Annotated in this window: 201 protein-coding genes, 3 tRNA genes and 1 riboswitch (1 of these 205 only partly in view); of the genes, 99 read left to right on the top strand and 105 right to left on the bottom strand. The window is 71.4% G+C overall.

Annotated elements, in window-relative coordinates:
• From B1759_RS03985 to rpsT, 4 genes are all read right to left on the bottom strand, one after another.
• On the bottom strand, positions 1–382 hold the start of the coding sequence (locus B1759_RS03985; protein ID WP_095513738.1) for an OmpA family protein. The gene continues 956 nt to the left of window position 1, outside the view; 382 of the gene's 1,338 nt are visible here — the first part of the coding sequence; its start codon is at positions 380–382; its stop codon lies off the left edge, out of view.
• Positions 383–639: 257 nt separating this feature from the next.
• On the bottom strand, positions 640–2,202 hold the full coding sequence (locus tag B1759_RS03980) for a PKD domain-containing protein (RefSeq protein ID WP_158225116.1): 1,563 nt from the start codon (positions 2,200–2,202) through the stop codon (positions 640–642).
• Positions 2,203–2,490: 288 nt separating this feature from the next.
• Positions 2,491–4,146, bottom strand: coding sequence for a PKD domain-containing protein (locus B1759_RS03975; protein ID WP_095513736.1), 1,656 nt, complete (start codon positions 4,144–4,146; stop codon positions 2,491–2,493).
• A 528-nt stretch (positions 4,147–4,674) separates the two neighbouring features.
• On the bottom strand, positions 4,675–4,929 hold the full coding sequence (rpsT, locus tag B1759_RS03970) for a 30S ribosomal protein S20 (protein WP_095513735.1): 255 nt from the start codon (positions 4,927–4,929) through the stop codon (positions 4,675–4,677).
• Positions 4,930–5,044: 115 nt separating this feature from the next.
• On the opposite strand from rpsT, the gene B1759_RS03965 reads away from it, so the two are divergent.
• Genes B1759_RS03965 through B1759_RS03955 form a run of 3 tightly spaced genes read left to right on the top strand, consistent with a single transcriptional unit; the run spans position 5,045 to position 6,845 of the window.
• The gene (locus B1759_RS03965) at positions 5,045–5,989 is read left to right on the top strand and encodes a M23 family metallopeptidase (protein ID WP_095513734.1); all 945 of its coding nucleotides are present in this window, start codon (positions 5,045–5,047) and stop codon (positions 5,987–5,989) included.
• 38 nt (positions 5,990–6,027) lie between these two features.
• A complete protein-coding gene (locus B1759_RS03960; protein WP_158225115.1) occupies positions 6,028–6,471 on the top strand; it encodes a polymer-forming cytoskeletal protein in 444 nt (147 codons plus the stop codon).
• Positions 6,472–6,473: 2 nt separating this feature from the next.
• Positions 6,474–6,845 (top strand): AtpZ/AtpI family protein, encoded by a 372-nt coding sequence (locus tag B1759_RS03955; RefSeq protein ID WP_095513732.1) that lies wholly within the window; start codon positions 6,474–6,476, stop codon positions 6,843–6,845.
• Between the two features lie 49 nt (positions 6,846–6,894).
• Here the strand turns inward: B1759_RS03955 and B1759_RS03950 are convergent, their stop codons facing one another.
• The gene (locus B1759_RS03950) at positions 6,895–8,613 is read right to left on the bottom strand and encodes an acyl-CoA carboxylase subunit beta (protein ID WP_095513731.1); all 1,719 of its coding nucleotides are present in this window, start codon (positions 8,611–8,613) and stop codon (positions 6,895–6,897) included.
• A gap of 323 nt (positions 8,614–8,936) precedes the next feature.
• On the opposite strand from B1759_RS03950, the gene B1759_RS03945 reads away from it, so the two are divergent.
• From B1759_RS03945 to B1759_RS03935, 3 genes are all read left to right on the top strand, one after another.
• On the top strand, positions 8,937–10,439 hold the full coding sequence (locus B1759_RS03945) for a hypothetical protein (protein ID WP_095513730.1): 1,503 nt from the start codon (positions 8,937–8,939) through the stop codon (positions 10,437–10,439).
• 88 nt (positions 10,440–10,527) lie between these two features.
• A complete protein-coding gene (locus B1759_RS03940) occupies positions 10,528–11,703 on the top strand; it encodes a hypothetical protein (protein ID WP_095513729.1) in 1,176 nt (391 codons plus the stop codon).
• A gap of 1 nt (position 11,704) precedes the next feature.
• Positions 11,705–12,280, top strand: coding sequence for a hypothetical protein (locus tag B1759_RS03935; protein ID WP_143537254.1), 576 nt, complete (start codon positions 11,705–11,707; stop codon positions 12,278–12,280).
• 90 nt (positions 12,281–12,370) lie between these two features.
• Here B1759_RS03935 and B1759_RS03930 read toward each other — a convergent pair whose 3' ends face one another.
• The 4 genes from B1759_RS03930 to B1759_RS03915 all read right to left on the bottom strand — a co-directional run bounded on the left by B1759_RS03930 (position 12,371) and on the right by B1759_RS03915 (position 15,277).
• Positions 12,371–12,559, bottom strand: coding sequence for a general stress protein CsbD (locus B1759_RS03930; protein WP_095513727.1), 189 nt, complete (start codon positions 12,557–12,559; stop codon positions 12,371–12,373).
• A 188-nt stretch (positions 12,560–12,747) separates the two neighbouring features.
• Positions 12,748–13,596, bottom strand: coding sequence for an MBL fold metallo-hydrolase (locus tag B1759_RS03925; RefSeq protein WP_095513726.1), 849 nt, complete (start codon positions 13,594–13,596; stop codon positions 12,748–12,750).
• Between the two features lie 36 nt (positions 13,597–13,632).
• Complete coding sequence (locus B1759_RS03920; RefSeq protein WP_095513725.1) at positions 13,633–14,754, bottom strand: AI-2E family transporter; 1,122 nt, start codon at positions 14,752–14,754, stop codon at positions 13,633–13,635.
• Positions 14,747–15,277, bottom strand: a complete 531-nt coding sequence (locus tag B1759_RS03915) for a cyclic nucleotide-binding domain-containing protein (protein WP_095513724.1) — start codon at positions 15,275–15,277, stop codon at positions 14,747–14,749. Before B1759_RS03915 ends, B1759_RS03920 begins: the two co-directional genes overlap by 8 nt.
• Before the next feature lie 110 nt (positions 15,278–15,387).
• On the opposite strand from B1759_RS03915, the gene B1759_RS03910 reads away from it, so the two are divergent.
• On the top strand, positions 15,388–16,134 hold the full coding sequence (locus B1759_RS03910; RefSeq protein ID WP_095513723.1) for a hypothetical protein: 747 nt from the start codon (positions 15,388–15,390) through the stop codon (positions 16,132–16,134).
• Between the two features lie 63 nt (positions 16,135–16,197).
• Here the strand turns inward: B1759_RS03910 and B1759_RS03905 are convergent, their stop codons facing one another.
• Positions 16,198–19,725 (bottom strand): two-component regulator propeller domain-containing protein, encoded by a 3,528-nt coding sequence (locus tag B1759_RS03905; RefSeq protein WP_095513722.1) that lies wholly within the window; start codon positions 19,723–19,725, stop codon positions 16,198–16,200.
• A gap of 4 nt (positions 19,726–19,729) precedes the next feature.
• On the bottom strand, positions 19,730–21,139 hold the full coding sequence (locus tag B1759_RS03900; RefSeq protein ID WP_095513721.1) for an adenylate/guanylate cyclase domain-containing protein: 1,410 nt from the start codon (positions 21,137–21,139) through the stop codon (positions 19,730–19,732).
• A gap of 186 nt (positions 21,140–21,325) precedes the next feature.
• On the opposite strand from B1759_RS03900, the gene B1759_RS03895 reads away from it, so the two are divergent.
• Entirely contained in the window at positions 21,326–22,315 is a 990-nt protein-coding gene (locus B1759_RS03895; protein ID WP_095513720.1) for a lytic transglycosylase domain-containing protein, read from the top strand.
• 57 nt (positions 22,316–22,372) lie between these two features.
• Here B1759_RS03895 and B1759_RS03890 read toward each other — a convergent pair whose 3' ends face one another.
• Positions 22,373–23,524, bottom strand: a complete 1,152-nt coding sequence (locus B1759_RS03890) for an LD-carboxypeptidase (protein WP_198948746.1) — start codon at positions 23,522–23,524, stop codon at positions 22,373–22,375.
• Positions 23,525–23,675: 151 nt separating this feature from the next.
• On the opposite strand from B1759_RS03890, the gene B1759_RS19600 reads away from it, so the two are divergent.
• Entirely contained in the window at positions 23,676–24,125 is a 450-nt protein-coding gene (locus B1759_RS19600; RefSeq protein WP_158225114.1) for a hypothetical protein, read from the top strand.
• Positions 24,122–24,544 (top strand): type I restriction enzyme HsdR N-terminal domain-containing protein, encoded by a 423-nt coding sequence (locus B1759_RS19595; RefSeq protein WP_158225113.1) that lies wholly within the window; start codon positions 24,122–24,124, stop codon positions 24,542–24,544. Before B1759_RS19600 ends, B1759_RS19595 begins: the two co-directional genes overlap by 4 nt.
• Before the next feature lie 13 nt (positions 24,545–24,557).
• Here B1759_RS19595 and B1759_RS03880 read toward each other — a convergent pair whose 3' ends face one another.
• Together B1759_RS03880 and B1759_RS03875 are read right to left on the bottom strand one after the other, a co-directional pair.
• Positions 24,558–25,217: a uracil-DNA glycosylase gene (locus tag B1759_RS03880; protein ID WP_095513719.1), complete on the bottom strand. Its 660-nt coding sequence runs from the start codon at positions 25,215–25,217 to the stop codon at positions 24,558–24,560.
• 86 nt (positions 25,218–25,303) lie between these two features.
• Positions 25,304–26,566, bottom strand: a complete 1,263-nt coding sequence (locus B1759_RS03875) for a DUF481 domain-containing protein (RefSeq protein WP_095513718.1) — start codon at positions 26,564–26,566, stop codon at positions 25,304–25,306.
• Positions 26,567–26,715: 149 nt separating this feature from the next.
• Between B1759_RS03875 and B1759_RS03870 the strand changes: the two genes are divergently transcribed.
• Positions 26,716–28,602 (top strand): DUF294 nucleotidyltransferase-like domain-containing protein, encoded by a 1,887-nt coding sequence (locus B1759_RS03870; RefSeq protein ID WP_095513717.1) that lies wholly within the window; start codon positions 26,716–26,718, stop codon positions 28,600–28,602.
• A gap of 53 nt (positions 28,603–28,655) precedes the next feature.
• Here B1759_RS03870 and B1759_RS03865 read toward each other — a convergent pair whose 3' ends face one another.
• A complete protein-coding gene (locus tag B1759_RS03865; protein ID WP_095513716.1) occupies positions 28,656–29,936 on the bottom strand; it encodes a hypothetical protein in 1,281 nt (426 codons plus the stop codon).
• A 67-nt stretch (positions 29,937–30,003) separates the two neighbouring features.
• Positions 30,004–30,783: a TrmH family RNA methyltransferase gene (locus B1759_RS03860; RefSeq protein WP_095513715.1), complete on the bottom strand. Its 780-nt coding sequence runs from the start codon at positions 30,781–30,783 to the stop codon at positions 30,004–30,006.
• 70 nt (positions 30,784–30,853) lie between these two features.
• Here B1759_RS03860 and B1759_RS03855 point away from each other — a divergent pair, with 70 nt between their 5' ends.
• From B1759_RS03855 to B1759_RS03845, 3 genes are all read left to right on the top strand, one after another.
• On the top strand, positions 30,854–31,702 hold the full coding sequence (locus B1759_RS03855) for a hypothetical protein (protein WP_095513714.1): 849 nt from the start codon (positions 30,854–30,856) through the stop codon (positions 31,700–31,702).
• A gap of 119 nt (positions 31,703–31,821) precedes the next feature.
• Complete coding sequence (locus B1759_RS03850; protein WP_095513713.1) at positions 31,822–32,553, top strand: SDR family oxidoreductase; 732 nt, start codon at positions 31,822–31,824, stop codon at positions 32,551–32,553.
• A 114-nt stretch (positions 32,554–32,667) separates the two neighbouring features.
• A complete protein-coding gene (locus B1759_RS03845) occupies positions 32,668–33,726 on the top strand; it encodes an oxidoreductase (protein WP_095513712.1) in 1,059 nt (352 codons plus the stop codon).
• A 27-nt stretch (positions 33,727–33,753) separates the two neighbouring features.
• Here B1759_RS03845 and B1759_RS03840 read toward each other — a convergent pair whose 3' ends face one another.
• The 3 genes from B1759_RS03840 to B1759_RS03830 form a co-directional block, all read right to left on the bottom strand.
• Positions 33,754–34,263 (bottom strand): hypothetical protein, encoded by a 510-nt coding sequence (locus B1759_RS03840; protein ID WP_095513711.1) that lies wholly within the window; start codon positions 34,261–34,263, stop codon positions 33,754–33,756.
• A gap of 186 nt (positions 34,264–34,449) precedes the next feature.
• Positions 34,450–34,800 (bottom strand): zinc ribbon domain-containing protein YjdM, encoded by a 351-nt coding sequence (locus B1759_RS03835; RefSeq protein WP_095513710.1) that lies wholly within the window; start codon positions 34,798–34,800, stop codon positions 34,450–34,452.
• An 83-nt stretch (positions 34,801–34,883) separates the two neighbouring features.
• A complete protein-coding gene (locus B1759_RS03830) occupies positions 34,884–36,944 on the bottom strand; it encodes an ABC-F family ATP-binding cassette domain-containing protein (RefSeq protein WP_095513709.1) in 2,061 nt (686 codons plus the stop codon).
• A gap of 239 nt (positions 36,945–37,183) precedes the next feature.
• On the opposite strand from B1759_RS03830, the gene B1759_RS03825 reads away from it, so the two are divergent.
• A complete protein-coding gene (locus B1759_RS03825) occupies positions 37,184–37,570 on the top strand; it encodes a hypothetical protein (RefSeq protein ID WP_095513708.1) in 387 nt (128 codons plus the stop codon).
• Between the two features lie 42 nt (positions 37,571–37,612).
• Here B1759_RS03825 and B1759_RS03820 read toward each other — a convergent pair whose 3' ends face one another.
• The 8 genes from B1759_RS03820 to B1759_RS03785 all read right to left on the bottom strand — a co-directional run bounded on the left by B1759_RS03820 (position 37,613) and on the right by B1759_RS03785 (position 46,003).
• Positions 37,613–39,040 carry an undecaprenyl-phosphate glucose phosphotransferase gene (locus B1759_RS03820; protein ID WP_095513707.1) on the bottom strand — a complete coding sequence of 476 codons (1,428 nt, stop codon included), beginning with the start codon at positions 39,038–39,040 and terminating at the stop codon, positions 37,613–37,615.
• Between the two features lie 135 nt (positions 39,041–39,175).
• Entirely contained in the window at positions 39,176–39,841 is a 666-nt protein-coding gene (locus tag B1759_RS03815; protein WP_095513706.1) for an NAD-dependent epimerase/dehydratase family protein, read from the bottom strand.
• 111 nt (positions 39,842–39,952) lie between these two features.
• The gene (locus B1759_RS03810; RefSeq protein ID WP_095513705.1) at positions 39,953–40,510 is read right to left on the bottom strand and encodes a fasciclin domain-containing protein; all 558 of its coding nucleotides are present in this window, start codon (positions 40,508–40,510) and stop codon (positions 39,953–39,955) included.
• 164 nt (positions 40,511–40,674) lie between these two features.
• Positions 40,675–43,050: a DNA polymerase domain-containing protein gene (locus B1759_RS03805; RefSeq protein ID WP_095513704.1), complete on the bottom strand. Its 2,376-nt coding sequence runs from the start codon at positions 43,048–43,050 to the stop codon at positions 40,675–40,677.
• Positions 43,051–43,122: 72 nt separating this feature from the next.
• The gene (locus B1759_RS03800; RefSeq protein WP_095513703.1) at positions 43,123–43,509 is read right to left on the bottom strand and encodes an energy transducer TonB; all 387 of its coding nucleotides are present in this window, start codon (positions 43,507–43,509) and stop codon (positions 43,123–43,125) included.
• Positions 43,510–43,590: 81 nt separating this feature from the next.
• Positions 43,591–44,565 (bottom strand): DUF5715 family protein, encoded by a 975-nt coding sequence (locus B1759_RS03795; RefSeq protein WP_095513702.1) that lies wholly within the window; start codon positions 44,563–44,565, stop codon positions 43,591–43,593.
• Complete coding sequence (locus tag B1759_RS03790; RefSeq protein WP_095513701.1) at positions 44,562–45,392, bottom strand: DUF5715 family protein; 831 nt, start codon at positions 45,390–45,392, stop codon at positions 44,562–44,564. The genes B1759_RS03795 and B1759_RS03790 overlap by 4 nt, the downstream gene beginning before the upstream one ends.
• On the bottom strand, positions 45,389–46,003 hold the full coding sequence (locus B1759_RS03785; RefSeq protein WP_095513700.1) for a superoxide dismutase family protein: 615 nt from the start codon (positions 46,001–46,003) through the stop codon (positions 45,389–45,391). Before B1759_RS03785 ends, B1759_RS03790 begins: the two co-directional genes overlap by 4 nt.
• Positions 46,004–46,076: 73 nt before the next feature.
• On the opposite strand from B1759_RS03785, the gene B1759_RS03780 reads away from it, so the two are divergent.
• A complete protein-coding gene (locus B1759_RS03780; protein WP_198948745.1) occupies positions 46,077–46,697 on the top strand; it encodes an ABC transporter ATP-binding protein in 621 nt (206 codons plus the stop codon).
• Between the two features lie 84 nt (positions 46,698–46,781).
• On the opposite strand, the gene B1759_RS03775 is transcribed toward B1759_RS03780, so the two are convergent.
• On the bottom strand, positions 46,782–47,495 hold the full coding sequence (locus B1759_RS03775; protein WP_095513699.1) for a ComF family protein: 714 nt from the start codon (positions 47,493–47,495) through the stop codon (positions 46,782–46,784).
• A gap of 60 nt (positions 47,496–47,555) precedes the next feature.
• On the opposite strand from B1759_RS03775, the gene B1759_RS03770 reads away from it, so the two are divergent.
• Complete coding sequence (locus tag B1759_RS03770; RefSeq protein ID WP_095513698.1) at positions 47,556–47,786, top strand: hypothetical protein; 231 nt, start codon at positions 47,556–47,558, stop codon at positions 47,784–47,786.
• A 53-nt stretch (positions 47,787–47,839) separates the two neighbouring features.
• Positions 47,840–49,000, top strand: a complete 1,161-nt coding sequence (locus B1759_RS03765; RefSeq protein WP_095513697.1) for a DUF3524 domain-containing protein — start codon at positions 47,840–47,842, stop codon at positions 48,998–49,000.
• A 46-nt stretch (positions 49,001–49,046) separates the two neighbouring features.
• On the opposite strand, the gene B1759_RS03760 is transcribed toward B1759_RS03765, so the two are convergent.
• On the bottom strand, positions 49,047–49,847 hold the full coding sequence (locus B1759_RS03760) for a TIGR00266 family protein (RefSeq protein WP_095513696.1): 801 nt from the start codon (positions 49,845–49,847) through the stop codon (positions 49,047–49,049).
• A 1,100-nt stretch (positions 49,848–50,947) separates the two neighbouring features.
• Here B1759_RS03760 and B1759_RS03750 point away from each other — a divergent pair.
• From B1759_RS03750 to B1759_RS03735, 4 genes are all read left to right on the top strand, one after another.
• Entirely contained in the window at positions 50,948–51,676 is a 729-nt protein-coding gene (locus B1759_RS03750) for a YggS family pyridoxal phosphate-dependent enzyme (protein WP_095513694.1), read from the top strand.
• 43 nt (positions 51,677–51,719) lie between these two features.
• Positions 51,720–51,998, top strand: coding sequence for a hypothetical protein (locus B1759_RS03745; protein WP_095513693.1), 279 nt, complete (start codon positions 51,720–51,722; stop codon positions 51,996–51,998).
• Positions 51,995–52,954, top strand: a complete 960-nt coding sequence (locus tag B1759_RS03740) for a DivIVA domain-containing protein (RefSeq protein ID WP_095513692.1) — start codon at positions 51,995–51,997, stop codon at positions 52,952–52,954. Before B1759_RS03745 ends, B1759_RS03740 begins: the two co-directional genes overlap by 4 nt.
• Before the next feature lie 67 nt (positions 52,955–53,021).
• Positions 53,022–53,858 (top strand): purine-nucleoside phosphorylase, encoded by an 837-nt coding sequence (locus B1759_RS03735; protein WP_095513691.1) that lies wholly within the window; start codon positions 53,022–53,024, stop codon positions 53,856–53,858.
• A 4-nt stretch (positions 53,859–53,862) separates the two neighbouring features.
• Here B1759_RS03735 and B1759_RS03730 read toward each other — a convergent pair whose 3' ends face one another.
• The 8 genes from B1759_RS03730 to B1759_RS03695 all read right to left on the bottom strand — a co-directional run bounded on the left by B1759_RS03730 (position 53,863) and on the right by B1759_RS03695 (position 63,412).
• Positions 53,863–55,470 (bottom strand): GH3 auxin-responsive promoter family protein, encoded by a 1,608-nt coding sequence (locus B1759_RS03730; RefSeq protein WP_095513690.1) that lies wholly within the window; start codon positions 55,468–55,470, stop codon positions 53,863–53,865.
• Positions 55,467–56,465 (bottom strand): fatty acid desaturase, encoded by a 999-nt coding sequence (locus B1759_RS03725; RefSeq protein ID WP_095513689.1) that lies wholly within the window; start codon positions 56,463–56,465, stop codon positions 55,467–55,469. Before B1759_RS03725 ends, B1759_RS03730 begins: the two co-directional genes overlap by 4 nt.
• Before the next feature lie 26 nt (positions 56,466–56,491).
• Entirely contained in the window at positions 56,492–57,232 is a 741-nt protein-coding gene (locus tag B1759_RS19590) for a hypothetical protein (RefSeq protein WP_158225112.1), read from the bottom strand.
• Positions 57,210–58,232 carry a hypothetical protein gene (locus B1759_RS03715; RefSeq protein ID WP_095513687.1) on the bottom strand — a complete coding sequence of 341 codons (1,023 nt, stop codon included), beginning with the start codon at positions 58,230–58,232 and terminating at the stop codon, positions 57,210–57,212. The genes B1759_RS19590 and B1759_RS03715 overlap by 23 nt, the downstream gene beginning before the upstream one ends.
• A gap of 62 nt (positions 58,233–58,294) precedes the next feature.
• On the bottom strand, positions 58,295–59,713 hold the full coding sequence (locus tag B1759_RS03710) for a radical SAM protein (RefSeq protein ID WP_198948744.1): 1,419 nt from the start codon (positions 59,711–59,713) through the stop codon (positions 58,295–58,297).
• 44 nt (positions 59,714–59,757) lie between these two features.
• Complete coding sequence (locus B1759_RS03705; protein ID WP_095513686.1) at positions 59,758–61,119, bottom strand: radical SAM protein; 1,362 nt, start codon at positions 61,117–61,119, stop codon at positions 59,758–59,760.
• Complete coding sequence (locus B1759_RS03700) at positions 61,116–62,048, bottom strand: Rieske (2Fe-2S) protein (RefSeq protein WP_095513685.1); 933 nt, start codon at positions 62,046–62,048, stop codon at positions 61,116–61,118. The genes B1759_RS03705 and B1759_RS03700 overlap by 4 nt, the downstream gene beginning before the upstream one ends.
• Positions 62,048–63,412 carry a radical SAM protein gene (locus B1759_RS03695; protein WP_095513684.1) on the bottom strand — a complete coding sequence of 455 codons (1,365 nt, stop codon included), beginning with the start codon at positions 63,410–63,412 and terminating at the stop codon, positions 62,048–62,050. The genes B1759_RS03700 and B1759_RS03695 overlap by 1 nt, the downstream gene beginning before the upstream one ends.
• A gap of 236 nt (positions 63,413–63,648) precedes the next feature.
• Between B1759_RS03695 and B1759_RS03690 the strand changes: the two genes are divergently transcribed.
• The 5 genes from B1759_RS03690 to B1759_RS03670 all read left to right on the top strand — a co-directional run bounded on the left by B1759_RS03690 (position 63,649) and on the right by B1759_RS03670 (position 71,434).
• Entirely contained in the window at positions 63,649–65,571 is a 1,923-nt protein-coding gene (locus B1759_RS03690) for a PAS domain-containing sensor histidine kinase (protein WP_095513683.1), read from the top strand.
• 19 nt (positions 65,572–65,590) lie between these two features.
• The gene (locus tag B1759_RS03685) at positions 65,591–66,031 is read left to right on the top strand and encodes a response regulator (protein WP_095513682.1); all 441 of its coding nucleotides are present in this window, start codon (positions 65,591–65,593) and stop codon (positions 66,029–66,031) included.
• A gap of 4 nt (positions 66,032–66,035) precedes the next feature.
• The gene (locus tag B1759_RS03680) at positions 66,036–67,340 is read left to right on the top strand and encodes an ATP-binding protein (RefSeq protein WP_095513681.1); all 1,305 of its coding nucleotides are present in this window, start codon (positions 66,036–66,038) and stop codon (positions 67,338–67,340) included.
• Positions 67,341–67,457: 117 nt separating this feature from the next.
• Entirely contained in the window at positions 67,458–70,697 is a 3,240-nt protein-coding gene (gene ileS / locus B1759_RS03675) for an isoleucine--tRNA ligase (protein WP_095513680.1), read from the top strand.
• A gap of 125 nt (positions 70,698–70,822) precedes the next feature.
• Positions 70,823–71,434, top strand: a complete 612-nt coding sequence (locus B1759_RS03670) for a signal peptidase II (protein ID WP_095513679.1) — start codon at positions 70,823–70,825, stop codon at positions 71,432–71,434.
• 76 nt (positions 71,435–71,510) lie between these two features.
• Here B1759_RS03670 and B1759_RS03665 read toward each other — a convergent pair whose 3' ends face one another.
• Both B1759_RS03665 and B1759_RS03660 read right to left on the bottom strand, forming a co-directional pair.
• Positions 71,511–72,431 carry a DMT family transporter gene (locus tag B1759_RS03665; protein ID WP_158225111.1) on the bottom strand — a complete coding sequence of 307 codons (921 nt, stop codon included), beginning with the start codon at positions 72,429–72,431 and terminating at the stop codon, positions 71,511–71,513.
• Positions 72,432–72,531: 100 nt separating this feature from the next.
• The gene (locus B1759_RS03660; protein ID WP_095513677.1) at positions 72,532–73,074 is read right to left on the bottom strand and encodes an FxsA family protein; all 543 of its coding nucleotides are present in this window, start codon (positions 73,072–73,074) and stop codon (positions 72,532–72,534) included.
• A 47-nt stretch (positions 73,075–73,121) separates the two neighbouring features.
• On the opposite strand from B1759_RS03660, the gene B1759_RS03655 reads away from it, so the two are divergent.
• Together B1759_RS03655 and B1759_RS03650 are read left to right on the top strand one after the other, a co-directional pair.
• On the top strand, positions 73,122–73,748 hold the full coding sequence (locus tag B1759_RS03655; protein ID WP_198948743.1) for a hypothetical protein: 627 nt from the start codon (positions 73,122–73,124) through the stop codon (positions 73,746–73,748).
• A gap of 5 nt (positions 73,749–73,753) precedes the next feature.
• Positions 73,754–74,113: a DoxX family protein gene (locus tag B1759_RS03650; protein WP_198948742.1), complete on the top strand. Its 360-nt coding sequence runs from the start codon at positions 73,754–73,756 to the stop codon at positions 74,111–74,113.
• Here B1759_RS03650 and B1759_RS03645 read toward each other — a convergent pair.
• The 3 genes from B1759_RS03645 to B1759_RS03635 all read right to left on the bottom strand — a co-directional run bounded on the left by B1759_RS03645 (position 74,091) and on the right by B1759_RS03635 (position 76,647).
• The gene (locus B1759_RS03645; protein WP_095513675.1) at positions 74,091–74,705 is read right to left on the bottom strand and encodes a hypothetical protein; all 615 of its coding nucleotides are present in this window, start codon (positions 74,703–74,705) and stop codon (positions 74,091–74,093) included. The genes B1759_RS03650 and B1759_RS03645 overlap by 23 nt on opposite strands.
• A 127-nt stretch (positions 74,706–74,832) precedes the next feature.
• Entirely contained in the window at positions 74,833–75,447 is a 615-nt protein-coding gene (locus B1759_RS03640; protein WP_095513674.1) for a response regulator transcription factor, read from the bottom strand.
• A gap of 12 nt (positions 75,448–75,459) precedes the next feature.
• Complete coding sequence (locus B1759_RS03635) at positions 75,460–76,647, bottom strand: sensor histidine kinase (protein WP_095513673.1); 1,188 nt, start codon at positions 76,645–76,647, stop codon at positions 75,460–75,462.
• 172 nt (positions 76,648–76,819) lie between these two features.
• Here B1759_RS03635 and B1759_RS03630 point away from each other — a divergent pair, with 172 nt between their 5' ends.
• A complete protein-coding gene (locus B1759_RS03630; protein WP_095513672.1) occupies positions 76,820–77,521 on the top strand; it encodes a response regulator transcription factor in 702 nt (233 codons plus the stop codon).
• On the opposite strand, the gene B1759_RS03625 is transcribed toward B1759_RS03630, so the two are convergent.
• The 4 genes from B1759_RS03625 to B1759_RS03610 form a co-directional block, all read right to left on the bottom strand.
• Positions 77,455–77,709 (bottom strand): hypothetical protein, encoded by a 255-nt coding sequence (locus B1759_RS03625; protein ID WP_095513671.1) that lies wholly within the window; start codon positions 77,707–77,709, stop codon positions 77,455–77,457. The two genes, B1759_RS03630 and B1759_RS03625, sit on opposite strands and share 67 nt — an antisense overlap.
• A 305-nt stretch (positions 77,710–78,014) precedes the next feature.
• Positions 78,015–79,187 (bottom strand): NAD(P)/FAD-dependent oxidoreductase, encoded by a 1,173-nt coding sequence (locus tag B1759_RS03620; protein ID WP_095513670.1) that lies wholly within the window; start codon positions 79,185–79,187, stop codon positions 78,015–78,017.
• On the bottom strand, positions 79,184–80,320 hold the full coding sequence (locus tag B1759_RS03615; protein WP_095513669.1) for a GNAT family N-acetyltransferase: 1,137 nt from the start codon (positions 80,318–80,320) through the stop codon (positions 79,184–79,186). The genes B1759_RS03620 and B1759_RS03615 overlap by 4 nt, the downstream gene beginning before the upstream one ends.
• A 69-nt stretch (positions 80,321–80,389) precedes the next feature.
• Complete coding sequence (locus B1759_RS03610) at positions 80,390–81,718, bottom strand: pyridoxal phosphate-dependent aminotransferase family protein (protein ID WP_095513668.1); 1,329 nt, start codon at positions 81,716–81,718, stop codon at positions 80,390–80,392.
• A 214-nt stretch (positions 81,719–81,932) separates the two neighbouring features.
• Here B1759_RS03610 and B1759_RS03605 point away from each other — a divergent pair, with 214 nt between their 5' ends.
• The 6 genes from B1759_RS03605 (at position 81,933) to B1759_RS03580 (ending at position 86,894) form a co-directional block, all read left to right on the top strand.
• Positions 81,933–82,697, top strand: a complete 765-nt coding sequence (locus tag B1759_RS03605; protein WP_095513667.1) for a WecB/TagA/CpsF family glycosyltransferase — start codon at positions 81,933–81,935, stop codon at positions 82,695–82,697.
• Positions 82,698–82,889: 192 nt separating this feature from the next.
• Positions 82,890–83,183: a hypothetical protein gene (locus B1759_RS03600; RefSeq protein ID WP_095513666.1), complete on the top strand. Its 294-nt coding sequence runs from the start codon at positions 82,890–82,892 to the stop codon at positions 83,181–83,183.
• A gap of 162 nt (positions 83,184–83,345) precedes the next feature.
• Complete coding sequence (locus tag B1759_RS03595) at positions 83,346–84,425, top strand: NAD(P)-dependent oxidoreductase (protein ID WP_095513665.1); 1,080 nt, start codon at positions 83,346–83,348, stop codon at positions 84,423–84,425.
• 37 nt (positions 84,426–84,462) lie between these two features.
• Complete coding sequence (locus B1759_RS03590; RefSeq protein WP_095513664.1) at positions 84,463–85,743, top strand: class I SAM-dependent methyltransferase; 1,281 nt, start codon at positions 84,463–84,465, stop codon at positions 85,741–85,743.
• A gap of 63 nt (positions 85,744–85,806) precedes the next feature.
• Entirely contained in the window at positions 85,807–86,337 is a 531-nt protein-coding gene (gene rfbC, locus B1759_RS03585) for a dTDP-4-dehydrorhamnose 3,5-epimerase (protein WP_095513663.1), read from the top strand.
• A 101-nt stretch (positions 86,338–86,438) separates the two neighbouring features.
• Positions 86,439–86,894, top strand: coding sequence for a PEGA domain-containing protein (locus B1759_RS03580; RefSeq protein WP_095513662.1), 456 nt, complete (start codon positions 86,439–86,441; stop codon positions 86,892–86,894).
• Between the two features lie 91 nt (positions 86,895–86,985).
• On the opposite strand, the gene B1759_RS03575 is transcribed toward B1759_RS03580, so the two are convergent.
• The 3 genes from B1759_RS03575 to B1759_RS03565 form a co-directional block, all read right to left on the bottom strand.
• On the bottom strand, positions 86,986–87,450 hold the full coding sequence (locus B1759_RS03575) for a hypothetical protein (RefSeq protein WP_095513661.1): 465 nt from the start codon (positions 87,448–87,450) through the stop codon (positions 86,986–86,988).
• An 89-nt stretch (positions 87,451–87,539) separates the two neighbouring features.
• A complete protein-coding gene (locus tag B1759_RS03570) occupies positions 87,540–87,938 on the bottom strand; it encodes a glutaredoxin family protein (RefSeq protein ID WP_095513660.1) in 399 nt (132 codons plus the stop codon).
• Positions 87,939–87,986: 48 nt separating this feature from the next.
• Entirely contained in the window at positions 87,987–88,898 is a 912-nt protein-coding gene (locus B1759_RS03565; protein WP_095513659.1) for a peptidoglycan recognition family protein, read from the bottom strand.
• 85 nt (positions 88,899–88,983) lie between these two features.
• Between B1759_RS03565 and B1759_RS03560 the strand changes: the two genes are divergently transcribed.
• From B1759_RS03560 to B1759_RS03545, 4 genes are all read left to right on the top strand, one after another.
• Positions 88,984–90,303, top strand: a complete 1,320-nt coding sequence (locus tag B1759_RS03560; RefSeq protein WP_095513658.1) for a pitrilysin family protein — start codon at positions 88,984–88,986, stop codon at positions 90,301–90,303.
• Between the two features lie 95 nt (positions 90,304–90,398).
• A complete protein-coding gene (locus B1759_RS03555; RefSeq protein ID WP_095513657.1) occupies positions 90,399–91,670 on the top strand; it encodes a pitrilysin family protein in 1,272 nt (423 codons plus the stop codon).
• Positions 91,671–91,761: 91 nt separating this feature from the next.
• Positions 91,762–91,835, top strand: a tRNA-His gene (locus tag B1759_RS03550).
• Positions 91,836–91,856: 21 nt separating this feature from the next.
• Positions 91,857–91,929 (top strand) — tRNA-Glu (locus B1759_RS03545).
• A gap of 21 nt (positions 91,930–91,950) precedes the next feature.
• On the opposite strand, the gene B1759_RS03540 is transcribed toward B1759_RS03545, so the two are convergent.
• Positions 91,951–92,373, bottom strand: a complete 423-nt coding sequence (locus tag B1759_RS03540) for a BLUF domain-containing protein (protein WP_095513656.1) — start codon at positions 92,371–92,373, stop codon at positions 91,951–91,953.
• Positions 92,374–92,421: 48 nt separating this feature from the next.
• Positions 92,422–93,645 carry a DUF4105 domain-containing protein gene (locus tag B1759_RS03535; protein WP_095513655.1) on the bottom strand — a complete coding sequence of 408 codons (1,224 nt, stop codon included), beginning with the start codon at positions 93,643–93,645 and terminating at the stop codon, positions 92,422–92,424.
• Between the two features lie 189 nt (positions 93,646–93,834).
• Here B1759_RS03535 and nth point away from each other — a divergent pair, with 189 nt between their 5' ends.
• From nth to B1759_RS03495, 8 genes are all read left to right on the top strand, one after another.
• On the top strand, positions 93,835–94,674 hold the full coding sequence (gene nth, locus B1759_RS03530; protein WP_198948741.1) for an endonuclease III: 840 nt from the start codon (positions 93,835–93,837) through the stop codon (positions 94,672–94,674).
• Positions 94,675–94,804: 130 nt separating this feature from the next.
• Positions 94,805–95,344 carry a large conductance mechanosensitive channel protein MscL gene (gene mscL, locus B1759_RS03525; protein ID WP_095513653.1) on the top strand — a complete coding sequence of 180 codons (540 nt, stop codon included), beginning with the start codon at positions 94,805–94,807 and terminating at the stop codon, positions 95,342–95,344.
• An 82-nt stretch (positions 95,345–95,426) separates the two neighbouring features.
• Positions 95,427–96,956, top strand: a complete 1,530-nt coding sequence (gene gpmI / locus B1759_RS03520) for a 2,3-bisphosphoglycerate-independent phosphoglycerate mutase (protein ID WP_095513652.1) — start codon at positions 95,427–95,429, stop codon at positions 96,954–96,956.
• Between the two features lie 42 nt (positions 96,957–96,998).
• On the top strand, positions 96,999–97,514 hold the full coding sequence (locus B1759_RS03515) for a DUF2231 domain-containing protein (protein ID WP_095513651.1): 516 nt from the start codon (positions 96,999–97,001) through the stop codon (positions 97,512–97,514).
• A 126-nt stretch (positions 97,515–97,640) separates the two neighbouring features.
• The gene (hrcA, locus tag B1759_RS03510; protein ID WP_095513650.1) at positions 97,641–98,705 is read left to right on the top strand and encodes a heat-inducible transcriptional repressor HrcA; all 1,065 of its coding nucleotides are present in this window, start codon (positions 97,641–97,643) and stop codon (positions 98,703–98,705) included.
• A gap of 83 nt (positions 98,706–98,788) precedes the next feature.
• Positions 98,789–99,361, top strand: coding sequence for a nucleotide exchange factor GrpE (locus tag B1759_RS03505; protein ID WP_095513649.1), 573 nt, complete (start codon positions 98,789–98,791; stop codon positions 99,359–99,361).
• Positions 99,362–99,418: 57 nt separating this feature from the next.
• Positions 99,419–100,591, top strand: coding sequence for a molecular chaperone DnaJ (dnaJ, locus tag B1759_RS03500; RefSeq protein WP_095513648.1), 1,173 nt, complete (start codon positions 99,419–99,421; stop codon positions 100,589–100,591).
• A 182-nt stretch (positions 100,592–100,773) separates the two neighbouring features.
• Positions 100,774–101,310: a flavin reductase family protein gene (locus B1759_RS03495; protein WP_158225107.1), complete on the top strand. Its 537-nt coding sequence runs from the start codon at positions 100,774–100,776 to the stop codon at positions 101,308–101,310.
• A 1-nt stretch (position 101,311) separates the two neighbouring features.
• Here B1759_RS03495 and B1759_RS03490 read toward each other — a convergent pair whose 3' ends face one another.
• On the bottom strand, positions 101,312–102,115 hold the full coding sequence (locus tag B1759_RS03490) for a TIGR02757 family protein (protein WP_095513647.1): 804 nt from the start codon (positions 102,113–102,115) through the stop codon (positions 101,312–101,314).
• A 61-nt stretch (positions 102,116–102,176) separates the two neighbouring features.
• The gene (locus B1759_RS19585; RefSeq protein WP_158225106.1) at positions 102,177–102,617 is read right to left on the bottom strand and encodes a DUF4342 domain-containing protein; all 441 of its coding nucleotides are present in this window, start codon (positions 102,615–102,617) and stop codon (positions 102,177–102,179) included.
• A gap of 334 nt (positions 102,618–102,951) precedes the next feature.
• On the opposite strand from B1759_RS19585, the gene B1759_RS03480 reads away from it, so the two are divergent.
• The 16 genes from B1759_RS03480 to feoB all read left to right on the top strand — a co-directional run bounded on the left by B1759_RS03480 (position 102,952) and on the right by feoB (position 122,703).
• The gene (locus B1759_RS03480) at positions 102,952–103,377 is read left to right on the top strand and encodes a hypothetical protein (RefSeq protein ID WP_095513645.1); all 426 of its coding nucleotides are present in this window, start codon (positions 102,952–102,954) and stop codon (positions 103,375–103,377) included.
• A gap of 672 nt (positions 103,378–104,049) precedes the next feature.
• A complete protein-coding gene (locus B1759_RS03475) occupies positions 104,050–104,472 on the top strand; it encodes a hypothetical protein (RefSeq protein WP_095513644.1) in 423 nt (140 codons plus the stop codon).
• An 82-nt stretch (positions 104,473–104,554) separates the two neighbouring features.
• Complete coding sequence (locus B1759_RS03470; protein WP_095513643.1) at positions 104,555–106,075, top strand: O-antigen ligase; 1,521 nt, start codon at positions 104,555–104,557, stop codon at positions 106,073–106,075.
• A gap of 198 nt (positions 106,076–106,273) precedes the next feature.
• Complete coding sequence (locus B1759_RS03465) at positions 106,274–106,684, top strand: hypothetical protein (RefSeq protein WP_095513642.1); 411 nt, start codon at positions 106,274–106,276, stop codon at positions 106,682–106,684.
• A 135-nt stretch (positions 106,685–106,819) separates the two neighbouring features.
• Positions 106,820–108,172 (top strand): type II secretion system F family protein, encoded by a 1,353-nt coding sequence (locus tag B1759_RS03460; RefSeq protein ID WP_095513641.1) that lies wholly within the window; start codon positions 106,820–106,822, stop codon positions 108,170–108,172.
• A gap of 63 nt (positions 108,173–108,235) precedes the next feature.
• A complete protein-coding gene (locus tag B1759_RS03455; protein ID WP_198948740.1) occupies positions 108,236–110,173 on the top strand; it encodes a GspE/PulE family protein in 1,938 nt (645 codons plus the stop codon).
• A 234-nt stretch (positions 110,174–110,407) separates the two neighbouring features.
• Complete coding sequence (locus tag B1759_RS03450; RefSeq protein WP_095513639.1) at positions 110,408–111,091, top strand: hypothetical protein; 684 nt, start codon at positions 110,408–110,410, stop codon at positions 111,089–111,091.
• Positions 111,092–111,151: 60 nt separating this feature from the next.
• A complete protein-coding gene (locus tag B1759_RS03445; RefSeq protein WP_095513638.1) occupies positions 111,152–111,850 on the top strand; it encodes a hypothetical protein in 699 nt (232 codons plus the stop codon).
• A gap of 50 nt (positions 111,851–111,900) precedes the next feature.
• Positions 111,901–113,325, top strand: a complete 1,425-nt coding sequence (locus tag B1759_RS19915; RefSeq protein WP_198948739.1) for a hypothetical protein — start codon at positions 111,901–111,903, stop codon at positions 113,323–113,325.
• A gap of 266 nt (positions 113,326–113,591) precedes the next feature.
• Positions 113,592–114,965 carry a type IV pilus twitching motility protein PilT gene (locus tag B1759_RS03435; protein WP_198948738.1) on the top strand — a complete coding sequence of 458 codons (1,374 nt, stop codon included), beginning with the start codon at positions 113,592–113,594 and terminating at the stop codon, positions 114,963–114,965.
• 34 nt (positions 114,966–114,999) lie between these two features.
• Positions 115,000–117,219 (top strand): PilN domain-containing protein, encoded by a 2,220-nt coding sequence (locus tag B1759_RS03430; RefSeq protein WP_095513636.1) that lies wholly within the window; start codon positions 115,000–115,002, stop codon positions 117,217–117,219.
• A 56-nt stretch (positions 117,220–117,275) separates the two neighbouring features.
• Positions 117,276–118,340: a hypothetical protein gene (locus tag B1759_RS03425; protein WP_095513635.1), complete on the top strand. Its 1,065-nt coding sequence runs from the start codon at positions 117,276–117,278 to the stop codon at positions 118,338–118,340.
• A gap of 41 nt (positions 118,341–118,381) precedes the next feature.
• Positions 118,382–119,761: a type II and III secretion system protein gene (locus tag B1759_RS03420; protein WP_095513634.1), complete on the top strand. Its 1,380-nt coding sequence runs from the start codon at positions 118,382–118,384 to the stop codon at positions 119,759–119,761.
• Between the two features lie 146 nt (positions 119,762–119,907).
• Positions 119,908–120,153 (top strand): FeoA family protein, encoded by a 246-nt coding sequence (locus B1759_RS03415; RefSeq protein ID WP_198948737.1) that lies wholly within the window; start codon positions 119,908–119,910, stop codon positions 120,151–120,153.
• Positions 120,154–120,223: 70 nt separating this feature from the next.
• The gene (locus B1759_RS03410; RefSeq protein WP_095513633.1) at positions 120,224–120,442 is read left to right on the top strand and encodes a FeoA family protein; all 219 of its coding nucleotides are present in this window, start codon (positions 120,224–120,226) and stop codon (positions 120,440–120,442) included.
• Positions 120,442–122,703: a ferrous iron transport protein B gene (gene feoB / locus B1759_RS03405; RefSeq protein WP_095513632.1), complete on the top strand. Its 2,262-nt coding sequence runs from the start codon at positions 120,442–120,444 to the stop codon at positions 122,701–122,703. Before B1759_RS03410 ends, feoB begins: the two co-directional genes overlap by 1 nt.
• A gap of 48 nt (positions 122,704–122,751) precedes the next feature.
• Here feoB and B1759_RS03400 read toward each other — a convergent pair whose 3' ends face one another.
• Positions 122,752–123,543 carry a LytTR family DNA-binding domain-containing protein gene (locus tag B1759_RS03400; protein ID WP_095513631.1) on the bottom strand — a complete coding sequence of 264 codons (792 nt, stop codon included), beginning with the start codon at positions 123,541–123,543 and terminating at the stop codon, positions 122,752–122,754.
• Positions 123,536–124,726: a sensor histidine kinase gene (locus B1759_RS03395; RefSeq protein WP_095513630.1), complete on the bottom strand. Its 1,191-nt coding sequence runs from the start codon at positions 124,724–124,726 to the stop codon at positions 123,536–123,538. The genes B1759_RS03400 and B1759_RS03395 overlap by 8 nt, the downstream gene beginning before the upstream one ends.
• A 149-nt stretch (positions 124,727–124,875) precedes the next feature.
• Here B1759_RS03395 and B1759_RS03390 point away from each other — a divergent pair, with 149 nt between their 5' ends.
• The 9 genes from B1759_RS03390 (at position 124,876) to B1759_RS03350 (ending at position 136,933) form a co-directional block, all read left to right on the top strand.
• The gene (locus B1759_RS03390; protein ID WP_095513629.1) at positions 124,876–127,323 is read left to right on the top strand and encodes a TonB-dependent receptor domain-containing protein; all 2,448 of its coding nucleotides are present in this window, start codon (positions 124,876–124,878) and stop codon (positions 127,321–127,323) included.
• A gap of 284 nt (positions 127,324–127,607) precedes the next feature.
• Positions 127,608–128,744, top strand: a complete 1,137-nt coding sequence (locus B1759_RS03385; RefSeq protein WP_158225105.1) for a sensor histidine kinase — start codon at positions 127,608–127,610, stop codon at positions 128,742–128,744.
• A gap of 74 nt (positions 128,745–128,818) precedes the next feature.
• A complete protein-coding gene (locus tag B1759_RS03380; RefSeq protein ID WP_095513627.1) occupies positions 128,819–129,493 on the top strand; it encodes a hypothetical protein in 675 nt (224 codons plus the stop codon).
• Positions 129,494–129,559: 66 nt separating this feature from the next.
• Complete coding sequence (locus tag B1759_RS03375) at positions 129,560–130,171, top strand: response regulator transcription factor (protein ID WP_095513626.1); 612 nt, start codon at positions 129,560–129,562, stop codon at positions 130,169–130,171.
• Between the two features lie 77 nt (positions 130,172–130,248).
• Positions 130,249–131,259 (top strand): glycerophosphodiester phosphodiesterase family protein, encoded by a 1,011-nt coding sequence (locus B1759_RS03370; RefSeq protein ID WP_095513625.1) that lies wholly within the window; start codon positions 130,249–130,251, stop codon positions 131,257–131,259.
• A gap of 90 nt (positions 131,260–131,349) precedes the next feature.
• The gene (locus B1759_RS03365; RefSeq protein WP_095513624.1) at positions 131,350–133,560 is read left to right on the top strand and encodes a DUF6851 domain-containing protein; all 2,211 of its coding nucleotides are present in this window, start codon (positions 131,350–131,352) and stop codon (positions 133,558–133,560) included.
• Complete coding sequence (locus B1759_RS03360; RefSeq protein ID WP_095513623.1) at positions 133,557–135,380, top strand: FG-GAP-like repeat-containing protein; 1,824 nt, start codon at positions 133,557–133,559, stop codon at positions 135,378–135,380. The genes B1759_RS03365 and B1759_RS03360 overlap by 4 nt, the downstream gene beginning before the upstream one ends.
• A 42-nt stretch (positions 135,381–135,422) precedes the next feature.
• Positions 135,423–136,109, top strand: coding sequence for a lysophospholipid acyltransferase family protein (locus B1759_RS03355; protein ID WP_095513622.1), 687 nt, complete (start codon positions 135,423–135,425; stop codon positions 136,107–136,109).
• Positions 136,110–136,111: 2 nt separating this feature from the next.
• On the top strand, positions 136,112–136,933 hold the full coding sequence (locus B1759_RS03350) for a carbon-nitrogen hydrolase family protein (protein WP_095513621.1): 822 nt from the start codon (positions 136,112–136,114) through the stop codon (positions 136,931–136,933).
• Between the two features lie 27 nt (positions 136,934–136,960).
• Here the strand turns inward: B1759_RS03350 and B1759_RS03345 are convergent, their stop codons facing one another.
• A complete protein-coding gene (locus B1759_RS03345; RefSeq protein WP_095513620.1) occupies positions 136,961–137,458 on the bottom strand; it encodes a DUF427 domain-containing protein in 498 nt (165 codons plus the stop codon).
• 4 nt (positions 137,459–137,462) lie between these two features.
• Complete coding sequence (locus tag B1759_RS03340; protein WP_095513619.1) at positions 137,463–138,053, bottom strand: NADPH-dependent FMN reductase; 591 nt, start codon at positions 138,051–138,053, stop codon at positions 137,463–137,465.
• A 138-nt stretch (positions 138,054–138,191) separates the two neighbouring features.
• Here B1759_RS03340 and B1759_RS03335 point away from each other — a divergent pair, with 138 nt between their 5' ends.
• Positions 138,192–139,877 carry a serine/threonine-protein kinase gene (locus B1759_RS03335; protein WP_095513618.1) on the top strand — a complete coding sequence of 562 codons (1,686 nt, stop codon included), beginning with the start codon at positions 138,192–138,194 and terminating at the stop codon, positions 139,875–139,877.
• A 44-nt stretch (positions 139,878–139,921) separates the two neighbouring features.
• Here B1759_RS03335 and B1759_RS03330 read toward each other — a convergent pair whose 3' ends face one another.
• The gene (locus B1759_RS03330; RefSeq protein WP_095513617.1) at positions 139,922–141,937 is read right to left on the bottom strand and encodes a S8 family serine peptidase; all 2,016 of its coding nucleotides are present in this window, start codon (positions 141,935–141,937) and stop codon (positions 139,922–139,924) included.
• Between the two features lie 215 nt (positions 141,938–142,152).
• On the opposite strand from B1759_RS03330, the gene B1759_RS03325 reads away from it, so the two are divergent.
• From B1759_RS03325 to B1759_RS03310, 4 genes are all read left to right on the top strand, one after another.
• Complete coding sequence (locus tag B1759_RS03325; RefSeq protein ID WP_095513616.1) at positions 142,153–143,937, top strand: SUMF1/EgtB/PvdO family nonheme iron enzyme; 1,785 nt, start codon at positions 142,153–142,155, stop codon at positions 143,935–143,937.
• Positions 143,937–145,472 (top strand): caspase family protein, encoded by a 1,536-nt coding sequence (locus B1759_RS03320; RefSeq protein ID WP_095513615.1) that lies wholly within the window; start codon positions 143,937–143,939, stop codon positions 145,470–145,472. The genes B1759_RS03325 and B1759_RS03320 overlap by 1 nt, the downstream gene beginning before the upstream one ends.
• 88 nt (positions 145,473–145,560) lie before the next feature.
• The gene (locus tag B1759_RS03315) at positions 145,561–146,313 is read left to right on the top strand and encodes a sulfotransferase family protein (RefSeq protein ID WP_095513614.1); all 753 of its coding nucleotides are present in this window, start codon (positions 145,561–145,563) and stop codon (positions 146,311–146,313) included.
• Positions 146,297–147,199, top strand: coding sequence for an aminotransferase class IV (locus B1759_RS03310; protein WP_095513613.1), 903 nt, complete (start codon positions 146,297–146,299; stop codon positions 147,197–147,199). Before B1759_RS03315 ends, B1759_RS03310 begins: the two co-directional genes overlap by 17 nt.
• Before the next feature lie 6 nt (positions 147,200–147,205).
• Here B1759_RS03310 and B1759_RS03305 read toward each other — a convergent pair whose 3' ends face one another.
• From B1759_RS03305 to B1759_RS03295, 3 genes are read right to left on the bottom strand one after another with little or no spacing between them, the layout of a single operon-like run.
• Positions 147,206–148,405 carry a hypothetical protein gene (locus tag B1759_RS03305; protein ID WP_095513612.1) on the bottom strand — a complete coding sequence of 400 codons (1,200 nt, stop codon included), beginning with the start codon at positions 148,403–148,405 and terminating at the stop codon, positions 147,206–147,208.
• A 30-nt stretch (positions 148,406–148,435) separates the two neighbouring features.
• The gene (locus B1759_RS03300) at positions 148,436–149,011 is read right to left on the bottom strand and encodes a hypothetical protein (protein ID WP_095513611.1); all 576 of its coding nucleotides are present in this window, start codon (positions 149,009–149,011) and stop codon (positions 148,436–148,438) included.
• Positions 149,012–149,034: 23 nt separating this feature from the next.
• On the bottom strand, positions 149,035–149,475 hold the full coding sequence (locus B1759_RS03295; RefSeq protein WP_095513610.1) for a hypothetical protein: 441 nt from the start codon (positions 149,473–149,475) through the stop codon (positions 149,035–149,037).
• A 673-nt stretch (positions 149,476–150,148) separates the two neighbouring features.
• Here B1759_RS03295 and B1759_RS03290 point away from each other — a divergent pair.
• Both B1759_RS03290 and B1759_RS03285 read left to right on the top strand, forming a co-directional pair.
• The gene (locus B1759_RS03290) at positions 150,149–151,897 is read left to right on the top strand and encodes a DUF885 family protein (protein WP_095513609.1); all 1,749 of its coding nucleotides are present in this window, start codon (positions 150,149–150,151) and stop codon (positions 151,895–151,897) included.
• A gap of 87 nt (positions 151,898–151,984) precedes the next feature.
• Positions 151,985–152,353 (top strand): iron chaperone, encoded by a 369-nt coding sequence (locus B1759_RS03285; RefSeq protein ID WP_095513608.1) that lies wholly within the window; start codon positions 151,985–151,987, stop codon positions 152,351–152,353.
• A 27-nt stretch (positions 152,354–152,380) separates the two neighbouring features.
• On the opposite strand, the gene B1759_RS03280 is transcribed toward B1759_RS03285, so the two are convergent.
• The 4 genes from B1759_RS03280 to B1759_RS03265 form a co-directional block, all read right to left on the bottom strand.
• Complete coding sequence (locus tag B1759_RS03280; protein ID WP_198948736.1) at positions 152,381–152,854, bottom strand: SRPBCC family protein; 474 nt, start codon at positions 152,852–152,854, stop codon at positions 152,381–152,383.
• Positions 152,855–152,921: 67 nt separating this feature from the next.
• A complete protein-coding gene (locus tag B1759_RS03275) occupies positions 152,922–154,364 on the bottom strand; it encodes a TolC family protein (protein WP_143537253.1) in 1,443 nt (480 codons plus the stop codon).
• Between the two features lie 71 nt (positions 154,365–154,435).
• Positions 154,436–157,627, bottom strand: a complete 3,192-nt coding sequence (locus B1759_RS03270) for an efflux RND transporter permease subunit (protein ID WP_095513606.1) — start codon at positions 157,625–157,627, stop codon at positions 154,436–154,438.
• Entirely contained in the window at positions 157,628–158,767 is a 1,140-nt protein-coding gene (locus B1759_RS03265) for an efflux RND transporter periplasmic adaptor subunit (protein WP_095513605.1), read from the bottom strand.
• 580 nt (positions 158,768–159,347) lie between these two features.
• On the opposite strand from B1759_RS03265, the gene B1759_RS03260 reads away from it, so the two are divergent.
• The gene (locus tag B1759_RS03260) at positions 159,348–160,742 is read left to right on the top strand and encodes an aminopeptidase P family protein (protein ID WP_095513604.1); all 1,395 of its coding nucleotides are present in this window, start codon (positions 159,348–159,350) and stop codon (positions 160,740–160,742) included.
• A 14-nt stretch (positions 160,743–160,756) separates the two neighbouring features.
• Entirely contained in the window at positions 160,757–161,869 is a 1,113-nt protein-coding gene (locus tag B1759_RS03255) for an ATP-grasp domain-containing protein (protein WP_143537252.1), read from the top strand.
• A 31-nt stretch (positions 161,870–161,900) separates the two neighbouring features.
• Here B1759_RS03255 and B1759_RS03250 read toward each other — a convergent pair whose 3' ends face one another.
• The 11 genes from B1759_RS03250 to B1759_RS03200 form a co-directional block, all read right to left on the bottom strand.
• Positions 161,901–162,881, bottom strand: a complete 981-nt coding sequence (locus B1759_RS03250; protein ID WP_095513602.1) for a zinc-dependent alcohol dehydrogenase family protein — start codon at positions 162,879–162,881, stop codon at positions 161,901–161,903.
• A 4-nt stretch (positions 162,882–162,885) separates the two neighbouring features.
• On the bottom strand, positions 162,886–163,275 hold the full coding sequence (locus tag B1759_RS03245; RefSeq protein WP_095513601.1) for a DUF302 domain-containing protein: 390 nt from the start codon (positions 163,273–163,275) through the stop codon (positions 162,886–162,888).
• Between the two features lie 22 nt (positions 163,276–163,297).
• Positions 163,298–163,702, bottom strand: a complete 405-nt coding sequence (locus B1759_RS03240) for a DUF6010 family protein (protein ID WP_143537251.1) — start codon at positions 163,700–163,702, stop codon at positions 163,298–163,300.
• A 65-nt stretch (positions 163,703–163,767) separates the two neighbouring features.
• Complete coding sequence (locus B1759_RS03235; RefSeq protein WP_095513599.1) at positions 163,768–164,964, bottom strand: sialidase family protein; 1,197 nt, start codon at positions 164,962–164,964, stop codon at positions 163,768–163,770.
• A 31-nt stretch (positions 164,965–164,995) separates the two neighbouring features.
• On the bottom strand, positions 164,996–165,526 hold the full coding sequence (locus B1759_RS03230; RefSeq protein WP_095513598.1) for a DUF411 domain-containing protein: 531 nt from the start codon (positions 165,524–165,526) through the stop codon (positions 164,996–164,998).
• A gap of 5 nt (positions 165,527–165,531) precedes the next feature.
• Positions 165,532–165,795, bottom strand: coding sequence for a hypothetical protein (locus B1759_RS03225; protein ID WP_095513597.1), 264 nt, complete (start codon positions 165,793–165,795; stop codon positions 165,532–165,534).
• A 111-nt stretch (positions 165,796–165,906) separates the two neighbouring features.
• Positions 165,907–166,359 (bottom strand): DUF305 domain-containing protein, encoded by a 453-nt coding sequence (locus tag B1759_RS03220; RefSeq protein ID WP_095513596.1) that lies wholly within the window; start codon positions 166,357–166,359, stop codon positions 165,907–165,909.
• A gap of 97 nt (positions 166,360–166,456) precedes the next feature.
• Positions 166,457–167,893 carry a multicopper oxidase family protein gene (locus tag B1759_RS03215; RefSeq protein WP_198948735.1) on the bottom strand — a complete coding sequence of 479 codons (1,437 nt, stop codon included), beginning with the start codon at positions 167,891–167,893 and terminating at the stop codon, positions 166,457–166,459.
• A 2-nt stretch (positions 167,894–167,895) separates the two neighbouring features.
• A complete protein-coding gene (locus B1759_RS03210) occupies positions 167,896–169,356 on the bottom strand; it encodes a TolC family protein (RefSeq protein WP_095513595.1) in 1,461 nt (486 codons plus the stop codon).
• Positions 169,353–170,111, bottom strand: coding sequence for a DUF3347 domain-containing protein (locus tag B1759_RS03205; RefSeq protein ID WP_095513594.1), 759 nt, complete (start codon positions 170,109–170,111; stop codon positions 169,353–169,355). The genes B1759_RS03210 and B1759_RS03205 overlap by 4 nt, the downstream gene beginning before the upstream one ends.
• 131 nt (positions 170,112–170,242) lie before the next feature.
• The gene (locus B1759_RS03200; RefSeq protein ID WP_143537250.1) at positions 170,243–170,686 is read right to left on the bottom strand and encodes a hypothetical protein; all 444 of its coding nucleotides are present in this window, start codon (positions 170,684–170,686) and stop codon (positions 170,243–170,245) included.
• 45 nt (positions 170,687–170,731) lie between these two features.
• Between B1759_RS03200 and B1759_RS03195 the strand changes: the two genes are divergently transcribed.
• The 5 genes from B1759_RS03195 (at position 170,732) to B1759_RS03175 (ending at position 174,234) form a co-directional block, all read left to right on the top strand.
• On the top strand, positions 170,732–171,766 hold the full coding sequence (locus tag B1759_RS03195; RefSeq protein ID WP_095513592.1) for an isoaspartyl peptidase/L-asparaginase family protein: 1,035 nt from the start codon (positions 170,732–170,734) through the stop codon (positions 171,764–171,766).
• Positions 171,767–171,925: 159 nt separating this feature from the next.
• On the top strand, positions 171,926–172,561 hold the full coding sequence (locus B1759_RS03190) for a DNA-3-methyladenine glycosylase (protein WP_095513591.1): 636 nt from the start codon (positions 171,926–171,928) through the stop codon (positions 172,559–172,561).
• A gap of 87 nt (positions 172,562–172,648) precedes the next feature.
• On the top strand, positions 172,649–173,089 hold the full coding sequence (locus B1759_RS03185; protein ID WP_095513590.1) for a hypothetical protein: 441 nt from the start codon (positions 172,649–172,651) through the stop codon (positions 173,087–173,089).
• 157 nt (positions 173,090–173,246) lie between these two features.
• Positions 173,247–173,636: a helix-turn-helix domain-containing protein gene (locus B1759_RS03180; RefSeq protein WP_095513589.1), complete on the top strand. Its 390-nt coding sequence runs from the start codon at positions 173,247–173,249 to the stop codon at positions 173,634–173,636.
• Between the two features lie 85 nt (positions 173,637–173,721).
• Positions 173,722–174,234 carry a hypothetical protein gene (locus tag B1759_RS03175; RefSeq protein WP_095513588.1) on the top strand — a complete coding sequence of 171 codons (513 nt, stop codon included), beginning with the start codon at positions 173,722–173,724 and terminating at the stop codon, positions 174,232–174,234.
• A 65-nt stretch (positions 174,235–174,299) separates the two neighbouring features.
• Here B1759_RS03175 and B1759_RS03170 read toward each other — a convergent pair whose 3' ends face one another.
• The gene (locus tag B1759_RS03170; protein WP_095513587.1) at positions 174,300–175,073 is read right to left on the bottom strand and encodes a hypothetical protein; all 774 of its coding nucleotides are present in this window, start codon (positions 175,071–175,073) and stop codon (positions 174,300–174,302) included.
• 214 nt (positions 175,074–175,287) lie between these two features.
• On the opposite strand from B1759_RS03170, the gene B1759_RS03165 reads away from it, so the two are divergent.
• On the top strand, positions 175,288–175,686 hold the full coding sequence (locus B1759_RS03165; RefSeq protein WP_095513586.1) for a hypothetical protein: 399 nt from the start codon (positions 175,288–175,290) through the stop codon (positions 175,684–175,686).
• A gap of 3 nt (positions 175,687–175,689) precedes the next feature.
• On the opposite strand, the gene B1759_RS03160 is transcribed toward B1759_RS03165, so the two are convergent.
• Positions 175,690–176,172: a nuclear transport factor 2 family protein gene (locus B1759_RS03160; protein ID WP_095513585.1), complete on the bottom strand. Its 483-nt coding sequence runs from the start codon at positions 176,170–176,172 to the stop codon at positions 175,690–175,692.
• A 179-nt stretch (positions 176,173–176,351) separates the two neighbouring features.
• Between B1759_RS03160 and B1759_RS03155 the strand changes: the two genes are divergently transcribed.
• On the top strand, positions 176,352–176,933 hold the full coding sequence (locus B1759_RS03155; RefSeq protein WP_158225104.1) for a 2OG-Fe(II) oxygenase: 582 nt from the start codon (positions 176,352–176,354) through the stop codon (positions 176,931–176,933).
• Positions 176,934–177,087: 154 nt separating this feature from the next.
• On the opposite strand, the gene B1759_RS03150 is transcribed toward B1759_RS03155, so the two are convergent.
• Positions 177,088–177,471 carry a DoxX family protein gene (locus tag B1759_RS03150; RefSeq protein WP_095513583.1) on the bottom strand — a complete coding sequence of 128 codons (384 nt, stop codon included), beginning with the start codon at positions 177,469–177,471 and terminating at the stop codon, positions 177,088–177,090.
• A 114-nt stretch (positions 177,472–177,585) separates the two neighbouring features.
• On the opposite strand from B1759_RS03150, the gene B1759_RS03145 reads away from it, so the two are divergent.
• Complete coding sequence (locus B1759_RS03145) at positions 177,586–178,212, top strand: TetR/AcrR family transcriptional regulator (RefSeq protein ID WP_095513582.1); 627 nt, start codon at positions 177,586–177,588, stop codon at positions 178,210–178,212.
• 25 nt (positions 178,213–178,237) lie between these two features.
• Here B1759_RS03145 and B1759_RS03140 read toward each other — a convergent pair whose 3' ends face one another.
• The 5 genes from B1759_RS03140 to B1759_RS03120 all read right to left on the bottom strand — a co-directional run bounded on the left by B1759_RS03140 (position 178,238) and on the right by B1759_RS03120 (position 185,048).
• Positions 178,238–179,965, bottom strand: coding sequence for a serine hydrolase (locus tag B1759_RS03140; RefSeq protein ID WP_095513581.1), 1,728 nt, complete (start codon positions 179,963–179,965; stop codon positions 178,238–178,240).
• Between the two features lie 132 nt (positions 179,966–180,097).
• On the bottom strand, positions 180,098–180,610 hold the full coding sequence (locus tag B1759_RS03135; RefSeq protein ID WP_095513580.1) for a hypothetical protein: 513 nt from the start codon (positions 180,608–180,610) through the stop codon (positions 180,098–180,100).
• Positions 180,611–180,862: 252 nt separating this feature from the next.
• Positions 180,863–182,035 (bottom strand): PQQ-dependent sugar dehydrogenase, encoded by a 1,173-nt coding sequence (locus B1759_RS03130; RefSeq protein WP_095513579.1) that lies wholly within the window; start codon positions 182,033–182,035, stop codon positions 180,863–180,865.
• 115 nt (positions 182,036–182,150) lie between these two features.
• Complete coding sequence (gene thiC / locus B1759_RS03125) at positions 182,151–184,070, bottom strand: phosphomethylpyrimidine synthase ThiC (RefSeq protein WP_095513578.1); 1,920 nt, start codon at positions 184,068–184,070, stop codon at positions 182,151–182,153.
• 84 nt (positions 184,071–184,154) lie between these two features.
• The gene (locus B1759_RS03120) at positions 184,155–185,048 is read right to left on the bottom strand and encodes an ABC transporter substrate-binding protein (RefSeq protein ID WP_095513577.1); all 894 of its coding nucleotides are present in this window, start codon (positions 185,046–185,048) and stop codon (positions 184,155–184,157) included.
• A gap of 70 nt (positions 185,049–185,118) precedes the next feature.
• A riboswitch (TPP riboswitch) is annotated at positions 185,119–185,224 on the bottom strand.
• Between the two features lie 289 nt (positions 185,225–185,513).
• On the opposite strand from B1759_RS03120, the gene B1759_RS03115 reads away from it, so the two are divergent.
• A complete protein-coding gene (locus B1759_RS03115) occupies positions 185,514–185,696 on the top strand; it encodes a hypothetical protein (RefSeq protein WP_095513576.1) in 183 nt (60 codons plus the stop codon).
• Positions 185,697–185,817: 121 nt separating this feature from the next.
• On the opposite strand, the gene B1759_RS03110 is transcribed toward B1759_RS03115, so the two are convergent.
• The 6 genes from B1759_RS03110 to B1759_RS03085 form a co-directional block, all read right to left on the bottom strand.
• Positions 185,818–188,376, bottom strand: a complete 2,559-nt coding sequence (locus B1759_RS03110; protein ID WP_095513575.1) for an ATP-dependent Clp protease ATP-binding subunit — start codon at positions 188,374–188,376, stop codon at positions 185,818–185,820.
• A 64-nt stretch (positions 188,377–188,440) separates the two neighbouring features.
• Positions 188,441–188,845, bottom strand: coding sequence for an iron-sulfur cluster assembly accessory protein (locus B1759_RS03105; RefSeq protein ID WP_095513574.1), 405 nt, complete (start codon positions 188,843–188,845; stop codon positions 188,441–188,443).
• A 202-nt stretch (positions 188,846–189,047) separates the two neighbouring features.
• A complete protein-coding gene (locus tag B1759_RS20420) occupies positions 189,048–193,172 on the bottom strand; it encodes a lamin tail domain-containing protein (protein WP_158225103.1) in 4,125 nt (1,374 codons plus the stop codon).
• A gap of 181 nt (positions 193,173–193,353) precedes the next feature.
• Positions 193,354–193,878 (bottom strand): hypothetical protein, encoded by a 525-nt coding sequence (locus B1759_RS03095; RefSeq protein WP_095513572.1) that lies wholly within the window; start codon positions 193,876–193,878, stop codon positions 193,354–193,356.
• An 88-nt stretch (positions 193,879–193,966) separates the two neighbouring features.
• A complete protein-coding gene (locus B1759_RS03090) occupies positions 193,967–195,187 on the bottom strand; it encodes a M20 family metallopeptidase (RefSeq protein WP_158225102.1) in 1,221 nt (406 codons plus the stop codon).
• Positions 195,188–195,283: 96 nt separating this feature from the next.
• Positions 195,284–196,429, bottom strand: coding sequence for a glutamate--cysteine ligase (locus B1759_RS03085; RefSeq protein ID WP_095513570.1), 1,146 nt, complete (start codon positions 196,427–196,429; stop codon positions 195,284–195,286).
• 255 nt (positions 196,430–196,684) lie between these two features.
• Between B1759_RS03085 and B1759_RS03080 the strand changes: the two genes are divergently transcribed.
• Positions 196,685–197,533 carry a DNA/RNA non-specific endonuclease gene (locus tag B1759_RS03080; RefSeq protein ID WP_095513569.1) on the top strand — a complete coding sequence of 283 codons (849 nt, stop codon included), beginning with the start codon at positions 196,685–196,687 and terminating at the stop codon, positions 197,531–197,533.
• Positions 197,534–197,603: 70 nt separating this feature from the next.
• Here B1759_RS03080 and B1759_RS03075 read toward each other — a convergent pair whose 3' ends face one another.
• From B1759_RS03075 to B1759_RS03050, 6 genes are all read right to left on the bottom strand, one after another.
• A complete protein-coding gene (locus B1759_RS03075) occupies positions 197,604–198,248 on the bottom strand; it encodes an SMI1/KNR4 family protein (protein WP_158225101.1) in 645 nt (214 codons plus the stop codon).
• A gap of 53 nt (positions 198,249–198,301) precedes the next feature.
• Complete coding sequence (locus B1759_RS03070; RefSeq protein ID WP_095513567.1) at positions 198,302–199,747, bottom strand: deoxyribodipyrimidine photo-lyase; 1,446 nt, start codon at positions 199,745–199,747, stop codon at positions 198,302–198,304.
• Positions 199,748–199,813: 66 nt separating this feature from the next.
• Positions 199,814–200,395 (bottom strand): GNAT family N-acetyltransferase, encoded by a 582-nt coding sequence (locus tag B1759_RS03065; RefSeq protein WP_095513566.1) that lies wholly within the window; start codon positions 200,393–200,395, stop codon positions 199,814–199,816.
• A gap of 85 nt (positions 200,396–200,480) precedes the next feature.
• On the bottom strand, positions 200,481–201,128 hold the full coding sequence (locus tag B1759_RS03060) for a hemolysin III family protein (RefSeq protein ID WP_095513565.1): 648 nt from the start codon (positions 201,126–201,128) through the stop codon (positions 200,481–200,483).
• Between the two features lie 65 nt (positions 201,129–201,193).
• Positions 201,194–201,790 (bottom strand): cob(I)yrinic acid a,c-diamide adenosyltransferase, encoded by a 597-nt coding sequence (locus tag B1759_RS03055; protein WP_095513564.1) that lies wholly within the window; start codon positions 201,788–201,790, stop codon positions 201,194–201,196.
• Entirely contained in the window at positions 201,787–202,632 is an 846-nt protein-coding gene (locus B1759_RS03050; RefSeq protein ID WP_198948734.1) for an ABC transporter ATP-binding protein, read from the bottom strand. The genes B1759_RS03055 and B1759_RS03050 overlap by 4 nt, the downstream gene beginning before the upstream one ends.
• Before the next feature lie 45 nt (positions 202,633–202,677).
• On the opposite strand from B1759_RS03050, the gene B1759_RS03045 reads away from it, so the two are divergent.
• Positions 202,678–203,184 carry a hypothetical protein gene (locus tag B1759_RS03045; RefSeq protein ID WP_095513563.1) on the top strand — a complete coding sequence of 169 codons (507 nt, stop codon included), beginning with the start codon at positions 202,678–202,680 and terminating at the stop codon, positions 203,182–203,184.
• A gap of 91 nt (positions 203,185–203,275) precedes the next feature.
• On the opposite strand, the gene B1759_RS03040 is transcribed toward B1759_RS03045, so the two are convergent.
• Entirely contained in the window at positions 203,276–206,758 is a 3,483-nt protein-coding gene (locus B1759_RS03040; RefSeq protein WP_095513562.1) for a DUF4175 family protein, read from the bottom strand.
• Between the two features lie 99 nt (positions 206,759–206,857).
• The gene (locus B1759_RS03035) at positions 206,858–208,609 is read right to left on the bottom strand and encodes an ABC transporter ATP-binding protein (protein ID WP_198948733.1); all 1,752 of its coding nucleotides are present in this window, start codon (positions 208,607–208,609) and stop codon (positions 206,858–206,860) included.
• 221 nt (positions 208,610–208,830) lie between these two features.
• Between B1759_RS03035 and B1759_RS03030 the strand changes: the two genes are divergently transcribed.
• Positions 208,831–210,915, top strand: coding sequence for a hypothetical protein (locus B1759_RS03030; RefSeq protein ID WP_143537249.1), 2,085 nt, complete (start codon positions 208,831–208,833; stop codon positions 210,913–210,915).
• A gap of 31 nt (positions 210,916–210,946) precedes the next feature.
• Here B1759_RS03030 and B1759_RS03025 read toward each other — a convergent pair whose 3' ends face one another.
• Complete coding sequence (locus B1759_RS03025; protein ID WP_158225100.1) at positions 210,947–213,193, bottom strand: helix-hairpin-helix domain-containing protein; 2,247 nt, start codon at positions 213,191–213,193, stop codon at positions 210,947–210,949.
• Positions 213,194–213,230: 37 nt separating this feature from the next.
• On the bottom strand, positions 213,231–214,061 hold the full coding sequence (locus tag B1759_RS03020) for a hypothetical protein (protein WP_095513558.1): 831 nt from the start codon (positions 214,059–214,061) through the stop codon (positions 213,231–213,233).
• Positions 214,062–214,153: 92 nt separating this feature from the next.
• On the opposite strand from B1759_RS03020, the gene B1759_RS03015 reads away from it, so the two are divergent.
• Positions 214,154–215,065, top strand: a complete 912-nt coding sequence (locus B1759_RS03015; RefSeq protein ID WP_158225099.1) for a DUF4835 family protein — start codon at positions 214,154–214,156, stop codon at positions 215,063–215,065.
• A 78-nt stretch (positions 215,066–215,143) separates the two neighbouring features.
• A complete protein-coding gene (locus B1759_RS03010) occupies positions 215,144–215,911 on the top strand; it encodes a J domain-containing protein (RefSeq protein ID WP_095513556.1) in 768 nt (255 codons plus the stop codon).
• A gap of 54 nt (positions 215,912–215,965) precedes the next feature.
• On the opposite strand, the gene B1759_RS20415 is transcribed toward B1759_RS03010, so the two are convergent.
• From B1759_RS20415 to B1759_RS02995, 3 genes are all read right to left on the bottom strand, one after another.
• Positions 215,966–218,011 carry a peptidylprolyl isomerase gene (locus tag B1759_RS20415; RefSeq protein ID WP_095513555.1) on the bottom strand — a complete coding sequence of 682 codons (2,046 nt, stop codon included), beginning with the start codon at positions 218,009–218,011 and terminating at the stop codon, positions 215,966–215,968.
• 36 nt (positions 218,012–218,047) lie between these two features.
• Positions 218,048–218,130, bottom strand: a tRNA-Leu gene (locus B1759_RS03000).
• Positions 218,131–218,455: 325 nt separating this feature from the next.
• Complete coding sequence (locus tag B1759_RS02995) at positions 218,456–219,139, bottom strand: hypothetical protein (RefSeq protein ID WP_095513554.1); 684 nt, start codon at positions 219,137–219,139, stop codon at positions 218,456–218,458.
• A gap of 1,275 nt (positions 219,140–220,414) precedes the next feature.
• On the opposite strand from B1759_RS02995, the gene B1759_RS02990 reads away from it, so the two are divergent.
• Complete coding sequence (locus tag B1759_RS02990) at positions 220,415–220,882, top strand: hypothetical protein (RefSeq protein WP_143537248.1); 468 nt, start codon at positions 220,415–220,417, stop codon at positions 220,880–220,882.
• A 602-nt stretch (positions 220,883–221,484) separates the two neighbouring features.
• A complete protein-coding gene (locus tag B1759_RS02985; RefSeq protein ID WP_095513552.1) occupies positions 221,485–222,081 on the top strand; it encodes a hypothetical protein in 597 nt (198 codons plus the stop codon).
• Positions 222,082–222,090: 9 nt separating this feature from the next.
• Here B1759_RS02985 and B1759_RS02980 read toward each other — a convergent pair whose 3' ends face one another.
• Together B1759_RS02980 and B1759_RS02975 are read right to left on the bottom strand one after the other, a co-directional pair.
• On the bottom strand, positions 222,091–223,002 hold the full coding sequence (locus tag B1759_RS02980; protein ID WP_198948732.1) for an alkaline phosphatase family protein: 912 nt from the start codon (positions 223,000–223,002) through the stop codon (positions 222,091–222,093).
• Positions 223,003–223,080: 78 nt separating this feature from the next.
• Complete coding sequence (locus B1759_RS02975) at positions 223,081–223,956, bottom strand: DNA-processing protein DprA (protein ID WP_158225097.1); 876 nt, start codon at positions 223,954–223,956, stop codon at positions 223,081–223,083.
• A gap of 143 nt (positions 223,957–224,099) precedes the next feature.
• On the opposite strand from B1759_RS02975, the gene B1759_RS02970 reads away from it, so the two are divergent.
• Positions 224,100–228,053: an ATP-binding protein gene (locus tag B1759_RS02970; RefSeq protein WP_095513549.1), complete on the top strand. Its 3,954-nt coding sequence runs from the start codon at positions 224,100–224,102 to the stop codon at positions 228,051–228,053.
• The last annotated feature ends 38 nt before the right edge of the window (positions 228,054–228,091 follow it).

The following is a 228,091-nucleotide window of genomic DNA, read 5'->3' as shown; positions in this document are numbered from 1 at the left end:
TCTGGCTCGTCAGGAACGGGTTGTAGCGCGCGTCGGGCGTTCCCGCGGGGTTGGTCACATCCGCGCGAGAGTCTTCCGCGCCGATGTTGAGCAACCCGCCCTGGAGGCGGCCGTAGAGCTGACCCGCAAGCGGGAACGTCACTTCGGCCGTAACGCCCAGGTTGGTCGAGATCACGTCGCTCTGGAACGCGGACGAGCCGACCAGCAGGTCGGGGCCGTCATAGACGTAGGCGCCCAGGCCGAGGCCGATGCGGACGCCCGGCGATTCGTCGTAGGCGTCGTCGTTGTAGTACGGGTCGTCGAGGCCGTTGTAGACGGGCTGGGCCAGGGCCGCAGTCGCGGTCAGGATGGCCAGCGCCAGAAGGGAGAGGTAACGAGTCATTGGTCCGGAGGAAGAAGGGGTAGCCGTTGCCGGCGGTGCCCGAGGCAGGCGTTCGTCGTCGGGCGACACCAAAAACCTGGCACCGTTGGGGTGCGCCAGCTTCAGGCGAAAAGACGGGCAGGAGGGGATTCCATCTCGATCCGGTAAACAACTCGGAAACCGGAATCTGTGCCACGAAAAAGGGGGCGGCCCGCACCATTGCGGACCGCCCCCCGGGGCGTTAGGACCGGGACGAATCCCGGTCGCTCACGCAGACCCTAGAACCCGGCGCAGGACGACGGGATCGAGTCGGCGCGGCGGGCGCGGCTGTCGCCCGGGCCCGGATCCTCCTTCGAGTTCGCCGCCGGATCGACGCCGCGGCCGATGGCGCGGAGACGGTCCCGGCTGATGCCCTGCGAGACGTAGTACTGCAGCACCGCGTCGGCGCGAGCCTGCGAGATGCGCAGCGCGTCACCCGGCTCGGCACCGTCCGAGTAGGCGTTGATGGTCACGCAGATGTCCGGGCAGCGGCGCAGGATCTCGATGTTCTCCTCGAGACGGCTCGTGGCCTCGGCGGCGAGCGTCGTGGCACCGTACCCGAAGAAGACCGGGTTGAGCTCCGTGATGCTGGCGCAGTACGAGTCGCCCACCGTGACGGGGATCGTGCACGTGTCCGTGCCCGACTCGTTGGTCGCCGTGATGGTGACCGTGTACGAGCCCGTGTTGGCGTACGCGTGGCGGGCCGGCAGCGAGGACGCCGTCGTGCCGTCACCGAAGTCGATCGTGAGCGACGTGGCGCCGGTGGCGGTCGCGTTGATCGTCACCTGGTCGCCGGCGTTGATCGACGACGGGGTGGCGCGGCAACCGGCGAGCGACGGCGGCGGGACCGGCGGCGCGACGACGGTCACGAGGCAGGACTCGGAGTCCGTGCCCCCGTCGTTCATCACCATCGAGGTCACCGTGTAGGTGCCCGGGGCCGAGAACGAGTGCGAGGTGGTCATGCCGGAGCCAGCGGCACCGTCGCCCCACTGCCACGTCGAGGTGACGGGCATCGTGGCGTCGTCGTTGGTCATCACCATGAACGAGCCGGTCTCACCCGTCTCGAGCTCGGCCGGGCACTCCAGGCCCTGGATCTCCACAGCCGTCACCGGCGCGCGGAACGCGAAGCGGAAGCCACCGCCGACGTTGGCGAGGATGTCAAAGTCATGGTCGTCACCCTGCGCGCCGGGCTGGCCCGGGAATGCGCCGGGGTCGGTGCCGTCGAGCGCGACGTCCGGGAAGACGAACGTGGACTGCGCGCCGAGGAAGAGACCGAAGCGCGGGGTCAGCGCCACGTCCACACCGGCGCCGACGACCGGGCCGAAGCCGAGGACATCATCCGTGCCGGGCAGGTTGCGCTCGTTCTCCGTGCCCTGTCCGGAGACGAGAGCGCCGCCGAGCTCGACGAACGGAGACACCTTCAGCGCCGGGAACGGCAGGTAGCGGAGAAGCGCCTGGAACTGATAGGCCTCACCACCCTGAATGTTGGTGGATCGGTTGTTGAGCGCCGGGAGGTCCTGGTAGACCAGGCCCACACCAAGCGAGAGGTTGTCGTTGAAGAGGTAGCCGACCTCACCACCGACACCGAAGCCGGGGTCGTCGAACCCTTCGCTGATGCTCGTCGTGTTGGGGTCCCCATCCAGGTCGCCGTAGTACCCGGCGACGCTCCCACGCAGGAGCACATAGATGGACTCGCTCGGGCGGATGATCTGTGCCTGTGCCGCGGTGCCAATGAGCATCGCAACGGCCCAGATCAGGAGCGTTTGGAGGTGAGGAAGGCGGAGTGAGGAGAGTCGGGACATAAGAGGGGTGGTGGGGGGACCCACACGAGGCCGGGGCGGCAGCAGTGGGGAGGGAAGGAAACTGACCCGCAGGAGGGGTGCGGGAAACGCAGTGCAGGTCAGGGAGGAGCGGGCAGAGCCCGGGAGCACGCCGGGGGAGGTCGGCATGTAGAGGCGCCTACGCTCGTCATCCCGTCGGGTTCGATCTGTTCGTCAGCGTCACGCTCTCTGCACGAAAAAGGGGCGGCCCGCATCGTTGCGGACCGCCCCTGAGGTGGCGAGGTGGGGCCGGGGCCCCTCACGCGCGACCTAGAACCCGGCGCAGGACGACGGGATCGAGTCGGCGCGGCGGGCGCGGCTGTCGCCCGGGCCCGGATCCTCCTTCGAGTTGGCGTCCGGATCGACACCGCGGCCGACGGCGCGGAGGCGTTCGGCGTCGATGCCCTGACCGACGTAGTACTGCATCACCGCGTCGGCGCGGGCCTGCGAGATGCGCATCGCGTCACCCGGCTCGGAGCCGTCCGAGTAGGCGTTGATGGTCACGCAGATGTCCGGGCAGCGGCGCAGGATCTCGATGTTCTCCTCGAGACGGCTGGTCGCGTCGGCCGTGAGCGTCGTGGCGCCGTACCCGAAGAAGACCGGGTTCAGCTCCGTGATGTCGGCGCAGTACGAGTCGCCCACCGTGACGGGGATCGTGCAGGTGTCCGAGCCGTACTCGTTGGTCGCCGTGATGGTGACCGTGTACGAGCCCGTGTTGGCGTACGCGTGGCGGGCCGGCAGCGAGGACGCCGTCGTGCCATCACCGAAGTCGACCGTGATCTCGTCTGCCTCGGTTGCCGTGGCGTCGATCGTGACCTGCTGGCCAGCGTCAACGCGCGACGGGGTGGCGCGGCAGCCAGCGAGCGACGGCGGCGTCGGGCGCGGAACGACGGTCACGATGCAGGACTCGGAGTCCGTGCCCCCGTCGTTCATCACCATCGCGGTCACCGTGTAGGTGCCCGGCGCGGTGAAGGCGTGCGAGGCGGAGCTGCCGGAGCCGCTGGCGCCGTCACCGAACTGCCAGCTGGAGGTGACCGGCGGGGTCGCGTCCTGGTTGGTGATCGCCATGAACGAACCGTTCTGGCCGACCTGCAGCTCAGCCGGGCACTCCAGGCCGAGCACGCGAACCGCCTTGACCGGCGGGCGCAGGGCAAAACGGAGGCCGCCGCCCAGGTTGGCGAGGATGTCGAAGTCCGCGTCGTCACCGTTGAACCGGGGGCTGTTGAACGCGCCGGCATCCGCACCGTCAAGCGCGACGTCCGGGAAGACGACCGTCGACTGCGCGGCGAGGAAGAGGCCGAGCTGCGGCGTCAGAGCCACATCGAGGCCGAGGCCTGCGACCGGACCGTACCCGATCACGGCATCCGTGCCGGAGCCGTTGCGCTCGTTGTCCGTGCCGACGCCGAAGACGAGGGCACCGCCGAGTTCGACGAACGGCGAGATGCGCGACGCATCGAACGGGAGGTAGCGGAACAGGCCCGTGACCATGTTCACGGCGCTGCCGTTGTTCTTCGTGACGGGGATCGGCCCGTTGGGACCCGGAATGAACAGGATGTCATTCGCGCCCGGTCCGCGACCCGTGGGACCCTGGCCTCGCGTGTCGAGGTTCGGGATGTCCATGTACGTGAAGCCGACACCGAACGAGAGGTTCGGGTTGAACAGGTAGCCGATCTCGCCGCCGACGTTGTAGCCGGGGTTGTCGAAGCCGTCGCTGAGCTTGGCGTTGGCGCTGCCGGGGTCGCCGTCCGAGTTGCCGTCGAGGTCACCGTAGTAGCCGGTGACGCCGCCGCGGAGGAGGATGTAAATGGACTCGCTGGGGCGAATGACCTGAGCCTGGGACGCCGAAGCGATCAGGAAGGCCGCGCCCAACAGGAGGAGAGTTGAGAGACGTGATGTCATCGTTTTCTCCGTAGTAGACTGGGTCATGGAGACAGGGGGTGGGTGAAGTCCGCGGGGAACGGAACAGGGAGTGAGCGAAGCGGGAACGCGCCAAGAGCTCCGTCGGAACTCCGCCGCTCATCCCAGAAAGAACAGTACGCACGCTGCCCCGAAGGACAAGCTGCGTGAAGAGGGCATTCGGTCGCCAGGGACTCGCCAAAGAGGAGAATGCCCTGGACCACAAGTACCGATTTGAACCGGACTGTGGGAATGGCGGACGGCGGAGAATCGGCGGATAAACCGTCGGCGACCCGCTGTTGTTCCAAAACAGGACCGGTCCTGTATCAGGCTGGGGCGAATCCGCAGCCCGCTGGGCACGAAAGCCGGAGCCCGGGGCCAGGCCTTTCGATGTCGGTCTGGTCTGTCACGACGAAATGCGGCGCCGTCCTACGCGTCGGCGTGGCTGCGTGCGGTGGCAGCCACGGCCTCGCCTCGTGGCGCACCGGACACTCCCGCCTACCTGAAGAGTGCCGACTGGCCGGCCCGGCCGCACGTGCGGAGCGGGCGCATTCTTTCCTAGACCAGCGAACTGACGTGGCGCTCGAGCTGGCTCTTCGTGTGGGCGGCCTTGTTCGGATGAAGCACGCGGCTCCCGGCGAGGCGGTCGAGCTTCGCCTTGATGGCGTTGAGCTTCTCCTGGGCCAGGGTCGGGTCGGTCTCGGCCTGGAGATCCTTGATCATCGTGCGCACGCGGACCTTGTGGTACCGGTTGCGGAGGCGGCGCTTGGCGTCCTGGCGGACACGCTTGGCGGCGGACTTATGCTGCGGCATGAAACAGTGGCCAGCTGTGCTGGCGGTCAGCCGTCACAGGACGGCGTCAGAGGGGTTCGGAGCCGGGTAAGTTAGGAGGCTGCACGCTGTGACGTATGCAGATGACACGAACACCATGGCCTGTTTCGGCCTGCCGACCGCGCCTCCGCACGTGACCGACTTCCTCCGCGACCTCTTCTCCCATCCCGGCTCGTCACGCACGGTGATCGTGCTCGAACCGGATACGATGAGCACCCCCCGCCAGTACGACGTGCGGCCGGGCTACGCCCTGTACGCGGCCATCATCGGAGTCGTGGTGCTGGGCGCGGTGCTGGTCGCGGTGGTGGTGCTGACACCCCTCCGCGGGCTCATCATGGGGCCGGGGACGGGGGAGTTGCGTGGGGTCGCCGAGACCAACGCGCAGCGCGCCGCGGCCCTCGAGGACTCGCTGGCGCTTCAGTACCAGCAGATCGCCCAGCTCCGGGCCATCATCACCGGCGAGATGGACGATCTCGGAGAGGACGTGCTCGACCCGGCCGCCTTCGCCTTGCCCGACCTCGATGCCGAGGCGGAGCCACAGGCCGCACCTGCCGCTCCGGCCGAGGGGGGAGACCACGCGCAGCCCGCGCTTCCGCTCTCGACGCTCGGGCCTGCCGGGGAGGGCGAAGGCCGGGACGCCCGTGCCGCCCGGGGCTACCTCGATGGGCTCCGCCTGCCCTCGCTCCCGCCGGTCGACGGCGTCCCGTCGCGCGGGTTCGACGCGGGCCGCGGGCACTTCGGCATTGACCTGGCCGCGACGGAGGGCACGCCCGTTCGCGCGTTCGCGGACGGGTACGTGGTCTTCGCCGACTGGACCCAGGGCGGCGGGCACACGATTGCCGTCCAGCACCCTGGCGGCTACCTTTCGGTCTACAAGCACAACAGTCGGCTCCAGATGCGGGTCGGGGAGCGGGTCCGCGTGCGGGAGACGCTCGCTCTGAGTGGCAACACGGGGGAAATCACCTCCGGGCCGCACCTTCACTTCGAGTTGTGGCGCGACGGACTCGCGCAGGATCCCGCCGCTTTCCTCGTCGCGCCCTGATCGCAATGGCCCTCTTTCGTTCCGACTCTTCCACCGCCATGGCCAAGCCTGCCGCCGCCTTTTCGGGCAACCCCGCCGAACAACACAACATCATCGGTGCGTCCACGACGGTCGAGGGGACGCTCCGCTCCAGCGGCAACGTCAACATCTCGGGCACCGTCGACGGCAACGTCGAGGTGGAGGGCCGGACGATGGTGATGCCGGGTGGGGTCGTCGAGGGCGAGGTGGTCTCGACCAGCGCGGAGATCGCGGGCACCGTGCGCGGCAAGGTGGTCGTCACGGAGCGGCTGGTGCTCAAGGCGTCTGCGGTGATCGACGGCGACATCCGAACGGGGAAGCTGGTCGTCGAAGACGGGGCCACCTTCAACGGCCAGTGCCAGATGGGACCGGCCGCCGAGCGGGCATCAGGCAAGAGCGGAAAGGGCGGCGCCAGCACCGTCGTTGGGTCCGTCGGGCCGAACGCGCGCGTGGACGCGGCCTGACCATGGCCAAGCGAGACGACCCCTGGGCGGACGCCCCCGACCGATTCGACAGGGCAGACCGGGAGTGGGCGTCCAAGTGGTCTGACCGTGCCCCAGACGACGACGCGGAGCCGGTCGCGCCGCCGCCGGTAGGCTATCAGAACAAAAAAGTGACCGTGGGCGGCGTCCACGACGCGTACACCGACGGCATGCGCCAGGCCGGGACGCACCTCGGCATGGGGCTCCAGATCGGCGTCTCGATGGTCTTCTTCGTCGGCCTCGGCCTCCTCGCCGATCGCTGGCTGGACTCGTCGCCGTGGGGCGTGATCGTAGGGGCTGCGCTCGGGATGGTGGGCATCATGTACCTCGTCCTCCGCATGGCGCGTGAGGGATGAGGCTTGCGGGGGCGGGGCACGCTCCCGTGCTCTCCTGGCCTGACTCGGCCTACGTCTGGAGCACGCCCACCTTGAAGTCGGCCATGTCGGGGTTGTGGTCTGCCATCTCCAGGCCCGTCGCCAGCCACTGCCGGGTCTGACGCGGGTCGATGAGCGCATCCACCCACAGGCGAGCGGCGGCATAGACGGGCGATGTCTGCTCCGTGTAGCGAGCCTCGATCTGGTCGAGGCGCGCCTGGCGGTCCTCCTCGGAGAGCTCGATGCCCTGCTTCTTGAGCGTCCGTTCTTCGATGGAGAGCAGCGTCTTGGCAGCCTGGCTGCCGCCCATGACCGCGATCTGCGCGGACGGCCAGGCGAGCATCAGCCGCGGATCGTAGGCGCGGCCGTTGAGCGCGTAGTTGGCGGCGCCGAACGAGTTGCCGACCACGACCGTGAACGTCGGGACGACCGAGTTGGCGACGGCGTTGACCAGCTTGGCGCCGTCCTTGATGATGCCGCCCTGCTCGGCCCGGGTGCCGACCATGAAGCCGGTCGCGTCCTGGAAAAAGATCAGCGGGATGCGCTTCTGATTGCACTGCATCACGAAGCGCGCCGCCTTGTCGGCCGCGTCGCCGTAGATCACCCCGCCGATCTGCATCTCGCTCGCTTTGCCCTTCGGCGCCTTCGCGCGGACGACCTGCCGCTGGCTCGCCACGATGCCCACCGACCACCCGTCGAGGCGGGCGTAGCCGCACACGAGCGTCTGCCCGTAGCCGGCCTTGACCTCGGTCCAACTGTCGGCGTCCACGATGCGGGCGAGGAGCTCGCGCGTGTCGTACGGCTGCTGGCGGCTCTCAGGGAAGACGCCCAGGATGCCGTCGGCCTCGAAGGCGGGCGCCTCGGGTGTCGCGCGGGTGAACCCGAAGCGAGGCAGGGGCCCCAGCCCGCCGACGAGGTCGCGGATGGTCGCGAGGCACGTCGCGTCGTCGGGCATCTTGTATTCGCAGACGCCCGAGATGTCGGTCTGGGTGGTCGCCCCGCCCAGCGTCTCCACGTCCACCTCCTCGCCGATGGCGGCCTGCACGAGGAACGGGCCTGCCAGGAAGACCGAGCCCGTGCCGTCAACGATCAGGCTCTCGTCGGACATGATGGGCAGATACGCCCCGCCCGCGACGCAACTCCCCATGATGGCCGCGATCTGCGGCACGCCCAGCGCGGAGAGCTTCGCGTTGTTGCGGAAGATGCGCCCAAAGTGGTCACGATCTGGGAAGATCTCGTCCTGCATGGGCAAGAAGACACCCGCCGAGTCGACGAGGTAGACGATCGGGATCCGGTTCTCCAGGGCGATCTCCTGCGCGCGGAGGTTCTTCTTGGCCGTGATTGGAAACCACGCGCCCGCTTTCACGGTGGCGTCGTTGGCGACGATCATGCACAGACGCCCCTGGATGCGCCCGAGGCCCATCACGGTGCCGCCGGAGGGGCAGCCGCCCACGTCCTCGTACATCCCGCGGCCGACGAACAGACCGACCTCGTGGAAGTCGGAGCCGTCGTCCACCAGCGCGTCGATGCGCTCGCGCGCCGTCAGCTTGCCCCTTTTGTGCATCCGGGCGATGGCCTTGTCGCCGCCGCCGCGGCGCACCTCGGCGGCCTGCTGCTCCAGCGCGTCCAGGGTCCGCTGATGGAAGGCGACGCGGGCCTCGTAGGCCTCCCGGAGCGGACCATCGTCGGGAACGGCGGTGCCGAGCGGAAAGGGACGGGCGGTCTCGGGGGCGTCGGCAGGCTCGGGCATCGGAGTCGAAGGGCGTGGCGGAAGCTACGGGCGTTCGGAAGCGCTTCGGTCGAAGAGACTGCGACGAGTAGCCCCGCCTCGGCGCCGAGGCGGGCGGTGTCGAGGTGGGGCGAGTCTGACCGCGACATGCCGCTCGTTTCCCGTTCGTCGTTGTCGTAACAGGTAGATGGCCGTCACGCTGTACGTGTCGCATCTTGAGCGTGTGTTGACTTTAATTTCTTAATTCTGTATCGTGAAGATCCGGCCAGGCTTTGTTCATGGACTGCCATGCAGTCTCTTCGCACAACGCCATGCGTTCTCTACTTCTCTGCGTCGTTTCATCCATGACGCTTTTCGCCTGTGACAGTGGACAGGTGATCTCCTCAGGCCTCCCGGAGGAAACGGTCAGCCCCATTGACGGGCAGGCCATCGTGACCCTGCCGGCAGCGGAGTTCGCCGACGGGTCCTACATGGACCTCGTCCGCGACGACCTCGCCGTGCGTGGCCCCGCCCTCATCGCGGCCACCTCCGCTTCCCGTAGGGGTGACGATGCCCCGGTCCTTCTCAAGGATCTCTTCGCCAACGCCCCGCCGTCTGCGCGAGTGACGGGGACTGCGACCGAGGAGGCCGAGCATCCATCGACCCACATCGCAGTCCAGCACGCGAGCGGTGAGGTCGAGCATCGTCTGCTGGCACTCGACCTCGCCAGCCCGACCGGCGAGCCGGTCGCACACGCACGAGGCGGCAGCGCCGAGGTGTTCGTCGTCGGCGACCCCGACCTCGACGAGGCGTCCGAGGTGGCCGGCGACGCCTACACCAAGATAGCCGTCTCACTCGCCGACCCGACGGACGAACGCACGGTCACGTTCTCCGAGGGCACCTTCTCCGTCGAAGGCAGTCCCGACGCCATCCTCGCGGTGGTTTCGACGATCCCGGTCGTCGATGGCCGGACGCCGGTCGCGGGGCTCGAAACCTGCGAGGACGCCTTCAACTGTGGCCCTGGCGGGGGCGGTGGAGGAGACCTCCCGGATGAGCCTGGACCGACCGGGCCGCCCACCTTCCCGTCTCATGTGCTGTCGAGCGACTACCTCGCCATTCGGACGCTTCGCACAGACGAGCATAGCGACCATGGTCCCAAGCTGGAGGTACAGATGCACGTCCAGCCGACTGACAACTACGGAGCGGCGCAGTTCGCGAAGAAAAACAACTACCGGTTCGACACGGCGTACTTCTCGCACGTGATGACCACCATCTTCGGGACGCACACAGCAGACTCGTACGTGGTCTATGGACCTCCGGGCGGTCCAGCAGCGGGAACGGCAAACACGCACAACGCCGTCCCGGTCGCGAGCCTCGCGTTCACGCGGTGGTTCAAGACGCCCGACGTGAACCACCAAGAGACGGACTACCACTTCACCGGGATGCAGGCATGGGACTGGCAGTGGGAGAACTCACCGTACCCCTCGATTGAGCCGCTCGGGTACCTCGCTGTACAGGGTGGGCAAGATGGGTTTCCGCTCCACCCGCTGACCGCCTCACCATGGCGTGGCATCGTGGTCGAGGATGACACCGATGTCCGCCACTTCACCAAGCGCGCCGACGGCGACTGGGAGGGGACGGTCCAGACCTACGATTTCGCCTCTGGAGCGTACGCCAACCTCTACACCGAGATCGACGCGGACCCGTTCTCGACTCACAACGACGACGTGTTCACGAAATCGGGCTACCGCCGGGCGACACTCGACAACGTACAGAGGCGACTGAGCCCACAAGGGCAAGTGCAGACCGATGCCAACGGCTTCCGATACACCTTCATGATCAAGCGAATGCAGGTCGGTCCGTACTAGCCACGAGCCCCCCGCCTACGCGGGGCCTGCGGCGGGCGGACGATTCACCCTGGCCGGTTGCGCCCGTCCGCCGCATCCTTCTTTAGCCATGGACAAGCTACTCCTCATCTTTACCACGGCCGTCCTGGTCGGGCTCGCCGGATGCGACCTCGGCGGTGGAGAACCTGCCATGGTCTCGCCGGACACCCCGTTCATCGTGGGCGTCCTCGAAGTCTCCCCGGACACCGCGATCCACCACCCGCAGGTATTCGTGGGGACGCTCAACGACCCCCAGGACGACCACTACGACCTGTTCGCCGACGCCGAGGCGAATCTCGGCCGTGAACTGTTTTTGCCCGACTTCTGGGCGCAGGTGATGGTCAAGTCGGCATTCCTGCACCTTCGCCCGCTCGGTGAGCCAGATGCGGAGGTCACGATCACGGGACCGCTCGGTGAACCGACCGAGACGACGGTAGCGCTCGCGCACGAGACACACGGCGCCTACGGCGACCTCGAGCACGCACTTCCGCTCGTGCCTGCCGCGCGGTACCGGCTCGACGTGACGTGGCCGAATGGGCGACGCTACACCGCCGAGACGCACACGCCAACTCCCGCCTCGATCACGGTGCCAGATACGATCCGCTCGCCGACTACCTACACGTATCACGGACCGGGAGACTGGACGGAGATCGGGGAGGTCCAGGAGTTCGAATGCGATCCCGATCCCGACCCTGCCTCGCCGGTCTCGATCTGGAGTGGGAACAGAGACCGGCGCCTCGATGCCGAGACGTTCGTGTTGGAGTCATGGCAACAACTGCCGTTCTCTGATCGGGGAGATCACCTCCGAGGGAGCATCTTCCACATTAAAACGCCGTCGGCGTACGAGGACGGCATGGACTGCTATGACCGGTGGACGGCTGCCAGCCGCACGTCGAGGTGGGACGTGACTCCGGCGTACCACCGCCTCGCACAACTCTCAGATGACCTTGCGATCTGGTACCAGCCTCCATTTTTCGAGTTCACGACGTCGAGCAAGCCAGACGACATCCTCTTCGACGACCCGTGGTACACCGCCGTCATCGACGCGCGCGCGAAAGCGGACAACTCCCGCGACCAGACCTACCTGCCCCGTATCAGCAACATCCGCCCGGCCGATGGCGGGCCTGCCGACGCGGTCGGCGTGTTCGGCGGGATGACCTCCCGCTACCTGACGCGCACGCTCGTGCCCGTCCGCTCCTTCGACCCCGACACGCTCGACTGGAACTACCACCCCGACCTCCGCTGACATGAGACGTTTCCTCGCAGTCCTTTTCGCCATGCTCACACCCGCGCTCGCCGCCCAGCCCGTCGTCTCGTCGCATGAGACCGTACACGGTCTCAGGTCGCACCCTGCGGTGGTCTCGTATCCGAACGCCGAGGCTTCCACCGAGGCGGAGCCCCGAAACACTGTACTGGTCGAAGGAGGAGGGCTGAGCGTCGCAGGCTCGGTCCGCTACGAGCGCAGGGTGCTCGGCCCTCTCGTCGGCACGGTCGGGTACGCGCAGGCACGTCTGGACGGAGTGACGTACCGAATCCTGCCGGTCGGTGCGATGGTGGTCCAGCCGCTCGGCGGGCGCTGGCGGGCTGATGTCGGCGCGTCGGTCGTGCTCTCGTACAACCGCGACCCCGGAGACGCGGACATCGAGTCTCAGTCCTGGACTCGAGCCATCCCAACCGCATCGACGGGGGTGCGCTACGAACGCGAGCGGCTGCATCTCCGGCTCGGCGCCGGTCTCGTGTTCGGTCGCCGGTGGGTCTCGCGAGAGGACAACGGTTGGTTTGCGTTCCCGTGGCCCGCCGCCAGCGCGGGCGTCCGCTTCTGACCCCGTCCGCCTCGGCGCCGAGGATTGGATAAACGAAAAGCGGCGCACCCCCATCTGGGAGCGCGCCGCTCGGAGTCGGTCGGTCGGGGCCTAGAGGAAGGCCGACATCTTGCGCATGATGTTCTGCCGATCCTCGCCCGTCTGGGAGTGGATCAGGTTGACCATCTGGCCGAGGTTGCCGCGGGCCTTCTTCATCTCGGCCTCGTCGATGTCGGCCCAGGTGGAGAGGATCTGCGCCTTCATGCGCTCCCAGTTGTCGTTCATGCGCTGCTTGCCCATCGGTCTGTTGGCTGTGTCCGGCCCGGACGGTTGAGTTCTACACGTGCCCCAAGATACGAGAGGCAGGCGCACCGCTACAAACGAAGGCTGCGCCGAGACTGGTATCGCGGACCGAGCCGTATCTCACTCGCAACGTTCAGGGCGCTCCGCCTCAGTGCCGAGGTCGGCAGACCTGCTCGCGTGCCGCCCTACAACTCGACGACGAGCCCCTCGGTCGCCAGGTCCGTCGCCTCGAATCGCTCGCGGGCGAGCGTGCAGATCCGCCCGAGCGTGTCGTCGCCGTGGGACGGGTCGTGGTGGAAGAGCAGCAGGCGGCCGACGCCTGCCGAGGTCGCGAGTCCCGTCGCGTGCTCCCAGGTCGTGTGCCCCCAGCCCTGCCGAAGAGCGTACTCGTCGGGCGTGTACTGAGCGTCGGAGATGAGGAGGTCCGCCCCCCGGCTGACCTCCCGGAGGCCCTCGTCGTGCGCCGCCGAGCCGTGCTCATAGTCGGTCGCGTAGACCAGCACGGCGCCGTCGACCTCGATGCGGAAGCCGTGCGCGCCCTGCGGGTGGTTCACCGGGAAGGGCTGGACCGTCATCGGCCCGACCTGGAACGGCTCGCCGTCGCGAACGCGGACGGTCTCGGTGGACGCCGCGAGATCGCCGAAGGGGACCGGGAAGTAGGGCGAGGTCATCTGGCCCCGCAACAGGGCGTGGATCCGGTCGTCATCGGTCGCCGCGTAGAAGCGGACGGTCTGGCCCGGCGTGTAGAGCGGCGCGAAGAACGGGAGGCCCTGCAGGTGGTCCCAGTGGAAGTGAGACAACGCGAGGTGCACCTCGCCCGGCTGCCCGGCGGCCTCCGCCGCGAGTGCGTACCCGAGTGCCCGAATGCCCGTCCCCGCGTCCAGCACCAGCGTCGTTCCGTCCGCTGCGCGCACCTCCACGCAGGCCGTGTTGCCGCCGACGCCCAGGAAGCCATCCTCCGGCGTCGGAATCGAACCCCGGACGCCCCAGAAGCGGACGGTCAGGCGGGCAGTGGAGGGGGACGGCGTGGGCATCAATGAGGAGAAGGTCGCACCAGGGGGCAAACCGGGCTAGAGATGGTATCGGCGAAGCCCGACCACGGTCTCAAGGAACACCACCTTCAGGACCGCTGCCGCCGGCACGCCCAGCGCCATCCCCATCACCCCCCCCACGCGCCCGCCGATCAGAATGGCCAGCAGGACCATCACGGGGTGCATCGACACGTTCTTTCCGGTGATCCAGGGCTGGAACACCACGTTCTCGATGGTCTGGAGCACGACGAACAGAATCAGAACCGGTCCTACAAGGTCCATCCCGCCGGTCGTCACGATGGTGACGCCCACCGACAGGGAGGCCGACACGACGAAGCCGACGTACGGGACGAAGTTGGCGAGCCCGGTGAGCAGCCCCAACACGAGATAGTACTCGACGCCCAGGAGGCCGAGCCCGAGCGCCGTCGAGGAGCCGACCAGCAGCGCGATTAAGGCCTGCCCGCGGAGGTAGCCGCCCAGGTGGGCGTCCGCCTTGAACAGGACCGTCATGGCGAACTCGAAGTAGCGGTTCGGAACGGCGGTCAGCAGGCGACGGCGGATCATGGGGCCGTCCTTGAGCAGCGCGAACAGGACGAACGGCACGATGAAGGCGTTGCCCATCGTCTCCAGGGCGTCCGGGACGTAGCCGATGAGACTGCCGGGCTCGGTTCCGACGGTAGCGCGCAGCGAGTCGACGAGCCCCAGCATGGACGGGTCGGCGAGCCCGAAGCGGGCGGCGAGGGACGCCTCCATGTCGCGGACGAGGTCGAGCAGTTCACCGCTCTGCCACCGGGACTGGAGCGACGCGATCTGGTCGAGCGCGGCCGGAAGGGCCAGCGCCATCAGGAGGCCCACCAGTGCCAGCAGGACGAGCAGCACCAGCGCCGCCCCCTGCGTCCGCCCGACGCCCCGGCGCTCGAGCGCGTTCACGATCGGGGCGAGGAGGTACGCGGCGACGCTCCCGAGCACCACGAGTCCCGCGATGTCGCTCGCGACCATCACCACGCCGACGAGCGCGGCCAGGGTGAGCAGCCACACCCAGCGGCTGAGCCAACTCGCGGGGATCGGGGGGGCGGCGGGCTCGTCCGACACCTCGGGCGGGTGCCGACGCGGTGTGCGGGCGGCCTCGGAGGGGGCGGCCTCGGCGAGGAGCTCAGCCATCCCGGTCGGCCACACCCATCTGCTCCCGGAGATCCTCGCACTCGCGCATCAGCGCCTCGACCTCGTCGGAGACCTCGACCAGCCGAAGCCCGACGAGCCGCGCCAGCGACAGCAGCACCTTGACCCCCAGGCGGGGGTTGCGATCGAGGAGGCTCAGCAGGTCGGGCTGGAACAGGCTCAGCAGCGTGCAGTCGGTCTTGGCCCGTGCGGTGGCCGTCCGGATGACCTCGTTCAGGAGCGCGATCTCTCCGAAGAAGTCCCCGTCGGTCAGCTCCACCAACTCTCGGCCGCTCGGCTCGCTCTGGATCGAGACCACGCCGCGAACGATGATGTACATCCCCAGGCCGGGCTCGCCCTGCACGAAGATGGACTCGCCTGCGACGTAGTCGCGGCGGTGGAGGAGCCGCTGGACGGCATCCAACTCCCGAGGGCTCAGGTCCTCGAAGAGCGGGACAGCGCCGAGCAGGTCGTCCTCGGAGGCGCCGGTGGAGCCACCGAGGAGGCTCTTCCAGAGGCTTTGCATGAGAGAGGTGGTCGAGAGGGGCGTGTCTCCGTACGTCGCCGGGAGCCGCCCTGATCCTTGCCCTCTCGTGGAAGACCGGTGGTAGCCTACGGGCGTCCACCACCACCGTCATGTCTCGTCTCTCCGGTTTGCTCCTCGCCGCGCTGGTCCTCGCCGCCTGCGACACCGACACTCCTGACCCCGTCGCCTTCCAGGGGGTCGATATCGCCGCCGAGGGGGAGGCCACCCTCGCCCTCCAGGGGGGCGCCCTGGTCGTGTCCGGTCTCGACGGCAGCCGCGCGGGCGGATTCCAGATCGACGGCCAGCCGGACCGCGTGGATGTAGAGATCGACCCGCTCTCGATCCCCGTCGGGGGGCGCTTCGGCGTCGAGGTCCGTGACGGCGATGCGGTGCTGGCGTCGCTCTACAATGAGGCCACCGCCGCGGGCCGCTTCGACGTGCGGTTCGATTTCCCGGACGCGATCGGCGCGACGGCCGCCATCGTCCGGTACCGGCTCAACGGGGAGGTCCGCTTCGAGGGACAGGTGGATCTCATCCCGGGGCGCACCAGCGGACAGCGGCAGCCCACCAGCGGAGGCTCCGGCGAGGGCGACACGGGCTCGACGCACGTGATCCGCGAGCGCGGCCGCTACGTCGTCGTGTCGGACTCGGGCGAGGACGCGCCGCGACGGGCGGGCGGCTGCGCCGGTTTCCTGATGACGCCCCCGCCGCCGTTCGCCGAGACCGGGCAGGCCGCTATCTGCGCCGACTGGATCGAGATCGAACCCGTTCTGACGACGACGGTGCGTCAGGGGACGGTGTCGGTGCTGGCGCGTGGCGTCGGGTCGTTCACCGTCCGCTCGCTGGAGACCCGGTAGCACCCCCGCCTCGGTGCCGAGGCGGAGGGTGTCGCCGGGAGGCGGGCGTCCCGCGCCGCGCCCTTACGCGTCGGCCTTCGTCGGGAGCCCGATCCGGAAGGTGGTGCCCTCGCCCTCGGTGCTCTCGACCGCCATGTGGCCGCCGTGGACGCCCGTGACGATGTCGTGGGCCAGCGACAGGCCGAGGCCGGTCCCCTCGCCGGTGGGCTTGGTGGTGAAGAACGGCTCGAAGATCTGCGCCTTGACCGCCTCGGGGATGCCCGTCCCGTTGTCCTGCACCTCGATCGTCACCTCATCGCCCGTACGCCGCGTGCGGACGGTGACGGTGGGCGCATAGCCGTCGGCGCCCGCGTGGGACCGCTCCTGGACGGCGTGGAAGGCGTTCGTGAGCAGGTTGATCAGGACGCGGCCGAACTCCTGCGGCACCACCTCGACCTCGCCGGTGTCCTCGGCGAAGTCGCGGACGATCTCGACCTGGAAGTCCGAGTCGTTGGCGCGGGCGCCGTGGAAAGCGAGGTTCGCGTACTCGTCGATGAACCGCGGCAGGTCCACGCGTCCGCGTTCGGAGGCGCCGCCGCGGCTGTGGAGCAGCATCGAGCGGACGATCCGGTCGGCCCGCTGGCCGTGCTCGCGGATCCGGCGGCAGTTGTCCTGGAGGTCGTCGAGCAGGTCGCCCACCTCGCCCAGCACCTCGCCGACGGGCCGCTCGGGCGTCTCGGCCATCTCGTCGCGGAGCTCCTGCGCCAGCTCCACCGAGAGGTCGGCGAAGTTGTTGACGAAGTTGAGCGGGTTCTTGATCTCGTGGGCGATGCCCGCGGTGAGCTGCCCGAGCGAGGCCAGCTTCTCGGACTGGACGAGCTGGGCCTGGGTCGCCTTCAGGTCGCGGAGCGACGTTTCGAGGCGCGTGTTGGCCGCGGCCAGCTTGGTGTTAGCGGCTTCCACCTCGCGGGCCTGTTCGAGCTCGGCCGCCTTGCGGTCGTTCTCCGCCTTGAGAGCCAGCGCCTCGGCGGTGGCTTTGCGCTGCTCCGCCTCGGCAGTCTCGGCACGGAGCTCTGCCTCGCGGCGGTCGGCCCGCTCACGCTCCTGGCGGACCAGCCGCGCCCGTTGCCAGCGGTCGGCGCGGACGAGCCCGAACACGGCCAGCGCGGCGAACCCGAGCAGGGCCCACCACGTCCGCCACCACGGCGGGTGGACGACGACCTTCACGGTCGCCATGCCCTCCCCGAAGCCGACCCCATCGGCGTTGGCCGCCTCCACCTCGAAGGTGTAGTTCCCCGGTGGCAGTGCGCTGAACGTGGCTTCGCGCGTCGTGCCCACCTCGCGCCACTCGTCCGAAAGCCCGATCAGCCGGTAGCGGTAGGTGTTCTGGGACGGGGCGGAGAAGTGGAGGCCCGCGTACTGGAGCGTGAGGTAGCCCTGGTCCGGTCCCAGCGAGACCTCCTCCGCCAGCGGCGCGGCGATCGTCAGCACGCCCTCCGGGGAGGGGGCCACCGGCTGGCCGTCCACCTCGACGCCCGTCAGCACCACCTGGGGCGGGTTGGCGTTGCGCGCTTCGAGGGTTTGCGGGTAGAACGCGAGCAGGCCGCGCGTGCTGCCGAAGAGGAGCTGGCCGTCGGGCGCGCGGGTGGCGGCACTGTTGAGCGAACGCTCGGCGTCCTGGCCACTGAGGCGCCGGAAGAACGTCTCCGTGAGCGGCTCGAAGCGCGTCAGGCCGTCGCCCGTGCTGAGCCAGAGGAAGCCGTCGGCGTCCTCGACGATGGCGTGGACGGCGTTGTCCGGCAGGTCGGAGGTGTCGACCGTGTAGCGGGTGAGTCTCCCGGAGGCCTCCCGCGTGTCGAGCGCGTAGAGCCCGTCGGCCGTGCCGATCCAGAGGGTGCCGTTGGCCTGCGCGTGGAGCGAGAGCACGTCGCGGGTCGCGAGCGCGTCCGGGTCGGAGGGGTCCACCGGAAGGCAGGTGACGAGGCCTCGCTCGGCTGCGTCGTCGACGCGGCAGACGCCGCTCTCCGCGGCCACCCAGAGGCGTCCGTCGGCGTCCTCAGCGAGGGCCCGGACCTGATTGCTGGGCAGGCCGTCCGCCCGGTCGATCGCGAGCAGGTCGCCGGAGGCGCGGTCGAGGCGCAGGAGCCCGTCGGCGAGGGTGCCCACCCAGAACTGGCCGTCGCCAGTCTCCAGCAAGGAGGTGATCGCGTAGTCGCCGTCGCCGGGACTGCTCGTCGCCTGCCGGAGCTCGCCGTCGGCGCCGATGCGGTAGAGCCCGGCGCCCTCCGTGCCGACCCACACGACGCCGTCGCGGTCCTCGGTGAGGGCGCGGACCGGGTGCTGGTCCAGATCGCCGCCGATGCGAGTGTGAGAGAACGTGCGGCCGTCGGGGCTGCGGTCGAGCGTCCGGTCGGTTCCGACCAGGAGCGTGCCGTCGCGCGTGACGAGCACCGAGCGCACGTCGTTGCTGGCGAGCGACACGGGGTCGTCGGTGTGGCGGAGGCGGACGGCGGTGCCCCGGGCGCGGTCGAACCGGTCGAGGCCGCCATACGTGGCCACCCAGAGGATGCCCTGGCGGTCCTCGAGGATCGCCGAGACCTCGTCGTCGGAGAGCGAGCCGGGGTCCTCTGGCACGGCCTCGTAGATGCGCACGCCGTCCTCGCCCGGCGTCAGGCGCCGGAGGCCGCCGCCGAGGGTGCCCACCCACACGGTCCCCGTCGCGTCCTCGTGGACCGAGGTCACGTTCTGCGCGATGATGTCGGTGCCGATGTCGAGGCGGGCGAAGGCGGCCGTACGCGGGTCGAACGCGACCAGGCCGTCGCCGAGGGTGCCGAGGAGCAGCCCCGCACTCTCGCTCGGCGCGATGGCCGTCACAGCGAAGGCTCCCAGGACGCCCAGCGAGTCCGGGCGGACGGTCTGGAAGCGGCCGTCGGCGCGGCGGGCGAGCCCGTCGCCGGTGCCCACCCAGAGGACGCCCTCCGAGGCGAGGTAGAGCGCCTCGACGGTATCGTCGGGGAGGCTGGAGCGGTCGGCCGGGTCGTGCCGGTCGACCGACTGGACGGCGCCCTCGGCCGTGACGAAGGCGAGACCGGCCGTGGTGCCCACCCAGGCGTTGCCCGCGACATCGGTCGTGAGCGCCAGAATGTCGTCCGAGGGGAGCCCCGTGATGCGGCGGAAGACGTCCGCACGCGGGTCGAAGCGCGTCAGCCCGGTGTCGGTGCCCACCCAGAGGGCGCCGCCGGGCGCCGGGGCGAGCACCTGCACCACGTTGCCCGCCAGCGAGGTCGAGTCGGCCGTGCGCTGGTACGTCACCCGGTCCATGCCATCGTAGCGGACGAGGCCCTCGTCGGTGGCGATCCAGACGAAGCCGAGCGCGTCCTGGGTCACGTCCAGCACGACGCTGCTCGGGAGGCCCTGCTCGACCCCGACGTGGCGGAACGTGATCGCGTCGTCGTCGGCGAGTGCGGGCTCGCCCTGCTGCGCGCCAGCCACGAGCGAGGGGCCGAGCACGACGAGCGCGCCGAGGGCTGTCGCCAGCAGGGCCACGAGCCCGATGCGGGACGGGCGAGCGCGGCGAGACGCGCCGGGGCCCTCCAGAGGAGAGGTCGTCATCGGGTCAGAGGAGGCGGGCGAAGGCCGCCGCAGCAGCCGGCGGCACGGACGAGAAGCGCAGGCGGGCCTCGGCTCCGTCGTCGGAGGGCGTCACGTGGTGGACCTTTGCATAGATCGATGCCGGGCCGTCGTCCAGGTCCACCGTCACGCGGACGTCGGCGCGGGTGTCGAGGGGCGTGCCCACCCGGATCTGCGCGCCCGTCGCGGAGAGGGCCACGATCTCCCCGGCGTGGGCGTCGTTGGTGATCTCCTTGCCGTCGAGCACCGCCAGCCCGAACGGGATGGGAGCGTCGAGCGGGACCAGGGCCGACTCGTCGTGCGGCACCGCGCCGCCCTCCACCCCGGCCACCTCGGCGACGCTGTGGATGGCGATGGGCTCGGCGAAGCCTTTCAGCGAGACGCGCCGCGTGCCCTCCAGGCGGACCGGCCCGTCCTCGCCGCCCGCCGCGCGGTACGTCGTCTCCGAGATCAGGACCTCGTCCGGGACGGCCATCGTCTGGATCCGCGCGGTCAGGTTCACCGCCGTGCCCACGACGCCGTACTTGGCGCGCGACTCGGAGCCGATGGTGCCCACCACCACCTCGCCGGAGTTGACGGCGGCCGTCATCTTCAGCGGCGGCAGCCCGCGGGACTCGAGTTCCTCGTTGACGCTCGCCATCCGGTTCTGCATGGCCACCGCGCAGGCGGTCGCCTGGAGGGCGTGGTCCGCCATCTCCAGCGGCGCGCCGAAGATGACCAGCACGGCGTCGCCGATGAACTCGTCGATGGCCCCCTCGTGCGCGTCGACCACCTCGGTCATGGCGCCGAGGTAGACGTTGAGCAGCTCCACGACGCGCTCCGGTTCGAGGCGCTCGGAGAGCTGGCTGAAGCCCGAGATGTCGCTCATCAGCACCGACACCTCGCGGCGCTCGCTGGAGCCGGTCGCGGCGGGGTCCGAGAGAACCGCGTGGGCGATTTTGTCGGACAGGTAGCGCGTGATGGTGCGGCGGACGCGGTCGGCCTCGCGGTCACGCTCGACGGCCTCGCGAGCCTGGGCGAGCGTGATCTGGAGGTCGTCCATGTCGATCGGCTTCGTGAGGAAGTCGAACGCGCCCTTATTCATGGCCGTCCGGATGTTCTCCATGTCGCCGTAGGCCGTCACCACGACGGCGCGCGTGCGGCGGCCGAGGTCGCCCAACTCGCCGAGCAGCGTCAGGCCATCCATCCGCGGCATGTTGATGTCGGTCACGATCACCTCGATGTCGTGGTCCTCGCGAAGGTGTTCGAGGGCCTCGACGCCGTCGGCGGCGAACACCAGCGCGACGGTCCCGGCGCGCACCTGCGACCTGAACTTCTGCCGGATGAGCGGCACGAGATCCGGCTCGTCGTCGACGAACAGGATCTTGATGGCCTCTGGGGGGGACGCCTCGGGCATGTGAGGGGCGGGGAGCGGGGCGGCGGGGGAAGGGCCGAAACTAGGGGACACCGGCGTCTACGCCCCACGTCCCGTCGGGTGTCCGGTAGTTTGAACAACGCTCGGCACGTGCCTTGCAGCGTGCCCCGGGCACGGAGTGACCCCTCAGCGGGGTTCTCTTCTTCGGATCCCACCACACGTCCCCCCATGCCGACGCTCCGCGCCGCGCTCGCCGTCCTGTTCGCCGTCGCCCTGGTCGGGCCGCTCGCGCCCGCCGCCCACGCGGCTCCCGCCGACTCGACCGACACCGCCGACGACCCGCTCGCCTGGGCCCGATCTGTCATCCGCGCGCGGCAGGCCGTCGTGGCGGCCGAGACCGAACCGGACCCCGACCGCCAGGAGGCGCAGGCGGTCGCCGCGCTCCAGGCCGTCCGTGCCCTCGGGTCGGAGGAGTCCCCATCGGTGCGGGAGCTGGCGCTGCGTGCGCAGGCCGTGTACGAGTCGCATCTCGGCCCCATCGCACCGTCGGCCCTGTCTCCTACCGAGTGGGCCGACCTCCGCGGCGACGCGCTCGCCTCGCTCGGCGCCACCTTCGCGCCCGACCTCGTGGACCCGGCCGTGCTCGCCGCTCAGCGCGCCGAGGCGGAGCGGAAGGACGGCCCGGCGTGGTTGTTCTACCCGGCCGACGCCGTGGACGCCGTCGACCGCCAGCGGGGCGCCGCGCGGGGGCTCTCGCGTACGGGCCGCCGTCACCGCACGCTGCTGCGGTCCATCGATCGCACCTTTCGCCGCCGCGGCATTCCGACCGACCTCAAGTACGTCGCCGTGATCGAGAGCGCGCTCGACGCGCGGGCCGAGAGTTGGGCGGGCGCGCAGGGCTTGTGGCAGTTCATGCCCGAGACGGCCGCCGAGTACGGCCTCGACTCGCTGACGGTCTTCGAGACGGGCCCGTCCACCGACGCCGCGGCGCGCTACCTGCGCTGGCTCGGCCGCCGCTTCGACGGCGACTGGCACCTCGCGCTGGCAGCCTACAACTGCGGGGTCGGCCGGGTGGAGCGGATCGTCCGCGAGACGCGCGCCGAGCTGGGCCGCACGCCCACGTTCTGGGACATCCAGGACCGGTTGCCGCGCGAGACGCAGCATTACGTGCCCCGGTTCATCGCGGTCGCTGAGGCGATGGGCGCGCGCGACGGCTGATCTATCCCGCCTCGGCACCGAGGGGAGCGGCTGTTAACGAGCACCCCCGGCCGACGCCTACGCGACAGCGGGCCCGAGGTACTCCAGCGTCCCCGCGTCGGCGTCGAGGCGGGCGCGGAGGCCGATCGGGAGCGTGTAGACCGGCGACACGTGGCCGACCGGCGCGCCCAGCACCGACGGGCAGGCATAGCCTTCCAGGTGACGGCGGATCGTCTCCTCGGCCGTCCAGGACGAACCACCGGACGTGCAACTGGAACACTGCCCGAACGCGATGCCCGCCGGGTCGCGGAGGAACCCCGCCAGCTGCAACTGGGCCAGCATCCGGTCGACCCGGTAGGCGTCCTCGCCGACCTCCTCGAAAAAGACGAGGTGGCCGTCGGCGTCGGGCAGGAAGCCGGTCCCGGCAAGCGCCGAGATGACCGTCAGGTTGCCGCCCACGACCGGTCCTTCGGCGACGCCGGGGCGGACGGTCCGCGTGCGGTCACGGTTGGAGCGCGTCTCGGGGCCGATTACGGGGGCGATGCCGTGGATCAGGGTCTGTACGAAGCTCTGCGCCGTCTGAGAGCTCCACGTCGACACGCCGACCGGGCCGTGGAACGTCACCATGCCAGTGCGGGCGTAGATGGCCAGCAGGAGCGCCGTAATGTCGGAGTAGCCGACGAGCGGCTTGGGGTGGGCGGCGATCTCGTCGAAGTCGAGGAACGGCAGGATGCGAGCGCAGCCCCAGCCCCCCCGCATGGCCACGATGGCGTCCACGTCAGGGTCGCGGAAGGCGTCCATCACGTCGCGGGCGCGGGCGGCGTCGGAGCCCGCGAGGAAGCCGAACCGGTCGAGCACGTGGCGACCGACGGTGGTCCGCAGGCCGAGGCCTTCGAGCGCCTCGGTGGCCTCGTCGACCTGGCCGCGGTTGCGGAGGACGCCCGCGGGGGCGATCAGGGCGACGGTTCCGCCCGCCCGGAGGCGCGGCGGCAGCACGACGGGCCGCTCGACGACGATCGGCTCGATGGGGCTCGGCTCGGGCACGGCCATCACCTCGGCCGCCTCGACCGGCAGCGGGGCGACCGGCGGCGGGGCAGACGGCGGGACGGGCGGCGTCGTGCGGGAGCCGCCGGGCCAGAGCGACGTGCCGCACCCAGCCACGGGCAACGCGAGCGCGCCGAGGCCGAGCGCGCGCAGCACGTCGCGGCGGGAGGGCGGGGGAGAGGCCATCGGAGGGGGGACGAGGCGGACCCGGAACGTACGGACGGCCGTCGGGTCGTCTGACCGCTTTCCTACGCCTCGGTGCCGAGGGGGCGCAGGCCGGGGACGGGTCCTGCCGCGCCGGCTCACCCCTACCTTTCGGCGTCTCCCCCCGACTCCCGTGGCCCGAATCATCCACGCCGGCGACACGCCCGCCAAGCGCCGCCGCGCGCACACCCGCGCCTCCGCCGAGGCCATCCGCCAGCTCGCGCAGCGCCCCAGCCTCGCGAGCGGCGCCTTCGACGCCGAGGCGAAGGACCTCGTCGCCTACCTCGTGCTCCATCTTCGCGGCATCGGCGACACCATCGAGTCTGCCGCGCAGGCCTGGGACGACCGCAACTACTGGCGGAAGTCCGAGAAGCTGCGCGCCGACTACCGCTGGGCGCCCCAGACCGCCGACCAGCTGGAGGAGCTCATCGTCGCCGACGACTGGCCGGCCGTCGTGCCGGTCCTCGTGTCGCTCATCCCGCGCTTCGCCGACGTGACCATCGCCAAGCTGACACGCGACGCGGACCACTGGGTGGGCGCGCACCGAGCGCTGCTCCGGCGAGCCGCGAAGGCCACCGCGTGAGCGAGCCCTTCCGCACGCGTACCGACGGCGGGCGGACGCTCGTCCACGACCCCGTTCGCCGCAAGTGGGTCGCACTGACGCCCGAGGAGGGCGTCCGCCAGCGACTCCTCGCCGACCTGCTCCGCCTCGGCTACCCGGTGGGCCTGCTGGCCGTCGAGCGCGGTGTCGTGTTCGGCGGCAGGACGTGGCGGGCCGATGTGGTGGCCTACGGCCGAGACCAGCGCCCGCTGCTCCTCGCCGAGTGCAAGGCGCCCGGCGTGCCCATCGACCAGACCACGTTCGACCAACTCGCACGCTACAACGCCGTCCTCGACGCGCCCGTCCTGGTGGTCGACAACGGGGCTGCGCGCTACTGCTGCGTCCGCACGGCGTCGGGCTGGGACTTCGTGGACGCCGTGCCGCGGTTCGGGGCCGGATGAGTGGGCCGACCGCTTACCCGAGGCGGTCCCAGATCTCGGCGATGCCGGTCCGAAAAAGCGTCGCGCCGCCCTGCGACGGGTGGCGCACGTAGGTGGGCTCGGCGCCGATGGCCTGGAGCGCGCCCTCAGCCTTGCGCCCGACTGCGACGACCGCCCGGGGCTGGAGGACGTCGACGGTCTCCCGCAGCAGCCCGTGCCACCGCCGCACCTCGCGGACGCCCGGCGTGCGGATCGTCAGCGGTTGGTCGGCCTTGTGGGGGTGGAGCGGGACCGCGTTCCACGTCCAGAAGCGGCCCCAGTGCGGCAGCATGGCGTCCCAGTAGATGCCGCCGCTCATCTCGCGCATCGGCGTGCCCGTCTCCGCGAACTGCCGCGAGGTCGGCGTGCCGGTGACCGGGAACTCCGGGTCGAGGAGTTGGCGCTCGTTGGTGAACGGGATTCCCGAAAAGTGACAGCCCCAGGGGCCCGGCGCCTCGGCGAGTACCAGCACATCCGGCGTGCCCGCCTCGGCGACGGCGTCTAGGGCCGCCGCGAGGTTGGCCTGTCGGAGGGCGGGCGCGTCCGGCCCGTCGTGCGCGTCGGTGTCGCGGTATGGGTTGAACATTCGGTCGCCCGCCTCAGCATCGAACAGGTCGCGGCGGTACAGGTCGAGGAGGCGGTCGCGCCAGGGCATGGGTCGGGTCGCTCGGGGAGCGGGCAAACGGGACGCGGCGGGCCGGGGTCCCGCAGACGCACCGAGGCGGGCGCCCTCGCCGCGGCTCAGTCCAGCCGCGGGTTCACGACCTGGTTGAAGATGCTCCCGAACGAATACGACAGCCCGACCGAGGCGTAGTACGAGTAGCCCGTCGCCAGCTCGAACTGGCGGGTCAGGATCTCGCCGTCGGTCGCGTCCGACGCCCGCAGGCCGATCTGGTCGCGCACGAAGCTGTACCGGCCGTCCAGGCGCACGCTCAGTCCGCGGACCACGCGCAGGTCCACCCCGCCGCCGAGCGTGAGCCGGTACTTGTCGAAGCGATCCGCCGCGAGGTACTGGAACGCCGACGCGTTGACGTCCACCGAGCCCCAGGGCTGGGCGAACTCGGCGGCCACGGCCAGCTGGTGCTGGCCCAGCACCTCCTGCGTCTTCAGGAAGAGGGTCGTGTCCTGGTACGCCACCACCCGCACGCCGGGCGAGTAGCTGAATCGGAGCTGACGCTGCGTGGACTCCGCGAACGAGTAGAGGTTGTACTCGAGCGCGGGCCCCACTGAGGCGCTGGCGTCGATGTTGGAGAAGGTGTTCCGGTACAGGCTCGCCCGGGCGCCCGCTGACCAGTGGGCGTCGAGGCTCTTGACCGCGTCGAACCCGATCCCGTAGCTCCCGTTGTCACTCACGATGGTGCTGTCGGTGCCGTCCTCGCGGGGAAGCTCGAAGGAGGTGCGGTTGTAGTTGGCGTACGGCGTGATGGACACCTTGAACGCCTCCGTCACGCGCGACGCCGAGAACGACCCGTACATGCTGCTGGACGCGATCTGCGACTGGCCGTCGAAGAAGCCCTGAGCGCTCGTTTGGAAGACCCAGCTGTTCCACGGATCCGACGCCGGCGCGGCTTCTTCCGTCTCGGCGGACGGTGCGTCGTAGGCTACCGAGAGGCGGTCGGCGAGGCCGGTGCGCCCGGCGAAGCCGACCAGGCCGAGGCCGAGGCGGGACAGGAGCGCCCGCCGTTGGGCATCCTGAGAGGCCCCGGCTGGGGTGGACGTGACGAGCGTGTCGCGCCGCCCTCGCAGCGAGCCCCGGCGGCCCTCGAAGAGGAGCGTGACGCGCTCGCCGCCCCCGCCCGTGTCCTCGCTCACGAGACGCACGGTGACCGCGGCGTCGGAGGGGTCCCGGACGAAGCGGGCGAAGTCGAGCTCGGTCTGGAAAAAATCTTCGTCGCAACCTGCGATGTAGCCCTGGCAGTCGACGTGCGTGACGAGGTGGTCGGCGGGTTGGGCGAAGGCCGATGTGCCGAGGAGTGCGAGTGTGAGAAGCAGAAGTCGAGTCACGGATTCGAGGGGGAACCTCCAAGGCTACGGTGTCTGAACTCGTGCGTCGCTGCGTTCGCTCTGAAGGCGCGTGCCGCGCCTCGCGGGATGGCGCGGGGATCCGGCCCGGAGGCCCCGCGTCCTAGCCGCCCCTCTCCCGCGTTTCCCGCATGTCCCTCTCGTTCGCAACGCAGATCTCCGAGCTCCTCGCCCAGACGGAGCCTTTCGACAGCCTCTCTGAAGAGGACCGCCTCGTCCTCCGCCAGAAGATCACGCTAGAGATCTACGCGCCCGGGGAGGTCATCCTCAACCAGGGCGACGACATCCACCGGGCGTTGTACGTGGTGGTCGAGGGGCTCGTCCGCCTCTCGGAGGCGGGCTCGGGACGGACGGTCGACATGGTGGGCGCGGGCTCGCAGTTCGGCTCGTACGGGCTGCTGCAGGGCGGGGCGCTGCCGTACGAGGCCCAGGCCGTCGAGGAGTCCTCGTGCGCGCTGATCGCCGCGGAGAGCTTCCAGCGCCTCCTCGACTCGAACGAGGTGTTCCGGGCGTACTTCGAGGCCGAGACCAAGCGCTACGTCCGCACGCTCAACGAGGACATCGACGCGAGCGGGGCCTTCCTGCTCTTCGACACGACCCTCGGCAGCGTCCTCCGCGCCGAGGCGCCCACCGTGGCGGCGGACGCGACGGCCCGCGAGGCCGCCCAGACGATGTCTACCTCGGACGCCGACGCGGTGGTCATCGTGCAGGACGGCGTCCCGGTCGGCCTCGTCACCGAGGGGGACCTGGTCGAGCGCATCCTCGCCGCCGGTGCCAGCCCCGACGGGCCGGTGATGGCCCTCGTCGAGCGCCCCCCGGTCGCGCTCCGTACCGACGAGCGCCTCTACGACGCCATGCGGACCATGATGCGGGAGCGGATCCGCCGCATCGTCGTCGTGGACGCCGAGGGCGGAGCGCTGCGCGGGCTGCTCACGGCCGAGGACATGAGCCACTTCCGCGGCCTCGACCCGGTGGCCACCACCGAGCGCCTGGAGCGCGCCCGCTCGGTCCCTGAACTGGCCCGCCTCCGCGCCGACTCCAACCGCCGTCTCTACCGCCTCTACCACCAGGGCGTCCACTCGGAGGACCTGCTCGACCTCGTGACCGAGATCGACGACCAACTCAAGCGGCGGGTTCTGGCGACCGTCGAGCGGACGCTCCGGGAGGACCTGGGCGACGACGCCTACGACGGACCGTGGGCCTGGCTCACGTTCGGCGCCGCCGGCCGCCGCGAGTCGGTGCTGCGCGCCTGGCAAGACAACGGCCTCGTCTACGCCGACCCCGACCCGGCCGACGCCGAGCGCGCGGCGGCGTACTACGAGCAGTTCGCCACGCGCGTCGTGGACGCGCTCCGGGAGTGCGGCTACAGCGATCCCGAGAACGGCATCGACGCGAGCCACGAGGCGTTCCGCCAGCCGCTCTCGGCATGGCAGGCCGCCTTCGACACCTGGGCCTCCGGGGCGGACGCCGAGGCGTCGGCGCGGGCGGCGCTCTGCTTCGACCTCCGCGCCCTGGCGGGCGACGTGGAACTCGGTGAGGCCCTCCGGCAGACCATCGCGGCGCACCTCCCGAACGACCGCCTGACGCGCATCTTCGCCCGCGAGGGGACCCGCATCGACATCCCGCTCTCGACGTTCGGCCGGATCGAGGTCGAGGAAGTGGACGGGGTCACGGGCGTCAACCTCCGCACGCGCGCCATCCAGCCGGTCGTCCGCCTCGCGCGGGCGCTGGCGGTCGACATCGGCGCGCTGGACTCGTCCAACACGTTCGACCGGCTCCGCGCCGTCGGCGCGAGTGACCACCCGCTGGCGGCCCAGGCCAAGGGCCTCGTGCCGTCGTTCACCACGCTCGTGGACGTGCACCTGCGGGAGCAGATGCAGGCCGCCGAGCGCGGTGAGCAGCCGACCGACCTCGTGGACCCGGACGCGATGCACCGCAGCCAGCAGAACCTCCTCAAGGAGACGCTCAAGGACGTTCAGTCGGCCCGGGCGGCTATCGCGAAGCACTACAAGCTGTAGCCCCGGCGGCGCCCGCCTCGGTGCCGAGGCGGGCGGACGCATGGCCAAGCCGCCTACGGGATCCGGTCGCTGAGGCAGCGCTGGACGCGGCTCGCGACGACGCTCGCGAGGCGGTCGCGGAGCTCCGCCAGGGCCTCGTCACGGGCGCGGTCGTCGGCGTCGTCGGCGAAGGCGGCGCGCTGCGACCGGGACAGGTCCAGTCGGCGCCAGTCGCCCGCCGTGCTGGCTCGTGTGTAGCGCGCCGTCCCGCGGGCCTCGACCGACACGTCGCAGACGGTCCGTCCGGCGTCGTCGCCCGTGACCACGTCGGCGCGGGCGGTCAGCTCCAGGTCGAGATCGCGGGTGGTGATGGTGGCGCGCTCCTGCGAGTCGCGCACGCGGACGGTCTCCGTCTCGCTGTCGCGCGCGGTCTCCCGCTCGGACAGGTCGGTCACGACGACCACGACGCCCAGGTCGGCGCGGAGGTCGTCGGTAGCCTCGCCGAGGCGGCGGGGGCTGTCGCTGAGGTCGGGCCCGCGCCGCCGCCGCCGGTCCCATGACCGGACGTTGGCCTGGGGCACGAGCACGAGGAACGGGTCGGCGCCGTCGAGGTGCTCGTCCACCAGCACATCGGTCACGTCGCGGAGGAAGAGCGACGGGATGTCCTCGTCGCCCTCGGTGGGGAAGACGGCCACCACGACTCGCCCGGCGGCGAAGATGTCGGCGCGGAGTGCGTCCAGGTTGGCGAGCGCGACGCCGGAGGCGCCCAGTCCGGCGGCGGCCTCGGCGTGGCTCAGGGCGGACCGGTAGCGGCCCGCGGCGAGGTCGTCCTCGCTCCAGGCCGTCTCGATGTCGATGGCCAGCCCGTCGAAGTCGGCGACCTGCTGCGGCGACGGTCCGAACGTCCGGGCGCGTGCGAGATGGCCGAGCGCGTCGGAAAAGCGGCCCGTCTGGTAGTCGGCCTCGGCGCGGTCGTAGAGGGCCTCCACGGCACGGGCGTAGAGCGCGTCGCGCGTGGACTCGAACGACGCCGGCCGCTCCAGATCGACGCCCACAGAGGCGGCGCGTCGGACAAGCGCGTCGGCGCTGCGGTACTGGAGGGCGGCGTCCTCGGGGCCGAGCGCGGTCGCCCTCTCGATGGACTGCCGGACGGCCTGCCGCCCGGCCACCTGGAGCCGTCCGGCGACGTTCGGCAGTGAGCGGTCGCGTTCGAGGGCGACGATGTAGGCGTTGGCGGCCCCGGCGTAGTCGCCGGCGGTCTCGAGGTCCATGCCATCGACGTACGCGTCGCGTGCGGACGCGCAGCCCCAGGCGACGGCGGCGATCAGGGCGAGGAGGGAGGCGCGAAGGAGCATCGGTCCGGGGGGAAGGAGGGACGGGTGACCGTTCATCCGTCAAGCCGCAGCATGCCGGCTCGGGGTCTCACCCGGCGCGGCGGGAATGTTCGGCCAGGAGCGCCGCGGCCAGCGGAACGGCGCGGGCGGTGTAGTGCGCCAGCAGGAGGCGCTGGCGGTCGGCGTCGAGGTCGGCGTGCTGGCCGGTCCGGCGGAGGCGGTCCTCGCGGGCGTGGTAGAGCGACAGCGCGGCGGCGACCGACACGTTGTAGCTCTGCACGAAGCCGTCGAGCGGGAGCAGCAGCGCCGCGTCGGCGGCCTCCAGCATGGCGTCGCTGGCGCCCGCGTGCTCGTTGCCGACGACCAGCGCGGTCGGCTGCGAGAAGTCCCACTCGGCGATGGGCAGCGCGTCGTCGCGAAGGGCGGTGACGGCCACCTTGCCCCCACACGCGTGGACGTGGCGGACGTAGTCGGCCGGGTCGGTCCAGGCGCGAAGCTCGACCCACTTGTGGGCGCCCTGGCTGGCCCGGCGCGTGGCGCGGCGATCCGAGAGGGTCGGCTCCTCGTCGCCGTCGAGGACCTGGGCCACCATCTCGGCCGCCTCGGCCTCCAGCCCGACCACGTGGGCAGCGCCGAAGCCGAGCCCCTCGGCGCTCCGCAGGACCGCGTTCACGTTGCCGGGGTCCACCAGCCCCTCCAGCACGGGCACCACGCCGAAGGCACGCCGCGCGACGACGGCCGAGAGCCGCTGGCGCCGCTCGTCGGTCAGGTAGGGATCGAGGAGGGAGAGGACCGTCTCGGGGGGGTAGACGGCGTCGCCGACACGCACGGTGTCGGGAAGGTCGAAGAACGGAGGAACAGGCAGCATGGCAGGTGGGGGACCAGGGAAGCTAGCCCGGAGGCGGCCGTAGCTTCCGGGCCGCGCTTCACCCCCCGCTATGCCTCGCCTCGCTCTTCTCGCGTTCCTCCCTGCCTTCCTCTTCGTCGCCGCCTGTGGCGACGGCGGCGGCGAGGCAGCCCTGCCCACCGGCGACCTCACCTCCGGCAGCGACGTGGCCGACGCGATGCTGCTCCGCTACCAGAATAACCTCGGCGGGGTGGAGACCTTCACGGTCACCGGCGCAGGCGCGACGGCCACGTATCGGACCTCCGGCGACACCACTGGCCTCGACCGCTTCGCCACGCCCGAACTGGCTGCCGCCGAGGACGGGGTGACGCCGCGCACCGCCGCCCAGCTACTGTTCGACCAGGTCCCGAACGTGCCGCGCCTGGCGCGGGGCCTTCGCGCGGCAGCCTTCCGCGGCCCGATCTCGCGCGACGGACGCCGCGCCTACGTCTTCACGACCTCCGACCCTGGCTCCCTGTTCGGCGAGCCCGGCCTCGCCACCAACCAGGACTCCACGACGTCCATCGAGTTCAGCGTCTACGTCGACGCCGACGCCTTCGACGTGATCGAGATTTCGCAGGTCGTCACGGCGGATTCGCTCGCGCGGCCCATCACCAGCCGCACCATCTACAGCGACTTCCAGGAGACCAACGGCGTGACGCTGGCGCACACCGTCTCGCGCATCGAGACGGGCGTCAACCAGCTCATGGACGACACCGACCGGATGCTCATGGGCGGGCAGGTCGGCATCCAGATCGAGCGCTTGAAGATGGAGCCGCCCTCGCCGGCGCGCGACGCGCAGATCGCAGAGCTCGAAGCGCAGCAGCGGCTCGTCGCGGAGGGCATCTCGGAGATGACGCTGGAGGTCGAGTCGGTGAGTGTGGGAGGGGGAACGGAGTAAGGCCGCCCGACGGGAGGGAGGCGACCCGGTCCGGCAGGCGAAGGCGGAGCCAGGAGAACGGGACGGGCGGATCCCGCTCGCCGGGGTCGCGTCCCACCGGCCCTTCCCCTGACCCCTCCATGGACCTCCACAACGCCGTCGTCGTCGTCACCGGCGCGAGCCGAGGCATCGGCCTCGCCACTGCCCGTCGCTTCCTCGATGCCGGGGCTCGGGTGGCTGGCCTCGCCCGCTCCGCCGACGCCCTCGACCAGCTCGCCGATGCCTTCGGCGACGCCTTTACGCCCGTCGTCTGCGACGTGACCGACGCCGACGCCACGCGCGCGGCCATCGACCAGATCGCCGCCGACCTCGGCCAGATCGACGTGCTCGTCAACAACGCCGGGCTGGGCCGCTTCGACCCGGTCGACGAGCAGACCGAGGCCGACTGGGGCCTCCAGGTGGACACCAACCTGTCGGGCGTCTTCCACTGCACGCGCGCCGCCGTGCCCCACATGAAGGCGCAGGGCGAGGCCCGCGGCGCCGACGCCACGGCGGGCTTCATCGTCAACGTGGCGAGCATCGCCGGGCTCGTCGGCAACCCCAACCTGAGCGGCTACAACGCGACCAAGTTCGGTCTGCGGGGCTTCTCGGATGCCATCATGAAGGAGCTTCGGCCGTTCGGCATCAAGGTGAGCTGCCTCTACCCTGGCTCCGTCGACACGGACTTCGGCGCGGGGGCGGGCACGAAGCCCAACCCCAATGCGATGTCGGCCGAGTCGATCGCCGAGACCGTCCACCACGTCGTCGCGGCGCCGCACGGGACGCTGATCTCGGAGGTCGTCCTGCGGCCGATGGTCGGGCGGAAGGGCTGAGTGCCTGTCCGCCTCGGTGCCGAGGCGGGGGCGCCGGGGGAGGGCACGGCACGCCGTGCCCCAACGGATGCGATCTGGTGGCATCTTGCCCATACCCTGCACCCCCGACCCTTGATGCGTCTCACCCTTCTCGTCTCTGCCCTGGCCGTCGCCCTCTCCGCCTGTGGCGGAGCAGCCGGGACCAGTTCGTCCGTCCTTCCGCCGCGTCTAACGGAGCAGGCGTCCGGCTCCGACCAACTCCTGATCGCGGCGCACGCCGTCGACGACGCCGTCGTGTGGGCGTCCGGCGCGGGCGGCACGGTGGTCCGGACGACCGACGGCGGGGCGACGTGGACCGCCGTCCCGGTGACCGTGGCGGGGGCCGACACGCTCCAGTTCCGCGAGGTGGTCGCGCTCGACGCGCGGACGGCGTGGGCGCTCTCCATCGGCACCGGCGCCTCCTCCACCATCGCCAAGACGACCGACGGCGGGGCCTCCTGGCGGACGGTGTTCGTCAACGACGAGCCGGACGGCTTCTACGACTGCCTCTCGATGTGGGACGCCCGCCGCGGCGTGCTCTACGGCGACTCGGTCGACGGCGAACTGCGCGTGCGGCGGACGACCGACGGCGGGGCGACATGGCCGCGCGTTCCGTCGGCGTCCCTCCCTGCGGCGGGCGAGGGCGAGGGCGGCTTCGCGGCGTCCGGCACCTGCGTCGCCACGCGCAGCGACAGCCTCGCCTGGATCGCGACCGGCAACGCCGACCCCGCGCGCGTCCTCCGCACCTCGGACGGCGGGGCCACGTGGGAGGCCGCCGACCTGCCGCTCGTGGCGGGCGAGGCGGCCGGGGCCGCCTCGGTGGCGTTCCGGGGCGACCGCCATGGCGTCGCGGTCGGCGGCGACATCGCCGACGCGGACGCATACACCGACGCCGTCGCCATCACGGCCGACGGTGGTCGGACGTGGCGCAAGGGCGGGCAACTGCCGTTCCCCGGCGCGGCCTACGGCGCCGCCTACGTGCCCGGCACCGACGCGCTGGTGGTCGTCGGGCCGGGCGGCGTCGGCGTGTCCGAGGACGACGGGCTCACGTGGCGTCTGGTCGCCAGCGAGACGTTCTGGGGCGTCGCCGCGGCCGGGCAGGACGCGATCTGGCTGACCGGCCCCGCGGGTCGCATCGTTCGACTGCGGCTCTGAGTCGGCCCACCGAGCCGTCCAGGCAGGCTACAACTCGACGCGGAGCGCGAGGCCCGGAGCGACGCCTGCCCCGCTCGAGACGACGGTCGGCGCCGCGGCGAGCCGCCGGTCCTGCACGCGCCGGACCGCGTTGTCGGCGTCGACCATGCCGTAGATCCAGGCGCCGAGCCCGACCGTCGCCGCGGTGAGAAATAGCGCCGTGTTGCTGTCGAGGTCGTCGCAGCCCGCGCCCGAGCTGCACTGGAACGAGCTGACGCCGGTCGCGAGCGCCGTCCCGACGGGCAGCGCCACGCCGAGGCCCAGCAGCGCCACGCCCGGCCCGGTGTCGCCCGCCTGGAGATGCCCCAGGCCAGGCACGAACACGTTCAGGATCAGCGCCCGCGTCTCGGCATCGCTGTCGCGCATCGGCGCCCGGCTCTCGGCCGGAGCGGGCGGTGCGACTGTCGGCGTAGCTGCGGAGTCGGCCGGGGCCGCGTCGGTCTGGGCGAAGGCGGTCGGGGTGAGGACGAAGGCGAGGACGAGAACGGCGGCGCGCATGACGACGAATTGAGGGGGAGGAAGTCGGGAGGATACCTCCTGCCAGATCGCAGATCGCCGCCCCCGGCCGGGAGATCGTAGCCGTGACCGACATCGACGGCGGACCTGACCGCACTGTTTACCGGCCGATAGCCGCGCCTCGGGGATTCGGTGGACTGCCTCGCGCCTCGGCCGAGGCGGACAGACTCAGGCCTTGCGGACGAACTCCGACTTGAGTCCCATCGACCCGATGCCGGGGATTCGGCAGTCGATGTCGTGGTCTCCGTCTACGAGGCGGATGTTCTTGACGCGGGTGCCGACTTTCACCACCGACGACGAGCCGCGCACCTTGAGGTCCTTGATGACCGTGACGGAGTCCCCATCGGCGAGGGGCGCCCCGTTGGCGTCGGTCACGACGCGCTGGCCTGCGGCTTCGGCCACCTCCGCCTCGGTCAGGTCCGCCGACCACTCATGCGCGCACTCTGGGCAGACGAGCATGTTCGAGTACTCGTAGATGAATGCGGAGGCGCAGACGGGGCAGGCAGGGAGGTCGGGCACGAGAGAGTCGGGAAGGACGAGAGAGGACGGTCAGGCGTGGCGCTCGCGATGCGGGGGGCGGCACCGCTTCCCCTGGCTGACGCTCACGCCAGCGCCTCGACTTCGGCCGCCAGCTTCTCCCAGCGCTGCATGAGGTCCTTCAGGTCGGTCTGGGCCGCGTTGAGCGCCTCCATCGTCTGCTGGAACTCCTTGGGCTTCGCGTAAAGGTCCGGATCCGCCATCTTGGCTTCGAGCGTGACCTTCTCGGCCTCCTTCTCCTCGATCGACTGCTCCAGCAACTCCAGGGCGCGGGCGGCGAGGTCGAGGCCGAGCTCCTTCGCGGGCGGTACCGTTCCGTCTTTCATCATGCGGTAGAGCGCGTTGCGGGCCTCGGCCTCGCGGCGCTTCTCCTCCTTGGACTTCTTGCCGCCGCCGCCGCTCGACTTGGCCGCGGGCTTCGACGGCAGGGGGGAGGGTGTCGGCGTCTGCTTGCCGGTGGCCTGGCCGTCCCCCGAGGCGGCGAGCTTCGACGCCGTGCCGTGCTCGCGCTGCCACTGGGCCTCCGTGTAGGTGCCGCGGTAGGTCTGGACCGACCCGCCCTCGACGTACCACACCGACTCGGCGACGGCGTCGATGAAGGCGCGGTCGTGCGACACGAGCACGAACGTGCCCGAGTACTGCCGCAGCGCCTCGGCGAGGACGTTCTTCGAGACGATGTCGAGGTGGTTGGTCGGCTCGTCGAGGACCAGGACGTTGGCGGGCGACAGGAGCGTCCGCGCCAGCGCGAGGCGGGAGCGCTCGCCGCCGGAGAGCACCGAGACGGACTTCTCGACCGCGTCGCCGGTGAAGAGGAACGCGCCGAGGAGGCTACGGAGCTGCGTGTCGGAGTGGCCGCGCGACTTCTCCTGGAGCGACTGGAAGACGGTGTGGCTCGGCTCCAGCGACTCGGCCTGGTGCTGGGCGAAGTGCGCCATCTCGGCGCGGCGGTCCTGCTGGATGTCGCCCTCGATGGACTCGGTGCCGAGCAGGATGCGCGCGAGCGTCGACTTGCCGGCGCCGTTCTTGCCGACGAGCGCCACCTTGTCGCCCTTCTCCAGCGTCAGCGGGCCGGCGCGGTCGAACACCTTCGTCTCGCCGCCCTCCGGCGCCGGGTAGCTCTTCGAGAACGTCCCGATCTCGACCACCTGGCGGCCCGACGGTGGCGGGTCGGGGAAGCGGAACCGCATCGTGTTGGCCTCCGGCGGCGGCGGCGGGATGCGCTCCATCTTTTCGAGCGCCTTGATGCGGCTCTGCGCCTGCTTCGCCTTGGTGGCCTTGGCGCGGAAGCGCGCGATGAAGCGCTCGGCCTCGGCGATCTCCTTCTGCTGGTTGTCGTAGCGCGCCTGCCAGTGGAGCCGCCGCTCCTGCCGCGCCTCCAGGTAGTGCGCGTAGTTGCCCGGATAGTTGTCGATCTGGCCGCGGATGAGGTCGGCCGTCGAGGTCGTCATGCGGTCGAGGAAGTACTGGTCGTGGGAGACCAGCACGACGGCGCCGGGGTAGGTGGTGAGGTACTGCTCCAGCCAGTCGATCGACTCGATGTCGAGGTGGTTGGTCGGCTCGTCGAGCAGCAGCACGTCGGGGGCGCCGAGGAGGAGGCGGGCCAGGGCCACGCGCATCCGCCAGCCGCCGGAGAACGTGCTCAGCGGGCGCCGCATCTCGTCGTCCGAGAAGCCGAGGCCGGACAGGATCGACGCGGCCCGCGACTCGGCCGTGTGCGACTCGCGCGTCAGCAGCCGGTCGTGGACCTTCGAGAACTGCTCGACGAGCTTGAAGTAGTCGTCGGTGGTGTGGTCGGGGTGAGCCTCCATCTCCTTCGTCAGCCGCTCCGCCTCGGCCTCCAGGCGGAGGACATCGTCGAAGGCGTGCAGGGCCTCCTCCAGCGGAGAGATCGACAGGTCCTCCTCCTGGGTGTCCTGCCGCAGGAAGCCGACCGACGCGCCGCCCTCATAGATCACGTCGCCCTGGTCCACCGACTGCTCGCCCGCGATCACGCGCAGCAGCGTCGACTTGCCCGCGCCGTTGGGGCCGACGAGCCCGACGCGCTCGCCCGCGCGGACGGTCCAGCCGAGCCCGTCGAACAGGACGCGCCCGCCGAAGGCGAGGTGGAGATCGCGGAGGATGAGCATGGGCCGGGGGGGATCGGCCCGAAAGCTAGCCCGCTGCTACCGCCAGACGGGCGAAGAACGGGGGGAAGCGGCCAGGTGCATCGCTCGGGGATGGGGCCCGTCGCAGGCGCGGAGGCTCATCCGCGCGAGGGCCGCTCTCCTCAGCATGCCGGACGGACGCCACCTCCCGCGTGTCGGGGATACCGATGCGGCCGGGGGAGTCGGTAGACTCAGCATCCTGTTCCTCTCCTCCTCCCACCATGTCTCTCGCCGCTTCCACTCCGGTCCGGGTCGTCTTTTTCCTGCTGGCCGTCGCTGTGCTGCCCGCGTGCGCGTCCTCCGGGCCAGCCGCGCCGGATCTCGACCCGCGTCTCCTCGGCGTCTGGGCCGACCTCGACGGGGCGACCCACACGATCTCGCTCGCCGATGAGGGCTACGCGGTCGGCGTCGTCGACTCCGACGGCGAGGTGTTCGACGTGGTGTCGGTGATCTACGCGGACAGCACCCTCACGTGGACCTACGACGTGCCGAGCACCGGCTACACGGTCACCTACGTGACGACGAGCATCCGCCAGGACGAGATCACCGCGCGCTGGGAGAACCAGACGGGGGCCTCCGGCGACGAGGTGCTCACGCGCCAGGAGTAGGCGCCATGCCGTCTGCCCGCTTCGGCGCCGAGGCGGGTGGGGTCAGTGCGCGTTCTCGTGGACGAACCCCTTCCAGACCGTCAGCAGGACGATCTTGAAGTCGAGCCAGAGCGACCAGTTCTGGATGTAGAACAGGTCGTACTCGATGCGCTTGGTCAGGCTCGTGTCGCCGCGCCAGCCGTTGACCTGCGCCCAGCCCGTGATGCCCGCCTTCGTCTTGTGGCGCAGCATGTAGCCGGGGATCTGCTGGCGGAAGCCCTCGATCAACGTCGGCCGCTCCGGGCGCGGCCCGACGACCGACATGTCGCCGCGGAGGACGTTCCAGAACTGCGGCAGTTCGTCCAGCGAGGTCCGCCGCAGGAAGGCGCCGACGGGCGTGGCGCGGCTCTCGCCCTTCGTGGACCAGACCGCGCCCGTGCCCGCCTCGGCGTCGACGGGCATGGAGCGGAACTTGAGGATGTCGAACGTCTGGCCGTTGAGGCTCATCCGCTCCTGTCGGTACAGCACCGGCCCCGGCGACGACCCCTTGACGGCGAGCGCGATGGCGGCCAGCAGCGGTGAGAGCAGGATCAGGACGGCGATGGAGAACGCCACGTCGGCCGCGCGCTTGATGACCTGCCGGAAGTCGAACGGCGCCTCGTCGAGGAGGTGGATCACCGGGAGGCCATCCACGTCGGAGACGCGGCTGTTCATCAGCAGGTCGAGGCCGAACAGGTCGGGCACGAGGCAGAGGTGCGCCGTGTGGCGCGCGCAGGCCTCTGCCACGATCTGGATCTTGTTGGCCGCGGCCAGCGGCAGGGCCGCGTATACGAGGTCCACGCTGCCGCGCGCCTCCAGGACCTCCTCGATGGCGTCCACCGGGCCGAGCACGGTCGGCCGCTCGACGGACTCCGGGTAGAGCGGGTCCGGCGGCTCGGCCTCGACGGCCCCCTCGCGGTCGTCTAGGAAGCCGATCACTTCGAAGCCCATCCACGGGTAGTGGCGGAACGCCCGCGCCAGCCGCTGCCCGGCCTTGCCCGCACCCACGATCAGCACCCGGCGGACGTTTCGCCCGCTCTCGCGGCCCCGCCGCAACACCGTGTAGATGGCCAGCCGCAACCCGACCAGGAAGACGGACGCGAACCCGGCGAACAGGAGCACGTGCAGCCGCGAAAACGAGAACTCGCGGTAGAAGAACAGCGCCCCCAGCGACACCACGAGGCCCAGCACCACCGCCCGGGCAACGGCGTAGACGACCAGCGTCAGGCGCTGCGCGCGGCGCGTCCGGTAGAGGCCCGACACCAGCAGCACGCCGCCCCACACGGCCAGCACGAACGGCAGGAAGCCGAGATACGTCTCGATCGGGATCCAGCCGGGCGGCGAGAGCACCTCGAACCGCACGATCCACGCCAGCACCCAGGCCAGCGCGATCAACGTCAGGTCGGCGCCGAAGAGGAGGCGCTGGAGAAACAGGCTGCGTTCGCGAAGCATCGGACCCGTGAGAACCGGGGCAGGAGAGCGAGAGAGCGTCTCAAACGATCAGATGCGACGGGGTGTGTGCGGCCGAATGATACGGCCGCGACCCTCTGTCGAGACAGGGCACGCTCCGGTGCCCCACCTCGCGTGTCAGCGGGTTGCCCACGTGCGGATCGCGTCCGGCTCGTAGGTGTGAACCCCCGTCGGCCGCGCCGCGGCGAGGGCGACCATCGCTGCCGCGACGTCCTCGGCCTCGGTGGGGCGGAGGGCGGAGAGGGGGCCTTGCAACAGAGGGGAGAGCGGTTTCAGCACGGCCAGGCCGATCCGCTCGCCGAGGCGGGACTCCCGGCGGTCGCCCGCCAGCAGAGACGGCCGGACGATCTGGACGGCTTCGAACCCGACCTCGGAGATCGCGCGCTCGGCCTCGCCCTTGGTCCGGTTGTAGAAGAGACGGGAGTCCGGGTCGGCGCCGAGGGCGCTCACGAGCAGCATCTGGCTCGCGCCCGCCGAGTGCGCCAGCTGGGCCGCCTCGAACGGGATCTCCAGGTCGACCCGCCGGAACGCCTCCTTGGAGCCGGCCTGCTTCATCGTCGTGCCGAGCGCGCAGAAGAGGTCATCGCAAGCGAAGTGAGCGGCGTAGGTCGCCAACTCGTCGAAGTGGACGATGTGGTGCTCGTGCGTGTCGAACGCAGTCGGCATCGGTCGGCGACCGAGCGTGACGACGCGGCGCCAGCGAGCGTCGGAGACGAGGCGCCGGAGCACGTGACGCCCGACGAGGCCCGAGGCGCCGAGCAGGAGGGCGGTGCGGTCAGCCATGAGAGAGCGGGAAGACGGAAACGAAAAAGCGGGGGCGACCCGGAGGCCGCCCCCGCTCCGAAACGTCGGGACGGTCAGGAGGTGCCGCTCGACCGATTCGGCCGAGCGGGTCTACGGGAGCAGGACCGCGTCAATGACGTGGGCAACGCCGTTGGAGGCGTACACGTTGGCCTGCGTGACCGTCGCCATGCCGTTGGCGTTGCCGACCATCACCTGGCCGTTGGCCTTGGTCACCATCAGCGTCTCGCCGTTGACGGTCGTGAGGGTCTGGCCGTCGCGGAGGTCAGCGGCCGAGAGGCGACCGGGGACGACGTGGAACGTCAGCACGCCCTGGAGCTGCGCCTGGTTGGCGGGCATCATGAGCGAGTTGAGGGTGGCCTCGGGGACGGCCGAGAAGGCGGCGTTCGTGGGCGCGAAGACCGTGAACGGGCCGGGGCCGCTCAGCGTCTCGACGAGCTCGGCGGCCTGGACGGCGGAGACGAGCGTGGTCAGGGTGGAGGCACCGGAGGCGTTCTCGACGAGCGTCTGCGTGGGCAGCATCATCGAGCCACCGACCATCACGCCCGCGGAGGCGCCGGACGTACCAGCGTTGCCGTTCATCGAGGCGGAGGACATGCAGCCAGTCGCGATGAAGGCGAGGGCGAGCGCGGAAAGGAGAAGACGGGACATCGGGGGGGAGGGGAATGAGATAAGGAGCGCGTCACACTCCCCCTCCCCCGGTAGGGGTTCGCCTGTACCTCGCCCGTGCGGCCCGGACCGACGCCTGCGTCGTCGTTCCGCCTACAGCGCCCCGCCGACTTCACCGGCCCCTCACGGCTGACGCGGGGACGGCCTCAAAACGGCACGTCGTCTTCCACCTCGGAGGGGTCGCGCTCGCGCACCACGAGGCGGACCGCCTCGGCGTCGAAGCCGAACAGGTCCTCTTCGGAGAACACGAGCCGGAACTGGGCGGGCGTCTCGAAGAACGGCTCGAAGCGGGTCGCGAGCTGGTCGAGGCGGTCGAGGTAGAACGCGGTGCTCTCGTCCGGCGCGTCGGGGTCCCACGCGCTCGCCGGGGCCGCAGTCTCGAACACCCGCCCCGGACCGCTCGCGGTCCGGTTCCCCTCGGCGATGTAGTACGCGACGCGGTCCCCGATGCCCGGAGCGCGGCCCGTCCGCGCGGTGTTCGCCCGGGCGACCTCGTAGGCCGCCGCTCGCGTCCGCTCGCCCGCCTCGACGGCGCGGTCGTAGGCCGCCAGCGACGTTTTCAGCGTCTCGACGCGCTGGAAGCTCTCGACGCCCGCCCAGTCGTGGGCCTCGATCTGGCGTCGGTGAGCGAGGTAGAGGTCGTGGAGGCCCTGCACGTCCTCCTCCAGCAGCCGGCGGATGCCCTCGCGCACGAACGCGCGGCCGAACCGCTCCGACGACCGCGACACGAGGCTCGACCCCTTGAACTTCAGGTGGCCGTCGTAGCCCAGCAGGGCGTAGTTCTTCTTCTTGTAGGACAGCATCCGGCGGAAGCGCCCGTCGAATCCGATGCGAATGCCGTCGGGCATCTGCTCGCTGAGGGCCCGCACGAACGCGCGCTCGGCCTCCTCGCCCTCGACCCCCTCCGGTGGCACGAACAGCACGCCGTCGGTGTCGACCTCGACCACCTGCGCCCCCGCCTCGCGCGCCAGCCGCATGATCTGGCGCAGCAACTCCTGTCCCGTCGCCGCGACCCGGTCCGCCTCGGCGAAGTCGTTGAACAGGGCGAAGCCGAAGCCCATGTTTCCGTAGAAGCTGTTGATGACGATCTTGTAGGCACTCTGCCGGGCGTCGAGTTCGTCCCGCTCGCCCGGCTCCGCGTCGCGCATGGCGTGCTTCGTCTCGAAGCGAAGGTCTGTCAGCCGCCGGAGGAGCGTCGGGAAGAGGCCCAGCACGTCGCCCTTCGGCTGGACGCCGTAGTTCAGCATGACCGACGGGTAGAGGCTCTCCACGTCCGCGTAGACGACAGGCCCGACGACGCCGGTGACGAACACGTCCGTGTAGCCGCCGACCATCTGGCTCCCTACCTCGGGGCGGGGGAGGGCGTGGCGGGCGTGGAGGTAGCCGCGCACGAAGAGGCTCTCGATCTTGGCCGCCGGCCCGGTTCGCGCCGCTTGGCCGTAGGGCATCGGCACCATCTGGGTCAGGTAGAAGGTGCTGCCGGAGAGGTGCCGGGCCAGCCGCTCGGTCTCGGTGGCGTCGTCGAGGGCGTAAGCCATCAGACGCTCCGGGTCGGTGTCCCAGACGTGCGCGATCTCGTCGCCCGGCACGTACGTCCGTCCCTCGGGCGCGAAGCCGAAGTACCTGGCGGCGCCCTTGAGCGTGTAGTTGGGCAGGTCCCTGCGGACCACGTCGAAGGCCATCACCTGATGGAGCGTGTCGATGACGTGCCGCCCGGCGATCTCGACCGCGTCGAACTCCAGCGCCCGCTCGGCGAACCGCATCGTGGACGGAAAGCTGCGTGGCGTGCTGCCGTCGCGGCCGAGCGTGAGCGGAATGCCGTGGCGTCGGCACCGCTCGGTGAGGTAGGGCCAGTCGAAGCCCAGGATGTTGTGCCCTTCGATCACGTCCGGGTCGCGTTCGCGCACCAGATCCAGCGTCTCGCGGATCACGTCGGCCTCGTCCATGCCCGGGGCGCCCACGAGGCGGGACCAGCCGGTCGAGTCGGAGAGGGCGACCAGGATGATCCGGTGCTCGGGCTCGGCCGCCTGGGGGAAGCCGGACGGCGAGTAGACCTCCAGATCGAGTTGGAGGCGGACGATCTCGTCGAAGGCCATGCCCTTGAAGAGCGTCCGCCCGGTCTGCATCAGGTACTGCTGCTCAGGGCCGCCGGGCAGGTAGACCTCGTCGGGCCGCGTCTTGACGGTCTCAGCCGCGCGCTGGACGCTGCGGAGGGCGTCGAAGTAGCTCCCGCGATCGGGGAAGGCGACGAGGTGTCGGTAGAAGCCAGGCCCGGCGAGCTCCTGGAACTGGAACCGGTCACGCGAGACGCCGCGCAGGAGATCGATGTCGGACAGGAAAAAAAACGGGTGGACGGGCACGTCCTCCGTCGTCACCTCGGTCGGCGAGCGGCGGCGGTAGAGCCGCATCCGGCTCGGGCCGACGGGGTGGAGCGCGACAATGCGCTCGGCCGGGTCGTGGCCGTAGAGCAGCGCGGTGTCCTCGCCGTCGGCGAGCGGGTCGGGGGTCTCGGGAGCAGACATCTCGGCCAGTCTACCCGCCAGCCGCGCCAACGCTCCGTCACCCCACCTACCTCGGGCGAGCCCCGAGCCGAGTCAGAGCCGAAACGTCACCGGAACGGCGAAGCGGACCACGACGGGGCGACCCCGCTGCTCGCCCGGCGTGAACGTCATCTGGCGGACGGCGTGCAGGGCAGCGGCCGAGAGCCGCTCGTCGGGCGAGCGCAGGACGCTGGCCTCCGTGATGGAGCCGTCGGGCTCGACGAGAAACTGGACGATGACCTGCCCCTCGACGCCTTCGGCCCGCGCGTCCTCGGGGTAGGCGACGGCTGCCTGGAGTGCGGCCAGCCCGCCGACGAGATCGGGTTGGACTTCGTGGTAGCACCAGAAATCGTCTTCGACATCCGCTTGAGGCGGCGGATCAGAAGGCGTCTGGGCAGCGACGATGGGGACGAAGAGCAGGGCCAGTAGAACGGGACGCATCGGTACAGCAGTAGGACCCTCCCCAGACACGCTCGCCCCGCCGACGTTGCCGGCCTCGGCGCCGAGGCGGACCGGGGCGGGCTACTGCGCGACGGCGGCCGTCCGTCGGGCGACTGTGACGTGGTACACCGGCTGCCGCTCCTCGCGGACGACCGCGATCACGCCCGCGTCCTCCAGGTCGATCAGCGCGCGGCCGAGGGCCGCCGTCAGGCGCGACGGGTAGGTCTCGGCGAGGCGGTCGAGCGCGCGTCTCTGCCGCTGATCGAGGCGCTCGCGGAGCATCGGCTCGATGGGGCCGGGCACGCGCGGGTCGAGGCGCGGCGGCGGCGGGAGCGCGTCCGGCGCGGGCGAGTAGCGCGTCGGGTTGTAGGTCAGGTCGTAGGTCGTGCCGTACTCGTGGCTGGAGCGCCCCGCGGCGGCGTTGACGTTGGTCCCCCGGAGCGCGGCCTGGTCGGCGCCCGTCCGCCAGAGCGACGACACGGCGAAGCGGAACGGCGGGAGTCCACGTTGAGCGAGGTAGCTCCGGAAGCGGACCGCGATGGAGTCCAGCGCCGCCGCCGCGCTGGGCGTCAGCAGGGGCAGCGACGAGGTGGTCGGGAGGACGGTGTAGAGCGAGTCCGTGGCGACGCGCACGAAGTCGTAGCGGACCGCGAGGCTCTCCGCCTCGGCGCGCGTGTCGGGCGGGCCGACGCCGAGCGACTCCGCCAGGGCGACGTGGCGCGCGTTGCGCGAGCGCTTCAAGAGTGCGATCTCGTCGTCTGTCAGCAGCGGGATGGCCTCGAACGCCGCCTCCGCCTCGGCGAGCCAGCGGTCCTGAGCGTCCATGGTGGCGCGAACGCCCGCGTTGGTCCGCATGCCCACCACCGCGAGCCCGATCACGATGGCCAGTGCGAGGAAGGCCGCCCACCGGGCTCGGCCTCGCCTCGGCCGGGCGGCCGGGGGCTCCGGGGGCTCCGGGGTCGGCACGATCAGCGGAGCCGATGCGATCGAGGGCGCATCCTCGAAGACGGCGTCGGCGGGCGTGAGGCCCTCGTGGGATGGGTCGCCAGGGCTCACTCGCCGTCGAGGGTGAGGTGGAAGACAGGCTGCTCGTCCTCCAGCAGGACCAGCAGCAGGCCCTCGTCCTGCATCTCACCGAGGACGCGCGCGAGGGCACCGAAGAGGCGGTCGTCGTAGGTCCCCGCGAGGTCGTCCGCCCACCGGGAGGCGAGGCGCTGCGCCTTGGGGATGGCCGGGTCGGTGAAAGGCACCTGGAGCGTATCGGATGCCGTGGGCCAGAGCGCGTAGCGGGTGTAGACGAGGTCTACGGAGGCGCCGTACTCGTGGCTGGAGCGGCCCGAGGTGGCGTTGCGGTTGGTGCGCGCGAGGTCGCGCTGCAGGTCGGCCGTGCGCAGGGCCGAGGAGACCGTGACGCGGAACGGCGGCAACCCGGCGTCGGCGAGGGCCGTCTGGAAGCGGCGGCCGACCTCGTCGAGGCGCTCCCGGAGGACCGGCCGTACGAACGGCTTCGAATGTTCGAGGATGCGGACGACGTAGAACTCGTTGTCGACCAGCGGCACGAGGCGGCCCGTCCGCAGGTGAGTCGCCAGTTCGGCCTCGGTGTCGAGCGGAGGCACGCCGAGCGAGTCGGCGCGGTCGAGGTGCTCGGTGTAGGACGGCGTGGCGGGACGGCGGAGCCGGTTCTCCTCGCCGGAGGTCGGCTCGCGGAGCTGCTCGAACCGACTGCGCAGCCGGGTCACGTACGACGCCAGCGAGTCGACGGCGGGCGTCATGCCGGCCGAGGGCGGCGGCGGGGGAGGAGGCGGCTGCAACTGCCGGTGCAGCGACCACCCGAGGCCCAGGCCCAGCACGAGGGCGGCGAGTGTAAAGGCGGCCTGCTTCATCGGACCCTCTCGATCACGCCACATCCGATCACCTCGCCCGCCGCGCCGTCGGGGCTGGCCGCGTCGTCGCGGAGGGCCCGGATCACGAGCGCACGGCCCACGGGTGAGGTCGTGCCGTCGAGCGACAGGACCGCGTCGATGCGGTCGTAGCGGCCCGCACCATCGCCTTCGCCGCGGATGCTGCCGAGGTCGCCCGCGTGGCGCAGGCCGGGCAGGGAGTAGGGGCCGCCGTGCGAGGTGTCGGCCGCCGCGCGGAGGTGCTCGGCGGGGTCGGCCTGGCAGTCGCGCCCGCTCAAGATCTGGAGCGCGTGGAACGCCTCCGGGGTGAGGCCCTGCACCTCGGCCAGCACACGGACGCCACCCGACACGCGCGACAGCGTCACCACGCCTGTCGCCGTGCCCTCGGCGGCAGCCTGCACCCGCGCTCGTGCCACCGAGACGCCCTGCACGTCGACCGTGTCCAGGGGGACCGCCGACTCGGCGAGAGCGTCCGCGCGGAGGGTGTCCGCCTCGGCCGCGTCGCCCTCGGTCGGCGCCGGCGCGGTGCCCTCGCAGGCCGCCAGCGCGAGGGCGAGGGGAGCGATCAGGAGCAGGGGACGGGCGGAGCGCATGGGCCGGTGCAACGGGCGGGCGGGAGGTGTGTTCTGCCCGGGGCTAGCTTCACAGGTGTCTCAGTCAACATCCGTGCCCGCTCGCCTCATCGCCGATCATCTCTCGATGCGGTACGGCCGCCGCCGTCTGTTCGACGGGCTTTCGGTGACGGTCGAGCCGGGCGCACCGCTGGCGGTGGTCGGTGCGAACGGCTCCGGCAAGTCCACGCTGCTGCTGCTGTTCGCGGGCCTGCTGGCCCCCACGGGCGGCGAGACTCGGCTGGAGGTCGACGGCGCGACGGTGCCCCCCCGCGACGTGCCGATGCGGATCGGCTACGTGGCGCCCGCGCTCGACCTCTACGACATGCTGACGGCGCGTGAGACGCTGGCCTTCCTCGCGCGCGCCCGGTCCTTGCCCGGCGCTGCCGCACGCGTGGAGTCCACGCTGGACCGCGTCGGCCTCGGGGAGCGGATGGACGACCCGGTGTCGGCGTTCTCGACCGGCATGCGCCAGCGGCTCCGGATCGCGACGGCGCTCGTCCACGACCCCGCGGTGCTGCTGCTCGATGAGCCCGGCGCCACGCTCGACGCCGCCGGACGCGACCTCACGGCTTCCCTCGTCGCCGACGAGGCGCGGGTCGTGGTGCTGGCGACCAACGACCCGGCCGAGGCGAGCCTCTGTCCGAGGCGGGTGGCACTCGCTCCGCTCGCGTAAACAGGGGACACGGTTGCGGGAGGCCGGAGAGGCGAAGGAACGTCGGCAGCACGAGCGACACGCCGTCCTCCCGCCCGCTCGCTGTTACGCCCCCGCCAGCGCGAGGGCGCCCACGTCGACCCGCGCCCCGGCGTCGAGGAGTGGGAGGGCCGCGGCGGCGAGGGTCGCGCCGGTCGTCAGCACGTCGTCCACGAGGAGGACGCGGCGTCCGGCCACGTCGGCGCCGGGAGCGAGGGCGAAGGCTCCGGCGACGTTGCGGATGCGTTCGGCCGCCGAGAGCCGCGCCTGCGCCAGCGTCGGCCTGGTGCGGACGAGCAGGTCGGCGACGGGGGCGGCCAGGACCTCGGCCGCCCCCTCGGCCAGCGCGGCCGACTGGTTGTAGCCGCGCTCCAGCATGCGGAGGCGCGAGAGCGGGATGGCGCTGACGAGGTCGGGGGACGCCCCGGCCTCACGGACGGCCTCGCCGAGGATCCGCCCGATCCCAGCGCCCAGGGTCGGGCGTCCGCCATACTTCAGCGCGTGCTGCACGCGGCGGACCGTCCCGCCGGGGTCGAAGGCCCACAGCACCACGGCGTGGTCGATGCGGGTGTGGGCGAGCATCGCGGCGGCGGCCTGGGCGTCGGCGCGCGGGAGGCCGCGGAGGCAGGACGGGCAGAGGGCCTCGTGGGGCGTCGGCAGACGGGCCTCGCAGCCGAGGCAGAGCGTGGGGTAGGCCAGCCCGGCGAGGCCGCTCAGCAGGCCCCCTGCCCAGCCGCCGAGGCGGGCGATCGTGGAGCGAACAGCGGACGAACCGGACACGCGGGCGGGGGAAGCCACAAGCAATATCTTGGTCCTTCCCTTCTCCTCCAACTCCGCCCGATGCCCGAACGCCGTGGGATGATCATCAAGAACGTGTCCGAGCGCCCGCTCGACCTCCGCCTCGACACGCGGACGCTCCACCTCGAAGCGGGCGAGGAGCGCCCGGTGTCGCCCGTGGAGGTCAAGGACACGCGCCTCCGGCAGGCCCTCCAGGTGCGCTCCATCGCCATCGTCCGCCCGACCACGCCGGAGGAATCGGAGGCGCTGGCGGAGGAATTGAGCAACGAGTAACGGGCGAGGAGAGAGGGGCGTCCCCGTCCTCCACGGCTCAGTTCCCTCGCTTTATGAACGTCCTCGCCCTGGAGCCCTGGTTCGGCGGGTCGCACCGCGTCTTTCTGGACGGGCTGGCGGCGCACAGCATGCACGACGTCCGCGTGGTGTCGATGGCCGCGCGGTACTGGAAGTGGAGAATGCAGGGCGGCGCGGTGACGCTCGCCGAGAAGGCCCGTGAGGCGTGCGCCGACGGCTGGCGGCCCGACCTCGTGCTGGCGTCCGACATGGTCAACCTGCCCGCCATGCTGGCGCTCAGCCGCGACTGGCTGGCCGACGTGCCGGTGGTGCTCTACCTCCACGAGAACCAGCTCACGTACCCGCTGCGCCCCGCGCCGTCCGGCGAGGCGGCTCTGGAGCGGGACTACACCTACGCGACGGTCAACTACCTCTCCGCGCTGACCGCCGACCGGGTGGTGTTCAACAGCCAGTTCCACCTCGACGAGTTCTTCGGCGCGCTGCCCGACCTGCTGCGGCGCTTCCCCGACTACACGCATGTCGGCGAGCTGCCCGGCCTCCGCGCCAAGAGCCAGGTGCTCGGCCTCGGGCTCGACCTCGCCGGGCTCGACGCCGCCCGCCCGGCCGCCGAGGCGCGCAAGGCCCGGGAGCCGGGGCCGCCGGTCATCCTCTGGAACCACCGCTGGGAGTACGACAAGGACCCCGAGGCTTTCTTCCGGGTCATGAACCGGCTGGACGACGCGGGCGAGCGCTTCCGCCTCATCCTCGCGGGCAAGACGTTCGCCGAGCAGCCGCCCGCCTTCGAGGCGGGCTTCCGGCGCTACGCCGAGCGCGTCCTCCACTACGGCTACGCCGAGTCGTTCGCCGACTACGCGGCGCTCCTGTGGCGCTCCGACCTCGTGGTCTCGACCTCCATCCACGAGTTTTTCGGCATCTCGATGCTGGAGGCCATCCACTGCGGCTGCCACCCGCTGCTGCCCGACCGGCTGACGTACCCGGAGCTGATTCCGGAGCGGCTCCACCATCCGTTGCTTCACGCACCGGTGCTCTACGACTCCGAGGACCAGCTCTTCGAGACGCTCCGGGCCATCCTCCGCGGTGACGCACACCCACTCCCGGTCGACGTCCTCCGCGAGGTCCCCGCCGACCTCGCCTGGCCCATCAAGGCGTCCAGGTTCGACGCGCTCTTCGAGGAGGTGGAGGAGGCGGGTCGGTAGCGAGCGGCCAGGGGCAAAGCAGGACGGACGCGCCCGCCATTCGCCATCAGTTGTCTTCGCCCAGCAGCCCACCGAGGAGGCCGCCCGCGGCCAGCCCACCGATGGCGCCGAGCGCGCCGGAGCCCCCGCGGTTGGTCTCGCCCTGCCGCGCGTAGCCCCGGCTGGCCGCCACGATGCGATCCGCGAGGCGCGAGAAGGGGAGGCTCTGGAGAAACACCTTGCCCGGTCCTTCGACCTTCGCCAGGAACAGCCCCTCACCACCGAAGAGCGCGTTCTTGAAGCCTCCCTGGAACTGGATGTCGTAGTCGACCGACTCCGAGAAGGCCACGAGGCAGCCGGTGTCGACGCGCAGCACCTCGCCCGCGGCGAGGTCGCGCTCGATGATGGTGCCGCCCGCGTGGCAGAACGCCAGCCCGTCGCCGGTCAGCTTCTGGAGGATGAAGCCCTCGCCGCCGAACAGACCCGCGCCCATCTTCTTGGTGAAGGCGACTTCGATCTCGATGCCGTCGGCGGCGCACAGGAACGTGTCCTTCTGGCACAGGAAGCGTCCACCGTGGGCGCCGAGGTCGAGCGGGATCACCTTGCCGGGGTAGGGCGCGCTGAAGGCCGCCCGCGCCTTGCCTCGGCCCTCGTTCATGAACGACGTGATGAAGAAGCTCTCGCCCGCGATCCGTCGTTTGAGGCCGCGCATGAAGCCGCCGCCGGTCCCCGTGTCCATGCGGATGCCCGCATCCATGTAGAGCATGGCGCCGGCCTCCGCACGGACGGCCTCGCCGGGGTCGAGCTCTACTTCGACGATCTGGAGGTCGTCACCGATGAGGCGGTAGTCGATGTCGTGAACGGGCATGGGGGTCGGAGGTGGAGAGACTCTCCATGCTACGGGAAACAGGCATCCGAGCGGTCAGCACCTGCTCAGGCGGCGTGCAGGGAGCGTCGCCCGGCCAGCTTCATCCAGTCAGCGAGGGGCGAGCGACTGGAGGAGGTCTTGCGCCGTGTCCTCGCGGGCGCGGGAGCCGCGTGAGGGATCGCCGCCGGACTCGGCATGGGAGTCAGACCCAGCACACGGTCCGGGTGCGGATGCCACTCGATCAGAGCCGGGGGGGAGGGGGGCACAGCCGGAGCCTGGGAACGAGGACGCGTCCTGGCGACCCAGGCGACTTCGGGGGGGGCTACGAGGGTCGGGGCAAGACCCGCGTCGACCAGCGCCGCTTCGACTCCTTCCAGGGTGGGCAAGGGAGGCAGGCCGTCGTCGTCTCCGGCGAGTACGCACCCGCCGCTCCCCTGGGCCGTCGCGCCCGCGAGCACTACCTCCGGGGCTTCCGCCGTCGCCATGCCGTCGCCCGCCTCTGAGGCGACCGCCGTGACGAGGTGGAGGCAGGCGAGGTAGCGGTTCCAGGCGTCGGGGGCGCCGTGGAGCCAGTCGGCTCGGGCGCAACCGAGGCGGGACAGCAGAGTCGGGTTCATTTCATCCGTGGTGGGGATGCCGACCCGGATCCAAGAATGTTGCCAACGCGGCTCTCGTGCTGGCTCCTTCCGCCCTTCGGCCGTTCCTGGCCGGCCTCGGCGCGCGCGGCCGACGCGTCTCTCTGTCCGGGATATGGTGATGAGGTCGGGATCTGTTTCTGTACGCAATACGAGTCGAGGTGCACAGTCGCGTCTTCGCGGGATAGGGGATTCCCCGGCTTGTGGGCGGACCGTTATGTTCAGGGGCCGCGATCCGGAGAGTCATCAGGGCACGCTCGCCTGTTCGGACTTCGTGTCTCATATGGCATCGATGTGCCTGCATGTGCCGCCGAAGCGGTGGCCGAAGCGGGAATGGAGTACAGGACCGGGAGACCTCGCAGGGCCACGACTTAGGTCCGGTAAAAACGGAATGTGAAGCCTCAATGCGCCCCGCGGTCGCCGTGCGCAGTCGGATCCCGTCGGTCGACGGTGGGTACGCATCCCATGTCCACATCGCCGACACCCGACCCTGCTCTGACCTCGACCATCGCCGACCGTGCGGCCCGTGTCCGCGACCGGATCGCCGAGGCGGCCCATCGCGGGGGACGCGACCCCGGCGCGGTCACGCTCGTCGCGGTCACGAAGACGCGTCCGCTGGAGACCGTTCGCGCGGCGGTGGCGGCCGGGCTCCGCGACCTCGGCGAGAACCGCGTCCAGGAGCTCGTCGAGAAGTCGGACGCGATGCCGGGCGAGAGCGCAGGCGGTGCGGTGCGGTGGCACCTCATCGGCTCGTTGCAACGCAACAAGGCGCGAGACGCCGCGGCCCGCGCCGACCTGTTCCACGCCCTCGACTCGCTCCGGCTGGCCAACGCGCTCGACAAGTGGGCGGCCGAGGCGGGGCGTGTGCTGCCCGTGCTCGTGCAGGTCAACATCTCCGATGAGGACGCCAAGCACGGCCTCGCGCCCGACGCCGCGCCGGATCTGCTGGCCGCCGTCGGTGAGCGCCCCAACCTCCGCCTCGTGGGCCTGATGGGCATGGCCGCCATCGCGGAGGACGAAGGCGACCTCGACCGCGTCGTCCGCCCCGCGTTCCAGCGGTTGCGGCGTCTCTACGACGACGCACCGGCCCCTCTGTCCATCCTGTCGATGGGCATGAGTGGCGACTTCGGCGTGGCGGTGGAAGAGGGCGCGACCCACGTCCGCGTGGGGACGGCGCTCTTCGGGCCTCGCTGAGCGCCTCCTGGGGCCACGGCTCCGATTTCGTATCTTTGCACCTATGTTCGTCCCCCTCCTCGTCCTCGACGGCCTGCTGGCCGCGGCGCTGATCGTGCTGCTGGTGCGGCGGGGTCGGTTGCGGGCCGAGGCCGAGCGCCTGCCGGAGCGCCTCCGGGAGGCCGAAGCGCGCACGGAGCGCGTGATCGCCCTTCTCCGTCGGCCGAGTGAGGCCGCCGAGGAGGTGGGCACGGCGGAGGCTCGGACGGACGTTCCCGCCGACCGTCGACCCCGCCGCCGCGTCCGCCGCGTCGGCCCGCCCGCCACCCCCGACCGGCCATGAACCTCTCTCCCAACGACATCCGACGGAAGCAGTTCGACAAGGGCTTCCGTGGCTACGACCCGACCGAGGTCGACCTGTTTCTGAAGCAAGCCGCCGACCGTCTCGCGGAGGCGAACGAGGAGAAGGATCGGGCCGAGGCACGCACGCGCGAGATCGAGGCGAAGCTGGTCCACTACGAGCGCGTGGAACTGGCACTCCAGGAGGCACTGGAGTCGGCGCGGGAGACCGCCCGGAGCACAGCGGCGTCGGCCGAGGAGAAGGCCCGCCTGATCATTCAAGAGGCTGAGCTTCGGGCCGAGACGATTCTGCGTGACGCCGAGCGCGAGCGCCACGGCCTCCGACAGGACATCGTCCGGTTGTCGTCGCGGCAGGCGGAGGCGGCCGCCCGCCTGCGTGGCTTCCTCATGTCGGAGTTGGAGGTGCTGGCCCAGTTCCAGGGCGACGACCCGGTCGGCTTCATTCGCCTCCAGCCCGCCAACCCCGGCTCCTTCCCATCGCAGCCGGCGCGTCTCGAAGCCCCCATGTCCGAGGATCCCAAGCCGTGGGCGGCACCGGGGGAGACGGACACCGAGAGCGCACCGCCGGAGCCGTCCGCGCCTGACTCGTGGGCGGGTACGTCGGAGCCCTCGGGGGATGCATGGTCGGACCCGGCAGCGTCCAGCGATCCCGAGCCCTACACACCCGCGCGGATGCCCTTCGCGCCCGCCGACCCGCCCCCGTCCGACGGACTGGCCGACGCCCAAGAGCCGTCCGCGACCGAGTCGCCCCTGACCGGTGCGTATGCGTCCGCTCCCGAGTCCCCCGCGCCGGAGTCCTCCGAGGACGGGCCCCCCACGCCCCCGGCCGTAACGGGCGGCTGGGACCTCCGCTCGCTCGTGACCGGCGAGGAACGCAGCGTCGTCGCCTCCGACGAGGAGCGCGACCGGATCCGCCGGATCCTCGACGACCTCGACTAGTGCGTAGGGCGTCGCGCGTGGCATCTTCCATCGACATCCACGCCCCCCGATCCACGCCCCACGTTTCATGACCCCCGACATCGACACCGCCCGCGCCCAGGTCCAGGAGGCCGCCGACGCCCTCCGTGACCGCATCGGCGACGCCGCCCGTGTCGGCATCATCCTGGGTACCGGCCTGGGCAAGCTGGCCGACGAGGTCGAGATCCGTGAGGCAGTCCCGTACAGCGAGATCCCCCACTTCCCGCTCTCGACCGTCGAGAGCCACGAGGGGCGCCTGATCGCCGGGACGTTGCGCGGCGTCGAGGTGCTGGCCATGCAGGGCCGCTTCCACATCTACGAGGGCTACTCGGCGTGGCAGGCCACGCTGCCCGTCCGCGTGATGGCGGCGCTGGGCGTCGAGACGTTGCTGATCTCGAACGCGGCGGGCGGCATGAACCCGCTCTACCGGCGCGGCGACCTGATGCTGACGACTGACCACATCAACCTGCAGGGCGTCAACCCGCTCACCGGTCCGAACGTGGCCGACTGGGGCCCGCGCTTCCCCGACATGTCGGAGCCCTACGACCGGGCCTTGCGCGATGCCGCCGAGGCGGCCGCGCTGGAGCGGGGCATACGTCTTCAGCAGGGCGTCTACGTCGCCGTCGTCGGGCCCAACCTGGAGACGCGCGCCGAGTACCGCTTCCTGCGCGCCATCGGCGCCGACGTGGTGGGCATGAGCACGGTCCCCGAGGTCATCGTCGCCCGGCACCAGGGGATGCGGTGCATGGCCATCTCGGTGGTCACGGACGAGTGCTTTCCAGACGCCCTGGAGCCGGTCTCCATCGAGGACGTCATCGCGGCCGCTGCAGAGGCCGAGCCCAGCCTCGCGACCCTCATGGGCGACGTGGTGGAGACGCTGGCGTAGAGCCTCACGCGACCCAGTCACCCTCGAACCGGTCCGCCCACCCGCCGTCGCGGTGGAGGGCGGTCGGCTTGACGTCGCCCAGCCGCTGACCGAGGGCGACGCACCCGGCGAGGTAGCCCGCCTCGGCGTCGCCGCGGACCCGGAACGCCGCGACGGGGCCGAGTTGGCCGAGGCGCCGGGCGAGCGCGTAGTGGACGTTGGTCTGGAGCGCCTCGTCCAGCCGCCGCGCTGCCGTGGGTAGGCCCGAGGCGTCGGAGAACAGGACGTAGCGGATGGGGGCCGAGGTGTCGTCTGGGGCCACCATCGAGAACCCGTCGAGGTCGAGCGCGGCGAGTGCCTGGGCGACATGGCCCTCGTGCAGCTTCTCGCCGACGCGGTCCGACACGGCCCGCTCGCGCCCGACGAACCGCAGCAGCGGTGACGCGGCGACCTGGCCGACCGCCTCGACGGTGTCGCCCAGGCGGTAGCGCGTCAGCCCGCCCCCGGTCGTGAGGAGGACGCCGTAGCGCGCGCCGGTCTCGACCTCGTGGGCGAACCGCGGCCGCCCACCGCCCTCGGGCACGAACTCGAGGACATGACTCGTCAGCGCGGGCGCGCCGCCGCCGTGGCCCCACAATGGAATCGTGACGATGCCCTCAGTGGCGATCAGTCCCTTCGGTTGAAAGGCCGCCTGAGGCACGAGCGCCTGAAGCGAGCGAGCTGGCCCCGCGGCATGCCCGTCGGCCCACGCGCTGACCAGGGCGAGGCGCGGCCAGAGCGCGGCGACGAGGTCCGCCTCGGTGGTCGTCTGGGCGATGAGACGGCGCACCTCGGCGGCGCGGGTCGGGTCGGGGCGGAGGCCCGCAGCGACGGCGTCGGGCACGTCGGCCGAGAGCGTACCCCGGTCGAGGTCGCGCGCGAGTCGGTCGGCCCAGGCGCGGAGCGGGCGCAGGAGGAGCGTGAGAAACGTCGGGTTCCAGACCGACACGACCGCGAGGTCGCGCCGGGCGACGAGATGGCGGAGCGTCGCGTAGCGGAACGCCTCGGGATCGGCCACGTGGCGCAGGGCGCCGGGGACGGCCAGGGTGGCGCGGGCCAGCGTCCGATGCAGAGGCGACAGGTACGCGCCGTCGTCCTCGAAACCGACGGGGAGGCCGCCCGCCGTCCGCTCCTGAGCGACGGCGGGGGAGACCGACCAATAGGCTGGCCCGTGCGCCGAGGCGGGCACGCTCCGGAACAGGTCGGCGATCCACGGGGCGACGGCGGCGCGGATCTGGGTTTGGAGCGTCCGGGTGTAGGGAATCCACTTCGTCCCGCCCGACGAGCCGCCGGTCGGCTCCAGCAGGCGGACCGGCTCGGCGGTCAGCACGTTCGCCTCGCCCGACGCGATGCGGTCGACGTACGGCGCGACCTCGTCCCAGCCGACGACCGGCACGGCGTCCTGGAACTGGCGGAGCGACTGGACGCGGCCGAACCCGTACGCCCGTCCGTAGGCCGTGTTCGCGTTCGCTCGGAGCGTCGCCAGCAAGAGCGCCGTCTGCGCGCGTTCGGGGTCGGCCAGGGCGCGGTGGAACGCGGTGGCGGCGGGGCGGGACGCGAGCGCCCAGGCCGCGTTCGCGAGCCGTGCCCTCACGCTGGCTCGGCCGCGCCGAGGCGGGACGCAGGCACGTCGCGGTGGACCACCCCGACCGGCGTCTCGTCGAGCGCCCACGACTGCTGCACGAAGCGCCCGAGGAAGCCCAGGTACGACGTGTCCTCGCACGTCCGCGGCAGGTGATCCCAGGCCGCCCGGTGGAGCGCCGGCAGGTGGTAGCTCGGCACCTCCGGGTACAGGTGGTGCTCCAGGTGGTAGTTCTCGTTGAGCAGGAAGAAGGCGACCACCGGGTGCGGGCGGACCGTCCGGCTCGACAGCAACGCGTCGTGGCGCTCCGTCAGCCCGTGCTGGGTGAGCCCGCGGATCTGAACCATCAGCGCGACGACGGGCAGCGCGGCGAGCCAGCCCCAGATCAGGATGGAAGAGGGCACGAGCAGCGCGGCGGCCGTCCAGAGGAGCGCCAGGACCACGTACTCCTGCGCGATCCGCACGCGGTCGGTCGCCGTCCCGCGCCGCGACGCGACGATGGGGATCGCGACGAGGTAGATGAACGCGCCGACGCTCAGGCGCAGGCCCTGCATCAGCCAGAAGACGACCGGCCGGTCGGTGTAGGCCGCGTAGTCGTCCGGATCGTCGTCGCTCCCGAGGTGGTCGTGGTGCATCGTGTGGAGCACCCGGTACGCCGAGAACGACATGCCGACCGTCGCCCCGAGCGCGACGGACACCCAGCGGTTGAGGACGGGCGACCGGAACAGGACGCCGTGCATTCCCTCGTGCAGCAGCAGCACGAACGCGTTCAGCGCCAGCGCCGACGCGAGGACGGCCCCGCCGCGCAGCGCCCACTGCGCCGCGCCCTCGGCCTGCCCGCTCCCCCAGGCCAGCGCCAGCCCGACGCCCCACAACCCGCCGAACACGGCGATCTCCTCCAGCCGCCGCCCCAGGCGGAGCTCGCGGAGGGGTGGCAGGGCGTCGCCCAGGATCTCGGTCAGGGCCGCGCGGGCTTGGCGCGTCGTGAGGGGCTCGGACGGAAGCATGGCAGGGAGGGGTGTGGGTAAGCAGGTCAGCCGTATACCATCCGCCGTCCCGCCTCGGTGAGGTTGTCGGGGTGGATGCGGGTGAGGCAGGCCAGCTCGTCGCCCTGCGTCCAGCCGGGGTTGGAATGGGCGAAGAAGGCGACGTGCGGGTCGGAGAGGCGGCGGCTCAGCGTGGGGTCGTCGCGGAGCGGCGTCGGGTGCGCGAGGCGGACGACCCCGGCGTCGGCGTCGTAGCGGTCGGCGTAGCGGGCGCGGGCGAGCGCGGCCAGGAGGGCGCGGTCGGACTCGGGCGAGCGGTCGTCGTGCGAGGGCGTGAACCGGGCGAAGAACGTCGGCAGGAAACGGTACGTCCGGAAGCCGGACGAGAGGAGGAACCAGACCGTGTCGCGCTCGGGCTGGCGGGCCGCCTCCGCGAACACGTGCTGGCTCCACAGCCGGGGCAGCAGCGCCGCGCCGCGTGCGTCGGTGCGCACGACGGTGTCGCCGCTGAAGAACGCCGTCACCGGCCGACCGCCGTGCGTGGCGTCGATGCGCAGGAGCGTCGAGAAGCCCGCGAGCCGGCCCGTGGGGTCGTAGAGCAGGACCGCCGCGTCCTTCTCGTCGAGGTCGGCCCCGAAGGCCTCGGGCGTGACGTCCGCGAAGGGGCCGTCGAGGAGGGCCCGCATCGCGTCCCGCTCCGCCTCGGTGAGGTCGCGGACCGGGCGGACCTCGCCCGTGCTGGTGGGGGCGGTCGGCGCAGGCGCGCTAGTAGCTGGCGATCTCGACATGGACCGGGGAGCGAAAGGAGGGAGGGGCGTCGCCGGGCCACGTCGCCGCGAGCAGCGTGCTCCGGTACGCGACGTGGAGGCGACGCTGGAGAAGCGGCAGCGCCGGATCGCGGGCGTCGAGCCCCAGGAGAAGAAAGGCCAGCCCCTGCGCCCGCGCCTCGCCCAGCGCCGCGCCGACGACCGCGTCCAGCGCCTCGGCGTCGCGCCAGACCGGCCGCACTGCGAAGGCCGACCGAAGCGGTCGGCCGATGGCGGGCAGCGGCGACGCGCCCAACATCCGCAACGCACCGTTCGCGAGCGGGCGGACGCGGCCCAGCACGCCGTCGTACCCGCGCACGACCGTCTGGCGGACGGGCGAGGCGTCCCACAGCGTCAGCGCGGCACCATCCACAGCCACCTCGGTCGTCTCGCCGAGGCGAGGGAGGGGACCGGCGGGGAAGAGGTCGCGGGCCGGGCCGAGGGCGGCTCGCAGCGTATCGGCGTCGGCGGGATCAACCGGAGCATGGGTGCGGTGGCGACGGTGGACGACGAGGGCCAGCGTCACCACGTCGGCGACGGGCGTGACCGTGGGCGCGTCGCCGCGCTGGACGGCAAGCAGGCGGCGGATGCGGTCGTTCTCGGCGGTGACGGCGAGGAACGTGACTGGCACCGGGTCGGCGTCGTGCACGGCGCGGAGCTGCGTCCACCCCTGGCCGACGAGCGTCCGCACCGTCCGGTCGGGTCGCGCCCGGAGGCCGCCGATGTAGCCGACGCGGGTCGGTCGGCCGTCCACGAACACGGTCCGGCTCGCGCGCTGGACGACGGCGACGGGCGGGCCGTCCGGGGCGAGCCGCCCGGCCAGGGTGTCCACGCGGTCCCCGAGGCAGGCGTCGGCGGCGTGGAAAGCAGGTTCGCGTTGGTAGCTCAGGCGGACCGCGCCGGGCACGGTGACCTCGCGCAAGAGCGCCCGGAGGCCCGGTTCGTCCGCCTCGGTGGCGCGCTCGACGAGGCCCGTCGCCACGGTACGTGCGGGGCGACCCGACGGATCGCTCCTCTGGCGGGAGATCGGGGGAGCCAAGCGGGTCACGCCGCCCACGCCTCCAGCGCGCCGCGTGGCCGGGTCGTCATCGAGAACGGCTCGGAATGGCTCGCCTCGATGATCTCGCCGGTGTAGCCGAGGTCGCCCAGCGGGTAGCCGTCGCGCTGGTCGACCTCCGCCCGCAGCATCGCGTTGATGGTCCAGAAGGCCGACCACATCATCGCGTTGCCCGCATTCACCCGGTCGACGCTCCGTCGCGCGATCGAGCGCCAGCGGTAGAACCGGGCGCGCGCCTCGACGCACGACGCGCGGACCTGCTCGGGCGTCATCTTGGCGGGCCAGAACGGGACCTCGTTGTAGCGGTAGGCCGGGTCCAGCCACCACGCGTCGTAGCGGAGCCGCCCCTCGTCCTTGAGCCGGTCGTAGAGGGCCGTCCCGGGGAACGGCGTCAGGTGGTTGAAGGCGGCGATGTAGAACTTGTGGTCGAGCGCGAACCGCAGCGCTTGATCCACGCTCGCCTCGGTGTCCTCGTCGTAGCCGACCACGAACGTCGCGTACAGCCGCACGCCGTGGCGCCGCAGGTTCTCGAGCGCCTTTGCGTAGCCGCCGCGCATCGTATTGAAGCGCTTGCGCATCTGCCTCAGGTTGGCCTCGTTGAGCGTCTCGAAGCCGATCAGCACGCCCTGGCAGCCGCTCTCGCCCAGCAGCGTCAGGTATTCCTCGTCGTGCGCCGCGTTGATGCTCGCCTGGCTCACCCAGCGGATCTTCTCGTGCTTGAGCGCGCGGAACAGCTCCTTGGCCTCGTCCATGTTGGACGTGATGTTGTCGTCCACGAAGAAGAGCAGCTTCCGGCCCGCCTCGGTCACCTCGCGGACCTCCCGGAGCACGTCCTCCACCGGCCGCCGGGTCTGCGTCGCGCCGAAGTACGACGTGACGGCGCAGAACTCGCACTTGAAGTGGCACCCGCGCCCGGCCTCCACCAGTCCGATGGGGAGGTACTGCTTGCCCGCGAAGATGGAGCGGTCGGGGCGGAGCCCCGCCAGCCCGGGCCGGCCCTCGCCGCGGTAGACGCGCTGGAGCCGCCCGGCCGCCGCGTCCGCCAGCACCGTCGCCCAGACGCCCTCCACCTCGCCGATGACCAACGCCTCGCAGTAGCGCGACACCTCCTCCGGGACGAGCGTCGCGTGGAAGCCGCCCATCACGACCGGCACGCCGCGCCGCCGGTACTCGGACGCGATCTGGTACGCCCGTCGCGCGGTGTACGTCTCGACCGAGATCGCCACCAAGTCGGTCGGCTCGTCGAACGGGATGGCCTCCATCCGGTCGTCGTGGAAGCGGACCTCCCAGTCGGGAGGCGTGAGCCCGGCGAGCGTGGCGGGCGGCAGCGGCTCCATCTGCCACGCCTTGATGTACGGCTCCCCAGGCCGACGGCCGATGCAGGGGTGGACGAGGGTCAGGCGCATGGGAGGGGTGGAAGGTGCGGCGTGGAACGTGAAACGTGGGGCGGTCAGGCCGGCACGGTGATGAGTCGGGAGTCTGCCATTTCCCCGTTCCCATTTCCCATTTCCCTCTTCCCGAGGGGCTTGCCCAGCTTGGCTTTCAGCGCCCGCCTCGCCATGACGTTGGCGCCGAGGTAGATGGCCAGGCGTCGCGGTGAGCGGGCGTGCGGGCGGGTCCAGGTGCGTCGCCAGATCGACCGAGGCCGAAAGAACTGCTGGCGGGCGCGGCGGCAGCCCTCGGTGAGCTCGTCTGGGCTGAGGCGGGCGGGCTGGAAGGCGGCGTCGCCGTAGCGGTACGTCGGGTCGGTCCACCACGCGTCGTGGAGGAGACGGCCCTCGCTCTCCAGGCGGGCGTAGAGGCGCGTCGCGGGCGTCGGCTGGAGGGCGCTGAAGTTGACGAGGAAGAGGCGATGGTCGAGCGCGAACTGGACCGTTCGCTCGAAGCAGTCGGGGCCATCGTGGTCGTAGCCGAACACGAACGAGCCGTAGACCATGATGCCGCGGTCGTGGAAGCGGCCGATGGCCTCGGCATAGGGCCCGCCGACCGTGTTGAACCGCTTGCGCATCTGGCCCAGGTTGCCGTCGTCCAGCGACTCGAAGCCGACGAGCGCGGCGATGCAGCCGCTCCGCGCCATCAGGTCGAGGAGTTCCAGGTCGTGCGTCACGTCGAGCGTCACCTGACAGCCCCACGTGATGCCGATCGGGATCAGCGCCTCGAACAGCGCGGCGGCCTGCTCGCGGTCGACCAGCAGGTTGTCGTCCACCAGCAGCACGTGGCGCGCGCCGGACCGGCGGATCTCGTCGGCGACGGCCTGGGGCGGACGCTGGCGCAGGGACCGGCCGTAGAAGGCGTGGATCGAGCAGAAGTCGCACGCGAACCGGCAGCCGCGCCCGACCTGCACCGGCATCACCTTCTGGTAGTCCATCCCGTGGAAGAGCGACCGGTCGAACCGGAGCGTCGCGAGGTCGGGGAAGCCGTCCGCTTCGTAGCGGGGTCGGAGGCGACCGGCGGCGGCATCGGCCACGACCTGGGGCCAGACGGGCTCGCCATCGCCCAGAACGACCGCGTCGGCGTGCTGCGCCGCCTCGTCGGGCAGGAACGTCGGGTGGTAGCCGCCCATCACGACGGGCACGCCCTGTGCGCGGAGGCTGTCGGCGATCTGGTAGGCGCGGCGGGCGGTGTAGGTCTCGACCGTAATCGCGGCGAGGTCCGTGTTCAGGCGGGTAGGAATCGGCGCCAGCCGCTCGTCGTGGAGCGTGTGCGTGGTCCCCTCGGGCGACACCGCGGCGAGCGCGGCGAAGGCCAGCGGCTCCATCGCGTCGTGCGCGCGGCCGCCGTCGAGGCTGGGACGGAGGAAGGCGACCCTCATGACCGACCTCTGGGCAAGCCGTCCACCACCTCGGCGAAGGCCTGGAGCGGCCCGTCGGCGGGGGTGAAGGCGCGCCGGAAGCGCACGCGTTCCAGGATGCGGGCGTCGTCGTGCAAGAGCGCGTAGAGGCCGACGGCGGCGCGGAGCGTCCGGACAGGCCCGCGCGGGAGGAAGAGGACCACCTGGGTCCGGCTGCCCTCGGGCACGGGCGTCGCCGTAAACAGCGCTCGGAAGCGGACCGGCGCCTCGACGTCCGCCGTGGCGATGTGGCCGCCGTGCGTCGTGAACCGGAGCCAGACGTCGCCGCCCAGCAGCCGACGCAGCGCCCGGCTCTTCGCTCTGCCCCGCATCTCCAGCGTCACGCGCGGCGGGTCGACGCTCAGGACCGGCTCGGCCGTCGGCTCCAGGCCGTGCAGCGTGTCGAAGTGCGCCGCGTCGAGTCCGTTGCCGATGACGAGGTGCGGGTGAGCGGCGATCGTCTGCGACGGCGGGCGGACGATCCGCCAGTCGCCCGGCGACGGGTCGGGGAGGTCGACCGGGTCGGGCCCGGTCGCGATCCACACCAGCCCCCAGCGTTCCTGCACCGGGACCGAGCGGGTGCGTCGCGTCGGTGCCTCGTTCCAGCCCGGCGCCCCGAGGCAGGTCCCGTCGCCGCCGAAGGCCCAGCCGTGGAACGGGCACACGAGCGCGTCCGCTTCGACGCTGCCCTGGCCCAGGTCGGCGCCGAGGTGGGGGCACCGGGCGTCGACGGCGTGGAGCGTGCCGCGCGCGTCCCGCCACAGCGCGACCGGCCCGCCGGGCGCGTCGACCCCGAGCACGCGGCCCGAGCGGATCGCGCGGCTCCGGGCGACCGGCAGCCAGGCGCTCGTCGCCACGCCTGGTTGAGCGAAGGCACGGCCTCGGGCGACGGCGGGGGCGTCGACCTGCATCAGGCCGCCCTCCGCTCCGGCGTCAGCCCGAGCTGCCAGTCGCAGGTATAGTACTCGTTCAGCCGGTGCGCGTAGTAGCGGTAGCCGACGTTCGTCGCCAGCGCGAGCGCCGTCTGCGTCCGCGAACTCGCCAGCCGCTTCACGATGGAAGTCCAGCGGTAGGTCCGGAGCCACGCGCGCTCGGTCCCGCGCAACAGCTGGTCGGCCGACATCTGGGCGGGCTCGAAGACGACGTGCTGGCCGTCGTAGAGGCCCCAGTCGTCGGTGAGGATGCGGCCCTCGGCGGACAGCTTGCGGTAGAGCGGCGTGCCGGGGAACGGCGTCAGGACCGCATAGCGGGGGAGGTCGACGTTCGCGTCGTGGACGAAGGCGGCGGTGCGGTCGAACACGTCGGGCGCGTCGGTGTCGAAGCCGAACACGAAGCAGCCCATCACCGCGATGCCGTGGTCGTGGAGGGCCCCGAGCACGTGCCGGTAGCTCGCCTCGGGCGTCTCGCGGACGGCGTTGAACCGCTTGTGGCTCTCGGCCAGGGTGTCGTCCGACAGCGACTCGAAGCCGATGAGTAGCGCCCGGCAGCCGCTCCGCGCGGCGAGCGCCAGCAACTCCGGGTCGTCGGCGATGCGGGTCGTCGCCAGCCCCCCCCAGGTGACGCCGAGCGGGACGAGCGCCTCGAACAACGCCTTCGCGTACCCCACGTCGCCGATCAGGTTGAGGTCGAGGAACAGGAGCCGCTTCGCCCCGCCTCGCACGATGTCGTCCACCACCTCGCCGACGGGCCGCTGCATCGGCCCGCCCCAGGCCGTCGGGACGACGCAGAAGTCGCAGCGGTGCTGGCAGCCGCGCGTGGCCTCTAGGGTGAACGACTGCGCCACGCGCCCGGTCGGCAAGAGGTCGCGGCGCGGGTGCGGACGCCCGGCCAGACTCAGGCCCGGCGCCTGGGCGTAGCGCTCGCGCATCCGGCCGGCGCGGACGTCGCGCAGCAACTCCGGCCACGCGTCCTCGGCGTAGCCCGTCACGACGGCGTCCGCGTGCCGCTGGGCCTCGTCGGGCACCAGCGTCGGGTGGACGCCGCCGAGCACGACCGGCACGCCGCGCGCCCGGAGCGCGTCGGCGATCTCGTACGAGCGCGGCGCGGTCCCCGTGATCGCGCTGATGCCGACCAGGTCGGCGTCGAGGTCGTCCGGCACGTCGCCCAGGCCCTCGTCGTAGAGCGCGACCTCGGCGGGCACGTCGTCCGGGACGAGCGCCGCGAGGGTCGTCAGCGTGAGGGGCGCGTAGCGCATCTGCCGCCGCCACGCCCCGCCTCGGTGGCGGTACAGGGGGCCTCGCGGCGAGACGAGCGCGATGCGGAGCGGGGCGGCCATGGCGACGTGTGGAGATGTCGCGAAGGTAGAGGGGCGGCTCTGCACGCACCCAGTCCGATTGCACTACGCGCGGGCGCCACCTGGGAGAAACGTCGAGCGACTCGGGGTCGCCGTCTCTCGGAGAGTCGCCTCGCGTCAAGAGATCGAGCCAACCGGCCCGCGGCGCCGGCCGACCGGAAACGAGAGCGAGTCTGGGTCGTACGGCTCTGCCTTCCGCGACCGCCCCTCAACCGCTCGTGCCTCCCGTCCCCCCGCCGTCCGCCGAGGACGCCCCCGTGTCGGACGCCGGCCCCGAGATCGACGCGGCCGACGTGCTGGCGTCGATCTCGGACGCCTTCTTCGCGCTCGACGTCGAGTGGCGGTTCACCTACGTCAACGACCAGGCGGTGTCCCTGCTGGATCGTGCGCGGGCCGACCTGCTGGGCAAGGTCGTATGGCACGAGTTCCCCGAGGCCGTCGGGAGCCCTTTCTGGGACGCCTACCACCGAGCCGTCGAGACCCGGGAGGCCGTCCAGTTCGACGCGCCCTACGACCCGCTCGGCCGGTACTTCTCCGTCCGCGCGTTCCCGTTCGACGGTGGCCTCACGGTCTACTTCACCGACGTCAGTGAGGCTCGCCAGACCGAGGCCGCGCTCCGTGAGAGTGAGCGCCAGCTCCGTCAGCTCACCGAGTCGCTCCCTCAACTCGTCTGGACGACGACGCCCGAGGGGTACCACGATTACTTCAACGAGCGATGGTACGCCTACACCGGGATGCCCCGACCCGATGAACCCGGCGGCGAGAACCGGGGCGGCAGTCAGGGCTTCCGCTGGGCCGACTACATCCACCCCGACGACCTCGACGCGGCGGCGGCGCGGTGGGCCCACTCGCTGGCGACCGGCGAGCCGTACGAGGTCGAGTATCGGATCCGTCGGAAGACCGACGGCGCCCATCGCTGGTTCATCGGCCGGGCCGACCCGCTCCGCGCGCCTGACGGCCAACTCCTGCGCTGGTTCGGGACGTGCACGGACATCGACGACCAGAAGCGCGCCGAGCTCGCGCTGCGCCAGAGCGAGGTCCGGCTTCAACTCGCGCTCGAAGGGGGCGGCATCGGGTCGTGGGAGTGGGACGTGGGCTCTGACATGCTCGTCCACGATGACCTGGCGGCTCACCTCTGGGGCGTGGGAGCCGAGGGAATGCCCTCCGCCGAGGCGTTCTTCGAAATCGTCCACCCGGACGACCTCCCGGGACTCAAGGAATCGATCGTAGAGGCGATCGAAGGAGGGGACCGGTACGACGCCGAGTTCCGGATCTTCCTCCCAGGCGGCCGGGTCCGCTGGCTCGCTGCCCGTGGGCGAGTGATCGCCGACGGCCGGGGCGGCGGGCGCCTCTACGGGTTCAACTTCGACGTCACCGAGCGGCGGCAGCAGGAGGAGGTGCTCCGGCAGAAAAACGCCGAGATGGAGCGGTTCGCCTACACCGTCTCGCACGACCTCAAGTCGCCGCTCGTCACCATCACCGGGTTCCTGGGCCTCCTCAAGGGGTACATCGCCGCCGGGCGGACCGAGAAGGCCGACCAGGCCCTCGACCGGGTCCTGAACGCAGCCGACCGGATGGGACGGCTCATCGAGGACCTGCTGGTCCTGAGCCGGTCGGGACGGACATCCGGGGACCCCCGGCCGGTCGACCTCGACGCGATTGCCAACCGTCTGGTAAACGAGCTCGCGGTCCGCGCGCGGGCGGTGGGCGGGACCCTTGAGGTGCGCGACGCGCTGGGCGCCCTCCTGGCCGACCCCCAGCGCATCGAGGAGGCGCTCGAGAACCTGCTCGCGAATGCGGTCCACTACGGGCTGGGGGGCGGGGGCTCACGCGTCGTCGTGCGGTCCGAGCCGGCTCCCAGTGGCGGCCTCCGCGTGATCGTGGAGGACGACGGGCCCGGCGTGCCCGAGGCGTACCGCGACCGCGTCTTCGACCTCTTCCAGCGGCTCGACACCGGGGGCGACGGGACCGGCGTCGGGCTCGCGGTCGTCTCCCGGGTGATGGAGGTGCTGGGAGGTGAGGCGCGGGTCGAGGGGGCCGACGGGCCGCCGGGCCAGGAGGGCGCCCGGTTCGTTTTGGAAGTTCCGCCCCACGCCGTTCTCTCCGCCCCGCCTCGGCACAATGGGGCCTCTGGTACATAGTTTGCACACTCATTCCGCGATGGCTTCCGATCTTCCTATTCGACCCCTCTGCATCCTCCTGGTTGAGGACGACGACGACCATGCTGAACTCACGGCGGTCGCGCTCGAGAGCCATGATCCCCGCCACCAGACGATCCGGGCTCGGGACGGCGCCGAGGCGCTGGACATCCTGTACCGACGCGAGAGCCACGGCGAGGCGCCTCGCCCCGATCTCATCCTGCTCGACCTCAACCTGCCCCGCGTGGGCGGCCTCGACGTGCTCGCGGAGGTCAAGGGCGACGAGGGGTTGCGCGAGATCCCGGTCGTGGTGCTCACCACGAGCGACGCCGAGTCCGACCGAGCCCGCGCCTACCGGACGCACGCCAACAGCTACCTCGTCAAACCCGTCGACTTCGCCAAGTTCGAGGCCATGATCCACGAGCTCGGCGACTACTGGGCCCGCTGGAATCGACTCCCCTAACCGTATGTCCCTGCCCCCCTCGCCCGGTTCCCTGCCGACGCCCACGACCCAGGACGGCCTGACCGATCCTGAGGGCGCCGACGGCGTCGTCGTGGAGGTCGTCGAGCAGACGCCGGACCCGCTTCGGGTGCTCTTGATTGAGGACAACCCGGACCACGCGGCCCTCGTCGAGGCCTACCTCGCCGATGTCCACGACCCGGTGATTCGGCTCGACCATGTCACGACGGTCGAGGCGGGGACAGCCGCACTGGACGCCGCCGGCGCGGACGCTGACCCCTTCCACGTCGTCCTGGCCGACCAGCAACTCCCGGACTCTCAGTACTGGGAGACCGTGGCACGCGTCGTGGCCGTCGCCGACGCCGTGCCCGTCGTCGCGCTGACGTCGCTGGGCGACCTCGAGGTGGCGCTCGACGCAGTCCGCTCCGGGGCGTCGGACTATCTCGTCAAGGCCGAGCTAACGCCCGAGGTGCTTCGCCGGACGCTGCGCTACGCTGTCGAGCGCGCACGGCGGGACCGCGCGCTCCGTGACTCGAACGAGGCGCTCCGCCAGACCCTCCGGCACGTCCGCCAGATGCAGGCCCAGATCGTCGAGCAGGAGAAGCTGGCCGGGCTCGGGCGACTGCTGGCAGGCGTGGCCCACGAACTCCGCAACCCGCTCGGGCTCGCGGTCGGGTTCGCCGAGGCCGCCGTGGTCGAAGCCGCCGCGCTTGCCGAAACGGCTGAACTGACGGGCGAGGCGGCAGCCCACCTCCGCGCCCTCTCGGAGGCTGCCGACGGGGCGGCCCGCCAGGGCCGACGCGCCGACGAGGTCGTGCGCTCGATGTACGAGCACGCCCGCGGCGTCGATGGCGTGCTCCGGCCGGTCGCCCTGGCCGAGGTCGTCCGCTCGGCGGTCGCGCAGGCGTCGGCCGGCGACGTCGAGGTGTCGGTCGATGTCGTCCCGGGCGTCGAGGTCGTGGGCGTCGGCTCGGCGCTGGCCCGGATGCTGAGCAACCTCATCGGCAACGCCGTGCTCGCGGCGCGGTCGGGGGGCGGGCACGTGGCCGTGACCGCCGAAGCGGGCGGCGGCGACGTCGTGTTGACGGTCGCCGACGACGGTCCGGGAATCGACCCGGCGACGCTGGCGACGGCGTTCGAGCCGTTTACTTCCGGGTGGGCCTCCGGCCGGCGCGTCGGGCTTGGGCTGTCGCTGGCCAGGGCGATCGCCGTCAGCCACGGCGGGCGGATCGAACTCGGCCCTGGCTCGCTCGGCGGCGCCGCGGTCCGGGTGACGCTGCCGGGCGACGTCGCGGCGAAGCCGGCCGGATAGCGTCGGGGGCGTGTGCTCGGCGCCGGGGTCGGGCCGCGGCCCCGGAATCGCCCTCGGCTTCACGTCGGGCCGGGACGGCGGACGGTAGCTTCACGGCTCCTGAATCCGCCCGTCACCATGTCGTATCCCGAGGTCGATCGCTTCGACCCTGTCGCCGTCGAAGAGGCCGTGCTCGCCCGCTGGGAGGCCGAGGACACGTTCCAGCAGTCGCTCGACATTCGCGAGGGCGCGCCGCACTTCGTGTTCTACGAGGGCCCACCGACGGCCAACGGCAAGCCGGGCATCCACCACGTGATGGCGCGGACCATCAAGGACCTCTTCTGCCGCTACAAGACGATGCGGGGCTTCCGCGTCGACCGCAAGGCGGGCTGGGACACGCACGGGCTGCCGGTCGAGATCGAGGTCGAGAAGGAGCTCGGGCTGGAGGGCCGCCACCAGGTCGAGGCGTACGGCATCGCGAAGTACAACGCCGCCTGCCGCGCGTCCGTCCTCAAGTACAAGGACCTCTGGGACGACCTGACGGTCCGCATGGGCTACTGGGTGGACCTCGGCGAGCCCTACATCACGTTCGAGACGAACTACATCGAGTCGGTCTGGAACCTGCTCCAGCGAATCTGGGAGAAGGGGTTGCTCTCGAAGGGCCACAAGATCCAGTGGTACAGCCCGGCCAACGGGACGGTGCTCTCGTCGCACGAGGTCTCGCTGGGCTACAAAGAGGTTCAGGACGTGTCGGTCGTCGTCCGCGCCCGGCTGGTGCAGGAGCCGCGCACGTCGCTGCTCGCCTGGACGACGACGCCGTGGACCGTCCCGTCCAACGTGGCGATGGTCGTCGGGTCGAAGATCCACTACGTCAAGGCCCGCCAGGAGGTGGACGGCGAGGAGGAGTTCCTGATCGTCGCCAAGAGCCAGGCCGGGGCCATCCTCAAGGGTGACTACGAGGTGGTGCAGGAGATGACCGGCGCCGACCTCGTCGGCCTCCGCTACGAGCCGATGTGGCCCGACGCCGTCGATCACGCCGACGGGGCCGACGCGTGGCGCGTCGTCTCGGCCGACTACGTGACGACGGAGGACGGCACGGGCATCGTACACACGGCGCCCGCCTTCGGCATGGACGACTTCGCGACGGGCCAGAAGTACGACCTGCCCGTGCTCAACCCGGTCACCGCTGAGGGACGCTTTATCGACGACTTCGGCGACCTGAGCGGCCTCTGGTTCAAGGATGCCGACCGGCCGATCATCCGCGACCTGACCGCGCGCGGGCTGCTGTACCGCGAGGACAGCTACGTCCACAACTACCCGCACGACTGGCGCAAGGGCACGCCGCTGATGCAGTACCCGGTCGAGAGCTGGTTCATCCGGACGACCGAGGTCAAGGACCGGATGGTCGACCTGAACCGCACCATCAACTGGCAGCCCGAGGGCATCGGGACGGGCCGGTTCGGGCAGTGGCTGGAGAACAACGTCGACTGGGCGCTGTCGCGCTCCCGCTTCTGGGGCACGCCGCTGCCCATCTGGGTCGAGACGTTCGACGACGGCCGCGAGGTGGAGGAGCCGCACCGCGAGTGCATTGGCTCGATCGCCGAGCTGGAGGCGAAGGTCGGCGGGGTCTTCCCGGAGGCCGCCATCAACCCGGACCTGGGGACGGTGGACCTCCACCGCCCCTACGTGGACGCGCTGACGTGGCCCGGCCCCAACGGCGGCACCATGCGCCGCGTGGAGGACCTGATCGACGTGTGGTTCGACTCGGGCGCCATGCCGTTCGCGCAGTGGCACTACCCGTTCGAGAACGTCGAGCGCTTCCAGGCCAACGCCCCGGCCGACTTCATCGCGGAGGGCGTCGACCAGACGCGCGGGTGGTTCTACACGCTCCACGCCATCGCGGCGCTCGTCGACGACCGGGTGGCGTACAAGAACGTGGTCGTGAACGGCCTCGTGCTGGACGCCGAGGGCAACAAGATGTCCAAGTCGAAGGGCAACGCGGTCGAGCCGTTCGCGGCCATCGCGCGCCACGGGGCCGACCCGATCCGCTGGTCGATGATGGCGGCCAGCCCGCCCTGGGAGGACCTCCGCTACTCGGACGCGGCGGTCGAGGAGACGACGCGCAAGTTCTTCGGCACGCTTGTCAACACGTACCGCTTCTTCGCGACCTACGCGGCGCTCGACGGGTACGTCCGCACCGACGCTGAGGCGGTGCCGCTGGGCGGGCGGACCGAGCTGGACCGCTGGATCCTGTCGCGCCTCCAGTCGACCATCGCCGAGGCGACCGACGCGCTCGACGGCTACCACCCGACGCGTGCCGCCCGCGCCGTCGAGGCGTTCACGGACGACCTCTCGAACTGGTGGCTCCGCCGGTCCCGCCGCCGCTTCTGGAAGGGCGCCGACGACACCGACAAGCGCGCGGCCTACGACACGCTGTGGGAGAGCCTGGAGGCGATCTCGCGGCTGATGGCGCCCATCGCGCCGTTCGTCGGCGAGTGGCTGTACGGGCTGCTCGGCCACACCGCCTCGGTACACCTCCAGAGCTACCCCGAGGCCGACCCGCTCCGCCTCGACGTGGACCTGGAGGGCCGCATGGCGCTCGCCCGCGCCGTCACCACGGCCACGCTCGCGCTCCGCAACGAGGCGTCCATCAACGTCCGCCAGCCGCTCGGGTCGCTCCTCGTGGTGACGGGCGTCGGCGGCGTCGACGAGGCCGTGCTGCGGTCGGTCGAGGACGTGATCCTGGACGAGGTCAACGTCAAGGCGCTGGAGACGGCGTCGGGCGACTCGGGCGCGGTCGTGAAGTCCGCCAAGCCCAACTTCAAGGCGCTCGGTCGCAAGCTGGGCAAGCAGATGAAGGAGGCCAACGCGGCCATCCGGCTGCTCGACTCGGCGTCGGTGGCGCGCTACGAGGCCGAGGGCACGCTCGAACTGCTCATGCCGAGCGGCTCGGTCGTCCTCGAAGCCGGCGACCTGGACGTGGTCTCCGAAGGTGTCGCAGGCCGCGTCGTCCGCCAGGAGTCGCTCGTCGCCGCCGACGGGTCGACGCAGACGGTCACGGTGGCGCTCGACACTACACTCGACGAGGCCCTCCGCGCGGAGGGCTTCGTGCGCGAGTTCGTCAACCGGGTCCAGGCGCTCCGCAAGGAGGCGGGCTTCGAGGTCTCCGACCGGATCGCGGTCGAGTTCGCCGGGTCCCCGGCGTTGCTCGCGCGTCTCCTCGACGGCGCCGTCCTCACGCCCGCCTTCGCGACGCCCGTTCGGACGGAGACGCTGGCCGACACGTTGGTCGTGGCGGAGGCACCCACGGGCGACTTCACCCGGGACGACATCGTGATCGGCGACGAAACCCTGATCATCGGCGTCCGTCGCCTGTAGCGATCCCAGTTCGGAGTTCAGGGTTGGACTCCGAGCAACGGCAGCACCGAACGCCCAGCCTGGAACCCCCGACCCTGAACCCCGAACCCTGAGCCGGTAGGCCGGCGAAGCCAACTCCGAACTCTATGCGCGTCCTCTGGGTCACGTTCTTCCTCGTCGTCGCCGACCAGGCCACCAAGCTGGTGGTCAAGTACAACATGGCCCTCGGCGAGTCGATCCCGGTGGTCGGGCGGCTGTTCCGGTTCACGTTCACCGAGAACCCCGGCATGGCGTTCGGGCTGACGGTCGGCAGCAAGCTGTTCCTGACGCTGTTCTCGATCGCGGCGACGATCCTGATCCTGGTATACCTGTACCGCGTGCGCTGGGCGCCGAGGGGGTACCGGCTCGCGCTGGCGCTCGTGCTGGGCGGGGCGCTGGGCAACGTCATCGACCGCGTGTTCTACGGCGTCGCCTTCAGCGAGTGCTATCCGTCGCCGCCGGACTCGTACCGCCTGTTCTACGGTTGTGTGGTGGATTTCCTCCACCTCGACGTGTACCAGGGCACGGTTTTCGGCAAACCCATCGCGCTGTTCCCCATCGGCAACATCGCGGACGTGGCGATCATCGCGGGGGTGGTGCTGATCCTGATCACACAGGGCCGCTTCCACGAGGCGGTCCTGGCCCGGGAGGCGCCTGCTACCGCCCCCGAGTCGGTCCCCGTTGCGGACCCGGCCGACCCAACTCCCGAGGTGGGGTGACGGGGACGGACGGAGGAGGAGCGGGCCGACCAGAAGACCGCCAGAGGGAGGCGCTGCGCCTCCGGGCGTCGACCTCTCAGCGGGCTTTCGCGCGGCGGACGACCAGCAGCACGCTCGACACGACCAGCGCCGCTCCGGCGAGGCTCCACCCGTCGACGGCGTCGCCGAGGAACAGCGCGCCCCAGGCGAACGCCAGCACGACCTGTAGGTAGCCGATCGACGCCGCCGTCCCGGCCTCCAGCCGCGCCATGCCCTTCGTGAGGCCCACCTGCCCGGCGTGCGTCGCCAACCCGATGGCCAGCAGCAGCGGCCACTCCCAGCCGGTCGGCCAGACCCACGCGCCGGTGAGCGCGAACGGCAGCGACCCGACCGCGCCGATCCACGAGAGGTAGAAGATGATGGTCATGGGCCGGTCCGTCGCCCGCAGCTTGCGGACGAACGTGTAGGCCAGCCCGGACAGCACGGCGGCCGTCGCGACAGCCGCGGCGCCCCAGCCGTCCAGCGCGACGCCCGCACCGAACAGGAAGCTCGGTCGGGCCACGAGCATCACGCCGAGCATCGACAGCGCGGCGCCGGCCAGGACGCGGCCGCGGAGGCGCTCGCCGATGAGCAGCGCAGCGGTCAGCGCCGTCCACACGGGCGCCGTGTACTGGATGGTGACGGCGTCGCCCAGGGGAAGCCGCCCGATGCCGAGGTAGAACAGGCTCAGCGCCGTCGCGCCGACGGCCCCGCGCAGCGCCAGCGTCCGCCGATCGTTTCCTGTGGCAGGCACGCCGTCGTGACGCAGGACGGCGTAGGTCAGCGCTGCCATGAAGGCCGACCGCAGGAAGACGATCTGCATGGTCGGGAACGTCGCCGAGGCCACCTTCACGAGCAGGCTCATGAGGCTGAAGCCGAGCGCGGCGCCGAGCATGTAGAGCACCCCGTGAAACGCGTCACGGCGGAGGTCCGCGGCGGTGGCGGTCGGCGAGTCGGCGGCGAGGGGGAGGGGGGCCATGCCGCCGCAACGACCCGTCCGTCGCTCCGTTCTCCCGGCACCCTCGATCCATGCGACCCTCATCCGAGCGTCACGCCGCCTCCGCGAGTCCGGCGGTCGGTCAGCCGAGGCGGCCCGCCTCGGGCGTGTGGGGGGCGGACTCGCCGGACCCGTCGTCGATCACCTCGGCGTCCTCGATGGTCGGCGCCGGAGCCCCGAACGGTCCGAACCCGGGCCTGCTGCCGACGGTCGGCCCCGCGCCGAACGGCGATCCGCCCGAGACGATGTGGATGTTGCCGCGTGCCGCGGATTGCTCGAAGCGGGAGCGGAGTGCGCGACGAGCCAGCGCCCGTGTCGGCGGGAAGAGGCCCAGAAGCCCCGCGGCGTCGGTGAGGAAGCCAGGCGTGAGGAGGAGCGTGCCCGCGACCAGGATCACGAGCCCATCGACCAGTTCCGGTCCCGGTACGCCGCCGGTCGAGAGCTTGGCCTGGACGCGTCGCCACGCGGCCGAGCCCTCACGGCGCGCGAGCCACGACCCGACGGCCGCCGTCAGCACGACGATGGCGAGCGTCGGCCCGAGCCCGATCCGCGACCCGACGCTGACGAGCAGCGCGAGGTCCAGCATCGGGACGATCAGGAACAGCAGGAAGAGGCGACCGAACACGGGCGGGGAGGTGGGGGTAGAGGCCAACGCGCTCTCCCTGAACCTCCGTGTCCTCGTCCCGGGTCCCCCTCGTCCTCGCCGTCGCGATCCTCGGCCTCGCCACCTCCGTCTCTGCGCAGACGGCACTCTCTGGCCCAGAGGTGGAGGCGCTGTCGGAAGCGCTCCGGGCCGATCAGCGCGCCCACCTGATGCGCGTCGGGGCGTGGGGGCTGGCCAATGCGCTCGGCGGTACTGCGCTCGTGCTCGCGTCCGACCGAGACGCGCAACCAGGGCGCTGGGCGTTCGGCCTCCAGTCGGGTGCGTGGGGCGCCGTTAACATCGGCATCGCTGCCGTCGGGCTGGCGACCGGGCCGGGCGAGGTGACGAGTGACTGGGCGACGGCGCTCGCCGCAGAGAATGGCTACGCCGATGTGTTGCTGGTGAACCTCGGGCTCAACGTCGGCTACGTGGCGGTCGGGGGGACGCTACTCGCTGTCGCCGGACGCGGCGTCCCGAACCCCGATGCGTGGCGCGGTCACGGGGCCGCCCTGATCCTGCAGGGGGCCGGGCTGTTGGTGCTCGATGGTATGGCCTACCTCGCCTCGCGTGGTCGCTTCGAGGCTCTCACCGAGGTGGCCGCCCAGGCGACCCTGTCGGCCTCGGCATCCGGCTTGACCCTGCTGGTCCCGCTGTGAGGCCGGTGCACCTCGGCCGATGGGTGTTGGCGCTGGGCTTCGTCGCTGCGGGGGCGCTTCACGTCATTGCACCATCCGTGTACGATCCGGCGATGCCGCCGTGGGTGCCGCTCCCGCGCGTGATGATCCTGATCAGCGGGGTCGCCGAGGTCGCCGGGGGGGTGGGGCTGATGCAGCGGAGCCCCCACCTCCGCCGCTGGGCAGGATGGGGGCTCGTGGCGTTGCTGGTCGCCGTCTATCCGGCCAATGTCTGGATGGCGATGGCGGAAATCGGCGGGCCGGCGTGGCTGCTCTGGGGACGGCTCCCGCTCCAGGGCGCCCTCATCGCAGCCGTCCTCGTGACTACTGGAACGAAGCGGACGTAAGCCGGAAATCGCTCGGCGACTCGAAGCGGACCTGGGTCGGCGGCGCGGCATCAAGCCCGGCCGGGTAGAAGGCGACGTGGGTGACCCAGAGGACCTCCCCGTCCGGTGTGCGGAAGCGGGTGCCGCCGCCCGCGCCGGTCAGGTTCTGCTTGTAGTCCTTCGTCCATCCACATACGGAGCCGGTGCAGTCGTAGTGCCACGAGTCCGGCCCCCCTTCGCCGTACCCGGCGAGGACCGGCTCGCCAGCCGCGATGGTGCGTCGCGGGGCGACCTCGCGCCCGTCTGCGAGGTAGCGGATCTCGACTGACTTCGGGGCGAGAACTCCCGCGTCGAAGGAGAGTGCGTACCCATTCGGCGTCCGGGTCGACTGGAGCTGAATGGTTCCGCCGGTGACATCGGCAGCGATCGAGAAGGTCTCCCCGATGGCCAGCGGAGCGAGGTTGTAGAGAACGTCACCCGTGGACTCGGCCTGGGTGGAGAGCGAGGCGGCCGGGGCGGCCGAGGACTGCGTCATGTCCGTCGTGTCGCAGGCGACCAGGGTGAGGCCGAGGGCGAAGACGAGGGCGGGGCGAAGGTGAGCGCGTGTGAGCATTCGAGGGGCTAGGCGTGAGGGACTACAGGCTACCCGCCTGGAGATCCTTTGCCATGGAGCACCAGTCGTGTTTCGGTTAGTACCCGCTCACCAAATGCGGATTCGAACGCCTATTTGGCGATCTGACTCATACGAGGCCTTGCTCCCAGGCCCACGCAACCGCCTGGCGCCATGAGGACACACCGAGCTTCTCGTAGGCGGCCGAGACGTGGTTGCGGACCGTGTTGGGCGAGATACCCAGCTCGTCGGCGATCTCGTTGTTGTCATGGCCGCGCGCCATCAGACGGACCACGTCGAGTTCGCGCTCTGAGATGGGGATCTCGACCGGATTCGGCGGGGTGATGCTGACGAACCACCGGCCTTCGCCTCGGGCGACGGCCTCGACGGCTTCGGCCACCAGCGCCATCGGCTTGTCCTTCGTGACGTACCCCGCAGCCCCGGCCTGGAGCATGGCCGTCACGTAGGCGGCATCGTCGTAGGCCGAGTACGCCAGGACCCGCGTCGGGACCGACAGTTCTCGGAGCCGCTCGGCGACCGCGATGCCATCCATGCCCGGCATCTCCATGTCCAGCAGCACCACGTTGGGCTCCAGGCGCACGCAGAGCTCGACGCCCTCTTCACCGTCTGAGGCCTCGCCGACGACATCGATCCGGCCCGACTGCTCCAACACCCCGCGGACACCCGCGCGAAGGGCGGGGTGGTCGTCGATCAAGACGGTGCGGACAGGGGGCAGCGCGCTCATGTGGAGGGGGGGCTAGGCAGTGTGGGAACGTCGGAGCGAGAGCGTACGACGGGAGGGGAGGGGGGCACGGCGGTCGTCGGGCATGGATACGTGGACGCGGGCTCCTGCGTCGCCGATGCCTCCTTGCGCGAGCGTCAACGTGCCGCCGATGGCCGCCACGCGTTCATACATGCCGACGAGCCCAAAGTGGCCCTCGTCGGCCAGGGTCGAGAAGTCGGGCTGGCGGCTGTCCCAGGGGAGCCCGGATCCGTTGTCTCGGATCTCCAACTCGATGGGACGCTCGTCGGTCGCCAGGGCCAACCGCACGTCGACCCGTGACGCGTGGCCGTGTTCGATTGCGTTGGTGATGGCTTCCTGAGCGATTCGGAAGAGTGCAGAGCGAACCACGTCGGGAAGGGCATCGGGACCTGTTCCGTCCTCCTCCAGGTCCAGCCCGACGGTAACGCCGGGGTGGCGTTCTTTGACACGGTTTGCGTGGGCGGAGAGTGCCGCTGCGAGGCCGAACCGGCCGAGTGCGGGAGGACGGAGCCCTTCTGCTATCGCGCGCAACTCCCGAGCGATCCGGCTCGCCTCTTCGCTCAGGTGCTCGGGGATCTGACCTCCCGAGAGCAGTCGCAGCGCGTGCACATCTTGGAGCGGGCCATCGTGAATCTCTCGGGCGAGTCGAGACCGCTCGGCCTCCCGGGCGTGAAGCGCGCGTTGACGTGCGGCAGCCTCGCGTTCCCGACGGCTCCTCTCGCGTCTGGTGAGGGTAACGCCGACGGCCCCACCCCCGGTCATGAGGAGGAGTAGGGCCGTGCAAACAGCAACCCAAATTGGTAGCCCCTGGTCGAATAGAATCCGTAGCCGGTCGCTCTCTATATGGAATCCAAAACGACGGACAGGATTGTCATCGGTGTAGAAGTTTTCTGCCAGTCCATTCAGGTGGTAGATGACATCTCGGGAAACAACTATGTCACTGACGGTTGAGTCGATGGCGGCCAAGTCTTCTGGAGTCGAGCCAGCGGACGGCCCCAGGTCGCTGAGAAGCACCTTGCCCTGACTGTAGAGGACGTATCGATATGCTCGGAGACCCTCTGCGTCTGTCGCGAACCCGTCAGCCAGCACAGAGTCTGGCTCCTGGGCGCTCGTCGGCATGACGGTCGCGAGCAGCCCGAGGATCAGGACCGCGCGAGCGAGCACAGAGGGAGCCAGGGTCACAAAAGGAGAGAGGAAGGACGACCAAGGTAGTCGGTCCCGCTTCACCGGATATCGTCCGCGCGGCAGGGCGCGCTAGTGCAGAACGGCCAGTCAGGATCGCAGGCCAGGGCCATCATCCGTTGCAGCGGGTGGGCTACCCTGTCTCGCGACACGGACCGGCTCACCAGCACCTATGACACGACTCATCCGCGTGGTTCTCGCCGAGGACCATGCCCTGCTCCGCGCCCTGCTTCGGAAGGCGCTCGCTGCGATGCCCGACATCGAGATTGTCGGCGAGGCCGCGACCGGCGGAGAAGCGCTCCGCCTCGTGCGAGCGGTTCAGCCAGACGTGCTCGTGCTGGACATCCAGCTAGCAGGCGACCTCGACGGGATCCAGGTCGCCCAGCGTCTGAAGGGCAGTGCGTCCCGCGTCCTGGCGTACTCGGCGCACGGCGACCCGGTCCATGTGGCCCACCTGCTGCAGGCGGGCGCCTCAGGATATCTCTCGAAAGAGGCGCCCACCCACCGAGTCGGAGCGGCAGTTCGGGCGGTGGCGGCAGGCGAGAGCCGCTGGTTCGAGGCCGACCCATTCGGTCCCGTCGTCCTCGCGCCCGACGAACTGGTCGCGCTCCGCCACCTCGCCGAAGGCGGTCGTCCGGACACCCTCGCGGAGGCCCTCGGAGGGACGACAGAGGCCGCCCTCGACGTGCTTTCGCGCCTCTACACCACGATGGACGCCAGCTCCTGGTACGAGGCCGTCGCGCGTGGGTGGGGGCTCGGCCTCATCGGGTCGGGGCGTGTAGAGGAGCCGCAGGACCCGCGCTCGGTCTACTCGATCCGAGTGAACGTGCCGGGACAAGCGAGCGCCGCCAGCGCCGGGTCGTACGGCGCGTAGTACGTGTAGACGATCTCCCGGCCGGGTGTCGACTCGCGCTCGAAGGTGCAGGTCGCGATGCGGCCCTCGACCGGGCAGGTCCCGGGCGAGAACGTGGCATCTGGAGCGGCATCGCACTGCGCCCGCGCCGACTCCGGGGTCCAGCCCTCGCCGGTGTATGCGAAGCAGTAGCTCTCCGTCCCACGCACGTCGCAGCGGCCGGAGGTCCCGCGTGGAGGCTGCGGGGAAGGTGGCGGCGTGGGGCGAGGCCGTGGCGGTCGAGGCGGCGGCAGTGGCCGAGGCGGAATCTGTACCACCTGCTCCGGTGGTTCGGTGGTGTCGAAGACGGCTTGGGCCGCGTCGAATGGCGTGTACGGCGCATCGACCGGCTCCGGAACCGCAGGTCGGGACGGGGCGGTCGGCTCCGCCGGCCTCGGGTCCGACCGGGAAGGGGCGGACTCGCAGGCGCCCAGCACGAGCGCGAGGAGAAGGAGACGGCGGGCCATGCTGGAGTCTAGCCCCGCGCCGCAGCGTGCCGCGCGTCCCAGCGGGACCCGGCGGTGTCGGCCGACCGATACCGCTCGATCCAGCGCCGGTCGACGGCATGCTTGAGGCGGAGCAGGAGGCGACTCTTCAGCGCAACCGGGCCTGCGATCCACCACGCCGACGGCTCGCCGGTCGAGAGCAGAAGCGGTGCGACCGGGTACGGCCGGAACGGACGGAGGGGGATGCGGGCCGGATCCTGCCCCGCGCCCAGTGCGCGGAGCGCCTGTGCGACGTTCTCGCGCAAGACCGGCCCCTGCTTGACGGCGTGGACGCCGATGCGTGGCAAGGCTTCACGCCCCGCGACCGACGCGCTGTCGCCCGCCACGAACACGCGGCCATCGTCTACCGACCGGAGGCCCACATCGACGCGGGCGAGGCCCCGTTCGGTGACGGACAGCCCCGCGTCGCCAAACAACGGTGGACCGACCGAGCCGGTCGCCCACAGCACCGCGTCGGCGGGGAGCACCTCGCCGGGCAGGTGGACGCCCCCGGCATCGGCGCCCTCGGCGCGGGTCCCGAGGCGGACCGTCGCGCCGCGTCGGCGGAGCGTCTCTGCGGCCCAGGCGCCGACCCGGGTGGGCAACTCGGGACAGAGCCGCTGGCCGGGTTCGAGGACGGTGACCGAGAGGCGGTGCAGGTCGGGCCGAGCGGTCACGTTGAGGGCCGTCTCCGTACCCGCCGCGCCGCCCCCGACGATCACGAGATGGCGCCGCGCTCCTCCCGCCTCGTCCAAGAACCGGCCCAGCGCCTCGATCCGCCAGAGCGGCTTCGTCCACACCGCTGCCTCGGCGTCCGCCCGGCCCGGATTGACGGCGCCGATGTCGAACGCCACCACGTCGTAGGGCTCGCGGCGCCCGTCGGCGAGGACGACCTCGCGAGCATCCCGGTCGAGCCCGACCGCGCGGGCCTGCACGAAGCGGACGCCCTCGCGCTCGCAGATCGGCGCCAGCGGAATCGTCACATCCGTCTGGGTATAGACCCCGCCGAGCCACTCGGGCGTCATCCCCGAGTACCACAACTCCGACCGATCCGAGACCAGGGTGACCGTCGCCCCCTCCGCCTCGGCGAGGCGACGAGCGTGGCCGAGGAGAGGGAGACTCGCGTGCCCGCCGCCGACGATCAGAAGACGCAGCGGACTCATCCCGTCAGCGCCGCCTCGAACATGGCGTACTCCTTGTCCCGGACGCAGCCCAGCTTCTCCAGCGCGTTGACGAGCGGTGTGTTGGAGTCCAGCACCCACGACAGCTCGGCTGCCTGGTAGCCGTCCCGCTGTCCGTTGACGATGGTCTGGTGGATGAGGAGCGCGTCCAGTCCCAGGTTGCGGTGCTGCGGCAGGACGCCCATCAGAGCCATCCGGATCTCGTAGACGCCGCCCAGCTTCCACGTGCCGAGCACCTTCGGGAGGCCGAGCGAGGCGAGTCGGCCCTTCGGCAGGTGCTTGAGCGCCTGGTTGAGGTTCGGCAGCGACGCCGCGAACGCGATCGGCTCGCCGTCCAACTCGGCGAACAGGAAGAGGTCCTTCTCGATGATCGGCTTCATCTCGCTCGCGAGGTGGAGCGCCTCGTGCTCGGTGTAGGGCACGTGGCCCCAGTTCTCGGCCCAGGCCTCGTTGTAGATCCGCATGGCCGCCGCGATGTCGGCGTCGAACCGCTTCGGGTCCAGCGAGCGGACCGTGATGCCGGGGTTGCGTCGCGTCACGATCTGCGCGCCGCGCTCCATCCGGCCCTTGTTGATGTACGCCTCGTGGACGTAGAACGCCCACATCGTCATGGCCCGCTCGAAGCCCCAGCGCTCCAGGTACTCGGCGTAGAACGGGTGGTTGTACGGCAGCAGGATCGACGGCGGCCGGTCGTAGCCGTCCACCAGCAGCCCGGCCACGTCGTTCATGGACGGGTTCGTCGGGCCGCGGACGCCTGTCAGGCCGCGGGCGCGGAGCCAGTCTGCGGCGGCGTCCAGCAGCGCCTCGGCGACGGCGTAGTCCTCGATGGTCTCGAAGAAGCCGAAGAAGCCGTTGCCGTCGGCGTACTTCTCCAGGTGCTGGCCGTTCTCGATGGCCGCGATCCGCCCGACGAGCGTGCTGCCGCGCTCGGCCAGGAAGAGCTCCGCGGTGCCGTGCTCGAAGAAGGGGTTCTTCTTCTCGTTGAGCACGCCCGCCTGGTCCATCCGCAGCGGCGGGACGAAGTGCCGGTTGCCCTCGTAGTGGCCGTAGGGGAAGTCGAGAAACGCCTTCCGGTCGGCGGAGGAGCGGACGGGGCGGACGGTGAGCGCGGACATGGAACGGGGGAGGAGCGGCCCGAAGCTACCGCCCCCGTCCCGCCTGCCACGAGACGCCGCCGAGGTGGCCTACCGCGTGCCGTTCGTCGGGAGCTCGTCCATCGCCGGGCCGCGCGTGCCGCCGGGCGCGATGATGCCGTGCCGCAGCCCGACCGTCTCGAAGGCGCTCAGGACGCGGTCGAGTTCCTCGTCGGTGTGGGTGGCCATGTAGCTCGTCCGCATCAGCGACTGGCCGGGGGGGACGGCGGGCGGGATGACCGCGTTCGTAAACACGCCTTCCTCCAGCAGGTCCTTCCAGAACCGGAAGCAGCGGTACATCTCCCCGATCACGACCGGGATGATGGGCGTCTCGGAGGCCCACACGTCGAAGCCCAGGTTGCGGAACCCCTCGCGCATGTAGTTCGAGATCTCCGCCAGGCGGTCGAGCCGCTCGGGCTCGGCCTCGAGGATGTCGAGGCACGCCAAGACGGTCGCCACGGCAGACGGCGGCATCGACGCCGAGAAGATGTGCGTCGAGGCCGTGTGGCGGACGTACTCCATCACCGTCTCGTCGCCCACAGCGAAGCCGCCCAGGCTGGAGAAGCTCTTCGAGAACGTGCCCGTGGTGATGTCGACGCGGGACTCCAAGCCGAACGCCGAGGCCGAGCCGCGCCCGCCGTCGCCGATCACGCCGACGGCGTGAGCGTCGTCGAGGTAGAGCGCCGCGCCGAACTCCTCGGCCAGGGCCACCAGCTCGGGCACCTTGGCCAGCGTGCCCGACATCGAGAACACGCCGTCCGTGGCGATGATCTTGCCCGCCTCGGGCCGGTCGTTGGAGATGCGCTCCAGGAACGTGCGCAGGTGCGCCATGTCGCTGTGGCGGTAGCGGACCGTCTCGGCGGCCGACACCTGCTGCCCGGCCAGGATGCAGGCGTGGTTGTCCTTGTCCGAGAAGATGACGTCGCCACGGCCGGCCAGGCTCTGCAGGATGCCCTGGTTGGTCATGTAGCCGGTCGAGAACAGCACGCAGGCCTCCTTGCGGAGGAACGTCGCCAGCCGGGCCTCCAGTTCGAGATGGAGGTCGAGGGTGCCGTTCAGGAAGCGGCTCCCCGTGCAGCCGGTGCCGTACTTGTCGACCGCCGCCTTGGCCGCCTCGCGGACACGCGGGTCGCTCGTCAGGCCGAGGTAGTTGTTCGACCCCGCCATGATGGTCTCCCGACCGTTGATGACGGCCGTCGTGCCCTCGTTGACCTCGATCGCCCGGAAGTACGGGTACAGATCGGCGTCATGGACCTTCTGGTAGTCCCCGTCGGGGCCGAAGAAGGCCGTGGCCTTGTCGAAGATGGAGGCCGCAGGCCGCGCGCCGGGGTCCGGCGTGGCGCCGAACGGCTGCTGTCCTTGGAAGTCGGGGAGGGTCATGGGCGCGAGCCGGTGCGGCGACCGACAAAGATACCCGCAGGCGGAGGGAGCGTCCGCAATACCCCGTGAAGGGGGAGAGGGTGTGCCAGCGCCACACCGCGTTTCAACCTGGGCCGAGTGGAACGCTGTGGTCCCCGAGTCTCCCGGATCCACCCGGCCGGCCGGGACTGGCTCGATGTGTGCCGATCCCGGAGTCCTCCTCTCCAACCGACCCATGGCCTCCGTCCCCATCCTCGGCGTCCGCTTTGACGCTCGCACGACCTCGCAGACCGCCGACGATGTGCTGCGCTGGGCCCAGGCGGGGGAGGCGCGCTACGCGTGCTTCTCGAACGCCCACGGCGTCATCGAAGCGCAGGACGACCCGTCCTTCGAGCGCGTCCTCAACGGGTCTGACCTGAACGTGCCGGACGGCATGAGCATCGTCCGCGAGATGCGTGCGCGCGGGGTCGACCAGCCCGACCGGGCCTACGGGCCGGACGTGATGCTGGCAGTCGCCCAGCGCGCCGCCGAGGCGGGCGTGTCGGTGGCCCTCTACGGGTCCTCGCCCCAGGTCATCGCCTTGCTCCAGGAGCGGCTGCCCGCGCTCGCGCCGGGTCTGCAACTGGTCGAGGCCATCTCGCCGCCCTTCCGCGCGCTCTCGGACGAGGAGGACGAGGCGGACGTGCAGCGGCTCCGCGCGTCGGGCGCCCGGATCGTGTTCGTAGGGCTGGGGTGCCCGCGGCAGGAGCGCTGGTGCGCGGAGCACGCCGAGCGCGTGGGGGCCGTGTGTCTCGCAGTGGGGGCCGCCTTCGATTTCCACGCAGGCTTGCTCCGGCAGGCGCCAGCGGTGTTGCAGCAGGCGGGGCTGGAATGGGCGTTCCGGCTCGCCATGGAGCCCCGGCGCTTGTGGAAACGCTACAGCCGCGTCGTGCCGCGCTTCCTCCTCGGCACGGCTCGTGAGCGGAGCCGCTCGCCCGCCGTGACCCCATTCGTCAGTTGATGGGAGCGGAGCGTGCTCACATGTGCATGGATGTGGAGAGACGATTTCGAGGCCCCGGGGTTGGTTTAGGACACGAGATAGTGCGGGAATACTACCGAAGGAGGGATCGGTGAACCGAACGGAGGGTGCGTGAGTATTATCAGAGAGCGGGGGCGACACGGACCCCCGCACTCACCATCATCTTCTACGACCATGGCGAAAGCCCGCACCCCTCGCAAGAACACCCCGTTCGAATTCGAGACCCTCTCCGAGACGGAGGCCGTCGAGCGCCGCAGCGCCCGAGGCACGCGTCGAAGCAAGTATTCTCCCATCGGGGACCAGTTCAGGGACCTCGACAAAGGGACCGTCCTCGCGTTCACCGCGAGCAAGAACGAGGTCCAGGGCGTCCGCAACTACATGCGGCGCAACTTCGAGGGCGAGCACCAGGTCAACAGCCGCCGCACCGAGGGCGACATGTACGAGGTCCACATCTCGCGCGCCTCGTAGCGACTTTCCGCTGGCACCACCCAGCCTGACGGGGCGGTTCGGAGCGATCCGGGCGGCCCCGTTCCCTTTGGTACTGTCGCGTACCGCTCGGGCGGGGTAAACGGCCGCTCGGGGCAGTGGTATGGAATTGGCCTCGGGACTGCAGGTCTCCCTCTCGATCCCATGCGCCTCCTGCTCACCGGCCACGACGGCTACATCGGCACCGTTCTCGCTCCGATCCTCACCGCCGCGGGCCACGAGGTCGTCGGCCTGGACACCGGGTGGTTCGCGACCTGCGGGTTCGGCGATCAGCCCTCGCCCCCGCCGTCGGTCCGCCGGGACGTGCGCGACCTGACCGCGGCCGACCTCGACGGCTTCGACGCGGTCATCCACCTCGCGAACCTGTCGAACGACCCGCTGGGCAACCTCGACCCCGGCCTGACGGGCCGGGTCAACGCCGACGCTTCGGTCCGCCTCGGCGCGCTCGCCCGCGAGGCGGCCGTGGGGCGGTTCGTGTTCGCCAGCTCGTGCAGCCTGTACGGCGCCGCCGGCCAGGACGCCGTCACGGAGGAGGCCGCCTTCCACCCGCAGACGCCTTATGGCCAGGCCAAGGTGGACGCCGAGGCGGGCCTCCGGGCGCTCGCCACCGACACCTTCTCGCCGGTCTACCTCCGCAACGCGACCGTCTACGGCGCCTCGCCCAAGCTGCGGTTTGACCTCGTGGTGAACAACCTGACTGCATGGGCCGTCGCGACCGGCGCCATCCGGATGCTCTCCGACGGGACGCCCTGGCGCCCGCTCGTCCACGTCCAGGACGTGAGCCGCGCCGTGCTGGCCGCGCTGGAGGCGCCGCGGGAGGCCGTCCACGACCAGGCCTTCAACGTGGGACGTGAGGGGGAGAACTACCAGATCCGCGACGTCGCGACCATCGTCGGCGAGGAGGTCCCCGATTGCCGCGTCACCTTCGCCGACGGCGCCTCGCCGGACACCCGGTCCTACCGCGTCAGCTTCGCGAAGATCGCCGAGCGCCTGCCTGGCTGGCAGCCCACCTGGACCGTCCGCGACGGGGTCCGGGAGGTGCGCGACGCGCTCTCGGGGTTGGACCTCCAGCCCGAGGTGTTCGAGGGGCCGCGCTACTCGCGCATCGCCCGCCTCAAGACGCTCCTGGAGTCCGGGGCCCTCTCGACCGACCTCCGATGGATCGGTGGCGACGGGGCGACCGCGATCGACGCTGAGCTTCCTCTCCTGCAGGTCGCCCGGTAGCCCGCCTCACGCACTCCGCCTTTCGCACCCCGCGCCCATGCAAGTTCTCGATACCCCCGCCGCGCTTCCCGCCGAGGTCCCCGACCAAGGCTTCCCGTGCCGCTCGTGCGGGACGCCGCTCCGGTACTCCATGGTCGACCTCGGGTCGAGCCCGCCGTGCCAGAACGTCGTCCGGCCGGACCAACTGGGGGAGGGGGAGACCTACTACCCGCTCCACGCCTTCGTCTGCCACACGTGCTCGCTGGTGCAGATCGACGCCGTCGTGCCACCAGAGGCCATCTTCGAAGGCGAGTACGCCTACTTCTCGTCCTACTCGGACTCGTGGGTGGATCACGCCCGCCGCTATGTCGACGAGGTGGCCGACCGCTTCGGCCTTGGGGAGGACTCGCTGATGGTTGAGATCGCCTCCAACGACGGGTACCTGCTCCAGCACGCGGTGGCGAAGGGCATCCCATGCCTGGGCGTCGAGCCTGCCGCCAACGTCGCCGAGGCGGCCGTGGCGCGCGGCGTGCCGACGCGCGTGGCCTTCTTCGGGGAGGACGAGGCCCGCGCCATGCGCGCCGAGGGCCTCCGCGCCGACCAGATCGCGGCCAACAACGTGCTCGCGCACACGCCGCACCTCAACAGCTTCGTCGCCGGGCTGGCCGTGCTGCTCGCCGACGACGGCGTGGCGACGGTCGAATTCCCGCACCTGCTGGAACTGGTCGACAACAACCAGTTCGACACCATCTACCACGAGCACTTCTCGTACTTCTCGTTCACCGCCGTCGAACGCGTCTTCGCGCGGCACGGCCTCGTGCTGTTCGACGTCGAGACGCTGCCCACGCACGGCGGCTCGCTCCGCATCTACGCCCGGCACGCCGCCGACGCCACGAAGCCCGTCACCGCCCGCGCCGTCGAGATGAAGGCCCGTGAGCAGGCCTGGGGCGTCGACGACCTCGCCACCTACGCCGCCTTCGCCGAGCAGGTCCGCGAGACCAAGCGTGGCCTCCTCGACTTTCTGATCCAGGCCCGCCGCGACGGGAAAACGGTCGTCGGCTACGGCGCCCCCGGCAAGGGCAACACGCTCCTCAACTACTGCGGCATCCGGACCGACCTGCTTGACTACACCGTCGACCGCAATCCCTACAAGCAGGGCACCTACACGCCCGGAGCTCGCATCCCGGTCTACGACCCGGCCGTCATCAGCGAGACGCGGCCGGACTACGTCCTCATCCTCCCCTGGAACCTGCGCGACGAGATCGCGGCTCAGATGAGCCACGTCCGCGAGTGGGGGGGGCAGTTCGTGGTGCCCATCCCGCGCGTCGAGGTGTTTTGACGGGAGAGGTGCGGGGTGGAACGGTCAGCCGATTCCCCAACCAAACGTTCCCCCTTCCACGTCATGACGTTCCAACCCACCGAGATCCCCGGCTGCGTCGTCGTCCGTCCGCAGCGGCATGCCGACGCCCGCGGCCACTTCGCACGCACCTGGGACGGCGCCGCCTTCGCCCGTCTCGGCCTCACCGCCGAGGTGGACCAGTGCTCCGTCTCGTTCAACGAGCGCGCGGGCACGCTCCGGGGCATGCACTTCCAGATCGCGCCCCATGAGGAGGCCAAGCTGGTCCGCTGCACGCGCGGCGCGCTGTTCGACGTCTGTCTCGACCTCCGGCCCGACTCGCCGACCTACCGCCAGTGGCACGGCGAGGCGCTCACCGCCGACAACGGCGTCGCCCTGTTCGTGCCGGAGGGCTGTGCACACGGCTTCCTGACGCTGGAAGATGCCACCGAGGCGTTCTACATGATCTCGGCGCCCTACGCCCCCGACGCTGGCCGCGGCGTCCGCTACGACGACCCAGCCTTCGGCATCGACTGGCCCGCCAAGGTTGCCGTGATTCATCCCCGCGACGCGAGCTATCCGCTGGTGAGTGAGTGAGTGGAGGGCTACCGGTAGACGGTGCAGGATTGCAGGGCGTATCATCGGACGCCCTCGGGCCCGCATCCGGCGGACCCTGGTTCCTCACCCCTCATCGTCTCATGCGATTCGCAACCCTCGTACTCGTCGCGTTCATGGCCTCCGGCTGCGGCACCATCATCAACGGAAGCAACCAGGACGTGGCTTTCAACTCGTCTCCCACCGGCGCCCGCGTCACGGTCGACGGCCTGCAGATGGGCACCACCCCCACAGTCATCGGGCTCTCGCGGAAGGACTCGCACACGGTCGAGTTCTCCCTCGACGGGTACGAGAACCAGTCGATGATCATCAACCGGTCCGTCAGCGGCTGGGTCTGGGGCAACCTCGTCTTCGGCGGGCTCGTCGGCCTCGTCGTCGATCTCTCGACGGGCGGCATGTACAAGCTGACCCCGGAGCAGGTCCAGATGAGCATGGGCGACATGGCCGCCAACTCGGACGGCGACACGCTCATGATCGCGGTCGTGCTGAAGCCCCAGGCCGACTGGGAGAAGGTGGGCCAGCTCACGCCCGCGCCGTAGTCCTCCGACGTCTCCCGCCTCGGCACCGAGGCGGGCACGCTCCCGGCCCGCAGGTCGCCGATGCTCCGGCGGTCTGCGGGCCGTTTCGGTGTCAGTAGAGCACCGCGGCGTCCTTCGGGTCGCCGAACCACACCAGCCACAGCCGCTGGTTGGCCGGGAGGCCGAGCGCCGGGTCGAGCGCGACCGACGTGCTCCCCCGACATCCGAAGCACTGGTCGGCCGGGTCGGTCTCGGCCGTCTGGCAGGTCACCCCGTAGCGCCAGCCCGACTTCAGGTCCAGGTTCAGGGTCGCCACGGTCGACGCCCCTCCGCCGCCCGCCGCGCGCACCGTGCACCCGATCGTCGCGGCACCGGCGGAGACCTCCCCGGGCTCGGCGTAGAGAAGCCGCCCCGCGGTCGTGGGTTGATCGCCGGACAGCGTCACCGCACGCCCACGGAAGGTGAGGTCGGCTTCCAGAGCTGTGGGGACCTCTGCCCCGAAGCCGATCTCGGCCGGGTCGGAGCTGACGAGGGAGCAGCCGCCCAGGAGGACGGCGAGGAGCCAGAGGGCGCGCATCGAGAGGGAGGGGAGGCCGCCGAAAGATCCGTCGCTCATCCACCGCCGCCCATCCCATTCACACGCCCCACCTCGGCCCCGAGGCGGGCCTACTTGTACCCCGCCTCCGTCAGCATCTGGGTCGCCACCTCCTCGCTCCAGCCCTGGATCGTGTTCTCCCCGACCGCCACCAGCGGGATCCCGCCCGTGCCGCCGCGCGCCGCGTACTCCGCCGCCCCCGCCGGGTCCTTCTCGATGTCCACGACCCGGTGCGGAACGTCCTCCGCGTCCATGAACTCGCGCGCCTGCGCGCAGTACGGGCACCACTCCGTCACGTAGAGCACGACGGCAGGCTTGCCGTCCGGCGTCGTCGTCTCGACCAGCGAGTCCGAGAACTCTCCCGGAGCAGCGGCAGCGGAGGCCGGCGCCGGATCCTCGGCCGCAGGGCGGGCCTCGAAGCGGCAGCCGGTGACGGCGACGAGCAGAAGGGCGAGGAAGGCGAAGCGCATGGCAGAACCAGAAGAAGAGGATGTCGGACGCACGGGCCGAACGAAGACTTACTCGGAGCGGACGGCCGACCAGACGACCAGCGTCCCGTCCGGACCGACCGACGTGGCCTCCAAACGCCCGCCGCGGACCGCGCCGTGTGTCTGGACCGAGTCATCGGCCGTCTCCACCGAGAACGTAAACCGGAGCGCGTCCCACGTCGCATCCACGCTCCCCGACGAGATCACCGTGTCGCCCAGCGTCCCCGTCACCCTTCCCAGGGCGTCGACAGACAGCGTCAGCGGAACGAGGTCCGGGGCCGCCTCGGGCGACGTGCGGAGGTCGGCCACCCACGCCCCGCTCAGCGACTGGCGGGCGCCGCGGGCGACGGCGTCGCGGATGTCGGGGAAGCGCGCCACGAGCGAGTCGCCGGGGCAGACCGTCTGGCCGGGAGCCCGGTCGCGGTGCCCCGCCACCGTCGCCGGGCCGAAGCCCCACTGCCGGGCCAGCGCCTCCGAGAGCGCCAGCAGGCTCGCCATCTGCGCCTCCGTCGGCGACTCGATCTCGAAGTTGCCGTCCAACTCCACCAGGATCTGGTCGCTGAGGTCGTAGACGGTGTTGGTCGCGCCCTGGAACTGCACGTCCCGCGCCTCCAGGATGGTGCCGTCCGCCGTGATGGCGAAGTGGTAGGGGATGTCCGCCCAGGCCCGTTTCACGGAACCATCGGCCAGCGTGTCCTGGCTCGTCGAGAAGGCGAGGAGCGCCCGGAGGATGTCCTCCGGCGACCGGTCCGGCCGCATCGGCGTGCCCGCATGGTGGATCGTCAGCGCGGCCGGCGTCTGCGGCACCATCGGCCCGGTCGGGGGCGTCCCGCCCCACGCCTCACGCGACATCACGTCCACGCCGGGCGGCAGCGGCGTCCGGTCCTGGGCGGTCGCGGGAAGCGCGACGGCGAGCACGGCGAGACAGACGAGGAGGCGCATTCAGACGGTCGGGATGAGCCCCCAGAATACGGCCGCCGGATCCCCACACCCGCGGCGACGTAGCCCGCGCCGCCCCCTGAAGCCCATGCCTGATCCGTCTGCCGCCTTCGAGTCCGTCCGCGAGTCCGGAGGAGTCGAGGAACTCCGCCACGCCACGAACGGCCTCACGGTCCTCCTCGCCCCCGAGGCCGCCGTGCCCGTCGTCGCCTTCCAGGTGACCTACCGCGTCGGCAGCCGCAACGAGGGCGCCGGGCTCACCGGCGCGACGCACCTCCTGGAGCACCTCATGTTCAAGGGTTCCGAGCGCTTCAACAAGGACCTCGGCACGAGCGTCTTCCAGACCCTCCAGTCGCTCGGAGGCCAGATCAACGCCACCACGTGGTACGACCGGACCAACTACTACGCGCTGCTTCCCAGCGAGCACCTGGAGAAGGCCGTCGAGATCGAGGCCGACCGGATGCGCGGCGCCCGGGTCCGTGACGAGGACCTCGCCTCGGAGCGCACCGTCGTGCTCAACGAACTGGACCGGGGCGAGAACGAGCCGCTGCGGAAGCTGCTCCACGCCACCTTCGCGACGGCCTACCAGGCCCACCCGTACGGCCACCCCGTCATCGGCTGGCGGAGCGACGTGGAGACGGTCTCCGCCGAGGGCCTCCGGCACTTCTACGACACCTACTACTGGCCCCGCAACGCGACCGTGACCGTCGCCGGCGCCTTCGACCGCGACGACGCACTGGTGCTCATCGACCGGCACTTCGGCCCGATCCCGGCGGGACCCGAGGCCTCGCCCGACGCCGAGCCGCTCGCGCTCCGCGACGCGCCGGTCACGCGCGAGCCCGAGCAGCGCGGCGAGCGCCGCGTCACCATCCGTCAGGCGGGCGAACTCGGCGCCGTCCTGCTCGCCTACAAGGCCCCCGCCGGCCTCGACGACACCGCCGACGCCCTCGACGTGCTCACGCAGGTGCTCGCCGCAGGCAAGTCGGCACGGCTCTATCGCGCCCTCACCGACCCCGGCCTCTCCACGAGCGCCGCGGCCTATTTCCCGCGCCTCCGCGACCCCGGCCTCTTTATCGCCTACGCGACGCTCGCGCCCGACGTGGCCCACGAGACCGCCGAGGCGGCCCTCAAGGACGCCCTCCAGGCCATCGCCACGGAGGGCATCTCGGACGGCGAGCTCGCCCGCGCCCGTCGCCAGGTCGTCGCCGACGAGGCCTTCGGGCGCGACGGCCCCTATGCTGTCGTCTCCCAACTCAACGAGGCGATCGCGGTGGGCGACTGGACCCTGTTCGCCGACTACCGCGACCGGATCGAAGCCGTCACCGCCGCCGACGTGCAGGCCGCCGCGACCGCCATCCTGGACGACGACCGCCTCACCGTCGCCTGGTACGTCCCCGACGAGGGCTAGCCTGCGGCGACGGTCCCACCTGGCCTTGCGGGTGCGTGCCTCCGGTACGCGTGTGGCGACGATTGATTCCTGACTCCTGACCCTGACCCCTCCCCATGCTCGCCTCCCGCATCCACGACGCCACCGTCGGCCCGGCCCGGTTGCTGATGCTGCCCGTCGGCGTCCCCGACGTGGTCAGCTTCCGCGGGTCGTTCGAGTCCGCCCCGGACCTCGGCGCCGACGACGACATCGTCCTGTCGGTCATCGCGAACCTGCTCGACAAGGGGACCGCCCACCGCGACCGCTTCGCACTCGCCGAGGCCCTCGACGACCGCGGCGCCCAGATCTCGTTCTACGCCGACGGCCTGCGGATGGGCTTCTCGGGCCGCGCCCTCCGCGCCGACCTCGCCGACGTGATCGCGCTCGCAGCCGAGCAACTCCGCGAGCCGGCCTTCGACCCGGACGAAGTCGAGAAGGCGCTCGTGCGCGCCGTCGCCGGGGTGCGGCGCTCCCTGGAGTCGACCGGCGGGCAGGCGTCGGGGGCGCTCTCGCGGCGCCTCTACGGGCCGGCCCATCCCAACTACGCCCTCGTCCCGGCCGAGGAGATCGCGGCCCTGGAAGCCCTCACGCCGGATGTCGTCCGCGATCACCACGCCGCCCACGTCGGCTCCGACGACCTGACGATCACCTTCGCGGGCGACGTGGACGCGTCCGCGGTGGAGAGCGCCGTGTCGGCCGCCTTCGGCGACTGGGCGCCCCACGGCCGGACGCCCGTGTTCGACACCCAGGCGAGCCCCGAGGCGCCCGGGCGCACGGTCGTGGAGATGGCCGACCGCCGCAACCTCGACGTCCGCCTCGGCCACGCCGTCGCCCTCCGGCGCGACGACCCCGACTTCCTGGCGACCTACGCGGGCATCTTCGCCCTCGGCGGCAACTTTTCGAGCCGCCTCATGCAGACCGTCCGCGACGAGCAGGGCCTCACGTACGGCATCGGCGCGTCGCTGGGCAGCGCGAGCGTCCGCCACGACGCGCACCTGCGGGTGAGCGTGACGCTGAGCCAGGAGAACGTCCTCCGTGGCATCGCTGCCACGCGCGCCGAGGTGGACGCCTTCGTCGAGGAGGGGGTCTCGGAGGCCACGCTGGCGGCGGTCCGGACCACGCTGGCCGGGACGCACGTCGTCGGCATGGCGACGACCTCCGGAGTCGCGGCCCGCCTGCTCGTCAACGCCGAGCGCGGCTTCGACGTGGGCTACCTTGACCGCTACCCCGAGCTCATCCACGCCCTCACCCCCGAGGCCGTCACCGAGGCCGTCCGCCGTCACGTCCGCCCGGACGACCTGCACGAGGCCATCGCCGGGACGATGCCGACGGACGCGACGGCGAGCTGACCGGCCGCGCTTCTCGGATTTTCAACGCGCCCCGCGGAGCGCCCGGCCGCGTCACGTGTAGATTGGGCGACCGTGCCTCGCACGAGACATGGTGGCTGTAGCTCAGTTGGTTAGAGCGTCCGGTTGTGGTCCGGAAGGTCGCGGGTTCAAACCCCGTCAGCCACCCTTCCCCCTAGAGGGGACCCTGCCGCGTTCATCTAGGGGTCTAGGATGCCACCCTTTCACGGTGGTCACACGGGTTCAAATCCCGTACGCGGTACTGACGCAGGGCGACGAGGCGCTACGCCGCCTCCAGTCGGTGCTCCATGTCGCGGACGAATGACAGGAAGCCCTGGGGCGTCGCGGGAAGTTCGGAGAGCCGGACGAGCCGCATGGACCAGGCCGGGAAGAGACGGCCACCGGAGACGCGGCACCCCGATCCCGCAGCGATGTCGGCGACCGGTCCACGCGCGATCACGTCGGGGTCGAAGTGGCGGGCATCGGTCCGGATGTCTGCGTACAGGGCCTCGACCGCGTCCTCGGGCCCTTCGATCCACTGGACGAACTCACCGGGCGCACCTGCGACGATGGCCAGCTGGCCGTACAGCAGAATCCCGGTGATGTCGAGGGCGCGGTTCCTGGATTCTGCCGTCTCGATGATGGCGTTGAGGTCTCCGGCGAGGAGGCCAGGGCGGGCGCGGGAGCGGTACAGGAGTGCGTGCATGGAGGGACAACGCCACGACGGCTGGGGAAGTCCGCCCCCAGGTGCGGTTCAGGGGTTCCCCCGTGCCCGGGCGGCGGCGCGGACCGCCAGCAGGACGGCCACCGGGAGGACCTCCAGCGGCAGGCGTTGGGGCAACACCGCCCAGGCGAGCACGGCGAGTCCCGTGATTCCGGCCGTCGCCCAGAGGTACGCCCGCCACCGCGGCCCGACGCGGTCCCGTCCGATGGCGACGGCCAGCGCGAGATGCGTCGGCCACGCCCAGATTAGGTTCCAGTTCGGCCCCATCACGTCGTGCGTCGTCGCGACCCAGAGCAGGAACAGGATTACGCCCATCCCGCCGACGACCCCGAACAGCGCAGCGTCCGCCAGCCGGCCGAGGCGGGTGAGGGGGCGGCGCAGCGCCGTCAGCCCGATGCCGACGACGGCGAGCGCGATCGTCGCCCAGAGCGGCCACCTCGGCGCGGGCGCGGGCATCCCGGCGCCCTCGATCCAGAACAGCGTGTCGCGCGACGCCACCAGCGGGCGCCCGCCGACCGTCGCCCGGTCCAACTGATCCGCCAGTTCGATGGGCAGGAAGCCCTCCTCACGCGCCGTGGCGTCGCGGTCGCCCGGCGCACCCAGCGCGAGGTTGAGCCCCGTTTCGACGGCGCGCTGGCCCACGAGGTAGGGCGCGAGCAACTGCCGGTACGTCCGTGGGGCCTCGACCGGCGGCAGGGCCAGCCCCGGCCGCCCCGACGCCACCAGGGCCGAGTCGATGCCATCCAGAAGGCGCGTCGAGCAGTTGTCCCAGAAGAAGTCGTACCGGTAGGCGCGGTTCTCGGGGAGTGCGTTGCGCTCCAGCCGGTCGTAGAAGGTGCGAACGGTCTCGGGGTCCAGGTCGAGGGTCTGCTCGATGATGGGCCGCTGCAGGTAGGCGTACTTGTCCAACTCCAACTCGAACGGCGCCGTGTCGAGCATGTAATCCAGCGACCCGCGCAGGAAGCGGACCACGAAGAACGGCTGGTCGAAGGAGAACGTCCCGAAGTTGTACGTCCGGTCCATCCCCGCTGCGTCGTCGCGGATGCGGATGGCGCTGTGGCCGAAGAGGCTGTAGACCTCGTCGCCGGGCAGCATGGTGAGGAGGGACACGCGCGCCGAGTCGGACAGCCCCACGGGGGGCTCGGTGAACGGCTGGAGGGTGTCGACGGGGCCTGTGGTCGGCGCGGTCGGGTCTTGGGCCGAGGCGAGGAGGCCGAGGGCGACGGTCAGCAGCAGGAGGAGCACGCGCATCATGGCGCCAAACTACCCGACGGCTGAGTCCGGGCCGTAGCCTGGGGCATGTCCCCGTTCTCCGCCGTCCGCTTTCGCGGGACGTGGCGCCCGCGTGCGGGTCGATGTGGCGTCGCCCGTGGTCGAGCGGGTGCGCCGGTGGGGCACACCGCGAGGCGGGTAGCTTGGCGAGCGAACCCCGCCCCGGACCCTGTGACCCGCAAGGAGAAAGCCGCCCTCGTCCTCGACCGCCTCCGCGTCGCAATCCCCGCTCCGGAGACTGAACTCCAGTACCGGACCGAGTTCGAACTGCTGATCGCCGTCATCCTGTCGGCTCAGTGCACCGACGAGCGGGTCAACCTGGTCACCCCCGCGCTCTTCGAGGCTTACCCGGACGCCCGCGCGATGGCCGAGGCCGAGGCCGACGAGATCTTTCCGTTCATCCGCTCGGTCACGTATCCCAACAACAAGGCCACGGCGCTCGCCAAAACGGCGCGGATGCTACGCGACGACTTCGGCGGCGAGGTGCCGCGCGCGCATGCCGACCTCGTCAAGCTGGCTGGCGTCGGGCGGAAGACGGCCAACGTGGTGGTCTCGGTCGCCTTCGGAGACGCCGCCATCGCGGTCGATACGCACGTCTTCCGCGTCGCCAACCGGATCGGCATCGTGCGCGACAAGAAGACGCCGGACGGGGTCGAGAAGGCCCTCCACCGGGTCATCCCCAGGGACGAGTGGGCGGAGGCGCATCACCTGTTCATCCTGCACGGGCGGTACACCTGCCTCGCTCGCGCGCCGAAGTGCGAGGTGTGCCCGCTCACCGACCTGTGCGACTACTTCGCGTCGCTCCAGGCCCTCCCCGAACCGCTGAAGGGCCTCGACCCGAAGCAGGGGCGCTATTACTCGAAGACGGCCAAGCGCTACTTCGACACGCCCGCTACGAAGGTGGACCGCCACGGCACCGAGCAGATCGCCGACCCGTGGTCGGGCTCGATGAACGTCTTCGACGCCCGCACGGGCCAGACGACCAAGAAGGTCAAGGACTATCGGGTGTAGCCCGCTTCGCGCGCGGGCAAGGGGAGAATGAAAAGGGGCCGCGGCCCCCCACCTCGGCGCCGAGGTGGGCACACCTTCCCCTCGTCCCCTCGTCCCCTCGTCCCCTCGTCCCCTCGTCCCCTCGTCCACCGTGTCTCTGCTTTCTGACTTCAAGTCCTTCGCGTTGCGGGGCAACCTGATCGACCTCGCCATCGGCTTCACCGTCGGCGCGGCGTTCACGACGGTCGCCCAGTCGCTCGTCAACGACCTCATCATGCCGCCCATCGGGCTGCTCCTCGGCAGCACCGACTTTTCAGACTACTACCTCCTGTTGAAGTCGGGTGACGCGGCGACGGGGCCGTACCCGACGCTGGAGGCCGCCCAGGCGGCGGGCGCGGTGACGCTCAACTACGGTGCGTTCCTGACCCACCTGCTGACGTTTCTCGTCGTGGCTCTGGCCGTCTTCGTCCTCGTGCGGGCGGTGAAGCGCGCCTCGGAGCAGATCCAGGACGAGTTCGGCGCGGCCGAGGCCGACACCCCGGATCAGCCGGACACCAAGAAGTGCGCCTACTGCCGGGAGGCCGTGCCCTTCAAGGCCAGCCGCTGCTCGCACTGCACGTCGTTCCTCGGCACCGACGGCGGTCCGCTCACGCCGGACGGGACCATCACGCCTGGGGGACCTGCGGACTGAGGCGCGGCCTCAAATACTTCTGGGCCCCCTCTCCCGCGCTGTCTGCGCGGACCCATCTTTCCGAACTCCGAACTCCGAACTCGTGACCCACAAGCACCTCCTTCTCATCCTCGACGGCTACGGCATCGCCGAGGACCCGTCGGTCTCCGCCATCGCCGCAGCGAGGACGCCGTTCCTCGACGATCTGTTCGGCTCCAATCCCACCTCGACGCTGGAGGCGTCCGGCCGGGCGGTCGGGTTGCCGGCGGGACAGATGGGCAACTCGGAGGTCGGGCACCTCAACCTGGGCGCCGGGCGCGTGGTGTACCAGGACATCACGCGGATCGACAAGGCCATCGAGGAAGGCTCGCTGGCCGAGAACGCGGTGCTGCTCGGTGCCATCCAGCACGCGCAGGCCACCGGCGGGCGGCTCCACCTGATGGGCCTCGTGTCCGACGGCGGTGTCCACTCCCACCTCAACCACGTCGCGGCGCTCCTCAAGATGGCGGCGCATGAGGGGCTGCTGGGGGATCGCGTCGTGATCCACGCGTTCACGGACGGGCGCGACACGGGGCCGCAGGCGGGCGCCGGGTACGTCCGCCTCCTCCAGGCGGCGGCCGAAGCGGCCGGGGCCGGGGTGATCGGGTCCGTCGTCGGGCGCTACTTCGCGATGGACCGCGACCAGCGCTGGGAGCGCACGGAGACGGCGTACCGGCTCCTGACCGACGGGGTGGGGGAGAGCTACGCCGACCCGGCGGCGTTTCTGGAGGCGAGCTACGCCGACGGCACGACGGACGAGTTCGTCCAGCCGGGCGTCCTGGGCGACGGCGCGGGCACGCGCATCGAGGACGGCGACGCGGTCGTCTTCTTCAACTTCCGCTCCGACCGCGGGCGCCAGCTCACGCGCGCCTTCCGCGAGGTCGGCTTCTCAGGCTTCGAGCGGACGCCGCCGGACGTAGCATACGTCACCATGACGCGCTACAGCGCCGAGTTCGACGTGCCGGTCGCGTTCGACAAGGACAACCTCCCGGCCACGCTGGGCGAGGTCATCTCGAACGCAGGCCTGACGCAACTCCGGGCGGCCGAGACCGAGAAGTACCCCCACGTCACGTTCTTCTTCAACGGCGGGCGAGAGGTCCAGTACCCCGGCGAGTCGCGCGTTCTGGCCCAGAGCCCGAAGGTGGCGACGTACGACCTCCAGCCGGAGATGAGCGCGCCGGAGCTGGCGTCGCGCGTCGCCGAAGCGATCCAGACGGAGGCGCCGGACCTGATCGTGCTCAACTTCGCCAACCCCGACATGGTGGGCCACACGGGCGTGTTCGACGCCGCCGTGGCCGCCGTCGAGGCCGTGGATGCGGCGGCCAGGGTCGTCGTCGAGGCGGCGCGCGGGGCGGGCTACACGGTGGAGGTCCTGGCCGATCACGGCAACGCGGACAAGATGCGCAACCCGGATGGCTCGCCGCACACGGCCCACACGACCGCGCTCGTGCCGCACGCGATCGTGCGCGACGGCTTCGACGGCCCCATCCGTCCCGGCGCGTTGGGCGACGTGGCGCCCACCATCCTCGCCCTGATGGGCGTCCCCCAGCCGCCCGAGATGACGGGCACGTCGCTGGTCGATGTCACCTCGTAGCGAGTCGGGCGTAGGACCCGCTCTCGCTCGCTAACCCACGCCATGGACCTCATCACGCAGTACGACATCCCCTTCCTGCACCCGCTGGCGGTGCACTTCCCGTTGGTGTTGCTGCTGCTCGCGGCGGCGTCGGCCGGGTTGTACCTGCTGCTGGGGCGCGCCGTCTGGCGGCAGGCTGGGCTCGTGCTGTTCCTCCTGGGGACGCTCGGCGCGTGGGCGGCCGCGGAGACGGGGCACGATCTGAAGAACGCCGTCGAAGGCGACCCGATGGTCGAACTGGTCGTGGAGCGCCACGAGAGCGGGGCGGAGTGGACGCTCTGGATGAGCGCGCTGGCGACCTTCCTCTTCGCGCTCGTGTCGGCTGCACAGCTCCGCCTGCCACGTCGGGTGCCGACCGCGGACGCGGCCGATGCGGCTGCACCCGCGCCGACGCCGAGGCGGACGCGCGAGCCACTCTGGGGGCGCCTGCTGGTGCTGCTGCCCGCCCTCGCCGCGGCGGCGCTGGTCGCCTGGACCGCCCACCTCGGCGGCCTCATGGTCTGGGGCGTGCCGCGGTAGGGGGAGGACGAGGGGCGGATCGCACACCGTGCGACGGCGGACGTCCGCCGTCTGCTCCGTGAAGCCTCCGGGCAGGAGCCCACGCCGACGAACGACCGCTCGGGTACATTCGTTGACCGACCTGCTATGGCGTTCCCCGACTCTGACCCGCTCACCACCCGCCAGGAGGACGTGCTCCGTCGCGTCGTCCAGCACTTCATCGACACGGCCTCGCCGGTCGGGTCGAAGGCACTCGCCGAGGCGGTGGAGCTGTCGAGTGCGTCCGTCCGCTCCACGATGCGCGATCTGGAGGACGCGGGCTACCTTGGCCACCCTCACACGTCCGCCGGGCGCGTGCCCACCGAGCGGGGCTACCGCACGTACGTGGACTCGCTGATGGACGTGACGGGGCTCTCGGACCGCGAGGCGTCGTTGCTGCGAGAGAGCATCCGCCGCCGACTCGGAGACCTGGAGGCCGTCGCCCGCGAGACGAGCCGCCTGCTCGGCCGCCTCAGTCAACTGCTCGGCGTCGTGCTGACGCCGAGTCTGTCGACCGGCGTGCTGGAGCGCATCGAGGTCGTCCCGCTCGGTGCCACCCGCGTGCTGTTCGTGCTCGCCCTGCGCGGCGGGCTCGCGCGGACGGTCGCGGCCGAGGTCGATGTGGTCATCGACGAGCGCGCCCTCGACGGCATCGTGCGGCGCCTCAATGAGCGCCTCGCGGGCCACTCGCTGGAGGAGATCCGCCGAACCGGCCGCGAGCGCGTCCGTGACCTCGCCGAGGAGGACGGGACGGGCATCGTGCGCGTGGTCCTCCGCGACGGCAAGGCGCTCTTCCGCGAGGTCGCCCCCGAGCGCCGGGCCGCCATCGGAGGGGCCCAGCACCTCGTCGCCCAGCCCGAGTTCTCCAGCCCCGAGTGGGTCCGCGACGTGGTCGAGCTGGCCGAGAGCGAGGACGTGGTGGTCCACCTGCTGGAGACGCCGCGCCTCGTCGACCCCACTGACCCCGACCGGGCGGTCGTGCTGATCGGCCGCGAGGTCGGCCGCGGGCGCCCTGGCGACGGGCCCTCGTACTCCGTCGTGACCGCTCCCTACCGCCTCGGCGACGGCGTCGGCGCGGTGGCCGTGCTCGGGCCGACGCGCATGGACTACAGCCGCGCGGTTGGCCTCGTCGAGTACGTCGCCTCGCTGCTCGGCGACGAGGCCTCCGACTAGACCTCGTCTCCTTTTCCCACTCGTTTCGTTCCCCTCCGGCGCCGCGGGTCCGATTTTACCGAGCCCGGTCCTTCCTTCTGCACATGGCCGACCGCCCCGTTTCCCCTTCCGACGCCCACTTCTCCGACGAAGCCGTCGCCGAGCCCGACGCCACCTCCGAGGAGACGACCGCACCTGACGCCACGGCCGAGGCCGCTGCGGCGGCCGAGGAGATCCAGCGCCTCGAAGACCGCCTGCTTCGCGTCACCGCCGAGTACGACAACTACCGCCGCCGGTCCGTGACCGACCGCGAGGAGGCCGTCCGCCAGGGCCGCCGGGCCGTCCTGGTCCCCATTCTGGACGTGTACGACGACCTTGCCCGGTCGCTCGACGCCGCCGAGCGTGCCGCCCAGCAGGACGCCGGCTCGGGGTCCTTCGACGTGCTCCGCCAGGGCATCGACTTGGTGTTCCAGAAGTTCGGCGACGCGCTGAAGAAGGTCGGCGTGGTGCCCATCGAGGCGGTCGGACAGCCGTTCGACGAGGCGGAGCACGAGGCCATGATGCAGCAGCCCGCGCCTGACGGCACCGAGTCCGGCACGGTCTTGGCCGAGATCCAGCCCGGTTACCGGCTCGGCGACCGCGTCCTGCGCCACGCCCGCGTCATCGTCGCCGAGTAGCGGCAACCCCTCGCGCTCGCGTCCGTAGCGCTCCCCGCCCCCCCACCGACCGCCCCGATGCCCGCTGACACCGCCGAGCGCGACTTCTACGACGTCCTGGGTGTCGCCCGGACGGCGACGGCCGACGAGATCAAGAAGGCCTACCGCAAGCGGGCCATGGAGTCGCACCCGGACCGCAACCCGGGCGACGCCGAGGCGGAGGTCCGCTTCAAGGAGGCCGCCGAGGCCTATGAGGTGCTGTCGGATCCCGACAAGCGCGCGCGGTACGACCGGTTCGGCCGTGCCGGGCTGGGCGGCGCGGCAGGCGGTCCGCAGGGCGGGTTCACCGACATCTCGGACATCTTCTCGGCCTTCTCCGACATCTTCGGCGGCGAGAGCCGCTTCGAGGATGTGTTCGGGCGCCGGCCGGGCCAGCGACGCGGGCAGGGCCGCCCCGGCACCGACCTCCGCGTTCGCCTCGCGCTCACACTGGAGGAAGTGGCCGAGGGCGTCGAGCGGCAGCTCAAGCTCCGGAAGTACGTCGGCTGCGACCACTGCGCCGGTACGGGCGCCGAGGACAAGCAGAACGGGTTTTCCACCTGCCCGACGTGTCAGGGCTCCGGCGAGGTCCGCCAGGTGTCGAGTTCGTTCTTCGGCCAGTTCGTCAACGTGCAGCCGTGCCCGACCTGCGAGGGCGAGGGGCGGACGATCGACGAGCGCTGCACCGTCTGCTCGGGCGAGGGCCGGGTGAAGGGCGAGGAGACCGTCACCGTCGAAGTGCCTGCGGGGGTCTCGGGCGGCCACTACCTCCAGATCCGCGGCGCGGGCAACGCGGGCGTTCGCGGCGGCGCGGCGGGTGCGCTGCGCGTCGAGATCGACGAACGCGCCCACGAGCACTTCCAGCGCGAAGGGCTCGACGTGGTGTACGACCTCTTCCTCTCGTTCCCGGACGCCGCGCTCGGCACCGAGGCGACCGTCCCCACGCTGAAGGGCCGCGCCAAGCTCCAGATCGACAGCGGCATCCAGAGCGGACGCGTCCTGCGGATGCGGGGTCGCGGTCTGCCGGAGGTCGGTGGAGGGCGCCGCGGCGACCAACTCGTGCGCGTTCACGTCTGGACGCCCGAGCAGGTGTCGCCGGCGCTCCGCGAGGCCCTCGAACAACTGCGCCTGGAGCCCGACCTCAAGCCGTCGCCCGGCTCGAAGGACCGCAAGGGCTTCTTCAGCCGCGTCAAGGACGCGTTCACGAGCTAGGCGGGACCCGTCTGGGGCCTGTCGGAAGGAGTCTGAGGCAGGGGAGAGGGAGGCGACGGCGGTGGCTCCGAGTCCTCTCGCCTCGACACCGAAGTGGGGCGGGTGAGATCGTCGCGGCGAGCCGTCCCGTCGGGACCTCCGCCCGTTCAGGCACGTCCCACAGGCCAACGCTCTCGCCTTCCGTGCCTACCCCGCCGCCGACCGACCTCGCGCCTGAGCGCCCCGCTGCCGTCCCAGCGACGGGCGCTGCGCTCCGCCATGCGCTGCGCGACCTGCCCTCGCCCGTCGTGGTGGTTACCACCGAGACCGAGACCGGTCCGCGTGGCGCGACGATCGGGTCGTTCACCAGCGTCTCCCTCGACCCACCGCTCGTGTCGGTCAACGTGACGCACGGCACCCAACTCCACGACGCGCTCACCGAGGCGGACACCTGGGCCGTCCACCTGCTCGCCGCCGACCAGGCCGAGATCGCGTCGCACTTCGCCGTGCCGGATGTGAACGGGGAGGACCAGCTGGCGCCCTTCGGCCACGTCCGCGGGGGCGGGCCGCCGCTGCTGCGCGGGTCGCTTGGCGTGTTGCTCTGCCGGCCCCACGCGCACTTCGAGGCGGGCGACCACACCGTGTTCGTTGGCGCGGTGACGCACGTGATCGAGGGCGCTGGTCGGGACCCGCTCCTCTACTACCGCCAGTCGTACCGCGCGATCGGGAACGAGGTGTGAGTCAGCCCGCCCCGCGAGCGGGATCTGCGACCTCGGGCATCTCGTCGCCGCCGTAGGCGCCGAGGCCGAACAGCGCGAAGTCGTAGCGCGCTGGGTCCGCGGGGTCGAGCGCGCGGCACACGTCGGTGAGTTCCTGGACCGCCCGCCAGTCGTCATACCTGCGCGAGAGGAGGCCGAGCCGCCTCGCCTGAGTGCCCGTGTGGACGTCGAGCGGGATCACGAGCTGGCTCGGGCGTACGTTCGCCCACAGGCCGAGGTCGACCGGGCCGGGGCGCGTCATCCAGCGGGCGTACATCGCGAGTCGCTTGCACGCGCTCCCGGAAGAGGGACGCGCGAGATGCTTCGTCCGCATCCCGGCCTCTGGGACCGCGGTGAGTAGCGTGTCCGAGAACGTCTGGATGGCCGGTCCGATGTCGTCCTCGTCGGAGAGCCCGCTCGCGAAGAGAGCCCCGAGGGAGCCGTGCGCCTCCAGCACGGCCCGGAGGGAACGGGTCAGCGCGATGGCGTCGGCCGACGAGAACGTGCGGTGCTTGAAGCCGTCGAGGCGGTCGGCACGGGCCAGCGTGAAGTCGCGCACGAAGCGGTGCGGGCGCGCGTCCATCCGGTCGACCAGGTCGGCCAGCTTGTTCAGGATCGTCGCCCGGCGGCCCCAGGCCAGCACGGCGGCGAACAGGCCGATCACCTCCTGGTCCGCAGGGTCGTCGAAGGCGTGGACCACCGAGATGGGGTCCTCGTCGATGAACGCGGTCCGCTCGTACCGAGCGACCAGTGGGTCGAGAAGGGCGCGGGCGTCGGCGGGGGCCATCGGAAACGGCGCGCGGGCCGCTCCGTCGTGGAGCGGCCCGCGCGGCAGGGGAGGGGAGAGGCTACTCGGCAGGCGGCTTGCCGACGGTCTTGTCGGCGGCATCCTCGTCCTCGGCGCCCGCGTCGAGCGTGTTCACGTTGGCGACGGCCTCGTCCGAGGTGTCGTCGGCCGCCTCGTCCGAGTCTTCGCGCTCGATGACCAGCGTCACGTCGGACACGAGGGCGGCCAGCGCGCCGACGGCCGAGAGGACCGGGTTGAGCAGAAGGGCCGCAGCCCCGGCCCCGACGCCGACCGTCAGGGGGATCTCGAGGAGCACCTTCTCGCCGCGCTTGATGGCGACGCGCTTCACGTTGGCGTCCTCGATCAGGTCGCGGACCTTGTCGACGAGCTGGTTGGAGGCCACCTTGAGTTCCTCGGCGGCCTCGGAGGCGCGGGACTTGGCGGCGTCGGCGAGGCGCTGGGCCTCTGACTGGAGGGTGGGCTCGGGCTTCGGATCGGGCATGGGCGGGAGGGGAAGGGAGGGAATCGTGGTGCACGGTACGCCGTTCCGGTTGTTTCGTTCGCCCTCGTGCAGAGTGGGATTCTCTCCTCGGCGGACGGATCTCCACGGTCGGCGGGTGAGGCGGAAGACCGAGCACTCCGGGCCGATGCTGATAGTCGGCGCCTCCCTCTGCGATACGTGACAGGTTGCCTCGGCAAACGGTCCAGCGCCCCGGTGCCCCCGGACCGGTACGTGACCTGCACCATCCAGGGGTCTCCCGGTCGGCCGCCACGGCTGCCGAGGCTCACTCGGTCGCTCCTCGCAGCGGCGTTCCCTCTTCTTCTCGCTCACACACATGGGACAGCAGCAACTCCTCCTCCTCGTTCTCGGCATCGTGATCGTCGGCCTCGCGGTCGTCGTCGGCATCCAGGCCTTCGGTGAGAACCAGCGCAAGTCCAGCGCGGACGCGATGATCAACGACGGCGTCCGGATCGCCTCCGACACGCAGGCCTGGTCGCTCAAGCCGACAGCGTTCGGCGGCCCCGGCGAACTGGGCCTCGCCGAGCTGTCCTTCCCGCGCCTGGGCTACACGCTTGGTGGCAACGGCTGCGAGGCGAACGAGTACGGCACCCTCAACGGCTGCTTCGCACTCGCTGTCTCCACGACCGGCGGGGCGACGACGGTCACCATCACCGGCACGGCCGACAACGGCAACGTAGTCACCGTGACGGTGACTGGTCCCAACCCGGAGGACATCTCGGCTACGATCACGACCTCATAGTGCATCGGGTCGGGTCTCGCTTGCCGCCCCCGCTGGACATCGGTCCGGCGGGGGCTTCTCGTTTGGTCCGCTACGGTCGGGCTCGCGCCTCCGATGGCTCGACAGGGACCTTCGTCGACGCCGAGTGCCCCGTGCCTCTCACCGATACAAGAGGTAGAGGGCACGGCCTTGCGAGGGGCGCCGGGGGCCGGACAGACGAGGAACCGGGAGGCGCGCGCAGGCGGTGGACGAAACGCCGACTCGGGCGGCGCCATGGGTACCGCCCGTGGCGATCGGCCGGGGCGTCTGCGGGTCCGGGAGGAGAGTGCCGGCGCGAGAGCATCGCTGGGGTGATGCGATTGCGTGCATCTCCCATCTATCCAAGGAGGAGGGCGTTCTGGGAGATTCTCCCCCGGTCGTTTCGAATCGTACCCGGGCTCCTCGGGGAGGGGAGCCAGGGGAAAGGCGCCCCGACGGGCGACACGGACGAGCCAAGGGGCCCAGACGGCTCAAAATCGCGACACGGACGGTGTGCTGAACGCCTGGGAGAGGGTGCGCGGCGGATTGGGCACAGCGATGGCATCAGGAGCCCCCGTACCCCGGCGGCCGACTGGCTGCCACCGCCCCGGCGCACCTGCGAGGGGGCACTCTCACACCCGGAGCGCCCCGCTCCAACACCAACCACAACCCACCATGGGACAGCAGCAGCTCCTCCTCCTCGTTCTCGGCATCGTGATCGTCGGCCTCGCGGTCGTCGTCGGCATCCAGGCCTTCGGTGAGAACCAGACCAAGGCCAACGCGGACGCGATGGTCAACGACGGCGTCCGCATCGCCTCCGACGCCCAGGCGTGGAAGCTCAAGCCGCAGGCCTTCGGCGGCGGTGGCGCCCTCGTCGGCGAAGAGAACTTCACCGGCCTCTCCTTCGCGCAGCTCGGCTACGCTGAGGGCACGCAGACCGGCTGCGACACCTACGGCAACCTGAACGGCTGCTACACGCTCGTCGCTACGGGCACCGAGGTCACCATCACCGGCACCTCCGCGCAGGGCAACATCGTGACCGTCATCGTCGACGGCACGGACCCCGACGACATCGCGACGACCGTCACCAACTCGTAACGAGTCGGATCGAGTCATCGTCGGCGCCCCCGCTGGACTCCGGTCTGGCGGGGGCGCTCTCTGTTCGCCCCGCTCGCCCGCCATGCGCGCTCCATCTCCCGCTTTGCTCTCCCGGCCTTCCGCCTCGGTCGACGCGACGGACATCCTGACCGCTACGGCCCTCGCCGTGGCCGTCCTGGCGCCCCTCGCACCCTCGCTGCTCGCGGCCCAGCCCCACGACGGGCAGCGGCTCGCGCAGCTGGCGGTTCTCCTCGGCACGGGCGTCTCCGTGGCCGTGGTGCCCGCCATCCGGGCGAGCCTGCTCCGGGCCTGGGCGGCCCTGCCCCCGGTCCTGCGCGTCGCCTTCGGCGGTGTGGTGGGCCTGGGCGTGGCCTCGTCGGCGACCGCGGCGCTGCCGGGCTACGCACTCGTCGAGGTGGGCGTGCTCGTGCTGTCGGCCACGCTGTCGCTGATCGTCGCGGACCGCGTGTCCCAGGGACCGCAGGAGGCGCTCCGGCTGCTCTCGCGCGCGGTCGTCGTGATGGTGGGATTCTACGCGCTCCTGTTCGCGGTCTCCCAGGTCGCGTCCATCGCCGCGGGGACGCGGTTGTGGCCGCATGCCTACACGGGCTTCTCGAACATCCGTCACCTGAACCAGCTCCAGACGTGGACCTACGGTCTCCTGCTCTTGCCTGCGCTGACCGCGGAGTCCCGCGGATGGCGCCGGGCGTCGCTCGGGCTGAGCGCATTCTGGATCGCCCTGGCCATCGGGTCGGGCGGACGCGGGACGCTGCTCGCGCTGGCGGCCTCGCTGGTCGTGGCATGGCTGCTGTTCGGACCTGCGGTGAGACGCCACCTCTGGACGGTGGTCGGGGTGGCCGTCGCGGGAATCGGCCTGTACCTGCTCCTCGTCTGGTTGCCCGCGGTCCTGTTCGAGCAGGAGGCGTACCGGCTGGCCCGTCCGATGGGGGAGGCGCGGCTGCTCGTGTGGGGGCTGGCCCTGGAGCGGTTCGCCGCCTCCCCCTGGCTCGGCGTCGGGCCGATGCAACTGGCCGCCGACGCGGCCTTCCTGGCAGACGGGCGCGTCGCCCATCCCCACAACGCGGTCGTCCAGGTGCTCGCCGAGTGGGGGGGCGGTGCGGCGCTGCTCGTGGTGACAGCGGTGGGCTGGGGCCTGTGGCGCTGGGGGCTCGCGGCGCGGCGTGAGCGCCAGGATCGTGCGCTCGGCAGCTTCGTGCTGACGCTCGCCCTGCTCGGTGCCGCCCTCCACGCGATGGTCTCTGGCGTGGTCGTGATGCCAGTCAGCCAGCTCTGGGGGGGGCTCGTGGTCGGCGCCGCGCTCGGGTGGTACCTGTCCGCGCGCCGCGCACCGTCCGCCGCCGCCCCTGGAGCCGGCCGCGCGTGGATCGCCTCCGCGCTGGTGCTGGCAGCCGGAGCGGCCGTGGTCCTCGGTGCGGGCCCCGACGCGATGCGAGTCGACGAGCGGGACCTGGCCAATGTCCGCGACACGACGGTTCTGACGTTGATGCCGCGCTTTTGGCGGGCAGGGTCGCTGCTGGGCGTTGCCCCCGACCCGATCCCCGAGGCGGAGGCTCACGCCGCCACGGCGTCGCCTGGTCGGTAAGCCCTGTCTGGTTCGGCCGTTCCGTCACTGGCTGTCCCGCGTCGGCGACGTTTTCTCGCGCCGAAGGCGGGTCGTCGGGACTGGCATGTGGTTTGGTCTATGCCCCGTACATCCATCCTGATGCGCGAAACGCCCGTTAGGGCCCTCGTTTGAGGGGGCCGCCGGTAATTCTCGCACACCGTCCTCCCATTTCTTCTCATGGGTCAGCAGCAGCTCCTCCTCCTCATCATCTGTGTGGTCCTCGTGGGCCTTGCGGTGGTGGCAGCGTTCACCGTTCTGGAGACCAACTACCGCAAAGACGAAGCCGACGGACTCCTGGAGCGGAGCCTCGCCATCGCCACCCAGGCGGTCTACTGGAAGGCCAAGAACGACCCCTTCGCTGGCGGCGCCCAGTCGTACCTGGCCCTGACCGAGGGGGGGATGCAGCGTCTCGCGCTCGACTCGATCAACGTGCGCGGACGGTTCTCGATCACCGGGGCGACCGACAACACGCTGGAGGTCACGGGCATCAGCGACCGCATCGCTGGCGTCGGGGTCCGGGTCTACGTCCGGGACTACTCCGTGGACTCCAGCGTGACCGCCTTCGACGGCTCGATCGCCTTCGACTAGGGGCCGTTCCATCGCTTTGCGATGCCCCGTGCCACGACTCCTCCTCCCGTCCGGGCGGTCTCTCCAAGAGGCCGCCCGGTCTCGTTAAGGTGACCCGATAGTCCGTCGATACTAGCCTCCCTCCCGATCCCCTCCATGCCAGAGTTCCGATTTAGCGGCGTCGCCCAAGGCGGACAATCCGTCCAGGGGACGGTCTACGCGCCCAACAAGAAGGCCGCCCAGAAGAAGGTCACGGCGCTGTCCGAGCGCCACACGTTTACGCTGCGCGACCTCGAGCAGCGGATGATCTTCAAGTACAAGATCAAGCACCCCTCTGGCAAGATCGTCGAGGGCGAGCAGAAGGCGTACGCCGAGGAAGAGATCCGGAGCGCGCTGGAGCGGATGGGCATGGAGGTCGTCTCTATCCAGAAGAACCTGTTCGCCTTCAACCGGAAGCCCCCGACGGGCGACGTCATCATGTTCGTGCGCCTGGCGTCGAACCTGCTGATGGAGAAGATGGCCTTCACGGAGGTGATGAACCTCCTGATGACCGACATCTCGTCGAAGCCTCTGAAGCAGGTCCTGCGCGACATCTCGTCCGACCTGAAGGGGGGCATGGAGGCCAAGCAGGCCTTTATGAAGCACCAGGAGGCGCTCGGCAAGTTCACCTCCTACATGCTCGGCGTGGCCAGCCAGTCGGGCAACATGGCGGAGATCTACGAGGCCACCGCCCGCTTCCTGGAGCGCCGCGACGAGTTCAAGAAGAGCGTCAAGAGCGCGCTCATCATGCCGGCCGTCACCATCCTGGCGACCATCGGCGTGTTCATCTGGTACGTCTGGTACATCGTCCCGGAGACGGCGGGCCTCTTCGCGACGTTCGAGGGCATCGAACTGCCGCCGCTGACGACGTTCTCGCTGGCGATGAGCGCCTTCCTGGACAAGTGGATGGGCGTCATGGGCGTCATCTTCGTGCTCGCTGCCGCAGGCGGCGTCGCCTGGGCCCGGACCCCGAAGGGCCAGTTCCTGATCTCGAAGCACATGATCCGGATTCCGGTCATCGGGGGGCTGCTCCACAAGCTCAACATCGAGGTGTTCTGCCGCGTGTTCGCGATCCTGTACTCGGGTTCGGGCGAGAACCTGGAGGTCATCAAGGTGGCCGCCGAGGCGTCGGGCAACCGGTACATGGAGCACCAGATCAAGACGATCACCATCCCGGCCATGATGGGCCAGGGCGCCGGCCTCGTCGAGTCGATGGAGGCCTCCGGCGTGTTCACCTCGATGACGCTGTCGCGCTTCAAGACGGGCGCCGAGACGGGCGCCGTGCGCAAGAGCGCCCAGCAGATGGCCGACTACTACGAGCGCGAGACGTCGCTCAAGCTGAAGACCGCCGTCGAGACCATCCAGACCTTCGTGGGCCTGTTCATCGGTGTGATGGTCGGCTTCCTGACGGTCCTCTCGGCCGAGACCGCCCTCATCCGTCCGTCCTCGACCGACATCATGGGCGTCTAGCCCAGGGACTGCCCCCACTGATCCATGCCACCACTTTCTCCTCCGTACGGGTCCTCTGCCGTCATGCCCTCCGCCCCTCGGGGAGGAGGCGAGCGGCGGCCGGAGCCGGGCGCCAGCAGCGCGGTCGCGCGCACGGTCAGCCCGTCGCAGGGCCCGGCCGGCGCGGTCCCGCCGCCGCCCGTCGCCCAGGCTCAGGCGTACTCCCACGTCCAGGACCGCGTCGTGCAGGCGCTGCTCCGGCGCGGGCTCGTCACCGCCGAACAGGTCACGGCGGCGGAGGTGGCGCGCAAGAACGCCAGCAGCCGTGACCCGCTCTGGCGGAGCCTGGTCGGCCAGAAGGGCGTCGACCGGAACCACGTCTTCGAGCAGGCCGCGGCGACGTATGCCTTCCGGCTCGCGCCGGTCAAGGACCGCGAGCCCGAGGCGGAGTTCGCCAAGACCGTCATCGAGTCGTTCGAGGAAGTGCTCGGCGACAAGCTGATCGAACTCAAGGCCGTCCCGTACGCTTACGCTCAGGACCAGCCCTCCGGCATCCTGAAGCTCGTCTTCATCACGGAGGACCCGATGCGGCCGGAGCTGCAGAAGGTCATCAACGGGCTGGAGCTGGAGCGCTTCGAGCTGTGCTACGCGCCCGGCGACGTCGTCGACCGCGTCATCGCGGAGGCCTTCCCGCGCAAGAACGAGTTCCTGGAGCGACTCGCCGAGACGGACTCGCCGGATCTCGACTTCGGCATGTCGTTCGAGAGCGGCGAGAAGGGCCTCGTCGACGAGGACGCGCTCGAGGCCGAGATCTCGCAGTCGGCGCTGCTCAACCTGACCGAGGCCATCCTGGTGGAGGGCGTCCGGATGGGCGCCTCCGATATCCACATCTGGCCGAACGCCAACCGGCAGACCGAGGTCCACTTCCGCGTGGACGGCCGCCTGGCGCACTGGCACACCGAGACGCGCGGCCACCCGGAGGCGCTGCTGGCCGTGTTCAAGGACGCCGCCCTCAACGTGGACCGCTTCGAGCGCGACATGGCGCAGGACGGCTTCATCCAGCGCAAGATCGACGGCACGCTCATCCGGTACCGAGTGAGCATCCTGCCGATCGCGAACGCCAACCCGGAGGTCCGCGCCGAGTCCATCGTCATCCGAATCCTGGACGACCGGAAGGTGATCACGGACCTCTCCAAGCTGGGCCTGCTGGAGGGCGCGCTGGAGCAGTTCAACAAGGCCATCCGCCGCCCGCACGGCATGGTGATCCTGACCGGCCCGACGGGCTCGGGCAAGTCCACCACGCTCGTCGCGGCGCTGTCCAACGTCGTCACGCCGGAGGTGAACGTGCTCACGGTTGAGGACCCGGTGGAGTACATCATCCCCGGCGTCCGCCAGATCAAGCTGTCCCACAAGCTGTCGCTGGAGGGCGCCCTGCGCGCCATCCTCCGCCACGACCCCGACGTGGTCATGGTGGGCGAGATGCGTGACAAGGACACCGCCGAGCTGGCCATCAAGCTGGCCAACACGGGCCACCTGACCTTCTCGACGCTCCACACCAACGACGCCCCGAGCGCGGTCTCGCGACTTTACAAGATGGGCCTGGAGCCCTTCCTGATCGCGTACGCCATCAACCTGGTCGTGGCCCAGCGCCTGATCCGGACGCTCTGCTCCGACTGCAAGCGCCCACAGACGCAGTTCGACCCGATCCTGATGACGGAGCTCGGCTTCAAGCCCGAGGACATCCGCGAGGTGACGGTCTACGAGGCCGCCACGGGGACGTCGTGCCCGTCGTGCAAGGGCAAGGGCTACAAGGGCCGCCGGGCGTGTGCCGAGGCGCTCTACTTCACGCCCGCCATCCAGGCCGCCATCGTCGGCGCGGGCGGCAAGATCAACGAGGAGGAGATCCGCCAGATCGGCGAGAGCGAGGGCATGCTGACCCTGGCCGCCTCGGCACGCGTGCTGGTCCTGCGCGGCGAGGTCTCCGTCGAAGAGATGCTCCGCGTGACGGCAGGCGAGCACTGACCGGAGGCCGCCCGCGCCCGGCCGGGCGCGGGCCCGGAGGCGGCCGGGCGCAGGCCACGGGAGGGGGCGTCGGTGAAGCCCGGATGCACGATCCGGCAGGCCACGCGGGCCAAACGCTGTAAGGAACAGGGGGATGGAACCGCGACGCGTCAATAGGGGCGAGGTGGTTCACAGGTGGGACACCCCCGGCGATATGTCGAGGACCTTTGTCCCGGCTCTCACCGGTAGGCTCACATGCCCCAAACCCTGCTCGCGCTCCTGGCGCTCGTCCTCGCCTCGTTCCTGACGTTCAACCAGCAGCGGTTGACGATGCGCTCGCATCAAAACCTCGTCTCGGACGAGGTCGAGCTGGCGGCGGCCGGGCTGGCGTCTGAGATCGTGGCCTTCATCGACGGGCGCTCGTTCGACGAGAACACCACCCCCTCGGCGATCCGCGATCGAAACGGCTCCATCCCGGACGACCCGTCGCAGTTCTCCGACGGGACCACCGCGGGCGGGACCGACCGGGGCGACGACGACTGCAACCTGCTCTTCCCCGCCCTCACGCCGGACTGCGACGACGTCGACGACGTCTCCTGGGACGCGGACGAGGAGGACAGCATCGAGTGGCGCGCGGTCCAGGTGGACCTCTCCCACGGCCGCTCGCTCCCCTTCGAGGTGCGCACGCAGGTCTACTACGTGGACAACCCGAACAGCATGGTCGAGGCCGACGACCCGACCCGCCACAAGCGCATCCTGATCGACATTCGCTCGCCCTACGCGGGCACCGACGAGGGCCTCTACCGCGCCACGCGCGTGGTCTCCTACGACCCCGTCAAGGCGGAGATGGACTACGAGAACTCCGAGTACTACGACCCCACCTATGGCGGTGGCGACGGAGAAGGCGGCGGGACCACCTCGGAAGAGCCGTCCCCCTGAGGCTGAGCCTCCGCTGGCCCACCACGACCCCACCTCCACCACACCCGGCTCCTCCTTCGCATGCAGTTCCTCCTCGACAACCTCATCGCTGTCATCGTCGCCGGCGTGCTCATCCTCGGCCTCCAGGTCACGCAGGTCCGCTCTCAGCACGCCAACATCGAGCAGGTCGCGTCCCACTCGGTCAAGGCGAAGACGCTCATCTTCGGCCAGTGGGTCGAGGAGGACGTGATGAACATCGGCGCCAACTTCGGCGAGAACCTGTACCGGTTCGAGGAGCCGACCGTCGACGCGATCAACGGCAACGCCACCGAGTGGGTGTTCTACAGCGACACCACCGCGACCGACGGCACCGACAGCCGCATCTTCAAGCGCTACCGGCTCGTGGAGACCGGCATGGCGGAGTTCGCCGACACCACCTACCAGATGTACCGCGTCCTGCGCGACTCGGCGGTGGTGGACTTCGACTCGGACGGCGACCCGCCTGCGTTGGGCGACGTCTCCACGAGCGACTGGACGCTCAACACGCGCAGCATCGGGACGCTGTCCTTCTTCCAGGTCCACCTGCTCGACCGGTCCGGCGAGACGCCCCGGACGCCCACGGGCGAGGTGGACGTCTACAAGGTCGATTTCATCCGGGTCCGCTTCGGGGTCGTCCCGGAGTACGTCCTCAAGCCGGACAACTACATGCGCGAGCTCTACTGGGTCAAGACCATGAAGGTGCGGCCCTACTGGGTCCCGCCGCCGTCCACCCAGTCGTAGCCCACCACGCCGCCCCCGGCTCTTTCTGACACGCACACACCACCACTCCAATGGGAAAGGCTTTACTCGTCCTCGTGCTCGGTTCAGGGTTGATCCTGACCAAGCAACTCGTCTCCACGCAAGAAAGCGAAGCGCGCACCTCCAAGGACCAGCGCGCCTACCAGGAGGAAGTCATCGCGCGTGAGATCGCGGCCTCGGCGTTCAACGTCGGCATGGGCGAGCTCCGCGCCTTCGGCGAGGAGGTCCACGCCGGGACCATCGCCCTCAACGGCCCCAACAACCGGGGCCGGAGCGGCACCTACTCGACGGGCCGCTTCACGGGCGGGTCCTACACCGTCAAGGCCCAGCTGACCTCCGGCCACAGCGTCCGCGTGGTGGCGACCGGGACCTTCGGCGAGGCAAGCTACACCATGCACGACGAGTACCGCGTGCACGTCCTGACGGCCCGCGAGGGCGGCATCGTGGACGTGTCGTTCATCGAGTCGATGGCCGGGTACTGCTCGGCGGTGTACTACCAGGCCTACACCCTGGACATGGAGGAGGGCGAGGAGCCAGAGCCCATCATGCTCTTCGCGCCCGACAACCGGGACCGGAGCGTCGCCCGCCCGGCCCGCATGATCTGGGTCGAGCCCGGGACCCAGATGAACTTCTTCATCGGGGTCGACAAGAACTGCTCTACACGGCCTACGAAGGAGATGCCGACGTGCCAGGCGCGTGCGCACGCGCGGAACAACACGGTTCGCCTCTCGGACTTCGACTACATCCACAGCGCGTTGGTCGTCTCGGCGGGCAACCTCGGCGAAGTCGAGGAGGACATCTGGGCCTACGTCGAGCAGAAGCCGGGCGCCCGCGACACGTGGCGGATCGGCTGGGAGGACATCCACAACACGTCCTGGGACAACCCGACATCCACGGACCCGCGCAACAGCCTCCAGGGGCTCAAGATCTACGGCTACGACGGCACCGGCTGGCCGGACGCGAACGCCGACGGCTATCGCCTCCTCCGTGACTACGGGAGCCGCCCCGACCTCTCCGATCAGGTGATCGAGGTGCACGTCATCCGCCCGTCGGACGCCGAGTACCAGGAGACCGTGGACTCCTACCACGACCAGCAGGACGAGTGCGGAGAGGTCGAGGACGAGGTCCCGGACCTCCCCGACCCGACGACGGAGCCGGACCCGGACACCGATCCGGACCCGGACACCACCCCCGATCCGGATCCCAACCCCACCCCCGATCCGGACCCCGAGCCGGAGCCGGAGCCGGACACCGACCCGGACGACGACGACAACGACGCTTACAACGATTACGCGTGCAGCTGCACGAAGAACAACACCAAGAACAACAAGAACCCGGTCCTGCACCGGCCGCCGGGCAACGAGTCCAACGAGCAGCTCCTCTGCCTCCCGGACCCGGCCACGCGGACCCACCTCCGGCAGCACAATGACATCGTGCTGTCCTGCACGGTGAGGTAGCCAGGCCTGCCGATGCGCGCCCTCCGACGCGCGAGCGAGCCCTGCGGGGGCGGTCGATCTGCGGCCGCCCCCGCGTCTGTTTTGGCGCGTCTTGGGGAGGCGCGAATGGGCTTCGTCCGTGGAGCGCCAGGGTTACCAATCGTGCCCCCGATGGGTCGAAAGCGCGCCCGGACAGGGGCCAAGACGATACCGCACGGGCCAATTCCCGCCCTGGCCGGTCTGGCCCGGCCCTTGCCGAGATCCTGTCGACGCTCCCTCCCGCACTTGTGACTTCGCCCCCTTCCTTCCCGCAGGCCCCTGGCTTCGGCGGCCCGACGGCCCCCGGCACCCTGCCCGCCTGGTCCACTCCGATGGGGGCGCCCGGCGCACCCGAGCCGCAGGCCCAGGTGCCCGGCTTCGGCGACGTCGACAGCGACGGGTTCCACCGGATCCCGTCGTTCGTCCGCCCGCTGGCGCGGAGCGCGCCGAAGCTGCTCGTGGGGGAGGACCGGCTGAAGTTCTACGCCGAGCAGGTCGCCCGGCTCTCCATCGACCAGCGGGAGCAGCTGCGCAGCTTCGTCGAGCAGTACGTGGGGAAGATGCACACCATGGGCGCGAGTGACCTCGACATGGGCGGCCCGGCCACGCTCGGCCGCGTCTGGTACCGCGTCGACGGCGACAAGACGCCCCACTTCGAACTCGGCATCGCAAGCAACGACGAGGTCGACATCCTGATCCTCAACCTCCTCTCGGAACGCAACCAGGACGACCTCTGGGAGGTGCAGTCGGCCGACTTCTCGTACCAGCTCGACGGCGACAACGGCCTCCGCAAGCGATTCCGCTGCACGGCCTACTACGACAACCAGCACCTCGGCGTGTGTTTGCGCGCCATCAACGAGGAGGTCCGCCCGCTGGACGGGCTGGGCTTCCACCCGGTGATCCAGAAGGGCGTCCTGTTCTCGAACGTGCGGAGCGGGCTCGCGCTGGTGACCGGCGTGACCGGCTCCGGCAAGAGCACCACGCTGGACGCCATCATCGACGCCAACAACCGCGACTTCGACGGCCACATCGTCATCATCGCGAAGCCGCTCGAGTACGTCCACAACCCGCAGCGCTGCATCATCCGTCACCGCGAGGTGGGCCCGGACGTGCCGTCGTTCAAGATCGGCGTCAGCCAGGCGCTCCGCCAGGACCCCGACATCATCATGATCGGGGAGATGCGCGACCCCGAGACCATCGACTCGGCCATCGAGGCGGCCGACACCGGCCACAAGGTCTTCTCGACGCTCCACACCGCCAGCGCCGTCGAGTCCATCGACCGCATCGTGGCCGAGTACCCGCCCTTCGAGCAGGAGCGCGTCCGCTCCCGCCTGGCCGACGTGCTCAACTGCGTCGTCTCGCAGAAGCTGCCGCCGAAGGCGGGCGGCGGGCGCGTGCTCGCCAAGGAGGTCCTCTGGGTGACTGCCTCGGTGCGCGCGGCCATCAAGAACGACAACACCAACGAGATCTACCAGATGATGTGGGAAGGCACGCGCCAGGGCATGGTGACCCTGGAGCAGGACCTGTTTCGCCTCGTCCGTGAGCGCAAGATCACGCCCGAGACCGGCCTCCAGTACTCGAACAACAAGCGCCGCTTCCAGCAGCTGATGCAGACGGCCTAGCCGTCCCGCCCGCCCCGGACCGACCCCGCCCCCCATGAGCGACAACTTCATCTTCCCCGACGACCCCGACGGGTTCTCCTCTGAGTCCTTCGGGTCCGAGTCTTTCGGGCCCGAGTCCTTCGGGCCTGGCGATGGCGCCTCCGACCAGGCGGCCTCGCCGGCCTTCCCGGCCGGCGATCTCGCCGACGACGGCGTCTTCCTCGGCGGCGGCGCCTACGACGACATCCCGGTGGACCCCGACCTCGCCTTCGGCGCCGAGGCGGGCACCCTCACCGACGGCACCGGCGGCGACCCGCTCGCGGTCTCGTTCTCGGAGGCCGAGCCCGGCCCCGACGCCGCGCCCCCCAGCCGCCGCGGGCGCGAGAAGAAGTCCTCCCGGCGCGGGCGCGTCAAGGACGGCCTCGTGCTCGGCATCCACGTGACGCCGAAGCAGGTCTACGGCGTCCTCGTGCGGCCCTCCGCCGACGGCTACGAGCCGCTGCGGCAGTTCGTCCGCAACCGGGCCGAGAGCCAGTACGGCCAGAGCCCGCTCAGCCCCGACGACGTGGAGCTGGAGGAGGCCACGCTCGCCGTCGGCGCGGAGGACCCGTCCATCCAGTTCGGTGGCTCGGGCGAGATCGACTTCTCGGCCGAGTTCGCGGGCATGGGCGTGGTGACGGACGCGGCCTTCGACACGACGGCCACCGCGGGCGACATCAGCCAGGAGGCCCAACCGATCATCTTCGAGCTCCGGGACATCCTCGAAGAGTGCACCCAGGCGGGCTTCGCGCGCCCGACGCTCTCCTTCACGATCGATGCGCCCGACGTGGCGTACGCCGAGCTGTCGGTGCCCCCGGAGAAGAAGACCAAGGCCAAGAAGGCCAAGAAGAAGGGCAAGGGCGACGCCCCGGCCGCGCCCGGCGCCGACGGCCTCAAGGAGAGCGCCTCGACGCCCGTCAAGCGCGAGCGCCTCCTGGAGCTCCTGCCCGACTTCGGCACGCCGGTCAGCAAGGACCGCGTGGCGTTCTTCCCCATGTCGCCCCGTGATGGCCTGCGGCGCTACCTCGCCGTGGCTCCGACCGGCAGCGAGCCCGTGGCCGAGTCCGTGGGCATGCTCCGCGAGCAGTCCGCCCATCGCAAGACGGTCATCAAGACCCTCGAAGGCGAGGTCCCGCTGCTGATCGGCCTCGTGCGGATGACGCTCGTGCCGGACACGCACGAGAACACCGCCATCGTCCGGGTGGGTGCGGAGGACACGATCGTCCTCCTGCTGACCGGCAACCAGCTGCATCACTACGAGATGATGCAGTCCGTGACCGCCTTCGACGGGCCGGACACGATCTGCTCGCGCGTGCTGCTCCAGCAGGACGTCCAGGGCGTCGGCACGGTCCACAACGTCGTCGTGATCTCGGAGGAGCGGGAGAAGGAGCTCGTGCAGGGCTTCGCCGCGTTCTACCCCGAGGCGCGCGTCGAGACGCTCCGCGAGGGCCTCGCCCGACAGGGCTTGGTGGGCCCCTACGGTCCGCTGGCGCCGATGCTCGTCGGGGCTGCCGGTGCCGCGGTCGCGGGCCACCGGGTCCGCCAGAAGGACAGCCCCTTCGAGGACGCCAACCTGCTCCCCGCCGCGCTGCTGAAGCGCAAGCGGAAGCTGGACCTGTCGTTCGGCTGGCACACGCTGGTCGTGGCGATGCTGCTGTTCCTGAGCGTGATCTACTTCAGCTACCTCTACGTCTCGCAGGACGGCGAGATCGCGCAGGCGCAGCAGACGCTCGCCGAGTTCCCGCCCGAAGCGCAGCTCTCGGTGCCCCAGCTCCAGGCCCGCATCGACAGCCTACGGAACCGCCAGGTGGCGCTGACGGCCGCCCTCGGTGCTCTCGACTCGCTGCTCATCGACACCGACCGCTGGACGCAGACGATGCTCCGCACCACGCGGGCAGCGTCCCAGACCGGTGGCATCTGGATCGAGGAGTGGGCGCCGACCGGCTCCGAAATCGCCCTGTCGGGCTTCTCCACGACCCGCGCCAACGTGGTGGGCCTGGCCCAGCGCCTGGACGCCACCATCGAGGAGACCATCTTCGACGAGGTCCGCGAATACCCGGTCTACAAGTACCGCCTCCGGTTCACGCAGCCCCCGGAGCTGCCCCAGATCACCCGCGTGCTGCGCGAGCAGTCGGGCATGCCCGATGTGGGGGCGCCCCCGGCGCCGCTCGACGGCCTCGGCGACGGGTCGGCCGGTGCCGCGCCGCCGCCGCCGCCCGGCACTCCGGAGACCTAGGCCTCCCGCTCTCACTCCCTGACGGCTCCCCTCGACGGCCCCCGCGCCCCGACGACATGTCCAACGAAGTCCTCAACACCCTCATCCTGTCCGTCTTTCTGGCTGCGGCCGGCGGCGGCGGCTACTACGTGACCCAGCGGGTCCAGCCCGAAGAGCTCGACCGCATCGAGACGGAGATCGAGGCGCTCGAAAGCCGCGAGGCGGAGGTCGAGACGCTGATCGCCGAGGAGGCCGCGGCCAGCGAGGAGGCCTCGGCCACGCTCGCCCGCTGGAACACGCGCTACAAGGTGCTGCCCTCGCAGCTCTCCTCGGCCGACGTGGTGGCGTACCTGAACGCCCTCTCGGGCAGCGGCTTCCACCGCTTCGACCTGTCGCTGACGGGCGTGACGCCCGGCCAGACGGCGTCCTACTACACGTACCAGGTGACCGGCGAGGCCTACTTCGAGAGCCTCTTCGCCTTCCTCTGGAACGTGGAGAACAGCCGCGGCCTCTACCGCATCCGCGACCTGTCGGTCAAGAAGAACGTCTCCACGATCGGTGGCTCGGGCGAGGGCAACGGGCCCGGCCGGCAGGTCATCCTGGCCGAGTTCGCGTTCGCCGTGGATGCGTTCTACAGCACCAACCGCGACATCTCGGCGCCGGACAGCGCCATCACGCCGCCGCCGGAGGCGTTCCCGTCGCGCCGCGCCGCGGTCAACCCGTTCTTCCCGTTCATTCTGGAGACGCTGCCCAACAACGTCGACGACCTCGTCGACCCCGAGCAGAACCCGCTCGTGAGCGTCATCGGCGGTACGGCCGTTTTCGAGCGCGGCGGCGAGCTGCGCCAGCTCCGCTCCGGCGACCGCGTCTACCTCGGCCGCATCGCCAACGTCGACCCGACCCGAGCCCGCGTCGTGGTGGACTACAACCGCGGCGGCATCCGCGAGCGCGTCGAGATCGACCTGGAGACGGGCGAGCGCTACCGCCAGGCGCTCGGTCGGCAGACGCTCTCGCCGTCCCGCGGCTCGGTCCCGGCCGGCCCCACCCTCGACGCCCCGCCGCCCGCGCCCGGCACGCCCGAGGCGATCGAGGCCGGCACCTACCAGAGTGCCGAGATCACGCCTCGGACCCCCCAGAACTAGGCCTCCCACGCCGTCCCTCCCCGCGTCATTCCCCCCCTGACATGACCTCGACCTCTACTTCTCGCCGCGTCAGCCGCACCCGCCTCGGGCCGGTGCTGGCGCTCTTCGCCGCGCTGTTCGTCGCCATCCCGGCGCTGTCGCCCGTCGCGCTGGTCCACGGCCAGGTGGTCCGCGGCTACGTGCCGCCGGACGAGCTCGTCTCGTTCCCCTCGACGACGCCGATGAACCAGTTCTTCCGGCTCATCAACCCGACGTTCCAGCGCGTCACCGGCAAGCGCGTCGTGGATCCGCAGGACCGCACCGAGCCGATCGGGGTGGCGCTCAACGGCGTCCACTTCATCGACGCCTTCGAGCTGGTGCTCGACCGCCAGCAACTCGACTTCTCGGAGTCGGAGGGCTACTTCATCGTGACCGAGCCGCAGATCGTCGCCACGACGACCGACGGCGCCTCGGGCGCGGCCATCACGGCCGTCCAGCCGGTCGCTGGCGGCCCCGTCGGCGGCGCAGGCGTCGCCGAGCTGCCCGCCACCGCGGAGACGCGCGAGATCCGCATCGACGCGGTCATCTTCCAGCTCAACTCGCAGCGCGCCCGCGAGGTCGGCACCAACTGGGGCTCGCTCTTCGGCCAGGCGGCCGGGGCGTCCAGTGGGTCCGGGGGCAGCACCGGGAGTGGCTCCCAGAACGGCACCCAGTTCTTCGTCAACGCGGGCTCGTTCTTCGACGCGCTCGACGGCTTCCTGGAGGCCTCCTCGGACCGCGTCGAACTGTCGACCATCCTGAACCTCTTCCGCTACTTCGAGACCCAGGGCTACGGCCAGACCATCGCGACGCCGTTCACGGTCGTGCAGAGTGGGGAGCAGGGCCGGATGCAGAGCGGCCAGGACATCCCGGTCACCGTCCGCGACTTCCAGGGCAACGCCATCACGCAGTTCTTCTCGACGGGCACCATCATCGACGTCACGCCGACGCTGATCGTGGACGAGCGCGAGGGCGCCCCGGTGGAGTTCATCCACCTCAACGTCAAGGTCGAGAAGTCGACCGGCGTCCCGTCCGGGGATGGCATCGCGATCAACAAGGACGACATCTCGACGCAGCTGCCGCTGCTCTCGGGGGAGATGCGCGCCATCGGCGGCCTGACCTCGACCGACGAGTCTACCTCCCGCCGCGGCATCCCGATCCTGAAGGACCTCCCGCTGCTCAAGTACCTCTTCTCGTACGAGTCGACGACGGTCCAGCAGAATGAGATCATCATCGTGCTGCGCGCCCGCGTGGCGGACGACCTCCGCACGCGGATGGGCCGGGAGCTGCCGCGCGGCCTGATGGAGCAGGAGCGCCGCGACGCCGAGGAGCGCGTCCGGATCTTCGGCGCCGAGCCGGCCGAGGTGCTCCAGGACACGGACATCCAGGTGCGCGAGCGCTAGACCACACGTGACGCAGGGACGCCCGCCCCGGGGACCACACGGTCTCCGGGGCGGTCTGCGTTTGAGGCTTCGGCGGGGATCTTGTGAACCGCCCCGCACGTCCATCGGCGGTGTACCTTAGACGTAGTCCAGACAAGCCCCTCCCGGTGACCGACTCGTTCGACCATGCCGCCCCGGTTTCGTCCTTCCCCGCAGGGAAGACGGTCCGCCTGTGTTTCATGGGCCTCGACGAGCCGACGTGCGCGCGGCTGCGCGAGCTGGGCGTCCGCGAGGGCTGCGACGCCTGCGTGATGGCGACCGGAGACAAGTGCGTGCTCGGGCTGGGCGCCGCCCGCGTGGCGCTGCGCCGCGAGGTGGCGATGGGCCTCTTTGCGACCGACACCAGCCGGTAGAGCGCCGAGTCGCTGCCGTCGACCCTCGGACATGGAGACCCATGTCCCACCCCCCTGATTTCCCGATTCTGTGACGCTCGACGCACTCGCCCCCGGCGCCACCGGTACCGTGACCGGCTACACCGGCGACCTGCCGGCCCGCCTCCTCGAGATGGGACTCGTGCCCGGGACCGTGGTTGAGGTGGTCCGCCTCGCGCCCCTGGGCGACCCGATGGAGCTGAAGGTCCGCGGCTTTCTGCTGTCGGTGCGGAAGGCCGAGGCCGCCCACGTCGAGATCGAGGCGGCCTGATGGACACCGCCGCATCGCCCCCCGTCCGCTCCGTCGCGCTGGCGGGCAACCCGAACGTCGGCAAGACGACGCTCTTCAACGCGCTCACGGGCGCGCAGCAGAAGGTGGCCAACTACCCCGGCGTGACCGTCGAGCGGACGTCGGGCCGGATGCTGGACACGGCGGTCGAGGTGATCGACCTGCCGGGCACCTACAGCCTCAACCCCAAGTCGATCGACGAGCGGGTCGCGTTCGACGCCCTCGTCGGGCGCATCGCGGGCGAGCCCGCGCCCGACGTGGTGGTGTGCGTGATCGACGCGACCAACCTGGAGCGCAACCTCTACCTCGTCACCCAGGTCCTCGACCTCGGCCTGCCGACCGTCGTGGCGCTCAACATGACCGACGCGGCCACCGAGGCGGGCATCTCCGTCGACGCTGCGGCGCTCTCCGAGAAGCTGGGCGTGCCCGTGGTGCCGACGGCCGCCCGCGTGGGCGAGGGCATCGACCGGCTCACGGCGGCCGTGCTGGACCCGCCGCCGCCCGCCGACGGGGTCGGCTGGGAGGTGATGCCAGCGGTCGCCGCCGTGCTGGACCCGCTCGAAGACCTGCTGCCCGACCACCTCTCGCACGCGCGCCGTCGCGTCGAGGCGCTCGGGGCGCTCACCTCGGACCCACTCCTGGCCCCTTGGGCCGACCGCGATCCGGCGTTCCACCAGGCGGTGCTCGACGCTCGCGCCGACATGGACGCGCGGCCGGTGCCGTACAAGATGGCCGAGATGACCGGGCGCTACGGCTGGATCAGCCCGGTCGCCGCCGCGGTCGTCCGCCACACCGCCGAGGCGGGCGAGGAGACCCTCTCCGACCGCATCGACGCGGTCGTGACGCACCGCATCTGGGGGCCGCTCATCTTCGGCGCCGTCCTGCTGCTCATCTTCCAGGCCGTGTTCTCGTGGGCGACGCCCGCGATGGACCTCATCGAGTGGCTCGTGGGCGTGACGGGGGAGGGGCTCCGGGCGGTCCTGCCGGACGGCGTCCTGGAGGACGTGCTCGTGGAGGGCGCGCTCTCGGGCGTCGGCAACGTGCTGGTGTTCCTACCCCAGATCCTGCTGCTGTTCTTCTTCCTCGGGCTGATGGAGGACACCGGCTACATGGCGCGGACGGCGTTCATCATGGACCGCGCGATGCGGCGGGTGGGCCTCAGCGGCGCGTCCGTCGTGCCGATGCTCTCGGCCTACGCGTGCGCCATCCCCGGCATCATGGCCGCGCGCACGCTGGCCGACGAGCGCGACCGCATCATCACCATCATGGTGGTCCCGTTGCAGGGCTGCTCGGCGCGGCTGCCGGTGTACGTGCTGTTCATCGCCGCCTTCATTCCCTCAGGCGCCCTCTTCGGGGTCGTCGGGTATCAGGGGCTGGCGATGACCTCGCTCTATGTGCTGGGCACGCTGATGGCGTTCGTCTCGGCGTGGGTGCTGCGGCGGTTCGTGTTCAAGGGCGAGGGCTCGTCGTTCGTGATGGAACTGCCGCCGTACCGGCTCCCCCAGCCGATGTACCTGTGGCGGCGGATGCGCGACCGCGCGAAGGTGTTCGTCGTGCGGGCGGGCAAGATCATCTTCGGGCTCAGCATCGTGCTCTGGTTCATGGCGAGCTACCCGAAGGTGGACCTGCCCGCCGACCTCGCCGCTCGCTCGGCCGAGGCCGACGCAGCCGTGGAGCGGGCCACCGAAGCGCTCGTGCGCATCGACCCGAACGGCATCGAGGCGCAGTTGGAGGGCTCGCAAGCGCACCAGCTTCAGTCGGCCCTGGACGCCGCCGACGCCGAGCAGCTGGTGGCGGCCAACGCGGTCGCCAGCTACCAGGTGCAGAACAGCCTCATCGGCCGCTTCGGCCACGCCATCGAGCCGATCATGCGCCCGCTCGGGTTCGACTGGAAGATCTCGGCGGGCATCGTCGCCAGCTTCGCCGCGCGCGAGGTCATCGTGTCGGCGCTGGCCACCATCTACAGCGCCGGGGCGGACGCCAACGAGGAGAGCCTCGCTCTCCGCGACGCCATCAAGGCAGACACCTACGCGGACGGCACGAAGGTCTTCACGCCCCTCGTGGCGGTCAGCCTGATGGTGTTCTTCGTCTTCGCGCTCCAGTGCATGAGCACGCTCGCCATCGCGAAGCGGGAGCTCAACTCGTGGCTCTGGCCCGCCGTGATGTGGGGCTACATGTTCGGCCTCGCGTACGTGTTCTCGTTCGCGATCTACCAGGGCGGCAAGCTGCTGGGGCTGGGGTGATCGGCCGGAGGGAGGGTTCCATCCTGACCGATGGGGCGCGGCGGCGGGCTACTCCGCCGCGTCGATGCCGAGGTGCTGCGTGAATGCATCGCGGCGGGAGCGGCTCAGCCGCAGCCGTGTCCCGTCCGCCAGGCGCACCGAGTAGTCGCCGCCCGCAGCCGTCAGGATGGCCTCCACCCGGTCGATGCGGACGATGGTCGAGCGGTGGATGCGGAAGAAGCGCGCCGGGTCGAGGCGCTCCTCCAGCGTCTGCATCCGCTCGCGGACGACGTAGACGTCGCTCCCCGTGTGGACCTCGGCGTAGGGCCCGTCGGACGCGATGTAGTCGATGGCGTCGACCGGTACCAGGCGCGTCTGGCCGCGCATGTCGACGGCGATGCGCTCCAGGTAGGCCTGCGAGGGCGGAGGAGGGGGCACCGACCCGCCGAGCAGGCTCGCGAGGCGGTCGCGGAGCGTGTCGACCTCCCGGAGGCGGACGGCGTCGCGGGCGCGGGCCAGCGCCTGCGCGAACCGGTCGTCGTCGTAGGGCTTGAGGAGGTAGTCTACCGCTGCCACGTCGAAGGCCGCGAGCGCGTGCTGGTCGTACGCCGTCACGAACACGACGGCCGGCATCGCCTCGGGGCCGACCTCGCGGACCACGTCGAGGCCGCTCAGGCCGGGCATCTGCACGTCGAGGAAGACGAGGTCGGGCGCGTGCTGGGCGATCGCGGCGACCGCCTGCCGCCCCGTGCCCGCCGTGCCGACCACCTCCACCTCGGCGGCGCGTGCGAGCAGGTCGAGCACACGCTGGCGGGCCAGCGGCTCGTCGTCCACGACGAGGATGCGCAGGGGCTCAGGCATGGGAGACGCGGGGCACCGCGGTCATCACGCCGTCGCCCGACGTGGGCGCCTGGCGGTACGGCAACGCGACCTCCGCGATCACGCCCGAGCCGTCGGCGTCCCGGAGCGTCAGCACCCCGTCGGCCCCGTAGAGGGCGTCGAGGCGCGCGCGCGTGTTCTGCAAGCCGACCCCGCCCGAGCCGCCCTGCCCGTCCGCGACTCCGCCGAGGCCGGGGCCGTTGTCCTCGACCGTCAGCACGAGGCGGTCTCCGTCACGCCGGCCGGTCAGCCGGATGCGCCCGACGCCCTCCTCAATGCTCCGGATGCCGTGCCCGACGGCGTTCTCGACGAGTGGCTGGAGCAGCAGCGGCGGCACGAGCGCGTCCAGCAGGTCGGACGCGACGGCCTCCTCGACCTCCATCCGGCCTTGAAAGCGGACGCGCTGCACGTCGAGGTAGTCGCGCAGGAAGGCCATCTCGTCGCGGAGCGGCACCTCGGCCGCGCCGTCGTCGTCGAGCACGCGGCGCAGGAGCGACGACAGGCGCGCGATCATGGTCCGCACTCCGGCCGGGTCGCGCTCGACGAGCGCGCTGACCGCGTTGAGCGTGTTGAACAGGAAGTGCGGGTTGAGCTGCATGCGGAGGGCCGACAGCCGGGCCTCGGAGAGCTGGGCCTCCAGTCGCGCGCGGTCGGCGAGGAGGTGCTCGGCCTCGATCTGTCGCTCGCGCAGCCGGAGGAGCGCGTGCCGCGTGTACCCGACCGCCAGCACGGCGAGGTAGATGATGAACTCGTCCAGGAACCAGAGGCCCTGGAACGCGCCCCCCAGGGTCCACTCGAACCCCTCGGGCGGTCCGGCCGCGTCGGGGCTACTCAGGAGCGGGCGCAGCACGCCGCGGGTCACCCACTCGATGAGCAGCGCCAGCGCCACCCCCAGGAGCAGCTGCGCCGAGAGCCGCCGGAGCCAGGTGTCCCGCTCGGCGCCCCACCGCGCGGCGACCCAGAACACGACCGGCGTCAGCAGGGCCCAGAAGCCGTACTCCGCGAGCGTCTCGATGACGTCGCCGACGGGGATGCCCTCGGGGTGCCACGGCCCGACGGCCCGCCGGACCACCGACAGGACGCCGAGGATCAGCCAGAAGCCGACCGCCGCCAGCGCTTCGGCGCGGCGCGACCAGGGGCGGAGAGGGGTGGACGGGACCGTCATGCCTCAAGGTAGAGTCCCGACGGGCCGGGCCCCAGATCCTCTCCGACGCCGCCGTGCGATTCGTGACGCAGACGTGCGATTCGTGTTGCAACAAGAAACGGGGTGGCGTACGTGCCGATTCACCCCGCACATCCTCTCCAACCCCTCCGATGTTTCGTCTTTACGCCCTGCTCCTCACGACGCTGCTGGCGCCCGGCGCGCTCGCCCAGACCAGTACCCTGACGGGCCGCGTGGTCGACGGCGACTTCCCGATGCCGACCGCCTCGGTCGCCGTCTGGCAGATCGCTGGCACCGACTCGACGCTGGTCGGCGGCGCCACCACCAACATCGACGGCGTCTTCCGCATCGAGAGCCTGCCGACGGGGACCTACGACGTGGTGGCCAGCTTCGTCGGCTACGACCCCGGCCGCCTGGAGGGCGTGGTGGCTGAGGCGGGGGAGACCGACCTCGGGACGATCGCGCTCGTGCCCAGCGCCGAGGCGCTCTCGGAGGTCCGCGTGACCGCCGAGCGGACGCAGGTCCAGACCCGCATCGACCGGACCGTCTACGCCACCGCCGACGACCCCGTCGCTGACGGCGGCTCGGCGACCGACGTGCTCTCGACGCTCCCCTCGGTGGACGTCGACGTGGACGGCAACGTGTCGCTGCGGGGCGCGGGCAACGTGGCCGTGTTCATCAACGGCCGCCCGGCACCCGTCCAGGGCGACTTCCTCGCGTCCTACCTCCAGAGCCTGCCCGCGGGCTCCGTCGAGCGCGTCGAGATCATCCCCAATCCGTCCGCCGCGTTCGAGCCCGACGGCGTCGGCGGCGTCATCAACATCGTCCTGAAGCAGAACGCCGACCGCGGCCTGGGCGGGACCGTGACCGCCGGGACCGACTCGCAGGGGGGCTACGACGCCACCGGCGCGGTCACCTACGGCCGCGGCCCCTGGTCGCTCGCCGCCACCTACGGCTACCGCAACGACGCCCGCCCCGGCGGCGGCGACGGCTTCCGCATCAACCGCTTCGAGGACGACCCGACGCAGCGGCTCGAAGAGGAGACCGACGAGCGCGCGCGCATCTCGAACCTCCTCAACCTCTCTGCCGACTACGCCCTCAGCCGCGCGACCACGATCACGTCGCAGCTCCAGCTCGGCACCCGCAGCGGCGACGAGACCGAACTCGGAACCACCTTCGTCGAGTCGCTCGACGGCACGCCCGTGTTCGGGTACGGCCGCGAGGTCACCGAGGTGGAGGACGGCCAGTCGCTCGACGCGCGTCTCGGACTCGTCCAGCAGTTCGGCGAGGGCCACCGGCTCACCATCGAGGGGCGGGCCGACGTGTCGGATGAGACCGAGGCCAACACGTACCTCGAAACCCTTCTCAGCGGCCAGGGCGACCTGACGGCGGCCCGCCGGGCCGACCAGACCGAGCTCGAACGCGAGGGCTCGGTCCAACTCGACTACACCCGCCCGCTGGGCGCGCTTCGCATCGACGCGGGCTACAAGGGCGACTGGGAGCGGCTCGAGAGCGGTCTCGCCGCCGACTCGGCAGATGCCAGCGGGGGCTTCGTGCCCGACCTCGGGCAGACCAACACGTTCGACTTCGCCCAGACCGTCCAGGCGCTTTACGTCCAGGCGGGCGGCGAGTGGGGGCCGTTCGGCGCGCAGGCCGGGCTCCGGTTCGAGGACGCCCAGACCACCTTCGACCTGCTGACGACCGGCGAGACGTTCGACAACGACTACCGGAGCCTCTTCCCGAGTGCCTTCCTCTCGTTCGCGCCCTCCGACGCGACCACCTTCAAGGCCAGCTACAGCCGCCGCGTCAACCGGCCGCGCACGCGCGCTCTGAACCCGTTCCCGTCCTTCGACGACCCGCTCAACATCCGCCAGGGCAACCCGGCGCTGAAGCCCGAGTACGTCTCGGCCTTCGAGGCCGGCGTGACGCAGTTCGTGTCGTGGGGCTCGGTCTCGCTGACGCCCTACTACCGCCACACGACCGACGTCATCCGCCGCTTCCTGACCATCCGCGAGGACGGGGTGACGGTCCGCACGTTCGAGAACCTCGACACGTCCGACTCCTACGGCGTCGAGCTGGTCTCATCGTTCGAGGACATCGGCGGGCTGAGCGGGTACGCGAGCCTGGAGGGCTTCCGCCTCAAGACCGACGGCACCACGACCTCGACCGGCGACGTGGCGAGCGACGGCTTCAGCTGGGGTGGGCGGATGAACGCGACCTACCGCGTCGGCGACCGGCTCGGACTGGGCGGGCTCGACCTCCAGGCGACGGCCCGCTACAGCGCGCCCATCGAGACCGAGCAGGCGCGCATCGACTCGCGCATCTCGGTCGACCTCGCGCTCCGCCAGAAGCTTCTCGACGACCGCGCCTCGCTGACGGTCCAGATCCGCGACCCGTTCAACCAGAATGGCTTCGCCTACACGCTCGACCAGCCGGAGCTCTTCCAGGAGCTCTCCCGCACGTGGGGCGGCCGGCAGGTGGGCGTGACGTTCTCGTACGCCTTTGGCCAGCAGGAGCGCCGCGGCGACCGCGACGGCGACGAGCGGGGCCAGGGCGACGGCGGCGAGTTCCAGGGCGAGGGCTTCCAGCCGCAGCCGTAGTCGCGCTCGGCCCGCCTCGGCACCGAGGCGGGCCGGACGCGAGGCGACCTGATCGGCGCCGACGAGCCGAGAAGACGGCGACCCAGGATGAGGGATTCACCCGGCGGGGTTTCAACATTCGCCTCCCGCCCGGGCCTATATGGGGAGATCTTAGCCCCTTCGATCTCTTCGCCTCGATGGTTCGCCCGCTTGCTCGCTCCGTTCACGTTCCGGTCCGGAACCGTTGGTACTGGAGCCTGCTTGTGGTCCTCGGAGCACTGATTGCGCCCGCTGTCCTTGCACAGATGGCCCCCGAGGACTCCGTGTTCGAGCGGGTCGGCAGAGAGGCTGAGCTAGAGCCGGGGGCGGAGACCGCCCAGCTCGAAGCCCTCCTCCTGGGGCTGACAGACCTCGGGCGGGACCCCTCCTGGGTAGGGCTGCTCTATGACGAGACCCGCGACCCAGACGCCCTCCGCCCGACGTGGTACGTCATCCGGTCCGACTCGACCGTGTGGGTCCGGTCGCCGGAGGGCGAGTCGGCCGTGCTCGATCCCTACATCGTGACCAAACTCGGCGACTATGTAGGCGATGAGACGGGGTACAGCGAGGCCCAGGCCGAGGGGTTCGGCTGGGGCTCCTACGATGGCCGGTTCCACATCTACGCCGCCCGTGGCTTCAGGCCCTGGGTCGCGATCGCCCTGCTGGCGTACCTCGTGGTCGGTACCGTGAGCGTGCTCGCGTGGCTGGCGTGGGCGTTGCGCCGGTCTCAGGCCCGCGCGCGGGCACTCGCTGAGAGCCGACGGCGCCTCGCCGACGCGCGCGAGACGGAGCGCCTCCGGATCGCCCGCGAGATCCACGATGGTCCTGTCCAGGACCTCCACGCCCTCCGGCTCCACCTCGGCGCCGGAGCGCTCGCGGACTCGGTCGACCCCGACGTGATCGGGATCATCGACAGCCTCCGTGCCATCGGAGAAAACCTCCGCCCGCCCAGCCTCGACACGATGGGTCTCGACGTGGCTGTCCGCTCCTTCATCGGCCGCTTCGAGCGGACCTTCCCTTTCATCAAGACGGACCTCGTCATCGACGGCGAAAAGCCGGCGCTCGATCCGGCCGCAGCGCTGACCCTGTTCCGCGTCATCCAGGAGTCGATGAACAACGCGGCGCAGCACGGGGACCCCGAGTCCGTTTCCGTCCTGCTCGTTTACGGCGCCGAGGCGGTCCAGGTCGTCATCGAGGACGACGGCGCGGGGTTCGATGTCCCCGCCGACGTCGGGTCGCCCCAGGCATCGCCTGAGGGACACTACGGGCTGATCGGGATGGCGGAGCGCGCCGAGTCGGTCGGCGGCACGCTTCGGATCCTGCGCGGCGAACGTGGGGGGATCCGAGTCGCGTTCGAGATCCCAGGGGCCCGTGCCTTCGCCGACCCGGTACAAATCGACTAGGAGGTCGGTAGGTGTCGAGGGAGTACGAGGGGAGGAGGCCACCTATTTTTGGCGGCCTCCCTACCTATGTCGCCATGCGCTATCTCCCCGTCCTCCTCGTCGCATTCGCTGCCGCCGGTTGTGACACATCACCCACCTTCACCACGCTCCAAGACGCAAAAGCCAGCGAGCAGGGCGAAAGTGGACAGGGCGAGGAGGTCGTCCTCGCGACCTATGACTTGGTAGGTGTGGACTCCCTGGACACGTGGTATGACCTCTGGGACCCTGCAGGGGTGGGGGACCACACCGTTACGTTCTACCACAACGGCGCCGAACTCATTGCGTACCGCTACACTCAGGTCGGGTCGGAGACCTCGGGCGTCATGAAAATCGAGACTCGCTGGCCTGGCATCAATCGTGAGAAGGTGGAGTTCGTCTTCGAGAATGAGGGTGTCGAAATGCTCCGCAATGAGCTCGTCGCATCGGCGCCGCTTGATTTCGTGGCAGCCGGCCAGATGAAGTACAACGGTACGTCCATTCACAAGAAGCCCGGATCGATCCGCATGGATGTCGGCTATGGTGAGGCCGCCGCCGGATGGTGCCGGCCCCCGAGGGATCGGCGGCAAGTGGCCATCCCGACGGTGACCTGCACCCACATGGGTGTCGAGACCAACATGCCGATGCCGGATGCGGACTCGGTCCTGGTGACGAGCAAAGTCTCGGGCGCCCAACTCTACCCCGTCGAGGGCGGCAACACGACGAGCGAATAGCTCACCCCGTCTTCGGGGCGGTCACGGGTCCCCCTGTGTTCGCCTCAACCGCACCTCCGCCCCTCTATGTCTGATTCCTACCGCGTCGTCCTCGCGGACGACCACCCTGCCTTTCGGTCCGGTATCCGGGCGCTCCTAGAGAAGAGCGGTCGGCTGGCCGTGGTCGCCGAGGCCTCGGACGGCGTCGAGGCGCTGAGCACGGTCCGTCTCCTCAAGCCGGACGTGCTGCTGCTCGACATGGACATGCCCAAGATGTCCGGCGTCGAAGTGGCCCGTGCCATCCGTGCTGAGACTCTCCCTGTCCGGGTGCTCGCGCTCTCGGCCTATGACGACCCCGCCTACGTCCGCCAACTGCTCGACGAAGGCGCGGCGGGTTACATCACCAAGGAGAAGGCGCCGTCGCTCGTGGTCGAGGCCGTGATCGCCGTCGCCGAGGGCCAGGGGCGCTGGTTCGTGATGCCGAAGTCGGAGACGGGCCTGACGGCACTCACCGACCGCGAGCGCGCGGTGCTCCTCGAACTGGCCAAGGGCCAGACCAACGGCGGCATCGCCGAGGCGCTCTGCCTCTCCGAGTACACCGTGCGGAACCACCTCACGAACGTGTACGCCAAGCTGGGTCTGGAGGGCGCCCGCGACGCCGTCGCCTGGGCCTGGCGGACGGGCGTGGTTCGTACGTGAGAGGACGCGTCGATTCCTCCCGCCTCGGTCCCGAGGCGGGAAGGGTGGCGTAGTCTGGCGCGACGCCGCCGTCCGCCATGCTCCTCGCTCTCCTGCTCGCCGTGTTCGCCGCCGACTCTGTCCTCGTCATCGCCCACCGCGGCGCCAGCGGGCATCGCCCCGAGCACACCCTGGCGGCCTACACGCTGGCCGTCGAGCAAGGCGCCGACGTGATCGAGCCGGACCTCGTCATGACGCGCGACGGCGTCCTCGTCGCCCGTCACGAGAACGAGATCTCCGGGACGACCGATGTGGCCATGTACCCGGAGTTTGCGGAGCGCCGGACGACCCGGACCATCGACGGCGAGGCCGTGACCGGCTGGTTCACGGAGGACTTCACGCTGGCGGAGCTGAAGACGCTCCGCGCCGTTGAGCGGCTGCCCGAGCTGCGCCCGCAGAGCGCGGCGTTCGACGGCCAGTTCGAGATCCCGACGTTCGACGAGATCCTGGCGCTGGCCGACTCGCTGAGCCGGGCCCACGGGCGGCGCATCGGGCTGTACCCGGAGACCAAGCACCCGACCTACTTCCGACGGATCGGCCTGTCGCTGGAGGTCCCACTGGTCGGTGCCCTCCACGTCGCGGGCTACACGTCCGCCTCGGACCCCGTGTGGATCCAGTCGTTCGAGGTCGGCAACCTGGAACTGCTGCGCGGGCTGACACGCCTGCGCCTCGTCCAACTGGCGATGCCTGGCGCGGGGCCCGCCGACCGGCCCGAGATGCGCTACGACGCGATGATGTCGCCCGACGGCCTCGCCACCGTGGCGACCTACGCCGACGCCGTCGGTGTGGCGAAGGCGATGGTGCTGGACCCCGAGACGCTGGCTGCCTCGCCGCTCGTGGCCGACGCCCACGCGGCCGGGCTGGCCGTCCACGTCTGGACGCTGCGCCCCGAGAACGCCTTCCTGCCCGTCCCGCTCCGTTCTTCGGACGAGCCTGCCGCGCACGGCGATCTGGCCGCAGAGGTCCGCGCCCTCGCCGAGGCGGGGGTGGACGGGGTGTTCGCGGACGTGCCGGACGCGGTGATCGCAGCGCTCGGCCGCACGCCGTAGCGACAGGGGAATCCTCTGGTTGCAGGAGGAGGTGCACGCCCGCGGCCCGTAGCTTCCGGCGTGACGCTCCCGCCCAGTCCGCCCCGTCCGATGCGCCGTTTCGCGATCCGCCCTGCCTTGCGCCTCGGGGGCGTCGTGGGCGCGCTCGTGCTGCTGCTGGCGCCGGGCGTCGGCGCGCAGGAGGCGGCCCCCACGGTAGCCCGGCAGTGGAACGAGGCGCTGCTGGAGGGCATCCGCGGCGACCTCGCCCGGCCGACGGTCCACGCGCGCAACCTCTTCCACACGTCTGTCGCCCTCTACGACGCCTGGGCGGCCTACGACGACACCGCGACGCCGTACCTGCTGAACCGACCCCTCGGCGACGCGCCGTGTGCCATCCAGGTCGGTGCCGTGGCCGACCGCGAGGCGGCGCGTGAGGAGGCGATGAGCTACGCCGCCTACCGCGTGCTCCGCGCCCGCTTCCGCAACTCGCCCGGCGGCATCTTCACCCTGCCCGAGTTCGACGCGCTGATGGCCGCCCTCGGGTACGACCCCGAGGTGGAGACCACCACCGGTGGCAGCCCGGCGGCGGTCGGCAACGCGCTCGGGGCCTGCATCCTGGCCTACGGCCTGACCGACGGCTCCAACGAGGCCGAGGGCTATGCGGCGGAAGGCTACGCAGCCGTCAACCCCCCACTCGAACCGGCCGAGCCGGGCAACCCGGACATCGAGGACATGAACCGGTGGCAGCCGCTCCAGTTCGACGTGTTCATCGACCAGTCGGGCAACGAGGTGCCGGGCGGGGCGCCGCCGTTCGTCGGGCCCGAGTGGGGACAGGTGAAGGGCTTCGCGCTCGACCCCGCCGAGGCGACCGTGCAGACGCGCGACGGGCAGGACTACGTGCTCCACGCCGACCCCGGGCGGCCGCCGCTGTGGCAGGCGGACGGCGGCGGCGAGACGGAGGCCTACCAGTGGAATTTCGCCCTCGTCGCCGAGTGGTCTGCCCACCTCGACCCGGCCGACGGGGTGATGTGGGACATCTCTCCCGGCACGCTCGGCAACCTGAGCGCGTTTCCGACGACCGATGCCGAGGTCCGCCAGTTCTACACCGAGGCGGGCGAGGGCGTCAACGGCGCCGGCCGCGCCACCAACCCGACGACGGGCCAGCCCTACACGCCCAACGTGGTCCCCCGCGGCGACTACACGCGCGTGCTCGCCGAGTTCTGGGCCGACGGGCCGGACTCCGAGACGCCGCCCGGCCACTGGTTCACGCTGCTCAACGGCGTCAACAGTGACCCGAGGCTGGTCAAGCGCTGGGGCGGTGAGGGGCCGGTCCTGGGCGACCTGGAGTGGGACGTGAAGACCTACTTCGCCCTCGGCGGGGCCATGCACGACGCCGCCGTGACGGCGTGGGCGCTCAAGGGCTGGGTGGACTACATCCGCCCGATCTCCGCGATCCGCGCGATGGCGGCCCTCGGCCAGAGCACCGACGCGACCGTGGACTCGTACCACCCCGGCGGCATCCCGCTCGTGCCGGACCGCATCGAGGTCATCCGCGCCGACGACCCGCTGGCGGGCGACGCGGGCGAGCACGTCGGCGCGGTCAAGATCTTCGGCTGGCGCGGCCCGGACGTGATCGAGGACCCCGAGACCGACGAGGCGGGCGTCGGCTGGGTGCGCGCGGCCGAGTGGTGGCCGTACCAGCGGCCGACGTTCGTGACGCCGCCGTTCGCAGGCTTCGTCTCCGGCCACTCGACGTTCTCGCGCGCCGCTGCCGAGGTGCTGACGGTCGCCACCGGCGACCCGTTCTTCCCCGGCGGCCTCGGCGAGTTCGTGGCTCCGGCTGACAGCTTCCTCGTGTTCGAAGACGGCCCCAGCGTCGACGTGGTGCTCCAGTGGGCGACCTACCGCGACGCGGCGGACCAGTGCAGCCTCTCGCGGATCTGGGGCGGCATCCACCCGCCCGCCGACGACCTCCCGGGCCGCCGCCTCGGCGTGACGCTCGGCCAGGACGCGGTCGCCCTCGCGGAGCGCTTCTTCGCCGGTACGGCTCCCGTCGATGCCGAAGTGGGGCCGGTGGCGGACAACGAGATCCGCGCTTTTCCGTCGCCCGTCGTGGCAGGCCGGCACGTGACCGTCCGGTTGCCCGAGGGCGGGGGAGAGGTGGCGGTGTTCGACGTGCAGGGCCGCCGTGTGAGCGTCCAGTCCGCGACTGGCCCCACCGTCTCCCTGTCTACCTCGGGGCTGGCGCCGGGCGCCTACGTGGTCCGCCTGCGTGCCGACGGCCGGGTGGAGTCCGTCCCCTTCTTCGTGATCCGATGACGCTGCGCCTCCTCCTCGTCTCCCTGGGGGTCTGCGTCGCCGCGTCCGCGCAGGGGTTCGAGAACCGGACGTTCCTGGCGGGGCTCGGCGCCATCGACAACACCAACGGCGTCGCCGTGGCGGACTACGACCAGGACGGCGACCTCGACGTCTACATCGTCGCCCGGCGCGGCTACACGCCGACCGACGTGCGGACGTGGAGCCGCCTCTTCTCGAACAACGGCGACGGCACCTTCGACGACGTGACGCTGGCGGCGGGCATCCAGGTGGTCAACGGCGCGGCGTACGAGGACACGCGCAACTTCGGCATCCAGTACAGCGCCTCCTGGGGCGACTACGACAACGACGGCTGGCCGGACCTCTTCCTCGGCCACGTCGGTCCGGACCAGCTCTTCCGCAACAACGGCGACGGCACGTTCACCGACGTGACCGCCGAGGCAGGCGTCTCAGGGGGCGCGGCGGGCGGCGGCTACGTGACCGTGTCGGGGCTCTGGTTCGACCCCGACCATGACGGCGACCTCGACCTGTACGTCGGCTCGTGGTGGGACTACGGGCCGGCGCGCGACCTGAGCAACCGGCTCTACGTGAACAACGGCGACGGCAGCTTCGCCGACGTCTCCGAGGCGAGCGGGCTCGACGATCCCGGCGCGACCTGGATGGCGCTTCCCTTCGACGCCGACCGCGACGGCTGGACCGACCTCTACCTCTCGACCGACACCGACACCACCACGGGCGACGGGGTCAACAAGCTCTACCTCAACAACGGCGACCTCACGTTTCGCGACGCGACCGCCGCGTACGGGCTGGAGGACGACAACTACGGCATGGGGCTGGCGATGGCGGACCCCGACCGCAACGGGCTCCTCGATCTCTACCTGACCAACGTCGCCACGCCGAGCCGCGACCAGCGCAACCCGCTCTGGCTCCAGACCGCCCCCGGCGTCTTCGCCGACGCGGCGCCCGAGGCGGGCGTGGACATCGCCGACTGGGGCTGGGGCACCGAGTTCGTGGACGTGGAGAACGACGGCGACGACGACCTGATCGTGGTGACGGGACTGTTCGATCCAGACTACCCGAACTACCTGTTTCGCAACCAGATCGAGACGGGAACCTTCGTCTTCGCGCGAGACACCGGTGCGGGCTTCGCCGACTCCGAGGCGGCCCGGGGGCTCGTCGCCTTCGACTACGACGCCGACGGCGACCAGGACCTGCTGGTGTCCAACGTTTTCCGCCCGCCCTACCTCTACGAGAACACCGCCGACGGCGGCGCGTGGCTGGACGTGGAGTTGCAGGGCGTCGCCTCGACGCGCGACGGCTACGGCGCCACGGTCACGGCCTGGGTGGACGGCACGCCGCACCTCCGGCTGCACCACGGCGCGCAGTACCTCGCCCAGAACCTCGCGCCCGTCCACCTCGGGCTGGGCACGGCCGCGGTCGTCGACTCGCTCGTGGTCGCGTGGCCGAGCGGGCAGGTGGACCGGCTACCAAACCTCGCGACGAGCCGCCGGATCCGCGTCGTGGAGGGCGTCGGGCTGGGGGCGCCGACGGCGGGGGAGCGGCTCCCCACGGCCTCCGGTCTGGCGCTGACCGTGGGGCCGACGCCGTTCCGCGGCCGCGTCACGATCCGCGTCTCGGCCGACGGCACGGAGCCCGTCCGGCTGGCGGTGTTCGACGTGCTGGGGCGGCGCGTCCACACCGCCGAGGCGGTGGGCGGCGGGGTCTTCGAGTGGGCGCCGACGCGCGCGGCGGGGGCCTACCTCGTCCGCGTGACGCAGGGAGCGTCGGTGCGGACGGCGCAGGTCGTGGCAGTCGGCCGGTGAGCGGAGCGCGCGGGTAGCTTGCCGGCCCCCCTCTGTCTGCCCGTGGTCGCCCGTCTCCGTTACGTCTGGACGCTGTCGTGGTGCGCGATCGTGTCGGTGGTGATGTTTCCGCCCGGTGCGGTCCACTACCTGATGCGGCCGACGGCGGAGCGGTTCTGGCGCTGGATGCGGGTCTGGTCGCGCGTCGTGCTGGGCGGGTGCGGGTTCCGCGTCGAGGCGTCCGGGACGGCGTACGAGGGGGCTGCCGTGATCGTGGCCAACCACGAGGCGATGCTCGACATCCCGGCGTTGCTGCTCGGCATCGACCGGCCGTTCGTGTTCGTGGCGCGGTCTGAGCTGCGCCGCCTGCCCATCGTCGGCTGGGTGCTGGCGCTGACGCGGTGCGTGTTCATCGACCGGGGCGCGGGTGGGGCGGGGCTGGCGGAGGCCGCCCAGCGGGTCGCCGAGGGCGATGCGGTCGTGTTCTACCCGGAGGGGACGCGCAACTACGGCGAGACCGTCCGCCCCTTCCTGACGGGCGCCTTCCGCCTCGCGCTCGCCGCCGACGTGCCCGTGATCCCGGTCGCGGTCGACGGCGCGCCCACCATCCTGAACGAGCGCCAGAAGACGGCCCGCAGCGGCACTGTCCGTGTCCGGGTCGGCGCCCCTCTCCACGCCCTCCCCGGCGAGGACCCGCGCGCGTTCGCCGCCCGCGCCCGCTCCGCCGTCGTCGCCCTCCTCGCCTCCTGACCATGCGCATCGCCCTCGTCCAGCAGCCCGCCACCGCCGACCTCGCCGACAACCTCGCGCGCGGCCTCGCCGCCTTCGACCGCGCCGCCGACGCCGGGGCGGACCTCGTGGCCTATGCCGAGTTGGCCTTCCACCCGTTCTACCCCCAGCGCCACGCGACGCCCGACCTGCTGGCACACGCCGAGGCCATCCCCGGCCCGACCGTCGAGGCCTTCCAGGCGCGCTGCGCCGACCGCGGGGTGGTCTGCATCCTCAATCTGTTCGAGCGCGACGGCGACGCGACCTACGACACGTCGCCCGTCATCGACGCGGACGGGGCGCTCCTCGGACGGTCCCGTATGCTCCACATCACGGAGTACGAGGCGTTTCACGAGCAGGGCTACTACGCGCCCGGCGACACCGGCCTGCCGGTCTACGACACCGTCGCCGGGCGGATCGGCGTCGCCATTTGCTACGACCGACACTACCCGGAGGTGATGCGGGGCCTCGCGCTCGCAGGCGCCGAGGTGGTCGTGGTGCCCCAGGCGGGCGCGGTGGGCGAGTGGCCCGACGGGCTCTACGAGGCCGAGATGCAAGTGGCGGCCTTCCAGAACGGCTACGTGACGGCGCTCGCGAACCGGGTCGGGCAGGAGGAGCGGCTGACGTTCGCAGGCGAGAGCTTCGTCTGCGGTCCCGACGGCCGCGTCGTGGCGCGGGCAGGAGCCGGCACCGAGGAGATCCTGCTCGCCGACGTGGACCTGACCGCCCTCGCGGACTCCCACGCGCGGCGCCTCTTCCTCCGCCACCGCCGCCCGGAGCTGTACGCCGACTGGCTGGCGCGCTGACCCGGCCCGCCTCGGCGCCGAGGCGGGCTACCAGCCCCACGTCCCCGGCTCGCCCTTGAACGGGCCGACGACGGCCGACGTGATCCAGCCCCCGTAGAACCCGCCCGGCTGGGGCGTCACCCGCTCGTCGCCGACCCAGCAGGCGTCCATCGGCCCGGCGTACACGGCGACGTGGTCTTTCAGGGCCGCGAAGCGGGGCGTCGGGTCGGGGTAGGCCCAGGCCACCTTCTCGGCGCGAGCGTCGCCCGAGACTACGTCGAAGTAGACGGCCCGCCCCTTCCACTCGCAGCCCGAGGTCCCCGGCCTTGGGACGAGCACGCCCGGGGCGAACGCGTCCGGCGGCAGGTAGACCGTCGGCGGGTGGCTCGTCTCCAGGACCTGGAGCGCGTCCTCGGTCCGCGCGATCTCCCGCCCCCCGAAGTCGATGCGGACCGTCTGGCCGACGCGTTCGAGCGCGGGCGGGCGGGGGAACGACCAGACGGAGCGCTGTCCGGGGCCGGGCGGGGTCGGGGGGACGGGCGGCATCGGATCAGGTGTAGGGAACGCCTTCGGCGCGCTTGGCCCGGAGGGCTTCCGCGACCCAGGTCAACTCCGTCTCGAACCGGCCGAAGCGTGTTGCCAGTCCCTCCGCCTCGGTCGGCACGGGGGCGCCCTCGGCGTCGAAGAGCGCGTCGACGCGCGGGTAGGCGAGGGCAGTCGGGGTCGTCATCATGCCCAGTTCTGCCAGCATGTCGCGCAGGTGGACGCCCGCGCGGACGCCGCCGAAGCTGCCCCGCGAGTACGTCACGATGCCGGCCGGACGCCAGTAGTAGGCGTTCAGGAAATGGTCGAGGAGGTTGACCAGCGCAGGCGGCGGCAGGTGGTTGTACTCACCCGAGACGATCACGAAGGCGTCGGCCTCGCGGTAGAGCCCGGCCAGCCGCTCCATCGGGTCGGGCGCCTCGCCCGGTGCGTACTCCTTGTGCATCCGGTCGAGTAGCGGAAGGTCCACCTCGACGGGGTCGACGAGCGTCGGCGTGTGCCCGGCGTCGCGGAGGCGGTCGCAGACGTAGCGCGCGGCCCGGATGCCGACCCGGTCGGTGCGGACGGAGCCGTAGAGGACGGGGATGGCGAGCGACATGCCGAGGCGGGGAGGGGCGGAAGTGTACGTGCCGGGGGGGCTCGGGCGACGGGGGAGACGCCTGAACCAGAGCCCCGAAGCCGCCCGTCGGCATGTGGCGGGTCGGATGTAGGTTCAGATCTCCTGGCTCACCCCTCCATGCCCGCCCCGCCCCCGCTGACCGTCGAACTGGCCATGCGGCGTCTGCAGGAGATGCCCGAGGCCGAGCGCCCGCGCGCGTTGGACATCCTCAAGCAGCGCGACCCGGCCATCCACGCGAAGGTGATGGACGCGCTCTGGGGCGCGACCGTCAACCGGCCCGCGTCGGGGCCGCCGTCGTTCGGGTCGGGGGCGCTGATTGGAGGCAAGTTCGAAGTCGTCCAGACGCTGGGCGAGGGGGCCTCGGGGAGCGTCTTTCGGGCGCGGGACACGACCCACATCGGGGACGACGACTTCGGTGCTCGCGAGGTGGCGCTCAAGGTCAGCCGCATCGACACGGGGCACGATGGTCTCCATCGGGACCTGCTCCAGAAGGAGGCCCGCCTGCTGAGCCGCCTGCGGCACCCGCGCCTCCCCGTCGTGGAGGCCCTCTTCGAGGACCGCGGCCGTTGGGTCCTGGTGATGGAGTACATCGCGGGTGACTCGCTCCAGCAGCGCCGCCGCGCCCGCGCGGAGCCGTTCCCGGTCGCCGAGGTGCTGCCCTGGCTCCGCGACACGCTCCGCGTGCTCGACTACCTGCACACCATCCACACCCGCCGGGCCGACGGCGGGGCGCCGGTCAGCGACACGCCCATCTTCCACCGCGACATCAAGCCCGCCAACCTGATCCTCGACCCGCACGACAACCTGTATGTCGTGGACCTGGGGATCGCGCGGAGCGGCATCTCGGAGCTGACCTCGGTGGTGCCATCGGCGGTGGGGGCCGGGTCGCCGGGCTACGCGGCGCCCGAGGTGGACCGCGGCGAGGACACGCTCCCGCAGAGCGACCTCTACAGCGTCGGCATGACCGCGCTGACGCTGCTCACCCGGGACGACGCGCGCGAGTTCTCGACCCGCCGCCGCTCGGACGCGCTCCACTCGGGCGCGCCGGACCCGCTCCACGAGGCGCTCGACCGGGCCGACCTCCCGGCTTCGCTCCGCGAGTGGATCCGCACCGCGACCATGCTGGCCCCGGACAAGCGGTTCGCCACCGCGTCAGACATGATCGAGGCGCTCGGTCGCGCGCCCGCCCCGCCGGCCTCGGTCTCCTCGTCGCCCTCCCCGTCGCGGCGGTCGCTCGTGCTCGCCCTGCTCGCCGCCGTGGTGTTCGCCGCCACCGCCGTCGGCGCCTGGGCCGTCTGGCCCGACGCCACCGCCGACGGCACCACCGAGGCCCAGCAGGCCGACGTTCTGGACGACGACCCGCTCCTTGTGGCCGAGGCCGACCCCGTCGAGGCCGATCCCATCGAGACGCCCCCCGTGCTGACGGCGCCCCCTCCGCAGGCAGCGGCTCCAGCGCCTGTACCGACCGGTCCGCCCGCGTCGGCGTCCGGGCCTGTGGCGGCGCCGGAGCGCCGTCCCGAGCCTCCACCCGTCCAGACCGGTGCGGTCCGCGCGACCGTGCTCGGCGAGGATGGGGGGCCGCTGGCAGGCGCCCGCGTCACAGTCGTGGGACAGGCCGCCTCGGCGGCGAGCGACGGCGTGGGCGACGTGCGGCTCGCCGGGTTGCCAGCGGGCGTCCACATGCTGGAGGTGCGGGCCGATGGCTACGTCGCGCGCCAGTTTCGGGTCGAGGTGGCGCCGGGCGAGACGACCACGCGAACACTCCAATTCGACATCGAGGACCTCGCGCTGGACGCGTACTGAGGCGGGGCGCGCCGGACGAGAGGGGGGACGCCGTCGCGGGGGCTCTACTCGCGGCCGAGCGCTGCCGCGGCGTCGATGAGTCCGCCCGAGGCCACGTCGAGGTCGGGGATCTGGCGGACGGTTTCCAGGATCGCCGCGCGGACCTGCGCGGGCGTCCACGTCGGGTGCTGGGCGATCAGCATGGCGGCGAGGCCAGAGACGAAGGGCGCCGCCATCGAGGTGCCGTCGAACGCGCCGACGCCGGACCCGCGGCCGGGGTGGCTGATGATGGCCTGCCCCGGCGCCACCACGTCGACGTCGGGGCCGCGGTTCGAGAAGTCGGCCAGCTCGCCGGTCATGGTGAGGGCGCCCGTCGTGATCGTGTTGGTCGTGCGGACATGCGCGGGGTACGTCACCGAGGTCCGCGCGTCGGCGCCGTGGTTGCCCGCAGCGATGACGAGCAGCGCGCCCCGGCTCTCGGCCTCCGCGAACAGGGCCTCCAGCACCTGCTCCAGGCGCGGGTTCGGCGTGTCCATCGGTGGCATCCCGAACGACAGGTTGATGACCCGCGCCCCGTTCTGCGCTGCGTAGCGGACGCCCTCGATGAGCTGACGGAGCGACCCGCGCCCTTCGGCGTCCAGCACGCGAACCGGCAGGATCTGCACGTCCGGCGCCATCGCCTGGATCGCGCCGCCGACGCCGCCGATCTGCGACGCCACGAACGTCCCGTGGCTCTCCTCCGCCGACGGGTCCGTGGGGTCGCCGTCGCCGTCGATGGCATCCCAGCCCCGGACGTCGTCCACGAAGCCGTTGCCGTCGTCGTCGATGCCGTTCTCGGCGATCTCGCGCGGGTTGCGCCAGAGGATGGGCCCGAGGTGGGGGTTGTCGAACCGGATGCCGGTGTCGAGCACCGCGACCACGACGGGCCGGTCGGGGGCGCGGTAGCGCTCCAGCGCGCCGCGCCACGCGATGTCGAGGCGCTCGGCCTCGGAGCGGAAGAACGGGTTGTGGAGCGCCCACTGCGCCTCCCAGTAGTCGGCCACGGCCGCCGCAGGCTGGGGCACGGGCTGGAGGGCCGAGCGCCAGCCAAGGGAGGTGAACTGGTAGTTGGGGACTGCGGCGAGCACGTCCGGGTCGGCGTTGAGGCCCTCCAGCACGTCGTCGAAGGAGGCGCCGAAGCTGCGGTGGAGCGACCGCGTGCCCGAGGCGTCCGGCGCGTCCGCTGCCGGCGCGACGTAGCGGACGCGGCTGAACAGCCCGCCGCCGCCCGCCGGGCGCCCGAAGCTCCGCCAGCCGGTCGACGGGCGCTGCACCACCACCAGCGTGCTGTCGTGGGTGGGCGCGGCCCGGAACTGGCTCCACGTCTTAACCTCTGCCGGGGCGCCCGCGAGGTCCTCGTAGCGCTCCTCCCAGGCCGACAGCGGCGCCTGCGGACGGTACGCGCTCGGTGGCGGCGGGGGCAGCACCGGAGGGGCACCGACCGCGCGCGTCTGGACCGTCTCGATGGCCAGCGACGCCGTGCCCCATGCCCCGGGATCGAGGCCACCCAGCGCCGTCCCGGCGTCGGTCGGTGGCGGGCCCTCGACGCGGATCACGCGCGAGGAGAGGAACACGCGCGCCGCCGCCGCGGGGTCGATCAGCGGCATCGGCGTGACGAGCGCCTTCATCACCTCCCGCCCGAACGGCGCGCGGGCCACCATCCGGAACTCGGACGCGGCGGGGAAGAAGGTGGGCTCGGCGGCGGTCAGTCGCGCGCTGGGCGCGAAGCGGTTCGGGTAGAGGACCGTCACCGCGCCCTCTTCGTCCATGGCGACGAGCGTCAGGAAGCCCGCTCGCTCCGAGGTCACGCGGACCCGGATTTCGGTCCCCTCGGGCACGAGCGTCGACCCGTCGGCCGACTCCAGCGTCACCTCGAACGCCTGCTCGGGGTTCTCGGCGCGGAGCAGGTCCACCGGGTCCAGGGCGACGCCCGCGACGGGGACCACGAGGCCCGCCCGGTCCGCGCCGGACTGCGCCGAGGCGGGCAGGGTGGCCACGGCGAGCAGCAGCAGGCAGAAGCGGAAGCGGTCGGGCCGGAGCATGCGAGTCGGGGAAGCCAGGGGCGCCAAGGTAGGGGCGAGCGCCCGTTCTTCCGCATCGAGATCTGCTGACAGGGGCGGGAGCGAAAAAACGAGGGGATGCACGAGGCGCTGATTCGACGCGCGGCTCTAGATTGCACGGCTCACCTCCCTAACCCCTGCGCCGATTGGGATTGGCGCGGGGTGCTGGAGACTTCGGTTTCGACGACGGCTCACTCATGGACAGACTTCGCCTCGCCCTCCGCCTCCTCGCGGTGGCGTCTCTACCTCTCGTGGCCGTCAGCGGTGCGGCGCAGGACGCCCCCGGCCAGACCTGGACAGTGTCGGAGGCTTTCCCGCCCGGCGCTGTGCTCTACACCGCCGACGACGTGGGCGATGTCGAGGTCGCCACGACGCTCTTTCGCGTCGGGGACGACGGGGCGACGGCGGAGGCGCTGCCCGGAAACTCCTGCGAGGCGCAGTGCATGGTGTTCGCCGTCCGCGTGCTCGCCGAGGAAGGGCGGCTGACGCCGACGACGGTCGACCGGCAGCCGGGGAGCTGGCTCGTGGTCTTCACCCGTGCAGGCACGCGCGTGGAACTCGACGGGAGGCTCGTCGCCCAGTCGAAGGTGCGCCTTCGGGTCCCGCCCGGCGACTACGCGTTGACGTTCCGCTTCGAGAACGGGGAGGTGAAGACGCAGTCCCACTCGGTCCCGGTCGCGACCGAGGTGTTCACCAGCGAGTTGCCCTCGCGGAACGCGCCGCCGTCCGTGGCCCCGGCGCTCGTGGCCGCGGCGACCATCTCCCCCGACCTCGTCGCCGGACTGCTCGGCCGCGTGTCGTCCCGCCCCGACGCCCCCACGACGGGCTGGAGGATGCCCGAGCCCGAGCCGGTGGTCGTGGCCCCGCCCGTCCGCCTGCCGCCTCCGCGCCCGGCCCCGCCGCCGCCGGAGCCCGAGCCGGAGCCTGCGCCCCCGGAGCCCGAGCCCGAGGTGGCCGAGCGATCGATCGACCCGGAAGCCCCGACCTGCGAGGTCGACACGGCGGCGCTCTCGGAGGAGGCGCTCGGCCGGATCCGACGCGCCGAGTACGAGCCCGCCCGCGCCTGCCTCGTCCGCCTGCGCGCCGAAGGCCAGAACCCGGCCGCGGCCCAGGCCCTGCTGACCTCGCTCGACCTCGCCATCGCCGAGGAGGCGAGTGCGGGCGAGGCCTCGCGCGCCTACCTGCCCGTGCTCCGCCTCCAGGCCGCCTCGGCGGCCGAGCGGGGCGACACCGAGTCGCTCGTGGACGCCGCGGGCGAGATCCTGGAGATCCTGCCCGCCGACCCGTCCGCGGTCGCCCTGCTCCGCGACCTCTCTCACGCGGCCTCGGGGGGCGTGGAGGACGTGACGCTGGCGTTCGCGTTCATCCCCGGCACCTCGGCGACGCGGACGACCTCCCGGCTCGTGTCCGACGACGTCTCGGCTCTGGGCTTCCTGCTTTCGACCACCGAGGTCACCAACGCGCAGTTCGCGGACTTCCTGAACCAGATGGACGAGGTGCCGCGGACGTTCCTGATCCGCCGCCCGGCGTACCTGGAAGAGACCCGCCGCGACGGCTGGCAGCCCAAGGAGGGCGTCGCCGATCAGCCCGTCGTGGACGCTACCTGGCTGGGCGCGAGCGCCTACGCCTCCTGGGTGGGCGGTCGCCTCCCGACGGCCGGGGAGTGGACCTGGGCCTACCGCGTCGGCGCGTCGGCCGAGGCGAGCGCGCCCAACCTGCGCCCGGCGTCCGGGCGTGCGGGCCTCGTCGCGTCGACCGACGGCCAACCCGACGGCCTCGGCCTGCTCCACATGGTCGGCAACGTGTGGGAGTGGCTCGCGTCGCGTCACGCCCAGCCGAGCAGCGTCCAGGCCGCGGGCGGATCCTACACGACCTCGCCCAGCACGCTGGTCTCCCAACTCACGCAGGTCGCCGACCCGAACGACCCGAGAGGCCACATCGGCATCCGCGTCCTCCGCCCGCTCGTCCCGACTTCGAACTGATGCGCTCCCTGACTCACCGACTCCGCCCGGCGGGCCTCCTGCTCGCGCTCCTGCTCGCCGCTCCCTCCGTCGCTGCACAGGAGGTCATGCGCGGTCTCGACATCGAGGCGGGCGCCCGTGTGGCCCTCGTCATCGGCAACGCCGACTACCAGCACGCCACGGCGCTCCAGAACGCGACCAACGACGCGCGGGACATCGCCGACGCCTTGAACGCGGTCGGCTTCTCGGTCTCCGGCTACACCGACCTCACCGACGAGGAGATGGGCCAGGCCGTGCGGTCCTTCGCCCAGGACGCTGCCGGAGCGGATGTGGCGCTGTTCTACTACGCCGGCCACGGCGTCCAGGTGAACGGCGAGAACTACCTGCTGCCCGTCGACGCGGACATCGCCACCGAGTCGCAGATGCGCTACAACTCGCTCCCCCTCGGGGAGGTGATGGGGATCCTGGAGGACGCCAACCCGCGGTTCAAGATGATCTTCCTGGACGCCTGCCGCGACAACCCCTTCCAGACGTGGCGGTCCTCGGCGGGCGGCTGGGCGACGCCCCAGGGGCCGACGGGGTCGCTGATCTCGTTCGCGACCTCGCCGGGGGACCGCGCCAGCGACAACGTCTCCGGCCGGAACGGGCTGTTCACACAAGCCTTCCTGGAGAACGTCTACACGCCGGGTCTGGAGGTGACGGCCATGATGCGCCGCATCTACAGCCGCGTGATGGAGATGAGCGACCGCACGCAGGAGCCGTGGATCAACAGCTCGTACGGGGATGAGTTCTACTTCGTCCCGGCGGAGGGCGACGGGCTGGTCGTGGATCCGGCCCCGCAGTCCGGCGTCTCGGCCGTCGTGCTCAATGCGCGGGTCGACACCGCCCTCCGGCGCATCGAGGCGGGCGACAGCGCGGGTGTGGTGACGGTGCTCCGCACCGCTGCCGAGGCGGGCCACGCGGAGGCCCAGTCGGTCCTCGGCTGGCTCCTGCTCCGCGGCGACGGCGTCCCCGCCGATCCCGCCTCGGGCCTGTCGTGGCTGCGCGCGGCGGCCGACCTGGGCCACGCGGGCGCTCAGACCAACCTGGGCTACGCCTACGAGACCGGGCTCGGCGTCGCGGCGGACCCGGCCGAAGCGGCGCGGCTCTACCGCCTCGCAGCGGCACAGGGGCGGCCGATGGCTCAGCACAACCTCGCGACGCTCCTCCAGTACGGCACCGGCGTCCCGGCCGACGTGTCCGAGGCGGCCCGCCTGTACGGCCTCGCGGCGGCGCAGGGCCTCCCAGCTGCCCAGAGCGCCCTCGGCGCGCTCTACGAGACGGGCACTGGCGTCTCGGCAGACCTCGAGCGAGCGGCAGATCTCTACCAGCAGGCGGCCCTCCAGGGCGACGCGCTCGCCATGACGCGCCTCGGGGTGCTGCTCCACGAGGGCCGCGGCGTCGCGGCCGACGCGGTCCGCGCCCGCGACTGGCTCCAGCGCGCGGCAGGTCTCGGCGAGACGCACGCGCAGGCCATCCTCGCCTCCTGGGCCGAGCAGGTGCCCGCCGAGGAGTGACGCGACGGGAGGGGGCGCCGTAGACTCCCGGCTCCTCCGCCCCCGTCGATGCCCCACGCCCTTCCGTTCCGCGTCGAGTCCAGCACCGATGTCTGAGCCCGTCCGCGTCGCCATGTGGAGCGGGCCGCGCAACCTCTCGACGGCCCTGATGCGGTCGTGGGGCAGCCGCGCCGACACCACCGTCGTCGACGAGCCGCTGTACGCGGCCTACCTCGCCTCGACCGGCCTCCAGCACCCCGGCCGGGACGCCGTCCTCGCCTCGCAGCCGACCGACTGGCGGACGGTCGCCGAGACGCTGTCGGGTCCGGCACCGGGGGGAGCGGCCGTGTGGTACCAGAAGCAGATGGCCCACCACCTGCTGCCGCACGTCGGGCGGGAGTGGCTCGACCATCCCTCGTTCCGCCACGCGTTTCTGATCCGCGACCCGGCGGCCGTCCTCGTCTCACTCGATCGCGTCACCCCGGACCCGACGCTCGCGGACACGGGCTTCCCGCAGCAGGTCGAACTCTTCGACCGCATGGCCGACCGGGATGGAACCGCCCCTCCCGTTCTGGATACGGCCGACCTGCTGGCGGATCCCGCAGGCGTTCTGCGGACGCTCTGCACCCGCCTCGGACTCGCCTTCGACCCGGCCATGCTGACGTGGGCGCCCGGTCCGCGCGCCACCGACGGCGCGTGGGCACCGCACTGGTACGCCTCCGTCGAGGCGTCGACGGGCTTCGGCGCCCCGCGTGACGACGCCCCCGAGGTGCCCGACCGGCTGCGGCCGGTGCTCGACGCATGCCTTCCCCTCTTCGACCACCTCTCCTCCTTCCGACTCCCCGATGCTCCAGCAGTTTGACCCTCGCAACGCCGACCTGATGGTCCACATCGGCGGGCGCCTCGTGCACCGCGACGAGGCGGGCGTGTCGCCGTTCGACTCGCTCGTCCAGGGCGGCGACGGCGTCTGGGAAGGCCTCCGCCTGTACGACGGCAAGATCTTCCGCCTGACCGAACACCTCGACCGGATGGTCGACTCGGCGAAGGCTATCGCCATCGCAGGCGTGCCGCCGCGGGAGGAGATCGTGGCGGCCCTTCGCGAGACGCTGGAGGCGAATGGGATGCGCGACGGCGTCCACATCCGGCTGACGCTGTCGCGCGGCACCAAAATCACGTCCGGCATGGACCCACGGCTCAACCAGTCGGGCCCGACGCTCATCGTGCTCGCCGAGTGGAAAGCACCCGTCTATGGCCGGGACGGACTGACGCTCCAGACCTCGTCGGTTCGCCGCTTTCCGCCCGACTGCCTCGACCCGAAGATCCACTCCAACAACCTGCTCCAGTCGATCCTCGCCAAGATCGAGGCGAACGCCGCCGGGGCCGACGCCGCTCTGCTCCTCGACCGCGACGGCTTCCTCGCCGAGTGCAACGGCACACACGTCTTCCTGGTCCGCAACGGGGAGGTGCTCACCAGCCACACCGACGCCTGCCCCGAGGGGATCACGCGGCAGACGGTCCTCGACCTGTGCGCGGCGAACGGCATCCCCGCGCGGACCGCTCGCCTCTCGCTCCCCGAGGCCTACCGCGCCGACGAGATGTTCTGCACCGGCACGATGGGCGAGCTGGCTGCCGTCACCCGCCTCGACGGGCGCACGATCGGCGACGGCGAGGTGGGGGAGATGACGCGCCGCCTGACGGACCTGTTCACGGCCGAGGTCCAGCGCACGGGCGAGCGGGTGGTGGAGTAGGCCGCCTCACTTGACCTCCCACTCCCGCATCGCGACCCGCTCCAGGTCGTAGACCGGCACCGCGTCCGGGAGGTGCGTCGTGAGGGCGGGGGAGGGCGGGAGGAAGCGGATCGTCGGGGCGACGAGGAAGTTCACCGACCCGCCCGCGGCGACGTTGCCGTAGAGCGTCGCCGCCCCGCTGAACGTGATCGACTCGTTGCTGACGAACTGGCCCTGCACGTCGCCGAGGCCGTTGAAGAGGATCGGGCCGTCCACGTAGAAGGCGACGCGGCTCTCGGGGCGACCCAGAAGGTCGTTGAGGACGCCCCGCAGCGTCGCGTCCACGATCAGGGCCCCGTCTACGAGAAACACGCCGTAGCCGTCGAACTGGACATCGGCCAGCACGAGATCACCCTCGACGTGGATGATCTCGGGCGACTCGCGCGTGCCGAGCGCCATCGTCCCGAGCAGTTCGAGGCCTCCGGGCCGGGTGTCGGTGGCGAATCGGGCGAGGCTGTCCACGTCGATCTCCGGCATCTCGACCACGTCGGACGGGCGGAGGGTGTCCAGCAGGTCCGGGTTGCTCGCAGGGCGGAACGCGTTCTCGGGGTCGCTGAGGAGCGGGACGCTGTATAGGTCGCCCGCGTACGTTCCGAACCCGCGGACGGCCTGGAGGCCAAGGATTGCGCCGAGCGACAGCGCGAGGTCCAGGTCGTCGTTGGTGTGGACGCTGGCGTTGACCTGGTGCGTGGCGCCGAGGATGCGCGGCATCAGGGTCAGACGGAGGGGGCCGTCGCTGAGCGCCGCGTACCGGAGGTACGGCGGGACGCGCGCCAGCAGCGTGTCCGGGTGGGTCGGCACCTCGACGCCGTCGAGGTCGTGGAACTGCGCCTCGATGACGTACTGCGTGGCGTCCCCGCCCGCCTCGGCGGCGCCTTCAACCCGTACGTAGACCTCCGTCGGGGCGCCGAGCGTGACGTCGAACGTCGTGTGGTAGCGCCCCGCGGCCAGCGTGCCGGAGCGGCTGGAGAGGGAGGCCAGCGGCTCCGTCTCGATCAGGTAGAGGGCCTCCGCATACCCCGACAGGGCCGCCTCACGTGCGAGAAGGTCCAGTTGGTGAGCCCTGCGCTCCGAGGTCTCGCCCTGATGGGCCTCGGTCAGGTTGAGCTGGGTGAAGGCGCCGGACGCCGACAGGATGGTCGTGAGGAGGAGTGCGTATTTGCCCACGGCAGCGAAGGTCGAAGAGTGAAGCGGCGGTCAGTCGTTCTGAGCGAGGCCGAGAGGGAAGAAGCGCCGCGACCAGTCCACCGCACCGTCGGTGGCGCCCAGGGGAGGGTCCAGCGAGAGGTGGACCGCGACCGACCGGGCGCGGCCGAGGTCGTCGCTCGGGACGGGCTGCCCGGCCGCGTCGAGGAGCGTCAGCGTGGCGAGGCGCAGCGTCGCCGGAGTCCGTGCCGTCAGGGTGGTATCGGCCCCGTCCACGACGAAGCGCCGCAGCTCCCGGTGCTCAGGGGTCGCCCCCGGCGCGAGGTCGTAGAGGACGAGCGTGGCGGCCGCGGCCAGGGTGGTGTCGTTGCCCGTCCGAAACGTGAACCGGGGGGTGTCGCCGTCCCAGGCGAAGTCCACGATCGCCGGGTCGGCCTCGGCCACGCCGTCGCCGAGGTTGGCGAGGTCGCGCTCGATCCAGTCCGCCGCCTCGTACAGGCCTGTGCCCGAGGCACGGATGGTCGACGCGATCTGGGCCTCCTGCCCGCCCATCTGCGTGGCGAGGAACAGCAGCACCACGGCCGACAGCAGAATCGAGGCGTTGAGGTGGTCGAGGAGAGCCCACATACTGGCGAGGGGGAGAGGAGCGCTCAGCGGCTAGCGTAGATCCGTTCGAGGCGCACCGTCGCGCCCATCACGCTCTGCAACTCCACCTGAACCCGGCGGAACGGGCTCGCATTCGCCGTCGGGACGAAGGCGTCCCCCTGCTTGCGGACCGTCTCCACGCCCACGCGCACCTGGACAGGCAGGGTGGCACGGTCGGCCGGGAGGTCGACGCGCTCGTCGATTCCATGCCACTCCTCCAGCGAGGTCGCGGTCCAGAGGGTGGCGCCGTCGGCGGACAGCGGCGCATCCGCCGCGACGGGGAGCGTGGCGCCGAAGTCGAGCAAGTCGCCGCCGAGTTGCCCGAGGCGGACCTCGACCTCGCCTCGCTCGGACTCCGCCGTGCGGTGGTGCGTGGCCTGTCGCGCGCTGAGGGAGAGGACCAGCGCACTTGCGAGTGCACAGGTGGTGAGCAGGGTTTGGATCACGGAGCCAGGGAGAAGACGAGCCCTAGCATCGGTCGGTCCAGGCGTTCCTGAATCCTCTTTCGAGACGCTCGTTACAATTCGGAACGTCGGCGTTCCTTTTCGAACCGCCCAAATCGTCGGCTTCTGGCGCGCGGAGTCGTGGGGGTTCGTGGCTGCCGGCGAGGACGGGAATGCGAGGGAGGCATTCGGCTGCGACGCGCGGCCAGCCAGGATGGGGAGATTCAGCCCCGAGAGGGCTACTCTGCGAACGTCGCGCGCTGGAGCCCGCCGTCGGCTTGCCAGGGCCACGCGCCCTGCGAGCGGTCCGCCCCGACGGAGAGAGGAATCGGTCATCGGCAGGGGCGGGTAGAAATGACCTCGATGAGTGATCGTTTCCGATCTGTGTCGCGTCTGCCTCGTCGGGAGTGCGGAGCGTCGAGCGGAGGACGATGAGGAGTGGCTCCTGAAGGAGGCCCCTGGAGTCCGGTCGGCGAGAGCGAAGGTTTCCGTGGGTGCCGGTTCCCTTCACCGTCTTCTATGCCTCGTGCCGTGCACCTCCGCCCGCCAGGCTGATCCCCACCGCCCGTCGAGGCTGGGAGGACGTCACTCCGCAGACGGCGAGGAGGCGCGCTGGATCTACGCCGTCCGCACTGGACACGCGGCGCCTATGTTCGGTTGTCCATCCCGCTCTGCTATGCGCGCTGCCGTCCTCGCCCTCGTCGCCCTGCTGTTGACCCTTTCCGCCTCGGCGCAGCGGTCGACCGAGGTGGAGGCCGTCGAGTCCGTCGTGGCCGAGTGGTGGGCGTGGCGCCTCGCCGACGACCCGCTGTTCGCCAGCTACGTCGGTGTGAGGGACCACGACGACCGGCTCCAGGACGTGACGGCGGAGGCGCGGGCCGCCCGCGCCGCACAGGCCGCGCGCTTCCTCGACCGACTCGACGCGATCGACGCCGACGCGCTGGAAGGCGAGGCACGCATCACGGCGGGCATCCTCCGCACGATGCTGGACGACGTGATCGACGCGGACCGCTTCGGCGCGGAGCTGATGCCGGTGACCGCGTCGGACGGCTTCCACGTCGCGTTCACCCGCCTGCCCAGCCAGATGCCGATGACGACGGTCGCGGAGGTCGAGAACTACCTCGCCCGCCTCCGCGCGTGGCCCGCGCACGTGGAGGCCCAGATCGCCAACATGCGCGAGGGGCTCCGCACCGGGCGAACGCTGCCCGCCGTCGCCATCCAGGGCCTGCCCGCCACCATCGCCGCACACGTCGTGGCCGACCCCGAGGCGAGCGTCTTCTGGGCTCCCCTCGCCGAGCTGCCCTCGACCCTTCCCGAGGCGGACCGGGCGCGCCTGATGGAGGAGGGGAGAGCCGTGATTGAAACGGCGGTCGTTCCCGGCTACGCCGCCTTTCTGGCGTTCATGGAGGGCGAGTACCTGCCCGGTGCGCGCGCCACGATCGGCCTCGGCGACCTGCCGGGGGGCGAGGCAGCCTATGCGTGGCGCGTCCGCCAGTTCACCACGCTCGACGTGACGCCGCGCGCTGTCCACGACATCGGGCTGGCCGAGGTGGACCGCATCCGTGGCGAGATGGAGGCCGTGATCGCGGAGGTCGGCTTCGAGGGGTCGTTCGACGACTTCCTGACGTTCCTCCGCACCGACCCGCAGTTCGTGGCCGACTCGCCGGAGGCGCTGCTCCGGGAGGGCGCGTGGATCGCGATGCAGATGAACGCGAAGCTGCCGCAGCTCTTCGGCCGCCTCCCACGCCTGCCGTACACCGTCCAGCCCGTGCCGGACTTCCTCGCGCCGACGTTCACGGCCGGCTTCTACGTCGAGCCGCCCGCCGGGGGGCGCGTGCCGGGCGTCTACTGGCTCAACACGTACGACCTGCCCAGCCGCCCGACGTGGGCGCTGGAGGCGCTGACGTTCCACGAGGCCGTGCCGGGCCACCACCTCCAGATCGCGCTGGCGCAGGAGTTGGACCACCTGCCCGCCTTCCGCCGCGCCCTCGTGCTGACGGCCTACGAGGAGGGTTGGGGTCTGTACGCCGAGTCGCTCGGGACGGAGGCGGGCTTCTACACCGACCCGTACCGCCGCTTCGGCCGCCTGACCTACGAGATGTGGCGCGCGTGCCGCCTGGTCGTCGACACCGGGATGCACGCGCTCGGCTGGAGCCGACAGGACGCCATCGATTACCTGGGTGCCAACACGGCGCTGTCGGAGCTGGAGGTCCGCACCGAGGTGGACCGCTACATCGGGTGGCCGGGGCAGGCGCTGGGCTACAAAATGGGCGAGCTCACGATCCGCCGCCTGCGCACCGAGGCCGAGGACGCGCTGGGCGAGCGCTTCGACGTGCGGGCGTTCCACGACGAGGTGCTCGGCCACGGCGAGTTGCCGATGGGCGTATTGGAGACGGTCGTCCGTGACTGGATCGCGCGGCAGTGACCTTCCCGCCTCGGTGAGGCCGCAGAGGGAGCCTGTGTCGAGGTGAGTCCGCGTATCCTGCCTGCAGATCCCTCCGCCCCGACACCGATGTCCCGATCTGCGACCATCGCCGCGTACATCGACGCCGCCCCCGAGGCGGGGCGCCCGCACCTGCGGCGCCTGTACGCGATCCTGAAGGACGCCGCGCCGGACGCCCAGGAGGCGATCAAGTGGGGTGCGCCCTTCTTCGTCGAGCCCCGGTTCCTGTTCTCGTTCTCCGCCCATAAGGCCCACGTCAGCCTGGCGGCGACGCCGGAGGCGCTGGAGCGCTTCCGGGAGGAGATCGGGGACTACAAGACGACCACCAACTTCCTCAAGGTGGGCTACGACGAGCCGATGCCCGAGGACCTGATTCGGCGGATCGCCGAGCACCGCGTCCAGGTCGTGGCGCAGCGGGAAGACGACGGGTTCTGGTAGCGTCCGCGTCGTGCGGGCAGGCCGAGGCTAGCCGCCGCCGAGCAACTCCCGGATCTTCTGCTGCCGGTACCCGAAGATGCGCGCGAGCTGGAGGCGGACGAGCGGATAGGCCGCCTCCCCGAACGGCGCCAGCGGCAGCTCCCACCGGACCAGGTCGTCCATCTGCGTGCCCGGGTGCCCGTCGGGCCCGACCCGCTCGACGAAGGTGTGGGTGTGATGCCAGCGCCGGTACGGGCCGTTCAACTGCTGGTCCACGAACCGGTACGGCGGTTCCCAGTGGATGATCTCGGTCCGCCACCCGAAGCGGACGCCGAACAGGCCCAGCCGGTAATCGATCAGCGCGCCCTCGCGGATGTCGATGGGCGTCGGCGTGACGATCTCGAAGGCCAGCTCGGGCGGCGTGATGCGGGCGAGGTTCTCGGCGTCGGCGAAGAAGGCGAACACCTCGGCGCGCGGCAGCGGGAGCCAGGTGGTCGTATGCAGGTGGTGGGTCAGGGCCACGGGAGCGTCGGCGGGGAAAAGAGCCTCACGCTACCCTGCCGATACGGATCCCGAGGCGGGCCTGCCGTCAGTACACCGAGGTCCGCGGCAGTCGGTCGTCCGGCAGCAACTCGCCAGCGAGGAGACGCAACTCGGCCTCGGCGAGGCGGGCCTGATACACGGCTTCGACGCGGCGCACGCGCACGTCGACCAGCGCGAGCTGGATCAGGCGGAGGTCGACCGGGGAGATGAACCCGAGCCGGAGCTGGGCCAGCGCCACGCGCACGTTCTCGCGGGCGATCCGCTCGTTGAGCGTCTCCAGCTCGACGAGGCCGCGGAAGCCGCGCGCCGTCGCGGCGAGCTGGGCGGCCCGGGCGCGGGACGAGAGCCGGAGCGCGTCGGTGGCCAGCTCGGACTGGCGGAGCGCGATCTCGGCGTTCTGGAGCCGTCGCCGCCGCTCGCCGCCGTCGAGGATCGGGATCGACGCCGTGATGCCGTAGCGGAGGTCCGGCCCGATGATCGGCTCGGCGTTGGGCGGGAGGAAGCCGCTGTCGAGCGCCGCCAGCCCCACGCCCGCCGTCGCGCGGACGGTCGGGCGGTACTCGGAGCGGACCTGGTCGATGCCGAGCGCGGCGACCTCCTCGGCCACCTGTGACGAGCGAACGCGCCGGTTGCCCTCGGCCGCCTCGGTGACCAACCGCGCGAGGTCGGGCGGAGCATCGAGGGAGAGCGAGTCGGTGACGACGATCGCCTCGGGGTCGGGCAGCGCCAGCAGGCCGCCGAGGGCCGCGCGGGAGCCCGCGAGCTGGACCTGCTGGCGGAGCAGCGCCGCCCGGTCGGCGGTGAAGTCGGCCAGCGCGAGCGCCGCCTCGATCTCGGCCGCCGTCCCGATGCGGACCTCCGCCTGGGCGATCCGCAGCCGATCCTCCGACACCACGACCGCCTCGGCGAAGGCGTCGGCGAGGTCGGCCTGACGGGCGACGTCGAGGTAGGCCGTCGACACGTCGAGGGCGAGTGCCTCGGCGTCGGCGTCGGCGAGGAGCGCGAGGCGGCGGGCGTCGGCCTGGAGGCGGCGGTAGGTGGCCTCGCGCAGGCCGCCGTCGGACAGCGTCACGCCCAGCCCGAGGGCCGCGTCGAGCACGGTGGACGACCGGACGCTGCCGGTGCTGGCGCCCGTGCTGTCGGAACGGCTGAAGAAGGCGCCGCTGCGCGAGCCCGCGAGCCCCGCGCTGGCGTCGAGCGTCGGCAGGAAGCCCGCGTTGCCGCGCGTGACGTCGTTGCGGGCGCGGTCCGCTTCGAGTGCCGAGATGGCCTGCCCGGGGTTGCGTGCGACCGCGACGGCGATGGCCTCGTCGAGCGTCAGCCGGAGCGCCCCGTCGGGCACCGAGAACGTGGGGAGCGGGGGGCGCGTCGCGAGCGTGCCGCCGTAGAGGCGCAGCGAGTCGGGGAGGGGCGGGATCGAGTCCTGCCGCAGCGAGGTCGGCTGGGCGTGGGCGCCGACGGCCAGCCCGAGTGCCAGGAGGCCCCGCATCACCGCCCGCAGGGAGGCAACGCGTCGCGTCCCCCCGCGACGGGTCGAAGCCGAGAACGTCGTCCGGTCGGTCACGAGGCGTCCCGGTCGGGTTCGATGAGCGCGGCGGGCGCCTCCGCCTCGCTCCCGTCTCCGCCCGTCTCGGGACCGAGGCGGACGGGCCGCTCGGGGATGGCCGTCGTCGCGCCGTCGCCGGCGACGGACAGCGGGACCACCCCGACCTCCTTGCTCGCGATGAACGTGTACAGCGCCGGGATGACGTAGAGCGTCAGGAACGTGCCCACCACGAGGCCGCCGATTACCGCCAGCCCCATCGGGACGCGGCTCTCGGCGCCCGCGCCCAGCGCCAGCGCGATAGGGAGCGTGCCGAGGACGGTCGAGAAGGCCGTCATCAGGATCGGGCGGAAGCGCGCCGCCGATGCCTCCTCGGCGGCCTGCTGGCGGCCCATGCCCTCCTCTCGCTTCTGCTTGGCGAACTCGACGATCAGGATGCCGTTTTTAGTCACGAGCCCGATCAGCATCACGAGCCCGATCTGGCTGAACACGTTGAGCGTGCTCCCGAACACCCACAGCGCGCCGAGCGCACCGAGCAGTGCCAGCGGGACCGTCAGCAGGATCGTGATCGGGTCGCGGAAGCTCTCGAACTGGGCCGCCAGCACGAGGTAGATCAGCACGAGCGCCAGCCCGAAGACGACCAGGATGGAGCCCCCTGACTCCCGGAAGTCGCGGCTCTGCCCGTCCAGCGCGGTCGAGAAGCCGACCGGCAGCGTCTCGCGTGCGACGGCCTCCATCGCGTCGATGGCGTCGCCCAGCGAGACGCCCTCGGCGGGCTCGGCCGAGACCGTCGCGGCCGTGAACCGGTTGAAGCGGTAGAGCTGCGGCGGCGCGGCCGACTCGGTCAGCGTGACGAGGTTGGACAGAGGGATCGGCTGCCCGGCGGCGCTGCGGACGTACAGCCCCTGCAGCGCGTTCGGCGTGTCGCGCGCCTCGCGCTCCAGCTGGCCGATGATCTCGTACTGCTCGCCGTTGCGGTTGAAGTAGCCATAGCGGCCCTCGCTGAGGGCGACGGAGAGGGCCTGCGCCACGTCGAGCGGCGCGATCCCGAGCGCCTGCGCCCGGTCGCGGTCGACCTCGATCTGCAACTCGGGCAGCGTGAACTCCAGGTCGGCGCGGACGAACTGGAAGGCGGGGTCCTGGCCCGCGGCCTCCAGGAAGGCCGGGAGCGCGTCCTGCAGAGCGACCAGGTTGGGCGCCTGAATCACGAGCTGCACCGGCGAGCCCCGGCCGGACGAGGTCGAGATGGTCGCCGGCTGGCTCGCATTGACGCGCGCGCCGGGCAGCGAGCCGAGGGCGCGCTGGAGGCCGTTGGCGATGTCGTCCTGGCTTCGCTCCCGCTCGTCCGGCGGCACCAGGATGAGGTTGGCGAACGCCGAGTTGACCGAGCCCGACGACCCGAAGCCCGGCGACGTGACCGAGATGAGCGCCTCCACCTCGGGCACCTCGCGCTGGATCAGCGCGATCAGCTCGTCGGTGTAGGCGTCCATGTAGGCGTAGCCGCGGCCCTGGGGCGCGTTGGCGAACAGGCGGATCTGCGACCGGTCCTCGGCGGGCGCCAGCTCGCTCTCCAGGTTCGAGAACAGCCACCACACGCCGACGCTCGCCACCGCCATCACCACGAATGCCATCCAGCGGACGCGCAGAAAGGCGCTCAGCGTCCGGCGGTAGGCGTCGTTGGTCCGCTCGAAGAAGGGCTCCGTCTTGCGGTAGAGCCACGGCTTCGTCTCGCGCCGCTTGAGCAGCTTCGACGAGAGCATCGGCGTGAGCGTGAGCGCGGCGAACGACGAGATCACGACCGCCGCCGCGATGGTCAGCCCGAACTCGCGGAAGAGCGCCCCGATCACGCCGCTCTGGAAGATGATGGGCAGGAAGACGGCCACCAGCGCGAGCGTCGTCGCGATGACGGCGATGTAGATCTCCTTGGTGCCCACCACGGCCGCCTGGAGCGGGTCCATGCCGTCCTCGATCTTGGCGTAGATGTTCTCCAGCACCACGATCGCGTCGTCCACGACGAGGCCGATGGCGAGCACGAGCGCCAGCAGCGTCAGCACGTTGATCGAGAAGCCGGCCAGCGCCATCACGCCGAAGGCGCCCACGAGCGACACCGGAATGACGACCACCGGCACGAGGGTCGTCCGCCAGTCGCGCAGGAAGCCGAAGATGACGAGGATGACCAGGGCGAGCGCGATCAGGATCGTCTCGCGGACCTCCTCGATGGATGCTCGGATGGGTTCGGTGTTGTCGAACCCGATGCCCATCTCGATGCCCGGCGGCAGGTCCTCCTTGATGTCGTCCACGCGCCGGTAGAACTCGTCGACAATGTCGATGGCGTTGGCGTCGGCGAGGGGACGGAGGACGACGCCCACCATCGCGACGCCGTCGCGCTTGAGGACCGTCCGCTGGTTCTGCGCGGCCAACTCGACGCGCCCCACGTCGGAGAACCGCACGAGCGACGTGCCGTCGTTCTTCAAGATCAGGTTTTCGAACTCCTCGACGGTCGAGAGCCGCGTGAGCGGGCGGATGGTCAGCTCCACCTGGTCTCCCTCAATGCGCCCGCCGGGCAGCTCGACGTTCTGCTCCTGGACGGCCCGCTGCACGTCGCCCGGCGTGAGTCCGTAAGCCGCCAGCGCCGCCGGGTCGATCCACATCCGCATCGCGTAGCGCTTGTCGCCCCAGATGTCGACCGAGGCGACGCCGTCGATCGTCTGGAGGCGCTCGGCGAAGAAGTTGTCCGCGATCTCCGACAGCTCCAGCAGGTCGTACTGCTCGGACGACAGGTTGAGGAAGACGACCGGCTGGCCGTCCGAGTTGGACTTCGAGATGACGGGCTCCTCGGCCTCGTCCGGGATCCGGCCGCGGGCGCGGGACACGCGGTCGCGCACGTCGGCCGCGGCCCGGTCCAGGTCGGCGCCGAGGTCGAACTCGACGCGCACCGTGCTCCGGCCCTCGTTGCTCGTGCTCGTGATCGACCGGATGCCGTCGATGGCGTTGACCGACTCCTCGATGGGCTCGGTCACCTGGCTCTCGATGACGGCCGCGTTGGCACCGCGCAGGCTCGTCGACACCGAGATCACCGGCGTCTCGACGATCGGGTACTCGCGCACGCCCAGCCGCTGGTACCCGATCACCCCGCCGATCAGGATCGTCAGCGACATCACCGTCGCGAAGACGGGGCGGCGGACCGAGACGTCGTAGAGCGAGGCCATCTAGTCGGCCGTCTGGTAGGCGCGGCCCTCGGGCGCCGTGCTCGCGGGGCGCACCTGCGTCGGGTCGAAGGCGCCGCCGGTGCGGATGGCCTGGCCGGGGCGGACCTGGTTGAGGCCCGACGTGAGCACCACGTCGTCCGGGGTGAGGCCGCTCGTGACCTGGATCCGGTCGGCCGTGCGGACGCCGGTCGTCACGGCGCGCGGAACGGCGGTGCCGTCGCGGACGACGAAGACGGTCGTGCTGTCCGCCCCCGTGATGAGGGCGGCGGTCGGGACGAGCAGCGCCTCGAGGATCTCGTCCAGCACGAGGGCCACCTCGGCGAAGGCGCCCGGCACCAGGACCCCGCCGGGGTTGCGGACCCGCGCTCGGACGGTGAAGGCCCGCGTGGCGGCGTCCACGTTGGGCTCGGTGGCATAGACCGTGGCCACGAAGTCGTCCTCCTGGCCGGGGACGCGGAAGCGGACCGGCGAGCCGGTGCGGATCTGACCGAGGTAGCGCTCCGGGACGGTGAACTCCAGCCGGAGCTGGCCGGTCACGCGGAGCGTCGCGATGGGGTCGCCGGGGGCGACGTACGCGCCGACGCTGACCTGCCGGAGCCCGATCTGGCCCGCAAAGGGCGCCACCACCTGCCGACGGCGCACCTCGGCGGCCAGTTGGGCCAGCTCGGCGTCCAGCACGCGCGCCTCGCTCTCGGCCTGGTCCAGCTCCTGTCGGCTCAGCCCGCCGATCTCGAACAGCTCCCGGTAGCGCCGGGCCTGCACGCCCGCGAGGTCACGCCGCGCCCGAGCGCCCTCGATCTGCGCCCGCAGCACCTCCGCGTCGAGCGAGACGAGCGTCTGGCCCTGGCCCACCGCCGAGCCTTCCGAGAAGTTGATCGCGGTCACGCGGCCCGCCACCTCGGCACGCACCTCGACGGCCTCCCAGGGCAGCAGCGTGCCGGTCGTCGTGACGCGGTCCTCCAGCAACTCCATCGACACCGGGGCGACGGTCACCGTCAGCGTGTCGGCGCCGCGCGGCGCGTCCGCGGTCGGCTCCGCCTCGGCGTCGCCGCCGACGAAGCGGGGCAAAAGGAGCAGGGCGACGGCCAGCAGGCCGACGCCGGTCCAGAGGGCGGTTTTCTGAGGGCGAGTGAGCGCCACGCGAGAGGGGGGACGAGGGCGGCTGGTACCGGGGCGATGGTCCCAAGTTCGTCCCGGACGCCTCCGCAGGGCCTTTCCTGACGGATCGTGTCATGGATGGCACGCCCCCGCTCACCAACCGCACTTTCGGCGCCCGGTGAACGCGTCGAGGCGGACGCGGGCGAACGCTGGGTACGCATCTGCCAGTCCTCTCCCGACGACGCCCGAGGTTGAGCAGGGGCTAGTCCTCAGCCTGGGGGCCGCCGTGGGCAAGGAGCACTCGGATGGGAGCCAGCCCGAGAGCGAAGGGGGCAGGGCATCGGTGACGGGCGGTGGACAAGGCGAGGACGAGCGCGCCCGAAGGGAGCCGAACCGCGCAGGGCTGGCAAAAGGGGGGTGGAGGTTGGGAGAAATGGAAAGGTGTGGCTGGGAATGCATCTGTATAGATGGTGGAAGTGATGGCGCCGAGGACTCGATTTCTGCCCTCCATGACGGTTCTGGTCGCCCGGTGGCGTATTCGGAGACCTGGCCGTCAGCCTGCTCGGGGTCACCCCTGCGGAGAGGAACGGGTAGCTTGGCCTTTCCCCCTGGCACCCCCCTCATGTTCTCTCCCGACACCTTCTCCGCTCGCCGAGCTGCGCTCGCGCAGGCGGTCGGCTCCGGCCTCATCGTCCTCCTCGGCAACGAGGCGATGCCGATGAACTACGCCGCCAACCTGTACGACTTCAGGCAGGACGGCTCATTCCGGTACTACGGCCGGGCCGACGCGCCCGGCCTCGCGCTCACCCTGGACGCGGAGACCGGCGAGACGACCCTGTACGGCCGCGAGGCGACCATGGAGGACCGGGTGTGGGACGGCGAGCGTCCGAGCGTGGTCGAGCGCGCGCAGGCCGCCGGCATCTCCCACACGGCGCCTCCGGAGGCGCTGGCTGCTGCCGTCGCCACGGCCCAGCGTTCGGGCCGCACGATCCACACGCTCCCTCCGTACCGGGCGGCCCAGCGTGTCCGGCTGGCGGGCCTGCTCGGCGTCGCGCCCGAGGCGGTCACGCCGTCGGAGGCGCTGATGGACGCCGTGATCGCGCAGCGGCTCGTCAAGACGGCCGAGGAGGTATCCGAGATCGAGTACGCCCTCACCCTCGCCGACGAGGTCCACCGCACGGCCATGTGGATGGCACAGCCGGGGCGGACGGAGTTCGAGGTCGCCGCGGCGGTGCAGGCCGCGGCGGCCTCGCGCGGCGCCGTGCTCTCGTTCCCGGCCATCATTACGACGCGCGGCGAAGTCCCGCACCACCACGCCGGACCGCACACCCTGGAGGCGGGCGAGCTGCTCCTCCACGATGTCGGCTGCGTGGCGCCGGAGTCGGGCTACTGCTCGGACATCACCCGGTGCTCGCCGGTGGGAGGGACCTTCTCGGACCGCCAGCGGGCCATCTACGAGCTGGTGCTCGAGGCACAGGAGGCGTGCATCGCGGGCTGCGCCCCTGGCGTCCCGTTCCGCGACCTCCACGACCTCGCCAGCCGGACCCTCGCGACCGGCCTCGTCGGCCTCGGTCTGCTCCGCGGCGACGTCGACGAGATCGTCGCGCAGGGCGCGCACGCGCTCTTCTTCCATCACGGACTCGGCCACCCGATGGGCCTGGACGTGCACGACCTCGAAGGGCTCGGCGAGGACCGCGTCGGCTACGGGAACGGGTTCACCCGCAGCACTCAGTTCGGGACGCAGTACCTCCGCTTCGCGCGCGAGCTGCGGCCCGGCCACGTGATGACGGTGGAGCCAGGCCTGTATTTCAACGGTGTCCTGATCGAGCTCTGGCGCTCCGAGAACCGCTTCGCGGAGTTCGTCGACTACGACGAGGCGGCCTCGTGGGTCGGCTTCGGCGGCGTCCGCATCGAAGACGACGTGCTGATCACGGACGACGGGCACCGGGTGCTCGGGCCGGGCATCCCCAAGTCGATTGTGGACGTGGAGGCGGTCGTCCAGAGCGGCACGGCGTGAGGCCCGTGGTCTCCGTGGGGCTCCGCCCGGGCGCGCTCGACGCGGCCGAGCGGCTGGGGCGCCCGGTGATCGCGGTGGTCGACACCCCGCCGGGGCGGACGACGGCGGCGCGGCTCGCGGCGGTCGTGGAGGCCCCCTTCGAAGAAGTGCTCGACCACGTCGACGCCATCGCGGCGCTGGACCCCGCCGCGGTGGTCGGGCTGGCAGAGCGCGCGGTCGTTCCCGCGGCCCATCTTCGGGAGGCGCTGGGGCATCCCGGGTGCGCGCTGGACACGGCCGTCCGGTGCAGCGACAAGCGGGCCATGAAGCGGGCCGTTCGCGCCGCCGGCCTGCGCTGCGCCGACGTGGTCGAGGCGGAGGAGGGACTCTCAGGCGCCGACCTGGCCGACCGCCTCGGCCTGCCGATGGTGCTCAAGGCCGCCGTCGGCTCCGGCGGACGGGGGACGCGCGTCGTCCGCGACGCCGCCGACGTACCGGACCGCCTGCCGGGCGGCTGGATGGCCGAATCGTTCGTGGAGGGCGTCGAGATGAGCGTCGAGACGCTGGTGGTGGACGGCCGCACGGTGTTCGTCAACCCGACGGCGTACCTCGAACCGGCCTGGGCGAGCCTAGCCCCAGCGCCGCTCTCGGCGGCCGACCTCGACGCCGTCCGCGTTCACGCCGAGGCGGCCCGCGTCGCGCTCGGCGTGACGACCGGCATGACGCACCTCGAACTGTTCCTCACGCCCGACGGCCCGGTGTTCGGCGAGCTGGCCATCCGTCCGCCCGGTGGTCACCTGATGCGGCTGATCGAGCAGGCCTACGCGTTCGACCCGTGGGAGGCGGTGCTGCGCGTCGCGCTCGGCGAGCCGGTCGATGTGCCCACCCAGGCGGGTCGAGTCGCGGCCGTCCAGATCCTCCACCCCGGCGAAGGGACGGTCCTCGCCGCCGACGGCCTGGAGGAGGCGCGGTCGCTTCCTGGCGTCGAAGCGGTGTCGCTCCGCGTCCGCCCGGGGGACGCCGTGGGGCCGCGGGTCGGGACGGGCCAGGAGATCGGCCACGTGATCGTGACGGGCGCGACGGCAGAGGAGGCGCAGGCCCGCCTCGCCGAGGCGACGGCGGCGATCCGGGTGGAGGTGGCCGCGTGACGGAGACGGGTGGTCTCTCACCCCGACGCCCTCACCCGGTCAGCAGCACCTTGCCCCAGCGGCCGTGCGCCAGGGCGGCGCCGACCGCCTCGGTGGCGTCGCCGAGGTCGTAGGTCGCGTCCACCGGGAGCGTGTAGGCGCCCGCGACGGCGAAGGCGGTGAGGACCCGGAGGGTGTCGTGGATCGTGTCGGAGGGAGCGCGAGAGGCCCACTGGGTGCGCCAGACGCCGCGGACCGTCACGTCCCGGTAGATGAGCGCGGCCGGGGAGACGGGCAGCGGCTCGCCGCTCAGCGCGCCGTAGACGATGTGCGTGCCGCCGTCTCGCAGGGCCGACAGGGCCAGCGCGCCGACCTCGCCCGCGACGGGGTCGAACACCGCCGCCGCGCCGTCCGCGCCGACGGCCTCGCGGAGTGCGGCCCGTGTCTCCGACGTGTTCGCGTCGGCCACGACGACATGGACGCCGAGGGCTTCGAGGCGGTCTCGGTGGTCGTCCCGGCGGACGATGGACACCGCGCGGGCGCCGGCGCGGACCGCCATCTGGGCCGCGATCCGGGCGACGGCGCTCGCGCCCGCGGTCTGCACCAGCACGTCGCCGAGGCGGGGCGGGGCGGCCCCGTGCAGCAGCCACGCCGTCAGCGGGTTGACGAAGAGCTGGGCCGCGTCGGTGTCCGAGAGCGCGTCCGGGACCGCGAACACGTCGGCCTCGGGGAGCACGACGGCCTCCTGCCACGTCGGCGCCTCGCCGAGCTTGATCGCGCGCTGCCCGACGGCGAGATCGGCCACGCCCTCGCCGACGGCGTCGATGACGCCGAACCCCTCGTTGCCGCCGACGGCGGGCAGGTCGCGCGAGCGGCCGTAGGTGCCGCGCACCATCGAGAGGTCGGCCGGGTGGAGGGGGCGGTGCGTGAGCCGGAGGCGGACCTCGCCGGGGCCGGGCTCGGGCGTCGGTACGTCGTCGAGGCGGAGGACCTCGGCGGGCGGGCCGTGGCGGTGAAAGCGGAGCGCGCGCATCGGCCTAGAGCGCCGCGACGACGCGCTGGAGCCGCTCGCGGACCTCGGTGGCGACGGTCCCCAGGTCGGCGTTGTCGATGGCGGCCATGCTGGCGACCGGGTCGATGGCCGAGACCTCCGTCTGCCCGTCGCCCACGTCGCGCAGGATGACGTTGCACGGCAGCATCGCGCCGATGCGCGGCTCGGCCTGCATCGCCTGGAACGCGAGCGGCGGGTTGCAGGCGCCCAGGATGGTGTAGCCCGTCACGTCGGCGTCCAGCTTGGCCTTCATGGTGGCCTGGATGTCGATCTCGGTGAGGACGCCGAAGCCCTCGTCGGAGAGCGCGGCGCGGGTGCGCGCCTCGGCGGTCGCGAGGTCGGCGTCGAGGGTGCGGGAGAAGGTGTAGTCGGCCATGAGGGAGGGAAGGAGAGGGGTGTCAGTTGCGGACGGCCTGGAGGTAGAGCGCGATCCCGACGACGGCGTCGAACGAGAGGCAGAGCCAGACGTAGAGCGGCGGCGCCTCCAGCGGCGGGTGGACGCCGAGGTCCCAGAGCGGGTGCAGCAGCCATCCGGCCGCGAGCCAGCGGAGGTCGCCGCGGAGCCCCATCCGCACCGCCACGCCCACCAGCGTCACGCCGATCATCTCCAGCGCGGCGCCGGCCACGTCGCCGCGAGCGAGCGCGAACACGACGTACAGGGCCGCCGCGGCCACGAGCCCGGCCGCCCACCACACCCGGGCGTTGCGCCCCCGCAGCCGCCGACCGAGGCGGACGTAGACGAGCGCGAGGACGACGCCGAGCAGGAAACTCAGCACGGGCCAGTTGGGAACGAGCAGACCCACGGCGAGCATGACGGGGAAGGCGGGGATCGGGTCTACGCCCGGTCCCCCGGTCGAGGATTCCTCTGCTACGGCGTCACCACAGCCGAGCGCACCGTCCCGGCGGCAGGATCGGTCCACGCCACGAGCGCCTGGTCGCCGAGGGCCACGATCTGCGGGACCCCGCTCGCCCGTCCGCTGTCGACCGTCGCCACGGTCACGGCGGGGCGCAGCGACCCGTCGCTGCCGACGCGGCGAACGCGAAGCTCGGCGGCCTCGCCGACGCCCTCCAGCCAGCTCACCGTCGCGCTGCCGTCCGCCAGCATCGACACGCCGACGCGGCCGATGGGTGCCCCGCCGTCGATGCGGACGCGCTCGCCCCAGGTCGCTCCGGCGTCTTCGGAGACGGCCAGCCAGACGCGCGTCGCGTCGCCGCCGGTGAACCACGCCAGCGCCACGCGGTCGCCCGAGGCGGCCAGTGCGGGGCCGTTGACGGGGCAGCCTTCGATGCGCCAGCCGTCGGCATGGGGGATGGTGGGCGCAGTCCACGCGCCATTGACCTGACGGACGACGGCGATGTCGCGGATCTCGTCCTCACTCCGGTCGCGGTAGGCGACGACGAGGCCAGATGGCGTGGCGACGGCGGTCGTCGGGCAGCAGTCGCAGGTGCGCTCGTCCAGGACGGCCTCGCCGCTCCGCGTGCCGTCGGCGGACAGGGTGGCCGTGCGGAGGGTCATCGCGCCCGCGTGGTGGCCGTGGCCTTCCCCCTGCTCGCGACCGTCGAGCCAGACAAGGGCCGTCCGCGCGTCGGCGAGCGGGACGCCGGACACGAACCCGTGCTCGGCCGCGACCCCATCCGTGTTGAGCAAGGCCCCAGTGCCGTTCGGCATCTCGACACCGATGTCATAGGCGTAGACGCCGCCGTCCGGGTGCATGACGAGCGTGTGGGCGAGCATCAGCCCGTCGCTGCGGGGCACCACCCCCGGCGTGTCGGCCCAGTTGACGAACCAGTCGGCGCCCTCGGCGCGGGTGTCGGCGGGGGACCACCCGTCGCCGGTCCACCGGGAGAGGCGGAGCGCGTGGCCGGTCGCGGTGGGCTCGACCCACGTGAGCACCGGGCGGCCCTCGGCGTCCGTGACGAGGCGGGGGGCGACGGCCCCGGTGTCGGCGGGGACGTCGACCGCACCGTCGACGAGTGGGATCGCCTTGGCGGGAGCGTCGGGGGGCGGAGCGTCGCCGCAGGCCGCGAGCGCGGTGGCGACCAGTAGGAGGAGGCGTCGGGGCATGGCGCAGTCTACGCCGTGCCCCGACGCACGCCTACGGCTGCGTGTTGCCTTCGATGTGTGTGTAGACCGCCGCCTCGCCCCCCGAGCCGACCACGAGCACGTCGTACGCGTCGCGGCGGTCGCCCTGTTCCATGCCCGGCGAGCCGATCGGCATGCCGGGGACGGCCAGGCCCAGCGCCTCGGGCTTCTCTTCGATCAGGCGCGCGACCTGCTCGGCGGGCACGTGGCCCTCGATCACGTAGCCGTCGATCACGCCCGTGTGGCACGACGAGAGGTCGGAGGGGAGGCCGAGGCTGTCCTTGACTGCAGCCATGTCGTCGCGGTCGACGGCCTCGACCTGGAAGCCCGCGGCCTCCATGTGCTCGACCCACATCGAGCAGCAGCCGCACGTGGGGCTCTTGTATACCGTCAGCGTCGGCGCGTCGGGGCCGACGAGCGCGGCGGTCTGGACGACCACGGGCTCCGCAGCGGGGGCGGCGGCAGGGTCCGACGGCGCGGCCGACGAGTCGGTCAGCTGGCAGGCGGTGAGGGCGAGCAGTGGGAGCAGGAGGAGGAAGCGCATGGGGATTACTGGTCGGTGGCGGTCTCGGGGGCGGCGTCCTCGGCGGGGGCCGTCATGGCGTCGGGCGTCTCGGTCACGGCGGGCGCGGGGAGCGGCTCGCCCAGCGGGACGACGACCTCGGCCTCGGTGCCCTGGAGGGGCGAGCCGAGCGCATCGTCGGAGTACCCGTCGCGGTTGGAGTGGTTGGCGGAGGCGCCATCGGGGCGGCCCGACCACTGGCAGCCGGCGAGGGCGACGAGGGCGAGCAGGGCGGTCGAGCGGAGAGACATCGGTGGGCGGGGAAGTGTCGTACGTGGGACGCGGGGCGCCTCGCAGGGTTCGAGAGGGCGTCGGCGAGGCGGGGCTCTTCGGGAAGATCGCATCGTGCCGCGCGCGGCGGCCTACCGCGCCTCCAGACTGTCGATGAGGGCTTCCATCTCGGCGATTTCGCGCCGCTGGGCCTCAATGATGCCATCGGCCAGCGCGCGGACACGCGGGTCGGAGATCTGGGCGCGCTCGCTCGTCAGGATCGCGATCGAATGGTGCGGGATCATCGCCTTCATCCACGCCACGTCGTCCACGGTCGTCTGGGCGCGGACGAGGTAGAAGCTGGCGGCGAACACAACCACGCTGCCGACAACGATGGCGAGGTTCTTCTTCGGGTCGGTGTACATGCCGAGCATGAAGGCCAGCATGACCACGGCCATCGCGGCGCCCATGTAGAGCGCCATCCAGGCCTTCGTCTGGCTCCACCAGATGTGGTCGAGGCTATAGACGGTCGAGTACATGAGCGCGAGCATCACCAGGGTCGAGGTGGCGATCATCGCAAAGAAGCGGAGATAGGAGGGCTTCATGGGAGCAGGGAGGTGAGGGGGAGCCTGCCGCCAGACGAGGCGCCGCGGGACACGTTCGAGTCCTCGCGGCGCCTCCAGCAGCCGCAGGAGGGCGAGATCAGGTGAGGCGGACGCCGTCGCGAGCGGCCTGCTCGGCGGAAACCGCGCGGGCGACGGTGCCCGCAGGGTGGTCGTACCAGCCAGGGTCGGCGGTCACGTCCACGGGCTTCGGGCGAACCTTGACGTTGGTGTACATGCCGCCCATGGTGATGTAGCCGAACGGTCCGGCGGCGCCGACCATCGGGATCGAGTTCTCGGGGACCGGCATGTGGCCCTGCTCGACGTGCGAGCCGTGCTCGTCCATGCCGTTCTCGCCCATCGCCATGTACCCGGGCGCGAGCGGCTGGACCGACCGGTCGAGGGCGCGGGCGTCGACGCCGACCATGTTGGGGGTGCCGTGGCCCATCTGGTTCATGACGTGGTGCGTCATGTGGCAGTGCATGGCCCAGTCGCCGAGCGCGTCGGCGGTCCACTCGACGGTACGCGTGCTGCCGGTGGGGACGAGGACCGTCGTCTCGGGCCACCGCCCGGCCGCCGGGATCGCGCCGCCGTCGGTGCCGACGATCGTCCAGTAGTGCCCGTGGAGGTGGATCGGGTGGTGATCCATCGGCGAGAGGTTGCCGAAGCGAAACCGGACCCGGTCGTTGTGGCCGACGACGATGGGGTCGGTGCCGGGGAACGCGCGCGCGTTCATGGTGAGGACGTTGAAGTCCGACATCGCGTTCGGGTCCGGTCGGCTCGTGCCGGGTTCCACGAGCCACTCGTGGAGCATGAAGGCGACGTCGCGATCCACGTCGGCCCCCCGCCTCGGGTGGACGACGAACATGCCCGTCAGGCCCAGCGCGATCTGGGTCATCTCGTCGTGGTGCGAGTGGTACATGAACGTTCCGCTCTGCGTGATCGGGAACTCGTAGAGGAACGTCTCACCGGGTGCGATGGGCGCCTGGCTCAGCCCGCCGACGCCGTCCATGCCGCTCGGGAGGAAGACGCCGTGCCAGTGGACGGTCGTGGCGACGCCGAGGCGGTTGGTCACGTAGATGCGGACGCGGTCACCCTCGACGGCCTCCAAGGTCGGGCCGTGGACCTGGCCGTTGTAGCCCCAGCAGGTGGCGGTGAGGCCCGGCGCGAACGCGTGCTCGACCTCCTCGGCGGTGAGGTGGTAGACCCAGGCGCCGTCGTCCGCCTGGCGGCCGGTCAGCGCGGAGCCGTTGGGTGTATCAACGCGGTTGGGCCGGTCCCCGTCGACGGGCGTCGCCAGCGAGCGGCGCCGTGCCTGCCCCGGGGCCGAGGTCGGGGGAGCCAGGGCGGGGAGCGAGTCGGGGGTCGTCGCGGCCACGTTTGCGGCAGCGACGGAGTCGGCGGCGATCGAGTCGGCGGCAGCGACGGGGTCCCAGGTGACGGGCAGCGGGGTGGCGCGGGACGCGCGGCCGACTGCGGCGCCGCCCAGGGCGACGGCGCTGGCCTTCATCCAGTCGCGGCGAGTGTAGGTGGACATGGTCAGTGGGCGGCGGGGGGCACGGAAGAGGGCGCGTTGGCACGGGCGAGCGCGCCACCGTCGAGCGAGGGCATCCGGCCCTGGAGGAGCAGGTCGAGGTCAGTCCGGGCCACCCAATAGGCGGCGAGCGCGTCGAAGTAGCGGCGCGCGGCTTCGGCCTCGGCCTGCTGGGCCTGGAGCACGCCGAAGACGCCCGTCTGCATGGCGTTGTACTGGCGGAGAGTCTGGGCGGCGACCTCGGCGCGGAGCGGGAGGACCGTCGTCTGGTAGTGGAGCGCCGCGCGGCGCGCGGTCGCGAGGCGGGTCGCGAGGGTCCGCGCAGTGGAGCGGAGGTCGACAGCGTCGGCCTCGTAGAGGGCCTGGGCGCGCCGCAACTCGGCGTACCCGGCGGCGCGGCGAGCCTGCCCCTGATCGAAGAGCGGGAGCGCCACCTCGACGTCGGGCCCGGCCTCCCACTCGCCGTCGGTGCGTTCGAGTTCGGCGCCCGCGTGGAGCGTCGGGACGAGGGCCTCCACGTCGGTGAGGCCGAGGCGCCGGGCGGCGGCCTCGATGTCGGCTCGGCGCGCGTCCAGGTCCAGGCTGGCAGCCACGGCGGCACGCTCGATCGCCTCGGCGTCGACGGCGGCGCCGGGCACACCCGCCTCAGTGGAGGTACGGACGAACGGCAGCGGACTCTCGGCCGGGACCGCCGGGAGGGTCGCCCGGAGCGGGATCACGGCCTGGGGGCCGCTCAGGCCCATCCTGCGGATCAGCGCCTCGCGGCTCTCGGCCGCCGCGCCTTCGGCCACCAGAAGGTCGAGGCGGGCCTGCTCGTAGAGCGCCTGCTCGGCGAGGAGGTCCACCGCGGGCACGTTGCCGGCCTCCCGGAGGAGCCTCGCGGCGGTATACCCGGCCTCAGCGTTGGCGACCACCCGCACCTGCATGGCCAGCCGCGCGGCGTCTGCCTGGGCGCGGATCGCGGCTGTGCGCGTCTGTGCTGCGAGGTCCAGCACAGCCCCGGCGACGCGGGCCTGTGCGGCGGCGTACTCGCTCCGGGCGACCCGCTGCCGGAGCGGGCGTGCGAACACGTCGAGGAAGTCGAACGCGACCGACAGCCCCAGGTCGGGCGCGCCGCCCTCGGCAGGCCACAGACCGCGGGCCCCGAAGACGGGATTCGACAGCAGCCCGGCCTGGACGAGCATCGCCTGCGCCACGCCGAGATCCTCGTAGGTCGCCTGGAGGCGGCGGTTGTTGAGGAGCGCGACCTGGACGGCCACGTCGGCCGTGAGGCTGTCAGTGAGCAGCGAGTCGACGGCGGCGCGGGCCGCGGCGTCCTCGGCGGTGCCTGTCACCCAGACGGCTCGCAGGTCGGCCCGCTCGGCGACGGTCGCCTGCACGTCCCCGAACGCCGCTTGCGGACGGACGGCCGTGCAGCCGGACAGGCCGACGAGTACGAGGGCGAGAAGAGGGAGACGTCCAGTCATCGTGTCCCCCCGTGGTTCATCGATCGATGGTGCAGGGCGGGCTCCGTCGGCGCGTCTTCGCGTCCGCAGGTAGCCATCGAGGCTCCGAAGTACGGGTTGGCGGTGTCGCCTGCGGGCTGGAGCCACACCCCTCCTTCAGGCGCGTCAGCCATGCCGCAGGTAAACCGCGCGAGGTCGTAGCCCTCGGGGACGCCGTGGGCCTCGACGAGCGATGCGAACGGAACGCTGAGGGCACCGAACGCCGCGCGGGCCGCGTCGAGACCGGCCGCCTCGGCGAGGGCATCGGCCGCCCGACGGAGGGCACTCACGTCGGTGGCACGCAGGTGCCAGAAGTGCGCGTCGCCGGGAGGCGGCGTCTCGGTCCAGATGGCGAGCGCCGCAGCGAGAGCCTGGGCGGCATCCGGCGCGAGACGGTCCGCCACGAGCGCGTCGTGCAGGACGAGGTAGGCGTCGAGGACGGGCCGGATCGGCGCGTCGTCCACTTCGGAGTGGTCCCTCTCCATGCCGGAGTGGTTCATCTCCATGCTGGAGTGGTTCATCTCCATGCCGGCGTGATCCATCTCCATGCCGGAGTGGGTCGGGTCGGACGGGCGGAGCGCGGCGGGAAGATCGGGCGCCTCGACGGGCGCGAGGGGGGCGGCCGAGACCGCCAGGGGGGTGGTCGGCGCGGACGCCGAGGCGGGGCCGCCGGACACAGTGGCGACGGGGGCGACGCACCCGGCCAACAGGCCGAGCGCGGGCAGAAAGCGGAGCATCAGGGAGATCGGAGAGGCGCAGGCCCGGACCTCGGGCTCTGCATGTCGGTGGGCCGGACCGGCGGGTCCGGACGGCCATCGTCACACCGCACACGCGGCGCGAGCGGACGCACTCAGGCGCCCGCAGCCTCTCAGATCAGAAACCGTTGCAACTCCGCATGCAGACGGGTCGGGCGCGGTGGGGGAGACCACACGGTCTCGACCCGCTCCGCCGTCAGGTGGCGGACCGGCTCCGCGTCCACCGGTGTCGGGGCGGGGACAGCCACGGACGACCCCGCGAGCGCCGGGGGCGTGGTCTCGGGAGCGGGCGCCTGGGCCGTGCAGCACGGAGACGCGCAGTCGCCCTGCGGTGCGTCGTGGCTGGAGTGCGTCGGCGGCGGGGCCTCCGGTGTCTCGTGGCACGGCGGCGTCTCCGAGTCGCCCGCGTGCTCCATCGGCATCGCGGGAGCCGTCTCGCCGTGGTCCATCGTCCCCGCCATCGCATGCAGGCACACGGCCCCGGCAGTGGGCCCGGCGAGGATCGCGAGGGCCACCAGGGCGACGGGCAGACGGAGACGGCGGAAGAGGGGGAGCACGGGGACCCGGCTATCTTGCTTCCTCAACGCCCGCCTCCACGCATCATGTTCCGCACACTCGTTCTTCTCGCGGCTGCGGTCGCTCTGTCCCTCGGCGCCTCGGCCCAGTCCGCGAATGTGCTGCCGGACCTCGACGGGGACCCGGTCGTGCTGGTCGTCCATGGCGGGGCCGGGACCATCACGCGAGCCGCGATGACACCCGAGACCGACGCCGCCATCCGGGCGTCGCTCGCCGAGGCGCTCCGCGCCGGGCACGCCGTCGTGATGGCAGGAGGAGACGCGCTCGACGCTGTCGATGCGGCGATCACGATCATGGAGGACGATCCCAACTTCAACGCGGGCCGCGGCGGCGTCTTCGCGGCCGACCAGACCGTTCGCCACGACGCGTCCATCATGGACGGGGCGACCGGGCTGGCGGGCGCGTCGTCGGGCACGATGCACGTGCGCCACCCGATCCGGCTGGCGCGGCGCGTGATGGACGCCTCGCCCCACGTGCTCCTCTCGGGCGACGGCGCCGAGGAGTTCGCGATGCAGCAGGGGCTGGAGATGGTGCCCAACACCTACTTCCACACGCCGAGTCGGCTGGACGGGCTGCTGCGCGTGCAGGAGCGCGAGCGGTCGACGACGGGCCTGGCGGTGCCGTCGCCGGACGCGTGGCAGATGCACGGGACCGTCGGCGCGGTCGCGCTGTCGGCCGAAGGGACGCTGGCCGCAGGCACGTCCACGGGGGGCATGACCAACAAGCGCTGGGGCCGCATCGGCGACGCGCCCATCATCGGCGCGGGCACCTTCGCCGACGGCACCGTGGGCATCTCGGCGACCGGCCACGGGGAGTTCTTCATCCGCCTCGGCGTCGCCCGCGACGTGGCGGCGCGCATGGCCTACCTCGGCGAGGACGTGGACACGGCGGCCTCGACCGTCATCGGCACGACGCTCACCGAGGCGGGCGGTACCGGCGGCATCATCGTGCTCGACGCGCAGGGCAACGCCTCAATGCCGTTCAACACGGAGGGCATGTACCGCGGCGCCATCACGCGAAGCGGTGTGGTCACGACGCTGATCTACGGGGACGAGGAGTAGGCGCGCCGGTGCTGGAGGACGGAGGCACTGGCGCGGCGCGCGGCCTGCGCTGACCGCAGGACCGCCTGCGCTGACCGCAGGACCGCCTGCGCTCGCAGCCCCTGTCGCTCGGGTGACACCCCTCCGCCTCATCTTCCCGTCTCCCTGTCTCCCGTCTCCATGTCTCTCCCGTACGATGCCGTCGCCGCCAGCCACGTCCTCGCCGACGTGGACCCCCGCCTCGGGGCGGTGATCGCCCGCATCGGCCCGCCGCGCATCACACTCCGACCGGACGAGACGCTGTCGGCCTTGCTTCGTGCCATCGTCGGCCAGCAGATCTCCACCAAGGCCGCGGCCACCATCCACGGGCGCGTGCTGACGGCCTTCGGCGACGGGACTGCGTTGGAGGTCGACGCGATCGCCGAGGCGGACGACGACGCGCTCCGGGCGTGCGGCCTCTCGCGGTCGAAGGTCGCGGCTGTGCGTGACCTCGTCGGGCGACAGCGCGATGGGACGCTCCCGACACGCGACCGGCTGCTCCAGATGGCCGACGACGAGGTGGTGGCTGCACTCACGGCCGTCCGCGGCGTCGGACCGTGGACGGCGCAGATGGTGCTTCTCTTCAACCTCGGCCGCCCGGACATCTGGCCGGTCGCCGACCTGGGCGTGCAGGAAGGGTACCGCATCCTCGCCGGGTTGGACGCTCGGCCGACGGCCAGGGAGATGGTCGCCATCGGAGCGCCCTACGCGCCGTGGCGAAGCGTGGCCGCGTGGTACGGGTGGCGTGCGCTCCACGAGGCGCGAGGGGAGGAGTGAGGGGCCAAAAAAACGAAGCGAAGGGTTAGGTCTGAGGATGTCGTGAGTCTATGAGCGTGTCGTCCCCCACGACCTGCCATCGAACCCATGCGCCGATTCGCGCTCGCGGGCCTGCTGCTCGCCGCTGGGGTTTCCGCTCAGACCAACCCTACCTACGACGACACCATCTCCTGGCGGACCTACGCCGCCTCCCGGGAGGCTCGCGTCCGGGTTTACCTCTGCGACGACGAGGCCCGTCCCCGGACCGTCGTGATCGACGACCGCGCCTCCAACCGTGGCGTGCTCACCGACGAGGCACAGTACGTCGCCGATCTCGTCGGCCGCGAGAGGGGCTTCGACCCGACGGAGGCCACGTTCGTGTTCCGGTTTACGCCCGCCGCTTTCCACCCCGACGCGTCGGAGACCGGAAAGACCCTCCTGTTGCGCGCCACATTCAGACGCACCAACAGTGGGGCGCTCGGGGCGCCCGCGTGGCGCGTCATCACGTCGGACGCCCTCGCGGAGTTGACGGACCGGGCCTTGCGCTAACCGGCTGAATCCGCGGGGGATCAGGGAAGTCCGGATCGGCCCGAATTCGTTCGGGGTTGAAGAGATTCGGTGGGCCGGGCAGGGAGCAAACCGGGGGGTGGCGAGTAGAACGCCGTCCCAACAAGTGTTTCCCCCAGAGCCCTCGGTACGCGCCCCAATGACCACCCTCACCGACGACCGCAAGACCCTCCGCCTCGACGAACTCTCCGAGGCGCTCCGCATCTCCCGTCAGACGCTGGTCCGCTGGACCGACCGCGGCCTCATCAACGCCGACCTGGACTGGGGCGTCTCCGATGAGAACCAGGAGACGCGCCTCATCGAGGTCGACCAGTCGACGCTCGACTTCCTGGAGGGCTTCGCGGGCGAGTACCGCGAGGACACGGTCAGCCGCACCGAGGCGCGGCGGCTGCTCAAGCTGATCGACCGCAACCAGGTCCAGAAGCTGATCCGCCAGGGCTCGATCAAGGCGCGCAAGGTGAAGGGCGAAACGCGCGTGAGCGTTGGCAGCGTCGAGGACTACCTGATGACGCTTGAGGACACGGAGTAGCCGCGGCGTCTCGGTCGGGTCAACTCGGCGTGAAGGGGCACCCGGCGTGCCCGGCCCCCGTTGATCGGCCGAGCCCCCGATCCCGATGACCTTCCTCTCCAACCCCGTCGCCGCGCGCCTCCTCTGGGCGATCCCGCTCCTCCTGGTCGTCATCTTCGTGGCGACGGCCTGGGCGGGCATCCAGCAACGCGAGGTCTCCGAATCCGGGCAGACCGTCGACGCCGAGGTGATCGGGCTGAACCTCCGCGAGCGAAGTGAGATCACGACCGGGCAGGTCGGCCTCCGCTACACGCCGCCCGGTGCCGCGGCGCCCGTAGAGCGCGACGTGGAGCTTCCCATCATCCTGCTCAAGGAGATCGAGGTGGACTACCTCGCGACGCCGGAGGGGGAGACGATGCGGCTGCCCATCGTGGTCTCGGCGGACACCGACCAGATCGTGCTCGCTTCTCACCGGCGCGGCACGTGGCTGCTGACCTTCAGCCTCGCCGGGATGGCACTCATCGGTGCCGTCGGCTCGGCGCTCCTCGTCGGCGGGTGGAACCGGTTCCTCGCTCGCGAGGGGGACCCGGCGCTGCGGACCGGGACCGCGACCGTCTAGAACGGCGCCGCCCCTCCCGCCTCAAAGATCGGCAGGAGGGGCGGCGAGTCCGTGGGTGCGGCGGCTTAGAAGATCAGGCCGACGCGAATGAGGTGGGAGGTTTCGGCGCTGCGGAAGTTGGACCCGGTGAACGCGTTGAACACGCCCGCGCCGCTGTCGATGGCCTCGGTGTCGAGCTGGGCCGCGCGGAACGTGTAGCCCAGCGACGCGCCGACGCTGGAGCCGAACAGACCGCGCGCTTCCGACTGGAGCATCACGGTGGCCGTCCGCATGCCGTAGGCGCCGGGGTCGGGGGTGTCGCCGGGGAAGCTCATTGCGTAGTCGCCCGAGAAGCCCGCGCCGAGCACCACGGTGCCGTACGAGTGGAGCCGCTCGACCGCGCCGCCCTCGCGCAGCGGCACGTCCAGGACGGCGCCGAGGCCGGTGCCGAGGTCCGCACCGCCCAGCAGCACGGCCATGTCGTCGGTGGGGTCGCCGGGGGCTCCGTCGCCGCTGAGGTACCGCGAGCCGACCTGGAAGCGCAGCGGGACGTACAGCGAGCCTCGCGCGCCCAGCGGGACCACGTGCACGTTGCCACCAAGCGACACGTCGAAGCCGCCCACTGACACCCCGGTGGGGCTGGTCAGCGTCGTCTGGGAGCCGTAGAAGCCCGAGAAGGCGGCCGTCGAGCCGTAGAAGCCGACGCTGGTGACAGTGCCGTCGAAGGCGGCCAGCAGCGCGGCGGCGTCGCCCGGCTGGTAGCGGAGGTCGAGGGCCTGAGGCCCGACGTCCATCGACGAGTTCTGGGCGAGGGCGGGACCCGCCAGGGCGACGGACAGGGCGAGGGCGAGGAGACGCATGGGGCGACTGGTGGGTTGAAGGGCCCGCCGAGGCGGGACCTGGGGAATCGGCGGCGCGGCCTCGTTCTGAGATCGGACGGTGATTTGGGAATGTCCAGGCCTCGTCTCTCTCCGTCGTTGGCGCCGGAGTGTAGCGATGGCACGCCGACGTCCGCTGCGGAGAGGGATCGCTAACGTGAAGGAGCCTGTGCCGGAGGTCGCGCGTCCATCCAGTATGACGGACCGTGACGCTGCTCTCCTCGCCCTCCGCCCCCAGGTCGATGCCGCCCCCGAGGCGGCTGTGTCAGAGGTGGAGGCATTCCTCCACCGGACGCTCCGCCCGGTCCTCAAGCTCCAGAACGACCCGCTCCTCGCCCTGGTCGCGGCCGACCTCCGCAAGCGGGTGCCTGGTTTCGCAGCGTTCGCCCCCGACGACGCCCGCGAGCGCCTCGTCTCGACGCTCAAGGCGGACGCTCGCCTCAAGCGCGTCCTCCTCGGCCTCGTGCTGGGAATGCTCACCACCGACGAACTCGCGTTCGCGTTGGAGAACGACGCTGAGGTCCGTCGGCGGGTGATGTTGCTCGTCGTCGAGCGGGTCCGCAGCCAGGCCGATGCGGTGCAGGCGCGTGTGTAGCGGTCAGCCCAGCGCTTCGGGGTGGCGGGCGATGTAGGCGTCGAGCCCCCTCTGGGCCTCCGCGGCGACCTTCGCACGGAGGAACGGCGTCCACCCGAGCAGCAGGCCCGGCACGCCAAGCGCCTGACGGCTCCACGACCAGAAGTCGAACCGGTCGACGTGGGTGCGGATCAGCCCGTCCTCGAAGGTGAACACGGCGTCGATCACGTTGTGGACCGGGCGCTTCGTCTGCGAGAACGTGTAGTCGGCCTCCCAGTGAGCCTCGCCGGCCGAGTCGTCGGCCGTGATGCCAGAGGCGGCGACGCGCAGGCCCGTGCCGCGGTCGCAGAGCATCCGCCACATGGCACCCGCCTTCGGACCCTGGAGGTCGAACACCGGGTCGCGGAAGGTCACCGCGGGGTGGTAGCAGGCCGCCATGGCGTCGCCGTCGCGGCGGGAGAGCGCGTCGTAGAAGCGGGCGACGAGGTCGGCGTGGCGATGGGCCATGGGCGGGGCGGCGGGGGAGGGCAACGTACGTCGGTCCGCCTCGGTCGCCGCAGGGGGCGGGCGGGTGCGTGAACGTTCGGCGGCTCGGAACGGAATCGCTGGACGCCGACTCTGACCAGGAGGCCGCCCTTTCTCTCTGGCCCGACGCCCTGACTCTTTCTATCGATGCGGCCGACCGGGTGGCCGCCGACCTCGCCGACCGCGGCTGGTCCGTCGTCCCTGAGTTTCTCGCCGCCCCGACGGCCGCCGCCCTCCGCGCGGAGTCGCTGGCGCGGCGAGACCAGTTTCACCGCGCAGGCACGGGCCGAGGCGCGGGGCATCACCTCCAGCCGGGCGTCCGCGGCGACGACGTGCTGTGGCTCGGCGACACGCCGGACGCGCCGGGGGAGGGCGGGTACCTCGGCGCGCTGGAGACGCTGCGCGTCCACCTCAACCGGACGCTCTACCTGGGGCTGGACGGGTTCGAGGCGCACGTGGCGGTCTACCCGCCGGGTGCGGGCTACGCACGCCACCGCGACGCCTTCCACGGCGCGCGAAGCCGCGTCCTCTCGACCGTCCTCTACCTCAACCCCGGCTGGGAAGACGCCGACGGCGGCCACCTGCGCCTCTTCCTCGATGCCGACGGGTTCGAGTCGTTCGTCGACGTGATGCCCGAGGCGGGCACGCTGGCGGTCTTCTTCAGCGAGGACATCGAGCACGAGGTGCGCCCGGCGACGCGGGAGCGGGTGAGCGTGGCGGGATGGTTCTCTGTACGTCGGTAAACGACGAGGGAAAGCCGCTCTGGCACGGTGCAGTCACGAGAGGGCGGCGGGAAGAAATCCCGAGAGGGGGCCGCGGGGAGAGGTGCGCAGGTATCAGAGCACGACCGTGAGGTCGACCTGGGGCACACCTCTCCCGAGGGCGGGCTCGTGCTGGCTACGCGCGAGCGGCGATCGGCGCCTTCTTCGACCGGCCCCAGGCCACGAATGCGGCCAGCGCGCCGAGTACGAGGGGCGCCCCGAGCGCCGCCATCTCACCGCGGACGAGGTGGAAGCCGGCGGCGAGCCCCATCACCACCACCAGGCAGGCGGCGGCCAGCGGGGTCAGCGACGGACGGATCCGGAGCGCGGACGGCAGGATGAGGCCGAGCGCGCCGCACACCTCGGCCAGCCCGATGAAGCGGACGAGCAGGGCCGGCGACTCGCCCGGCCAACCCATCTGGGCGGCGAGGTCAGCGATGGGCGTAAACAGCTTCAAGGCCCCGGCCATGGCGAAGGCGAGGGCGAGGAGGATCTGGACGACCCAGAGGATCTTGTTCATGAGAGAGGGTGGGTGAGACAACACGTGTCGGATAGATTGCACGTGTCGGGTCGGCGGGGGCTCCTGCTTCGCGCCCGACACATCCGCCCATCTGTCGCTTATCCCTACACCGCCATGCCTTCGTCGCCTGTGGAGACCTCCGACCCGCGCGTCCTGCGGACCCGCCGTCTCCTCGAAGACGCCCTCCTGTCGTTCGCCAGCGAGCGGCCGTACGCCACGGTGACGGTCAAGGACATCGCGGCGCGGGCGACGGTCAACCGCGCCACGTTCTACGCCCACTTCGCCGACAAGGACGATCTGCTGCGGGGCCTCCTGCGCAGCCGGCTCGACCAGGCTCTCTCGGTCCGCCTGGAGGGCGACGACAGCGGCGACGGACCGGCCTCCTTCGAGGCCTACCTGGACGCGCTCTTGCCGGCCGCGCTGGAGTTCTCCGAGTGGGCGGCCGGCGGGTGTCGCAGCGCGCGGCAGCAGGGCCTGGACGCCGCCCTGCCGGAGGCGGAACTCCGGGCTCGCATCGAGACGCTCGTTGGGCAGTGGCTGGGCGTCGGTGAAGACGACGGGGCCGCGGAGATGACGGCCAGCGCGGTGGCCGCGATGGTCGCCCGCGTCTCGACGGACTGGAGCCGCCGGGCGGAACGCGTACCCGAGGGCACGGTCCTGGATCGGCTGCGGTCGCTGGTGCTCGGCGCCGTCGGCGCCCTCCCCGACGCCGTCGACGGCCCGGCCCGCGCCCGGGGCTAGATCCCGGCGACCTCCCCGGGCGGCGCTACTCGATGCGCGGGCCGACCAAGTCCTGCGCGCCGCCGTGGAGCGTGAGTGCGTGCGCGCGTCCGTCCTCGCCGACGGTGAACGTGACCTGGGCGCCGACGGCGGGGATCGAGAAGCGCATCGCCGTCACCGGGACCATCTCGAAGGCGGGCTGGCCGGTCGCCTCCGCGACGAGCGCACCGTCCTCCATCCGCACGTCCACCGTCATGCCGGGCTGCAGCGCGTACTGCCCGACGTAGCCCCACAGCACGGCGTCCGACACCTCGAACACCGCCGCTTGGGCGTCGACGCCGAGGCGGGCGAGGGCGTCGCGCGCGCTGTCGCTGCCGGGGTCGAGGTCGAGCGCCCGCTGGTAGTTCGCGATGGCGCGTTCGCGCTCTCCGGCGACGGCATAGGCCTCTCCCAGGCTGTCGTACGGGTTGGACGCCTCCGGGTACATCTCGACGTTGAGTTCGAAGAGCCGAATGGCGGCCGCCACGTCGCCCCGGCCGAGCGCGAGGTAGCCGAGCGTGTTGAGCTGGTCCTCGCCGAGGTCGTAGGCCTCGGCTTCGGTCTCGCGGATCTCCCGGTAGCGAGCGACCGCGACGTCGACGCCCTCGGCGTCCAGGACCGCCGCCAGCGCGGGGCCGATGGGTCGCCTCGGCGCCTCGACCGCCTGGCCGTAGAGGATCCGCGCGAGGGCGAACGCGACCGGCTGGGTGCTGTCCTCGGTGTTGGCGAGCACCGCGACCGTCCGGTCCGTGTCGGGGAAGTGGAGCAGGAACGTCGAGAAGCCGAAGATGCCGCCGCTGTGCCCGATGGCGCGCACCGGCGTCGGGCCGACGGGCAGCATGGAGACGCCCAGGCCGTAGGCGTAGTCGTCGTGGACCGGCGTCGTCATCCGCTCCAGCGTCTCGGGGCGCTCGAAGGGCTCGCCCCGGTGCAGGGCCTGGGTCCAGCGGACGAGGTCTCGTGCGGTCGAGTACATCATCCCGGCCGCGTACGGCACGCTCGGGTCGACGTACGTCGCGTGCTCGACGTCGAGGCCGACGCGGGTGTAGCCGCTCGCCATCCGGTCGATCACCGTCGCGCCGTCGTCGTAGCCGGTGTCGGTCAGGCCGAGGGGAACGAGGAGCCGCTCGCGCAAGACGTCGGCGTAGGGCTGCCCGGTGACGTGCTCGATCAGGACGCCGAGCAGGATGTAGTTGGAGTTGCTGTAGGCGAACCGGCTGCCGGGCTCGAAGTCGAGGGGAAGCCCGGAGAAGACGGCCAGGAAGGAGTCGGGCGCGACCGGATTCCGCTTCATCACGTCGAAGCCCGGGAGGCCGAGGTGCTCGGGGATGCCGGAGGTCTGCGACAGCAACTGGTGGACCGTCACGCGGCCCTGCGCGGCCGGGTAGTCGGGGAGCGTCTGGTAGATGGGCGCGTCGAGGTCCATCGCGCCCGCCTCGGCGAGCTGGAGCACCAGGGCGGCCGTGAACTGCTTCGTGAGCGACGCGATGCGGAAGCGCGTGTCCGGCGTGTTCGGGATGCCCCACGACCGGTTCGCCTCGCCGACGCCTCGCTCGTAGACCACCTCGCCCCCGTCGGTCACCACGACCGCACCGTCGAAGCGCCCGGCCTCGTGGGTCGCCATCAGAAAGGCGTCGAGCTGAGCGGGAAGGGGGAGGTCCTGGGCCGACGGGGCGATGCTGACGGCGAGCGCGAGTGCGAGGGTGAGCGTCCGGACGGGGGAAGCGAGGAGCATGAGTCGGAGGACGGGGAGAGGGAGGCGCGGTCGGGAACGTACTGTGCTCCTTGCCCGGGTCCGGGAGACCCGTGGCGCGCGCAATCGTTGCCCTCGGTCCCACGACCGCGTCGCCGAGGCGGGAGCCCTGGGCTAGCGGCCGCTCAGGTCCGGACCGGAGACCAGTCGGTCGCGCGTGGTCGCGGTCGGGCCGACCGTCCACGTGACCTCGGCGGTGCCGGCGCCGTCGCTGAAGCGGCCGGTGATCCGCCACGTGCCGGGCTCGTCGAGCGGCTGCGCCTGGAACGTGCCGATGGGCTCGTCGCGGGACTCCGGGCCGGGGTCGTACGAGCCCATGCATGACGTGTCGAGGTCGAGCCGCTCCCCTTGGCGGACGACCCATCCGGCCGTGACGACGATCGCGGGCACGCCCCCGTCGGAGCCGTGCCACGTGTCGCAGTCCGCGGTGCCGAGGACGAAGCCAGTCTCGTCGGTAACGACTTCGTACCGGGACGCGTCGAACCGCGCCGTCGTGAGGTGGAGCGTCAGGCCGGGCGCAAGCGTCTCGGCGACCGTCGTCGAGGAGTCCGAGGTGCGGGAGCCCGCGCAGCCGGCCAGCGGGAGCGCCAGCAGGGTCGTGAGGAGAAGGGCGGGGGGCAGGCACATCGGAGGGGTAAAGGGACGTGCTGAGCATACCGCGCCGCCCTGGAACGATACCCCCGACAGAAACACGCCTTTCCTGGCACGTGCCCACACTGTCCCGACGGCCGGTCCGCCCGCCTCGGCCTCCCCGCGGAGCGCCCGAGGCAGGAGGGCCAGGTCGCGGCCGACAGCGACTGGTGAGAGGTGTCGCCGCCTAGCGGCCTGTCCTGGCGCGACGTCTCGGGCGTCCCCGCGGACCCACCGAGGCGGGCCGTCTCACCGCGAAAGGACCTTGACGATCTGCCCGTTCGGGGTCTCCAGATCGGTGGCGTCGAGCAGGATCAGCAGCGCTCCGCTCGGGAGCTGCGTCACGTCCCGGATCCGACCGACATCGTCCAGCAGGATCGCGGTTCGGTCGGTGGTCGGGTCGTACGCGATGAGCCGCTGCTGGGCGAGCGAGCCCCACAGGAACGCACCGTCCCACGTGGGGAACGCGCTGGCCTCCAGGCGGACGAGGCCGGACGGCGCCATGTTGAACGTCCGGTCCCACGCTTTGAGAGGGAGCACGGTGGTTTGCGCCGCCTCCGCCTCGGTCATCCCGCCGACGGGCGTCTCGTCGTAGTTGAGGCCGAACGAGAACAGGGGCCAGCCGTAGTTCCCGCCCCGCTCGATCACGTTGAGTTCGTCCCCGCCGAGGGGACCGTGCTCGTTGGAATACAGGACGCCACCCTCGATCAGCAGGCCCTGGGTGTCGCGGTGCCCGTAGCTCCAAATGCTCGTGGGGCCTGCGGTGCCGTCGAACACGGGGTTGTCGGAGGGCACCGAGCCGTCCGCGTGGAGCCGGTGGATCTTGCCGCTGTGGTTGCCCAGGTCCTGCGCCCCCGGATCGGGGTGCGGGTACCCAGCCATCCCCTGGGTCACGAAGAAGTAGTCGTCCTGCCACGCGATGCGGGAGCCGATCGAGAACGCGTTGGACTGGAAGACGACCTCGAAGTCCCGCACGGTCCGGTCGGAGAAGTCGAACCGGCCGACGGCCATCCGGTAGTCCACACCCACGTAGGCGAGGTAGACGAGCCCGTTGGTCTCGAACTGGGGGTGCAGGCTGACGTCGTTGTACCCGCCGAGGTAGAGCGGGGGCGCGGGGAAGATCTGGGACGCCGGCAGGCCCCCGAGCTCGATCATCTCTCCGTCGCGAACGTGGACGAGCGAGCCGAACCGCTCGGAGACGAGGTACTCGTCCTCACCCAGCACCTCGACCGCCCAGGGGATGCCGAACCCGGAGGCGACGACCTCCAGCGTCGCGTCGAGCGGCGCGAACTCGACGCCGCCGGGGAGCAGCGTGCCGTCACTCCCGGGGATCGCGCCGCTCCCGGGGGCCTGCGCAGCGCCTGAGGAAGAGGCGGCGACGAACGTGGCGACGGCGAGGAGCAGGCCGAGGCGGCGGGACATGGAGCATGAGGAAGTGGGCCGCCCCCCTGACGAGGATCGCTGGGGGAGGTTGCGCGCTTCCTGTTGCGCCCGGCCCGCCTCGGTCTCCCCGTGGAGCCACCGAGGCGGGGTCGGCTCAGGCTTCGTCGGGCAGCGACTCGTGGTAGATCTGGCCGCCGAGCGCCTCGAACTGCCGCGACTTCTCGCGCATCCCCTCCGGAATCGCCGCCTCCACGTCCACGCCGTGCTCGGCGGCGTAGTCGCGGACGTCCTGGGTGATCTTCATCGAGCAGAACTTGGGCCCGCACATCGAGCAGAAGTGGGCCACCTTGGCGCTCTCCTTGGGCAGCGTCTCGTCGTGGAAGGCGCAGGCCTTCTCAGGGTCGAGGCCGAGGTTGAACTGGTCCTGCCAGCGGAACTCGAAGCGGGCCTTCGAGAGCGCGTTGTCGCGCGCCTGCGCGCCGGGGTGGCCCTTCGCGAGGTCGGCCGCGTGCGCCGCGATCTTGTACGTGATGACGCCCTCGCGGACGTCGTCGCGGTTGGGCAGGCCGAGGTGCTCCTTAGGCGTCACGTAGCACAGCATCGCGCAGCCGAACCACCCGATCATCGCCGCGCCGATGCCGCTCGTGATGTGGTCGTAGCCCGGCGCGATGTCGGTCGTGAGCGGCCCCAGGGTGTAGAACGGGGCCTCGCCGCACCAGTCGATCTGCTTCTGCATGTTCTCCTGGATCATGTGCATCGGCACGTGGCCCGGGCCCTCGTTCATCACCTGCACGTCGTGCTTCCAGGCGGTCTTCGTCAGCTCGCCCTGGACGTAGAGCTCGGCGAACTGGGCATCGTCGTTGGCGTCCTGGATGGAGCCCGGGCGGAGGCCGTCGCCGATCGAGAACGACACGTCGTAGGCGGCGCAGATCTCGCAGATCTCGTCCCAGTGCGTGTAGAGGAAGTTCTCACGGTGGTGCGCGAGGCACCACTTGGCCATGATCGAGCCGCCGCGCGAGACGATGCCCGTGCGCCGGCTGGCGGTCAGGGGGACGAAGCGGAGCAGCACGCCCGCGTGGATGGTGAAGTAGTCGACGCCCTGCTCGGCCTGCTCGACGAGGGTGTCCGCGAACAGCTCCCACGTCAGGTCCTCGGGCACGCCGCCGACCTTCTCGAGCGCCTGGTAGATCGGCACCGTGCCGATCGGGACGGGCGAGTTGCGCAGGATCCACTCGCGCGTCTCGTGGATGTGCTGGCCCGTGCTCAGGTCCATCACGGTGTCCGCGCCCCACCGCGTCGCCCACGTCAGCTTCTCGACCTCCTCGGCGATGCTCGACGTGACCGCCGAGTTGCCCATGTTGGCGTTGATCTTGACCAGGAAGTTGCGGCCGATGGCCATCGGCTCCAACTCCGGGTGGTTGATGTTGGCCGGGATGATGGCGCGGCCTCTCGCGACCTCGCTCCGCACCCACTCGGGCGTGATGACGGACGGGATGGAGGCGCCGAAGCTGTTGCCCGCGTGCTGCTCGAACAGGCCCGGGTCGGTCTCGCGCAGCGCCTCCAGGTTCTGCGCCTCCCGGATGGCGACGTACTCCATCTCGGGCGTCACGATGCCCTTGCGCGCGTAGTGGAGTTGGGTCACCGTCTGCCCGCTCTTCGCCCGGCGCGGCCGGTGGACGTGCTCGAAGCGCAGGTGCTCGGTCTTGGCATCCAGGGCGCGCTCGCGGCCAAAGGTGCTCGTCAGATCGCTCAGTTGCTCCGTGTCGCCGCGCTCCTCGATCCACGCCCCGCGGACGCTCGGCAGGCCCGCCCGGAGGTCGATGGTCGCGTCGGGGTCGGTGTAGGGGCCCGAGCAGTCGTAGATCGGGATGTCCGGGTTGGCCTCGTCACCGAACGAGCCGGTCGTCGGGCTCTGCGAGACGACGCGCATCGGGACCTTCAGGTCAGGACGCGAGCCGGTGACGTAGACCTTGCGGGAGCCGGGCAGGGGGCGGCGGACCTCATCCGACAGCTCTTCGATGCGGGCGTGGGTGGCGTCGTTGGCAGCGCGCTTGGCGGCGGCAGTCGTGGGCATTTCCATCGGTCGGTACGGGGTACGGGATGCAGGAAGACGGTGGCGGTACCGGGTATCCTGTACCCCGTACCGCCCCGGAGGGGCTTACAGGGCGAGGTCGTTGGTCCAGTACACGTCGGCGCCGGGCGTGGCGTCAATCAGGCCGCGCTCGGCCATCCAGCCTTCGAGCTGGCGGTAGTAGTCGGCCGACATCGAGAAGTCGTGCGTGAAGCAGGGGACGGTGGCGTCGTAGATGGCGCGCGTGAGGGCGTCCTCGGGGTCGGACCCGGTGAGGCGGAAGTAGGCCTCGCGGGCGGCGTCGGGCTCCTGCTTGACCGCGTCGACGCCGCGGCGGAGCACCCGCACCAGCTTCTGGAACGTCTCGCGCTCGGCGGCCAGCTTGTCGGGGTGTGTGATGAGCACGAGCTGGCAGAAGTCGGGCACGCCCCAGTCCTTGAGCGCGAACATCCGTACGTCGAGGCCGCGATGCGTGGCCTCGACGATCTCGAAGTTGTGGAACACCAGCGTCGCCACGTCCGCCTTGTCCTCGGCGAGCGCGTCGGTGTGGTAGAACGAGTTGTTGACGCGGCCGTAGCCGTCCTCCGTCCCCGTCGGCCCGCCGTCCGCCTCGACCATCGTGGCGACGATCGCGGGTCCGCCCTTGCCCGGCGCGCCCGGATACTGGATCCGCGTTCCGGCCATGTCCCGCGGGCGCTCGATGGACGCCTTCGCCATCACGCCGCCGTTCGTGTGGAGGAAGCGCGCGAAGCCGACGCACATCTCGCCCTTGGCGCGGTCCTCGACGAGGTGTAGCGGCTCGGTCACCGCGCAGTCCATCTCCCCGCGTTCGATGGCCTCGACGGCGTCGAGGTGCTCCTCGGGCTCGATCAGTGCGACCTCCAGGCCTTCGTCGGCGAACCAGCCGCGGTCGCGGGCGAGGAGGAGGGGGGCGTGGTCCGGGTTGAGGAACCACTCGAGGCCGAGTCGAAGGCGCGTCATCGTGCTGTCCAGAAGTGAAGGGTCTGGAAGCCGGGAGCGCCCGCCTCGGTGCGTCCGTGGGGGACCGAGGCCGACGTGCCGGAAGCTCTCCCTACGCCGGTGCGAGCCGGATCAGGTGCGGAGGGTCTGTCTCAGCCGCGATCTCCGAGAGGAGGGCGGCACCCCTGGCTTCCGCAGGCAAGGTAAACCGGTCGCGGCCTCGGCAGGAGCCTCCAGCAAACTCCGTCGTCACCGAGGTCAGTCGCCTGCTCGGGGCGTCCAGGTTCACGGCCTTCGCCCCGGCCGCTGACGCCCGGGACAGGCCCCGCCTCCCCGGTGTGCCGGAGGGCTGTGCCGTGACGACGGACAGTATCGAGAGCGAGAAGGGAGGGGGCGACTCCGTCGCCCCCTGAGCGGCAGATGGGGAAATGTTGGATGCAGGCTCAGCGTACGTTCCTGTCCCCTTCTGCTCCTTCTACCGCTCCCATGACCCCTCCCAACGACACCCCCGCCGACCGCCCTGATCCCGACGACGTCGACGACACCATCGATCCGACCAGCGAGGTAGACGAGGCGCTCTACGAGACCTTCCCCGCCAGCGACGCCCCCGGCTACACCGAAGGCAGCGTGGGCGCCGAGGCCTACGAGGCCGACGACGAGGACGCCTGACCGAGACGAACGGCCAGGTCGCACGGTCGGCGAGGCGCCGTAGACCCTCGCCCGCCGAAACGAGACCGCCCGCCTCGGACGCAATGCCGAGGCGGGCGGAATCAGAAACGCGGAGCGAGCGCTACTCCTCCGTAGCCGGGGCCTCTGCCTCGGGCTCCTCGTCGGGGGCCGTCTCCTTCTTCTTGCGAGCCTTCTTCGTCTTGAACGACAGTTCCTCATCGCCCGCCTTGTGATCGACGGAGATCTTTGCGCCCTCCTGGAGGTCGCTGGTGAGGATGGCCTCTGCCATCGGGTCCTCGACGTACTTCTGGATCGCGCGCCGTAGCGGACGCGCGCCGAACTGCGGGTCGAAGCCCTTGTCCACGAGGAACTCCTTGGCCGCCTGCGACAGCTCGATGTCGATGCCGAGCTCGTTGACCCGTGCGAAGAGGTCCTCCTGCATCACGTCGATGATCTGCAGGATGTGGGCCTTCTCCAGAGAGTGGAAGACGATCACGTCGTCGATCCGGTTGAGGAACTCCGGGTTGAAGACCTTCTTGAGTGCGTCCTCGACGGTCGACTTCATCTTCGAGTAGTCGAACGTCTCCTCGGAGAGCGAGAAGCCGATGCCCTTGCCGAGGTTCTTGATGTCGCGCGCCCCGATGTTCGAGGTCATGATGATGATCGTGTTCCGGAAGTCCACGCGGCGGCCGAGGCCGTCGGTCAGGATGCCGTCGTCCAGCACCTGGAGCAGGATGTTGAACACGTCCGGGTGCGCCTTCTCGATCTCGTCGAGCAGGATCACCGAGTAGGGCTTGCGGCGGACCTTCTCGGTCAACTGCCCGCCCTCCTCGTAGCCGACGTAGCCGGGAGGCGCACCGACCAGCCGCGACACGGAGAACTTCTCCATGTACTCCGACATGTCGATCCGGATGAGCGCGTCCTGGCTGTCGAAGAGGTACTCGGTCAGCCGCTTGGCCAGCTCCGTCTTGCCGACGCCGGTCGGCCCGAGGAAGATGAACGAGCCGATGGGCCGCTTCGGGTCCTTGAGCCCGGCGCGGGTCCGGCGGATCGAGCGCGAGAGCTTGACCAGCGCCTCGTCCTGCCCGATCACCTTGCCCTTGAGCTCCTCCTCCATGTTGAGCAGCTTGGCGCCCTCGGTCGTCTGGACGCGGTCGACCGGCACGCCGGTCATCATCGCGACGACGGCCGAAATGTCGGTCTCGGTGACGGGGTAGGTCTCGTCCTCCGCCTGGCGCTCCCACTCCTCCTTGACGTTCTCGAGCTCCTCCTGGAGCTTCTTCTCGCGGTCGCGGAGCTGGGCGGCCTTCTCGAAGTTCTGGGACTTTACGACCTGGTTCTTCTCCTCCTTGACGGCCTCGATGGCCTCTTCCAGCTCGACCACCTCCGGCGGCACCTTGATGTTGGCGAGGTGAACGCGCGCGCCCGCCTCATCCAGCACGTCGATCGCCTTGTCCGGGAGGTGCCGGTCGGTGATGTAGCGCTCGGAGAGCTTCACGATCAGCTCGATCGTGCCCTCGTCGTAGGCGACGTTGTGGTGCTCCTCGTACTTGCCCTGGATCTGGGTGAGGATCTCGACGGCCTCCTCGGGGGTGGCCGGGTCGACGAGGATCTTCTGGAAGCGCCGGTCGAGGGCGCCGTCCTTCTCGATGTACTGGCGGTACTCGTCGAGCGTGGTCGCGCCAACGCACTGGATCTCGCCGCGCGCGAGGGCGGGCTTGAACATGTTGGACGCGTCGAGCGAGCCGGACGCGCCGCCCGCGCCGACGAGGGTGTGGAGCTCGTCGATGAACAGGATCACGTCCTGGTTCTTCTCCAACTCCGTCATCACGGCCTTCATCCGCTCCTCGAACTGGCCGCGGTACTTCGTGCCGGCCACGAGAGCCGCGAGGTCGAGCGTCACGATCCGCTTGTCATAGAGGACGCGGGACACCTTACGCTGCACGATGCGGAGCGCGAGCCCTTCGGCGATGGCCGTCTTGCCGACGCCGGGCTCGCCGATGAGCACCGGGTTGTTCTTCTTGCGACGCGAGAGCACCTGCGCGACGCGCTCGATCTCGGTCTCGCGGCCGACGATCGGGTCGAGCTTGCCTTCCTCGGCCATCGACGTCAGGTCGCGGCCGAAGTTGTCGAGGACCGGGGTTTTGGATTTCTCTGCCATCTCTCGTTTGGTGGTGCCCCGCGAGCGCCCACGCCCGCCGCCGGTGGGCGGCTCGTCGGTCGCGGCACGGGGGGAAGCTTTGCCGCTCAGAATGGAGTCGAGCTCGGCGCGGACGGCGTCGTAGCTCACCGAGAACGCCTGCTGGAGGATCTGCGCGGCGACGTTTTCATCGTCGCGGAGCAGGCTCAGCAGAAGGTGCTCGGTCCCGATGACGTCGCTCTTGTAGAGCTTCGCCTCCAGGTAGGTGATCTTCAGGACCTTCTCGGCCTGCTTCGTGAGCGGGATGTTGCCGACGGTGAGCGTGCCGCCCGTGCTGCGGACGGTGTCCTCGACGGCCTTCTTCAGCTTGAAGAGGTCGCAGCCGAGGTTGCGGAGGATCTTGACGGCGATCCCCTCGCCCTCCCGGATGATGCCCAGGAGCAAGTGCTCGGTCCCGATGTAGTCGTGTCCGAGGCGGATCGCCTCCTCACGGGAGTACGAGATCACGTCGCGGACGCGGTTGGAGAAGTTGCCTTCCATGATGAAGGTGGTGGCGCCGGAGCGCGTGGGGCCGCCTGCCTCGGTCCCGAGGCGGGCGGCATGGCTAGGCGGCGAAGGAAGAGCCGCAGCCGCAGGTCTGAGTCGCTTGGGGGTTGTCGAACACGAAGCCCCGCGCGTCGAGGCCGTCGTGGTAGTCGACGGTGGTGCCCATCAGGTAGAGTCCGTGGCGCTTGTCCATGAACACCGTGATGGGGCCTGCCTCGTGGTCCGCGTCGAGTTCGAACGTGAGGTCGTGCTCGCGCTGCTTGTCGAAGCCGAGCACGTAGCTCATGCCTGAACAGCCGCCGCCTTTCACGCCGACGCGCAACCCGAACTGAGCCGGGATCTGCTTGTTGGCGACGATGCGGCGGACCTCGGTGGTGGCGCGGTCGCTCAGGCGAACGGGGGGAGGCAGGGCCGGCGGCGCGCTGGTGGGGGCCGGCGTGGGGGACGTGGCGGTCGTGCTCATGGGTCCGGGGGCGGGGGAGGCGTCCAATCGGGAACGGGCGGTGCTGTTCCGTCCGTGCCGGGCCGCGGGGTGGATTCTGCGTGCGTCTGCCGAGCCGTCCCCGTCCGCCCTGAACGGTCGAAAGGTACGGTCGGGTGGGCGGGCAGAGGGGGGCGCCGTCGCAATCTGGGAGCTAGAACGCCCGGCCTGTCGCGTCCTCTTCCTACTCGGGTCGCGCCAGCACGACCACCCCTCGCAGTCCCTCCGAGGTCCCGCCCTGGGCGTCGACCGCCTCGACCAGCACCACGTAGATGCCCGCGCGCACGGGCCGCCGGTCGTCGTCGGTGCCGTCCCAGGTGACAGTCGCCGTGGTGCCGCTGAGGCGCCCCGCCTCGATCTCGCGGACGGCCCGCCCGCCGCCATCGTAGATCCGAGCGCGGACGAGCGCGGCCTCGGTCGAGAGGGTGTACGTGATCTGTGACGCCTCGCCGCGCGTCGGCGCGAAAGGGCTCGTGATGATGAGCCCGGCCTCGCGCTCGACGGGCGTCCCGGAGATCGCGACCGAGTTGGGGGCCGACGGCGTGCCGCCCGCCTCGGCGAGCGAGGACGACCAGTTGGAAGCCTCGTTCGGCGCCCTCGCGGGGTCGCGGCGCTCCAGGCTGAGGCCCGTCGCGTCGTCCAACTCGACGCGGTGCCAGTCCGGGTCGTAGGTCACCGACTCGATCACGGTCCCGTCCGTCCACAGCGCCAGCGTCTCGCCCGCATTCGACAGGCTGATTCCACTGCCGCCCTCGACGAACGCCGCCTCGGGGAACGCCAGGCGGAAGCCCTCCGCGTCGCGGACGACGGCGAGATACTCGCCGGGCAGGATCACGGCCGCGTCGTCGGCGAGAGCGTCGCCAGGGTCGGCGGCGTCGCCCAGGGTGATCGCCCGCAGGTCGAACAGCCGGTCGGCGGTCGTGTTGAGCAGTTCCAGGTACTCGCCGGCGCTGCCGGACGCCGGGTCGTACATGACCTCGGTGATCACGATCTGGCCCGCCTCGGGCGTGTCGGCGGTGCCGAAGAACAGGCGCGCGGTGAGCGGACCGGCGACGTTGCCCGCGAGATCTCGGAGTCCGGTGGCCGTGAGGGTGGTGAGCACGCGATCCGTGAGGGGCGCGTCGAGCGTGAGGTCGACCGAGAGCACGCCGGGGCTGCCCGTCTGTCCCGAGATGTCGTCGGTGTCGACGATGGCGATCGAGGCGACGCCGGGCGCGGCCCCCTCCGCCGTGAGCGCGTAGGTGCTGGGCGCGGCACCGGTCTCGGCGGTCACCGGCTCGCTGAACTGGACGCGGACGACCGTCGCCGCCTGCGGCGCGGCGCGCGTGATCGACGGCGCCGTCGTGTCCTCCGCCCGTGTCACCTCCACCGAGGTCGAGGCCGTCGTGTTGCCGACGAGGTCGGTCAGGCCCGTCGCGGTCACGGTGGAGGTGCCGACCGCCAGCGCCTGCCCATCGGCAACGCCGAGCAGGACGGTCGCCGCCCCGGGTGTGTAGACCGCCGTCGCAATCGCCGGGCCGCCGCCGACCGAGAATGCTGACGCCGTCACCGAGGCGGGTTGGGCCGGTTCGTCGAGCGTGACCAGGAGGCGCCGTCCGTCTGCGCTGGCGAGGGCGGCGACCAGCGTCGGGCCGGTCACGTCGGGCTCGAACCGGCTGTTGCGAGTGCCCGGCGTGCCGCCGCGCAGGTCGGCCGTGGTCGCGAAGTTGGCGGCGACGGATGGGGCCTCGGGGTCTTTGCGCTCCAGGCTCGCGTCCCCGCCGCCCCAGTCGGGCGTGTAGAAGAGCGAGTCGACCACAGTGTCCTCGTACGTCAGCACGACGGCGTCGCCGGAGTTGTTGAGCGCGCTCCACGCGGGTTGCTCCACGAACGGCACGCCGGGGAAGACGGCCGCGAACAGCGCCGCGTCCTCCACGATCACCGCGAACTCGCCAGGGCCGACGAACACCGCCTGGTCGGTCACCGGCTCACCTTCACCCGTCCCGTCGTTCAGCGTGAACTCGCGCAGGTCGAACGTCTTGTCGCTTCGGTTGAACACCTCCACGAACTCGCCGGGGTTGTCGGCCGAGGGCTCGTCGTAGAGGAATTCGTTGATGACGAGGTCGCGCGGCTCGGCGGCGTCGCCCTCGCCGAAGAAGAAGGTCGCGGTCTGGGTGGCGATGGCGTTGCCCGCGGCGTCGGCCACGTCCTGTACCGTCAGGGCATACCCAGACTGTGCGGTGAGCGGGGCGGAGAGCGCCAGGATCACCGTCGTGCCGCCGTCCTGCAGGTCGGCCAGCATCGGCGCCCCGATGCCCCCGTCGATGGCGTAGTTGGACGGCGTCTGGGCCGACGCCGGGTCGAGCGCCTCGTCGAACGTCACGCGGACCGTCTGCGCGTCGACGGCCTCGGCCGTGAGGAGCGCCGGGGGCGTCAGGTCAGGGTCGTAGTCGACTGTCGTCGAGGTGGACGCGGTCGTGTTGCCGAGGAGGTCTCGCAGGCCGCTCGCGGTGACGGTGGAGGTGCCGGGCGCGAGGGGGGCGGAGAGGGAGAGCGTGACCGAAAGCTCTGCGTCGTCGTAGAGGGCGTCGGTGACGGCTGGGCCGCCGGTGATCGCGAACGCCGAGGGGATGACCGAGGTCGGGTCGAGCGGCTCGTCAACGGCGACCGTGACCCTCTGGCCGTCCTCGGAGACGACGGCGGCGACCAGCGTCGGGCCGGTCACGTCGGGGGCGAACTGGCTGTTGATGGCGCCCGGCGTGCCGCCCCGCGGGTCGGTCGTGGTCGCGTGGTTGGACGCCGCCGACGACGGCCCGTCGGGGTCCTTGCGCTCCAGGCTCGCGTCCGCGCCGCCCCAACTGGGCGAGTACGTCAGCGAGTCGATCAGGCCGCCCTGGTACCGGAGCACGATGGCGTCGCCGGTGTTGTTGAGCGCGCTCCATGCGGACTGCTCCACGAACGGCACGTCGGGGAAGACGGCTGCGAACAGCGCCGCGTCCTCCACGATCACCGCGTACTCACCGGGGCCGACGAATACCGGGTCCGTCGTGATCGGCTCATCCGGCCCCGTGTTGTCGTTCAGGCTGAACTCGCGCAGGTCGAACGTCTGGTCCGACCGGTTGAAGAGTTCCACGAACTCGCCCGGGTTGCCCGTCGCGGGCTCGTCGTACAGGAACTCGTTGACGACGAGGTCGAACGGGGCGGGCGTCGCCCCCTCACCGAAGAAGAAGTCCGCGCTCTGGCTGCCGCTCGTGTTTCCGGCCGCATCCGCCACGCCCGAAGCCGTGAGCGTGTACGCCGCCGGACCGGTGAGCGGAGCCGCCAGCGTGAGGAGCACGCTCGCCCCGTCGCCCTGGAGCGTCGCCTCTGCCGGCGAGCCCACGCCCGGATCGAGGACGTAGTTCGCCTCGGTCTCGGCGCTGATCGGGTCGAGGGCCTCGTCGAACGTGACGAGCACCGACTGGGCGTCTTGCGCCTCGGCCGCCAGCAGCGTCGGAGGGGTCAGATCAGGGTCGTAGAGGACTGTGGTCGACGAGGAGGCGGTCGTGTTGCCGATCGCGTCTCGCAGGTTCGTCGCCGTGACGGTGGACGTTCCCGGCGCGAGCGGGGCCGAGAGCGTCAGCGTGACGGCCAGCGCTGCGTCGTCGTAGCTGGCGGCCGTGACCGTCGGTCCATCGCTCACCGAGAACGCCGACGCGGTCACCGAGGCCGCATCGACGGGCTCGTCGGTGGTCACCGTGACCGCCCGGCCATCCTCGGAGGCCGTAGCGTCGACCAGCACCGGGCCCGTCACGTCGGGTGCGAAGAGCGTGTTCTGCGCGCCCGGCGTGCCGCCCGCGGGATCGGTCGTGGTCCCGAAGTTGGCGGCCGATGTGCTGGGGCCATTCGGGTCGCGGCGTTCGAGCGACGCATCGGCGCCGCCCCACGAGGGCGTGTACGGCACCGCGTCCACCTCGGCGGAGCCGAGGACGAGGGCGGCCCGGTCGCCGGAGTTGTTGAGCGCCGGGAAGCCGCCGAGTTCGATGAAGGCGACACCAGGGTAGGCGGCCGCGAAGCCGGCTCCGTCGCGGACCAGCACGGCGTAGGCGCCCGCTCCGAGCGTGGTGCCGTCGGGGACCGGGTCCGAGGTCGCGCTCGCGTCCGCGACTGCGAGACCGCCGAGGTCGAGGGGGCCGGTGGTCGTGTTGAGGATCTCGACCCACTCGGTGCTCGACGGCTGGGGCGACGGCGGGTCGTACATCACCTCGTTGATCACGAGGTCGCCCGGCGCAGGCGTCTGAGCGGCGGCCGTTGCCGCCGCGAGGCAGAGGAGGAGGGCGGTCCAGCGCATCGGACGGAGGAAAAGCCACTGGAATCTAGGGTGAACCGAGCGATGAGGCCCTACCGAGCGTGCCGGCCTCGGCATCTGAGGCGCTGGGCATCGGCAACTGAACTGCAGGGCTTCCAAAAACGGCGCGGGCACGGCAGACCCGGTAGGTCCGCCGCGCCCGCGCGCAGGAATCCGATGCGACCTAGAGGTAGGACGTCGCCGTGTGGACCTGTCCGTTCGGTGAGGTCGTGGAGTGCTCGCAGAGGAATGGGATGCCGCCGGGCTCCGAGAACGTCAAGGTGGTCATGCTTGCGTTGTTCTCGATGTCCTGGTCCCGGATCTGGCCGTTGGCCACGTAGCGGCAGACAACCCCATTGTTGCGGCCGTCCGTGCGCTCCCACTTGCCGTTGCGGAACACCTCGTGCTTGGTCCAGAGCTGGTACTTGTAGGCAGGGAGGCTGCCGAACATGCCGATGTAGCTACGGCTGGCGCCGTGGGTCATCCGGTACTGCGTGGTGGTCGTGCCGCCGCCGCCAGTGCCGCCGCCGCCGCCACCGCCACAGCCGGTGTCGATGGAGGCGCCCGAGGCGGTGAGGTAGGGGAGGCAATCGTTCATGCCGATGTCTGATGACGCTACCCCGCCCGAGTCGGGGGTGAACGAGTCGCAGGCAGCGAGCGAGACGATGAGCGCGGCCGATGCGAGCAGCGCAGGAATGCGAGAGATCATGAGACGGGGGGAGGTGGGATGGTGGCGTGAGCCGCCCCCTAATTACCCACCCTCGATCCCGAGCTATAGTACCGGTGCATCATATGTGTCACGACCTCCGGCTCGACGAATCGTTCAGGTGTCTGTGGCACACCTCCGCCATGAGTCGAGCGGCCATCGGGAGGGCGCCCTCGTCCAGGTCGAAGCGGGCGTGGTGGAGCGGGTAGCGCGTGTCGGGCCCGCTCGCCGAGCCGACGCGCACCATGCAGCCAGGGATCTCCTGGAGGTAGTACGCGAAGTCCTCGCCGCCCATGCTGGGCAGCTGGATCGGCATGGCCGCCTCGGGGCCGAACAGGTCGGTGGCCGCCTCGGTGGCGCGACGCACCTCCTCGGTCGTGTTGACGACCGCCGGGAGCGTGATGTCGAAGTCCACGTCTACGTCGGCCTTGTACGCGGCGCCGAGGGCGCCTGCGACGCGGCGGATCTTCTCGCGGAGGAAGCCCAGCGTCTCGCCATCGACGCAGCGGAGCGTGCCCCCGAACTCGACCTCCGACGGGATCACGTTGAGCGCGTCGCCGCCGCGGAAGCGGCAGATCGTGAGCACGGCCGCCTTCCGGGCGTCGGTCACGCGGCCGGGCAACTGGTAGAGTTCGTTGGCGATCTGCGACGCCACCCACACCGTGTCGACGGCCTCGTGGGGGCGCGCAGAATGCCCGGACCGCTCGCTGCGGACCGTGACTCGAAACGGCGCGCACGCCGCCGTCAACGACCCCACGCGGAATCCGAACCGGCCGACGGCCTGCGACGGGTCCATGTGGATCGCATAAATCGCCTCGACGCCGCTGAGCGCGCCCGCCTGGATCATCGCCGGGGCGCCCGAGGGCGAGACCTCCTCGGCGGGCTGGAACAGCACGCGGACTGTCCCGGCGAACTCGGCGCGGCGCTCTCGCGCCAGCACGGCCACGCCGCAGGCCACCGTCATGTGGGCGTCGTGGCCGCAGGCGTGCATCGCGCCCGGCGTCAACGAGCGGTAGGGCGCGTCGGTCGCCTCGTGGATCGGCAGCGCGTCCATGTCGGCGCGGTAGGCTACCATCGGCCCTGGCCGGTCACCGTGGATGTCGACCACGAAGCCCGTGCCCGCCATCGGGGCGGACGGCTCGAAGCCGCGCTCGGTCAGCCAGTCGCGGAGACGCTGCGCGGTCCGGTGTTCCTGAAAGCCGAGTTCCGGGTGCTGGTGCAGCTCGCGCCGGAGGGCGACGAGGTCGGCTCGAAAGGCGGGGTCGGGGGCGGGCAGGTCGGCGGGAGAGGCGAGGGGCGCGTCGGCGATCAACGGTATCGAGGGAGACGGGAAGAGATCGGATCCTGCCAACGTCGGTCGGCGGGGCTTCGTTCATCGCACGAGCCAACGGCGTGCCGACCGACGCCGTCAGCCGACGCTCTCGCGCAGCTCGGCCGCGATGCTGGCGACCACGTCCGGGAGGCGCTTCGTCTGTTCGAAGGTGCGGCGCTGGCGCTCGTAGGAGGCGCCACCGTCGAGCGTCGTGTGGAGGCCGCGCAGCTCGTCGAGGCAGCCGAGGCGTTCGGCGACCGGCTCCAGGCGAGCGATCAGGTCGGGAATCTGGGCGCGGAGCGCGGCGTGGTCGCCATCGTTGTCGCAGATCACGTCCGCGTCCAGCCCGTGGCGGACCGCCCGCCACTTGTTCTCGCGCAGGATCCAGGGGTTCAGAATGTTCAGCGGCGCGCCGTTCTCGTAGCGGTCGCCCAGGGCCACGACGAGGCACTGCACCAGTGCCACCAGCGACGCCAGCTCGGTCAGCGTGGAGGGCGTGTCGCAGATGCGGATCTCCAGCGTCCCGAAACCCGGGTGCGGGCGGATGTCCCACCAGATCTCGCGGATCGACTCGATGGCCTTCGCGCGGACCAGCGTGTTCATGAACTGCTGGAACTCGCCGTAGTTAGCGAGCCGGTACGGGAGCCCGGCCGTCGGCATGCCCTCGAAGATCTTCGACCGTGTGCTCGCCAGCCCGGTGTCCTCGAAGTCGACGAACGGAGACGACGCCGAGAGCGCCAGCAGGTGGGGCAGGTAGCTCGCCAGCGCGTTCGACACGGCGATGGCCTTCTCGCCCGACGACAGCCCCACGTGGACGTGGAGGCCGTAGATCAGCAGCCGCCGCGCAGGCCACTGGATCTTGTCGACGAGGGCCTGGTAGCGGTCGTTGGGGAAGATCTTCTGGTCGCGCCACTGCCCGAACGGGTGGGTGCCGGCGCCGGAGAAGGTCAGTCCGAGATCGTCGCCCGCGGTGAAGACCTCCCGGAGGGAGCCACGGAGGTCGTCCACGGCCCCTTCCACGTTGTCGCAGATGCCGGTGATGACCTCGATGGTGGACTGCGTCAGCTCCTGCTTGACCTTGGGGTGGTCGTGCCCGAGGCGGTCCAGGAGCGCCACCGAGCCCTGCTTGAGGTTGAACGTGACGGGGTCGACGATCTGGAGTTCGATCTCGACGCCGAGGGTCGGCTTCGGGGATGAGGTGAAAGGGATCGGGGCCAGGGCGTCGGCCGCGGAGAGGTCCATCGAGCGGGGGTGAGGGCGAACGGGAAGAAACCGCCCGTGTGAAGGAATGGCAAACGGTCTGGAGCATCCCGTCGGCGCGGCGCAGCGCGAATTGGCCCCGGTGCGCCTGGCCAGTCCTCCCGCCGCTATCGCCCGCCTCGGCACCGAGGCGGAGAGGCGCCCGGGAGCGAGCGCCTATCGATGGTGATCCATCGGTCACAGTCCGACGCCGCCGCGCGGTGGTACCCTCGCGCTCCTTCACCCCCTCTCCATCGAATGCGGTCTTCCTCCTCCCCGCGCCACGCGGCCCTCGCGGGCCGTTGGATCGCCGTCGGTCTCTTCGTTCTCGTCGGTCTCTCGGCCTGCGACACCCACACTGTCGCCCCGACCGGTCCTGAGCGCGCCGTGGCGCCCTCCGACTCCGCCTACGCGCGCCTCCTCGCCGACCACGGCGGCATCGACGGGCTGGCCGACTTCCGCGCCCGGGCCTCAGACGAGGAACTCGCGGCCACGCTCGGCCGCTACGGCATCGCGTTCGAGATCGTGGATGTGGCGGCCAGCGCCGAGACCGCCCGCTACCAGGACATCACCGCCTGCCCGCAGACATTCCCCACCAGCGACCGGGTCAAGTGGTTCCGACTCGTCGGGGCAGGGGGCGCGGAGGATCACTACATCGACTCACGGGGTCGGCCGGCGACGGCGTTCAAGAGCCTCGGCCCGGTGACGACGGCGGCGCGGCAGACCACGTGCCAGACGAACGTCGGCAACTGGGCCAGCCCGGCGAGCTCGTACGACGGCGGCCACCTGATCGGCTCGCAGCTCGGCGGCTGGGGCGGACGGGCGAACCTCGTCCCTCAGCAGTACAACTTCAACCGCGGCAACTGGAAGCGGATCGAGGACGCGGTCGCCAAGTGCTCGCGCCTCGGCAGTGGCGCCGTCGAGTACCACGTCGACGTGGACTACTCGGACGCGACCACCCTCACGCCCAGCCAGTTTCACGCCGACGTCAAGATCGGCGGGGTCTGGAAGAGCGCCGACTTCACCAACGTGGCGGGCGGCGGCTCCAACGGCACCGCGCAGGCGACCAGCATGGTGTCGTGGCTCCAGGGCAAGGGCTGCTATTAGGCCACGGTGGGTGTTGCAAGTGGCGTGTCGCGTGCCGGTCGCGCATCACGTGACACGTCCCACGCCGCGCTCACTTGGTCCCGAACAGGCTCGGTAGCGCGTCGAGGAGCGTGCGTCCGCCACGGAGGCGGATTCCCAGCCCGCCGGGCGCGTCGGGGTCGGGGGCGACCTCGGCGTGACCGTCGGCACACTGGTGGGCGCACCAGCCGACGAACGCGGCCGCGGACGGGGCGAGGAGGAACCGCGTGGCTTCGTCGACGCCGAAGCTGATGACCTGGCCCGGCGTCCCGTCCGGGCCCGGGTCCAGGTCAATGGCGAGGTGGTTGCCCGCGCCGTCGCTGGCGAACGGGACCCAGCGGTCCGACGCGTAGACCGCGCGGACGGTGCCCTCGGGGACGGCGGACGCCTCGATGTCGGTCACGAGCGCCGGGTCGTCGCGGAGCTGCTCGGCCCACCGCTCCAACTCCTGGGCCGCCTCCGCCGAGGAGAGAAACTGGAGGCCAAAGAAGAGGCCCGGCGTCGGGGACTGCTGGCCGTCGTGGAAACGGTACAGCGCGGCGAACGGCTCGGTGGTCGTCGACCCGACGGTGTCCGCGAGTACCTGGAGGGCTGCCTCGGACACCGGGGCGGCGAGGTCGGCGGCGAGGGCCGGGACGTGCTGGGCGAGGAAGGCGTCGAGGTGGGCCCAGGCGTCGGCAGGAGAGGGAGGCAGCACAGAGGGGAGGGGAAGGGCCGACGCGAGAGTACGTCGGCGCGGGCCGGCTTCGCTCAGCCGTTCACCTCCTTGAGCGCTTCCAGCGCGATGTCGCGCCGCTCCGAGTGGTCGACCATCGGCGCCGGGTACGTCTCGCCCAGGACCACGCCCGCCTCAGCGAGCACCTTGTCAGGGGCCTCCCAGGGTGCGTGGAGGTGCTTCGTGGGGAGGTCTGCCAGTTCCGGCACCCAGCGGCGGATGTAGGTCCCGTCGGGGTCGTGCTTCTGGCTCTGGGAGACCGGGTTGAAGATGCGGAAGAAGGGCTGAGCGTCGGCGCCGGAGCCGGCGGCCCACTGCCAGCCCATCGTGTTGTTGGCGAGGTCGCCGCCGCAGAGCGTGTCCCAGAACCATCGCGCGCCCTCCTGCCACGGCACCAGCAGGTCCTTGGTCAGGAACGACGCGGTCACCATGCGGACGCGGTTGTGCATCCAGCCGATGGACCAGAGCTGCCGCATCCCGGCGTCGACGAGTGGGTATCCCGTCTGGCCGCGCTGCCACGCCTCCAGGTAGCTGGGCGTCGCGCGCCATGGCATCGCGGCGTACTTGTCCTTGAGCGGCTCCGTCGGCGTGTCGGGGAAGTGGTGGAGGACGTGGTACGAGAACTCGCGCCAGCCGATCTCGGACAGAAACACGTCGGCATCCTCGCGGGTGGCGCCGTTCGAGACCCAGGACTGGACGCGGTCCCAGACGGTCCGCGGGCTGATCTCGCCCCAGTGGAGGTGCGGCGACAGCATCGACGAGCCGCGGATGGCGGGCACGTTGCGTCCGTCGGGATAGCCGAGCAGGGCGTCGTCCAGGAAGGCGTCCAGCCGGTCGAGGGCGCCCCCTTCGCCGGGCGTCCACTCCTTCGCCATGCCGGTCCCCCAGTCCACGCCGTCCTGCGCCTCCGGTGTCAGCTCGAACGCGTCGAGGTCGTCCGAGTCCGGCCACGCCTCCGGGGCCGACGTCTCGCCGAGGCGGGGGCGGTCGAGGGGGGCGTCGACCGACATCTCGGCGCGTGCCTTCTTCCAGAACGGTGTGAACACCTTGTACGGGCCGCCCGCGCCGGTCTGGATCTGCTCGGGATCGTGGAGGATGCGCCCGGCGAACTGGCGGACCTCGATGCCTGCGTCCTCCAGCCCGGCGCGCACATCGGCGTCGCGGGCGCGGAGGTGCGGCGTCACCCGAGTCTGCCAGACGACGCGGTCGGCCCCGGTGGCTTCGCAGACCGCTTTGAGTTGATCGAGGCTATCCCCCTGTCGCAGCACGAGTCGGCTGCCGTGCTCGCGCAGGTCCGCGTCGAGGGCCTGGAGCGAGTGGTGCAGCCACCAGCGGTGCGCGCCGCCGGGCGCCCAGTCGCCCTCCTCGTCGGGCGCCCACACGAACGCGGGCACGACGGCGCCGCGCTCGGCGGCGTGGGTCAGCGCGGCATGGTCGGCGAGGCGGAGGTCATTGCGAAACCAGACGACGGTCGTGGGCATGGGCGTGGGGAAGCGGGGCAGGAGGTACCCCGCGACGCCCTGCCGCCGTTCCGCCCGCCTCGGGGCTCAGGCGGACCCTGCCGTCCCGTCCTCGTCCGGCGCGCCGATGGGGTCCAGCGTCAGGACCTCCTCGGAGGGCTGGTAGCTCTCGCCGTAGAAGTCGCGGTCGCGCCACGTGTGGATCTCCTCGTAGACCGCGCGGACGAGGTCGAACGCCTCCTCGTCGGTCGTGTCATCGGGCGACCACAGCAGGATCTCGAGTTCGTTGACCTCCTGTGTCGCGAGCGAGCGGCGGCGGTAGCGGAGGCGCTCGACATGGCGGAACCCCTCTCGCTCGTAGAACCGCTGGCGCTTGACCGTGTCGGTGTCGTCGTAGTCGGTCGGCTCGACCTCCAGGAGGATCGGCTTGCCTTTCTCCTTGAGCATGTCGAGGAGCTTCTTGCCCAGCCCCTGGCCGCGGGCCTCCTTCGCCACGAGCAGGTAGTCGACGAACACGAGGCGCTCGCCCTCGACATAGAGCAGCACGTGGTGATCGCCGTGTTCGACGTGGTAGACGTCGCCACGGTCGTCCAGGAGCGCCTCCATGTGTTCGCGCGACTTCATCTCTTCGATCGGGAAGTAGCGCTTGAGCTTTTCGTACCAGTGCATGGGCCTCGTGGGAATCGAACGGGGCTTACCCGCCGCCCCCCCAGGCGTTGTGGGGGACGCGTGAAAGCGGACCGGTCGCGAGTCCTCAGATGCCGACGCGGAGCACTTCCACCAGCACCGCCGCGAAGTGACACACGCTGCCCGCCAGCACGAAGCCGTGCCAGACGGCGTGCGCGAACCGGAAGCGCGCCAGGTAGAAGAGGGTCCCGGCGGTGTAGGCCAGCCCGCCCGCGACCAGCCACGCGAGCGTCGACCCAGGCAACTCGGCCCGGAGCGGCCCCGTCGCCACGACCACCAGCCACCCCATCGCGACGTAGATGAGCGTCGAGACCAGCTTGAAGCGACCGGTGAAGAACAGCTTGAACACGATGCCCGCCGCTGCGAGGGCCCAGATGATCCCGAACAGCCACCAGCCCCAGGGCCCGCGGAGGCCGCCGATCAGGAAGGGCGTGTACGTTCCCGCGATCAGCCCGAAGATGGCGCAGTGGTCGAGGGTCTTCAGCTTCGCCTTGGCCGACTCGTAGGGGATGGCGTGGTAGAGCGTCGAGGAGGTGTAGACGAGCACCAGCGTGCCGACGAAAACAGAGGCACCGGTGATGGTCCACGGGTCGCCGGTGAGGACGGCCAGGGTGATCAGGACCGCGCCCGCGGCCACGCTCAGCACCACGCCGAGGCCGTGCGTGATGGCGCTGGCGAGTTCGTCGGCGGCAGAGTAGGCGGGCGTGTCAGGCATGGTGTCGAGGCGGTCAGGGTGGGGAACGCAGCCGGAGCCCCCGAGGTGCCCATGCGGTCCGGCGCTCAGGAATCGTCCGGCGTCCGGTCCGCCACGGGCGCCCAGACGGGTTCCAGAACGCCCGCCTGGTGGTTCATCCAGCGCGACATGGTAAACAGGAGGTCGGAGAGCCGGTTGAGGTAGTGGATCGCCTCCAGCGAGACCTCTTCCAGGGCCGCCGTCTCGACCACCAGCCGCTCGGCGCGGCGCGAGATGGTGCGCGCGAGGTGGAGGGCCGACGCTGCCGTCGTCCCGCCCGGCAGCACGAAGTGCTTCAGCGGCGGGAGGTCGGCCGTGAAGGCGTCGATCTCGCGTTCCAGCGCGGTGACGTGGTGCGCCTCGATGCGCGGCACCGGGTACGACACCTCGCCGGGCGAGGCGAGGTCGCCGCCGAGCACGAACAGCTCATTCTGGAGGCGCGACAGCACGATGTCGGCCCGGAGGTCGGCGGCGGAGGGCTCGCCGCAGCAGGCCTGCGTGAGGGCCGAGCGGGCCATGCCGATGGCCGCGTTGGCCTCGTCGACCGTGCCGTAGGCCGCGATGCGAGGGTGGCTCTTGGCGACGCGTCCGCCTCCGAACAGGGCCGTGGTGCCGTCGTCGCCGGTGCGGGTATAGACCTTCATTCGTGTGCGTGGGGCGTGGGCGGTGGTGACGCCGGGCGGACGGCAGGGTTCGCGGCCGCTGCCTCCCTCGGGGCGACCCCGAGGTAGCGGACGACGAACTCGGAGCCGTGCCCCTGGACCTCGGCGTCGACTCCGAATACGTCGTGCAGGAGCGCGGGCGTGAGCACGGTCTCGGGCGGACCGTCGGCGACGAGGGCGCCGCGGGAGAGCACCCACAGGCGGTCGGCGAAGCGGGCGGCCCGGCCGAGATCGTGGAGCGCTGCGACGACGGTCTTGCCCGCCTCGGCGAGCGCCCCGAGGCGGGCGAGCAGGTCGAGCTGGTGGCGCACGTCGAGGTGGGCCGTCGGCTCGTCGAGGAGCAGGAGCGGGGCGTCCTGTGCGAGGGCCTGCGCCAGCGCGACCCGTTGCTGCTCGCCGCCCGACAGCTGCGTGACCGGGCGCCGGGCGAGGTCGGCCATGTCGACGGCCGCCAGCGCGGCATCGACGCGGGCGCGGTCGTCCGGCCCCAGGCGTTCGGTCCAGCCGAGGTGGGGCGAGCGGCCCAGGGCGACGATCTCCTCGGCGGAGAAGTCGACCGCCAACTCGGCCTGCTGGCGCACCAGGGCGACCTCGCGGGCGCGCTCCCGAGCGGGCCAGTCGCGGACCGACCGGCCGCGCAGGGCCAGCCGCCCGGTGTAGGGGATCAGCCCGGCGACGGCGCGCAGCAGCGTCGTCTTGCCCGCCCCGTTCGGGCCGACGAGGGCGATCCGCTCGCCCTCGCGGACGGCGAGCGAGAGCCCGGCCAGCACCGGGCGTCCGCCCAGCGAGACGCCGAGGGCGTCGGCGGAGAGCACGTCGGGCACGGAGGGCAGGGGAGAGGCGTTGGAGGAGAGCACCACGGTCCCCTCATGCTACGCCCGCTCCTGCTGCTCCCCACGCTCCTGCTGCTCGCCGCCTGCGACTCCACCTCGGCCACCGAGCAGCGGCTCTTCGAGGACGCGGCGCTGCTGACGCCCGTCGCGGGCATCACCGAGACCGACGCGATGGCGACCGTCCTTCGCACCGATGCGTCCGACTGGCGGATCGGCCCGGCGTTTTTGAACCGGGTCGAGGTCTCCCAGCTGCCCTACCCGAACCCGGTCCGCCTCGGGCAGGCGGTGAACTTCCTCGTCTACTCGCAGGGCGTGCCGGGCGGGCTGCGGCTGTACGTGCTGGAGCTCCGCAACGGAGTCGTGGACCTCGTACCCGTCAACGATCCGAACGCCTTCGAGCCCGGCGCGGCGCAGTCGGGGTTCTATCCGTTCTCGGTCAGCGCCCGCCAGATCGCGCTCGGCGGCGCCGGGCTGTACCGCGTGGTCCTGCTGGACGGCTCGCAGAACGTGGTCACGTACGGGGACCTCGACATCCGGAACTGACGAGTATGCGGCGTCGGTGCGTCCTCGGCCGGCCCGAGCACGTCGCTGGCGGGCCCGAGCCTGTCTTCGCGTGGCTCGCACTTCGAACGGCTCAGCCGCCCGTCCGCGCCTGGAGGCGCTCGAAGTAGCGCTTGATGAGGTCCTGGTAGTCGGGCGCGTAGCCGCTCTCCAGCGCACGGATCAGGTCCCCGCGGATGCGGTCCGCCGGGCGGGTCGTCCGCGGCGCCGAGGCGGGCGGGGCGGGGCGCGCCTGGCCCTGCTGGGCCTCACGGCGGGGCTCCCGGCCGCGCTGGTTGACCGACCGCTCGGCTTCGAGCAGCCGCTCCAGGATTTGCTGCTGTCGCTGCGCCGCCCGCGGATCGAGCCCGCCCCGCCGCATCTGGGCCGCGGACTCGCGCATGTCCTCGCCGACGCGCTGGAGCGCGCTTCGGTCGTTCGGGTTGAGCCCGTCTCCGCCGCCCTCGACGGCGCGCTGGAGCTGGCGGCGGATCGCCTCCTGCTGCTCGGCCATCTGGCGGAGCCGCTGCCCGTCGCCCGGTGAGAGGCGCTCCCCGGCGGACTCGTTCAGCATCTGCTGGATGCGCTGGTTGAGTTGCTGCTGGGCACGGCCGAGCTGCTGCATCTGGCCCGGCGACATGCCCGAGCTGGAGCCCTGCCCACTGCCGCTCCCCGAGCCGCTCTGCTGCTGCTGGTTCTGGAGCTGTTCGAGGAGGTCGGCGAGGAGGAGGGCCAGCTCGTTGAGGTGCGACATGGCTGACCGCTGGTGGCCCGTCGCCCGGGCGGAGCGGCGTTCGGCGAGCTGTTCGACGGCGAGGGACATCTCGCGCTGTCCATCCTGGGCCCGTTCGTCCACCTGCGGCCCGAGCGACGGCACCGTCTGCCCGACGCGGCGGAGGGTGTCGACGACGGTGCGGAGGGCGTCGCGGAGCTGGCTCTGGCGGCGGGCGGCGGGGACGAGCGCGGGGCTCTCGGCCGGGAGCCCACCGGTCTGGGTGGCGAGCGTCTCCTGCTCGCGCGAGATCGTGAGCACGTCTTCGAGGGCGCGGCGGAGGGCCGCCTGGTCCACCTGCTGCTGCTGGCCCTGCATCTGCTGGCTCTGCTCGCGCATCCGGCTCGACATCTGGCGGAGTTGCTCGGACATCTCCTGCTGGCCCTGCTGGGCGTCCTGCATCTGGTTCTGTTCGAGCTGCTCGGCGTTCTCCTCCATCTGCTGAGGGAGCCCACCTTCCTCGCCCATCTCCTCCTGCATCTGCTCGATGGCGTCGGTCGGTGCGTTGCGGATGTCCTCCATCTGCTCGCGGAGGGCGTCCAGTTGCTCCTGCAGCGCCTCGGCGGCCTCGGCGGCCTCGCGCTGTTCCTCGGCCAACCGCTGGCGCTCGGCCGCGGTCTCCTGCGCCGACGGCGTCCGCTCGGGCTGCGGCTCGCGGGCCTCCTCCCCCGCCTCGGTGCCGTCGCGGGCGGCCTCCGGGTCGCGACCCTCGCGGACGGCCTCGGTCTCGCGGGCCAGCCGCTCCTCGGTCTCGGCGAGGTCCTCGGCGCGGCGCGCGATGTCCTCCATCTCGACGGCCGCTTCGAGGCGGCGCATCAGCTCTATGGCCCGGTCGAGGCGACGGCGGAGCTCCTCCTCGGACTGCGCGGCCTCGTCGGCCTGCTCCAGCATCTCGCGGAGGTCGAGCTGCTCCATGGCCTCGCGGAGCCGTTCGAGCGCGTCGCGGACCTGGGGCGTGTCGAGCTCTTCGAGCACGTCCTGCATCTGGTCGAACTGGCGGCGGAGGTCGTCGTCGCCCATCTGGTTGTCCTCCATCTGCTGCCCGAGCTGGCGCATCTGCTCCTGGAGCTGCCGGGCCTGCTCGCGCATGGCGTCCTGCTGGCGGAGGAGTTCTTCGATCTGGCGGCGGTCCTCCCAGTCCGGCTCGACGTTCTCGCGGAGGTCCTCGCGCAGCCGCTCGAAGCGCTCGCGGGACGCGTCGGCGTCCTCCGAGAGGTCTTCCAGCGCCTCGACGGTCGAGTCGCGCTGGGCGGCGAAGTCGTCCAGGCGCTCGGTGAGGGAGGGGAAGCGGAGGGTGAAGAGCGGCGTACGCGCCGTCTTGCCGCCGCGGCCGTCGTTGTCGGTGACCTGCCCGTAGAACTCGACGGTGTCGCCGGGGCGGGCGCCCGGCACGCGCCAGTCGACGGACACGTCCTGGTCCAGGGGGCGCGTGCGGACGCCCAGGCCGAGCGCGCGGGCGGGCTGCGCGGTGCCGCCGCGCGTGACGCGGTACACCAGCCGTCCGCCTCGGAAGCCGAAGTCGTCGGTGACGCGGAAGACGAGGCGGCGGGCGCCCTCGCCGAGCGTCCCGTCGGCGCCCTCGACGAGCGCGATCTGGGGCTCGCCGTCCGACAGCACCCCCAGCCGGTAGCGCGCCGGGTCGGTGTTCTCCAGGCCGCCCTTCGCGCGCAGGTGGACGGTGTACGTCCCGGCGCCGCGCAGGCGGAAGGTGCCCAGGCCCGCCTCGCTGCCGAGGCGGAGGGGGACGCGCTGGCTCCGGCCGTCCTCCCACGCCACCTGCAGCCACGCCTCGACGGGCGCCGGGCCGCCGTGCTGGACCTGCACGCGCACGCCCGAGCCGACCAGCCCGGTCGCGTCGCCGACGCCCTCGGGCAGCGCGCGGGCGCTCCGACCGCTGTAGCCCGGCGGGATGACGGTCACCTTGACGCCGCGCACGAGCGGCCGGTCGCCCGCACGGACGGTGTACCAGGGCGTCCGCACGCCGTCGGCCTCGAAGCGGTAGCGGAGGTCGGCGTCGACGGCGGCGATGGTGTGGAGGAAGCGGTCGCCGTCGGCCTGGAGGCGAACCGTCTCTGTGGCGCGCTCGTCGGCCCGGCCGAACTCCAGCTCGGCCACGAGGGGCAACTCGCGCCCGACGGCGCGGGCGCCGACCTCGAAGGCCGCGCCGCGCGTCACCTCGGCGTCGCCGGGCGTGACGAGGATCTCGAAGGGGGCGGGCGGGGCGAAGTACTCGCCCGGCGCCATCAGCCGCTCGGCGGCGGCGGTCATGGTGCGGGGCCAGCCCGCGAAGGCGACGAACAGGAGCGCCAGCGGCACGAGCGCCCACTTCGCCGTCGCGCGGACCGGCCCGAAGGCGCGGACCCGCTCGAAGGGAATGTCGGCCACCTGCTGCTCCAGCGAGGCCAGCGCGAATGCGTGGAGGCGGTCGTCGTCGCCGGCGTCGTGGCCGTCGGCGAGGTCGAGGAACGTCGCGAGGCGGTCGTCGACGCCCGCGAAGTCCTGGCCGGTGCGGCGGACGACCGCCCGCTCGTCGAGCCCGGGCAGCACGCCCCAGCCGCGCAGCAGGGGGACCACGACGGTCGCCCCGACCAGGGCCACGAGCGTGGCGACGAGCGTCCAGAACAGCGCCGTCCGCAACTCGACGCCCAGCCAGACGGTCGCCTCGGCGGCCAGCGCCACGCCCGCCGCGGCGCCGACGACGCCCAGCGTCACCAGGAGCCCGCGCGCCACGGCCGCTCCGGTCAGCCGACGCCGGGCGGCGCGCAGGCGGCGGCGGATCGGGACGGCGAGGGGAGAGGCGCTCACGACGGGACCAGTGGGGGCGGCAAGCTAGCCGGGGACAGGACGCGAACGACGCCGGGGACGCCGGATTGTCCCAGGCACTGCGCCCGGCGTTGCCGCACGCTACTCCAGCACGCCGACGCCGTCGCCCCCGGCGGTGAACTGGCGAGCGGCGAGGTCGGCGTAGAGGCCGCCGCGCGCGACCAGCTCGGTGTGCGTGCCCTCCTCCACGACGCGCCCGCCATCCAGGACCACGATCCGGTCCGCGTCGCGGACCGTCGCGAGGCGGTGCGCGATGACGACCGACGTGCGCCCCTGCATCAACTCCGAGAGCGCCTCCTGCACGGCTGCCTCGGAGGCCGCGTCGAGGGCGCTGGTGGCCTCGTCGAGGAGCAGGATCGGCGGGTCCTTGAGGAGCGCCCGCGCGATGGCGATGCGCTGCCGCTGGCCGCCGGATAGCTTGACGCCCCGCTCGCCGACCGGCGTGTCGTAGCCGTCGGGCAGCGCCTCGATGAACGCGTCCGCGTGGGCGGCACGGGCGGCGGCCTCCACCTCGGCGTCGGAGGCGTCGAGGCGGCCGTAGCGGATGTTGTCGCGGAGGGAGACGCCGAAGAGCTGCACGTCCTGCGCCACCAGCGCCACCGCGTCGCGGACGCTGTCGACGGTCGCGTCCCGCACGTCCACGCCGTCGATGCGCAGCGTTCCCGTGTCGGGGTCGTAGAAGCGGGGGATGAGGTGCAGCAGCGTCGTCTTGCCCGCGCCGCTGGGGCCGACGAGCGCGACGGTCTCGCCGGGCGCCGCCGAGATCGACACGTCGCGGAGGATGGGTTGGCCGTCGACGTAGCCGAACGTCACGGCTTCCAGGTCCAGCGCACCGCGGACCGACCGCAGTGGGCGGGCGCCGGGCGCGTCCACGATCTCGGGCTCCGAGTCCAGCAACTCGAACAGCCGGTCGGAGGCACCCGCGGCGCTCTGGAACGACGTGTAGAGGCGGCCCGCGCCCGCGACGCTCCGCGCGATGTTGAGCGCGTAGACGATGAACGCGACCAGCGCGCCCGCCGTCAGCCGGTCGGCCAGGACCTCGCGCCCGCCGAACCAGAAGATGACCACCAGCGCGGTGGAGAACCCGAAGCCGACCGAGGACCAAAAGGCGGCCACGATCCACGCCCGCCGCCGCGAGGTCTCGAACAGGCCCTCGACGGCCTCGCCGTAGCGCCCGACCTCGTAGCCCTCCCGCGCGAACGCCTTCACGACGCGGACCCCCGCGATGGCCTCCTCGGCGATGGCCGTCGTGTCCGCCAGCCGGTCCTGGATCGTCCGCGACAGCGTGCGGACGATCTGCCCGAACGACCGCATCGCCCACGCGATCGGGGGGACGACGGCGAAGATGACGAGCGAGAGCCGCCAGTTCAGCGCCAGCATCAACGCGACCGAGCCGACCAGCGTGAGCGCCAGCCGGAGCGCGTCGCCCAGGTCGCTCGTCGCGGCCGACTGGACCTTCGACACGTCGTTGGTGAGGCGGCTCGTGATCTCGCCCGTCCGCTGGTCGGAAAAGAATCGCAGGCCGAGGCGGTGGAGGTGTGTGTAGAGCGTCGTGCGCAGGTCGGTGACCACGCGCTCGCCGGTCCACTCCATCAGGTAGCTGCCCCCGAAGCCGAGCACGGCCTGGAGCGCGAACAGCGCCAGCAGCGCCAGCGCGAGCTGGTTGAGCAGCGTCCCGTCGGTGGCCTGGAAGACGGAGTCGAGCAGCCGCTGCAGCCCGAGCGGCACCACCAGCCCGACGGCTGTGGCCACGAGCGTCAGCGCGATGGCGAGCACCAGGCGCGTCCGGTAGGGGCGTGCGAACGCGAGGATCCGCCGGAGGGTCGCGATCAACGATCGGGGCGGACGGGGTGGCTCGGGCGGGGCGTCGGCAGCGTGCGGGTGCGGCATGGCGCCTGAACGCGCCCACCTCGTACCCGGGTTCACCCTCTCGCGCTTCCTCACAGCCGCCTCGTTCCTCTCGGCGCCGAGGGCGGGAGGGGGGAGCAGAAGTGGAGGTGGGACGGTGTCGAGGTGGGGTACACTCTGGCTCCATTTCCGACATATGTCGACTCATGTTTCGTCCTTCCTCCGTGTGGCGGCACGCCCCGCGCCTCGTGCTGGCGATCGCTCTGTCTGCGGGGCTCGCCACGGGCGCGCATGCCCAGTTCGAGACGCGGTGGGTCTCGGCAGGCGACCTCCACAACTGGTACTCCGCGGCGGGCGCCGAGTGTGAGGAGTGCTTCGAGAACGCCCAGCAGTTCGGGTGGCGCTGGCCGGGCCGGTACCCGCACACGGACATGCAGGTGTCGAAAGGCCTGTGGATCGGCGCGCTGAACGTCGCCGACCCGGACGGCGGGGACGCCTTTCCGGTCCGCGTCGTCCACGTGGGGCCTCGCGTGACCGGGGTGGGCGAGGTCTTCCCCGACCTGTTCGAACTGGTGACGAGATGGAGCCTGCCCGTGGTCACGGTGAACGGGGAGGCGACGTTGGCCCCGGCCCGGATGCGCCCCGACCGCGTGGACCCCTCGATCCCGTCGGACGTGATGCTCGTCACGCGCGTCCACACGCTGCTGGGCCTCACGATGGAGCGGCGGGTCTACCAGTTCAGCCAGCCGTCCCACGACGACTTCCACGTCATCGAGTACGTCCTGACCAACACGGGCAACGCCGACGGCGACGCCGACATTGAGTTGCCGGGCCAGACCCTCCAGGGGGTCACGCTGTTCACGCTCGCCCGGCTCGCGATCGCTGCGGAGGCCCGGTACCTGGTGGGCAACCCGACGGGCTGGGGCAAGAACACGATGAACGACGCCCGGGGCGACGGCCTGGGCGCGAGCCAGCCGCAGCCCGACCCCGCCGACGAGCAGTTCCGGGCGCAGTTCGCCTGGCACGGCTACTTCCCCGGAACCTCCCTGCCGTACGACAACCTCGGAGCCTCGGCACAATTCCCGGCGATCAACATCGCGTCCTCGGACACGCTCGGCCGGTTGACGGCCAGTCCGTTCGCGGGCGTCGTCACGCTTCACGCCGACGCGTCCGCCACCGATGCCACCGACGACCCGTCGCAGCCGTCGACGACGCGGGCGGTCCAGTCCGACGACCCGCTCTTCTCGACCAACGACGCGACCGACGCGGCCAAGATGGCGGCCGAGTATGCGCTCATGACGAGCGGTCATCAGCCGCGCCATGCGACGACCGTCGAGCCGACTGGCATGCCGAGGTTCCTGAGCCCGACGCGGGACCCCTCGCAGGGGAGTTCCGGCGGGTTTTCGTTCACCAACGGCTACGGCCCGTACACGCTGGCGCCGGGCGAGAGTGTGCGGATCGTCGTGGCGGAGGCGGCGGGGGGGCTGAGCCGCGAGGCGAACGAGGCCATCGGGGCAGCGTTCAAGGCGTCGGGCAACGACGCCGGGGCGGGGCTGGTGTACGCCGGGGACACGAAGACCAAGAACGAGTGGGTGTTCACGAGTCGCGACTCGCTGTTCCAGACTTTCCGCCGGGCCCTCGCCACCTACGACGCGGGCTACGCGATTCCGATGGCCCCCGCGCCTCCGGCCGCGTTCTCGGTGTCCAGCGGGGCAGGACGCCTCCACCTCGAGTGGACGCCCTCCGAGGGGGCCGCGGGGTACGACATTTTCCGGACGGAAGGCGGCTACAATTCCGCCTACACGCGGGTCCACAGCGCCGGGGCCACCGACACCTCCTTCGACGACACGGATGTGGTCCTCAGTGTACCGTACTACTACCACATCGTGTCCGTCGGGAGCGAGGCGGCCAACGACGGCACCGGCATGACGCCGCTGGGCGCCCTCCGAAGCAGTCCCCACGTCACGCAGACCTACGCCCCCGCCTACGTGCTGCCGGTCGCGGTGGAAGGGACGCCCGAAGCGACGGCGCTGCGCGTGTCGCCCCCCGTGCCGCATCCGGTTCGAGGCCGGGCCGGGTTCGGAATCGACCTCGCGCGTTCGGCGTCGGTGACGGCGGCGGTCTACAGCGTGACGGGTCGCGAGGTCGCCCGGCTCGTGTCCGGCCGGACGCTCGCGGCCGGGCACCACGAGGTCGAGTGGACTACGTCGGACGTGGCGCCGGGCGTCTACGTGCTCCGCGTCTGGACGGCGGCGGCGAGCCGGTCCGTGCGCGTCGTGGTCGTCCGCTGACCCCGTCCGCCTCGGCGCCGAGGAGGGGCGGTCACATGCGGACGCGCACCTGCAGGCCGAGGTCGGACACCCGCTGGCCGTCGACGGCGTTCGGCCCCGATCCGATGCGGTTGACGCGGCGCAACCACGTCGTGGCCAGCTTGGCCTGGACGGTCACGCCCTCGGCGGGCGTGGCGGCGAGCAGGACGTAGACGCGGGCGCCGCGGCCCGAGAGCGCCGGGATGGCGAAGACGCCCGTGAGGTCGTTCTCGAAGGCGTAGAGGCGCGCGTCGTACCCGTCGGTGTCGAAGAGCGTCAGGCGGGCGTCGGCGCGGAGCCAGGGGAGGGGGCGCCAGCGGGCGTCCTGGTAGATCAGCGAGCCGAACTGGTCGGCCGCCCCGCGAGCGGGATCTGCGACCTCGGGATCCGGGGGGAGGTAGCGGGAGCCCTCCACGCGGGTCCGCAGGCGGAGGCGGCGGCTGGCGTCCCACTCGCCCTGGAGTCGGAGCGTCTGGCGGGTCTGCTCGGCCAGCCCGCCGACGACCGAGCCCGGCACCGTGTTGGGCACGTCGATGGCCGTCTCCCGCGTCTCGGTCCGCGCCTGGAGGGTGAGGCGGGCGAAGCGGCTCGGGCGGTGCTCGACGTGCAGCAGCGCCTCCTGCCCCCGGCTCGGCCGCGGCACGTTGAAGCGGAGGAACGGGAAGCGGTACTGGTCGACGTAGGCGTTGACGGTCCACGACCGCGACGGCGTGACGGTGGCGCCGACGTACAGCCCGCGCTCGTTGCGCCCGACGCCGTTGCGCTCGCCGAACGGGTAGCCGTGAAGGCTGACGGTCTCCGGCGAGTAGCTCCGCCCGATGACGAGCAGGTCTGCGCCCTGGCCGAGGTCGATGCCGACGCCGCCGACGGCCCCGATGCCGCCGGTCGGCCCGCGGGCGACCTCGCCGAAGGCCAGCCCGGCGCGCGTCTTGGCGTCCGCGTAGGCGCTCACGACGGTCGCCTCGGTGCCCGCGAAGTCGAACAGCTCGTCCGGCCGGCTGCCCGCTGCGAGGGGCGTCCCGAACGACGACCGCGTCGCGACGACGCCCGCGCGGCCCTCGACGCTCCCGTTGGTGATCCGATACTCGGCCCCGCCGCCGACGAGCGTCTCGTCGAGCGCGTCCTTGCGGGCCAGCTCGCGGTCGGTCCGGTGGAGGCCGTCGGCGCCGAGGCTGGTGACGACGCTGTCGAAGGCACCGGGCGGGAGGTCGGGGTCGCCGAGGTCGGTGGTGTCGGGCGTGAACACGCTCGCGTCGAGCGCGCGGCGGCTGGCGAAGGCCGACACGTAGACGCCCGGCACCACGCCCACCGACAGCGCCGCGCCGCGGAAGAAGTTGTTCTCGTCGACGGAGCCGTAGGGGCGGATGCCGCGCCCGCTGCGGAGTGGCCCGCCGGTCGCGTCCGGCCCCTTGCCGAAGCCCGACGCTCGCCACAGCGCGAGCCCTTGCCCGAACTGGGCCGAGAAGTCGCCGAGGACGAGCGCGTCGATGCGGCCGGCGTCGAGCAGGGCGACGTGGGCGCTCTGGTAATCGTAGCCGTAGGTGTTGGTGGCGCCGTCGAAGCGGAACGGCTCGCCGGGGTCCTTTTCGAGGGTTACGTTGACCGACACCTGCCGCCGGTACGTGGCCTGGACGCGCGTGTAGATGCGCTCCGGGGAGCCCAGGTAGGCGCGCGTCGAGTCCGGCCCCTCGTACCCGACGCCCAGGTCCAGCCGCCGCTGGAGCCGCTGCGTACCCGTGACGCGGAGGTTGCCGAGGACGGTCCGCAGCGAGGGGGCCGCTGGGAAGCCCGAGGCGGGCCGGGCGACCGTGTCGAGCGTCGGGCCGATGGTGAGGTAGGGGCGTGCGTCGAGGTAGGCGTCCGCCGTGACGCCGTCGACCTGGCGGAGGCCGGGGAGGGACGTGAACGGGCCCGTCGCGGCGCGGTAGCGGACGATGGCGGCCCCCAGCACGGCGCCGAGTGCGGGCACCTGCGCCAGCTCCTCCGCCGTCGCCGTGTTGACGTCGAGCGGGTCGGCACGGAGTGATTCGAGGAGTTCGAGCAGCTCGGTGGGGTCGCCGGCGAGGTCGTCCTCGACGAGCGCCTCGAACTGGGCCTCCGCCTCGGTGGATGTGCCGAGGGTGTCGGCGGGGACCTGGGCCGCCGCGGGGAGCGTGAGGAGCGCGGCGAGGGAGAGCAGTCGCGTCGCGTGGTTCGTGCTCCGTGTCTCGCCGCCCGACCCGCATCCCCCACGGCACACCACACGATCCGCAACACGCACGGCCCACTCCCATCCTCTGTACTGTGCGCGGGCCATCCTAAAACCCGATCTCGACCCCGACGGCGGGCGTCAGCCCGAGGGTCTCGTGGGACTCGACGGCGAGGTCGGCGCGGAGCGGCCCGGCCCGGACGCCTGCCCCGAACGCGTAGCGCACCGGCGCCGACGAGACGCCGACGCGGAGGGCGAGCGCGTCGACCACCTGCACCTCGGCGCCGCCGCGAACGGAGAGGCCGAAGTCGAGGTCCTGGTCGGCGTCGAGCACGAGCGTGGCGCGCTCCGAGGGCGTGTAGGCCAGCCCGACGGTCAGGCCGGGGACCGTCGACGCAGAGCGGGCGAGGTCGGCGGTGTCGCCCAGGCCGAGGCCGAGCAGGTTGCGGGCGGCCAGCCCGCCGCGGAGGCCCGGCAGCACCTCGCCCTGGACGCCCGCGTGCACCAGCACCGCCGTCTGGCTGGCGTAGCCCTCCGTGGCCGCGCTCTCCAGGCCCACCGCCAGCCCCACGTCCAGGCGCCGCGTCACGCTGAGCGGCAGCGCGCGGCCCAGCCCGACGACGACGCGCGTCTCGCGGCGCTCCGAGAACCCGTACGTCCGCGCGTGGAGGGCCGCGGTGCCGACGGGCGTCGGGAGGGCGGCGGTGAGGGCGCCGAGGCGAAGCTCGCTGAGGCCGAACGCCTGGCTGGCCTGGAGGGCGGCGCGGCCCTCGGCGAGCCCGGCCCACGCGGCCGGGTTGGTGTGGCCCCAGGCGTCGCCGCCGAGGGCGACCCCGGCGCGGCCGAGGCCGAGCACGCGGGCCCCGCCTTCGGCGAGTTGGGCCTGGGCCGCCGGCGCGGCGAGCGTGAGGAGGGCGGCGAGGAGGCGGAGGGCGCGCATAATTGCCGTCGGTCGACGTTCGAGCGGACGTCCGAGCCCCGTACCTTAGGGCGCGATAGCTGAAACATACGCGACCGCCTGCAATCCCCGACGTGCGCCGATTTGCCCTCCTGATTGTCCTCGCCCTCACCGCGCTGCCGGCGGTCCACGCGCAGGAGCTCAACTGCCAGGTCACCCTCAACCGCGAGGCCATCACGGGCACCGAGTTCGGCTTCCTGGACGAGTTCCGGGAGGAGCTCTTCCGCTACCTCAACGGCCGCGCGTGGACCGACGACGTGTTCCGGCCCGAGGAGCGGATCGACTGCCAGTTCCAGGTGACGTTCACCGAGGCGCTCTCGCAGACGGCGTTCCGGGCGCAGATCGTGGTGCAGGCCAGCCGCCCGATCTACGGTACCGCCCAGCGGACGACCACCTTCCGCGCGTCCGACACGGACTGGCTCTTCAGCTACGCGCGTGGCCAGAACCTGATCTACGACCCGAACCGGTTCGACGCGCTCACGTCGGTGCTGGACTTCTACGCCAACATGATCCTCGGGTACGACTACGACACGTTCGAGGCGTTTGGCGGCACGCGGTTCTACGAGCGGGCCTTCCGCATCGCGGAGCTGTCGCGCGCCACCGAGGCGGGCACGCCCGGCCGCGGCTGGTTCGGGCAGGGCATCGAGGACCGCTCCCGGTTCACGCTCGCGCAGGAGCTGCTGGACCCGGTGTTCGCGCCCGTCCGCCAGGCGCAGTACGACTACCACTTCACGGTGCTGGACCACTTCGTGGTGGAGCCCGAGCAGGCCTGGGTGGACGCCCTGGAGACGCTCTCCGCGCTCCACGAGCTCTACCTCCAGAACAACCGCCGCCGCTACGTCACCGACGTCTTCTTCGGGGCCAAGTACCAGGAGATCGTGTCGCTGATGCTCGACGCGCCGCAGCGCAACGAGGCGTACGCGATGCTGACCGAGATGGACCCGGCGCACATCGGGACATACGACGGGTTGGTCAACTCCCGGTAGCCGAGTGGGGCTGCATGGCTCCCTGCGGGCGGGCTGGCATGGTTCTGTCTAGGGGACGAGGGACTCGCCCTCGCCTTCATGACGATCCTCTCGAATCCGTTTCACGTGCTCGGCCTGACCGAGGACGCGACGCCCGACGACGTTCGCCGCGCCTACCGGCGGCTCGCCTTGAAGTACCACCCGGATCGCAACGGCAGCGACCCCGTCGCGCGCGAGCGATTCCTGGCCGTCAAGCAGGCGTTCGAGCAACTCGATACGAAGGACCCGGATGCGGGCTACGACACCGAGCGGGTGGTCGCGCAGATGCAGAAGGCGGCCGAGGAGGCGGAGCGCCGTCGCAGCCGCCGTGGTGAGGGCGGGCGGGGCTGGCAGCTCATCCGCATCCCGCTGCTCCAGCCGCGCGAGGAGCGGATCCGCGAGGTGCTGACGTCGATGGACGCGGTCGTGGGGGTCGTGGCGGCCCTCACGGCGGGCATCGCGGTGGGGCTGAGCGGGGTGGTGACGGAGTGGGTGGCGCCGATGTGGGCGCCGCCGCTGGTCGCCGTGGTGCTCGGAGCATACGCGATCCGGCGCGCGTTCCGCGTGGTCGTGAATGAGGCCTGGGCGGTGGAGACCCACTGGCAGGGGCTGCGCGACCTGCGTTGGAACGTGGTCCTGAAGTGGGAGGAGATCACCGACCTGACGCCGGGCGATCAGGTGCTGGACCTCGTGCTGTCGCCGCGCGCGGCCGGTCGCCTGTCGGCGCATCTCCCGGCGGAGGCGTTCGCGGGGCCGACCCTGTACCGCCTGCCGATCCGCGAGCCCGGGCGGGCCGCCTCCCTGATCCGGCCTCAACTGACGGCCTAGAGCCGTTCCTGCAGGGAAGGCGGGCGTTTCGATGCGAAACCGTCCGGTTCTGACTTACCTCCTCGGGACGGTGGGATCGCGGACGATGCGTGCGCGCCGGACGACGTCGCCCTGGAGAATCTGGTCGACCACGTCCTGGCCGTCGACGACCTGCCCGAAGGCGGTGTACCTGCCGTCGAGGTGGGGCTGGGGGCTGTGGGTGACGAAGAACTGGGAGCCCTCGGTGTCCTTGCCGGAGCTGGCCATGCCGAGCGTGCCGGTGCCGTAGCGGAGGCGCGTGAACTCGCTCCGGATGGCGGTGTCGGGGCCGCCGTAGCCGTCGCGGCGGGCGTAGTCGCCGCCCTGGACGACGAAGTTGGCGACGACGCGGTGGAAGGGGACGCCGTCGTAGAGGCCCTGCGAGGCGGTGGTGGTGATGCGCTGGACGGTCTGCGGGGCGGCCTCGGTGTCGAGTTCGAGGACCACGGTGCCGCGGTCGGTGTCGAGGATGAGGCGCGGGTGGCGGCCGACCTGCGCGAGGTGGACCCAGTCGACGCTGGTGGTGCCGGGGGTGCCGCCGCCGGACAGCTCCACGTCGACGCCTTCGGACAGGCGGTCGTTGAGGGCGTCGCGGGCGGCGAGGCGGAGGACGGGGTGCCCGGCGAGGGCGACCCCGACGAGGAAGTCGATCTCGCCGCCGTCGCGCACCTTGCCGACGGCCTGCACGATGGCGGCCATCGGCTCGACGTCGGTGGGGGCCTCCAGGGTGGCGTAGACCTCGCGGAGGAGGGGGCCGGCGCCGAGGGGCCAGAAGGCGGAGTCGGCGAGGGCGGGGGCGGCGGCGGAGGTGGTGGCGAGGTCGGCGCGGCGGAGGGCGTGGGCGTAGGCCTCGTAGAAGCGGCGGGCGCCGTAGCCGCCGCTCTCCCAGCGCTCGCGGAGGGCGCCGAGGGCGGCGGTGGCGAGGCGGGTGTCGTCGGAGCGGGCGTCGGTGAAGAGGCGCGTCAGGGCGGCGCCGTCGTCGGTGCTGCCGAGGGCGCGGAGGGCGGCGGCCTGGGCGAAGGGGTCGGTCTGGCGGTCGGCCCAGGCGAGGACGAGGGCGGGCTGGGCGGGCGCGAGGACGGGCAGGAGGGCGGCCTGGACGGGCCAGGGGCGGTCGTCGTCGGCGAGGACGGCGCGGGCGATGTCGAGGGCGTCGGGGGTGGGGCCGGCGTCGGCGAAGAGGGCGGCGGCAGTCTGGGCGACGTGGGGGTTGGGGTCGTCGACGGCGCGGGCGAGGGCGCCGCGGGCTTCTACGCCGTCGGCCTCGGCGAGGGCGCGGGCGGCGCTGACGCGGGTCCGCCAGTCGGGGTCGGTGGCGAGGGCGTCGGCGAGGCGGGGGATGTCGGCGGGCTCGTCGAGGGTCTGGAGGGCGCGGGCGAGGTCGGCGCGGGCGGGGTCGCCGGGGAGGGCGTCGAAGGCGGCGCGGATGGCGTCGGTTTGGCCGGCCCAGGCGGGCATCGGGGAGCGCGTGAAGCCGTAGGCGGCGGCGCGGCGGACGGCGGCGTCGGGGTCCTGGAGGTGGCTGCCGAGCCAGGCGGCCCAGGCGTCGCTGACGACGCCGCGCATGCCGAAGCGGGCCAGGGCGAGGGCGCGGGCGGCTTCGAGGGCGTCGGGGAGGGGCGCGGTGAGGACGACGCCGAGGTCGGGCAGGCCGCCGACCTTGCCGAGGGCGTCGAGGACTTCGGCGAGCACAGCGGGGGTGGCCTCGCGGCGCAGCGTGAAGGCCAGGGCGACGCCCGCGGTGGTGTCGGCGGACTGGCCGATGGCGAAGGCGGCGTCGGCGCGGACGGCGGGGACGGGGTCGTCGAGGAGCGCGCGGAGGGCGGGGACGGCGGCGGGGTCCTGGACGGAGCCGAGGGCGAACGCGGCGCGGGCGCGGACGAGGCTGTCGGGGTTGGTCAGGGCCCGGGCCAGGGCGGCGCCGTCGCGGCGGACCTGGAGGTCGACGAGGGCCTGGAGGTCGGGGCGGGTGAGGAGGCCGTCGGAGGGGCGCTCGGCGGTGGCGTCGGGCGGGCCGGCGGGGACGGCGGTGGAGGCGCACCCGGCGACGGCGAGGGCGGCGAGGAGGAGGAGCGGGCGCATGGGGTGGTGGGAGGGGGGCGCAACTCGCGTCGCCAGTGCCGGAGGCGGGACTTGAACCCGCACGCTCGTGAAAGCAACAGCTCCTAAGGCTGCCGTGTCTACCATTCCACCACTCCGGCGTGGCCCCGCGCCTGGGCGGAGCGGGGCGAAGATACCCGCGAGGCTCGCTGGCGATCCCTGGCTCACTCGGGGCCGAGGCTCGGGCGACGCCTGGCGCAGTTCGTGTCTTCGCTTCTTCTGTGGAAGGGGTGCCGTTTCGCTCGGTCGGCAGGCCCTCAGCGTGCGCGGCGTCCTGTGCTGGTGGGAGCGGGAACGGGTCTCGATGCCGACCCTCCGAGCCATCGGAACGGGGACTGGTGGGTGTGATGCCGGAGTCGCGATGGGTGGCTGGTGCTCGGGGTACCAGGATGGGCGGAGGGCGCCTCCGCGTGGAGGGTGGCTGCGTCACATGTCGGGGGCGTCGGGGGAGCGGTCGCCGGTGATGCCTCGGTCGATGATGATGCGGGCGGTGCGGTATTCGCGGGCGAAGTCGGGGGAGGAGGCGGTGAGGCGGGCGACCATGGGGTCGAGGCTGGCTCGGAGGAGGCGGGTTGCGTTGCGGATCTCGATGGCGATCTCGGCGGTGGCGCGGCTGCGGGCGACGATGGCGGCGCGGGGGGTGGAGAGGGCGTCGGCGAACTGGTCGTCGAGGGCATCGAGGGCGTCGATCTCGGGGGGGAGGACGCCGTAGTCGGCGAGGTCGGGGGCGTGGGTGCGTGCGAGGTCGACGATGAGTTCGGACTGGTCGGCGAGGGCGGCGTCGCGGAGTTGGATGAGGTCGCTGGGGGAGAAGTCGGCCTGGGCGGCGACGTCGGGGCGGTCGGTGTCGGCGGCCCAGGCCTGGAGGGCAGCGGCGAGGGTCCAGGCGGCGTCGCGGACGTGGGTGCGGAGTTGGTCTTTGACGGCGGTGACAGCGCTGGCGGGATCGGCCTGTCGCTGGGCGGCGTCGCGGACGCGGTCAATGGCGGTGCTGAGGTCGTCGCGGTAGCGGGCCATGACGGGGATGGCAGCCCATGCGTCCGCGTGGTCGTCGATGACGGTGAGGGTCGCGCGGAGCATGTCGAGACGGTCGGTCTGGCGGTCGGTCATGGAGATGCCGCTATGCGGTGATGTGTGTGATCTTGTGGGGAAAGAGGTGGTGGAGTGTAGTGAAGGGGACAGAATTGGCGATGGCGAATTGCGGGTTTATTGGTGGTGTGAGTCTGGGTGGATGTTGGATGGCGGCTTGTGGAGTGGGTCTCGCAGCGTCTGAACTGGGTCTCGCAGCGTCTGAACTGGGTCTCGCAGTCTCCGAACTGGGTCTCGCAGTCTCTGAATCGGGTCTCGCAGTCTCTGAATCGGGTCTCGCAGCGTCTGAACTGGGTCTTGCAGCGTCTGAATGGAGGCTTGCAGCGTCTGAATGAATGCTTGCAGCGTCTGGACTGCGTCTCGCTGTCGATGGACGGGCGGGCGCGGTTCCTGGTCTGCCTCGGTCGCTCGGTGGGTGGATCCAGGTAGGCTGGGTGCTGTGCCGAGGCGGGGGCGTGGGGTGGGGCTCGTGCGTGTCGCCGGCCTGCCGCTGGGTGTACACGGGGGGGGAGGGGCGGTGGGGTGCCGCTGCACACGGACGTTGTGGCTCCTCTGTGGCGGGGGGGCGGTCCTGGGGACCCCGGTCTTGCCCCGCCAAGCCCTTGTTCTACGGATGGTGTCCGTATTTGCGGGGAGACGTGGGCTGAGAGGATGGGCATAACGTGCTGTCTCCCATGGGCCCGGCGGGGGCACAGACATCACCCTGTGGGTATGTTATACGGACGACGTCCGGTTTGTAAACTGGACGCCGTCCGCACAATCACTGGTTAGCCAGCTTGCTCCCCTCTGGTGTCTTCTGTTGACTTGTCTGTGCTGATCGAGAGGATGTCGGCCCTGCCGGACGACCAGCTTGCCTCCGTGCTCGGCCCGGAGCGAAGCGATTACACAATCGAAGCCGTAGCCGCGGCGGAGGTCGTTCTCGAAGACCGGAGGGCCGCCCGTCGCGCTTCGTCGGAAGTCGCGCCCGAGGAGTTGTTTGAGTGCGAACGGTGCGGGAGTACGCGCGCACGAGCCCGCCGGGTCGGCTTCAGCGGAGCCGAGCGATCTGTGTTTGTCGTCGTCTCCTGTCGTCGGTGCGGACTGTCGGAATGGTTCGATAACAGTGCCGATAAGCCCGGACTGCGACCATCCCAACCTCCGCAAGCTGGCTAACCCGCCGCTGCAAGCCGACGAAGGGCGCCAGCGCTCTCGGCTCGTCCTGGCGTAGGCGCTACTTTCGCCTCGTTCTGCTACCGTGCTCTCATTCCTTCGCGGTTGAGTAGCCCTCTGTTACACCGCCTCCGTCTCACCATGGGCATGTACTCCAAGGTCCGTGGGTGGATCAAATACTTCCCCGGTCAGAAGGATGCCCTCCGCTCGGCCATCGCCTCCGCCGTAGCGCAGGCTGAGGAGAAGGAATACGCCGAGGCCGTCGCCACGAACTGGCGGTTCATCGAGGAGCTGTTTGGGACGTACGGGAGCGACTACGCGTTTTGGGGCGGGTACATGCGGAACGGGAACACTCGCTTCGTTCTCGATCAAGTGAAGGCCGTGGCTGCCGTGATAGGCCGGGACAACGCGTGGCTCCCCGACGGTCGGCCCGGCCACGATCTTCAGGGGTCTTTTATCATTGACGTGGAAGGCGGCCCCCGGCTGGAGTGGCGCGTCTTCAACCGGGAGGTTTACGAACGCGAGATCGAGGTCCCAACGTGGGTAGCGGCTGAAGGCTGGGACATCAGGAGTAGTCCGGATCCGGGGCCACCTCCTCCCGGTCCGGCGGTGTAACCCGCGGTTGCAGGCCGACCCAGGGCTCCGGCGTTCTCGGCTCGTCCGGGCGTCGGCGCTACTTTCGCCTCGCTCCACCATCACGGTCGCGGCCCTGGGCGGCTAAGCGGTCAACTGTTACCCGGCTCGCGTCCGGCGTCCGGCGTCCGGTCCGTGCCTCGCACCTCCAGCCTGCCCGCCTCGGGGTCGCACTGGCCGAGGCTGAGCACCAGCGGGTCGGCCCGCACGCTGACCGAGGCGGCTCCTGTCGGGGCTCCGCGCTGGGCTTCGGCGTCGGCGCTTCGTTCGGGGTAGCCCGTCCCGGCCGCGTGCCGGGTAACCTGCCGCTGCAGGCAAACTTTACGTTCTTCTGTTCACCATCGCGCCGTGTGCCGCGTGCGGCTGACCGACCCCCTTTCTACGGAAGCTCTCGGTCTGCTGGGTCGGCAGTGGAGGTTCGGATTCGTCGACACCACCGCCTCGGGGGCTTCGTCGGCAGGTGCTCGTGGCCGAACGACTTCCTCAGGGTGGTCACTGAGGGGAACTACGCAGAGCCGCAGGTCCGATCTTGTGCGGGTCGTCGCACCAGACGTAGCGTCGGCGTGACCCCAACAACGCCCACTATGCCGGAGGTGACTCGCTTCGATCCTCCCTGGGCGGCCGTGACGGCGGCGTTCGACGCTGACCTGCGCGTGTGGGAGGCCTACGCCGTGGAGGTCCGAGCGTGGGTCGAGGTGCTCCGGGCAGACGTCGAGGCGGGGCGGGCGCTGTCGGCAGAGCACGTCCGGGTGGGTGGGGAGGCGGACCCGGCGCGGCTGCTGGAACAGGCCGACTGGCTGGCGGAAACGGTGGAGCGGTGGACGGCCGGCTTCCGAGACCGCTTGGGGTGCGGCGACATCCGCACGGCGCTCACCTCGGCCCTGATGTCCGGTCCGAGCGCACGTGGGTTCGACTACCGCGCGCCCGGCTTCTTCCGCGAGCCCGCCGAGGCGGGGGACCTGCGTCCGACCTGGGGGGTGTCGTGTCGGGCGCAGCAGGAGGTGCTCCGCGCTGCCTTCCTGCCCGACGCGCCCCCGGCCTGGCACCTCCGCTCGGTGCAGGGCTGGGCACGCCCGCTCGTCCGGCTGCTCTGGTCGGACACGACCGCGCTGCGGGTGACCGTGGAGGCGTACGAGGCGCACCTGGCGGAGGTCGGCAACCCGTGGGTGGACGCGGGCTGAGCCGACGGATCAGGCGTCGGCGTCGGTCAGGACGCGGAGAATCGCGGGCGTCACGTCCGTCAGCGAGCCCGCCTCGGCGAAGGCGTGGGCTCCGGGGCCGTGCGCAATGAGCGGGACCGGGTGGCGGGTGTGGCTCTTGGTGGCGAGGTCCTCGATGTTGCCGTGGTCACTGGAGAGGACGAGGAGGGCCTCCGGCGGGAGCGCGTCGAGGAGGGCCTCGAAGAAGCGGTCCAGCGAGGTGAGCACGTCGGCGGCGCGGGCGGCGTCCTGGCTGTGGCCCGCCTTGTCGGTGAGGTAGTACTCGTGGAGGACGAACGCGTGGTCGGCGACGAGGGCGGCGAGGGCGCGGGCGGCGTCGGCCTCGGACTGGGGCTTCTGGTCGATGTCGATGAGCGCGTGCCACGTCTCGCCGGTGAGGTCGGCCGGGAGGGCGCGGCGGGCGGCGAGGTCGGCGGCGCGGCGCAGGCGGACGCCCGCGGAGTGGGCGGCGAGCGTGGTGGCGGTCCACCGGCCCCGCTTCTCGACGAAGCGGAAGAAGCGGTCCGGGTAGGCGTTGGCGAAGGCGAGGCGGTCCGCCTCGATGCCCGCGGCGACCAGCCGGGCGAAGACGCTCCGCTCGGCGACGAGGGGGCGGACGGTCGTCGGCGGGTACGGGCCGAAGTGGCGCCCGTGGACGGCGGCGGCGTTCTCGCCCGTGAAGAGGGCGGCCTGCCCGGTCCCGCTCTGCGGCAGGCCCTCCAGCCCCAACGTCGCGTCGATGGGGATGAACACGTGCTCCGGCTCGCGGATCGGGGTCGCGTCGGCCGTCCAGCGCTGGCCGCCCGCGAGCCGCTCGAAGGCAGGCAGGTCGAGCGTGACGAACGGGTTGGCGGCGGTGGCGGGCCCCAGGCCGACGCCGTCGAGAAAGACGAGGAGGATCAAGGCGTTCAGAGGTCGATCGGCGGGACGACGAGGGAGAGGTGCTCTTCTGGATGCGGGACGCGCACCCCCCGAATTCCGCTATGCCACCCACTCGGCGACGGCGTGCGGGTCGTCCACCGGGAGGGCCGAGGCGGACCAGGTCGCGTCGGGCGGGGCAGGGGGGAGGAGGCCGACGGTGCGCCCGGCGTCGGAGGCCCAGGCGAGGGCGCGGTCTTCGGGCGAGCCCGGCGGCGGGGCGACGGCCAGGACGGCGCGTCCGATGGCGGCCTGCACGAAGGCGCGCTCGCGGTCGTCGTGCTCGAACGGCCCGTGGGCCATGGGGAAGGGCGAGACGAGGAGCCCGCCTGCCTTGGTGAGCGCGGTGGCGCCGGGGCGCATGGAGCGCTCCAGCCGGGCCAGCCCGGCGCCGACCACCGCGACGGCGGGGACGCTCGCGGCCAGCGACAGCTTCTGGAGCGCGAGGTCGACCCCGTGCGCGGCGCCGACGACGAGGCCGCGCCCGCGAGCGAGGACGGCGCGCGCCACGTCCTGCGCTCGCTCGAACGGCTCGGCGGCGAGCGGTGCGGAGGCCAGCACCGACAGCGACGGCCACGCGAGGGCGGCCAGGTCGCCGAAGGCGTAGAGCACCACGGGGCGGTCGGCCCGGTCGAGCGCGTCGAGGCCCGGGGGCCAGCCGGTGGCGCCGGGCGTGAGGACGTGGATCTGACGCCCGGCCAGCGCGGCGACCTGCGCCCGTGCCGCCTCGGTGGCCTCGTCGAAGGCCGGGTCGCAGATGGCGTCGACGGTGCGGTCGGCGTGGGCGACGCCCTTGAGGCGGAGGAGCACCTGCTCGCGCGGAGCCGTGCGGACGGCCTCCGCGGTGGGGAAGCGCTCCAGGAGGCGGTGGGCCGTAACCCGCCCGACGCCGTCGAGCGACAGCAGCGCGACGGCGAACAGCGAGGTGGGAGGAGGCATCGGACCGGGCATCGGGGAATTCGGGGTCGGCACGTTACGAATCCCACCGACCCCCCGTCCCGAGTGGCCTGAGGACCCGTTTGGAGCCCTCGACGCGGTCCGGCACTCCGTTTGCATGTGCGGGTGCGATCCCTCTCTCCTCCATGTCCACCCCCACTCGGATCCTCTTCGTCGCCGACGCGCCGTCCGCGGTCGAGGCGCTCTCCGCCATTCGGCATGGCGGGGAGGTTCAGGCCCAACTGGCGCCCTCGGCCGACGCGCTCAGCGCGGCGCTCGCCGACCCGGCTGGCGCCGCCGGGTGGGATGCCGTGGTGTATGTGCCCGGGGGGCCGGTCGAGGAGGTCGAGGTGGCCGTGTTCGTGCCGGACGGCGTGACCCTGTTCGTCGTCGCCGAGGAGGTGCCGCTGTTGCTCACCGAGACGGCGGCGGTCGCTCTCCCGGCCGCCGACCTGCCGAGCCTGCTCGCGCGCCTGGCCGCTGCCGACCCGGTCGAGTCCGCGCCCGAGGTGGACGAGGCGCGCCCCGAGGCATTCGGTCGGCCCGTCCCGGCCGAGTCTGAGGCCCCCGCGCCGCACTCGCCCGCGCTCCCCGAGGACGTGCCTTCCGCCCCCGAGGCCTCTCCCGCCGTCGCTGAGAGTACGCCCGACGTGGACGCGTCCGATCAGGATGTGGACTCGCCCTGGCTCGCCGAGGCGTCGTTCGACGCGCCCTCGGAGGCTGGAGCCGGGGCGGACCCTGGCGAGGCCGAGGCTCCCGCTGAGGCTTGCGCCCCGGAGCCCGTCGAGGGGGCGATGCCCGCGCACCTGGCCTCCCTCGCCGATCACCTCAGCATCGGGCTCTACCGCAGTGCGCCCGACGGCACGATCCTGTATGCCAATCCGGCTCTCGCCGACCTGCTGGCCGTCGACTCGGTCGCCGCGCTCGCCAGCCTCGACGTGCGGGCCGACCTCGGCTATCCTCGCGAGGCCTTCGCCGAAGAGATCGCCCGCACCGGCGTCGTCCGCAATCTGGTCGTCGAGTGGACGCGCAGGACGGGGGAGCGAGTCTGCACCCGAGAGAACGCCCGCTCCATCGTCGATGCCTCGGGTCGCGTCGTCGCGTACGAGGGGACGATGGAGGACATCACGGCGGAGACGGAGGCACGCAAGGAGGAGCAGACCGTGGCCCGGCAGCACCGCGCGATGGCCGGCTTCACGGCCGCGGCCTCCCTCGCCGACGACCCCGTCTCGATCTACTGCTCGGCCGTCGGGGCTCTGCTCGACGCCACAGACGCCAGCTGGGCGGCCCTGCTCGCCGAGGACGACCTCGAACTGGTGGCCACGGCGGGCGCGGCGCCGGACGGGCTGGCCTCGGTCTCCGCGCACGCGCACGGCCTCACGATGGCGCCGCTCGTGGTGCCGCACACCGGACGGGGCACCTCCCAGCTGGCGATGCGGCTGCGGGAGAAGGGCGTCGGCGCGTTCGGGACCGTCCCGGTCCGGACAGGGGCCGACGCGGCGGGCGTGCTCCTCTGGGGCTACGCCGACCCGCGGGACATCTCGGCCACGGACCTCCGAGGCGCCGACGGGCTGGGGTCCCACCTCGGGAGCCACCTGGACCGGGTCGCGGCACTGCAGGCGCTTCGCGATGCCCGCATCAGCCTGGAGACGGTCACCGAGCACACGCCGCACGTTCTGTACCGCCTCCGCTACACGCCGAACGGCGCGGTCTACGAGTACCTCAGCCCGGCCATCGAGACCCTGACCGGGCTCCCACGGAGCGAAGTCGACGCCCGCGGGGGGCCTGGAAGCCTCGTCGAGGTCCGCGACGTGCGGGCCGGCGAGGGACTCGCGACGGGTCCGGTGGAGGGGGAGGACGCCTACCACGCGATCTACCGGATGATGACCGCCTTCGGTCCGCGCTGGGTCGAGAACTCGGGCCGCGTGTGGTGCGACGCCGCCGGCAGACAGATCGGCTTGATCGGTGTGCTGCAGGACGTCACGGAGCGGAAGATGCGTGAGGACGACCTCGCGGACGCCGCCCAGGGCGCCCTCATGCGCCAGCGAGCGCTGGTGGACCTCGCCCATCTCGACGGCGCCGATGCGTTCGGCGCCCCCGCCGCCGCCATCGTCGCGGCGACGCTCGGCGCGTCCGACGTGTCGTTCTGGCTCGGCGCGCCGGGCCATCCCTGCACGCCGCTCCACGCCCCGGCCCCCGTCGACCCCGACGTCGACTTCGGGGGCGGCTTCGCCTCCGTCCTCCAGCACGTCGAGTTGCACCGGGCCCTCGCCGTGGCCGACGCGGCGAGCGACGACCGGGTGGAGCCCCTCGGCCTCGCCGGGTTCGTGCGGGCGTTCCGCCTGCGCGCCCTGCTGGTCGCGCCGATCCGCCGCCGCGGAGAGGTCTCGGGCTTCGTCGCCATCCACCGCACCGACCACCCGCACGACTGGCAGGCGACCGAGACCGAGTTCGCGGCCGCCGTGGCCGACGCGGTCGCGCTGGCGCTGGAGCGGGAGGACCGGGAGCGGCTGGTCGAGGAACTGGTCGAGGCGCGGGAGGCCGCCGAGGAGGGCCGCGCGGCGGCCGAGCGGATGAACCGCCTCAAGAGCGCCTTCCTGGCCAACATGAGCCACGAGATCCGGACGCCCCTCACGGGCATCCTCGGCTACGCCGAGATCCTGCTCGCCGAGGTCCCGGCCGACCTTCGGGACGCGGTCTCCCTCATCGACCGCAACGGACACCGGCTGCTCGATACGCTGAACGCTGTCCTCGACCTGTCTCGCCTGGAGGCGGGGGAGTACGAGGCCGACCGCAGCCCGATGGTCCTCGCCCCCGAGGTGGAGCGCGCCGCCCAGCGGTGGGCCGACGCCGCGAACGAAAAGGGCCTCCGCTTCGATCTGGACCTGGACCCCGATGTCGCCGCCGACGTGGACTCCGACGCCCTGAGCCAGATCATCGGCCACGTGGTGGGCAACGCGATCAAGTTCACCGACGCGGGCGGGGTGCTGGTCACCCTCGAGGGGACGCCTGCGGCCGCCCTGCTCCGCGTGGCCGACACCGGCCGGGGGATCTCTGAGGCCTTCGTGCCCGAGGCCATGGACGCGTTCCGCCAGGAGGACACCGGGCACGCGCGCAGCCACGAGGGTGCAGGCCTCGGCCTGACCATCGCCCGGCGGCTCGCCCACCTCCTCGACGCGGAGATCACCATCGAGTCGGAGCAGCCCGGGGGTACCGTGGTCACCCTCTCGCTCCCCCGCGTTCCGTCCCCGGCCGCCTCGCCCTGGGAGCACGTCCCCGCTCTCGGCGACGGCCTGGTTCCCGCCGTGCCCGACCTCCTCGCCACTCCTCCGACTGAAGACCCCGGCGATCTGCTCGGCGCCCCCTTCGATTTCACGTTCCTGAGCTCCGCGACCCCCGTCGCTGCCGAACCCACCCTCCTCGCCTCCCCGTCGTCCGCCCCGACCGATATGTTCGATTTCCGCTTCGGCCGCCCGTCGGCCTCCGACCCGGCTCCTGAGCCGACCCCCCCGGCTGCCGTTCCGCCCCCGGCGCCCCTTCCGCCGCCCGCCCCGCCGTCTCGGCCCGCGGCACCGTCGCCCGCTCCTGCGGCCCCGCACGCGACGCGTGCCGGTCGGCCCGAGACCGAGGACCCAGTGATGATCATCCGGGCTCGCACGGACGACCGCCCGACGATCCCCGCGGCGGCCCCGCCGGAGGACGCAGAGATCGTGCAGGAGCCCCGTGGCGAGGGCAAGCCGACCATCCTCGTGGTGGAGGACAACGACGACACCCGGATGCTGCTCGAGCGCATCCTCCGGTCGACGTACGACGTGACGGCCGTCGGCGACGCGCGCTCGGCGCTGCTGGCGATGAACCAGCAGCGGTTCACGGGGCTCGTGCTCGACATCAACCTCGGCGGCAAGGAGACCGGCGCCGACGTGCTCCGCATCGCCCGCTCGCTGCCGCATTACGACGGCGTCTTCGCCATCGCGCTGACGGCGTACGCGCTCCCTGGCGACCGCGAGCGCCTCCTGGAGTCGGGCTTCAGTGCCTACATCTCGAAGCCGTTCACGCGGCAGTCGCTCATGGAGACGCTCGCCGCCGGTGTGGAGGCATAGCGTCCGGTGGGTGTAGCTTCTGCGGGCCCACCTCGCGC

Origin of the sequence: Rubrivirga sp. SAORIC476, assembly GCF_002283555.1 — a bacterium.
Lineage (GTDB): Bacteria > Bacteroidota > Rhodothermia > Rhodothermales > Rubricoccaceae > Rubrivirga.
The sequence above is the reverse complement of the archived record's forward strand: the minus strand, read 5'-3'. Positions and strand labels throughout refer to the sequence as shown.

Bases quoted from the DNA above. Each gene is read 5' to 3' on its own strand.
- B1759_RS03955 (WP_095513732.1), top strand. From the start codon at position 6,474: ATGGCCAAGCGAGACGACCCCTGGGCGGACGCCCCCGACCGATTCGAC.
- B1759_RS03455 (WP_198948740.1), top strand. From the start codon at position 108,236: ATGCCCTCCGCCCCTCGGGGAGGAGGCGAGCGGCGGCCGGAGCCGGGC.
- B1759_RS03805 (WP_095513704.1), bottom strand. From the start codon at position 43,050: ATGTCTGCTCCCGAGACCCCCGACCCGCTCGCCGACGGCGAGGACACC.
- B1759_RS03290 (WP_095513609.1), top strand. From the start codon at position 150,149: ATGCGCGCTGCCGTCCTCGCCCTCGTCGCCCTGCTGTTGACCCTTTCC.
- B1759_RS03800 (WP_095513703.1), bottom strand. From the start codon at position 43,509: ATGCGTCCCGTTCTACTGGCCCTGCTCTTCGTCCCCATCGTCGCTGCC.
- B1759_RS02985 (WP_095513552.1), top strand. From the start codon at position 221,485: ATGCCGGAGGTGACTCGCTTCGATCCTCCCTGGGCGGCCGTGACGGCG.
- B1759_RS03570 (WP_095513660.1), bottom strand. From the start codon at position 87,938: ATGCGCTTCGCCTTCCTCGCCCTTCTGCTCGTCGCCGTCACCGGCTGC.
- B1759_RS19585 (WP_158225106.1), bottom strand. From the start codon at position 102,617: ATGCCCGATCCGAAGCCCGAGCCCACCCTCCAGTCAGAGGCCCAGCGC.
- B1759_RS03830 (WP_095513709.1), bottom strand. From the start codon at position 36,944: ATGCTCATCCTCCGCGATCTCCACCTCGCCTTCGGCGGGCGCGTCCTG.
- B1759_RS03905 (WP_095513722.1), bottom strand. From the start codon at position 19,725: ATGACGACCTCTCCTCTGGAGGGCCCCGGCGCGTCTCGCCGCGCTCGC.
- B1759_RS03480 (WP_095513645.1), top strand. From the start codon at position 102,952: ATGGGACAGCAGCAACTCCTCCTCCTCGTTCTCGGCATCGTGATCGTC.
- B1759_RS03820 (WP_095513707.1), bottom strand. From the start codon at position 39,040: ATGCTTCGCGAACGCAGCCTGTTTCTCCAGCGCCTCCTCTTCGGCGCC.
- B1759_RS03080 (WP_095513569.1), top strand. From the start codon at position 196,685: ATGCGGTCTTCCTCCTCCCCGCGCCACGCGGCCCTCGCGGGCCGTTGG.
- B1759_RS03980 (WP_158225116.1), bottom strand. From the start codon at position 2,202: ATGTCCCGACTCTCCTCACTCCGCCTTCCTCACCTCCAAACGCTCCTG.
- B1759_RS03250 (WP_095513602.1), bottom strand. From the start codon at position 162,881: ATGCGCGCGCTCCGCTTTCACCGCCACGGCCCGCCCGCCGAGGTCCTC.
- B1759_RS03790 (WP_095513701.1), bottom strand. From the start codon at position 45,392: ATGAAGCAGGCCGCCTTTACACTCGCCGCCCTCGTGCTGGGCCTGGGC.
- B1759_RS03815 (WP_095513706.1), bottom strand. From the start codon at position 39,841: ATGGCTGACCGCACCGCCCTCCTGCTCGGCGCCTCGGGCCTCGTCGGG.
- B1759_RS03275 (WP_143537253.1), bottom strand. From the start codon at position 154,364: ATGCGGGGCCTCCTGGCACTCGGGCTGGCCGTCGGCGCCCACGCCCAG.
- B1759_RS03860 (WP_095513715.1), bottom strand. From the start codon at position 30,783: ATGCTGCCTGTTCCTCCGTTCTTCGACCTTCCCGACACCGTGCGTGTC.
- B1759_RS03575 (WP_095513661.1), bottom strand. From the start codon at position 87,450: ATGCGCGCCCTCTGGCTCCTCGCCGTCCTCCTGGGCGGCTGCTCCCTC.
- B1759_RS03360 (WP_095513623.1), top strand. From the start codon at position 133,557: ATGACGCTGCGCCTCCTCCTCGTCTCCCTGGGGGTCTGCGTCGCCGCG.
- B1759_RS03760 (WP_095513696.1), bottom strand. From the start codon at position 49,847: ATGCCCGTTCACGACATCGACTACCGCCTCATCGGTGACGACCTCCAG.
- B1759_RS03375 (WP_095513626.1), top strand. From the start codon at position 129,560: ATGTCTGATTCCTACCGCGTCGTCCTCGCGGACGACCACCCTGCCTTT.
- B1759_RS03645 (WP_095513675.1), bottom strand. From the start codon at position 74,705: ATGCTCACACGCGCTCACCTTCGCCCCGCCCTCGTCTTCGCCCTCGGC.
- B1759_RS03065 (WP_095513566.1), bottom strand. From the start codon at position 200,395: ATGCACTGGTACGAAAAGCTCAAGCGCTACTTCCCGATCGAAGAGATG.
- B1759_RS03490 (WP_095513647.1), bottom strand. From the start codon at position 102,115: ATGGCCCCCGCCGACGCCCGCGCCCTTCTCGACCCACTGGTCGCTCGG.
- B1759_RS03680 (WP_095513681.1), top strand. From the start codon at position 66,036: ATGTCCCTGCCCCCCTCGCCCGGTTCCCTGCCGACGCCCACGACCCAG.
- B1759_RS03370 (WP_095513625.1), top strand. From the start codon at position 130,249: ATGCTCCTCGCTCTCCTGCTCGCCGTGTTCGCCGCCGACTCTGTCCTC.
- B1759_RS03865 (WP_095513716.1), bottom strand. From the start codon at position 29,936: ATGCTCCTTCGCGCCTCCCTCCTCGCCCTGATCGCCGCCGTCGCCTGG.
- B1759_RS03900 (WP_095513721.1), bottom strand. From the start codon at position 21,139: ATGCCCGAGGCGTCCCCCCCAGAGGCCATCAAGATCCTGTTCGTCGAC.
- B1759_RS20415 (WP_095513555.1), bottom strand. From the start codon at position 218,011: ATGCGCCCGCTCCTCCTCCTCGCCGCCCTCGCCGTCGCCGGGTGCGCC.
- B1759_RS03895 (WP_095513720.1), top strand. From the start codon at position 21,326: ATGCCGACGCTCCGCGCCGCGCTCGCCGTCCTGTTCGCCGTCGCCCTG.
- B1759_RS03705 (WP_095513686.1), bottom strand. From the start codon at position 61,119: ATGAGGGTCGCCTTCCTCCGTCCCAGCCTCGACGGCGGCCGCGCGCAC.
- B1759_RS03030 (WP_143537249.1), top strand. From the start codon at position 208,831: ATGTTTCGTCCTTCCTCCGTGTGGCGGCACGCCCCGCGCCTCGTGCTG.
- B1759_RS03850 (WP_095513713.1), top strand. From the start codon at position 31,822: ATGGACCTCCACAACGCCGTCGTCGTCGTCACCGGCGCGAGCCGAGGC.
- B1759_RS03925 (WP_095513726.1), bottom strand. From the start codon at position 13,596: ATGCCCACGCCGTCCCCCTCCACTGCCCGCCTGACCGTCCGCTTCTGG.
- B1759_RS02995 (WP_095513554.1), bottom strand. From the start codon at position 219,139: ATGACCGACCGCCAGACCGACCGTCTCGACATGCTCCGCGCGACCCTC.
- B1759_RS03465 (WP_095513642.1), top strand. From the start codon at position 106,274: ATGGGTCAGCAGCAGCTCCTCCTCCTCATCATCTGTGTGGTCCTCGTG.
- B1759_RS03615 (WP_095513669.1), bottom strand. From the start codon at position 80,320: ATGTCCGCGCTCACCGTCCGCCCCGTCCGCTCCTCCGCCGACCGGAAG.
- B1759_RS03335 (WP_095513618.1), top strand. From the start codon at position 138,192: ATGCCCGCCCCGCCCCCGCTGACCGTCGAACTGGCCATGCGGCGTCTG.
- B1759_RS03235 (WP_095513599.1), bottom strand. From the start codon at position 164,964: ATGCCCCGACGCCTCCTCCTACTGGTCGCCACCGCGCTCGCGGCCTGC.
- B1759_RS03385 (WP_158225105.1), top strand. From the start codon at position 127,608: ATGGCCCCCGAGGACTCCGTGTTCGAGCGGGTCGGCAGAGAGGCTGAG.
- B1759_RS03505 (WP_095513649.1), top strand. From the start codon at position 98,789: ATGGCCGACCGCCCCGTTTCCCCTTCCGACGCCCACTTCTCCGACGAA.
- B1759_RS03685 (WP_095513682.1), top strand. From the start codon at position 65,591: ATGGCTTCCGATCTTCCTATTCGACCCCTCTGCATCCTCCTGGTTGAG.
- B1759_RS03940 (WP_095513729.1), top strand. From the start codon at position 10,528: ATGGACAAGCTACTCCTCATCTTTACCACGGCCGTCCTGGTCGGGCTC.
- B1759_RS03750 (WP_095513694.1), top strand. From the start codon at position 50,948: ATGTCCACATCGCCGACACCCGACCCTGCTCTGACCTCGACCATCGCC.
- B1759_RS03695 (WP_095513684.1), bottom strand. From the start codon at position 63,412: ATGGCCGCCCCGCTCCGCATCGCGCTCGTCTCGCCGCGAGGCCCCCTG.
- B1759_RS03950 (WP_095513731.1), bottom strand. From the start codon at position 8,613: ATGCCCGAGCCTGCCGACGCCCCCGAGACCGCCCGTCCCTTTCCGCTC.
- B1759_RS03595 (WP_095513665.1), top strand. From the start codon at position 83,346: ATGCGCCTCCTGCTCACCGGCCACGACGGCTACATCGGCACCGTTCTC.
- B1759_RS03620 (WP_095513670.1), bottom strand. From the start codon at position 79,187: ATGAGTCCGCTGCGTCTTCTGATCGTCGGCGGCGGGCACGCGAGTCTC.
- B1759_RS03610 (WP_095513668.1), bottom strand. From the start codon at position 81,718: ATGACCCTCCCCGACTTCCAAGGACAGCAGCCGTTCGGCGCCACGCCG.
- B1759_RS03195 (WP_095513592.1), top strand. From the start codon at position 170,732: ATGTTCCGCACACTCGTTCTTCTCGCGGCTGCGGTCGCTCTGTCCCTC.
- hrcA (WP_095513650.1), top strand. From the start codon at position 97,641: ATGGCGTTCCCCGACTCTGACCCGCTCACCACCCGCCAGGAGGACGTG.
- B1759_RS03930 (WP_095513727.1), bottom strand. From the start codon at position 12,559: ATGGGCAAGCAGCGCATGAACGACAACTGGGAGCGCATGAAGGCGCAG.
- B1759_RS03555 (WP_095513657.1), top strand. From the start codon at position 90,399: ATGCTCGCCTCCCGCATCCACGACGCCACCGTCGGCCCGGCCCGGTTG.
- B1759_RS19590 (WP_158225112.1), bottom strand. From the start codon at position 57,232: ATGTCGAGATCGCCAGCTACTAGCGCGCCTGCGCCGACCGCCCCCACC.
- B1759_RS03120 (WP_095513577.1), bottom strand. From the start codon at position 185,048: ATGACGCGCCTTCGACTCGGCCTCGAGTGGTTCCTCAACCCGGACCAC.
- B1759_RS03190 (WP_095513591.1), top strand. From the start codon at position 171,926: ATGTCTCTCCCGTACGATGCCGTCGCCGCCAGCCACGTCCTCGCCGAC.
- B1759_RS03180 (WP_095513589.1), top strand. From the start codon at position 173,247: ATGACCACCCTCACCGACGACCGCAAGACCCTCCGCCTCGACGAACTC.
- B1759_RS03630 (WP_095513672.1), top strand. From the start codon at position 76,820: ATGACACGACTCATCCGCGTGGTTCTCGCCGAGGACCATGCCCTGCTC.
- dnaJ (WP_095513648.1), top strand. From the start codon at position 99,419: ATGCCCGCTGACACCGCCGAGCGCGACTTCTACGACGTCCTGGGTGTC.
- B1759_RS03880 (WP_095513719.1), bottom strand. From the start codon at position 25,217: ATGCCCTGGCGCGACCGCCTCCTCGACCTGTACCGCCGCGACCTGTTC.
- B1759_RS03515 (WP_095513651.1), top strand. From the start codon at position 96,999: ATGGACCTCATCACGCAGTACGACATCCCCTTCCTGCACCCGCTGGCG.
- B1759_RS03110 (WP_095513575.1), bottom strand. From the start codon at position 188,376: ATGGAAGGCAACTTCTCCAACCGCGTCCGCGACGTGATCTCGTACTCC.
- B1759_RS03260 (WP_095513604.1), top strand. From the start codon at position 159,348: ATGTTCTCTCCCGACACCTTCTCCGCTCGCCGAGCTGCGCTCGCGCAG.
- B1759_RS03640 (WP_095513674.1), bottom strand. From the start codon at position 75,447: ATGAGCGCGCTGCCCCCTGTCCGCACCGTCTTGATCGACGACCACCCC.
- B1759_RS03130 (WP_095513579.1), bottom strand. From the start codon at position 182,035: ATGTCCCGCCGCCTCGGCCTGCTCCTCGCCGTCGCCACGTTCGTCGCC.
- B1759_RS03115 (WP_095513576.1), top strand. From the start codon at position 185,514: ATGACCCCTCCCAACGACACCCCCGCCGACCGCCCTGATCCCGACGAC.
- B1759_RS03700 (WP_095513685.1), bottom strand. From the start codon at position 62,048: ATGCAGGTCGACGCCCCCGCCGTCGCCCGAGGCCGTGCCTTCGCTCAA.
- B1759_RS03460 (WP_095513641.1), top strand. From the start codon at position 106,820: ATGCCAGAGTTCCGATTTAGCGGCGTCGCCCAAGGCGGACAATCCGTC.
- B1759_RS03535 (WP_095513655.1), bottom strand. From the start codon at position 93,645: ATGATGCGCGTGCTCCTCCTGCTGCTGACCGTCGCCCTCGGCCTCCTC.
- B1759_RS03945 (WP_095513730.1), top strand. From the start codon at position 8,937: ATGACGCTTTTCGCCTGTGACAGTGGACAGGTGATCTCCTCAGGCCTC.
- B1759_RS03670 (WP_095513679.1), top strand. From the start codon at position 70,823: ATGCGCGTCCTCTGGGTCACGTTCTTCCTCGTCGTCGCCGACCAGGCC.
- B1759_RS03770 (WP_095513698.1), top strand. From the start codon at position 47,556: ATGCCCGAACGCCGTGGGATGATCATCAAGAACGTGTCCGAGCGCCCG.
- B1759_RS03745 (WP_095513693.1), top strand. From the start codon at position 51,720: ATGTTCGTCCCCCTCCTCGTCCTCGACGGCCTGCTGGCCGCGGCGCTG.
- B1759_RS03350 (WP_095513621.1), top strand. From the start codon at position 136,112: ATGCGCATCGCCCTCGTCCAGCAGCCCGCCACCGCCGACCTCGCCGAC.
- B1759_RS03390 (WP_095513629.1), top strand. From the start codon at position 124,876: ATGTTTCGTCTTTACGCCCTGCTCCTCACGACGCTGCTGGCGCCCGGC.
- B1759_RS20420 (WP_158225103.1), bottom strand. From the start codon at position 193,172: ATGCGCTGGACCGCCCTCCTCCTCTGCCTCGCGGCGGCAACGGCCGCC.
- B1759_RS03020 (WP_095513558.1), bottom strand. From the start codon at position 214,061: ATGCGCGCCCTCCGCCTCCTCGCCGCCCTCCTCACGCTCGCCGCGCCG.
- B1759_RS03310 (WP_095513613.1), top strand. From the start codon at position 146,297: ATGCTCCAGCAGTTTGACCCTCGCAACGCCGACCTGATGGTCCACATC.
- B1759_RS03225 (WP_095513597.1), bottom strand. From the start codon at position 165,795: ATGTCTCTCCGCTCGACCGCCCTGCTCGCCCTCGTCGCCCTCGCCGGC.
- B1759_RS02990 (WP_143537248.1), top strand. From the start codon at position 220,415: ATGTACTCCAAGGTCCGTGGGTGGATCAAATACTTCCCCGGTCAGAAG.
- B1759_RS03590 (WP_095513664.1), top strand. From the start codon at position 84,463: ATGCAAGTTCTCGATACCCCCGCCGCGCTTCCCGCCGAGGTCCCCGAC.
- B1759_RS03145 (WP_095513582.1), top strand. From the start codon at position 177,586: ATGCCTTCGTCGCCTGTGGAGACCTCCGACCCGCGCGTCCTGCGGACC.
- B1759_RS03560 (WP_095513658.1), top strand. From the start codon at position 88,984: ATGCCTGATCCGTCTGCCGCCTTCGAGTCCGTCCGCGAGTCCGGAGGA.
- B1759_RS03220 (WP_095513596.1), bottom strand. From the start codon at position 166,359: ATGAAGCCCTCCTATCTCCGCTTCTTTGCGATGATCGCCACCTCGACC.
- feoB (WP_095513632.1), top strand. From the start codon at position 120,442: ATGGACACCGCCGCATCGCCCCCCGTCCGCTCCGTCGCGCTGGCGGGC.
- B1759_RS03600 (WP_095513666.1), top strand. From the start codon at position 82,890: ATGGCGAAAGCCCGCACCCCTCGCAAGAACACCCCGTTCGAATTCGAG.
- B1759_RS03325 (WP_095513616.1), top strand. From the start codon at position 142,153: ATGGACAGACTTCGCCTCGCCCTCCGCCTCCTCGCGGTGGCGTCTCTA.
- B1759_RS03345 (WP_095513620.1), bottom strand. From the start codon at position 137,458: ATGCCGCCCGTCCCCCCGACCCCGCCCGGCCCCGGACAGCGCTCCGTC.
- B1759_RS03245 (WP_095513601.1), bottom strand. From the start codon at position 163,275: ATGGCCGACTACACCTTCTCCCGCACCCTCGACGCCGACCTCGCGACC.
- B1759_RS03935 (WP_143537254.1), top strand. From the start codon at position 11,705: ATGAGACGTTTCCTCGCAGTCCTTTTCGCCATGCTCACACCCGCGCTC.
- B1759_RS03785 (WP_095513700.1), bottom strand. From the start codon at position 46,003: ATGCGCTCCGCCCGTCCCCTGCTCCTGATCGCTCCCCTCGCCCTCGCG.
- B1759_RS03890 (WP_198948746.1), bottom strand. From the start codon at position 23,524: ATGGCCTCTCCCCCGCCCTCCCGCCGCGACGTGCTGCGCGCGCTCGGC.
- B1759_RS03300 (WP_095513611.1), bottom strand. From the start codon at position 149,011: ATGTGGGCTCTCCTCGACCACCTCAACGCCTCGATTCTGCTGTCGGCC.
- B1759_RS03910 (WP_095513723.1), top strand. From the start codon at position 15,388: ATGTCTCGTCTCTCCGGTTTGCTCCTCGCCGCGCTGGTCCTCGCCGCC.
- B1759_RS03580 (WP_095513662.1), top strand. From the start codon at position 86,439: ATGCGATTCGCAACCCTCGTACTCGTCGCGTTCATGGCCTCCGGCTGC.
- B1759_RS03665 (WP_158225111.1), bottom strand. From the start codon at position 72,431: ATGGCCCCCCTCCCCCTCGCCGCCGACTCGCCGACCGCCACCGCCGCG.
- B1759_RS03330 (WP_095513617.1), bottom strand. From the start codon at position 141,937: ATGCTCCGGCCCGACCGCTTCCGCTTCTGCCTGCTGCTGCTCGCCGTG.
- B1759_RS03055 (WP_095513564.1), bottom strand. From the start codon at position 201,790: ATGAAGGTCTATACCCGCACCGGCGACGACGGCACCACGGCCCTGTTC.
- B1759_RS03960 (WP_158225115.1), top strand. From the start codon at position 6,028: ATGGCCAAGCCTGCCGCCGCCTTTTCGGGCAACCCCGCCGAACAACAC.
- B1759_RS03270 (WP_095513606.1), bottom strand. From the start codon at position 157,627: ATGGCCTCGCTCTACGACGTCTCGGTCCGCCGCCCCGTCTTCGCGACG.
- B1759_RS03710 (WP_198948744.1), bottom strand. From the start codon at position 59,713: ATGCGCCTGACCCTCGTCCACCCCTGCATCGGCCGTCGGCCTGGGGAG.
- B1759_RS03070 (WP_095513567.1), bottom strand. From the start codon at position 199,747: ATGCCCACGACCGTCGTCTGGTTTCGCAATGACCTCCGCCTCGCCGAC.
- B1759_RS03105 (WP_095513574.1), bottom strand. From the start codon at position 188,845: ATGAGCACGACCGCCACGTCCCCCACGCCGGCCCCCACCAGCGCGCCG.
- B1759_RS03210 (WP_095513595.1), bottom strand. From the start codon at position 169,356: ATGACTGGACGTCTCCCTCTTCTCGCCCTCGTACTCGTCGGCCTGTCC.
- B1759_RS03230 (WP_095513598.1), bottom strand. From the start codon at position 165,526: ATGCGCTTCCTCCTCCTGCTCCCACTGCTCGCCCTCACCGCCTGCCAG.
- B1759_RS03060 (WP_095513565.1), bottom strand. From the start codon at position 201,128: ATGCCTGACACGCCCGCCTACTCTGCCGCCGACGAACTCGCCAGCGCC.
- B1759_RS19915 (WP_198948739.1), top strand. From the start codon at position 111,901: ATGGGAAAGGCTTTACTCGTCCTCGTGCTCGGTTCAGGGTTGATCCTG.
- B1759_RS03765 (WP_095513697.1), top strand. From the start codon at position 47,840: ATGAACGTCCTCGCCCTGGAGCCCTGGTTCGGCGGGTCGCACCGCGTC.
- B1759_RS03085 (WP_095513570.1), bottom strand. From the start codon at position 196,429: ATGGACCTCTCCGCGGCCGACGCCCTGGCCCCGATCCCTTTCACCTCA.
- B1759_RS03725 (WP_095513689.1), bottom strand. From the start codon at position 56,465: ATGCTTCCGTCCGAGCCCCTCACGACGCGCCAAGCCCGCGCGGCCCTG.
- B1759_RS03450 (WP_095513639.1), top strand. From the start codon at position 110,408: ATGCCCCAAACCCTGCTCGCGCTCCTGGCGCTCGTCCTCGCCTCGTTC.
- B1759_RS03205 (WP_095513594.1), bottom strand. From the start codon at position 170,111: ATGCTCCGCTTTCTGCCCGCGCTCGGCCTGTTGGCCGGGTGCGTCGCC.
- B1759_RS03400 (WP_095513631.1), bottom strand. From the start codon at position 123,543: ATGCCTGAGCCCCTGCGCATCCTCGTCGTGGACGACGAGCCGCTGGCC.
- B1759_RS03920 (WP_095513725.1), bottom strand. From the start codon at position 14,754: ATGGCTGAGCTCCTCGCCGAGGCCGCCCCCTCCGAGGCCGCCCGCACA.
- B1759_RS03605 (WP_095513667.1), top strand. From the start codon at position 81,933: ATGGCCTCCGTCCCCATCCTCGGCGTCCGCTTTGACGCTCGCACGACC.
- B1759_RS03430 (WP_095513636.1), top strand. From the start codon at position 115,000: ATGAGCGACAACTTCATCTTCCCCGACGACCCCGACGGGTTCTCCTCT.
- B1759_RS03840 (WP_095513711.1), bottom strand. From the start codon at position 34,263: ATGCGCGCCGCCGTTCTCGTCCTCGCCTTCGTCCTCACCCCGACCGCC.
- B1759_RS03395 (WP_095513630.1), bottom strand. From the start codon at position 124,726: ATGACGGTCCCGTCCACCCCTCTCCGCCCCTGGTCGCGCCGCGCCGAA.
- B1759_RS03975 (WP_095513736.1), bottom strand. From the start codon at position 4,146: ATGACCCAGTCTACTACGGAGAAAACGATGACATCACGTCTCTCAACT.
- B1759_RS03965 (WP_095513734.1), top strand. From the start codon at position 5,045: ATGGCCTGTTTCGGCCTGCCGACCGCGCCTCCGCACGTGACCGACTTC.
- thiC (WP_095513578.1), bottom strand. From the start codon at position 184,070: ATGCCCACGACTGCCGCCGCCAAGCGCGCTGCCAACGACGCCACCCAC.
- B1759_RS03845 (WP_095513712.1), top strand. From the start codon at position 32,668: ATGCGTCTCACCCTTCTCGTCTCTGCCCTGGCCGTCGCCCTCTCCGCC.
- B1759_RS03170 (WP_095513587.1), bottom strand. From the start codon at position 175,073: ATGCGTCTCCTCGCCCTCGCCCTGTCCGTCGCCCTGGCGGGTCCCGCC.
- B1759_RS03475 (WP_095513644.1), top strand. From the start codon at position 104,050: ATGGGACAGCAGCAGCTCCTCCTCCTCGTTCTCGGCATCGTGATCGTC.
- B1759_RS03470 (WP_095513643.1), top strand. From the start codon at position 104,555: ATGCGCGCTCCATCTCCCGCTTTGCTCTCCCGGCCTTCCGCCTCGGTC.
- B1759_RS03160 (WP_095513585.1), bottom strand. From the start codon at position 176,172: ATGGCCCATCGCCACGCCGACCTCGTCGCCCGCTTCTACGACGCGCTC.
- B1759_RS03340 (WP_095513619.1), bottom strand. From the start codon at position 138,053: ATGTCGCTCGCCATCCCCGTCCTCTACGGCTCCGTCCGCACCGACCGG.
- B1759_RS03365 (WP_095513624.1), top strand. From the start codon at position 131,350: ATGCGCCGTTTCGCGATCCGCCCTGCCTTGCGCCTCGGGGGCGTCGTG.
- B1759_RS03425 (WP_095513635.1), top strand. From the start codon at position 117,276: ATGTCCAACGAAGTCCTCAACACCCTCATCCTGTCCGTCTTTCTGGCT.
- B1759_RS03095 (WP_095513572.1), bottom strand. From the start codon at position 193,878: ATGATCTCTCGCATTCCTGCGCTGCTCGCATCGGCCGCGCTCATCGTC.
- B1759_RS03175 (WP_095513588.1), top strand. From the start codon at position 173,722: ATGACCTTCCTCTCCAACCCCGTCGCCGCGCGCCTCCTCTGGGCGATC.
- B1759_RS03285 (WP_095513608.1), top strand. From the start codon at position 151,985: ATGTCCCGATCTGCGACCATCGCCGCGTACATCGACGCCGCCCCCGAG.
- B1759_RS03740 (WP_095513692.1), top strand. From the start codon at position 51,995: ATGAACCTCTCTCCCAACGACATCCGACGGAAGCAGTTCGACAAGGGC.
- B1759_RS03915 (WP_095513724.1), bottom strand. From the start codon at position 15,277: ATGCAAAGCCTCTGGAAGAGCCTCCTCGGTGGCTCCACCGGCGCCTCC.
- B1759_RS03870 (WP_095513717.1), top strand. From the start codon at position 26,716: ATGTCCCTCTCGTTCGCAACGCAGATCTCCGAGCTCCTCGCCCAGACG.
- B1759_RS03140 (WP_095513581.1), bottom strand. From the start codon at position 179,965: ATGCTCCTCGCTTCCCCCGTCCGGACGCTCACCCTCGCACTCGCGCTC.
- rpsT (WP_095513735.1), bottom strand. From the start codon at position 4,929: ATGCCGCAGCATAAGTCCGCCGCCAAGCGTGTCCGCCAGGACGCCAAG.
- B1759_RS03320 (WP_095513615.1), top strand. From the start codon at position 143,937: ATGCGCTCCCTGACTCACCGACTCCGCCCGGCGGGCCTCCTGCTCGCG.
- B1759_RS03215 (WP_198948735.1), bottom strand. From the start codon at position 167,893: ATGTCCACCTACACTCGCCGCGACTGGATGAAGGCCAGCGCCGTCGCC.
- B1759_RS03445 (WP_095513638.1), top strand. From the start codon at position 111,152: ATGCAGTTCCTCCTCGACAACCTCATCGCTGTCATCGTCGCCGGCGTG.
- B1759_RS03540 (WP_095513656.1), bottom strand. From the start codon at position 92,373: ATGCACGCACTCCTGTACCGCTCCCGCGCCCGCCCTGGCCTCCTCGCC.
- B1759_RS03165 (WP_095513586.1), top strand. From the start codon at position 175,288: ATGACGGACCGTGACGCTGCTCTCCTCGCCCTCCGCCCCCAGGTCGAT.
- rfbC (WP_095513663.1), top strand. From the start codon at position 85,807: ATGACGTTCCAACCCACCGAGATCCCCGGCTGCGTCGTCGTCCGTCCG.
- B1759_RS03045 (WP_095513563.1), top strand. From the start codon at position 202,678: ATGCTACGCCCGCTCCTGCTGCTCCCCACGCTCCTGCTGCTCGCCGCC.
- ileS (WP_095513680.1), top strand. From the start codon at position 67,458: ATGTCGTATCCCGAGGTCGATCGCTTCGACCCTGTCGCCGTCGAAGAG.
- B1759_RS02975 (WP_158225097.1), bottom strand. From the start codon at position 223,956: ATGCCTCCTCCCACCTCGCTGTTCGCCGTCGCGCTGCTGTCGCTCGAC.
- B1759_RS03810 (WP_095513705.1), bottom strand. From the start codon at position 40,510: ATGTCCCGTCTTCTCCTTTCCGCGCTCGCCCTCGCCTTCATCGCGACT.
- B1759_RS03010 (WP_095513556.1), top strand. From the start codon at position 215,144: ATGACGATCCTCTCGAATCCGTTTCACGTGCTCGGCCTGACCGAGGAC.
- B1759_RS03855 (WP_095513714.1), top strand. From the start codon at position 30,854: ATGCCTCGCCTCGCTCTTCTCGCGTTCCTCCCTGCCTTCCTCTTCGTC.
- B1759_RS03150 (WP_095513583.1), bottom strand. From the start codon at position 177,471: ATGAACAAGATCCTCTGGGTCGTCCAGATCCTCCTCGCCCTCGCCTTC.
- B1759_RS03315 (WP_095513614.1), top strand. From the start codon at position 145,561: ATGTCTGAGCCCGTCCGCGTCGCCATGTGGAGCGGGCCGCGCAACCTC.
- B1759_RS03420 (WP_095513634.1), top strand. From the start codon at position 118,382: ATGACCTCGACCTCTACTTCTCGCCGCGTCAGCCGCACCCGCCTCGGG.
- B1759_RS03565 (WP_095513659.1), bottom strand. From the start codon at position 88,898: ATGCGCCTCCTCGTCTGTCTCGCCGTGCTCGCCGTCGCGCTTCCCGCG.
- B1759_RS02970 (WP_095513549.1), top strand. From the start codon at position 224,100: ATGTCCACCCCCACTCGGATCCTCTTCGTCGCCGACGCGCCGTCCGCG.
- B1759_RS03185 (WP_095513590.1), top strand. From the start codon at position 172,649: ATGCGCCGATTCGCGCTCGCGGGCCTGCTGCTCGCCGCTGGGGTTTCC.
- B1759_RS03380 (WP_095513627.1), top strand. From the start codon at position 128,819: ATGCGCTATCTCCCCGTCCTCCTCGTCGCATTCGCTGCCGCCGGTTGT.
- B1759_RS03825 (WP_095513708.1), top strand. From the start codon at position 37,184: ATGTCTCTCGCCGCTTCCACTCCGGTCCGGGTCGTCTTTTTCCTGCTG.
- B1759_RS03735 (WP_095513691.1), top strand. From the start codon at position 53,022: ATGACCCCCGACATCGACACCGCCCGCGCCCAGGTCCAGGAGGCCGCC.
- B1759_RS03135 (WP_095513580.1), bottom strand. From the start codon at position 180,610: ATGTGCCTGCCCCCCGCCCTTCTCCTCACGACCCTGCTGGCGCTCCCG.